Annotated in this window: 234 protein-coding genes, 1 tRNA gene and 1 other RNA gene (2 of these 236 running past the window's edge); 100 read left to right on the forward strand and 136 right to left on the reverse strand. The window is 68.0% G+C overall.

The features are described from left to right. The 3 genes from C6I20_RS10825 to C6I20_RS10835 all read left to right on the forward strand — a co-directional run. Nucleotides 1–460 carry the final stretch of a benzoate/H(+) symporter BenE family transporter gene (locus C6I20_RS10825; RefSeq protein WP_118395976.1) on the forward strand. Its footprint begins 719 nt before the window's first position, so 460 of the gene's 1179 nt are visible here — the last part of the coding sequence; its start codon lies beyond the left edge, outside the window; the stop codon is at nt 458–460. A gap of 1 nt (nt 461) precedes the next feature. After that, complete coding sequence (locus C6I20_RS10830) at nt 462–926, forward strand: tRNA (cytidine(34)-2'-O)-methyltransferase (protein ID WP_118398825.1); 465 nt, start codon at nt 462–464, stop codon at nt 924–926. Nucleotides 927–1031: 105 nt separating this feature from the next. Beyond that, nucleotides 1032–1745, forward strand: a complete 714-nt coding sequence (locus tag C6I20_RS10835; protein WP_162891266.1) for an SGNH/GDSL hydrolase family protein — start codon at nt 1032–1034, stop codon at nt 1743–1745. Here C6I20_RS10835 and rdgB read toward each other — a convergent pair. The 10 genes from rdgB to clpS form a co-directional block, all read right to left on the reverse strand. Beyond that, a complete protein-coding gene (gene rdgB, locus C6I20_RS10840; protein WP_118395978.1) occupies nt 1711–2343 on the reverse strand; it encodes an RdgB/HAM1 family non-canonical purine NTP pyrophosphatase in 633 nt (210 codons plus the stop codon). The genes C6I20_RS10835 and rdgB overlap by 35 nt on opposite strands. Then, a complete protein-coding gene (gene rph / locus C6I20_RS10845; protein WP_118395979.1) occupies nt 2336–3058 on the reverse strand; it encodes a ribonuclease PH in 723 nt (240 codons plus the stop codon). The genes rdgB and rph overlap by 8 nt, the downstream gene beginning before the upstream one ends. A 20-nt stretch (nt 3059–3078) precedes the next feature. Next, nucleotides 3079–3843 (reverse strand): MBL fold metallo-hydrolase, encoded by a 765-nt coding sequence (locus C6I20_RS10850; RefSeq protein WP_118395980.1) that lies wholly within the window; start codon nt 3841–3843, stop codon nt 3079–3081. Further along, entirely contained in the window at nt 3840–4649 is an 810-nt protein-coding gene (gene murI, locus C6I20_RS10855; RefSeq protein WP_118395981.1) for a glutamate racemase, read from the reverse strand. Before murI ends, C6I20_RS10850 begins: the two co-directional genes overlap by 4 nt. 89 nt (nt 4650–4738) lie before the next feature. Beyond that, the gene (locus tag C6I20_RS10860; RefSeq protein ID WP_118395982.1) at nt 4739–5716 is read right to left on the reverse strand and encodes a ribose-phosphate pyrophosphokinase; all 978 of its coding nucleotides are present in this window, start codon (nt 5714–5716) and stop codon (nt 4739–4741) included. Between the two features lie 330 nt (nt 5717–6046). Then, complete coding sequence (locus C6I20_RS10865) at nt 6047–6994, reverse strand: PLP-dependent cysteine synthase family protein (RefSeq protein ID WP_118395983.1); 948 nt, start codon at nt 6992–6994, stop codon at nt 6047–6049. Between the two features lie 9 nt (nt 6995–7003). Then, entirely contained in the window at nt 7004–7291 is a 288-nt protein-coding gene (locus C6I20_RS10870; protein ID WP_118395984.1) for a MoaD family protein, read from the reverse strand. Then, nucleotides 7291–7752 (reverse strand): Mov34/MPN/PAD-1 family protein, encoded by a 462-nt coding sequence (locus tag C6I20_RS10875; protein WP_118395985.1) that lies wholly within the window; start codon nt 7750–7752, stop codon nt 7291–7293. The genes C6I20_RS10870 and C6I20_RS10875 overlap by 1 nt, the downstream gene beginning before the upstream one ends. A 65-nt stretch (nt 7753–7817) precedes the next feature. Further along, nucleotides 7818–8396 (reverse strand): DUF2017 domain-containing protein, encoded by a 579-nt coding sequence (locus C6I20_RS10880; protein WP_162891267.1) that lies wholly within the window; start codon nt 8394–8396, stop codon nt 7818–7820. A 109-nt stretch (nt 8397–8505) separates the two neighbouring features. Further along, on the reverse strand, nt 8506–8802 hold the full coding sequence (gene clpS, locus C6I20_RS10885; RefSeq protein ID WP_118395987.1) for an ATP-dependent Clp protease adapter ClpS: 297 nt from the start codon (nt 8800–8802) through the stop codon (nt 8506–8508). 86 nt (nt 8803–8888) lie between these two features. On the opposite strand from clpS, the gene C6I20_RS10890 reads away from it, so the two are divergent. From C6I20_RS10890 to C6I20_RS10905, 4 genes are all read left to right on the forward strand, one after another. Next, nucleotides 8889–10193 carry a nicotinate phosphoribosyltransferase gene (locus tag C6I20_RS10890; protein WP_118395988.1) on the forward strand — a complete coding sequence of 435 codons (1305 nt, stop codon included), beginning with the start codon at nt 8889–8891 and terminating at the stop codon, nt 10191–10193. Next, entirely contained in the window at nt 10190–10744 is a 555-nt protein-coding gene (locus tag C6I20_RS10895) for an isochorismatase family protein (protein WP_118395989.1), read from the forward strand. The genes C6I20_RS10890 and C6I20_RS10895 overlap by 4 nt, the downstream gene beginning before the upstream one ends. After that, complete coding sequence (locus C6I20_RS10900) at nt 10741–12039, forward strand: GNAT family N-acetyltransferase (RefSeq protein WP_118395990.1); 1299 nt, start codon at nt 10741–10743, stop codon at nt 12037–12039. Before C6I20_RS10895 ends, C6I20_RS10900 begins: the two co-directional genes overlap by 4 nt. A 140-nt stretch (nt 12040–12179) precedes the next feature. Then, nucleotides 12180–12914 (forward strand): ZIP family metal transporter, encoded by a 735-nt coding sequence (locus C6I20_RS10905; protein WP_174232952.1) that lies wholly within the window; start codon nt 12180–12182, stop codon nt 12912–12914. A 60-nt stretch (nt 12915–12974) separates the two neighbouring features. Here C6I20_RS10905 and C6I20_RS10910 read toward each other — a convergent pair whose 3' ends face one another. From C6I20_RS10910 to C6I20_RS10930, 5 genes are all read right to left on the reverse strand, one after another. Next, nucleotides 12975–13802 carry a hypothetical protein gene (locus C6I20_RS10910; RefSeq protein ID WP_118395991.1) on the reverse strand — a complete coding sequence of 276 codons (828 nt, stop codon included), beginning with the start codon at nt 13800–13802 and terminating at the stop codon, nt 12975–12977. An 81-nt stretch (nt 13803–13883) separates the two neighbouring features. Continuing rightward, the gene (locus C6I20_RS10915; protein ID WP_118395992.1) at nt 13884–16217 is read right to left on the reverse strand and encodes a hydantoinase B/oxoprolinase family protein; all 2334 of its coding nucleotides are present in this window, start codon (nt 16215–16217) and stop codon (nt 13884–13886) included. Between the two features lie 51 nt (nt 16218–16268). Then, nucleotides 16269–18395: a hydantoinase/oxoprolinase family protein gene (locus C6I20_RS10920; RefSeq protein WP_118395993.1), complete on the reverse strand. Its 2127-nt coding sequence runs from the start codon at nt 18393–18395 to the stop codon at nt 16269–16271. Between the two features lie 2 nt (nt 18396–18397). After that, nucleotides 18398–18868, reverse strand: coding sequence for an acetone carboxylase subunit gamma (locus C6I20_RS10925; protein WP_371682637.1), 471 nt, complete (start codon nt 18866–18868; stop codon nt 18398–18400). Nucleotides 18869–18898: 30 nt separating this feature from the next. Then, nucleotides 18899–20749, reverse strand: coding sequence for a hydantoinase/oxoprolinase family protein (locus tag C6I20_RS10930; protein ID WP_118395994.1), 1851 nt, complete (start codon nt 20747–20749; stop codon nt 18899–18901). 179 nt (nt 20750–20928) lie between these two features. Between C6I20_RS10930 and C6I20_RS10935 the strand changes: the two genes are divergently transcribed. Continuing rightward, nucleotides 20929–22767: a sigma-54-dependent Fis family transcriptional regulator gene (locus C6I20_RS10935; RefSeq protein WP_118395995.1), complete on the forward strand. Its 1839-nt coding sequence runs from the start codon at nt 20929–20931 to the stop codon at nt 22765–22767. A 28-nt stretch (nt 22768–22795) separates the two neighbouring features. Here the strand turns inward: C6I20_RS10935 and C6I20_RS10940 are convergent, their stop codons facing one another. Then, nucleotides 22796–23557: an IclR family transcriptional regulator gene (locus C6I20_RS10940; protein WP_254052116.1), complete on the reverse strand. Its 762-nt coding sequence runs from the start codon at nt 23555–23557 to the stop codon at nt 22796–22798. Nucleotides 23558–23737: 180 nt separating this feature from the next. Between C6I20_RS10940 and C6I20_RS10945 the strand changes: the two genes are divergently transcribed. Together C6I20_RS10945 and C6I20_RS10950 are read left to right on the forward strand one after the other, a co-directional pair. Continuing rightward, nucleotides 23738–24442 (forward strand): CoA transferase subunit A, encoded by a 705-nt coding sequence (locus C6I20_RS10945; protein WP_118395997.1) that lies wholly within the window; start codon nt 23738–23740, stop codon nt 24440–24442. Then, on the forward strand, nt 24439–25077 hold the full coding sequence (locus tag C6I20_RS10950; protein ID WP_118395998.1) for a 3-oxoacid CoA-transferase subunit B: 639 nt from the start codon (nt 24439–24441) through the stop codon (nt 25075–25077). Before C6I20_RS10945 ends, C6I20_RS10950 begins: the two co-directional genes overlap by 4 nt. Before the next feature lie 225 nt (nt 25078–25302). Here the strand turns inward: C6I20_RS10950 and C6I20_RS10955 are convergent, their stop codons facing one another. The 7 genes from C6I20_RS10955 to C6I20_RS10985 all read right to left on the reverse strand — a co-directional run bounded on the left by C6I20_RS10955 (nt 25303) and on the right by C6I20_RS10985 (nt 33417). Beyond that, nucleotides 25303–26328: an LLM class flavin-dependent oxidoreductase gene (locus tag C6I20_RS10955; RefSeq protein WP_254052117.1), complete on the reverse strand. Its 1026-nt coding sequence runs from the start codon at nt 26326–26328 to the stop codon at nt 25303–25305. Nucleotides 26329–26394: 66 nt separating this feature from the next. Next, complete coding sequence (locus C6I20_RS10960; RefSeq protein ID WP_118396000.1) at nt 26395–28908, reverse strand: hypothetical protein; 2514 nt, start codon at nt 28906–28908, stop codon at nt 26395–26397. A 72-nt stretch (nt 28909–28980) separates the two neighbouring features. After that, entirely contained in the window at nt 28981–29862 is an 882-nt protein-coding gene (locus C6I20_RS10965) for an oxygenase MpaB family protein (RefSeq protein WP_118396001.1), read from the reverse strand. Nucleotides 29863–29900: 38 nt separating this feature from the next. Then, nucleotides 29901–30845, reverse strand: coding sequence for an alpha/beta hydrolase (locus C6I20_RS10970; protein WP_254052118.1), 945 nt, complete (start codon nt 30843–30845; stop codon nt 29901–29903). Nucleotides 30846–30900: 55 nt separating this feature from the next. Next, nucleotides 30901–32592 carry a DEAD/DEAH box helicase gene (locus C6I20_RS10975; RefSeq protein ID WP_118396003.1) on the reverse strand — a complete coding sequence of 564 codons (1692 nt, stop codon included), beginning with the start codon at nt 32590–32592 and terminating at the stop codon, nt 30901–30903. After that, a complete protein-coding gene (locus C6I20_RS10980; protein WP_118398831.1) occupies nt 32582–32797 on the reverse strand; it encodes a DUF3039 domain-containing protein in 216 nt (71 codons plus the stop codon). The genes C6I20_RS10975 and C6I20_RS10980 overlap by 11 nt, the downstream gene beginning before the upstream one ends. 74 nt (nt 32798–32871) lie before the next feature. After that, complete coding sequence (locus C6I20_RS10985) at nt 32872–33417, reverse strand: YqgE/AlgH family protein (RefSeq protein WP_118396004.1); 546 nt, start codon at nt 33415–33417, stop codon at nt 32872–32874. Nucleotides 33418–33481: 64 nt separating this feature from the next. Here C6I20_RS10985 and C6I20_RS17415 point away from each other — a divergent pair, with 64 nt between their 5' ends. Then, the gene (locus C6I20_RS17415) at nt 33482–34240 is read left to right on the forward strand and encodes a MerR family transcriptional regulator (protein ID WP_216822867.1); all 759 of its coding nucleotides are present in this window, start codon (nt 33482–33484) and stop codon (nt 34238–34240) included. Between the two features lie 75 nt (nt 34241–34315). On the opposite strand, the gene C6I20_RS10995 is transcribed toward C6I20_RS17415, so the two are convergent. After that, nucleotides 34316–34837 carry a hypothetical protein gene (locus C6I20_RS10995; protein ID WP_118396005.1) on the reverse strand — a complete coding sequence of 174 codons (522 nt, stop codon included), beginning with the start codon at nt 34835–34837 and terminating at the stop codon, nt 34316–34318. A gap of 140 nt (nt 34838–34977) precedes the next feature. Between C6I20_RS10995 and C6I20_RS11000 the strand changes: the two genes are divergently transcribed. Beyond that, the gene (locus C6I20_RS11000) at nt 34978–35631 is read left to right on the forward strand and encodes a TetR/AcrR family transcriptional regulator (protein WP_118396006.1); all 654 of its coding nucleotides are present in this window, start codon (nt 34978–34980) and stop codon (nt 35629–35631) included. Nucleotides 35632–35633: 2 nt separating this feature from the next. Here the strand turns inward: C6I20_RS11000 and C6I20_RS11005 are convergent, their stop codons facing one another. Next, nucleotides 35634–36668, reverse strand: coding sequence for a DUF3048 domain-containing protein (locus tag C6I20_RS11005; RefSeq protein WP_162891268.1), 1035 nt, complete (start codon nt 36666–36668; stop codon nt 35634–35636). Between the two features lie 16 nt (nt 36669–36684). Between C6I20_RS11005 and C6I20_RS17130 the strand changes: the two genes are divergently transcribed. From C6I20_RS17130 to C6I20_RS11015, 3 genes are read left to right on the forward strand one after another with little or no spacing between them, the layout of a single operon-like run. Beyond that, nucleotides 36685–36834 carry a hypothetical protein gene (locus C6I20_RS17130; protein ID WP_162891269.1) on the forward strand — a complete coding sequence of 50 codons (150 nt, stop codon included), beginning with the start codon at nt 36685–36687 and terminating at the stop codon, nt 36832–36834. Then, on the forward strand, nt 36831–41375 hold the full coding sequence (locus tag C6I20_RS11010; RefSeq protein ID WP_118396008.1) for an ATP-dependent helicase: 4545 nt from the start codon (nt 36831–36833) through the stop codon (nt 41373–41375). The genes C6I20_RS17130 and C6I20_RS11010 overlap by 4 nt, the downstream gene beginning before the upstream one ends. Next, nucleotides 41368–42147 (forward strand): DNA-formamidopyrimidine glycosylase family protein, encoded by a 780-nt coding sequence (locus C6I20_RS11015; protein WP_118396009.1) that lies wholly within the window; start codon nt 41368–41370, stop codon nt 42145–42147. The genes C6I20_RS11010 and C6I20_RS11015 overlap by 8 nt, the downstream gene beginning before the upstream one ends. A 4-nt stretch (nt 42148–42151) precedes the next feature. Here C6I20_RS11015 and C6I20_RS11020 read toward each other — a convergent pair whose 3' ends face one another. After that, nucleotides 42152–43642, reverse strand: a complete 1491-nt coding sequence (locus C6I20_RS11020) for an NAD(P)/FAD-dependent oxidoreductase (RefSeq protein WP_118398833.1) — start codon at nt 43640–43642, stop codon at nt 42152–42154. Between the two features lie 106 nt (nt 43643–43748). On the opposite strand from C6I20_RS11020, the gene C6I20_RS11025 reads away from it, so the two are divergent. Next, a complete protein-coding gene (locus C6I20_RS11025) occupies nt 43749–44384 on the forward strand; it encodes a vitamin K epoxide reductase family protein (RefSeq protein WP_118396010.1) in 636 nt (211 codons plus the stop codon). Between the two features lie 8 nt (nt 44385–44392). On the opposite strand, the gene C6I20_RS11030 is transcribed toward C6I20_RS11025, so the two are convergent. Beyond that, nucleotides 44393–44683 (reverse strand): 4a-hydroxytetrahydrobiopterin dehydratase, encoded by a 291-nt coding sequence (locus C6I20_RS11030; protein ID WP_118396011.1) that lies wholly within the window; start codon nt 44681–44683, stop codon nt 44393–44395. Nucleotides 44684–44841: 158 nt separating this feature from the next. On the opposite strand from C6I20_RS11030, the gene C6I20_RS11035 reads away from it, so the two are divergent. Further along, complete coding sequence (locus tag C6I20_RS11035) at nt 44842–45654, forward strand: class I SAM-dependent methyltransferase (RefSeq protein ID WP_118396012.1); 813 nt, start codon at nt 44842–44844, stop codon at nt 45652–45654. Nucleotides 45655–45918: 264 nt separating this feature from the next. Here C6I20_RS11035 and ssrA read toward each other — a convergent pair. From ssrA to ftsE, 7 genes are all read right to left on the reverse strand, one after another. Continuing rightward, nucleotides 45919–46288, reverse strand: a transfer-messenger RNA (tmRNA) gene (gene ssrA / locus C6I20_RS11040). 103 nt (nt 46289–46391) lie between these two features. Beyond that, on the reverse strand, nt 46392–47780 hold the full coding sequence (locus tag C6I20_RS11045; protein ID WP_216822868.1) for an MFS transporter: 1389 nt from the start codon (nt 47778–47780) through the stop codon (nt 46392–46394). After that, nucleotides 47777–48649 (reverse strand): amidohydrolase family protein, encoded by an 873-nt coding sequence (locus C6I20_RS11050; protein WP_254052119.1) that lies wholly within the window; start codon nt 48647–48649, stop codon nt 47777–47779. Before C6I20_RS11050 ends, C6I20_RS11045 begins: the two co-directional genes overlap by 4 nt. Before the next feature lie 2 nt (nt 48650–48651). Next, complete coding sequence (smpB, locus tag C6I20_RS11055) at nt 48652–49125, reverse strand: SsrA-binding protein SmpB (protein ID WP_118396013.1); 474 nt, start codon at nt 49123–49125, stop codon at nt 48652–48654. A gap of 9 nt (nt 49126–49134) precedes the next feature. Next, a complete protein-coding gene (locus tag C6I20_RS11060) occupies nt 49135–50382 on the reverse strand; it encodes a M23 family metallopeptidase (protein WP_118396014.1) in 1248 nt (415 codons plus the stop codon). Between the two features lie 83 nt (nt 50383–50465). After that, a complete protein-coding gene (gene ftsX / locus C6I20_RS11065) occupies nt 50466–51380 on the reverse strand; it encodes a permease-like cell division protein FtsX (protein WP_118396015.1) in 915 nt (304 codons plus the stop codon). 8 nt (nt 51381–51388) lie between these two features. Further along, the gene (gene ftsE, locus C6I20_RS11070; RefSeq protein ID WP_118396016.1) at nt 51389–52078 is read right to left on the reverse strand and encodes a cell division ATP-binding protein FtsE; all 690 of its coding nucleotides are present in this window, start codon (nt 52076–52078) and stop codon (nt 51389–51391) included. Nucleotides 52079–52281: 203 nt separating this feature from the next. On the opposite strand from ftsE, the gene C6I20_RS11075 reads away from it, so the two are divergent. Further along, complete coding sequence (locus C6I20_RS11075) at nt 52282–53472, forward strand: Gfo/Idh/MocA family protein (RefSeq protein WP_118396017.1); 1191 nt, start codon at nt 52282–52284, stop codon at nt 53470–53472. 15 nt (nt 53473–53487) lie between these two features. Here C6I20_RS11075 and prfB read toward each other — a convergent pair whose 3' ends face one another. Continuing rightward, on the reverse strand, nt 53488–54594 hold the full coding sequence (gene prfB / locus C6I20_RS11080) for a peptide chain release factor 2 (RefSeq protein ID WP_118396018.1): 1107 nt from the start codon (nt 54592–54594) through the stop codon (nt 53488–53490). 22 nt (nt 54595–54616) lie between these two features. After that, on the reverse strand, nt 54617–54799 hold the full coding sequence (locus C6I20_RS11085; RefSeq protein WP_118396019.1) for a DUF5302 domain-containing protein: 183 nt from the start codon (nt 54797–54799) through the stop codon (nt 54617–54619). Between the two features lie 37 nt (nt 54800–54836). Between C6I20_RS11085 and C6I20_RS11090 the strand changes: the two genes are divergently transcribed. The 5 genes from C6I20_RS11090 (at nt 54837) to C6I20_RS11110 (ending at nt 59159) form a co-directional block, all read left to right on the forward strand. Then, nucleotides 54837–55250, forward strand: coding sequence for an HIT family protein (locus tag C6I20_RS11090; RefSeq protein WP_118396020.1), 414 nt, complete (start codon nt 54837–54839; stop codon nt 55248–55250). After that, the gene (locus C6I20_RS11095) at nt 55247–55792 is read left to right on the forward strand and encodes a hypothetical protein (protein ID WP_118396021.1); all 546 of its coding nucleotides are present in this window, start codon (nt 55247–55249) and stop codon (nt 55790–55792) included. Before C6I20_RS11090 ends, C6I20_RS11095 begins: the two co-directional genes overlap by 4 nt. Before the next feature lie 174 nt (nt 55793–55966). Next, nucleotides 55967–57541 (forward strand): hypothetical protein, encoded by a 1575-nt coding sequence (locus C6I20_RS11100; RefSeq protein WP_216822869.1) that lies wholly within the window; start codon nt 55967–55969, stop codon nt 57539–57541. A 4-nt stretch (nt 57542–57545) separates the two neighbouring features. Continuing rightward, entirely contained in the window at nt 57546–57980 is a 435-nt protein-coding gene (locus C6I20_RS11105; protein WP_118396022.1) for a hypothetical protein, read from the forward strand. 21 nt (nt 57981–58001) lie between these two features. Next, nucleotides 58002–59159, forward strand: coding sequence for an FHA domain-containing protein (locus tag C6I20_RS11110; protein ID WP_118396023.1), 1158 nt, complete (start codon nt 58002–58004; stop codon nt 59157–59159). Nucleotides 59160–59165: 6 nt separating this feature from the next. On the opposite strand, the gene C6I20_RS11115 is transcribed toward C6I20_RS11110, so the two are convergent. Then, entirely contained in the window at nt 59166–60803 is a 1638-nt protein-coding gene (locus C6I20_RS11115; RefSeq protein ID WP_118396024.1) for a serine/threonine-protein kinase, read from the reverse strand. A 154-nt stretch (nt 60804–60957) separates the two neighbouring features. Here C6I20_RS11115 and C6I20_RS11120 point away from each other — a divergent pair, with 154 nt between their 5' ends. Next, the gene (locus C6I20_RS11120; RefSeq protein ID WP_162891270.1) at nt 60958–62331 is read left to right on the forward strand and encodes a serine/threonine-protein kinase; all 1374 of its coding nucleotides are present in this window, start codon (nt 60958–60960) and stop codon (nt 62329–62331) included. Between the two features lie 5 nt (nt 62332–62336). Here the strand turns inward: C6I20_RS11120 and C6I20_RS11125 are convergent, their stop codons facing one another. After that, nucleotides 62337–64445 (reverse strand): cation:proton antiporter, encoded by a 2109-nt coding sequence (locus tag C6I20_RS11125; protein WP_162891271.1) that lies wholly within the window; start codon nt 64443–64445, stop codon nt 62337–62339. Between the two features lie 139 nt (nt 64446–64584). Here C6I20_RS11125 and C6I20_RS11130 point away from each other — a divergent pair, with 139 nt between their 5' ends. Together C6I20_RS11130 and C6I20_RS11135 are read left to right on the forward strand one after the other, a co-directional pair. Further along, complete coding sequence (locus C6I20_RS11130; protein ID WP_162891272.1) at nt 64585–65379, forward strand: serine/threonine-protein kinase; 795 nt, start codon at nt 64585–64587, stop codon at nt 65377–65379. Between the two features lie 123 nt (nt 65380–65502). Next, entirely contained in the window at nt 65503–66672 is a 1170-nt protein-coding gene (locus tag C6I20_RS11135; RefSeq protein WP_118396027.1) for a calcium-binding protein, read from the forward strand. Nucleotides 66673–66727: 55 nt separating this feature from the next. Here the strand turns inward: C6I20_RS11135 and C6I20_RS11140 are convergent, their stop codons facing one another. The 11 genes from C6I20_RS11140 to C6I20_RS11185 form a co-directional block, all read right to left on the reverse strand. Next, nucleotides 66728–67009, reverse strand: coding sequence for a hypothetical protein (locus C6I20_RS11140; RefSeq protein ID WP_162891273.1), 282 nt, complete (start codon nt 67007–67009; stop codon nt 66728–66730). Nucleotides 67010–67023: 14 nt separating this feature from the next. Then, complete coding sequence (locus tag C6I20_RS11145) at nt 67024–69027, reverse strand: hypothetical protein (RefSeq protein ID WP_118396029.1); 2004 nt, start codon at nt 69025–69027, stop codon at nt 67024–67026. Between the two features lie 21 nt (nt 69028–69048). Further along, nucleotides 69049–71430 (reverse strand): hypothetical protein, encoded by a 2382-nt coding sequence (locus C6I20_RS11150; protein WP_118396030.1) that lies wholly within the window; start codon nt 71428–71430, stop codon nt 69049–69051. A gap of 209 nt (nt 71431–71639) precedes the next feature. Next, nucleotides 71640–72038 carry a pilus assembly protein TadG-related protein gene (locus tag C6I20_RS11155; RefSeq protein ID WP_371682638.1) on the reverse strand — a complete coding sequence of 133 codons (399 nt, stop codon included), beginning with the start codon at nt 72036–72038 and terminating at the stop codon, nt 71640–71642. Continuing rightward, nucleotides 72035–72463, reverse strand: coding sequence for a hypothetical protein (locus tag C6I20_RS11160; protein ID WP_118396032.1), 429 nt, complete (start codon nt 72461–72463; stop codon nt 72035–72037). Before C6I20_RS11160 ends, C6I20_RS11155 begins: the two co-directional genes overlap by 4 nt. Beyond that, complete coding sequence (locus C6I20_RS11165; protein ID WP_254052120.1) at nt 72460–72855, reverse strand: TadE family protein; 396 nt, start codon at nt 72853–72855, stop codon at nt 72460–72462. The genes C6I20_RS11160 and C6I20_RS11165 overlap by 4 nt, the downstream gene beginning before the upstream one ends. A gap of 3 nt (nt 72856–72858) precedes the next feature. Next, entirely contained in the window at nt 72859–73020 is a 162-nt protein-coding gene (locus C6I20_RS17135) for a hypothetical protein (RefSeq protein ID WP_162891274.1), read from the reverse strand. A gap of 13 nt (nt 73021–73033) precedes the next feature. Continuing rightward, nucleotides 73034–73948 (reverse strand): type II secretion system F family protein, encoded by a 915-nt coding sequence (locus C6I20_RS11170; RefSeq protein ID WP_118396033.1) that lies wholly within the window; start codon nt 73946–73948, stop codon nt 73034–73036. Next, a complete protein-coding gene (locus tag C6I20_RS11175; protein WP_118396034.1) occupies nt 73945–74802 on the reverse strand; it encodes a type II secretion system F family protein in 858 nt (285 codons plus the stop codon). Before C6I20_RS11175 ends, C6I20_RS11170 begins: the two co-directional genes overlap by 4 nt. Further along, the gene (locus tag C6I20_RS11180) at nt 74790–76028 is read right to left on the reverse strand and encodes a CpaF family protein (RefSeq protein WP_118396035.1); all 1239 of its coding nucleotides are present in this window, start codon (nt 76026–76028) and stop codon (nt 74790–74792) included. Before C6I20_RS11180 ends, C6I20_RS11175 begins: the two co-directional genes overlap by 13 nt. A 192-nt stretch (nt 76029–76220) precedes the next feature. Further along, nucleotides 76221–76814: a TetR/AcrR family transcriptional regulator gene (locus C6I20_RS11185; RefSeq protein ID WP_118398845.1), complete on the reverse strand. Its 594-nt coding sequence runs from the start codon at nt 76812–76814 to the stop codon at nt 76221–76223. A gap of 53 nt (nt 76815–76867) precedes the next feature. On the opposite strand from C6I20_RS11185, the gene C6I20_RS11190 reads away from it, so the two are divergent. From C6I20_RS11190 to C6I20_RS11210, 5 genes are all read left to right on the forward strand, one after another. Next, the gene (locus tag C6I20_RS11190; RefSeq protein WP_162891275.1) at nt 76868–77350 is read left to right on the forward strand and encodes a DUF2867 domain-containing protein; all 483 of its coding nucleotides are present in this window, start codon (nt 76868–76870) and stop codon (nt 77348–77350) included. Between the two features lie 120 nt (nt 77351–77470). Further along, a complete protein-coding gene (locus tag C6I20_RS11195) occupies nt 77471–78655 on the forward strand; it encodes an MCE family protein (protein WP_162891276.1) in 1185 nt (394 codons plus the stop codon). Nucleotides 78656–78677: 22 nt separating this feature from the next. After that, nucleotides 78678–79196, forward strand: coding sequence for a DinB family protein (locus tag C6I20_RS11200; protein ID WP_118396038.1), 519 nt, complete (start codon nt 78678–78680; stop codon nt 79194–79196). Nucleotides 79197–79271: 75 nt separating this feature from the next. Further along, nucleotides 79272–82028 (forward strand): penicillin acylase family protein, encoded by a 2757-nt coding sequence (locus C6I20_RS11205; protein ID WP_118396039.1) that lies wholly within the window; start codon nt 79272–79274, stop codon nt 82026–82028. Between the two features lie 13 nt (nt 82029–82041). Continuing rightward, nucleotides 82042–82596 carry a hypothetical protein gene (locus tag C6I20_RS11210; protein WP_118396040.1) on the forward strand — a complete coding sequence of 185 codons (555 nt, stop codon included), beginning with the start codon at nt 82042–82044 and terminating at the stop codon, nt 82594–82596. 7 nt (nt 82597–82603) lie between these two features. Here the strand turns inward: C6I20_RS11210 and C6I20_RS11215 are convergent, their stop codons facing one another. Further along, nucleotides 82604–83197: a TetR/AcrR family transcriptional regulator gene (locus C6I20_RS11215; RefSeq protein WP_118396041.1), complete on the reverse strand. Its 594-nt coding sequence runs from the start codon at nt 83195–83197 to the stop codon at nt 82604–82606. Nucleotides 83198–83218: 21 nt separating this feature from the next. Further along, nucleotides 83219–83506 carry a hypothetical protein gene (locus C6I20_RS11220; protein ID WP_118396042.1) on the reverse strand — a complete coding sequence of 96 codons (288 nt, stop codon included), beginning with the start codon at nt 83504–83506 and terminating at the stop codon, nt 83219–83221. A 129-nt stretch (nt 83507–83635) separates the two neighbouring features. Here C6I20_RS11220 and C6I20_RS11225 point away from each other — a divergent pair, with 129 nt between their 5' ends. The 6 genes from C6I20_RS11225 to C6I20_RS11250 all read left to right on the forward strand — a co-directional run bounded on the left by C6I20_RS11225 (nt 83636) and on the right by C6I20_RS11250 (nt 90586). Beyond that, nucleotides 83636–84352: a response regulator transcription factor gene (locus tag C6I20_RS11225; protein WP_118396043.1), complete on the forward strand. Its 717-nt coding sequence runs from the start codon at nt 83636–83638 to the stop codon at nt 84350–84352. Nucleotides 84353–84355: 3 nt separating this feature from the next. Beyond that, entirely contained in the window at nt 84356–85813 is a 1458-nt protein-coding gene (locus tag C6I20_RS11230) for a cell wall metabolism sensor histidine kinase WalK (RefSeq protein ID WP_118396044.1), read from the forward strand. Between the two features lie 86 nt (nt 85814–85899). After that, nucleotides 85900–87951: a glycosyltransferase family 39 protein gene (locus C6I20_RS11235; RefSeq protein ID WP_118396045.1), complete on the forward strand. Its 2052-nt coding sequence runs from the start codon at nt 85900–85902 to the stop codon at nt 87949–87951. 5 nt (nt 87952–87956) lie between these two features. After that, nucleotides 87957–89171 carry a glycosyltransferase gene (locus C6I20_RS11240; protein WP_254052121.1) on the forward strand — a complete coding sequence of 405 codons (1215 nt, stop codon included), beginning with the start codon at nt 87957–87959 and terminating at the stop codon, nt 89169–89171. Between the two features lie 130 nt (nt 89172–89301). After that, nucleotides 89302–90057 (forward strand): PspA/IM30 family protein, encoded by a 756-nt coding sequence (locus C6I20_RS11245; RefSeq protein ID WP_118398847.1) that lies wholly within the window; start codon nt 89302–89304, stop codon nt 90055–90057. Nucleotides 90058–90100: 43 nt separating this feature from the next. Beyond that, the gene (locus tag C6I20_RS11250; protein ID WP_162891277.1) at nt 90101–90586 is read left to right on the forward strand and encodes a DUF2505 domain-containing protein; all 486 of its coding nucleotides are present in this window, start codon (nt 90101–90103) and stop codon (nt 90584–90586) included. A 16-nt stretch (nt 90587–90602) separates the two neighbouring features. On the opposite strand, the gene C6I20_RS11255 is transcribed toward C6I20_RS11250, so the two are convergent. Genes C6I20_RS11255 through C6I20_RS11270 form a run of 4 tightly spaced genes read right to left on the reverse strand, consistent with a single transcriptional unit; the run spans nt 90603 to nt 94153 of the window. Next, a complete protein-coding gene (locus C6I20_RS11255; protein WP_118396047.1) occupies nt 90603–90914 on the reverse strand; it encodes a hypothetical protein in 312 nt (103 codons plus the stop codon). Beyond that, nucleotides 90911–92317, reverse strand: coding sequence for a wax ester/triacylglycerol synthase family O-acyltransferase (locus C6I20_RS11260; RefSeq protein ID WP_118396048.1), 1407 nt, complete (start codon nt 92315–92317; stop codon nt 90911–90913). Before C6I20_RS11260 ends, C6I20_RS11255 begins: the two co-directional genes overlap by 4 nt. A gap of 40 nt (nt 92318–92357) precedes the next feature. Beyond that, entirely contained in the window at nt 92358–93491 is a 1134-nt protein-coding gene (locus C6I20_RS11265) for a chromosome partitioning protein (RefSeq protein ID WP_118396049.1), read from the reverse strand. Then, the gene (locus C6I20_RS11270) at nt 93491–94153 is read right to left on the reverse strand and encodes a hypothetical protein (protein ID WP_118396050.1); all 663 of its coding nucleotides are present in this window, start codon (nt 94151–94153) and stop codon (nt 93491–93493) included. Before C6I20_RS11270 ends, C6I20_RS11265 begins: the two co-directional genes overlap by 1 nt. A gap of 108 nt (nt 94154–94261) precedes the next feature. On the opposite strand from C6I20_RS11270, the gene C6I20_RS11275 reads away from it, so the two are divergent. Continuing rightward, nucleotides 94262–94498 (forward strand): helix-turn-helix domain-containing protein, encoded by a 237-nt coding sequence (locus tag C6I20_RS11275; protein ID WP_118396051.1) that lies wholly within the window; start codon nt 94262–94264, stop codon nt 94496–94498. Here the strand turns inward: C6I20_RS11275 and C6I20_RS11280 are convergent. After that, nucleotides 94482–94985, reverse strand: coding sequence for a hypothetical protein (locus tag C6I20_RS11280; RefSeq protein ID WP_118396052.1), 504 nt, complete (start codon nt 94983–94985; stop codon nt 94482–94484). The genes C6I20_RS11275 and C6I20_RS11280 overlap by 17 nt on opposite strands. A 145-nt stretch (nt 94986–95130) precedes the next feature. On the opposite strand from C6I20_RS11280, the gene C6I20_RS11285 reads away from it, so the two are divergent. After that, complete coding sequence (locus C6I20_RS11285) at nt 95131–95721, forward strand: LysM domain-containing protein (protein ID WP_118396053.1); 591 nt, start codon at nt 95131–95133, stop codon at nt 95719–95721. Continuing rightward, nucleotides 95718–96203 carry an Rv3235 family protein gene (locus C6I20_RS11290; protein WP_118396054.1) on the forward strand — a complete coding sequence of 162 codons (486 nt, stop codon included), beginning with the start codon at nt 95718–95720 and terminating at the stop codon, nt 96201–96203. Before C6I20_RS11285 ends, C6I20_RS11290 begins: the two co-directional genes overlap by 4 nt. 322 nt (nt 96204–96525) lie before the next feature. On the opposite strand, the gene secA is transcribed toward C6I20_RS11290, so the two are convergent. The 9 genes from secA to ahcY form a co-directional block, all read right to left on the reverse strand. Next, nucleotides 96526–99228 carry a preprotein translocase subunit SecA gene (gene secA / locus C6I20_RS11295; protein ID WP_254052327.1) on the reverse strand — a complete coding sequence of 901 codons (2703 nt, stop codon included), beginning with the start codon at nt 99226–99228 and terminating at the stop codon, nt 96526–96528. An 80-nt stretch (nt 99229–99308) separates the two neighbouring features. Then, on the reverse strand, nt 99309–100526 hold the full coding sequence (locus C6I20_RS11300) for a winged helix-turn-helix domain-containing protein (protein ID WP_216822870.1): 1218 nt from the start codon (nt 100524–100526) through the stop codon (nt 99309–99311). A 31-nt stretch (nt 100527–100557) separates the two neighbouring features. Then, entirely contained in the window at nt 100558–101220 is a 663-nt protein-coding gene (locus tag C6I20_RS11305) for a response regulator transcription factor (protein WP_254052122.1), read from the reverse strand. Nucleotides 101221–101262: 42 nt separating this feature from the next. Beyond that, entirely contained in the window at nt 101263–101889 is a 627-nt protein-coding gene (gene hpf / locus C6I20_RS11310; protein WP_118396058.1) for a ribosome hibernation-promoting factor, HPF/YfiA family, read from the reverse strand. A gap of 105 nt (nt 101890–101994) precedes the next feature. Continuing rightward, nucleotides 101995–102693 (reverse strand): ComF family protein, encoded by a 699-nt coding sequence (locus C6I20_RS11315; RefSeq protein ID WP_216822871.1) that lies wholly within the window; start codon nt 102691–102693, stop codon nt 101995–101997. Between the two features lie 59 nt (nt 102694–102752). Further along, nucleotides 102753–104480, reverse strand: coding sequence for a GerMN domain-containing protein (locus tag C6I20_RS11320; protein ID WP_162891278.1), 1728 nt, complete (start codon nt 104478–104480; stop codon nt 102753–102755). 20 nt (nt 104481–104500) lie between these two features. Beyond that, nucleotides 104501–106030 (reverse strand): MtrAB system histidine kinase MtrB, encoded by a 1530-nt coding sequence (gene mtrB / locus C6I20_RS11325; protein ID WP_118396060.1) that lies wholly within the window; start codon nt 106028–106030, stop codon nt 104501–104503. Nucleotides 106031–106055: 25 nt separating this feature from the next. Further along, complete coding sequence (gene mtrA / locus C6I20_RS11330) at nt 106056–106754, reverse strand: MtrAB system response regulator MtrA (RefSeq protein ID WP_256372156.1); 699 nt, start codon at nt 106752–106754, stop codon at nt 106056–106058. 103 nt (nt 106755–106857) lie between these two features. Next, entirely contained in the window at nt 106858–108285 is a 1428-nt protein-coding gene (gene ahcY / locus C6I20_RS11335) for an adenosylhomocysteinase (protein ID WP_118396061.1), read from the reverse strand. 151 nt (nt 108286–108436) lie between these two features. Here ahcY and C6I20_RS11340 point away from each other — a divergent pair, with 151 nt between their 5' ends. Together C6I20_RS11340 and mctP are read left to right on the forward strand one after the other, a co-directional pair. Further along, the gene (locus C6I20_RS11340) at nt 108437–108718 is read left to right on the forward strand and encodes a DUF3311 domain-containing protein (RefSeq protein ID WP_118396062.1); all 282 of its coding nucleotides are present in this window, start codon (nt 108437–108439) and stop codon (nt 108716–108718) included. Beyond that, a complete protein-coding gene (mctP, locus tag C6I20_RS11345; RefSeq protein WP_118396063.1) occupies nt 108715–110385 on the forward strand; it encodes a monocarboxylate uptake permease MctP in 1671 nt (556 codons plus the stop codon). Before C6I20_RS11340 ends, mctP begins: the two co-directional genes overlap by 4 nt. Nucleotides 110386–110437: 52 nt before the next feature. Here mctP and C6I20_RS11350 read toward each other — a convergent pair whose 3' ends face one another. The 4 genes from C6I20_RS11350 to C6I20_RS11365 are packed head-to-tail and all read right to left on the reverse strand — an operon-like array spanning nt 110438 to nt 113402. Continuing rightward, nucleotides 110438–111418, reverse strand: a complete 981-nt coding sequence (locus tag C6I20_RS11350) for a cation diffusion facilitator family transporter (RefSeq protein ID WP_118396064.1) — start codon at nt 111416–111418, stop codon at nt 110438–110440. A 16-nt stretch (nt 111419–111434) separates the two neighbouring features. Continuing rightward, nucleotides 111435–111605, reverse strand: coding sequence for a Trm112 family protein (locus C6I20_RS11355; RefSeq protein ID WP_118396065.1), 171 nt, complete (start codon nt 111603–111605; stop codon nt 111435–111437). A 49-nt stretch (nt 111606–111654) separates the two neighbouring features. After that, entirely contained in the window at nt 111655–113019 is a 1365-nt protein-coding gene (locus C6I20_RS11360; protein WP_371682639.1) for a phosphomannomutase/phosphoglucomutase, read from the reverse strand. Further along, nucleotides 113016–113402, reverse strand: a complete 387-nt coding sequence (locus tag C6I20_RS11365) for a DUF3499 domain-containing protein (protein WP_216822872.1) — start codon at nt 113400–113402, stop codon at nt 113016–113018. The genes C6I20_RS11360 and C6I20_RS11365 overlap by 4 nt, the downstream gene beginning before the upstream one ends. Here C6I20_RS11365 and C6I20_RS11370 point away from each other — a divergent pair. Continuing rightward, entirely contained in the window at nt 113394–113840 is a 447-nt protein-coding gene (locus C6I20_RS11370) for a metallopeptidase family protein (protein ID WP_118396067.1), read from the forward strand. The genes C6I20_RS11365 and C6I20_RS11370 overlap by 9 nt on opposite strands. A gap of 6 nt (nt 113841–113846) precedes the next feature. Here C6I20_RS11370 and C6I20_RS11375 read toward each other — a convergent pair whose 3' ends face one another. From C6I20_RS11375 to C6I20_RS11385, 3 genes are read right to left on the reverse strand one after another with little or no spacing between them, the layout of a single operon-like run. After that, the gene (locus tag C6I20_RS11375) at nt 113847–115187 is read right to left on the reverse strand and encodes a DUF5719 family protein (protein ID WP_118396068.1); all 1341 of its coding nucleotides are present in this window, start codon (nt 115185–115187) and stop codon (nt 113847–113849) included. Further along, nucleotides 115184–117979: a glycosyltransferase family 2 protein gene (locus tag C6I20_RS11380; RefSeq protein WP_162891279.1), complete on the reverse strand. Its 2796-nt coding sequence runs from the start codon at nt 117977–117979 to the stop codon at nt 115184–115186. The genes C6I20_RS11375 and C6I20_RS11380 overlap by 4 nt, the downstream gene beginning before the upstream one ends. A gap of 35 nt (nt 117980–118014) precedes the next feature. After that, a complete protein-coding gene (locus tag C6I20_RS11385; RefSeq protein ID WP_118396070.1) occupies nt 118015–118269 on the reverse strand; it encodes a WhiB family transcriptional regulator in 255 nt (84 codons plus the stop codon). A gap of 117 nt (nt 118270–118386) precedes the next feature. Here C6I20_RS11385 and C6I20_RS11390 point away from each other — a divergent pair, with 117 nt between their 5' ends. From C6I20_RS11390 to C6I20_RS11405, 4 genes are all read left to right on the forward strand, one after another. Continuing rightward, on the forward strand, nt 118387–119160 hold the full coding sequence (locus C6I20_RS11390) for a 2-phospho-L-lactate transferase CofD family protein (RefSeq protein WP_162891280.1): 774 nt from the start codon (nt 118387–118389) through the stop codon (nt 119158–119160). Continuing rightward, the gene (locus C6I20_RS11395; protein ID WP_216822873.1) at nt 119157–119822 is read left to right on the forward strand and encodes a TIGR03089 family protein; all 666 of its coding nucleotides are present in this window, start codon (nt 119157–119159) and stop codon (nt 119820–119822) included. Before C6I20_RS11390 ends, C6I20_RS11395 begins: the two co-directional genes overlap by 4 nt. 82 nt (nt 119823–119904) lie before the next feature. Then, entirely contained in the window at nt 119905–120768 is an 864-nt protein-coding gene (locus C6I20_RS11400; RefSeq protein ID WP_118396072.1) for an ABC transporter permease, read from the forward strand. After that, nucleotides 120758–121543: an ABC transporter ATP-binding protein gene (locus tag C6I20_RS11405; protein ID WP_118396073.1), complete on the forward strand. Its 786-nt coding sequence runs from the start codon at nt 120758–120760 to the stop codon at nt 121541–121543. The genes C6I20_RS11400 and C6I20_RS11405 overlap by 11 nt, the downstream gene beginning before the upstream one ends. Nucleotides 121544–121557: 14 nt before the next feature. Here C6I20_RS11405 and C6I20_RS11410 read toward each other — a convergent pair whose 3' ends face one another. Together C6I20_RS11410 and C6I20_RS11415 are read right to left on the reverse strand one after the other, a co-directional pair. Then, complete coding sequence (locus tag C6I20_RS11410) at nt 121558–122868, reverse strand: LCP family protein (RefSeq protein ID WP_162891281.1); 1311 nt, start codon at nt 122866–122868, stop codon at nt 121558–121560. 200 nt (nt 122869–123068) lie between these two features. Continuing rightward, nucleotides 123069–124502 (reverse strand): LCP family protein, encoded by a 1434-nt coding sequence (locus C6I20_RS11415; protein WP_118396075.1) that lies wholly within the window; start codon nt 124500–124502, stop codon nt 123069–123071. Nucleotides 124503–124657: 155 nt separating this feature from the next. Between C6I20_RS11415 and C6I20_RS11420 the strand changes: the two genes are divergently transcribed. The 3 genes from C6I20_RS11420 to C6I20_RS11430 are packed head-to-tail and all read left to right on the forward strand — an operon-like array spanning nt 124658 to nt 127573. Further along, nucleotides 124658–125776 (forward strand): LCP family protein, encoded by a 1119-nt coding sequence (locus C6I20_RS11420; protein WP_118396076.1) that lies wholly within the window; start codon nt 124658–124660, stop codon nt 125774–125776. Between the two features lie 25 nt (nt 125777–125801). Continuing rightward, nucleotides 125802–126746: a 2,3,4,5-tetrahydropyridine-2,6-dicarboxylate N-succinyltransferase gene (gene dapD, locus C6I20_RS11425; RefSeq protein ID WP_118396077.1), complete on the forward strand. Its 945-nt coding sequence runs from the start codon at nt 125802–125804 to the stop codon at nt 126744–126746. Between the two features lie 2 nt (nt 126747–126748). Next, nucleotides 126749–127573 carry a hypothetical protein gene (locus C6I20_RS11430; RefSeq protein ID WP_118396078.1) on the forward strand — a complete coding sequence of 275 codons (825 nt, stop codon included), beginning with the start codon at nt 126749–126751 and terminating at the stop codon, nt 127571–127573. 21 nt (nt 127574–127594) lie between these two features. Here C6I20_RS11430 and dapC read toward each other — a convergent pair whose 3' ends face one another. Then, nucleotides 127595–128704, reverse strand: a complete 1110-nt coding sequence (dapC, locus tag C6I20_RS11435; protein WP_118396079.1) for a succinyldiaminopimelate transaminase — start codon at nt 128702–128704, stop codon at nt 127595–127597. Continuing rightward, complete coding sequence (gene fdxA, locus C6I20_RS11440) at nt 128701–129024, reverse strand: ferredoxin (RefSeq protein ID WP_118398857.1); 324 nt, start codon at nt 129022–129024, stop codon at nt 128701–128703. The genes dapC and fdxA overlap by 4 nt, the downstream gene beginning before the upstream one ends. A gap of 95 nt (nt 129025–129119) precedes the next feature. On the opposite strand from fdxA, the gene C6I20_RS11445 reads away from it, so the two are divergent. Beyond that, nucleotides 129120–130079: a GNAT family N-acetyltransferase gene (locus C6I20_RS11445; RefSeq protein ID WP_118396080.1), complete on the forward strand. Its 960-nt coding sequence runs from the start codon at nt 129120–129122 to the stop codon at nt 130077–130079. 14 nt (nt 130080–130093) lie between these two features. Here C6I20_RS11445 and C6I20_RS11450 read toward each other — a convergent pair whose 3' ends face one another. The 4 genes from C6I20_RS11450 to mshB are packed head-to-tail and all read right to left on the reverse strand — an operon-like array spanning nt 130094 to nt 134078. Further along, nucleotides 130094–132304, reverse strand: a complete 2211-nt coding sequence (locus C6I20_RS11450; RefSeq protein ID WP_118396081.1) for a VanW family protein — start codon at nt 132302–132304, stop codon at nt 130094–130096. After that, the gene (locus C6I20_RS11455) at nt 132301–132834 is read right to left on the reverse strand and encodes a flavin reductase family protein (RefSeq protein ID WP_118396082.1); all 534 of its coding nucleotides are present in this window, start codon (nt 132832–132834) and stop codon (nt 132301–132303) included. The genes C6I20_RS11450 and C6I20_RS11455 overlap by 4 nt, the downstream gene beginning before the upstream one ends. Next, nucleotides 132831–133166, reverse strand: coding sequence for a hypothetical protein (locus tag C6I20_RS11460; protein ID WP_118396083.1), 336 nt, complete (start codon nt 133164–133166; stop codon nt 132831–132833). Before C6I20_RS11460 ends, C6I20_RS11455 begins: the two co-directional genes overlap by 4 nt. A gap of 3 nt (nt 133167–133169) precedes the next feature. Further along, nucleotides 133170–134078: an N-acetyl-1-D-myo-inositol-2-amino-2-deoxy-alpha-D-glucopyranoside deacetylase gene (gene mshB / locus C6I20_RS11465; RefSeq protein ID WP_118396084.1), complete on the reverse strand. Its 909-nt coding sequence runs from the start codon at nt 134076–134078 to the stop codon at nt 133170–133172. 69 nt (nt 134079–134147) lie between these two features. Between mshB and C6I20_RS11470 the strand changes: the two genes are divergently transcribed. Then, nucleotides 134148–136229 (forward strand): prolyl oligopeptidase family serine peptidase, encoded by a 2082-nt coding sequence (locus C6I20_RS11470; RefSeq protein ID WP_118396085.1) that lies wholly within the window; start codon nt 134148–134150, stop codon nt 136227–136229. Between the two features lie 9 nt (nt 136230–136238). On the opposite strand, the gene C6I20_RS11475 is transcribed toward C6I20_RS11470, so the two are convergent. Further along, complete coding sequence (locus C6I20_RS11475) at nt 136239–136505, reverse strand: hypothetical protein (RefSeq protein WP_118396086.1); 267 nt, start codon at nt 136503–136505, stop codon at nt 136239–136241. Between the two features lie 294 nt (nt 136506–136799). Between C6I20_RS11475 and C6I20_RS11480 the strand changes: the two genes are divergently transcribed. Both C6I20_RS11480 and C6I20_RS11485 read left to right on the forward strand, forming a co-directional pair. Further along, on the forward strand, nt 136800–138041 hold the full coding sequence (locus C6I20_RS11480; protein WP_118396087.1) for an FAD-binding protein: 1242 nt from the start codon (nt 136800–136802) through the stop codon (nt 138039–138041). A 64-nt stretch (nt 138042–138105) separates the two neighbouring features. Continuing rightward, nucleotides 138106–138840: a YqjF family protein gene (locus C6I20_RS11485; RefSeq protein WP_118396088.1), complete on the forward strand. Its 735-nt coding sequence runs from the start codon at nt 138106–138108 to the stop codon at nt 138838–138840. Between the two features lie 7 nt (nt 138841–138847). Here C6I20_RS11485 and C6I20_RS11490 read toward each other — a convergent pair whose 3' ends face one another. Continuing rightward, on the reverse strand, nt 138848–139606 hold the full coding sequence (locus C6I20_RS11490; protein WP_254052123.1) for a phosphotransferase: 759 nt from the start codon (nt 139604–139606) through the stop codon (nt 138848–138850). Between the two features lie 9 nt (nt 139607–139615). On the opposite strand from C6I20_RS11490, the gene C6I20_RS11495 reads away from it, so the two are divergent. From C6I20_RS11495 to C6I20_RS17140, 3 genes are all read left to right on the forward strand, one after another. After that, nucleotides 139616–140860 (forward strand): YibE/F family protein, encoded by a 1245-nt coding sequence (locus C6I20_RS11495; RefSeq protein WP_162891282.1) that lies wholly within the window; start codon nt 139616–139618, stop codon nt 140858–140860. A 206-nt stretch (nt 140861–141066) separates the two neighbouring features. Next, nucleotides 141067–141414: a hypothetical protein gene (locus C6I20_RS11500; RefSeq protein WP_118396091.1), complete on the forward strand. Its 348-nt coding sequence runs from the start codon at nt 141067–141069 to the stop codon at nt 141412–141414. Between the two features lie 57 nt (nt 141415–141471). Continuing rightward, nucleotides 141472–141630, forward strand: coding sequence for a hypothetical protein (locus C6I20_RS17140; protein WP_162891283.1), 159 nt, complete (start codon nt 141472–141474; stop codon nt 141628–141630). 10 nt (nt 141631–141640) lie between these two features. Here the strand turns inward: C6I20_RS17140 and C6I20_RS11505 are convergent, their stop codons facing one another. Then, entirely contained in the window at nt 141641–142252 is a 612-nt protein-coding gene (locus tag C6I20_RS11505) for a cysteine hydrolase family protein (protein WP_118396092.1), read from the reverse strand. Nucleotides 142253–142463: 211 nt separating this feature from the next. On the opposite strand from C6I20_RS11505, the gene C6I20_RS11510 reads away from it, so the two are divergent. Beyond that, nucleotides 142464–143324, forward strand: coding sequence for an NAD(P)H-binding protein (locus C6I20_RS11510; RefSeq protein ID WP_162891284.1), 861 nt, complete (start codon nt 142464–142466; stop codon nt 143322–143324). Between the two features lie 10 nt (nt 143325–143334). Here the strand turns inward: C6I20_RS11510 and C6I20_RS11515 are convergent, their stop codons facing one another. Continuing rightward, on the reverse strand, nt 143335–144285 hold the full coding sequence (locus tag C6I20_RS11515; protein WP_118396093.1) for an NAD(P)-dependent alcohol dehydrogenase: 951 nt from the start codon (nt 144283–144285) through the stop codon (nt 143335–143337). Further along, entirely contained in the window at nt 144282–144992 is a 711-nt protein-coding gene (locus C6I20_RS11520; protein WP_118396094.1) for a DUF4386 domain-containing protein, read from the reverse strand. Before C6I20_RS11520 ends, C6I20_RS11515 begins: the two co-directional genes overlap by 4 nt. 74 nt (nt 144993–145066) lie before the next feature. Here C6I20_RS11520 and C6I20_RS11525 point away from each other — a divergent pair, with 74 nt between their 5' ends. Beyond that, nucleotides 145067–145780, forward strand: a complete 714-nt coding sequence (locus C6I20_RS11525) for a TetR/AcrR family transcriptional regulator (protein ID WP_118396095.1) — start codon at nt 145067–145069, stop codon at nt 145778–145780. Nucleotides 145781–145905: 125 nt separating this feature from the next. Continuing rightward, entirely contained in the window at nt 145906–146739 is an 834-nt protein-coding gene (locus tag C6I20_RS11530) for an SDR family NAD(P)-dependent oxidoreductase (RefSeq protein ID WP_118396096.1), read from the forward strand. A gap of 129 nt (nt 146740–146868) precedes the next feature. Here C6I20_RS11530 and C6I20_RS11535 read toward each other — a convergent pair whose 3' ends face one another. Beyond that, the gene (locus C6I20_RS11535) at nt 146869–147678 is read right to left on the reverse strand and encodes a universal stress protein (protein ID WP_118396097.1); all 810 of its coding nucleotides are present in this window, start codon (nt 147676–147678) and stop codon (nt 146869–146871) included. Nucleotides 147679–147883: 205 nt separating this feature from the next. On the opposite strand from C6I20_RS11535, the gene C6I20_RS11540 reads away from it, so the two are divergent. Then, the gene (locus C6I20_RS11540; protein ID WP_216822874.1) at nt 147884–148492 is read left to right on the forward strand and encodes a DUF4386 domain-containing protein; all 609 of its coding nucleotides are present in this window, start codon (nt 147884–147886) and stop codon (nt 148490–148492) included. Between the two features lie 49 nt (nt 148493–148541). On the opposite strand, the gene C6I20_RS11545 is transcribed toward C6I20_RS11540, so the two are convergent. Together C6I20_RS11545 and C6I20_RS11550 are read right to left on the reverse strand one after the other, a co-directional pair. Further along, entirely contained in the window at nt 148542–149003 is a 462-nt protein-coding gene (locus C6I20_RS11545) for a glutaredoxin domain-containing protein (RefSeq protein ID WP_216822875.1), read from the reverse strand. Nucleotides 149004–149163: 160 nt separating this feature from the next. Next, nucleotides 149164–149997, reverse strand: a complete 834-nt coding sequence (locus C6I20_RS11550; protein ID WP_162891285.1) for an SGNH/GDSL hydrolase family protein — start codon at nt 149995–149997, stop codon at nt 149164–149166. A gap of 155 nt (nt 149998–150152) precedes the next feature. Between C6I20_RS11550 and C6I20_RS11555 the strand changes: the two genes are divergently transcribed. Further along, nucleotides 150153–150770: a hypothetical protein gene (locus tag C6I20_RS11555; protein ID WP_216822876.1), complete on the forward strand. Its 618-nt coding sequence runs from the start codon at nt 150153–150155 to the stop codon at nt 150768–150770. A gap of 145 nt (nt 150771–150915) precedes the next feature. Then, nucleotides 150916–152286, forward strand: coding sequence for a ferredoxin reductase family protein (locus C6I20_RS11560; RefSeq protein ID WP_118396100.1), 1371 nt, complete (start codon nt 150916–150918; stop codon nt 152284–152286). 23 nt (nt 152287–152309) lie between these two features. Here C6I20_RS11560 and C6I20_RS11565 read toward each other — a convergent pair whose 3' ends face one another. Together C6I20_RS11565 and C6I20_RS11570 are read right to left on the reverse strand one after the other, a co-directional pair. Continuing rightward, entirely contained in the window at nt 152310–153266 is a 957-nt protein-coding gene (locus C6I20_RS11565; protein WP_118396101.1) for a hypothetical protein, read from the reverse strand. Beyond that, the gene (locus C6I20_RS11570; protein ID WP_118396102.1) at nt 153259–153651 is read right to left on the reverse strand and encodes a hypothetical protein; all 393 of its coding nucleotides are present in this window, start codon (nt 153649–153651) and stop codon (nt 153259–153261) included. The genes C6I20_RS11565 and C6I20_RS11570 overlap by 8 nt, the downstream gene beginning before the upstream one ends. A gap of 113 nt (nt 153652–153764) precedes the next feature. On the opposite strand from C6I20_RS11570, the gene C6I20_RS11575 reads away from it, so the two are divergent. Next, the gene (locus tag C6I20_RS11575; RefSeq protein WP_118396103.1) at nt 153765–154574 is read left to right on the forward strand and encodes a ceramidase domain-containing protein; all 810 of its coding nucleotides are present in this window, start codon (nt 153765–153767) and stop codon (nt 154572–154574) included. Between the two features lie 44 nt (nt 154575–154618). On the opposite strand, the gene C6I20_RS11580 is transcribed toward C6I20_RS11575, so the two are convergent. After that, nucleotides 154619–155341, reverse strand: coding sequence for a transglutaminase family protein (locus tag C6I20_RS11580; RefSeq protein WP_118396104.1), 723 nt, complete (start codon nt 155339–155341; stop codon nt 154619–154621). Nucleotides 155342–155702: 361 nt separating this feature from the next. Then, on the reverse strand, nt 155703–156089 hold the full coding sequence (locus tag C6I20_RS17845; RefSeq protein WP_118396105.1) for a nuclear transport factor 2 family protein: 387 nt from the start codon (nt 156087–156089) through the stop codon (nt 155703–155705). 168 nt (nt 156090–156257) lie between these two features. Between C6I20_RS17845 and C6I20_RS17850 the strand changes: the two genes are divergently transcribed. The 6 genes from C6I20_RS17850 to C6I20_RS11615 all read left to right on the forward strand — a co-directional run bounded on the left by C6I20_RS17850 (nt 156258) and on the right by C6I20_RS11615 (nt 160372). Continuing rightward, the gene (locus C6I20_RS17850; RefSeq protein ID WP_371682682.1) at nt 156258–157115 is read left to right on the forward strand and encodes an NADP-dependent oxidoreductase; all 858 of its coding nucleotides are present in this window, start codon (nt 156258–156260) and stop codon (nt 157113–157115) included. 254 nt (nt 157116–157369) lie between these two features. Next, complete coding sequence (locus C6I20_RS17855; protein ID WP_371682683.1) at nt 157370–157537, forward strand: VOC family protein; 168 nt, start codon at nt 157370–157372, stop codon at nt 157535–157537. A 137-nt stretch (nt 157538–157674) separates the two neighbouring features. Then, nucleotides 157675–157899, forward strand: coding sequence for a hypothetical protein (locus C6I20_RS11600; protein ID WP_162891286.1), 225 nt, complete (start codon nt 157675–157677; stop codon nt 157897–157899). An 11-nt stretch (nt 157900–157910) separates the two neighbouring features. Further along, a complete protein-coding gene (locus C6I20_RS11605; RefSeq protein ID WP_118396108.1) occupies nt 157911–158537 on the forward strand; it encodes a CPBP family intramembrane glutamic endopeptidase in 627 nt (208 codons plus the stop codon). A 9-nt stretch (nt 158538–158546) separates the two neighbouring features. Beyond that, entirely contained in the window at nt 158547–159719 is a 1173-nt protein-coding gene (locus C6I20_RS11610) for a sensor histidine kinase (RefSeq protein ID WP_118396109.1), read from the forward strand. Continuing rightward, entirely contained in the window at nt 159716–160372 is a 657-nt protein-coding gene (locus tag C6I20_RS11615; RefSeq protein ID WP_118396110.1) for a response regulator transcription factor, read from the forward strand. The genes C6I20_RS11610 and C6I20_RS11615 overlap by 4 nt, the downstream gene beginning before the upstream one ends. A gap of 226 nt (nt 160373–160598) precedes the next feature. On the opposite strand, the gene ychF is transcribed toward C6I20_RS11615, so the two are convergent. The 3 genes from ychF to C6I20_RS11630 are packed head-to-tail and all read right to left on the reverse strand — an operon-like array spanning nt 160599 to nt 162763. Next, complete coding sequence (gene ychF, locus C6I20_RS11620) at nt 160599–161687, reverse strand: redox-regulated ATPase YchF (protein ID WP_118396111.1); 1089 nt, start codon at nt 161685–161687, stop codon at nt 160599–160601. A gap of 19 nt (nt 161688–161706) precedes the next feature. Next, a complete protein-coding gene (locus tag C6I20_RS11625; RefSeq protein WP_162891287.1) occupies nt 161707–162225 on the reverse strand; it encodes a GNAT family N-acetyltransferase in 519 nt (172 codons plus the stop codon). Then, nucleotides 162212–162763, reverse strand: coding sequence for a GNAT family N-acetyltransferase (locus tag C6I20_RS11630; RefSeq protein ID WP_118396113.1), 552 nt, complete (start codon nt 162761–162763; stop codon nt 162212–162214). Before C6I20_RS11630 ends, C6I20_RS11625 begins: the two co-directional genes overlap by 14 nt. A gap of 69 nt (nt 162764–162832) precedes the next feature. Between C6I20_RS11630 and C6I20_RS11635 the strand changes: the two genes are divergently transcribed. Next, nucleotides 162833–163906 carry a DNA recombination protein RmuC gene (locus C6I20_RS11635; RefSeq protein ID WP_162891288.1) on the forward strand — a complete coding sequence of 358 codons (1074 nt, stop codon included), beginning with the start codon at nt 162833–162835 and terminating at the stop codon, nt 163904–163906. A gap of 2 nt (nt 163907–163908) precedes the next feature. Then, entirely contained in the window at nt 163909–164334 is a 426-nt protein-coding gene (locus C6I20_RS11640; protein WP_118396115.1) for a DUF6542 domain-containing protein, read from the forward strand. Between the two features lie 9 nt (nt 164335–164343). Here C6I20_RS11640 and C6I20_RS11645 read toward each other — a convergent pair whose 3' ends face one another. Together C6I20_RS11645 and C6I20_RS11650 are read right to left on the reverse strand one after the other, a co-directional pair. Beyond that, nucleotides 164344–166230, reverse strand: a complete 1887-nt coding sequence (locus C6I20_RS11645) for a Na+/H+ antiporter (RefSeq protein ID WP_118396116.1) — start codon at nt 166228–166230, stop codon at nt 164344–164346. Between the two features lie 110 nt (nt 166231–166340). Then, a complete protein-coding gene (locus tag C6I20_RS11650; RefSeq protein ID WP_118396117.1) occupies nt 166341–167336 on the reverse strand; it encodes a 4-hydroxy-3-methylbut-2-enyl diphosphate reductase in 996 nt (331 codons plus the stop codon). A 45-nt stretch (nt 167337–167381) separates the two neighbouring features. Between C6I20_RS11650 and xseA the strand changes: the two genes are divergently transcribed. Then, nucleotides 167382–168632, forward strand: a complete 1251-nt coding sequence (gene xseA / locus C6I20_RS11655; RefSeq protein WP_118398864.1) for an exodeoxyribonuclease VII large subunit — start codon at nt 167382–167384, stop codon at nt 168630–168632. Continuing rightward, nucleotides 168616–168840 carry an exodeoxyribonuclease VII small subunit gene (locus C6I20_RS11660; RefSeq protein ID WP_118396118.1) on the forward strand — a complete coding sequence of 75 codons (225 nt, stop codon included), beginning with the start codon at nt 168616–168618 and terminating at the stop codon, nt 168838–168840. Before xseA ends, C6I20_RS11660 begins: the two co-directional genes overlap by 17 nt. On the opposite strand, the gene C6I20_RS11665 is transcribed toward C6I20_RS11660, so the two are convergent. Beyond that, nucleotides 168813–169355, reverse strand: coding sequence for a DUF4245 domain-containing protein (locus tag C6I20_RS11665; RefSeq protein WP_118396119.1), 543 nt, complete (start codon nt 169353–169355; stop codon nt 168813–168815). The genes C6I20_RS11660 and C6I20_RS11665 overlap by 28 nt on opposite strands. A 100-nt stretch (nt 169356–169455) precedes the next feature. Here C6I20_RS11665 and glpX point away from each other — a divergent pair, with 100 nt between their 5' ends. The 7 genes from glpX (at nt 169456) to C6I20_RS11700 (ending at nt 175904) form a co-directional block, all read left to right on the forward strand. Next, entirely contained in the window at nt 169456–170463 is a 1008-nt protein-coding gene (glpX, locus tag C6I20_RS11670) for a class II fructose-bisphosphatase (RefSeq protein ID WP_118396120.1), read from the forward strand. A gap of 7 nt (nt 170464–170470) precedes the next feature. Continuing rightward, nucleotides 170471–171370, forward strand: a complete 900-nt coding sequence (locus C6I20_RS11675) for an alpha/beta fold hydrolase (RefSeq protein ID WP_118396121.1) — start codon at nt 170471–170473, stop codon at nt 171368–171370. Nucleotides 171371–171435: 65 nt separating this feature from the next. Continuing rightward, the gene (locus tag C6I20_RS11680) at nt 171436–171837 is read left to right on the forward strand and encodes a molybdopterin-binding protein (RefSeq protein WP_118396122.1); all 402 of its coding nucleotides are present in this window, start codon (nt 171436–171438) and stop codon (nt 171835–171837) included. Further along, entirely contained in the window at nt 171834–172598 is a 765-nt protein-coding gene (gene modA, locus C6I20_RS11685) for a molybdate ABC transporter substrate-binding protein (RefSeq protein WP_118396123.1), read from the forward strand. Before C6I20_RS11680 ends, modA begins: the two co-directional genes overlap by 4 nt. After that, nucleotides 172598–173386 (forward strand): ABC transporter permease, encoded by a 789-nt coding sequence (locus C6I20_RS11690; protein ID WP_118396124.1) that lies wholly within the window; start codon nt 172598–172600, stop codon nt 173384–173386. Before modA ends, C6I20_RS11690 begins: the two co-directional genes overlap by 1 nt. Continuing rightward, a complete protein-coding gene (locus C6I20_RS11695) occupies nt 173383–174426 on the forward strand; it encodes a sulfate/molybdate ABC transporter ATP-binding protein (protein WP_118396125.1) in 1044 nt (347 codons plus the stop codon). The genes C6I20_RS11690 and C6I20_RS11695 overlap by 4 nt, the downstream gene beginning before the upstream one ends. A gap of 92 nt (nt 174427–174518) precedes the next feature. Continuing rightward, complete coding sequence (locus tag C6I20_RS11700) at nt 174519–175904, forward strand: aspartate ammonia-lyase (protein ID WP_118396126.1); 1386 nt, start codon at nt 174519–174521, stop codon at nt 175902–175904. A 173-nt stretch (nt 175905–176077) separates the two neighbouring features. On the opposite strand, the gene C6I20_RS11705 is transcribed toward C6I20_RS11700, so the two are convergent. From C6I20_RS11705 to C6I20_RS11730, 6 genes are all read right to left on the reverse strand, one after another. After that, nucleotides 176078–177406, reverse strand: a complete 1329-nt coding sequence (locus C6I20_RS11705; RefSeq protein ID WP_118396127.1) for a DUF2079 domain-containing protein — start codon at nt 177404–177406, stop codon at nt 176078–176080. Further along, a complete protein-coding gene (locus C6I20_RS11710) occupies nt 177403–178569 on the reverse strand; it encodes an ABC transporter ATP-binding protein (RefSeq protein ID WP_118396128.1) in 1167 nt (388 codons plus the stop codon). The genes C6I20_RS11705 and C6I20_RS11710 overlap by 4 nt, the downstream gene beginning before the upstream one ends. Continuing rightward, nucleotides 178566–179546, reverse strand: coding sequence for a carbohydrate ABC transporter permease (locus tag C6I20_RS11715; RefSeq protein WP_118396129.1), 981 nt, complete (start codon nt 179544–179546; stop codon nt 178566–178568). Before C6I20_RS11715 ends, C6I20_RS11710 begins: the two co-directional genes overlap by 4 nt. Then, nucleotides 179543–180364, reverse strand: a complete 822-nt coding sequence (locus tag C6I20_RS11720; protein ID WP_118396130.1) for a carbohydrate ABC transporter permease — start codon at nt 180362–180364, stop codon at nt 179543–179545. Before C6I20_RS11720 ends, C6I20_RS11715 begins: the two co-directional genes overlap by 4 nt. Next, entirely contained in the window at nt 180361–181605 is a 1245-nt protein-coding gene (locus C6I20_RS11725) for an extracellular solute-binding protein (RefSeq protein WP_162891289.1), read from the reverse strand. The genes C6I20_RS11720 and C6I20_RS11725 overlap by 4 nt, the downstream gene beginning before the upstream one ends. A 114-nt stretch (nt 181606–181719) precedes the next feature. Next, nucleotides 181720–183045, reverse strand: a complete 1326-nt coding sequence (locus tag C6I20_RS11730) for a PhoH family protein (RefSeq protein ID WP_118396132.1) — start codon at nt 183043–183045, stop codon at nt 181720–181722. 267 nt (nt 183046–183312) lie between these two features. Here C6I20_RS11730 and C6I20_RS11735 point away from each other — a divergent pair, with 267 nt between their 5' ends. Continuing rightward, nucleotides 183313–184182, forward strand: coding sequence for a DUF222 domain-containing protein (locus C6I20_RS11735; protein ID WP_118396133.1), 870 nt, complete (start codon nt 183313–183315; stop codon nt 184180–184182). Next, nucleotides 184182–184571 (forward strand): HNH endonuclease, encoded by a 390-nt coding sequence (locus C6I20_RS11740; RefSeq protein ID WP_216822878.1) that lies wholly within the window; start codon nt 184182–184184, stop codon nt 184569–184571. Before C6I20_RS11735 ends, C6I20_RS11740 begins: the two co-directional genes overlap by 1 nt. Nucleotides 184572–184731: 160 nt before the next feature. Here C6I20_RS11740 and C6I20_RS11745 read toward each other — a convergent pair whose 3' ends face one another. After that, nucleotides 184732–185592, reverse strand: a complete 861-nt coding sequence (locus C6I20_RS11745) for a hypothetical protein (RefSeq protein ID WP_162891290.1) — start codon at nt 185590–185592, stop codon at nt 184732–184734. 494 nt (nt 185593–186086) lie between these two features. Here C6I20_RS11745 and C6I20_RS11750 point away from each other — a divergent pair, with 494 nt between their 5' ends. Next, nucleotides 186087–187046, forward strand: coding sequence for an MOSC domain-containing protein (locus C6I20_RS11750; protein ID WP_118396136.1), 960 nt, complete (start codon nt 186087–186089; stop codon nt 187044–187046). 228 nt (nt 187047–187274) lie between these two features. On the opposite strand, the gene C6I20_RS11755 is transcribed toward C6I20_RS11750, so the two are convergent. Further along, nucleotides 187275–188036 carry an isoprenyl transferase gene (locus C6I20_RS11755; protein ID WP_118396137.1) on the reverse strand — a complete coding sequence of 254 codons (762 nt, stop codon included), beginning with the start codon at nt 188034–188036 and terminating at the stop codon, nt 187275–187277. Nucleotides 188037–188076: 40 nt separating this feature from the next. Between C6I20_RS11755 and C6I20_RS11760 the strand changes: the two genes are divergently transcribed. Next, the gene (locus C6I20_RS11760; RefSeq protein ID WP_118396138.1) at nt 188077–188778 is read left to right on the forward strand and encodes a hemolysin III family protein; all 702 of its coding nucleotides are present in this window, start codon (nt 188077–188079) and stop codon (nt 188776–188778) included. On the opposite strand, the gene C6I20_RS11765 is transcribed toward C6I20_RS11760, so the two are convergent. After that, the gene (locus C6I20_RS11765) at nt 188775–190751 is read right to left on the reverse strand and encodes a thioredoxin domain-containing protein (RefSeq protein WP_254052125.1); all 1977 of its coding nucleotides are present in this window, start codon (nt 190749–190751) and stop codon (nt 188775–188777) included. The two genes, C6I20_RS11760 and C6I20_RS11765, sit on opposite strands and share 4 nt — an antisense overlap. A gap of 214 nt (nt 190752–190965) precedes the next feature. Between C6I20_RS11765 and C6I20_RS11770 the strand changes: the two genes are divergently transcribed. Beyond that, a complete protein-coding gene (locus tag C6I20_RS11770; protein ID WP_118398866.1) occupies nt 190966–191649 on the forward strand; it encodes a thioredoxin domain-containing protein in 684 nt (227 codons plus the stop codon). Next, on the forward strand, nt 191646–192494 hold the full coding sequence (locus tag C6I20_RS11775) for a cytochrome c biogenesis CcdA family protein (RefSeq protein WP_118396140.1): 849 nt from the start codon (nt 191646–191648) through the stop codon (nt 192492–192494). The genes C6I20_RS11770 and C6I20_RS11775 overlap by 4 nt, the downstream gene beginning before the upstream one ends. A gap of 49 nt (nt 192495–192543) precedes the next feature. Here the strand turns inward: C6I20_RS11775 and C6I20_RS11780 are convergent, their stop codons facing one another. Next, the gene (locus C6I20_RS11780) at nt 192544–192768 is read right to left on the reverse strand and encodes a hypothetical protein (protein WP_118396141.1); all 225 of its coding nucleotides are present in this window, start codon (nt 192766–192768) and stop codon (nt 192544–192546) included. A 126-nt stretch (nt 192769–192894) separates the two neighbouring features. After that, nucleotides 192895–193767, reverse strand: a complete 873-nt coding sequence (gene mca / locus C6I20_RS11785; RefSeq protein WP_254052126.1) for a mycothiol conjugate amidase Mca — start codon at nt 193765–193767, stop codon at nt 192895–192897. An 86-nt stretch (nt 193768–193853) separates the two neighbouring features. Here mca and C6I20_RS11790 point away from each other — a divergent pair, with 86 nt between their 5' ends. The 3 genes from C6I20_RS11790 to greA all read left to right on the forward strand — a co-directional run bounded on the left by C6I20_RS11790 (nt 193854) and on the right by greA (nt 195675). Beyond that, on the forward strand, nt 193854–194699 hold the full coding sequence (locus C6I20_RS11790) for an SDR family oxidoreductase (RefSeq protein WP_118396142.1): 846 nt from the start codon (nt 193854–193856) through the stop codon (nt 194697–194699). Between the two features lie 30 nt (nt 194700–194729). Further along, nucleotides 194730–195107 carry a DUF4307 domain-containing protein gene (locus C6I20_RS11795; RefSeq protein WP_118396143.1) on the forward strand — a complete coding sequence of 126 codons (378 nt, stop codon included), beginning with the start codon at nt 194730–194732 and terminating at the stop codon, nt 195105–195107. 64 nt (nt 195108–195171) lie between these two features. Next, a complete protein-coding gene (gene greA, locus C6I20_RS11800) occupies nt 195172–195675 on the forward strand; it encodes a transcription elongation factor GreA (RefSeq protein ID WP_118396144.1) in 504 nt (167 codons plus the stop codon). A 19-nt stretch (nt 195676–195694) separates the two neighbouring features. On the opposite strand, the gene ilvA is transcribed toward greA, so the two are convergent. After that, on the reverse strand, nt 195695–196885 hold the full coding sequence (gene ilvA / locus C6I20_RS11805; protein ID WP_254052127.1) for a threonine ammonia-lyase: 1191 nt from the start codon (nt 196883–196885) through the stop codon (nt 195695–195697). An 82-nt stretch (nt 196886–196967) separates the two neighbouring features. On the opposite strand from ilvA, the gene C6I20_RS11810 reads away from it, so the two are divergent. Further along, complete coding sequence (locus C6I20_RS11810) at nt 196968–197414, forward strand: MarR family winged helix-turn-helix transcriptional regulator (protein WP_118396146.1); 447 nt, start codon at nt 196968–196970, stop codon at nt 197412–197414. Continuing rightward, nucleotides 197411–198961, forward strand: coding sequence for an MDR family MFS transporter (locus C6I20_RS11815; protein ID WP_118396147.1), 1551 nt, complete (start codon nt 197411–197413; stop codon nt 198959–198961). The genes C6I20_RS11810 and C6I20_RS11815 overlap by 4 nt, the downstream gene beginning before the upstream one ends. Nucleotides 198962–198969: 8 nt before the next feature. Here C6I20_RS11815 and C6I20_RS11820 read toward each other — a convergent pair whose 3' ends face one another. Together C6I20_RS11820 and C6I20_RS11825 are read right to left on the reverse strand one after the other, a co-directional pair. Next, the gene (locus C6I20_RS11820) at nt 198970–199299 is read right to left on the reverse strand and encodes an MmcQ/YjbR family DNA-binding protein (RefSeq protein WP_118396148.1); all 330 of its coding nucleotides are present in this window, start codon (nt 199297–199299) and stop codon (nt 198970–198972) included. Then, the gene (locus C6I20_RS11825) at nt 199299–200414 is read right to left on the reverse strand and encodes an AI-2E family transporter (RefSeq protein ID WP_118396149.1); all 1116 of its coding nucleotides are present in this window, start codon (nt 200412–200414) and stop codon (nt 199299–199301) included. Before C6I20_RS11825 ends, C6I20_RS11820 begins: the two co-directional genes overlap by 1 nt. 137 nt (nt 200415–200551) lie before the next feature. Here C6I20_RS11825 and msrA point away from each other — a divergent pair, with 137 nt between their 5' ends. Next, nucleotides 200552–201187 carry a peptide-methionine (S)-S-oxide reductase MsrA gene (msrA, locus tag C6I20_RS11830; protein ID WP_118396150.1) on the forward strand — a complete coding sequence of 212 codons (636 nt, stop codon included), beginning with the start codon at nt 200552–200554 and terminating at the stop codon, nt 201185–201187. Nucleotides 201188–201202: 15 nt separating this feature from the next. Next, the gene (locus C6I20_RS11835) at nt 201203–201784 is read left to right on the forward strand and encodes a mismatch-specific DNA-glycosylase (protein WP_118396151.1); all 582 of its coding nucleotides are present in this window, start codon (nt 201203–201205) and stop codon (nt 201782–201784) included. On the opposite strand, the gene C6I20_RS11840 is transcribed toward C6I20_RS11835, so the two are convergent. Continuing rightward, nucleotides 201781–203169: a cytochrome P450 gene (locus C6I20_RS11840; RefSeq protein WP_118396152.1), complete on the reverse strand. Its 1389-nt coding sequence runs from the start codon at nt 203167–203169 to the stop codon at nt 201781–201783. The two genes, C6I20_RS11835 and C6I20_RS11840, sit on opposite strands and share 4 nt — an antisense overlap. Nucleotides 203170–203246: 77 nt before the next feature. On the opposite strand from C6I20_RS11840, the gene C6I20_RS11845 reads away from it, so the two are divergent. Beyond that, complete coding sequence (locus tag C6I20_RS11845; RefSeq protein ID WP_162891291.1) at nt 203247–203870, forward strand: TetR/AcrR family transcriptional regulator; 624 nt, start codon at nt 203247–203249, stop codon at nt 203868–203870. On the opposite strand, the gene C6I20_RS11850 is transcribed toward C6I20_RS11845, so the two are convergent. The 4 genes from C6I20_RS11850 to C6I20_RS11865 all read right to left on the reverse strand — a co-directional run bounded on the left by C6I20_RS11850 (nt 203867) and on the right by C6I20_RS11865 (nt 208328). Continuing rightward, nucleotides 203867–204685, reverse strand: coding sequence for an SDR family oxidoreductase (locus C6I20_RS11850; RefSeq protein ID WP_118396154.1), 819 nt, complete (start codon nt 204683–204685; stop codon nt 203867–203869). The two genes, C6I20_RS11845 and C6I20_RS11850, sit on opposite strands and share 4 nt — an antisense overlap. Nucleotides 204686–204749: 64 nt before the next feature. After that, nucleotides 204750–206645 carry an ABC transporter ATP-binding protein gene (locus C6I20_RS11855; RefSeq protein WP_118396155.1) on the reverse strand — a complete coding sequence of 632 codons (1896 nt, stop codon included), beginning with the start codon at nt 206643–206645 and terminating at the stop codon, nt 204750–204752. A 79-nt stretch (nt 206646–206724) separates the two neighbouring features. Continuing rightward, on the reverse strand, nt 206725–207645 hold the full coding sequence (locus C6I20_RS11860; RefSeq protein WP_118396156.1) for a pirin family protein: 921 nt from the start codon (nt 207643–207645) through the stop codon (nt 206725–206727). Beyond that, on the reverse strand, nt 207642–208328 hold the full coding sequence (locus tag C6I20_RS11865; RefSeq protein ID WP_162891292.1) for a tyrosine-protein phosphatase: 687 nt from the start codon (nt 208326–208328) through the stop codon (nt 207642–207644). Before C6I20_RS11865 ends, C6I20_RS11860 begins: the two co-directional genes overlap by 4 nt. Before the next feature lie 85 nt (nt 208329–208413). Between C6I20_RS11865 and C6I20_RS11870 the strand changes: the two genes are divergently transcribed. Further along, nucleotides 208414–209340 carry an SGNH/GDSL hydrolase family protein gene (locus C6I20_RS11870; protein WP_118396157.1) on the forward strand — a complete coding sequence of 309 codons (927 nt, stop codon included), beginning with the start codon at nt 208414–208416 and terminating at the stop codon, nt 209338–209340. Between the two features lie 93 nt (nt 209341–209433). Here C6I20_RS11870 and C6I20_RS11875 read toward each other — a convergent pair whose 3' ends face one another. The 5 genes from C6I20_RS11875 to C6I20_RS11895 form a co-directional block, all read right to left on the reverse strand. Continuing rightward, a complete protein-coding gene (locus C6I20_RS11875) occupies nt 209434–210273 on the reverse strand; it encodes a Bax inhibitor-1/YccA family protein (RefSeq protein WP_118396158.1) in 840 nt (279 codons plus the stop codon). Nucleotides 210274–210433: 160 nt separating this feature from the next. Further along, nucleotides 210434–211261 (reverse strand): formate dehydrogenase accessory sulfurtransferase FdhD, encoded by an 828-nt coding sequence (fdhD, locus tag C6I20_RS11880; RefSeq protein WP_118396159.1) that lies wholly within the window; start codon nt 211259–211261, stop codon nt 210434–210436. Continuing rightward, on the reverse strand, nt 211262–211516 hold the full coding sequence (locus C6I20_RS17145) for a DUF6457 domain-containing protein (protein WP_162891293.1): 255 nt from the start codon (nt 211514–211516) through the stop codon (nt 211262–211264). After that, complete coding sequence (locus C6I20_RS11890; protein WP_118396160.1) at nt 211509–212066, reverse strand: molybdenum cofactor guanylyltransferase; 558 nt, start codon at nt 212064–212066, stop codon at nt 211509–211511. Before C6I20_RS11890 ends, C6I20_RS17145 begins: the two co-directional genes overlap by 8 nt. Further along, the gene (locus C6I20_RS11895) at nt 212063–212434 is read right to left on the reverse strand and encodes a DinB family protein (RefSeq protein WP_216822879.1); all 372 of its coding nucleotides are present in this window, start codon (nt 212432–212434) and stop codon (nt 212063–212065) included. Before C6I20_RS11895 ends, C6I20_RS11890 begins: the two co-directional genes overlap by 4 nt. Before the next feature lie 18 nt (nt 212435–212452). Here C6I20_RS11895 and trmB point away from each other — a divergent pair, with 18 nt between their 5' ends. Together trmB and C6I20_RS11905 are read left to right on the forward strand one after the other, a co-directional pair. Continuing rightward, complete coding sequence (gene trmB / locus C6I20_RS11900; protein ID WP_118396161.1) at nt 212453–213163, forward strand: tRNA (guanosine(46)-N7)-methyltransferase TrmB; 711 nt, start codon at nt 212453–212455, stop codon at nt 213161–213163. Nucleotides 213164–213172: 9 nt separating this feature from the next. Further along, on the forward strand, nt 213173–213559 hold the full coding sequence (locus C6I20_RS11905) for a DUF3052 family protein (RefSeq protein ID WP_118396162.1): 387 nt from the start codon (nt 213173–213175) through the stop codon (nt 213557–213559). Nucleotides 213560–213580: 21 nt separating this feature from the next. Here the strand turns inward: C6I20_RS11905 and C6I20_RS11910 are convergent, their stop codons facing one another. The 4 genes from C6I20_RS11910 to C6I20_RS11925 form a co-directional block, all read right to left on the reverse strand. Continuing rightward, on the reverse strand, nt 213581–214036 hold the full coding sequence (locus C6I20_RS11910) for a GNAT family N-acetyltransferase (RefSeq protein ID WP_118396163.1): 456 nt from the start codon (nt 214034–214036) through the stop codon (nt 213581–213583). Beyond that, nucleotides 214033–214356: a hypothetical protein gene (locus tag C6I20_RS11915; protein ID WP_118396164.1), complete on the reverse strand. Its 324-nt coding sequence runs from the start codon at nt 214354–214356 to the stop codon at nt 214033–214035. The genes C6I20_RS11910 and C6I20_RS11915 overlap by 4 nt, the downstream gene beginning before the upstream one ends. A gap of 100 nt (nt 214357–214456) precedes the next feature. Then, nucleotides 214457–214753 carry a putative quinol monooxygenase gene (locus C6I20_RS11920; RefSeq protein ID WP_216822880.1) on the reverse strand — a complete coding sequence of 99 codons (297 nt, stop codon included), beginning with the start codon at nt 214751–214753 and terminating at the stop codon, nt 214457–214459. A gap of 61 nt (nt 214754–214814) precedes the next feature. Next, nucleotides 214815–217184 (reverse strand): acetyl-CoA acetyltransferase, encoded by a 2370-nt coding sequence (locus tag C6I20_RS11925; protein WP_118398874.1) that lies wholly within the window; start codon nt 217182–217184, stop codon nt 214815–214817. 47 nt (nt 217185–217231) lie between these two features. Between C6I20_RS11925 and C6I20_RS11930 the strand changes: the two genes are divergently transcribed. Continuing rightward, on the forward strand, nt 217232–217852 hold the full coding sequence (locus C6I20_RS11930) for a TetR/AcrR family transcriptional regulator (RefSeq protein WP_118396165.1): 621 nt from the start codon (nt 217232–217234) through the stop codon (nt 217850–217852). Here the strand turns inward: C6I20_RS11930 and C6I20_RS11935 are convergent. From C6I20_RS11935 to eno, 8 genes are all read right to left on the reverse strand, one after another. Next, the gene (locus C6I20_RS11935; RefSeq protein WP_118396166.1) at nt 217823–218803 is read right to left on the reverse strand and encodes an aldo/keto reductase; all 981 of its coding nucleotides are present in this window, start codon (nt 218801–218803) and stop codon (nt 217823–217825) included. The genes C6I20_RS11930 and C6I20_RS11935 overlap by 30 nt on opposite strands. Before the next feature lie 294 nt (nt 218804–219097). Beyond that, nucleotides 219098–219171: transfer RNA gene (locus C6I20_RS11940), tRNA-Leu, on the reverse strand. 52 nt (nt 219172–219223) lie between these two features. After that, nucleotides 219224–220459: an alpha-hydroxy acid oxidase gene (locus tag C6I20_RS11945; protein ID WP_118396167.1), complete on the reverse strand. Its 1236-nt coding sequence runs from the start codon at nt 220457–220459 to the stop codon at nt 219224–219226. A 17-nt stretch (nt 220460–220476) separates the two neighbouring features. Next, nucleotides 220477–221400, reverse strand: a complete 924-nt coding sequence (locus tag C6I20_RS11950) for an NAD(P)-dependent oxidoreductase (RefSeq protein WP_118396168.1) — start codon at nt 221398–221400, stop codon at nt 220477–220479. Nucleotides 221401–221456: 56 nt separating this feature from the next. Next, nucleotides 221457–222383 carry a Ppx/GppA phosphatase family protein gene (locus tag C6I20_RS11955; RefSeq protein ID WP_118396169.1) on the reverse strand — a complete coding sequence of 309 codons (927 nt, stop codon included), beginning with the start codon at nt 222381–222383 and terminating at the stop codon, nt 221457–221459. 94 nt (nt 222384–222477) lie between these two features. Further along, nucleotides 222478–222972: a DUF501 domain-containing protein gene (locus tag C6I20_RS11960; RefSeq protein WP_118396170.1), complete on the reverse strand. Its 495-nt coding sequence runs from the start codon at nt 222970–222972 to the stop codon at nt 222478–222480. Between the two features lie 7 nt (nt 222973–222979). Then, the gene (locus C6I20_RS11965) at nt 222980–223600 is read right to left on the reverse strand and encodes a septum formation initiator family protein (protein ID WP_118396171.1); all 621 of its coding nucleotides are present in this window, start codon (nt 223598–223600) and stop codon (nt 222980–222982) included. A 5-nt stretch (nt 223601–223605) separates the two neighbouring features. Next, complete coding sequence (eno, locus tag C6I20_RS11970) at nt 223606–224883, reverse strand: phosphopyruvate hydratase (RefSeq protein WP_118396172.1); 1278 nt, start codon at nt 224881–224883, stop codon at nt 223606–223608. Nucleotides 224884–225031: 148 nt separating this feature from the next. Between eno and C6I20_RS11975 the strand changes: the two genes are divergently transcribed. Next, nucleotides 225032–225673, forward strand: a complete 642-nt coding sequence (locus C6I20_RS11975) for a hypothetical protein (protein WP_162891294.1) — start codon at nt 225032–225034, stop codon at nt 225671–225673. On the opposite strand, the gene C6I20_RS11980 is transcribed toward C6I20_RS11975, so the two are convergent. Then, nucleotides 225670–226521, reverse strand: coding sequence for a MazG family protein (locus C6I20_RS11980; RefSeq protein ID WP_118396174.1), 852 nt, complete (start codon nt 226519–226521; stop codon nt 225670–225672). The two genes, C6I20_RS11975 and C6I20_RS11980, sit on opposite strands and share 4 nt — an antisense overlap. Continuing rightward, a protein-coding gene (locus tag C6I20_RS11985) for a hypothetical protein (RefSeq protein ID WP_118396175.1) crosses the window boundary here: on the reverse strand, nt 226521–226755 show its 3' portion. It continues 413 nt past the right edge of the window; only the last 235 of its 648 coding nucleotides appear in the window; its start codon lies off the right edge, out of view — the gene reads right to left on this strand; its stop codon occupies nt 226521–226523. The genes C6I20_RS11980 and C6I20_RS11985 overlap by 1 nt, the downstream gene beginning before the upstream one ends.

Consider the following 226755-nt stretch of genomic DNA (forward strand, 5'->3'; position numbering starts at 1 on the left):
CTACGACGTCCCGTGGCGCGACACGATCGTCACCGCGGGTGTCGCGACGGTGGCCGGAGCGACCGCCGGCACCCACTCGATCAACCTCGCGGCGATCAGCGCCGCCCTCGCCGCCGGGCCGGACGCCGGGCCCGACCGGAGCCGACGCTGGATCGCGGCCCAGTCGGCCGGCGGGACGTACCTCCTGCTCGCCGCGGCCTCGACGGCCCTCGCCGCGCTCGTCGCGGTCGCACCGGTCGGCGTCATCGCGACCGTCGCGGGGCTGGCCCTGCTCGGCACGCTCGCTGATTCGCTCCAGGGGTCGATGTCGCAACCCCGCGATCGTGAGGCCGCGATCGTGACGTTCGTGGTCGCCGCCTCGGGCATCACTGCGTTCGGGATCGGCTCCGCGGCGTGGGCCATCGTGGCCGGACTCGTGGTCCATGCGGTGCTCCGCCGGTCACCACGGCAGAATGCCTGACGTGTTCCGCATCCTGTTCCACGAACCCCGAATCGCCGGCAACACCGGTGCGGCGATCCGTCTCGCCGCCGTGACCGGTGCCGAGCTGCACCTCGTCGAGCCGCTGGGCTTCGACATGGAGGAGTCCAAGCTGCGGCGGGCGGGGCTGGACTATCACGATCTTGCCGTCGTGACGGTGCACGCCGACCTGGACGCTGCGATGGGTGCCCTGCTGCCCGCCAACGTCTACGCCTTCACCGCCTCCGGCGCCGGGCTCTACACCGACGTGGCGTACCAGCCCGGCGACGTGCTGCTGTTCGGCGCCGAACCGACCGGGCTGCCCGCCTCGGTGCTGGACGACCCGCGGGTCACGGCACGCGTACGCCTGCCGATGCTGCCGGGGCGGCGCTCCATGAATCTCGCCAACACGGCCTCGGTCGCGGTGTTCGAGGCCTGGCGCCAGCAGGGGTTCACGCTCCCGGACTAGTCCGTTGGCACCAGCTTTGGTGACATGTGGGTTGAGTTGGCCGATTCGGTCCAGGAGTGCGCCGCGCCCGACCTACAGTGAGCTGTCCCAGAGGAGGGGTGGCGCGTGAGCAGGTTCGCGATGACGACACGGTGGTCGCTCCTGCTGGCGATCCTCGGCGCGTTCCTGATCGCTCCGTTCATCTCCTGGCAAGGCGCGACCGGCGACGCCCCGTTGCCGGCCACCCAGCTCACACCGAACGGCATCGTCGTGGTCGGGGACTCGATCACGGCGCGCTACAACGACGAGCCCGGCGACCCCCAGCAGGGCTGGTGGAGCATCACGGGCAACCACTTCGACGCCGAGGTCACGACGTACGCCCAGTCCGGATCGGGCTACCTGCGCTTGGGGTCGGCCTGCACGGGCGACCGGTTCATCGACCGCTCGCAGGCGTACGTCGGACCCGCCCCGTCGATCTTCATCGTGGAGGGCGGACGCAACGACTGGTCGTTCTGCCGCGACGGTCGCCACGTCGCGGCCCCCGATGCGCAGATCGATCATGCGGTCGGCCGCTATCTCGACACCCTGCAGACCTATCTGCCCGCCTCGACCCGCATCGTCGTGCTCGGCCCGCCGTGGGGGCCCCTCGACCCGGCCAACCGGCTGCGGGTGACCTCGATCATCCGGTCCCAGGCCAGGAGCCACGGGCTGCAGTTCGTCAGCACCTACGGGACGTTGACCGCCGAGGGCGTGATCGACGGCGTCCACCCCAACCGGGACGGCAGCCTGGCCATCGCCCGCCGAGTCATCGAGGCCCTGGAGTCCCCTCCAACCCGCTGACCACTGCGGGGGCGATCGCGGTGAGCGCCTTGCCGCGGTGGCTGATGCGGTCCTTGTCCTGCTTGGACAGCTCGGCGGTCGACACGTCGTAGCCGTCGGCGGCGAACAACGGGTCGTAGCCGAACCCACCGTCGCCGTGCTCGGACCCCAGGATGCGTCCGGGCATCTCGCCCAGCTCGACGACCTCGACGCCGTCAGGCGTGCAGAGCGCGACGGCGCAGCGGAACTGCGCGGTGCGGCGCTCGTCCGGCACGTCCGACAGCTGGCTGAGCAGCAGCGCGTTGTTGGCCGCATCTCCGCCGGCATCCTTGGCGACACCCGACCAGCGTGCCGACAGCACGCCGGGCATGCCGTTGAGCGCGTCGACGCACAGACCGGAGTCGTCGGCCAGCGACGGCAGCCCGGTCGCCGCCAGACAGGCTCGCGCCTTGATCAGCGCGTTGCCCTCGAACGTCGGCTCGGTCTCGGACGGCTCGTCGTACGCCGCGACGTCGGCCAGGCCCAGCACCTCGATGCCCGGCACGAGGGGTTCGAGGATGCGGCGCAGCTCGGCGAGCTTCTTGGCGTTGTTGGACGCCAGGACGATGCGCTCAGGCACGACCCAGGGCCTCGTTCTGCATGCGGGTCAGGTCGACGCAGCCCTTGGCGGCCAGCTCGAGCAGCGCGTCCAGCTCGGCCTTGTCGAAGGGAGCGCCCTCCGCGGTGCCCTGCACCTCGACGAACTTGCCCGAGCCGGTCATCACGACGTTCATGTCGGTCTCGGCGCGCACGTCCTCGACGTACGGGAGGTCCAGCAGCGGGACACCGTCGATGATGCCGACGCTGATCGCGGCGACCGACTCGACGAGCGGCTCACCGGCCAGCGCACCCTTGGACCGCAGGTGCTCCACGGCGTCGGCCAGCGCGATGTACGCGCCGGTGATGGCTGCCGTGCGGGTGCCGCCGTCGGCCTGCAGGACGTCGCAGTCGATCGTGATGGTGTTCTCGCCGAGCGCCTTGTAGTCGATCGCCATGCGCAGCGACCGGCCGACCAGGCGGGAGATCTCATGCGTGCGACCGCCGATGCGGCCCTTGACCGACTCGCGGGCGGACCGGTCGTGAGTCGCCTGGGGCAGCATCGCGTACTCCGCGGTGACCCAACCCAGACCTGATCCCTTGCGCCAGCGCGGGACGCCCTCGCTGGCGCTCGCCGCGCACAGCACCTTGGTCTTGCCGAACTCGATCAGGCACGAGCCCTGAGCGTGGTCCAGCCAGTTGCGGGTGATGGTGACGGGTCGGAGCTGATCGGCACTACGGCCATCTTCGCGAGTCATGCTGCGAGCCTACGGGGGCGTCAGCCGAGGTCGTACGAAGACCCGGCGTTCACCAGGTCATATGGGCCGGTCCACCTGCCCGTGACGTCGGACTCCACCTCGGCGCGGTCGGTCCAGCCCGGAATGTGCGTGACGAGCAGGCGCCCGACCCCCGCCCGGGTGGCGTAGTCGCCCGCCTCCGCGCCCGTCAGGTGCAGGTTGGGCGGATTGGTCGCGGACTCGACGAACGACGCCTCACACAGGAACAGGTCCGATCCGGCGGCCAGCTCGACGAGGGCCTCGGTCGGCCCGGTGTCGCCGGAGTACGTCAACGAGTGGCTCGCGGTGGCTACCCGCAGCGCGTACGCCGGGACCGGGTGCTCGACCAGCACGGAGGTCACCGTGAACGGGCCGAGTCGGACCGTCGCGCCGTCCTGCCAGCCCTGGAAGTCGAACTGCTCGGTCATGCCGGCCGGCTCATGGGTGCCATAGGCGCAGGCCAGGAAGTCGGCCGCGCCGACCGGGGCGTGCACCGGGATCTGCGCCAGTGCGCCCTGGGGGTGGTACTTGCTGAAGACGTAGAGCCCGGACATGTCGAAGCAGTGATCGGCGTGCAGGTGCGACAGCGCGACGGCGTCGATGTCCCGCAGGTCGCAGAAGCGCTGCAGGTTGCCGAGCGCGCCCGAGCCCAGGTCGAGCAGCAGGCGGTACGTCCGGCCCTCGAAGGGCGCCTCGACGAGATAGCAGCTGGCCGGCGAGTCCGGTCCGGGGAACGATCCGGCGCAGCCGATCACGGTGAGCTTCATGCGACCCCCACCCAGGAGAACTGCTGGACCGACTCGACCTCGGGGCCCAGGAAGCGTCGGGCGAGCGTCGTGAACTCGTCGGGTCGACCCGTGGTCAGGAAGCCGTGCGTCGGGGCGGGCAGCGACGCGTCGCGTTCGAGCCCCTCGCGCACCAGCAGGGCGTAGACGTCCTTGGCGGTCTCCTCGGCACTGGAGACCAGCGTGACGCCGTCTCCCATGACGTACGACAGCACGCCGGTCAGGAGCGGATAGTGCGTGCACCCGAGCACGAGCGTGTCGATGTCGAGATCGATCAGCGGCTGGAGGTAGTCCCTGGCGACGTCGAGCAGCTCGGGCCCACTCGTGATGCCGGCCTCGACCAGGTCGACGAACCGCGGGCAGGCCTGCGTGTGCAGGGTGATGCCGGGATTGGCGGCGAAGGCGTCGTCGTATGCGCGGGACGTCGCGGTCGCGGTCGTGCAGATCACGCCCACCGTGCCGTTGCGGGTCGCGCTGACCGCGCGGCGCGTCGGGGGGACGATGACCTCAACGACCGGCACGTCGTAGCGTTCACGGGCATCGCGCAGGACTGCCGCGCTGGCGGAGTTGCAGGCGATGACCAGGACCTTGACGCCCTGCGCGACCAGGTGGTCGAGGCACTCCAGGGCGTATTCGCGGACCTCGGAGATGGGCTTGGGGCCGTACGGCTGGCGGGCCGTGTCGCCCAGATACAGGACGGGCTCGTGCGGCAGCTGGTCGAGAACCGCGCGCGCGACGGTCAGGCCGCCGAAGCCGGAGTCGAAGATGCCGATGGGAGCACTGGTCACAACCGAAAAGAGTACGTGTGCCACGGGATACGGCAAAGTAAACGGGCCGCAGATCACATGTGAGTCACGTCGCCCGCGCCTCGACGTGGCTACAGGGGCAGCTTGGGCTGCGGCGGCGCGTGCGCGGGGTCGACCCCGTCGAACAGCGACGAGACCGACTCCCCCGCATGGATGCGGGCGATCGCCTCGGCGAACAATCCCGCGACCGAGCGGATCTGCAGCTCGGGCCAGTCCGCCGGGGGCGGCACGGTGTCGGTCGTCACGACCTCGGTGATCGAGGGGTGGTTGCGCAGGCGCTCGACCGCCTTGCCGGTGAACAGCCCGTGGGTGCAGGCGACCGAGGCCTCGGTGCAGCCTTCCTCGGCGAGCTTGTTCATGAGTTCGATGATCGAGCCGCCGGTGGCGATCTCGTCGTCGAGCACGATCGCGGTCTTGCCGGCCACGTCACCGACGATCGCGTCGATGACGACCTTGTCGTCGGCCTGCCGCTGCTTGCTGCCGGCCGCGACCGGCACACCGAGCAGCCGGGCGAACAGGGACGCGGTCTTGGCGTTGCCGAGGTCGGGCGAGACCACGACGGTGTTGCTGAGGTCGCGCCCGCGGTAGTAGTCGGCCAGCTCGCCGATCGCAGTCAGGTGGTCGACCGGGACGCTGAAGAAGCCGTGCACCTGAGGGGCGTGCAACGTCATCGTGACCACCCGGTCGGCGCCGGCCGTGGTCAGCATGTCGGCGACGAGCCGGCCGCCGATCGAGATGCGCGAGGCATCCTTCTTGTCCGAGCGTGCGTACGCGTAGTGCGGGATCACGGCGGTCACCGATGCGGCGCTGGCGCCCCGCGCTGCGTCGATCATCAGCAGGAGCTCCATCAGGTGGTCCTGCGTCGGCGGGACCAGCGGCTGGATGATGTAGACATCCTTCTTGCGGCAGTTGGCCAGGAGCTGCACCTGCAGGCAGTCGTTGCTGAACCTGATGGTGTCGGACGCCGATATCGGCTGGCCGAGCTCGGAACAGATCTTCTCGGCGAGGGGTCGGTGGGCGCTGCCGGAGAAGACCACGATCTGACTCACGGGATGAGGCTAGCCGACGGACCGTGCCGCTGGGCAGCGGCACGGAACAACAGGCTCTCGAGGCACCGCCTGTCACCCGGCCTGGCACCATCAGGACATGTCGGATGCCGGGTCGAATCCCGGTGCCGCCGTTCGACGTGCGGGTGACAACGCCGTCCACTGAGCAGGACGTCACGATGTCGTTCCAGGACTATCTCGACACCGGCGAGGACAAGACCGGGCTGGCGATCGTGCACGCCATCAAGCACGGCGCCGCAACGAGTTGTGGCTTGACGGCATGGCGACCAAGCCCGCGGACTGAGGACGGTGAGCCTGCCCTGACGGACGGGCCTACGCCCAGAGCTGGCCGTCGAGCTTGTCCTCGGCCTCGTCCAGAGTGCCCTCGTAGGCCCCGGTCGAGAGATACTTCCAACCGCCGTCGCAGACCACGAACACGATGTCGGCCGACTCGCCGGCCTTGACGCACTTGGCGGCCTGGGCGAGAGCCGCGTGCAGGATCGCACCGGTCGAGATGCCGGCGAAGATGCCCTCGGAGGCGATCAGCTCGCGCACCCGACGGACCGCATCACGCGGGCCGACCGAGAAGCGGGAGTCGATCATCGACGCGTCGTAGAGCTCGGGGACGAAGCCCTCGTCGAGGTTGCGCAGGCCGTAGACGAGCTCGCCGTAGCGGGGCTCGGCCGCGACGATGCGCACCTGCGGCTTGTGCTCACGGAAGTAGCGACCGACGCCCATCAGGGTGCCGGTCGTGCCCAGCCCGGCGACGAAGTGGGTGATCTCGGGCAGGTCGGCAAGGACCTCCGGTGCGGTGCCCTCGTAGTGCGCGTCAGCATTGGCCTGGTTGCCGTACTGGTAGAGCATGACCCAGTCGGGATTTTCGGCGGCGATCCCCTTGGCGACCCGCACGGCCTCGTTGGAGCCGCCGGCGGCCGGCGAGGGAATGACCGTGGCCCCCCACATCGTCAGCAGCTGCGTGCGCTCGATCGAGGTGTTCTCGGGCATGACGCAGACCAGCCGATAGCCCCGTTGGCTCGCAACCATGGCCAACGAGATCCCAGTGTTGCCGCTGGTGGGCTCCAGGATCGTGGCGCCGGGGTGCAGCAGGCCTTCCTTCTCCGCGCGCAGGATCATGCTCAGCGCGGCGCGGTCCTTGATGGACCCCGTCGGGTTGTGGTCCTCGAGCTTGGCCCACAGGCGTACGTCTGGGGACGGCGACAGGCTCGGCAGACCCACCAGGGGCGTGCCGCCGACCGAGTCGATCAGGGAGTCGAAGCGCACTCTGCAGCCCTAGAGCCGGTCGACGGCGCCGCCGGCCACGGCCGGCAGGATGACCACGGTGTCGCCGTCGGCGATCGGGGTCTCGAGACCACCGGTAAACCGGATGTCCTCGTCGTTGACATAGATGTTGACGAAGCGGCGCGCCTCACCGTTGTCGAGCAGCCGCTCCTTGATGCCGGGATGATCGGCCTCAAGCTTGTCGATCAGCTCGGTCACGGTCGCGCCGCTGCCCTGCACGGCGCGCTCGCCGTCGGTGTACGTGCGCAGGATGGTGGGGATGCGGACCTCGATGGCCATCAGTGTTCTGCCTTCTGTTGGTTGGCGCTTGCCTCTGTATAAGCCTCGACGACCCGAACTTCTTCCTCAGCGACCTCACCGTCGACGATCCGGTACGAGCGAAAGTCCACCGGACCCCCCTGATCGGCACCGTCGCGGGTCGAGACCAGCACGTAGTGCGCGCCGGGCTCACCGGCCAGGTTGATGTCCGTACGGGACGGATAGGCCTCGGTCGCGGTGTGCGAGTGATAGATCACGACGGGCTCCTCGTCGCGATCGTCCATGTCGCGGTACAGCCTGAGCAGGTCGCCGGAGTCGAACTCGTAGAACGTCGGCGACATCGCGGCGTTCAGCATCGGGATGAACCGGGCCGGAACGTCGGAGTCGATGGGCCCGGCGACGACGCCACAGGCTTCGTCCGGGTGGTCTCGGCGCGCGTGCGCGATGATCGCGTCGTGCGTGGCTCGGTCGATGGTCAGCACCGCTTGAGTTTATCGGCCGTGGCCCGGGCCTATCCCCCCAGACCAGTGGCTGAGACGGGCCGGAGTCAGTCCAGTGCGGCGATGAGGGTCTCCTGGACGTAGCCGAGCCAGTCGTAGATCTCCCCCATCGCGGCGATTGCCTCGTCCTCGGACTGGCCGACCAGCAGGATGTCCTCCTCCTCGTCGATCCCGAGTCGGACCGCGAGAGACAGGCGGACGTCGGTCAGCGCGCGCAGCCACGACTGGACCTCGTCGGGGTTGAGCTCGACCTCGACCGGCGACTCGCCGGGTGTGGCGCCGAAGGTCAGGCCGCCGTCGACCAGCGAGCCGATCAGGGTCTCGGCGTGGTGCACCTTGGCCGAGGTCAGGGACCGCTCGGTGAAGCGCCGGAACTCCCCGGCATCCTCCTCGTCGTCGCGGTAGGCGTCCGGGAGCAACCGCCGAAGCACTGGGTCCTCCGGGGGCAGGGACGGACCGCCCATGCCCAGCTGAGCGGCGAGCGGGTCCGCGCTGGACTCGTCGGCACCGTTGCGGTCGCGCAGCAGCTCGACGACCTGGCCCGAGAGGCTGGCCAGCAGGTGTGCCTCGCCGGACTCGAACGTCGCCGTGATGCCGCCACGACGGCGCTTCTTGAAGGGCTTCACAGCTCGCTCCGCTCGCTGTGACAGCGACTACGTCGCTGCCGGGCTTCGCCCGGAAGCCTCGCCTCGCTCCGCTCGGCCCATGGCCGGGTCATTCGCTGAGCCGCGCGCCTCATGCGTCCTGCCGTTCGAGGGTCGCCCACAGGCCGTACTCGTGCATCGCCTGCACGTGGCGCTCCATCTGCTCGCGCCGACCGCTGGCAACCACGGCCCGACCCTCTTCGTGCACCGCGAGCATCAGCTCGTGCGCCTTCTCGTCGGTGAAGCCGAAGTAGTTGCGAAAGACGTAGGCGACGTAGGACATCAGGTTGACCGGGTCGTTCCACACGATCGTGACCCACGGGTCCTCGAGCTCGACGAAGTCGTCGACTTCGGGCTCGGCGATCTCCACGGGGGACGGACTGGACATGTGTCCATTGTGTCGCAGGCGCCTGACGGAGCGAAATGGCCATGACCATCTCGGCCGACCAGGCCCGTACGTCCTAGGCTGGATCCGTGACCGCTTCCGCCAGCACAGCCCTGCTGACCGACCACTACGAGCTGACGATGCTCCAAGCAGCCCTGCGCGACGGGACGGCCGGACGACACTCGGTGTTCGAGCTGTTCGCCCGCCGACTGTCCGGCGGGCGCCGCTACGGAGTCGTGGCGGGTATCGGCCGGGCGCTCGACGCGTTGGCGGACTTCCGGCTCGGCGAGGCCGAGCTGACCTGGCTCGCCGGCGCGGGGGTTGTCGACACCGAGACGATCGACTGGCTCGGCGACTACCGGTTCACCGGCAGCGTGTGGGGCTACCCCGAGGGCGAGCTCTACTTCCCGCAGTCCCCCGTCCTGATCGTCGAAGGCACCTTCGCAGAGTGCGTCATCCTCGAGACGCTGCTGCTCTCGGTGCTCAACCACGACTCGGCGATCGCCACCGCGGCCTCCCGCATGATCACGGCGGCCGGCAACCGTCCGTGCATCGAGATGGGATCCCGTCGCACGCACGAGGCGTCCGCTGTGGCAGCGGCCCGTGCGGCCTACATCGCCGGATTCGCCGCGACATCCAACCTCGAGGCCGGTCGCACGCACGGGATCCCCACCACCGGGACCAGCGCCCACTCGTTCACGCTCCTGCACGACACCGAGCGTGAGGCGTTCGAGGCGCAGGTGCGCGCGCTCGGGCCCGGCACGACGCTGCTGGTCGACACGTACGACATCCCCGAGGCGATCCGGACCGCGGTCGAGGTTGCCGGCCCGGATCTCGGCGGGGTGCGGCTGGACTCCGGCGACCTGGTGTCGCTGGCGCGGTCCGTGCGCAAGCAGCTCGACGACCTAGGCGCGACCGGCACCCGGATCACCGTGACGAGCGATCTCGACGAGCACGCCATCGCAGCGCTCGCGGCAGCCCCCGTCGACGGCTACGGCGTCGGCACCTCCTTGGTGACCGGGTCCGGCGTGCCGACCAGCGGCTTCGTCTACAAGCTCGTCTCCCGCGCGGGCGACGACGGCGAGATGGTCGCGGTCGCCAAGAAGAGCGCCGACAAGGTCTCGGTCGGCGGCCGCAAGTACGCGCTCCGCCGGCTCGACGGAGCCGGTCGCGCACAGGCCGAGGTCATCGGCATCGGCGCAGCCCCAGCGAACGACGGCGCCGACCGCACGCTCCTGGTCGAGCTGGTCCGTGCCGGCGAGCGGGTGCACACCGCGACCCTCGAGGAGTCGCGCGCCCGGCTCCGTGATTCCCTCGCCGAGCTGCCCGCCACGGCACGGCAGCTCTCACGGAGCGATCCGACCCTCCCCACGATCTACGAGGAGCTGAGATGACCACTGCGTTGATCGTCGTCGACGTCCAGAACGACTTCTGCGAGGGCGGATCCCTCGCCGTCACTGGTGGCGCCAAGGTCGCCGCCGACATCGCCGACCTGATCGCCTCCGGCGCGTACGCGACCGTCGTCGCGACGCGCGACCACCACGTCGATCCCGGCGCCCACTTCTCCGACAACCCGGACTTCGTCGACTCGTGGCCCCGCCACTGCGTCGTCGGCACGCCGGGCGAGGAGTTCCAGCGCCCGCTCGACCCGTCGATGTTCGCCGAGATCTTCTACAAGGGCGAGTTCGCCGCCGCCTACTCCGGCTTCGAGGGCAGCTCGCCGATCGGGACGTCGCTGGCCGATTGGCTGCGCGCCGCCGGCGTCGACACCGTCGACGTGTGCGGTATCGCGACGGACTACTGCGTGCGCGCCACGGTCCTGGACGCGGCACGCGAAGGGTTCACGGTGCGGGTCCTCGAGCCACTCACCGCGGCAGTGTCCGCGGACAACCTGCCGGACGTACATGCGGCCTGGTCCGCAGCCGGCGTGGAGGTGCGGACATGAGCGCCACGCCCCTGGGCCTGCCGGTCGACCAGACATCCCACGCGCGGCTCGCCGCCGACGGCCTGACGCTGGCCCGCCTCGACCCGGCCGACGGCGCAGCGTACGAGGCCTGGATCCGCGCCGAGAACCGCGGGTTCCTGCAGCCTGACCCGACACCGGAGGTCATCGAGCACCGCCGCGGCTATCTGGGCGACGATCGGATCATGGGTGTGTGGGACAGCAGCCTCCCGCACCCGCAGGTGCCCGTCGCGACGACGATCAGCTGGATCGCCGACCTGACGCTCCCCGGCGGCGGGGCCGCCCCGACCTGGGCCATCAGCGGCGTCACGGTGGCACCGACCCATCGGCGCCGCGGCATCGCTCGCGCCCTGCTGGAGGCCGAGCTGCGCACCGCGGTCGAGCTGGGCCTCCCCCTCGCGATGCTCACCGTCTCAGAGTCCACGATCTACGGCCGGTTCGGCTTCTCGCCCTCGGTCTTGGCCCGCAATCTGTCGATCGACCGCAGGAGGGCCCACTGGACCGGTCCGGTCGCGCCCGGCCGGGTCCATCTCGTGTCCGCCGAACAGCTCCGGTCCGATGGTCACCCGATCGTCGAGCGGGTTCGCGCGGCCACTCCCGGTCAGGTGCACTATGCCGCGACCAGCATCCTGTGGGACCGCCAGCTGGGCCTGCCGGTCGGGGACGACAACGCCAAGAACCTGCGATTCGCGCGCTACGACGACGCCGATGGCACCCCTGCGGGCTTCGCGATCTACCGGTTCGTCGAGGACCCGGCCGACTTCACGCAGCACGAGCTCCGGCTCCAGACGCTCGTCGCCGCAACGCCCGATGCGTACGCCGGGCTGTGGCGATTCCTGCTGGAGATGGATCTCGTGGCGACGATCACCGCCGACCTGCGACCCGTCGACGAGCCGTTGCGCTGGATGATCGCGGACTTCCGCGCGGTCCGGTCCAGCGAGACCGACCACCTGTGGACCCGCATCCTCGACGTCAAGGCGTCGCTCGAGGCGCGCACGTATGCGGCGCCGGGGCGGATCGTCCTCCGCGTCGAGGACCCGCTCGACTTCGCGGCAGGCACCTGGGCCCTGGAGGTCGACGACGCAGGCAGTGCGACGGTCACGGCGACCGCGGACACCCCCGATGTCGACCTCACGGTCAACGCCCTGAGCTCGCTCCACGTCGGTGGCGTCTCGGCGCGCGTTCTCGAGGCTGCGGGAGCCCTGACCGGTGATGTGGCGCGGCTCGACGCGATGTTCCGCTCCCCGGTCGCGCCCTACACGAGCATCTGGTTCTAGCCGCGGGGCGGCTGTTCGGCCAGCGCTCGTGGTGGAAGCCCCGGTCGCGCGGAGCGTGGGACGCTCCCACTCGGTACAGCAATACCCTATGGGGTATTTTTCCAAGCGTGGGAGCCACCCCGGCGGGATAGGGTCCGGCTATGCCCGTGCTGGCCTGGATCGTCGTCTCGGGACTCGCCATGAGCGCCATCGCCCTGGTCGGCGGCATCTCCGTGCTGATGCCGGAGCGATCCTTTCGACGCCTCGTGATGCCCTTGGTCGCGCTGGCCGCCGGGGCCCTGCTGGGTGGGGCGATGTTCCACATGCTCCCGGCGTCCGTGGACCAGCTGGGGAACGGCCTGACGGTCTATGTATGGCTCGTCGCGGGGCTGTTCGCGTTCCACGTGCTCGAGCAGTTCCTCCACTGGCACCACTGCCATCGACCCGTGAGCGAGCACCAACCGCTGGGCTACCTGATCCTGGCCGCGGACGGAGTGCACAACCTGATCGGGGGCGTCGCCGTGGGCAGCGCCTTCGTCATCGACATACGCCTGGGAGTCGTCACCTGGATTGTGGCCGCCGCGCACGAGATCCCCCAGGAGCTGGGCGACTTCGGGATCCTGGTCCACAGCGGATGGAGCGCCCGCCACGCCCTGGTCTACAACCTCGCCTCCGCGCTGACCTTCCCACTCGGCGGTGCGCTGGCCTACGCCCTGTCCGACACCATCAATGTCGCGGTCCTCGTACCGTTCGCAGCGGGCAACTTCATCTACATCGCCGTCGCCGACCTCCTGCCGCAGATCACGACGGCACCGGAACCCCGCGAGAAGCTCATCCACTCCGGCACCTTCGCCCTGGGGCTCAGTGCTCTCCTCATCGTCGCCCTCCTCACCTGAGCGCAAGTCCTTCGATCCGCCGACGCGGCCAGCTCACCGCATGGCAGAGGCACCGACCAGTCAGACCATCTCGCCGATCCTGGACCGGACGATCTCGGGGACAGCCGCCTCCGGGACAGCGCCCAGCAGGAAGTCGCCCGCCGGAGTCGCTGCGCCGGAGGCCGACCAAAACCCTTCCGGGATCAGCGCTCCCGCAACGTCGCTACCCCACACCTGGACGGCGTCATCGCTCCGCATGGCGAGGCTCCATCCATAGTTGGAGGTCGCGTTCGCCAACGGCGTGTAGACGGACAGGGCAACCGGCGAGCCGCCCGCACCGCTGCCGCGGTCGCGGTCGCGGTCGCGGTCGCGGTCGTCGAGCATGACCGCAGCGATCGGAAGACTCGCAAAGCCCCGCAACCAGTCGGCGACGTACATCGACGCATTCTCTGCGTCATCACTGTCGAGCGCATCGGTCGTGGCGGCACCGGAGAAGGCATGAGTCCGCTCGAGCCAGCGTCGCGGAGACGGAATGTGCAGGATGACCGGGCGTCGTTGGGTCTGGGTGAAGATCGTCACGAGCTCCAGGACCTGCCGGTTCGACTCCGGGTCGGCGAGCAACGTTCGCAATGCGTATCCCGTGCGTGTCTTGGCAGCCATCGACGCCCGCAGACCTTCGTCCGACGCCACCCGGTGGTCATACCACCGGTCGAGCGCGACCAAGGTTGCATCGGGGTCGAGCAGCCCCTGTGCCTGACTGACGAAGTTGGCGTACGCCATCGTGTCGCGCCAAGGGACGTCCTTGCCCTGCAGGACGACGCACTGCGCCCAGTCATGGGCGTCCAGGATGACGGCCGTCCGGCGACCGGACGGGGGGTGTGCAATGAGGGAGTTCAGGTCTGTGGTCATAGATCCTCCTTGATGACGATGCCGTGGTCGTGGTCGGTCGCGCCGCCCAGAGGCAACGCGACCGACCACCCGAGCGGAAGCTCAGGACTTGTGCGAGACCGTCTCGCCGTACTTCTGCTCGAGCTCGAGCACACGCGCTTCGAGCTCACTGATCTTCAGGACTCGGCGATCCGGCACCATGATCAGCGGCAGGTCGGCGAGCTTGCCCTTGACCCGCTCCGGCTCGAGACCGCCCCAATGAGTGGCGAACAACTCCTCGTCGTCACCCTGTCCCCACGACCCGTAGTACAACAGCTCCTTCGGCGGTTCCGGCTGGACGAACTCCTGCACGAACTCGGCGTACGGCTTGCCGCGTGAGATCCGATCCCGGCGGATCTGCGACCTGAGCGCCCTGGTGCCCTCCTCGTCGACGACGAAGGTCTCGGGAACCCACACCACCCCATAGACGTCGGTGGCGACCTGGGCGGAGATCCTGTCGATCTGCAGGTCGGTGACCACCATCTCGGGATCGCGCTCGATCACATCGCCGTAGCCGCCGCCGGACCCCTGGGCGATCATGTACATCTCGCCCTCCTTGGCGACGTCGAACTGCAGGCCCATGTGGGCCGACTGGTAGTCGGCACCCTCGTACGGCTGCTCGTTCATCACGCGTTCCATCGAGAGGTCGAACTCTGCCGGGTCGTCCTTGATGATGTCGTAGATGTTGATGCCCTTGACCATTGCCAGCGGGTAGGCCGGGCAGCCATAGCCTCCGAACATTCCGGGCACTGAGGAGAACTTCGACCCGGACGTGACCGTCATGAAACCCCAGCTCGGAGTGCCGCGCGAGGCCACGATCATCTCGTAGCCCATGCCACCGCGAAACTTGCCGAAGCCCTGGTTGTCGCGGACGATTCGCTTGCTCACGAGCTGCAGGAACGGAACTTCCTCCTCCATGACCTCCTGCTCACCGATGTCCGCCATGGCGCAGAACAGCGGCGCTACAGCGTCCTCACCATCGCGAAAGGCCTTCGCTCCGCCGCCCATGCCGTTGAGGTCTGCGCACAGGTTGCCGACCTGCTCACCGTTCTGGGTCGTACCTCCCCACAAGAAGTCGTTGATCTGGTTGAACCACGGGGCCACCACGTTCGAGTACTTCTGCGGAGCCGAGAACTGCATCTTGGCGAACGCCGTCTGCAGCGCGGAGAAGCCGCGGAACGATGCCTGGAGGGACTGTCCGACCGGCGCGTCGTAACCCGCGTCCGCCCAGCTGTGCTCCTCGGTGATGACCTCGATCGGCGACAGTGCGCCCGTGCTCCTGGGCAGGTCCGGCCAGTAGTACGAGAGGATCGCCTGCGCCATGAACGACTTGGTCGAGGCAAGGGGTGAGTTGATCGCCCGGTTGAGGATCTCCGGTCCGGTGCCCGTCAGGTCGACGATCATCCGGTCACCCTTGATCGTGATCTTGCAGGCGAACTTGATGAGAATGTTCTCCTTCAGCGTCGAGTCGACGAACTGGTTGAAGGTCACGGTGCCGTCCGGGAGCTCGGTGATGCGCCGGCGAACCTCCTTCTCGACGTCCTCGACAGTCACCCGCAGCGCCGCGACGAAAGTCTCCTGACCCACCTCGTCGATCAGTCGGTCGACGGTGTCCATGATGCGGCGCACGGCTCCCATCTTGACCTTGATGTCGGCGAGCATCAGCTTGGGATCGCGAGTGGAGTGCTGCAGGAAGGTCAGCAGGTCACGCCGAAGGTGCCCCTCCTCGACGATCTTGATCGGCGAGGCGCGGAGTCCGTCGTCGAAGGGCGTCTCCGAGCCTGACGGCATCCCGCCGGGCTCGCACGCCCCGTTCTCGCCTTCATGGATCGTGGCACCGACCCACGCGATGATCTCCCCGTCCCGGACCACCGGGACGAGCATCGACTGGTCGGTGTTGTGCACCATCCCGAAGCGGGAGTCGTTGTGGAAGAAGCCGTCACCGGCTCGGATCCCGACCGTCGGCTCGTTCTTCCAGTTCTTCATGATGTAGCGGATGGGGTGGTGCAACACGGCCGAGAAGGCGATGACGCCACGGTTCGACAGGTAGGTCACGTCGCCCTCGGCGGTGTAGACCGCGCACGACAGGTCCGCCCACTTGGCACCCGGGGCAGCGCCCATGCTCTCGCACATCTCAAAGGCCTCATCGAGCGCGCCGGCGAGCCGCTTGCGGATCCGGTCGAACTCGATCGTGTCGATCCCCTTGCCGATGCACTCCTCCTCGTACACGGTGCGGGGCATGATCTCGTGGTGCCGCATGATCGCCGGGTCCGGGCCGAGGAAGAGAGTCGTCTCGTCCATGAACTTGTCGACCCATTCCTGCTCCTGCGAGCTCAACAGCTGGGTGTCGTCATTGTCGTCTGATGCTGCCGCGATGTCCTGGGTGGTGAGTGTCATTGCTCTTACGCTCCTTGTTGTCTCAATGCCGGATGGTGGATGGTTTGGTGATCACTCGCTGAGCAACCACACGGCACCCTGGACCGTGGGCTCCAACCGCCAGCCCGGTTCGACCAGGTAGGTCGTGTTCTCGGTCGTGACGATGGCTGGGCCGTGGATGACGAACTCGTGCTTGATCGCCTCGGCGTCGTAGACGGGCGTGACAACCGCCCCGTCCACGCCCGGGAAGTGCACCTCACGGCTCGACACGGCATCGGGCCGCGTCTTGTCGCCACCGGCGTGGATCGAGTCGAACTTGACGACCTCGCCCTCGATGAACGAGGCCACGCGGATCGTCTGCACCCGGATCCCGGCCTCGGGAGCCTGCGTGCCCTCGCCGTAGCGCTCACCGAAGATGTCCGAGAAGGTCTTGATGAGGTGCAGGACGTCGGCAACACCCGCGACCCGGTTGATGTCGAAGGCCACCGCCGTCGTGACCAGCTGATTGCCGTATCGCATGTCCATCTCGAGGCGGTAGCGGACGTCGGCTTTGTCGTAGCCCTGGCGCACCAGGTCTTCGGCCCCCTTGGCCTCGAGCTCCTCGATGTAGCCGTTCATCGCCGCGTACTGGCGATACAGGCTGCGCTTCAGCGGCTCGTACAGCACGACGTACGCGCTGCGCTCGTGGATGTGGAGGGGACGCATGTTCCCCGCTCCCAGGGCGGAGAACACCGACGCGAACGGCGGGAACAGGATCTTCTTGATCCCCGCACTGGTGGCGATGCCACACGCATGCAGCGGCCCGTTGCCGCCGTAGGCCAACATCGTGTAGTCCTCGATCAGGCCACCACGCGACCGCAGCTCCTTCTCGATGCCGATCGCCATCTGCTCGTCGACGGTGCTCTTGATGATCTTGGCCGTCTCGATGTGGTCAAGGTCCAGCTCGTCACAGAATGCCTCCTCGATCGCGTAGACCGAACGCTTCGGATTGAGCTGGATGTGACCGTTCGCGTAGTTGTCGGGATCGAGGTAGCCCAGGACGAGATCGGCATCGGTCACGGTGGGTTGGAGCCCTCCGCGGTCGTAGCAGGCAGGGCCCGGATCAGAGCCTGCTGACTCGGGGCCGATCTGGATCGAGTGGTGGATGCGGTTGTACGACGCGATCGATCCTCCGCCGGCTCCCAGGGTGTTGAGGTGGATCATCGGTGCCGACACCATCCAACGCCCGATGGTGGGCTGGAAGTCGTAGTGGCGGATGCCTCCCTCAGGCACCAGGCCGATGTCGAAGGAGGTCCCTCCCATGTCCATCGACACGACGTCGCCGAGCCCCGTCGACTCCGAGAGGTGCTGGGCCGCGCCGACGCCGGCGATCGGACCCGAGTGGATGGTCTGCAGCGCATCGGTCGAGTTCGGCTGCGCCATGCCTCCGGAGTTGTGGATCACCAGCATCGGCTTGTCGTAGCCGGAGTCGCGCAAGTTGTTCGACAGCTGATTGAGCGCGTGGAACATCGTCTCGTGGAGGAAGGCGTCGACGATCGTGGCCATGGCCCGGACGTACTCGCCCTTGCGGCCGGAGACCTGACTGCTGAGGAGCACCGGGATCGATCCGAGCTCGTGCGTGGGGTACTCGTCGAGGATGATCTCCAGGACTCGTTCCTCGTGCGCCGAGTTCTCGGTCGCGTTGGTCAACGCAACGACGATGGCCTCGGCACCCCCGTCGACCAGCGATCGGACCTGGGTGCGCACGTCGTCGTACCGCAGAGGCACGAGCACTTCGCCCACCGAGTCTATGCGCTCCTTGACCGAGCGGATGAGCTGACGGGGAACCAGGGGTTCGGGTCGTTGCGCGTCGGGCATGTCACCCTGTTTGACGCCATCGAGCCCTTCGCCGTAACCCCGACCACGAGACAACGGGATGGTGTCCTCGAAGCCGTGGGTCACCAGGGCTGCGACCCGAGGACCCTTGCCCTCGATGAGCGCGTTGGTGCCGAGGGTCGTCGCGTACCTGACCGAGTCAACCTCCCGCAGGGCGGTTTCACGGCTGATGCCGGCCCGCTCGCACGCGCGGTCGAGGGCCTCGTTGAAGCCCAGCGCCAGGTTGTGGTGGGTCGTCAGCGCCTTGGACTCGATGTAGAGGTCGTCCCATACGAAGAAGCAGTCACTGAACGTGCCGCCGATGTCGACAGAGATGCGTTTCATGGTCAGTGACCGCCATTCGTGTGGTTGTGTCCGGCCGACTCGAACCGGGCGCTGAGATCGGTGACGGCGTTCTCACCGGGGCCGTAGTTGATGACTTCCTCGGGGTTGCCGCCGTGGGCATCCCATTTCTCCCGCAGGGAGTCGATGTCCCAGAGCATGTCGACGGTTGGCGGGTGGCCGGGCGGGAGGTACTCGGCCTCGATCTGCGTGCCGCAGGTCGGGCAGTAGAACTCCAGGATCCGGCAGAAAGCCGGATCAGGCGAGAAGGTGAACTCGTACTTTTCCGGATCGATGATGGGCGGGTGGATCTCCCGGGGGTCACGGTCATAGACCAGCGTCCCCTCCTTGTAGTTGCCGCGAGCATCCCCGAGGTCGTGGCTGCACACGCGGCACACCCACCGCTCGGTGTCGAGGTCGATGAAGAGGTATTCGGTCATGGGAACTCGCATGGTGTCCGTGCCTTTCGTCAGCATGGTGATATCCAGCTGGTTAGCGGTTGATGGTCAGTGGTCGGTCAGGATCAGGTCACCGGCGGCGGAGACCTCCAGGGCCCAGCCGGCGGGCACCCGGGCCGTGAAGAAAGGGCCCTCGACGATCGCGGGGCCGGAGGCTCTGGCACCCGGAACCTGGTCCTGGAGCTGGTAGACAGCCACCTGATCGACCTGTGTCGCGGTGGACCGGACCTGCCTGCTGCCCGAGGACACGGCATCGCTCTTGGCTTCCGGCGAGCCGCCCAGGATCGTGGGATGCGGCAGGGCGAAGGTCGCCCGGAGGGAGAGGATCTGCTGTCCTTCCTCGGTCAGCATGTCCCACTCCAGGTCACAGTCGGCCAGGTCGTGGCCTTCCTGGAACATGTCGCGCGAGGCCTTGGTCTCCAACGTTCGGCGGGCCTGCGCGACCTGCTCGTCGCTGTGCCCCGAGACGTTGGTCTCGTAGGTCTGGGCGATGTCGGAGAAGCTGATCCCGAACGCGGAGAAGACGGCGGCCAGGCGCGGGACCAGGACCTGATGAACTCCCGCGATGCTTGCGGCAGCACAGGCGTTCATCGGACCTCCGCCGCCGAAGGCCGCCACGGTCGTGTCGGCGCTGCTCACGAGGTCGCCGAAGGACGCCGACAAGGCACGCGAGTAGGTGTGCTCCATCCGCACCAGCGCCTCCTCGACGCTGATGCCGAGTGGCTCGGCGATCGTGGTGGCGACCACCGCTCTCGCCCGGTCCGAGTCAAGGGCCATCTCGCCGTTCAGGTACGTCTCGGGATCCAGCACGCCCAGTAGCAGATTGACGTCGGTGATCGTCGCCTGGTTGCCACCGAAGCCGAAGCAGGCAGGTCCCGGCGCCGCTCCTACGCTCTCGGGGCCCACCGTGATCTCGCCGTCACGGACCGCGATGATCGAGCTGCCGCCGACGCCGGCCGATCGCACGTTGCTCATCTCGTAGGAGATGTCGACACCGCGGACCGAACCACGCCGGTCGGCGGCGATAGCGAAGTGGTCCACCGTGCCGACGTCGGTGGTCGTGCCGCCGACGTCGATCATCAGGACGCTCTCCAGCCTGTACGCCTCGGCGAGGGCGCGCGTCCCTTCGAGGCCGCCGCGCGGACCGGACGAGTACGTCTTGAGCGCAACGGACTTGGCCACCCGGGATGACGCGCCGTCGTTGCGGTAGATCAGCAGTGGATTCTTGACCTTGTGTGCGCGCAGGCGGTGCTCGGCGCTGTAGAGGAACCGCTCGACCGTCGGGTGCAGGAACGTGTTGAGGATGCCGGACCAGATCTGGCGTTCGCGCGACGTGTCGCTGGCGAACTCCCACGAGAACAGGATCGGCACGGAGCCGAGCAGATGGCGCGGGAAGTTCTTGAGCATCGCCCGCTTGTACAGGTGCTCCCTCTCCAGGCTGCTCGCGGCGACGACGAGCCGCTCGGCGCCGGCCGTGGTCAGCCGGTTGATCTCGGCCACGAGGGTCGCGATCATCTCGTCCTCGTCGTCGGACGCCGGGAGCACTGAGATGCGAGCACCGATCAGGTCGTCGAACAGCGAGCTCGACTCCGGCGAGGATCGCAAGGTCTCGGCGAGACCGGCGTCGTCGGTGATGAGACCGACGAGCGGCCCCTTGCGCTCGACGAGTGCGTTGGTTCCCTGGGTCGAGGAGTAGCGGATGTGCCGGGTCGAGTGCAGGAGCCGCGGCAGGTCAGCCTCGCCGAAGATCTCGGCAGATGCCTTCGTCATCCCGTCGAAGAGGCACTGCGAGAGATCGACGGGTGTGGTGAGCGTCTTGGTGAAGCTGAAGTCCGCTCCGCTGCCCACGACGATGTCGGTGAGCGTCCCACCGTTGTCGATGTTGATGAGCCGTTCCATGAGGGTCCTTTGCCTGGTGTGAGTGTCGAGTCGCAGCTGGATCGCTGCGGTCGTTTGCCACAGATCCACCGTGACCCAGGTCTCACCCCGGTGACCTGTCTCACATTCGGACACCGTCGCTTCTTGGAATTCCGACCCGACCGGAGGAAGGTTGCTGTCTACGACCCCGAGGAGTGCAGATGCGCGAGCTGGCCGAACGATGGACAGAGGTCGCCGATGCGCGGGCCGATTTCCTGAGCTCCGGCCGGACGAGGCCGGACGCAGTCCCTGCCGTGGTTGCCGCCTCGTGGGCCCGGTCGGCCTCAGCGGGCGTCGACGCGACGAACGCCCACGCGGTCTTCCACGAGGACCTGGACGTCTTCAGCCGACTGGTCCGTTGCTCACAACCCGTGATCGATCGCCTGCACGACGACACCTCCGGCATGTCGCTGAGCATTCTGTTGACCGACAACAAGGCGCGCGTCCTGAGCCGCTACGACAGCAGCGCGAGAATCGGGGCCCGGCTCGACGATGTCTCACTGGCGCCGGGTTTCAACTACGCAGAAGGCGCGATCGGGACCAACGGCATCGGCACGGTGTTCGAGTCCGGCAAGCCCGTCACGATCGTCGGTCCCGAGCACTTCAACCAGCAGCTGCAGCCGTTCGCGTGCTCGGGCAGCCCCATCCGCGATCCACTGACCGGTCGTGTCGAGGGCGTGCTGGACATCAGCTGCCTGACCGAGGACTCGAGCCCACTCATGCACTCGCTGGTGATATCGGCAGCGCACGACATCGAGCGCAACCTCCTGGTCGACCGGAGCCAGTGTCAGCAGGCCCTGTTCGAGACCTTCATCCGGCTGGACGCTCGGACCCGTGGAGCGGTCATGGCCATCGGCGGAACCGTCGTGATGGGCAACGCGATGGCTCAGAGCCTGTTCGATGCCGAGGAGCAGAGCCTGATCCACGAGCACGCCCGCTGGCTGATGATTCGTCACGACCAGTCGGTGGAGCAGATTGAGCTGCCCTCCGGCAAGGTGGCCAGGGTCCGCGGGACACGCATCGTCGTGGGTGCCGATATCGCCGGGATCGTGGTCGCCGTCGACATCGTGGCCGAGCTGACCTCCAGCGCCGGCGACCTCTCGCTTCTCGGCGACCAGTTCGTCGACATGCCGACGAGCGCCGCCGTGGCGGCTGGACACGGCGCGACCCACAGCGGAGCCCACACCGCGGGAGGCGAACGGCGATCGGCGTTGTGGACGAAGGCCAGCGACGGCGTCGCCGCAGCGCTGACCCACGCGGGCGGACTGCTGCTGATGGGCGAGCCCGGCAGCGGCAAGGCGACCCTCGCCGCAGATGTCTTCGACCGCCTGCACCCGACCGGCACCGTGATCGTGGTCGATGCCGAGCACCTGCAGATCGCCGAGCCGCAGGTCCAGCCGACGGAAGGCTCGGGGCCGTCGTTCTTCGTGCTGAAGAACGTCGACACGCTCGACGACCAGGCCGTGAAGTCGCTCCAGGCCTGGCTCACCGCGATCCGCGCAGAGCAGCCGACCACCCGGTTTGCTGCCACCATCAACGATGCCAACCTCGAGTCGGCGTTGCCGTTCCGCCGGCTGCTGCCCGCCTTCGCCAGCGCAGTCACGGTGCCACCACTGCGACACCGGTTGGCCGACCTGCCCGCTGTCGTCGACCAGCTCATCGCACGTCTGGCAGATCAACGACGGGTCACGGTGAGTCCTGCCGCCATGCGGGTACTCGCGCGATACACGTGGCCGCGCAACATCCGCCATCTCGAGTCAGCTCTGACCGAGGCGCTCTCGCGTCGTCCGGTCGGCGAGATCCAGGTCGACGATCTCCCCGGCTACTGCCACAGCGGTTCGGCCCGGCAGCTCTCGGGCATCGAGTCGATGGAACGCGACCTGATCGTGTCGGCGTTGCGCGATGCCGATGGCAACCGCGTACAGGCTGCGGCCACCCTCGGCATCGCCCGGTCGTCGCTCTACCGCAAGCTCAAGAGCTTCGGCATCACGTCGATCTAGCCGTTCGGTGCGCGTCCCCGCTCGAAGATCAGGTGAGTCGTCGGGACAGCTCGTGGGCCTGGGTCAGGAGCGCGCTGCCCAGCACGGGACGACGATCAGGACGGAACCTCGTCTCCACCCCCGTGAGGCTGAGCGCCCAGCTGGGCGATCCGTCTGCATCGAACACCGCCGCCGCCATGCCCCAGCTCCCCTCCACGACCAGTCCTGGATTGGTCGCGAAGCCGGCCACTCTGGTCTCCGCGACACGTTCGCGGAGCAGGACCTCACCATGGTCCTCGCCCCACAGCCCACTCAGGTCCATGCGGTGGAGATACGCATCGAGCTCTGCCACCGGCAGGTGAGCGAGGATCGCCAGGCCTGCCGATGCGACCCCCAACGGGAACCGGACACCCTCGTAGAGCACGTGGGACCTCAACGGGAAGCTGCCGTCCTCCCGAAGCAGGCAGACGGTCTCGTCCCCGCGCCTGGCCGACAGGAAAGCGCTCTCGCCCGTCTCGGCAGCGAGATGACGCACGATGTCGCGAGCCTTACTGGTGATGTCGTAGCGGCCGGACGCCGACACGCCCAGCAGGTAGAGCTCCGGGCCCACCAGCCATCGCCCGCTCCTGCGATCGCGATCAAGCAGCCCCTCTTCGGCCAGCGACGTCAGCAACCGGTGCACGGTCGGACGCGCCAGACATACCAGGCCGGCCAGCTCGGTGGTCGTCCCGCCGTCAACACCGAGCGCACCAACGGCTCTCAGCAGCGCAGCGGCCCGCGAGACGACGTGCGGACGGTCAGCAGTAGTCACCAACACACCATAGCCTGCGTCCATTCAGTGGACGATCGCAAAGCGTCAACTCAGTCAGTGAGCAAAAAGGACCGATAGTCCGAACCTCCTTGACCCTGAGTTCGACAGCCTATCCACTACTAAGGAGCGCAACCTAGACGTTCATTGAACGAACATCATCCAGAAGACAGGAACGTCAACATGAGCAGGTCAACCTCCGCGCTCGTCGCAGACCACCTGCGCGACACCATGACGATCGCCGTCGGCGGGTTCGGGCTGTCCGGGATCCCATCGGACCTCATCGAGGCGGTACGCGATTCGGGAGTCAAGGGTCTGACGATCGTCTCCAACAACATGGGAGTTGACGGCAAGGGGCTGGGACTGCTGCTGGAGAACCAGCAGGTCACCAAGGTCGTCGCCTCGTACGTCGGCGAGAACAAGCTGTTCGCTCGCCAGTACCTGGACGGGCTCCTCGAGGTCGAGTTCAACCCTCAGGGAACCTTGGCCGAGCGTCTGCGCGCCGGCGGCGCCGGGATACCGGCGTTCTACACACGTACCGGCGTCGGCACCCAGATCGCCGAGGGCAAGCCCACCGCGGTCTTCGACGGCATCACCTACGTCCAGGAGCGCGGCATCGTCGCCGACCTCGCGCTGGTCCACGCCTACACCGGAGACACCTACGGCAACCTGCGCTATCGACTGGCGGCCCGTAACTTCAACCCCGCCGTCGCCAACTCCGGCCGCGTGACGATCGCCGAGGTCGAGCACCTCGTCGACGCCATCGACCCCGAGCTCGTCCACACTCCCGGCGTCTACGTGACTCACGTCGTCCAGGCCACCGACCGGGTCAAGGACATCGAGCAACGCACCACCCGACCCCACCCCACCCAAGGAGCACTCGCATGAGCTGGACCCGCGACGAGATGGCCGCGATCGCTGCACGCGAACTCAAGGACGGCGACTACGCCAACCTCGGCATCGGCATCCCCACCCTGGTCGCCAACCACATCCCCGACGGCATCCACGTCACCCTGCAGTCAGAGAACGGGATCCTGGGCATGGGCCCCTTCCCCTACGACGGCGACGAGGACCCCGACCTCATCAACGCCGGCAAGCAGACCGTCACCGTCAACCACGGCGCCTCGTTCTTTGATTCCACCGAGTCGTTCGCCATGATCCGCGGCGGCAAGGTCGACATCGCGATCCTCGGCGCCCTCCAGGTCGGCGCCAATGGCGACCTCGCAAACTGGGCCGTGCCCGGCGCCCTCGTCAAAGGCATGGGCGGAGCGATGGACCTCGTCGCAGGCACCAAACGCATCGTCGTCATCACCGACCACGTCGCCAAGGACGGCACCCCAAAGATCGTCCAGGACTGCACCCTCCCCCTCACCGGCCTCGGCGTCGTCGACCGCATCATCACCGACCGCGCCGTCCTCGACATCACCCCCGACGGACTCCTCCTCGTCGACCTCGCCCCCGGCGAGACAGTCAACAGCCTCCAGGCATCGACCGGTGCCCCGCTGCTGTCTGCCGCCGTCTGACAGGCAGCGCTCGCGAAGTTCTAGCCGCGGGCCGGCACGACGACCGCGGCGACTGCCCCGGCCACGATGCCGACGACCGCGGGACCGGAGATCGATCGGATCAGGAGCGTTCGACGTGTGGGGAGCACCTGGTGGGTCATGCCGCCAGCGTGTCCGCCGCACCTGACCATCGCCCGATCGTCAGGTGAACATCCGCTGAAGACCCGGCGGACAGCCGCGTGGTGGCTAGAGCAGCTCCTTCGCGAGCAGCTCGAGGGTCTGCTCGCGACCCGGCGCCGTGCGCGGATCGGTGCCCCGGCGGGCCGAGGCGACCGGGTTGACCATGACCTCGTCGACGCCGAACTGCGTCGCGAGCTCGCGGACCTGCGCGGCCGCGCGCTCGGGCGTCCCGACGACCGCACGCGCCAGGCCCGACTCGACCATGGCCTGGGCCTGCGGGTGCAGCTCGATCGCCTGGGCGTCCTCGACCAGGTCGAGCGCCGTCAGCGGCTGGCCCGTGCGGAGCCGCGCCATCATGTGCAGGTTGGGCAGCATCAGCGCGGCGGCCTCCTCCTCGGTCTCGGCCACCGCGGCGTTGACGGTCAAGAACGTGACCGGCTCGGGAGCCAGCTCGCTGGGCCGGAACTCCGAGCGGTAGACCTCGAGCGCCTCGGCGGTGCCCTGGCCCGAGAAGTGGTGCGCAAAGACGTACGGCAGGCCCTTCGCGGCCGCAAGGTGCGCCGAGTACATCGAAGACCCGAGGAGCCACATCCGTGGCTCGCTGGCGGCGGCCGGGGTCGCCTTGAGGATGTACTCCTGGCGCGGCACCGCGACACGTACGCCCTCGGTGCCCATCAGCGCGACGACATCGTCGAGGTACTGCGGAAAGTTCTCGATGTCCGTGTCGTCCCGACCGGCCGCACCGCGCAGCGCCATCGAGGTGACCGGGTCGGAGCCCGGCGCGCGTCCGATGCCCAGATCGATGCGACCCGGGTTGGCGGCCTCGAGCAGGGCGAACTGCTCGGCGACGGCCAGCGGTGCATGGTTGGGGAGCATGACGCCGCCCGAGCCGAGTCGGATCGACGCGGTCTGGGCGCCCAGCATCGCGATCAGGACCGGCGGCGAGGTCGCGGCGACGGCCGGCATGTTGTGGTGCTCGGCGACCCAGAAGCGGGTGAAGCCGAGCCGGTCCGCGACCTGGGCCATCGACACGGTCGCGGCGAGCGCGTCACCCGTCGTCTGGTCGGTGCGTACGGGAACGAGGTCAAGCACGGAAAGTCTCACCTCAAGGGCAACGCACGACCCTCGGCAATGCTTCCCTCCCGTGCCTGATGCGTCCTACGCGACCTTGGTGACCTTCCCGGCGGAGCTGAACGTCACGGTGCGGGTGACCTTCTTGCCGGCGCTGCTCTTGGCGCAGTACGTGAACTTCGTCGCCAGCCGGCTGTGCGGCTGCCCGGCCTTCAGGAGCACGTCCTTGACGCTCGTGCCGGCCTTCAACGACGTGAGGACGCTCACCTTCTTGAGCACCTTCGAGTCGCGGCAGGCGTCGTTCGAGACGCCGACGGCGCGCTCCCACGTCTCGAGATAAGCCTCAGAACCGCGGGCCATGTCGTCGACGATCGCCTGGCCGCCCTGCTTGCGCAGGTCCTCGATCCAGTCGGGGTAGAGCCCGTAGTGCGCGACGCCGTCGACGTTGATGTCGTAGGTCCGCGTGCCGCTGACCTGCTTGTCGATCGTCACGCCACCGAGGCCCTTGAACGGGTAGGTCACCTGGTTCGGCGCGTCGGCACCCCGCGGATCGCCCTGGGCGCCGAGGCCGTTGATGTCCGCGCCGTAGCCGAAGCCGAAGTAGTAGCGCGGGTCGGCCCAGGTCAGGTGTTTGCGCCACTTCTCGACGAAGCCCGCGCTGTCACCCGCGTACGGCGTGATGACGCCACCGGCCTTGTAGATGCGCGGATACGCATCGGGGGTGGACCACGAGTGGCTCGAGACGACACCGGGGTAGCCGAGCTTCTCGGTCAGGTCCAACGAGGCCGAGCGGGCCACGACGCTCATGTGGTCCGGGTCGAAGAGCATCTTGCGCTTGGCCATCTCCTCGATCGTGTGGTCGCCGAGCGATGTCAGGCCACGCGCGTTGCAATGCGGGCCCGAGGCGTACAGCGGAAGCTTGATCGGGATGAACAGTCCGGCAATCGCACCGAACAGCGCGTCCTGCTCCTGAGCCAGCGTCGGAGGCGCCAGCTGATCCTTGTCGTGGACCTCGGGGGCCGTGCCGTCGGCGCACTTGCGCATGTCCCAGAACGATCCGGTCTCCAGGAAGTTGGCCGCGTTGATCAGCACTGCGGCCGTGCCGGTGTCACCTGCGACGCCGGACAGCGCATTGTCGAACTTGTTGACGAGCTCCATCTGACGAACGCCCAGGTCGTGCACCTCGTCGAGCTGGCGATCGATGTCGGCGGTCGTGCACTGGGCCTGGTCGAGCTTGCTCGAGCAGCCGAACAGCACGCTGGTCTCGATGCCCATGACGACCGCGAGCTTGCCCTCGTTGATGGCCTTGCGGGCCTGGAACGGATCGGTCACGATCCGGTACCAGCCCTTGCCGGGGCCGCCGTTCTGAGCATCGATGTAGCGCTCGAAGGCGCGCATGTCGGAGGCCTGCAGGCGGATCGAGTCCATGTCGTTGCACGAGTTGTGCTTGAGCGGATACACCGTGCACAGCTGGTTGTTCTCGACCAGCAGGTTGACCAGGATGCGCTGGCCGCCGCGCCAGGAGCGCTCGAGCCACTTGTAGTACGTGCCCTCGTGGGTCAGTGACTCCGGGGCCGGCCAGTCCTTGAACGACGGCCAACCAACGGTGTCGTGCGGCTCGATCGTGCCGCCCTTGAGGAAGTTCTCGACCAGCGCGCCACTGCCAGCGGTCAGCGTGTGGTCCGGGCAGTCCTTGAGCGCGTACGTCACGCCGTACGGGTGCCACGGCCGACCGCAGTGCACGTCGCCGCCGAGGAACTCGAAGGCCATGCCGTGGGTGTGGGCATCGAGATAGCCACGCACCTCCTGGAAGGGCGTGGCGCCGGCGAACGGCTGCCCCGTCACGCCGACCTCGACCTCGGGCCAGCTGGCGCATCCCGTCGTGGTCCGCAGCGTGAATCGGGCCGCGGTGCCGTTGACGAGTGCGCCACCGAATCCGGTGCCGAGGGAGATGTGGTGCTTCGGCAGGGTCAAGGTGAACGCCGAGCCGGCCTGGGTCACGGTCCAGTCGCTCCACGTGCTCGGCGAGCCGTGCGCGCTGGGGCGGGTCAGCAGGTTGGCGCTGAGGAAGGTCTTTCCCGGCCCGTACAGCAGATAGGAACCGAGATCGGTGGCCTGGAAGTGGAACGGGACGGCGTCGGAGATCGCGGCGCCCTTGGCGGTGTACTCGCCACCCTGGGGGACGACCCACTTGCCGGTGGCCGCGGACTGCAGGGCGTAGCAGCCGCCCGCCATCGCGTAGCGATCCTGCGGCACTGTTGCCCGAGGAGCGGCGGAGGCCGTCGGGACGAGTCGCGGATCCGGCTCGTTGCGCTGGGCCGCGACGCTGCTCGTGCCGCTGATCGCCTGCGTGAAGGTCGTGGGGTCGTCGGTGCCGGCGCTCTGTGGCGCGCGGGACACCGAGTTCTTCGTCGCGGCGTCATTGTGGCTGTGCGGTTTCGACTCGTCGATCGGGGCCGCGGCCTTGACGGTCGAGGCCACTCCGCCGTGGAACTGCTGCGCCCAGCTCGCGTACGCCGGGAAGCTGCCCATCGTGACCGCGATCGTGGTCACTGCGACCGTGAGTGGCCAGAAGTGCCGGTGCCGTGTGACCTGCCGCATTGCGTGACCTCCGTAAGTTACCTGAGAGTCACAACGAGACGTCCATCACAAAGTCACGGCACCGGGCCGCAGTCAGCCGACGGACGGCTCGCCCGTCTCCGCCGGCATCGTCGAGGGAAACGTGCCGAGGCGCTCGATCATGAAGCCGCCCGGATACGAGCGGACCCGGTGCGTGTCGCGGAGCAGCTTGGGCTTGCGCGGGGGCGGGAGCAGGCCGACCAGCCGGCCGCGGGCCTTGAGCGACCCGTGCGCCAGCGCGCTCGTGACACGAGCCGGCTTCGGATAGTCGAAGGCGACGCGCAGGTGGTCGTCGAGCAACGCGATGCTGAAGCGCCGCATCGCGCCGCGCAGCGGCCGGGGATAGAACGTCACGAACAGGTCGAGCGTCGAGTCGGCCACGGCCCGCGCCTTGGCGTCGAAGGTGTAGGTCTGACGCTCGTACGCGTCCATCAGCTCGGCGAATCCCTCATAGTCGGCCGGGATGTCCGTGATCCCCATCAGCCGGCCCAGACGCTGGTAGTAACGGACCGTCGCGAGTCGTTCCGCCGCCGTGCCTCGGCGCCATCCGTAGCGCTCGATCCAGCGCACCGGGGTGACGACGAACGTCGCCAGGACGTAGCGCATGTCGTCGTTGGAGATGTCGTAGCTGCCGTGCATCTGGTTGACCCGTCGCACTCCGGCCCGACCCTCGCTGGACTCCAGGCCGGTCTCGGCGATCCGTTCCAGCAGGATTGCCGTGTCGTCGTGCCGCTTCTGGGTGGCGCTGGCGAACTCCCCCGTGTCGTACAGGAGTTGGCCGATGCTCGGCACGGCGTACGTGCGGAACAGCGCGAAGCTCAGCGCCTGCTGCGAGTCCCAGGGGAACTCGTGCATCGCGTTGATCCGCCCGATCTCCTCGTAGTCGGTCTCCGGGTCGAGCTCGGCGATCCTGCGCTGCCAATGGTCACGTCGCATGGCCAGACCCTACCGTGACAGCGACACTGTCACAAAGGTCAGACCGTCTGTTTGAGGAAGTCGACGATGTCGTCCAGCGCCCGCCTGGCCGCCGGGACGACGCCGGGCAGGCTCATGAAGCCGTGGATCGCACCGGAGTACTCCGCGTAGCGGACCGGCACCCCGGCCGCGACCAGTGCATCCCGGTAGTGCGTACCGTTGTCGAGCAGCGGATCCAGCTCAGCGGTCAGGATGAATGTCTTCGGCAGGTCGGCGTGCGACGTGGCACGGACCGGCGAGGCGCGGAAGTCCTCGTCGCCGTAGCGCTCGCCCATGTAGAGCCGCGCGAAGGACCGCATGTTGGCCGAGGTCAGGACGGGCGCCTCGGCGTTGCGGTCCTCCGAGGGCCACCGGTCGTACATCTCGGTGCCGGGGTAGATCAGCACCTGCGCACGCAGTGCCGGTCCGCCCGCGTCACGGGACAGCAGCGCGACGACAGCGGCCAAATTGCCCCCCGCACTGTCTCCCATGACCGCGATCCGCTGCGGGTCGATGCCGACCTCGTCGGCGTGCTCGACAAGCCAGGACAACGTCTCCCAGCAAGCCTCGACGCCGCTCGGGAACGGCTGCTCCGGCGCGAGCGGGTACGTCGGTGAGATCACCACAGCGTTGCAGCGCAGCGCGATGCGGCTCGCCATCCACGCGGACTGCTCGGGGTTGCCCTGCACCCATCCACCGCCGTGGAAGTTGAGCACGCACGGCAGCGGACCGATAGCACCCGGCGGGCGGTGCACCACGGCGCGCGTTCCCGTGCCGATCGTGATCTCGTCGACCCCGGCCTGGCCATCCGCGCGGCCGAAGATGAACCGGCCGGCGAAGGAGCGTTGCAGGCGGGCCCGCTTGGCGCGATGTGCGGGCAGGTCGACGACGTCCTCGATGCCCTTCTCGGAGAGACGGAGCAGGGCAGCGAACAGCCGCGTGCGCGGCGCCATCGAGGAGGTCACGCCCGTGAGCGTAGCCGGGTGCCCGCGCGCCGGCCGGGTCAATCGCGCCTAGGGCTCAGCCCGAGGCCTTCAGCGCCCAGGTCCGGATCGCGTCGATGCGCTCCTGCAGCTGCGCCGACGAGGCCTGGGCAGCCGCTGGGCCACCACACTGCGAACGCAGACGGTTGTGCGTGACACCGTGCGGCGCCCCGGTCCGGTGGTGCCAGGCACCGACCAGCGCGTGCAGCTCACGACGCAGCTCGCTGCGCTTCTCGAAGGCCACATCGGCCGCGGGTCGCGCGTCGGCGCCCTTGGCCTTGGCGCGCTTGGCCCGCGACGTCCGCAACAGCTCGGCCACCTGGTCATGGTCGAGCAGGCCGGGGATGCCGAGGAAGTCGAGCTCGCCGTCGTCATCGGACAGCGCGTCGTAGCCGAACTCGCCACCGTCGTAGACGAGCCGGTCGAACGAGGCATCGCTGGCCAGTGCGCGATACTCGCCGAGCTGGTCAGCCGTGCCCAGCTCCTCGTTGGCCTTCGCGAGCAGCCGGTCCTCGGCAGCGAACAGATCGTCCTCGTCCTTGACCTTCCGCCCGATGACATGGTCGCGCTGGGCCTCCAGATCGGAGGCAAGCATCAGCAGTCGCGGCACACTCGGCACGAAGATCGAGGCCGTCTCGCCCTTGCGTCGAGCCCGCACGAATCGGCCAACAGCCTGGGCGAAGAACAGGGGGGTCGAGGTCGTCGTGGCGTACACACCCACCGAGAGGCGCGGGACGTCGACACCCTCGCTGACCATGCGAACCGCGACCATCCACTGCGTCATGCCAGCCGAGAACTCGGCGATGCGCGCACTGGCGCCGGCCTCGTCGGACAAAACGACGGTCGGCTTCGTCCCGGTGATCTCGGTCAGCACGGCGGCGTACTGCCTTGCGGTGTCCTGGTCGCTCGCGATCACCATGCCGCCGGCGTCCGGAACGTCGCGGCGCACCTCCATGAGCCGCGTGTGGGCTGCGGTCAGGACTTCGGGAATCCACGAGCCGTTGGGGTCGAGAGCCGTGCGCAAGGCCTGCGCCGTCGCGGCCCGGTCCAGCGGCTCGCCGAGTCGCGCGGCGACCTCGTCTCCCGCCCGCGTGCGCCAGTGCATCTGGCCGGAGTACGCCATGAACAGCACCGGGCGCACGACGCCGTCCTTCAGCGCGTGCCCATAGCCGTAGGAGAAGTCGGCGACGCTGGTCACGGTGCCGTCGACCTGCGGCGCGTAGGTGACGAACGGGATCGGGTTGTCGTCGGAGCGGAACGGCGTGCCGGTCAGCGCGAGGCGGCGGACCGCCGGTTCGCACGCCTCCTGGACCGCGTCGCCCCACGACAGCGCGTCAGCGGCGTGGTGGACCTCGTCGAGGATCACCATCGTCGCGCGGTGCTCGATGCGCGCGCGGTAGGCGTTGGGGTTGACCGCGAGCCCGGCATAGGTCACGGCGAAGCCCTGGAAGTCACGACCCAGGACGCCCGAGCCGGCCAGTGCCGGGTCGAGCATGATCCCGATGCCGGAGGCGGCCAACGCCCACTGCGTCTTGAGGTGGTCGGTCGGGGTGACGACCACGACCCGCTCGATCAGCCCGCGGGCCATCAGGTCAGCGGCGATCGTCAGGGCGAACGTGGTCTTGCCGGCGCCCGGCGTGGCGACGGTCAGGAAGTCGCGCGGCTGGGCGCGCTGGTACTGCTCGAACGCCTCACGCTGCCAGACCCGGAGGTGCTGGCTACGCGTCACCCGACGGGTCTCCCTTGTCGTCGCTCATGCTCTCCCAGATGTCTTTGCACTCCGGGCACACCGGAAAACGCTCCGGATCACGGCTCGGGATCCACACCTTGCCGCACAACGCGATAACCGGATTGCCCATGATCATGGCCTCGGTCAGCTCGTCCTTGGGGACGTAGTGCGAGAACTTCTCGTGGTCTCCCTCTTCGGTGCGCATGTCCGTGCGCTCGTCGACCACCGTCTCTGCACCACGTCCGAAGAAAGCCACGTCGTCAGTCTAACGAGTCGAACTCAGTTGGCCGAGGGGTCATCGGGGAATGTCGTCCAGAACCTCACATCATCGTCCTGTCGGCGCAGCACCTCACGCCACAACGTCTCGGGCTGGGGCGAGGTCAGGTCCGTGTCGAGGGCGTCGACGACGAGCCACGCGCCTTCTTCGAGCTCGGCCTCGAGCTGATCGGCACCCCACCCGGCGTAACCCGCGAACACCCGGAGCCCGGTGAACTCACCGTGCCCGGGCAGAGGGGCCTCGAGGTCGACCAGCCCCACCCGACCCGCCATCTGCCGCCAGCCGGCCGGTGCGACATCGGCGATCACACCGAGAGCCAGGGCCGAGTCCATCGCGACTGGCCCACCCTCGAACAGGCACACCGGGGCGTTGACGAGCCCGGCCCAGTCCGGCAACACGTCGTCGACCTCGGAGTCGAGGGGGCGGTTGACGATCACGCCCAGCGCACCGTCGACGTCATGATCGAGGAGGAACACGACGCTGCGCAGGAACGGGCCCGACTCGATGGCCGGGGTGGCCACCAGCAACCTGCCTCGCAGCGTGTCCATGCCTCCATGATGCCCCCTCGATCCGCACTGCGGCAGCAACTCGGCGTCGCCATATGATTCGTGCATGTCCGACGACCCCACGACAGCCGACGAGTACACCGTCGACGAGCTCGCCTCGCGAGCCCAGATGACGGTCCGCAACGTCCGCGCCTACGCCGGTCGGGGCCTGATCGATGCGCCGCGGCTGGAGGGGCGCACGGGATACTACAACCGAGAACACCTGCAGCGGCTGCAGCTCATCCGACAGCTGATCGAACGCGGATTCACCCTCGCGGCGATCGAGAAGGCCGTCCTGAACGCACCGCAGAGCGTCGCCGGCCACACCCTCGACCTCATGACGATCCTGGACCAACCCACTGGTGCGGAGGCGGAGATCATGTCGCGCGATGATCTCGCCGCGCTGGCCGGCGTCGACCGTGACGACACCCTGATCGAGTCCCTCGTGGGCGTGGGACTGGTGGAGAAGCTCGACGGCGACCGGGTCAGGCTCGTCGAGCCGACCGTCGTCCGCTCCGGCGCTGCGGCGGTCACGCTGGGAGTCGCACCCGAGACCGTGATCGCGCTGTTCCCGCTGCTGCGGACGCACCTGCGGACTATCGCGGACGAGTTCGTCCGCGAGGTGGTCGACGAGCTGGTGCAGCCATTCATCGACGCGGGCCTCCCCGAGGACGACTGGCCGCGCATCATCAGCGTCGTGGAGAGCCTGCTCCCGATCGCGAGCCAGGTGACGCTCGGCATCTTCCGCAGCGAGTTCCGTGAGGCTATCGACCTCGAGGTCGAACGGCAGATCGCGGGCATCGCGGCCCGTCGCGCGAAGGGCTGAAGCGACCCAGAAACACGCAACCCCGCCCGGCACCAGAGGGAGGGGAGGCGCCGAGCGGGGTGATCGTGGACCGGATCAGGCAGCGATGACGCTGCGCAGCCTGGCCATGAGTCCGTGCTGCGACTCGTCGGCCGGCTCCTTCACACTGACGACCGGCGTGATCGCGGACTCGCGAGCGGAGTCCATGATGCGGCGGCCGTGATCCGTGCGATCCGGGTGGTTCATCGGCACTCCGGCGGACATCGCCAGGAAGGAAAGCTCCTTGGCGAACGCCTTGGCGAGTGCAGGGTCGTTGCGGTGTGAGTCGAGCAAGGCGCGAGCGCCGGGCATCTGTGCCGCGGTGTCGACCCAAGCAGTGACGGCCATCAGCTCGGGGGTCTCTTGACCCTCCGTGACGAGGCGGTCCATCTGGCCACTGAGGCGCTGGAACCATGCCATCTGCAGGTCGAAGAGCAGCTCGGTCTCGTTCGCGAAGGCCAGGTGGTCTCCGTCGAGCGTGTCGAGCAGCTCGGTCAGGGTGACGTCGCGGCGCTCATCGGCGATCGCGAGCATGTCACGCAGTGTTTCCTTGCGACGGTTGTAAGCATCCCAGGTCATGGTGTGCTCCTTTCTGTTCCGTCGAATCGAGGGCCACATACCCTCGGTACGTACTCTCAGTATGTTGCATACTGTCGTTCTTGGCAAACTGTCGGTATGTGATCCCGCCCACGCCGCTACCGACCCGTAGACTTCCCGGCATGGCACACCACACACGGGTGACGAAGACGGTCCTGCGGACCGCTCGTGGCAAGACGTCACGACGTCAGGACTATTCCTCCAGCACCAAGCGGGCGCTGCTGGACAATGCGACGATCCTGTTCACCGATCACGGCTATGCCGGCACCTCGCTCGACGAGGTCGTCGCCGCCGCGCGGGTCACCAAGGGCGCGCTGTACCACCACTTCCCCAGCAAGCTGGCGCTGTTCGAGAGCGTCTTCCTCCGCGTCCAGGAAAGCACCACCTCCGACATCGAGAAGGCCATCAACGCGTCGAAGGATCCGTGGGAGCGAGCCCAGATCGGTCTGGAGAAGTTCCTCGAGGTGTGTCGCGAGCCAGAGTTCCGTCGCATCTGCATGCAGGAAGGTCCGGTCGCGCTGGGACACGAGCGCTGGCAGGAGGCCGAGCGCGCAGCATCGTTCGGCATCGTCCAGCGAGTCGTGGACGATCTGCTCGGCGACCTAGGTGACACCCAGGGGCTCGGCGAGGCCTTCGCGGTCGTGTTCTACGGAGCCATCCGATCGGCATCTGAATATGTCGCCGATGCCGAGGATCCGGATGCCGCCAGCGATGAGGTCCAGTCGACGATCGGCGCCCTGCTCGCGGGTCTGCGCAGCCTGCCGACGGTCGGCTGACCTCAGCCGAGGTTGACCGAGCCGCCGTCCTTGGGCACGAGCTCGAAGAACACCTTGCCCGGATCGATCGTGACCGGCTTGTCGTCCGCACCCCGGAACGTGATCGGCTCGTCCAGGCTCGGCTTGAGCCAGGTGACCTCGGTGACCGTCTTGCCGTTGAACACCATCGCCCGGCCGGTGCCCTCGAGCTTGGTCTCCGGCACGGGGTTGCCCACCGGATCGGTGTAGCCGGCGTCGCCGACCTCACAGAACATCACGATCATGGTCTTGGCGCGGAGGTCGTGGCCCGCCTCGGCGTGCCCGTTGGTCCGCTGCCACTTGCCGTCGACAAGCTTCCAACCCGTCGCGGTGGAGTTGGAGAACCGCACCGTCGCCTGCGTGGCGGTCTTCGCCGACGTCGCGACGCTGCCGGTCGGCGTGGGGGTGGGCTCAGCCGCGCTCGACGAGCTGGGCGTCCACTCGAGGTACGTCCCGTTGATCGTGGTCACCTTGGCCTTCGCGGCGACGGTCTGCAGATTGATCAGCCGGTTGTAGGGGCGGACCTTGGCGGGGTCGCTGCTGAAGCCCGGCGCGCCGTCGTCCTCGGAGAACACCGTGATGCCGGCGCTCCTTATTCGCGCATTGGTGCCCGACGCTCCTCCTGACGCCACGAGCTGGCCGGCGACCGGCGAAGCGATGCCGATATCGGTCGCCCGCGTCGATCGCACGTGGCCGACCTTCGCCGGCAGGGTCGAGTAGTAGAACGCGGCAAGGCGGGTCAGCCCACCTTCGACGAGCTCCTCCATGACCATGTCGGCCTGGTCGAGCGCATATTGCGGAGCGCCGCCTGCGGTGTTCTCGATCTTGACGATGAAGACGGGGTTGTCGGGCCTGCCGTTCGGCAGCGCGAGACCGGTCAACGGCGAGATCTCGACGAGCTCGGCGCTGGCGCCCTTGGAGGGTTCGGGCATGGCCGCCTCAGTGCTCCCGTCGGAAGACGAACAGGCAGTCAGCGTGAGTGCCACGGCGGACCCCACGACGAGCAGGCGCAAGTTCATGCCGTCAGCATGCACCATGCCGCCTGCGCAGCGCCGTAGCGCCGCGCTGTCCGCCCTGGTCGCGTCGTCGGAGGGCCTCCTGGGTGTGCGACGACCAGTGGCCGGCCGGGGCGAGCTGCTGCATCACGAGCGGATGTCGGTGCCGGCTGGGACGATGGAGCCATGAGCGGTCCGTTGAGCAGATTCGCCCCGGCGACCCGCGAGTGGTTCGCCGAGTCCTTCGACGCTCCGACGCCAGCACAGCTCGGCGCGTGGGACGGCGTGGCGGGCGACGACCACGTCCTGGTGGTCGCCCCGACCGGTTCGGGCAAGACCCTCGCGGCCTTCCTGTCCTCGATCGACCGGCTGATGCACGAGGGTGAGTCGGTCGGCACCCGGGTGCTCTACATCTCCCCGCTGAAGGCACTCGCCGTCGACGTCGAGCGCAACCTCCGTTCACCGTTGGTCGGCATCACCCGGGCCGCCGCCCGGCGCGGAGACCAGTTCCGCGAGGTCACGGTCGGCGTGCGCTCCGGCGACACCCCACAGCGTGATCGCCGTGCCCTGGTCTCTCACCCGCCAGACATCCTCATCACGACGCCCGAGTCGCTGTTCCTGATGCTGACCTCCGCGGCCCGCGAGACGCTACGCACCGTCGACACCGTCATCATCGACGAGATCCACGCCGTCGCCGGCACCAAGCGCGGCGCTCATCTCGCACTGTCCCTCGAGCGGCTCGACGCACTGCTGGACAGGCCCGCCCGCCGGATCGGGCTGAGCGCCACGGTGCGACCGCACGACGAGGTGGCACGATTCCTGGCCGGCTCCGCCAAGGTCACGGTCGTCGCGCCGGAGTCGCCGACCCGGCTCGCGCTCGAGGTCGAGGTGCCCGTCGACGACATGACCAAGATCCAAGCACCACGGCGGGACGAGGGCAGCGGCGCGCGTTCATTGGACGACGAGCAGCCCCGCGGCAGCATCTGGCCCCATGTCGAGGAGGCCGTGATGCACCGGGTGCTCGCGCACCGCTCGACGATCATCTTCGTCAACTCCCGCGGGGTCGCCGAGCGCCTCACGGCGCGACTCAACGAGGCCTACGCGGTTCACACCGAGGCCGAGGCGACCCCAGCCGACTCCGGACGGCCCGCGGCCCAGCTCATGGGCGGGAGCGCCCAGTCCTCCGGCGCCGAGGCGGTGCTGGCACGGGCGCACCACGGCTCGGTGAGCAAGGAGCAGCGCGCCCTGATCGAGGACGAGCTCAAGTCCGGCCGCCTGCGATGCGTCGTCGCGACGTCGAGCCTCGAGCTCGGCATCGACATGGGCGCCGTCGACCTCGTGATCCAGGTGTCGTCGCCGCCGTCGGTCGCCAGCGGGCTCCAGCGGGTCGGCCGGGCCGGTCACCAGGTGGGTGAGATCTCGCAGGGCGTCACGTTCCCGACCTCACGGCAGGATCTGCTGGGCGCCGCGGTCACGACGTCGCGCATGCAGCAGGGCCTGATCGAGCGCCTCGACGTGCCCGCCAACCCGCTCGACATCCTCGCGCAGCAGACCGTCGCGGTCACGGCTCTCGAGCCGGTCGACGTCGAGGAGTGGTTCGACACCGTCCGCCGCAGTGCACCGTTCGCAACCCTGCCCCGCTCGGCCTACGACGCGACGCTCGACCTGCTGTCGGGTCGCTACCCCTCTGACGAGTTCGCCGAGCTCCGTCCTCGACTGGTCTGGGATCGTGATGCGGGCACGATCACCGGCCGTCGGGGGGCACAGCGGCTGGCGGTGACCAGCGGCGGCACGATTCCCGACCGCGGCATGTTCTCGGTCAACCTCGCCGCCGGCACCGATGAGTCCGGCAGCCGCAAGGTCGGCGAGCTCGACGAGGAGATGGTCTACGAGTCGCGGATCAACGACGTGTTCGCCCTCGGCGCGACGAGCTGGCGGATTCAGGAGATCACCCACGACCGAGTCATCGTCACGCCGGCCTTCGGCCAGCCGGCCCGGCTCCCGTTCTGGAAGGGCGATGCGATCGGCCGCCCCTACGAGCTCGGCGAGGCGATCGGTGGCTTCGTGCGCGAGGCGTCGGGCCTCGGCGCCGACGAGCTGGCCGAACGCATGTCGGGCCTTGGCCTGGACCGCCGCGCCTCGGACAACCTCGGCGCGTATCTGCGCGACCAGCGTGAGGCCACGGGGCAGGTTCCGTCGGACCGCACCCTGCTGGTCGAGCGGTTCCGCGACGAGCTCGGCGACTGGCGGGTCGTGCTGCACTCCCCGTTCGGGCGACGGGTGCACGCTCCGTGGGCGCTGGCCGTCGCGGCGCGGATCATCGAGCGCTACGGCATGGACGGCTCGGTCGTCGCGAGCGACGACGGCATCGTCGCTCGCATCCCTGACACCGAGACCGAGCCCCCGGGGGCCGAGCTCTTCGTCTTCGACGGTGACGACCTCGACAAGATCGTCACCGAGGAGGTCGGCGGCTCGGCCCTGTTCGCCTCCCGGTTCCGTGAGTGCGCAGCCCGGGCGCTGCTTCTCCCCCGTCGCAATCCCGGGTCACGGGCACCGCTGTGGCAGCAGCGGCAGCGATCAGCCCAGCTGCTCGACGTCGCACGCAAGTATCCCGCCTTCCCGATCCTGCTCGAGACGGCCCGCGAGTGCCTGCAGGACGTCTACGACCTGCCGGCGCTGATGGCGCTGACCCGCAGGCTGGCCTCGCGGGAGGTTCGCATCGCCGAGGTCACGACCGAGCGCGCGTCGCCGTTCGCCCAGACCTTGTTGTTCGGCTACGTCGCCGCCTTCCTCTACGAGGGAGACACACCGTTGGCCGAGCGGCGAGCCTCCGCACTGACGCTCGACCCGACGCTGCTGGCCGAGCTGCTGGGCCGCGCCGAGCTCCGGGAGCTGCTCGATCCCGAGGTCCTGGAGCACACCGAGCTCGAGCTGCAGCGACTCACGCCAGATCGCCGGGCCAAGGACGTCGAAGGCGTCGCCGACCTGCTGCGCATGCTCGGTCCGCTGACGACCGCCGAGGTCACGGCCCGCCTTCGACCCGAGGTCGTCGAGCACGCAGCGCCATGGCTGGCCGAGCTGCAGGATGCCCGCCGGGCCATCGAGATCGCGATGGCCGGAGAGGTGCGCTGGGCCGTGGTCGAGGACACTGGCCGCCTGCGCGACGCGTTGGGGGTTGTGGTCCCGATGGGCATCTCCGAGGCCTTCCTCGAGGTCACTGCCGACCCGTTGACCGACCTGATCTCGCGGCACACCCGCACGCACGGCCCGTTCACGACCGACGAGGTTGCCGCCCGGTTCGGGCTCGGCAGTGCGGTCGCGGTGCAGGTCCTGCGCCGACTGGCGCGAGACGGACGGCTGACCGAGGGCGAGTTCCGTCCTCAGGCGACTGGCAGCGAGTGGGTCGAGCCCGGTGTTCTGCGCCGGATCCGGTCGCGATCGCTGGCTGCGGCCCGGCACCAGGTCGAGCCGGTCGAGCCCCTGACCTATGCGCGCTTCCTGCCCTCATGGCAAGGCGTCGGCAGCACACTGCGTGGCGCCGACGGTGTGCTTTCGGCGATCGACCAGCTCGCAGGGCTGGCCCTGCCGGCCTCCGCCTGGGAGTCGCTCGTGCTGCCGGCTCGGGTGCGCGACTACTCCCCCGCAATGCTCGACGAGCTCACGACGGCGGGCGAGGTCATGTGGTCCGGCGCCGGCACCCTGCCGGGCAACGACGGGTGGGTGCAGCTGCACCCCGCCGACCTGGTGCTGCGCGCCGCAGGTGCCCAGGAGATCGAGCCCGGGCCACTGCACGACGCCGTGATCGAGGCGCTGACCGGTGGTGGTGCATTCCTATTCCGCCAGCTCGCCGACGCCGTGGGCACCGACGACCATGGCGCGCTGACCCAGGCACTGTGGGACCTCGCGTGGGCCGGCCGGGTCAGCAACGACACCTTCGCCCCGGTGCGTTCGCTCGTCGGACGTGGCGGCGCCCACCGCACGACCCGATCCGCCCCGCGGGCGCGGATCCACGGTCGTCGGGCCCGTTCGCCTCGGGTCGCGACGCAGGGGCCGCCGACTGTCAGCGGCCGCTGGTTCGCGCTCACCGAGACGACCACGGACCCGACCAGTCGTCAGCTCGCTCGCACCGAAGCCCTCGTGGGCCGCTACGGCGTGGTGACCCGCGGATCGGTCATGGCCGAACAGACGCCCGGCGGCTTTGCCGGCATCTACCGCGTCCTGCGCGAGCTCGAGCAGACTGGCGCGGTGCTGCGTGGCTACTACATCGAGACCCTCGGTGCCGCACAGTTCGCCGCGCCTGCCACGGTCGACCGCATGCGTGGCCACGTCAGCGAGGACGACCGCCCGAGCCAGAGCCCCGCCCTGACCCTTGCGGCCACCGATCCGGCCAATCCCTACGGCGCGGCCCTGCCGTGGCCCGAGCGCCCCGTCGACGAGGGGGCGAGTCGGCACCGCCCGGCCCGCAAGGCCGGCTCCCTCGTCGTGCTCCACGACGGCCGAGCTGTGCTCTATCTCGAGCGCGGCGGCAAGAAGGCCCTGGTCCTCGACGAGGATCCCGTGCGGATCGCTGCGGCCGCAGCGTCACTGGTGTCCACGGTGCGGGCCCGGCGGATCAGCCGCCTCTCGATCGAGACCGCCGATGGTCACCCGGTCTCATCGACGCCGCTCGGCTCGGCACTGCTCGAGGCCGGGTTCGAGCCCACGATCAAGGGACTGCGGCTCGATGCCTGAGGGCGACACGGTCTGGCGCACCGCGCACCACCTCCACGAGGCACTGGCCGATCGTGTGCTGACCCGCACCGACTTCCGCGTGCCGGCACACGCGACCGTGGACCTCAGCGGTCAGACCGTCGACGAGGTTGTCAGCCGAGGCAAGCACCTGCTGATCCGCACCACGACTCACTCGATCCACTCGCACCTCAAGATGGAAGGTGCGTGGCACGTCCAGCGCCTCGACACCGACTGGCGCCGACCCGGCCACACCGCTCGTGCCGTGCTGGAGAACGACGAGTGGCAGGCGATCGGCTACTCGCTGGGCATCCTCGAAGTGCTGGACCGGCACGACGAGCAGGCGGCGGTCGGGCACCTGGGCCCGGACCTCCTGGGCCACGACTGGGACATCGAGGAAGCCGTACACAGGGTCACTGCGGTCGGCGAACGGCCGGTCTTCCTCGCACTGCTCGACCAGCGCAACGTCGCCGGGTTCGGCAACGAGTACGTCAATGAGCTGCTGTTCCTGATGGGGCTCGCGCCGACCCGTCCGGTCGGCGAGGTCGCCGACGTGCGGCGCGTCCTGTCACGGGGTCAACGCATGCTTGACGTCAACAAGTCACGTGTCGAGCGGTCGTTCACCGGCAGCACCAAGCACGGCGAGGAGCGCTGGGTCTACCGCCGCGAGCGGGCCCGGTGCCGCCGCTGTCGCACACCGCTGCGCCACGGCACGCTCGGCGACAAGCCGACGTCCGAGCGCAACATCTTCTGGTGCCCGCACTGCCAGGTGTGAGCCGTCAGGCCGGCACCGGCACCGGCACGGCGACCCGCGCGGCAAAGACCATGTCCTGCTCCAGGTCGGTGCGCCGCATGTCGTAGGAGTCCAGGAACCAGTTCTGCCGGATCGTCCACGGCGACGAAGAGCCCTGCCTGGGCAGGGTGCTGGCGACGCGCTGGACGTAGCCCGACGTCAGGTCCAGCAGCGGACGCTCCGAACCGGCTGCACCGACCGGACTGGGCATGCCGAAGGCGTATCCCTTGGCGTCCAGGTGGTTGATGAGCTTGCAGACGTACTGCGAGGTCAGGTCGGCGCGCAGCGTCCACGAGGCGTTGGTGTAGCCGACACACCAGGCCAGGTTGGGCAGGCCGCTGAACATCATGCCCTTGTAGACGTAGAGGTCGTGCGGGTCGATCGCGATGCCGTCGACCTCCAGGGCGAGCTGACCAAACGCCACGACCTGCAGACCGGTCGCGGTCACGACGATGTCGGCGTCCAGGTGCTCCCCTGACTCCAGGTCGATGCCTGTGGGGGTGAACTGCTTGATGTGCCCCGTCGCGATGGAGGCCTTGCCCTGACGCAGGGAACGGAACAGGTCGCCGTCCGGGACGATGCACAGTCGCTGGTCCCACGGGTCGTACTTCGGCGAGAAGTGGGTCTCGACGTCATACCCCTCGGGCAGCTGCTTGCGGACGCCCTTCAACAGAAGCTTGCGTGACGCCTTGGGGAACCGCTGGCAGAACTGGTACATCCCGACCGAGAAACCGGCGTTGATGCGCCGGATGGTGCGGTGGGCGATGCCGTCGGGCAGCGCCTTGCGCAAGAAGTCGGCGACCTTGTCGGTGGCCGGGAGCCCCATGACGTAGGAGGGCGAGCGCTGGAGCATCGTGATGTGCTCGACGTCGTCGGCCATCGACGGGACGAGCGTGACTGCGGTGGCACCGCTGCCGATCACCACGACCTTCTTGCCGACGTAGTCCAAGTCCGTCGGCCACTGCTGGGGGTGGATGACCTGTCCCTCGAAGGACTCCAGACCCGGGAACTCCGGGGTGTATCCACCGTCGTAGCTGTAGTAGCCCGAGCACAGGTAGAGGAAGTTCGCGGTCAGGACCGTCTCGGAGCCGTCGACCACCGAGGTCACGGTCCACAGGGCGTCGTCGCTGGACCACGAGGCGGACACGACCCGGTGACCGAAGCGGATGTGCGAGTCGATGCCGTAGTCAGTGGTGGCGCCCTCGATGTAGGAGCGGATGTCGTGTCCGTCCGCGATCGACTTGGGGTTCTTCCACGGACGGTAGGGGAAGCTCAGGGTGTACATGTCCGAGTCCGAGCGGACGCCGGGATAGCGGAACAGGTCCCACGTGCCGCCGACCGCGTCGCGCGCCTCGAGGATCGCGTACGACTTGCCCGGGCACTCGGTCTGCAGGCGATACGCCGCTCCGACTCCGGACAGACCTGCGCCCACGATGATGACGTCCACATGCCCTGCTGCCGCGCTGTCCACACTCATGATGACCTTCCGCATACCGTTGGTATGCGAAACAGTAACCCACTGTGACCCGCCTGACCACAGATCCACCGATCGAACTTTGCGCGCGGACTCTAGGATCACCGGTATGACAGAGCAGGCCCCCGCAGACGCCCGGCACGACGACCTCGACCACGACGAAGATCTCGCGGCGTTCGACGGGGCAAGCCCGGGTCTGGGCTGGTTGCTGACGATCGGCGGCGTGATCGGGCTGCTGTCCTCCGCCATCCTGGTCGTCGAGAAGATCAGCTTCCTGGAGAATCCCGACGAGACGCTGGGCTGTGACCTCAACGCGTTCGTGAGCTGTGGTGGTGTCATCAACACCGACCAGGCCTCGGCGTTCGGCTTCCCCAACCCGCTGATCGGTGTCGCGGCGTTCGCTGTCCTGGCAACCCTCGGGGTGCTGCTGGTCGCACGGGTACGGCTCCCGGGCTTCGTCTGGCTGGGTCTGCAGGCGGGCGTGCTGTTCGGCATCGGCTTCGTGACCTGGCTGCAGTCGCAGAGCATCTACGAGATCCAGAAGCTGTGCCCCTGGTGCATGGTGGTCTGGAGCGTCATGATCCCGGTCTTCGTGTGGACCACGGCGCGAAACCTGCGGACCTACCTGCCGGCCAATCGGCTCAGCCGCTTCGTCTCCGACTGGACCCTGCTGATCGCGATCCTCTGGTACATCGCGATCGCGGCCGCGATCTGGTTCAAGTTCGGTGACAACCTCTGGGCCTAGGCGTCTACCTAGATCGTCGCGTCCGCCACCCGCTCGAGCACCGTGGCCAGTTGGATGTCGCGGCCCGTCACCCCACCGACGTCGTGGCTGCTGAGCCGGATGTCGACCCGGTTGTAGACGTTGGTCCACTCCGGGTGGTGGTCCATCTCCTCGATCGGCCCGGCCGCGCGATTGATGAAGTTCAGCGCGGTGCGGAAGTCGGCGAACTGGAACGTCTTGACGATCGCCTCTCCCTCCTGCGACCAGCCGGGCAATGACTCGAGCGACTCTTCGATCTTGGCATCGGTGTAGGGAGACATACCTCGACGATACGTGCGGATCGCCCGCCGTGCCTGCGATGTCAGGGCGCTGGATCTTCCCAGCCGGGCCCGACAGGGAGTACGTTCGGCGCACGGGGTCGCGGCAAGGCCCCCGGCGGACCCAGATCGTGGTCCGCGGCACCGCCACAGGAGACGCCGTGACCGCTTCTGATGCCGACTTCGTCGGCGAGATCCCTGACCTGTACGACCGTTTGTTGGTGCCGATGATCTTCCAGGGTGCCGCCGACCTGCTGGCCGATGCCGTGGCCAGGATCGGTCCGGACGACGTGCTGGAGACCGCTGCGGGCACCGGCGCCCTCACGCGGGCGATGGTCGACCGCATGCCCCGTGCGCGGATCACCGCGACCGATCTCAACCCACCGATGCTGGAGCGGGCACGACAGCGCATCGGCGACGCCTCGCCCGTCCAGTTCCAGCAGGCCAGCGCCCTGGCACTCCCGTTCCCTGACGACTCCTTCGACGTCGTGGCCTGCCAGTTCGGCGTGATGTTCTTCCCCGACCGGATCGCGGGACACCGCGAGGCACGGCGCGTGCTGCGGCCGGGCGGTCACCTCGCCTTCAACGTCTGGGACGACATCGAGCACAACGAGATCGCGCACGTCGTCGAGGCAGCGCTCATCGCAGTCGTCCCCGATCCCGCCCTGAGCTTCATGAGTCGCACACCGCACGGCTACGCCGATCCGGATCTGATCCGATCGGACGTCGAGTCCGCCGGCTTCACGACGCTGAGCTTCGACCCCGTCGAGTCCGTCAGCCGTACGACGGCCGAGGAGGCGGCGCTCGTCTTCTGCCAGGGGACGCCGCTGCGAGGCGTCATCGAGAAGCAGGGGGGCATGACGCCCGTGCAGGCGACCGCGATCGCGACCGAGGCTCTGCTCGCGCGCTACGGGCCCGGCCCGATCGAGGGATCGATCCGCTCCTACCAGATCATGGCCTCGGCCCACGCCTGACCGGGACCCTTGATGGCAGTGCGCGGGGGCGGCTTCGCTTCATCGTCGTCACGCGACGAAGGCCCCCACCACCCAGAACAGGTGTGGTGGGGGCCTTCGTCTTTCGTGGAGCTGCGGGGATCCCTGGGCTGACAGCGCCCGGTGGCGGCTTCGCCGCGGTGGGGCGCTGTGTCGGAGGGGCCCGACTCGATTCACTGCACTGTCGATGAATGAGAATTGCCCCCCGCCACCCCAAGAACGGGGGTGGCGGGGGGCAATTCTCATTCGTGGAGCTGCGGGGAATCGAACCCCGGTCCTATGGCGCTGAGTCAGGGCTTCTCCGGGTGCAGTCCGTCTAATCGCTTTTCTCAGCCCCGGCACTCGAACGGACGCGTCGCCGACAGGCTCAGTCGCAGAAAAGTCCCGATCACACGCTGCGACGCCGTGTGACCAGCAAGTCCCCTAAATGAGACTGGCAATCCGGAGCGGGAACGCCCCCGGACCAGCCCTTCACCTATCGCTTAAGCAGCGAGGGCGAAGTCAGTGCGCTTTGAATCGGCACTTGTTGGTTTCCAGAGATCGTTTAAGAGATAACCCTGGATCCTCTACCCGCTTCACCTGAATCGAACGACCTTAGTCGAAACCGATCAGCCCCTCTTGAGTTTTCAATCGCTGCCGAGGCAACGTCTTCATCCTACTCCTCCACAACGACGATTCCGATCGAACAATTCCTGCGCCGTCCCTGCCGCTGCGATCGTCTAGTCGGCCTGCAGGGCCGTGGGGCTGACCTTGGGCCCGCGGACCAACGCCACCGCGAATCCCGATGCGACCACCAGCATGCCGGCACAGATCAGCATTCCCAGACGGAAGCCGGGGCCGAAGATGGCGGGATCGGCGAAGCTCTGGCCCGAGATGCCGGCGATCGGGGGGATCGCCGCGACGGCCAGGAGCGACGCCGTGCGGGCGACGGCGTTGTTGATGCCCGAGGCGACGCCGGTCTGGGACACCGGAACAGCGGCCAGGACCGCCGTCGTCAGCGGCGCGACCAGCACCGTGATGCCAGCGCCGAAAACGATGGATCCCGGCAGGACGTCGGTCCAGAAGCTGGCACCCTCGCCGATCCGCAACATCAGCAGCAGTCCGGAAGCGGCGATCAGCGGCCCGAGCGTCATGGGCCAGCGCGGGCCGACCCGCGCGCCGAGCGCGCCGGCCTTCGACGCGAACAGCACCATGATGATCGTCAGGGGCACAGTCGCGAGGCCCGCGACGAGAGGCGAGAATCCCGAGACGTACTGCAGCTGCTGGACAAGGAGGAACAGCGCGGCGCCGAGTGCCCCGTAGATCGCGAACGTACAGATGTTGGCCGCGGTGAAGACCCGGTCGCTGAACAGGCTCAGCGGCACCAGGGCGTGGGGGGTGCGCTTCTGGTGGATCACGAACACGACCAACAGCGCCAGACCGACGAGTCCCCACGCCTCCGACTTCTCGACCAGGCCGTACGTCAGCGCGGCCAGGCCGACGGCCGTCAGACCGGCCCCGCCGAAGTCGATCCTGCCCTGATCACCCGTCGTCTCCGGCACGTGCCGGAGGGAGAGCCACACCACGAGGACCGCCAACGGCACGTTGATCCAGAAGATCGCCCGCCATCCCACGGTGTCGACGAGCCAACCCCCGAGCAGTGGCCCGATCGAGCTCGTCACTCCGGCCAGCCCCGACCACGCACCGATCGCGGCGCCTCGGTCCTCCGGCGCGAACGAGGCCGAGATGATCGCCAGGCTCCCCGGCGTCAGCAGAGCAGCACCGACGCCCTGCAGCCCACGGGCCGTGACCAGCACCTCGATCGTCGGAGCGAGCGCGCACAGCACCGACGAAGCGGCGAACCATGTGACCCCGGTGATGAAGACCTTGCGACGACCGAGTCGATCCCCCAGCGATCCGCCGACCAGGATCAGGGCCGCAAGCGTGAGGGTGTACCCGTTGACGATCCACTGGACCCCTGCCGCACCCGCGTCGAGGTCGGCATTCATCGCCGGCAGCGCCAGGCCCACGATCGATCCGTCAAGGAACGCCATCCCGGAGCCGAGGATCATCGCCGCCAGCAGCCACTTGCCCTGCGGGGTCGCCAGCCGGATGCTGCCGGCGTTCACGCCGAGACTCCGAACAGCTCCGACCCGTTGTGCCAGAGGACGCTGCGCATCCAGTCGTCACCCAGGTCGAGCCGCTGAAGCACCTCAACCTGGTGGGCGTACGCGTACGGGATGTTCGGGAAGTCGGTGCCGAACAGGATCTTGTCCTGCAGGTCGCCCAGTCGCGGGACGATTTCCGCGGGGACGGGGACCCCCCAGAAGTCGACGAAGGCCATCGTCGTGTCGAGCCGCACGTTGTCGTAGCGCTCGGCCAGGTCAAGAAATTCCGCGACCTCCGGCATGCCCAGGTGGGCGATCACCAGCGCCAGGTCGGGGTGCCGGGTCAGGACGTCGGCGACATTGGCCGGACCGGTGTGCTCGCCGGGTGCCGGTCCCGATCCGGCGTGCAGGACGATCGGGGTGCCGCTCGCCGCCAGCACTTCCCACACGGGTTCGAGCAAAGGGTCGTTCGGCGCGAAGTTGCCGACCTGCACATGCGCCTTGAAGACCTCGACGCCATCGGCGATGAGCTTGGGCACATACGTCGCCGCATCGGGCTCGGGGAAGAACGTCGCCGAGCGCAGCGCGTCGGGCGTCTGCTCCGCGAACTGCGTGGTCCAGTCGTTCATGAACTCCGCGATGCCCGGCTTGTGGGCGTACGACAGGGTCGAGAACTTGCGCACGCCCATGGCTCGCAGCTGCGCCACCCGCTCGTCGTCGGTGCCCCGGTAGGTGATGGGCCACTCGCGCCCGAGCATCGGCCCGGCGGCATCGAAGTAGGCCCACACCTTGGCCAGGATCGCCGGCGGCATGAAGTGGGTGTGGACGTCGATGATGCCGGGAAGTCCGAGATCGTCGAGCAGCGCAGGCAGGTCGCCGTCGTGCAGCACGGTTACATCCCCTTGAGTCGGCGTCCGAGGTCTCGCTCGGCCTCGCGGGTCGCATCGCGCTCGGCGATCGCGTGCCGCTTGTCGTACGTCTTCTTGCCCTTCGCCAGGGCTATCTCGACCTTGGCCCGACCATCTTTGAAGTACAGCGAGAGCGGGACGATCGTCAGCCCCTTCTCATGCGTACGGCGCTCGATACGGTCGATCTCCTGGCGGTTGAGCAGCATCTTGCGGCGCCGGCGGGTCTCGTGATTGGTCCACGTGCCCTGCGTGTACTCCGGGATGTGGACGTGCAGCAGCCATGCCTCACCGCGCTCGATCTCACCGAACCCGTCGACCAGGGATGCGCGACCAGCACGCAACGACTTCACCTCGGTGCCCGTCAGGACCAGACCGGCCTCGAAGGTGTCCTCGATGTGATAGTCGTGGCGCGCCTTCTTGTTCTGCGCAACGAGCTTGCGCCCGGTTTCCTTGGCCACTCGAACAGGCTACAGCCAGCCCGCAGGATTCGTGGTCTGCCCGTTCGCGATGACCATGAAGTGCAGGTGGCAGCCGGTCGAGTAGCCGGTCGTGCCGGAGTAGCCGATGACCTGCCCACGCGAGACCCGCTGACCTGGGCTAACGATCCAGCGGGTCAGGTGGTTGTAGGTCGTGACGATGCTCTTGCCGCGCATGCTGCCGTTGTTGAGGACGACCCGGTTGCCATAACCGGCGTTGTAATAGGTCTGCAGGACTGTGCCGCCGGCGGCTGCCTTGATCGGGGTGCCACACGGGACTCCGAAGTCGGTGCCGTCGTGCAGCTTGTAGACGTGCAGCACGGGGTGGAACCGCATCCCGTAGCTGGACGTGACCCCATAGCCCGATGCGGGGTAGGACAAGGCCCCGCCGCCGTCTCCGCCGGCCTCCTTGACCTGCTTGGGGGTCAGCGCACGGATCTGCGCCTCGAGCCGGGTGCGCTCGGACTCCAGCTCGGCGACCTGCTTCTTGTCCTCGCGACGCACCTCCTCGGCGCTGTCGGCAGCACCACGGCGGTCCGAGACGAGCTGCGCGACCTCGGTCGCCTGGCTCACGGCTGCCGCTTCGAGCTCTCGCTTGCGCACCAGGTTGGCCGCGGCGGCCTCCCGCTGGGCCTTGACCTTGTCGCGCAGCTTCTTGACCTTGTCGCGATTCACCTCGAGGATCACCCGGGTCGCTGCTAGTCCCTGCATCGTGGCGAGCTGATCGTCACTGACCGCGTCGTTGAGGCTCATCTGCTCGGAGAACGCACTGGGCTCCTCCCCCTGCAGGAGCTCGCTGAAGGCGCGCATGCCCGGATCACCCTGCTGGATGTTCTCCACCGCGAACTGCTCGACCGCGGCTTCGGAAGTGGCCAACGCCTTCTCGCCCCTGCCGAGGCGCGCCTTAGCGGCGTCCAGCTCGGCCTCCGACGCGACCAGCTTGGCCTGCATCTCGTCATCCTGTGCCTTGGCTGTCGCCAGCGCACCACGAGTGCCGCTCAGCGTCGTGCGAGCCGCATCGAGCTTGCCCTGCGCCTTCTTGAGCGCCGCCAGCGCATCTGCGTACTTCTTCGACGAGAGCTCGAGATCCTTCTTGGCATCACCGATCTTGCCGCTGACACCGCTCTTCTCCTTCTCCAGATCGCTCTTCTTGTCTGCGAAGGAGGGCGTCGTGAGGGTGGCGACCAGAGCGGTCGCCAGCAGCGACGCCGTCAGCGCTTTGCGCGTGGTGGAAAACATGACCTCGACCTTGGGGGAAGGTTCTTCAGCGAGCTGAAGACTGTCGATACTAAACTGTCAACCACGACTTTAAGGTACAAACCTCATACGTCGAGGTATTTGCGGGTCATCACGAGTGTCGGGATCAGCGCGAGCACGAGCGCGAGCACCGTGGTGAGGCCTGCGACCACGAACGCCTCGTGCCAGCCGACCCACGTCGTGATCTGTCCGAGCGTGTCACGTAGATAGCCGTAGACGACGAAGTACATGAAGGCGCCCAGCCCCGCTGCGGCAAGCGCTGCGGAGATCAGGGCAGCGATCAACGACTCGAGCACGAACGGCAGCTGGATGTGCCAGCTCGAGGCGCCCACGAGACGCATGATGCCGATCTCGCGCCGTCGGGCGTACGCCGTCATGCGGATCGTGTTGGAGACCTGCAGGATGGCCGCGAAGATCAGCAACAACGAGGTGGCGATCGCGGCGTACTGCATCTTGTTGAGCGCGCTGAACAGCGGACCCAGAAGCTTCTTGAGCGAGTTGACGTTGCCGACGCCGTCCATGCCGGACACCTGGCTGACCACGCCGTCGAACTTGTTGGCGTCCTTGAGGGTCACGAAGTAGGACTCGGGGAACGAGTCGGGCCCGAGCGTCTCGAGCTGCTTGCGGCCCGTGTCGGACTGGCCCAGCAGCGCCCTGGCGCGGCCGTAGTTGTCGGCCGGGGTGCGAACCTCGTACGTCTTGACCTCGGGGTTCTCGTCGAGCGCCTGCTTGACCGCGGCCTTCTGGTCGTCGGTCGCGACACCACCGATGCAGTTCTGGCTCGGCGAGTTCTTGGTGCACAGGTTGACCTGCAGCTGGAGCTTGTCGCCGAAGTACTTCTCGGTGCGGTCGGCCTGGCTCTGGATCAGCAGACCGAGTGCGGCCAGCAGCAGGGAGACGGTCATGGTGACGACCAGCGAGATCGTCATGGACTTGTTGCGCGACAGGCTCTGGCCCAGCTCGCTCAAGGTGCTTCGCATCACGCCTCCTAGTTCTGGTAGCCGTAGATGCCGCGGGCCTCGTCACGGACCACGAGCCCGTTTTCGAGCTCGATGACGCGCTTGCGCATCTGGTCAACGATCGACGCGTCGTGCGTCGCCATGACCACGGTGGTGTCGGTGCGGTTGATCTGGTCGAGCAGCTTCATGATGCCGACGCTGGTGTTGGGGTCGAGGTTGCCGGTCGGCTCGTCCGCGATCAGGATCATCGGGCGGTTGACGAACGCACGGGCGACGGCGACGCGCTGCTGCTCGCCACCGGACAGCTCGTCGGGCATCCGATGCCCCTTGCCGTCCAGACCGACCATCTCGAGCGTCTCGGGCACGAGCTTGTTGATCTCGCTGCGTGGCTTGCCGATGACCTGCAACGCGAAGGCGACGTTCTCGGTCACCGTCTTGTTGGGGAGCAGCCGGAAGTCCTGGAACACGGTGCCGACCTGGCGGCGCAGCTTGGGCACCTTCCAGCTCGAGAGCTTGTTGATCTCCTTGCCCGCGACATAGACCCGACCACTGGTCGGGCGCGCCTCGCGCAGGATCAGTCGCAGGAAGGTCGACTTGCCCGAGCCGGATGAGCCGACGAGGAAGACGAACTCGCCCTTCTCGATCTCCAGGTCGACGGCATCGAGCGCAGCGCGCTTCTGGCCGGGATAGGTCTTGGTGACCTTGTCGAATCGAATCACCCGTCGAGTCTAGGCAGGTCGGGCCACGGGCGGGCGAAGGCTCGCCCCGGTGGCCGCCACGCGGTCTGCCGTGTCGTCGCCCGTGCGACACACCAATCGACCACGAGGGACAATGTCGACACCCACCTTTCTTCGGCCCTGGAGCCACGATCGGCCCGGGCATCCACGCACCCGCCGAGCACCACCGTCGTGAGGAACTGCACATGACCGACACACGTAGCGAGCTCGGGATCGGCATGGTCGGCTACGCCTTCATGGGCGCCGCCCACTCCCAGGCCTGGCGCACTGCACCCGCCTTCTTCGACCTGCCGCTCCACCCGCGCATGACCGCGATCTGTGGCCGCAACGAGGCCGCCGCGGCCGAGGTCGCGCGCCGGTTCGGCTGGGAGTCCGTCGAGACCGACTGGCGGGCGCTGCTGACTCGCGACGACATCGATGTCATCGACATCTGCACGCCGGGCAACACGCATGCCGAGATCGCGATTGCCGCCCTCGAGGCCGGCAAGCACGTCCTGTGCGAGAAGCCTCTGGCCAACACCGTCGAGGAGGCCGAGGCCATGGCGGCTGCCGCGAGCGCGGCCGCGCAGCATGGCGTACGCGCGATGGTCGGCTTCAGCTATCGCCGCACCCCGGCAGTGGCCCTGGCCCAGCAGCTCGTGACGTCGGGCCGGATCGGCACGGTGCGCCACGTACGCGGTCAGTACCTGCAGGACTGGCTCGCAGACGAGAACGCGCCACTGAGCTGGCGGCTCGACAAGTCGCTGGCCGGCTCCGGCGCGCTCGGGGACATCGGGGCACACATCATCGACATGGCGCAGTTCGTCACCGGCTCGGCCATCGCCTCGGTGAACGGACTGATGGAGACGTTCGTCAAGACCCGCCCGATCGCGGGCACAAGCGCGACGCTCGGCGGCATCTCCTCCGGCGACGCAGAGCGCGGACCGGTGACCGTCGACGATGCGGCCGCCTTCACCGCTCGATTCGCCAGCGGCGCCATCGGCGTCTTCGAGGCGACCCGGTTCGCGACCGGGCGCAAGAACGCGCTGCGGCTCGAGATCAACGGCACCCTCGGCTCGATCGCGTTCGACCTGGAGGACATGAACGTCCTCGAGCTGTTCGACGCGACCGAGGACCCCGCGATCGCCGGCTTCCGCCGGATCCTGGTGACCGAGGCCTCCCACCCCTACATCGCCGCGTGGTGGCCGCCCGGGCACGGGCTCGGCTACGAGCACGGGTTCACCCACCAGGTCGTCGACCTGGTCAGCGACATCGCGAGAGGTGCCGACCCCACGCCGTCGTTCGCCGACGGTCTGGCGGTGCAGCGCGTGCTCGCGGCGGTCGAGGCCAGCGCCTCCGACGGCACGACCCATCAGACGGGTGCCGCCTCCGACTGATCCGTCAGCAGCGGGTCAGATGCCCTGCTCGCGGCGCCAGCGGATCCCGGCCTCGATGAAGTCGTCGATCTCGCCGTCGAGGACGCCCTGGGTGTTGCCGGTCTCGAACTCGGTCCGCAGGTCCTTGACCATCTGGTAGGGGTTGAGGACGTAGTTGCGCATCTGGTCACCCCACGATGCCTGCACGTCGCCGCGCAGCTCGTCGATGTGTGCCCGCTCCTCGGCCTTCTTGAGCGCCAGCAGCTTGGCCTTGAGGATCACCATCGCGCTGGCCTTGTTCTGCAGCTGGCTCTTCTCGTTCTGGCAGCTCACGACGGTGCCGGTCGGGATGTGGGTCAGCCGCACGGCCGAGTCGGTCGTGTTGACGCTCTGGCCACCGGGGCCCGAGGACCGGAAGACGTCGACCCGCACCTCGTCCTCGGGGAGGTCGATCTCGTCGGTCTCCTCCAGCACCGGCACGACCTCGACCGCGGCGAACGACGTCTGTCGGCGGCCCTGGTTGTCGAATGGGGAGATGCGGACCAGACGGTGGGTGCCGGCCTCGACCGACAGCGTGCCGTACGCATAGGGCGCCTTGACCGCGAACGTCGTCGACTTGATGCCGGCCTCTTCGGCGTAGGACGTGTCGTAGACCTCGACGGTGTAGCCGTGACGCTCGGCCCAGCGGATGTACATGCGCTGCAACGAGAGTGCGAAGTCGGCGGCGTCGACGCCTCCGGCGCCCGAACGGATCGAGACCAGCGCGTCGCGCTCGTCGTACTCCCCCGACAGCAGGGTGCGGACCTCGAGGGTGTCGATCGCCTTCTTGATCCGGACGAGCTCACGCTGGACCTCGGCGGCGGCCTCGGCGTCACCCTCCTCGAGGGCCATCTCGTGCATGATGTCGATGTCGTCGAGCCGCTCGCGCAGGCCCATGACGCGCTCGACCTCGGACTGCAGGACCGAGAGACGTCCGGTCACGCGCTGGGCGTTGGCCTGGTCGTCCCACAGGTCGGGTGCGCCGACCTGCTCCTGGAGGTCGTCGATCTCCTTGCGGATGGCGTCGAGATCCAAGACCTTCTCGATCGAGGTCAGGGTCGCGTCGAGGGCCTTGGTCTGCTCAGTGAAGTCCGGTGTTGCCACCCGTCGAGGTTACAGGGGAACCTCAGATGCTCTTGCGGCGGAACTCCGGGGACTGCGTCGGGCCGTTGGCGCCGTGAGACTTCTCGCTGCCGTCGTGCTCGGCGCCCTCGGCCGTCGCGTGGTGCTGGTTCTTCTTCTTCGCCAGCGCCTCACGGAACTTGGCCTTCATGTCGGTCTTCTGGTCGTTACCTTCTGATTCAGCCATGCGCCCACCATATGCCCATGTGTGGTGGGATCGACCCATGAGCGACGGCTGCCTGTTCTGCGACATCATCGCCGGCACGGTCCCGGCATCCATCGTGCTGGAGACCGAGAACGTCGTGGGGTTCCTCGACGTGCGCCCGGTCTTCAAGGGCCACACCCTGCTCGTGCCGCGCCGGCACGTCGTGACGCTCTCGGACCTGCCCGAACCGCTCATCGTGCCGCTGTTCTCGTCCGCGCAGCGCGTCGCCGACGCCGTGACCTCAGGCCTTGGCGCCCAGGGAACGTTCGTCGCGATGAACAACGTCGTCTCGCAGAGCGTCGCCCACCTGCACGTGCACGTCGTTCCGCGCACCAAAGGCGATGGGCTGCGTGGCTTCTTCTGGCCCCGGACCAAGTACGCGGACGGCGAGGCCGAACAGTACGCCGCGACGCTTCGGGAGGCGCTCGCATGAGCACGACCCGCGAGGAGGCTGCGGCCAAGGCGCGACATGTGCTCGGCGCCGAGCCCCGATACCACCCCGACGCCGAGCTCGAGGGCGACACCATCTGTGGTGGCTACGCATTCGTCGCCGGCGATGCCGCCGCGATCATCGGCTTCGACGGTGGTTACCAGACCAGCATGCTCGTGCTGGCCGGCGAGACGATGGAAACCCTGATCGCCGGCTGGCTCGTGGAGCAGAGGCATCGCCACTCGACCCATGCCTGCCCGATCTGCGGCGCGACCACGTTCCACACCGGCCGCTACCCGGCCTCGGTGTGCCCCGAATGCCACGCACGTGCGGCTGATCGTGGCGGGCGCCGGATCGTCGGATACAACGAGGGGATCTCCGGCGGGCTGATCGTCTTCTACGCGGAGGCCACCGGCGGACCGCAGACCGAGATCGCCGCGGAGGTCCTCGCCACCGGCCGCTGCTGGATCGACGGCATCGAGTGCACGATCGGCGAGGCGCGCTTCGGCGGGGTTGTCATCGAGGCCCTCGCTCCGCCAGCCTGAGCCGCTGTGCGCGGCGGCGCCGAGCACGGTGCGTGAGCTTCCGCTGGCACGGCCCGTGGCAACGTGTCTCCAGGTCGAAATCACTCGGACCGCAGGTAGAATTGTTGAAATTTTGACTCTTTCGGCCGCGCCTGTGGAACAGTTGTGACATCGGGAACATGTTGAGGAGGACCCGTGCCAGCCGACCCAACAGTTCGCGTTCCGACATCGACCGAACCCGTCATCGTGACGGGCCACGGCGACCTCACCGATGACCTCGTGGCCACCTCGGTCTGGACCGACGAGCAGGTCGCCGCGGCCGGAATACCTGTGGTCGATGTCCCCTTCGTGACGGTCGGCGGTGGCATCGGTTCATTCGTGATGTTCGACTACCTGCGAATCGCGGGTGTGCCCAAGGACCAGCTCAAAGTCCTCGGCATCAACGACGCGCCGTGGTCGACGTACGAGTACCTCACCCGCAACTCACAGATTCCCCGCGGGGAGAGGCTGCGCTCAGACTCGGCGTCGACCCCCGACTGCATCTGGGGATTTCCCAGCTATGCGGTGCGTGAGGCCCTCGCAGCCAAGGGCCTCCGGAACAAGCTCGGGCCGTTGTGGACGGTGTTGACCGAGCCCATCTTGTCGGACTACTACACGCCTCGCGCGGGTCAGGCCTTTGCGTCGATGGAGCGGGAAACGGCTCGAGTCGGCTATTTCGACTGCCTCGAGAAGGGCCTGGTCCGGATGGTCCGGAAACGTCGTGGCGGTGGGTACTTCACGGTGCTGACGCCACCCGAGGGGACCACTGCGACCCGGCGGGTTGCGTATCGGAGCCGTTGGGTCCACCTCGCCGTCGGGTATCCGGGACTCAAGTTTCTCGACGACCTCCAGACGTACCGCGACGCCTATCAGGACTACGCGAGCGTCGTGAACGCGTACGAACCACACGAAGGCGTGTACGAAGAACTCCGCCGGCATCCGGGCACGGTCGTGATCCGCGGCAGCGGCATCGTGGCCTCACGCATCCTGCAACGGTTGATCGACGACCGCGACAAGCACGGACTGCAGACCCAGATCGTGCACGTGTTCCGCACGTACGTCAGCGGCGCCCAGGGCAAGAGCGTGTTCATGCGGCGGCCGGGCGGCCACGGCTGGTCCTACCAGGGGTTCAACTATCCGAAGTCGGTCTGGGGCGGACAGCTCAAGACGAAGATGCGGCGGCTCGAGGGCGAGGACCGAGCTGCGCTCTACAAGGCGATCGGAGGAACCAACACACCTGTGCGCAAGCTCTGGCGCGAGCAGCTCGCCAGAGGTCGGGCCGAAGGCTGGTATCGCACCGTGACGGGCCAGGTCGAGTCCGTCATGCCGGCCCCTGGAGGCGGAACAACCACCCGTATCACAACAGATCAGGGGGTCCTCGAGCTCCACGCGAACTACGTCATCGACTGCACGGGCCTTGAGGCGACCATCACCGAGCATCGGCTCATGGCTGACCTCCTCGAGCACGCAGGCGCTGGCCGCAACCCGCTCGGACGTCTCGATGTGGAGCGCACCTTCGAAGTCCGGGGCACCTCGAACGAGGGCAGGATCTATGCCGCCGGCGCGGCGACCCTGGGCGGCTATTTTCCCGGGGTCGACACCTTCCTCGGGCTGCAGATCGCGGGCCTGGAGATCGCCGACGACCTCGCGCGGCAGGGATTCGGCAAACGGATCGGACCCATTCGCTCGACCACACAGTGGTTCAGATGGGCCCGCGGAAGGAACATCTGAGCTCATGGTCCCCACACTTTTCGGTCGCATCCAGACCCGCATCTTCGTGATCGCCGTCGTGGGTGGCTTGTGGGCGATCGTCATCAGCCCGGTGCTCCCGGGACGAGGATCGATCGGTGACAACTACCGCACGATGTACGCGATCCTGCTGATCGTCCTGGTCATCGGCATCGTCTGGGAGCTCATCTACCACGGCATCCAGCAGTTCCGTTGGGAGAAGGACTGGCCGACGCTGTTCGGACTGCTGCTGGGTGTTCCGGAGGGCTTCGTGGCGTTCTTCGTTGCTCGCACCGGGGTGTTGCCCGCCACCGAGCACATCTCGGTCGCCGCCTTCGTGGTCGGTTTCGGCACGACGTGGCTCGTGACCTGGTTGTTCGTCAACGGACCGATGCGGGTCTTCACGGTGCATTGGCGATTCAACGGTGGACGGCTCGTGTGATGGCAATCGAGGGGAATTGACATGGACTGGCAGATTTTTCGCGTGTGCGTTTCACCTGGTGACGCCGTCGTGGTGCGCGAGGGCGCGGCGGTTGTCGTAGCCCACCCGATCGGTGACTCCCACGAGGGGTTTCTGGACGAGTTGATGGCCGTCCTCCATGAGGATGCGCAACAACTCAAACCGGCCGCGGGTGGCACCCTCCGACACGTTGCCGCACTGGTGACCCAATCCGATTCCGAAGCGGTGCCCAGTCTCGGGCTCCTGACCGCGATCGACGGCGACATCGTTGCGTTGCTGGTCGGGCGGATGCGTCTGAGGATCACTCGCTCCGGAGAGGTCGAGGAGTGGTCCGGGCACGACGCGACGACGTACGTCGAGCGGCGGGTCCGCGGCGAGTTCGACCAGCTGATGATGGCTGTCACTCCCGACGACATCGTGCCTGACCTGCGCAGCAACCTTCACGGCGGTGTCGTCCGCGGCTCGGGAGTCCTGCTGATTCCCGCCGGTCGAAGCATCCCGACCGACGAGCCCGACGAGCCCGACGAGACCATGATTGATCCTGCGCTGACGGTCCCCGAGCCACAGCCACAGCCACAGCCACAGCCCGCCTACACGCCGATCTCGTTGGTCGAACCGGATGCACCATCGGAGACCCCGGAGATAGCCGATCCCCCTGCTGCGATCGAGACGAGCTCGGTCCGACAGGCCGTTCAGGTGCAGGGCATCGTCTGCTCCCGAGGGCATTTCACTCGGCACGATGCGAGGTTCTGCTCGCAGTGCGGCATCTCGATGGTGCATCAGACACACAACCTGGTGATGGGTGACCGACCACCGTTGGGAGTTCTCGTGACCGATGACGGCTCGGTGTTCCCCTTGAGCTGCGACTACGTCATCGGACGCGAACCCGAGACCTCGGACGCGGTCGTCTCCCGACAGGCCAACCCCTTACCCCTCGACGACGAGGGCGGATCCATGTCACGGATCCACGCCCGGATCCTGCTCGACGGCTGGGAGGTGCGGGTCGTCGACGCGAACTCTGCCAACGGATCCTTTTTGACCACCGCGTCGGGTCCGGACTGGATCAGGCTCGAGCCCGGCGTGCCCTGCACGATCGCGCCGGGGACGCAGCTGTCGATGGGTGGCCGCACCCTGACGTTCGAGTCGCACCAGCGACTCTAGGCGGGCTCACTTCTTGGTCAGCTCGTAGTTCGTTGTCCTCTTGATCGGCTTCGTCTTGTCACAATTGACGTAGTCCGAGAAGGTCTTGACGAGCGTGCTGGTTCCCGCCAACTCCGTTGGCGGCGTGGCTGAGGTCGATGAGGTCCACGGCGAGTATGTGTTGACGAACTCGGCGTGGACCGAGCTGCCCGGTATTTCCTCACCCGTCGCGTAGGCGATGCATTTCTCCTCGGCAGACTCAGTCTTGGAGGCGATCTGCAAAGCCGCACCGTCCCACGTGTACCCGAACGTGTTTCCCGAGCTGGATGTGATGGATCCCGCGCAGGTCAGGGCGGCGCAGTCCGAGGCGAACGTCCACGTCACCGTGCTCGTGTCGCCTGCCTTCTCGCCGCTGAACTTTGTCGTCACGATCGTCGACTTCAGGCTCCAGGCTCCATCAGGGGCCGCGTCGGCGAAGGCCTTTTCCGCGGCCTCCTTCTTGTCCTCGATGGCCTTGGCCTTGGCAAGAGCGGCGGCGGCCTGCTCTTTGACCTTGTTCTCCCGCCGCTGGTCGGCGATGGCGCTTCCCGCGAAGACAACGCCCGCCACCACGACGGCAGCGGCGACTGCCGCGGCCACTCCCTGCGCACGGCCGAGGCCCAAGAACTTGCGACCGGAGCTCGTGGCGACCTTGGTGGCAGCCGTGGCCGCGTGGGACCCGGCCGTCGTCGCAGTGACCGGGTTGGACACCGCAGCAGCCGTGTCGATGATCGTGGTCGCTGCCGCACCACCCCCCACCGCGGCTACGCCCGTCGCGCTCGCGGCGATCGCACTCGCGACGAGACCGGTGATGGACGCCCGGGCCAGCCAGCCGGCACCAAATCGCCGCTCGGCGGCGGTCTCGAGCTCAGCAAGGAAGGCGGCCGCGTCCACCGGCCGGACCGACGGGTCCTTGGCCAGCGATCTGGCCAATAGATCCTGCAGGTCGGCCCCGTGCCCGTCGAGTGTCGGAGCGGTGTCCTCGCGGTGTTGACGCAGAAGCGTCGCGACGTCCGAGCCGGTGAAGGGCGGGTGTCCCGCAAGCAGGGCGAAGAGCACGGCGGCCGCCGAGTAGACGTCACTCGACGTGGACACCGGGCTCGACGAGGCAGCTTCTGGACTCAGGTAGGCGGGTGTGCCCAGGGCATCTGATGCTCCGATCGGGGCAGCCAGGCCGAAGTCGACCAGCATGGAGGTGCCACCGGTGTCGGCAAGGATGTTGGTGGGCGAGACATCTCGATGCACGACACCGTGCTCATGCGCGTGGGCCAGGCCGAGCATCGCCCCGCGAATCACTCCGACCGACTGCTCCGGGGTCATCGATCCCGCCTGCTTGAGGATCGCCTCGAGGGACGCACCGTCGACCCACTCCTCGGCGATCCAAACCCGGTCGGCCTCCTCGACGTAGTCGTAGATCGTGACGATGTTGGGGCTGTCGAGCGTGGCCAGGATCTCGGCCTCCGTGCGCATGCGGGCCAACAGGCCCGGGGCCTGCCGCAAGGCTGGGCTCAGCTCCTTGACGGCGGCTATTCGATCCAGATCGGTATGACGCACCCGATAGACGGTTCCGGTCGAACCAACCGCTACCTGCTGCAGGACCTCGTACTGACCAAATGAAGACTCCATGAGTTCGCCCGCCTCCTCGACGCCGCCCCTGTGCTGCGTCCCTTCGAAGGTATTCCTATAAGTACTGGCACGAGTGGGAATTCGTCACAGAAACGTCAAAACGACCAGTCCAATCTGCTGATGGAAAACCGGTGATGCTCCTATGCTCGATCGCATGGATGCCGGGAATGGAAACCTCCCCGCCGGCTACGAGTTCAACCGGGTCTTGGGCGCAGGAGGCTTCGGTGAAGTGGTGCTGGCCCGTCACGTGCGCCTCAACCGTCTGGTGGCGATCAAACACATCCACGGCTACTACCTCAATGACGAGGAGAGCCTCAAGCGGTTCGAACGGGAAGCGAAGCTCCTCGCCCGGACGAGCTCACCGTCGGTGGTGCGCGTGTACGACCTCTGCCGCACCGAGGGCAATGTTCACCTCGTCATGGAGTACGCGCCGGGGCGGCCGCTGTCGGAGATCTTGGAGTCCGGGCCGATGCCCGCGGCTGAGGCGATCGTCGTGCTCCGCGATGTCGCCGACGCGTTGGCAGCCGCCGCCAGACACGGGATCGTGCACCGGGACGTCAAACCGGCCAACGTCTTCGTGCTCCCCGACGGTCGGGCCAAGCTGGGTGACTTCGGGATCGCTCGGATGGCCAACGATCCTTCGATCTTCCGGACCGCAGAGGGCCCCGCCATGGGCACTCCGGCGTACTTCCCGCCGGAGCTCGGTCAAGGCCTTTCCGAGCCGGACGAGCGCTCCGACGCCTACAGCTTTGCCGTGATGGCGTTCGAGATGCTCACTGGCGCGCGGCCATTCGAGGGCCCGGATGCGCTTTCACTGATCACGGCCCACTGGCGACTCGAGGTCCCGGACCCCGGCTCGATCCTCTCGGGCTTTCCCGTGGCAGCGACAGCGATCCTGCGGGTCGGGCTCGAGAAGGACCCGAGCAGCAGATCATCGCCGGCCGAGCTCGTGCTCGGTCTCGCAGGTATCCGGGCCGACAGATGGCCGGCCGTGGACACCGCACAACGCGCACGTGCTCCAGTGGGAGCCAGCGATCCGACGATTCGTGGGGCCAAGCCGCCAGGATCAGCGGAAGCTCCCCCTGTGTTGGCTGCCGGCAGAAGGCCCCGCCGGCGCCTGAAGATGTTGCTGGCCGGCCTGGCTGCTGCGGGAGTCGCAATCACGTTGGCCGTGCTGGCGATGACATCGATCGGCAGGTCAGCGCCACTGGTGGTCGAGGCCGTGGACCTGACTGTGGATCCACGCTCGGGCGAGTCGCTGTGCCCGGCCGGCGCCTTCACCTTCGACGGCTCGATACGCACCAATGGCGAGGGCGGTTCGGTGACGTTCGCCTGGGTACGACCGGACGGCAAAGATGTTCCGGCCCACACCGTCGCGGTGGAGGACGGCCAACGCCGGCTCCCGGTGCAGCTGAGCTTCACGGTGTCCGGCTCCCAGGCCTTCGAGGGCGTGGCGATGCTCCGAGTGCTGGAACCCGGCGCGCTCAGCGCGGAACAGAAGATCCGCTACACCTGCCCGGCATCCTGAGCGAGCTAGGCGTCCTGGACCTTCGTGTCGAGCAGCTTCGTGAGGCTGTCACCGCTGTCGCCAAGCGCGGCACGGACAAGAAGGACCGCTTCATAGCCCTGCGTATCAGTGAGATCGTCTCCACGGCGCCGCCAGTCGGACCATCCCGCGACGAGGATGCGCTCGGCCCGGCCTAGCTCGGGCGACTCGGGGCTCTGGGACATGGGGATGCCTGCCTTGGCGAGCCTGTCCCGAATCGCGCTCGCGTGATGCCGGTCGCGACGGTCGGCCCCGACCTGCAGGGCGATGGTCGAGCCGAGCCGTGAGGCGAGCCGGCAGGCCTGCTCGACGGCGGCCAACCCGTCCGGCCCGGTGCGCGGGATGAGTGCCACCTGCCTGGATAACGCCGGGCCGCCGCCCGGGCCGGGCCCTGACCCGGCCACCTCTCGCCCAGCGGCGATGACAAGGATCACGGCGCAGTCGGCGGTCTCGAGCATGTCGTGGGCCAGATCTGCATCGGTGGTGCTGATCACGACGGCGTCGGCGTCTGCTGCTCGTACCTGGGTGTCGAGATCGGCGGACACAGCGCCGGAGAACTGTGACCGGACCACGGCCGAGGCCCCCGAGGCGGTGGCGCGACGTTCCAGACCCTGCATGTGCTCGAAGGAGGCGGCGACGGCAGCCAGCTCTGACGCCAGGCCCGACCCCACCTCGACCTGGTGGACCGGCGGATCGAACCGACTGATCACGAGCTGGCTGCTTGCCTCATCGCCGAGGAGCGCCACACCGAGGTCGACCATCTGTTCGGGCTGCGACTCGTTGACGACCGTGACGACCCGATAGTCGGCCGAGAGCCCCAGCTCCTCTCGTTCGGCCAGAGCGATCTCGCGTGCGACCAGCCGGTCCGAGTAGAACAGGCGTAGCAATGGCTCAGTCATCACGGTTGTGATGATTGCCATGAGAACCATGACGGTGAACAGCCGGTCATCCAGGACGCCGGACTCCTTGCCGATCGTCAGGATGACAAGCTCGGTGAGGCCGCGGGCATTCATCAGGACGCCGACCGCGCCCGCTCGCCGGCCGGGAACCCCCACCGCCCGCGCGGCGAGGGCCGCACCGAAGAACTTTCCGCCGCAGGCGACGAGAAGTACGGCACCGAGCTCGATCACACCGTCCACGCCGAGATCGCCCACGTTGACGTCGAGTCCCGTGGTGATGAAGAAGACCGGCAACAGCACGAGGACCGTGAGCTGTTCGACGCGTTCGAGGATCTCCTGGGTGAGGACGGCGGCGCCTTCGCGAGGCATGATCGCGCCGAACAGGAACGCGCCGAAGATCGCATGGATCCCGATCCGGTCGGTGAGAAAGCTCGAGACCAGGACGCCCACCAGCACGATCGCGAAGAGGTCCGGCGTCAGCCGGCCGGCCGCATTGCGACGGCGGACCAGTCCCCGCAGCATCGGCTTGACGATCAGCAGCATCGTCGCGACGAAAGCCAGAGCCTCCACGATCATGATCACGAGGTCCTGAGTTCCCGATGCCCGGACCACGGCGAGCACAGCCGCGAGCATCGTCCAGGCGAGCACGTCGTCGACGGCGGCGCAGGCCAGCGCGAGGACACCGACCGAGGTTCGTTGCATCCCGCGTTCGGTCAGGATGCGGGCCAGGACCGGAAACGCCGTCACCGACATCGATGCTCCGATGAACAGCACGAAGGGCAACTTCTCCACCCCTCCTTCGTCGTGTGCTCCGTACAGCCAGAGCGCGAGGGCCGCCCCCGTGGCGAAGGGAAGGATGACCGAGGAGATCGAGATCGTGGCGGCGGTGCGACCCTTGCCCCGGATCAGGCCGAGATCGAGCTCAAGTCCCACGATGAACATGAAGATCACGAGCCCGAGGGTCGCGATGACGGTCAGATAGGGCCGCACGTCCTGGGGGAAGATCACCTCGGTGGGGTTGCCCGGCAACGTCCCCAGGAGTGACGGGCCGAGCGCCAGCGCTGCCAGGATCTCGGCGACGACCGCCGGTTGGCCCAGGCGTCGGAACAACAGGCCCATGACCCGGGCCACGGTCACGATGACGGCAATGTCGATCAGGACGACAGAGGCGATCTCGGCGGTCGTGTGCGGCTCCATGCAGGACTCCAACCTGATCGGCGGTACCCACGTTCTTGAAGTATGCCGGGGAATTTCGCGTCCGGATCCGGTTCGCGAAAATTTGCCATGGACCGATGGGTCGCGTGGGATGCTGGCCATCCGGAGCCGAGGAGGGTCGATGGACGGCATCGCCGACTACCGTTTCGTCCGGCCCATCGGCGAAGGCGGTCACGGCGCGTTCTACCTGGCCGAGCCACCACCTCGGCTGGGGATCACCGGCGACTTCGTCACCGTGAAGATCCTGTTCGGCGCCAACAACGAGGAGAACCTCCGACGGGCGACGAGGGAGCTCCGAGCGTTCGCCAGCGCGTCGTCCCCATTCCTGGTGAACCTGCTGGACGCAGGCAGGCAGGACGACATGTTCTTCTACGCCATGGAGCATTGCGCGCTGGGTTCGCTCCGTCACCCCGAGCGCGCGCTCGGACGCGCGGAGATCTTGCGGGGCGTGGCCCAGGCCGCGCGCGGCGCACACGCCCTGCACGAAGCCGGGCTCGTGCACCGCAGCATCAGCCCGGCGAACATCCTGTTGCACTCGGCCGGTGCGCGGCTCTCCGACCTGGGGCTCGTCCAGACGCTTCAGCCGACTGAGACGATGACCGGGCTGGGGCCCGTCGATGCCGTCGAGTTCATGGAGCCGACGCTCCTGTCGGGCGGTTTGGCCACGGCAAGCACGGACATCTGGTCCCTTGCCGCGTCATTGCACTGGGCCCTGGCCGGCGTCGGGATCTACGGATCGATGCCAGGCAACGACCCCCTGCTGGCGGTACGCAAGGTGCTCACCTCGCATCCGGTGATCAGCGATGACGTCACGGGCTCGGAGGCCGAGCTGATCGCGGCCTGTCTTGATCCATCGGCCGATCGCCGACCCGCGTCGGCGCAGGTCCTGGCCGATGCGCTGGAGGCGGCTGCCTGACTCCCTGCCACAGCCGGCCGGGAAAATCGGAAAAATATCTGCGTTCACCCGCGGATAACGCGCCTATCTGGCAACTTGGACAAGCCACTCCCCGCCTGAAACTCCCAACTCCCAGGAGCTCCCATGAAATCGAACCGAACTTTGGCGCGCCTTGCCGCGGCCATGACCGCCGCCGTGGTCATGTTCGCGCCGCTGTCTGCGCACGCAGACGACATCCCCGGCAGCCCCGGCGATGACTCCATCACCGGCACGACCGGGCCTGACACCATCGACGCCGGTGACGGCGACGACCAGGTCACCGGCGACGGCGACGCGTCCCTCGGCGGCACCGTCAACGGCGGCGACGACACCATCAACGGCGGCAACGCCGAGGACGAGGTCACCGGCGACGGCGACGCGTCCCTCGGCGGCACCGTCAACGGCGGCGACGACACCATCAACGGCGACGACGATGACGACGACCTGACCGGAGACGGCGACGCATCCCTCGGCGGCACCGTCAACGGCGGCAACGACACCATCAACGGTGGCGCGGGCGACGACGTCATCCAGGGTGACGGAGCAGCGATCTGCTTCTTGATCTTCTGCGGGACCGTCAACGGCGGTGACGACGTGCTCTACGGAGGCAGCGGCAACGACGTCATCTTTGGCGACGGTGACGACATGTGCAACTTCTTCCTTGTCTACTGTGGCCAGACCAATGGCGGCAACGACACCCTCCACGGCGAAGCCGGCGACGACGAGCTCTACGGCAACGGCGGCAGCGACCTGCTGTGCGGCGGGACCGGGGATGACCTGCTCATCGGTGGCGACGGCGCGGACCTCGCCTGCGCGGTCGACGACGAGGTCACGGTCGACGCGGGAGACGAGAACGTCTTCGACCTCGCAGCCAACGACGAGCAGCTCGACGACGAGACCGACGAGCTCTCGCCGCTGCTCTACTCGATCGAGAAGCAGAACCGCTGCACCGAGGCCACGATCGACGAAGACAGCGGACTGCTGACCTTCTCGGCCACCAGGTCGGGTGCGCTGACGTACGGCGTCACCCGCGACGGGGCGGCCTTCACGTCATTCGCGGATCTGCTGATCACGGTCCGCGGCCGCGGCATGTGCGGTGCGACCACGGCACCGACGGCTGCCACAACTGTGACGCCGGCGGTCTACACGACAGCCGTGCTGCCCAACGCGGGTGCGCCGGAGCACATGATGCTCGGCAGCATCGCCGGCCTGCTGATGCTGCTCGGCGGCACGGGTCTCGTGCTCAGCGGTCGTCGCAGCACGAGCAACGTCTGACACCTGAACAACCCGATGCCCGGTCCTCCGTCGAGGGCCGGGCATCGGCATTCGCTCACACCAACAAGGTGTTGTCCGGGGGGAGATCGAAGCGGCTCTTGTCATCGACGGTGAGTGCCGCGTCGGACAGGCTGAAGTGCACCCGCCCGTTGGTGTAGACCCAGATCTCGTCCGGCGATTCCTTCTCGAAGGCGGTGACAGCGGCCGCATTGGCACCCTCGGGAGGACGCGTCGTCGTCCAGTAGCCCACCTCGACCGGTTTGCCCAGCAGTGCCTCCACAGCTGCCTTGTTCTTGCCGATGATCTGCGCGCTCACGTCGGTCATTCGCTCTGCCATGTCGATATCCCTTCCTAGAACGGCTTCCAGATGCCGGTGCCCTCGTCGCGGGTGTCGGTCTTGACGGCGCCGCCGACGTTGACCTGGCTCCGGCCCTTGTCGGCCTCCCACCACGCACCGCTCCAGAAGTTCTCTCCCGACCGGCAGGTGCCGATCGAACCGATCGTGATGGTGCCGGCCGACGCGTTCAGCGCCTTGACGAACCCGTCGTTCTTGCCCGACGAGCCGCATGCAGCGACCGAGATGAACGAGGCACCGCCCGCCCCGAACGCATTCTTGATGATCGTGCCGAACGCGGTGGCCTGCGCCGTGTTCGACACCATGTCGAGGGCCTCGTTCCCCTCGACGTGCCCATCGCCGTCGGTGTCGTCGCCGAGCCGGAACCCACCTTGTCCACTCCAGCCGCCGTGCGCTTCGATGTGGATCCCGGTCAGGTAGCCACAGCTCCCGACGTAGGCGCGAAGGCCCTCGATGAGGTCGCTCACGGTGTGCACGAGCATCCACGCGTTGGCGTTGGAGTACGCCGCGTAGTCGCGGATGTCGATCTTGCGCTCGGCGTCGTGGACGAGCGCCAGGGTGCCGAGGTTCTTCAGACCTCCTGGGCAGGTCGCCGGCGCGCGAGGTGCGATGGGGGCCAGGCTCTCCCAGGCCTGCGCTGGCTGTGTGCCCGACCGGGTGGGCAGCTTGGTCACGCTCTTGTCGAGTCCTCCCGGCGTGAACGAGGCCGGGGTGAACGACGCGGGCATCAGATCAGCCGAGGCGAACGGACCCACCTGCACCGACTCGGAACCCTGCTGGCCCTCACGCGTCAGCTGGAACGGTTGCCCGCTGGAGCCGGCCTGCTTCAGGGCCCGGTCGACCGAGTCGATCTCGGTGAGCGGCGTGGCACCCGTCGACATGTTCTGCTCGTTGAGTGCCGAGGTCGACTGCTTCTTGGCCTCGCCCTCGTCGATAAGCCCCTCGTTCTTGGCCTTCTTGATGTTGCTGAGCTTTTGCTTGGCGTCCGCCGTGCCCTGCTTGGACTTCTGGAAGTCCACGGCCATCTGGCCGAAGCTCGAGGCGAGCGACGAGGCCTGGGTCAGCGCACCCATCGCATTGGCCTGGGTGCCGGCCAGCCCGGCCATGTCGCGGAACGCCTCCGCGTTCCCGACGGATCGGAGCACATCGGCCAGACCCGTCGGGTCGGGCGCGGCAGGGGCGTTCTGAAGATTGATCAGGGTGCCGGGCATCTCCGACGGGGTCGTCCCCTCGGGCGACGCCCGACGGCTGCCCAGCTGGTCGGCCAGCGCCTCGAGCTCCGGTTCCTTGTTCGTGAGCACCCAGTCGGTGCTTCCGAAGTGCTCCTCACATGCCTCGCAGGCATCCATCAGCGCTTGGGCGTAGAGCCCGTCCGTGGGCAGGCTGACCCGCAAGGGCTGGGGACGGACCTCACCGTCGTGGTAGTAGCGATCCAGGGCTGCTGGACTCTGATGCCCGTCGATGCCGAGAAAGACACCACCTGCCACGCGGAAGACCAGGGAGTTGCCCAGCACCCCGAGCGGTTCCCGTTCCACCACCGAAGCGATCGAGCGGCCGGTGTCCTCGACCCACTTCCCATTCTCCAGCCGCCTGCCGTAGGGAGCGGTGAAACCGTCGAGGAGCATGAACAGCTCATCGCGATCCATCTGCCACCAGATCACCTTGTGATAGTGGATCGCGTTGGCATTGAGGTGCACGATCAGCTGGTCCACGGCGTCCTCGATGACCCGGCGCAGATCTTGGCGCTCCCAGTCGGTCAAGGGGATGATCGCCTCCGCCCCGGCCGGATCAACCGCGCCGGTGTCCGGCTTGTTCAGATCGTTGGCGGCCTGCGCCGACCGGACCGTCGAGTCGAAGTGATTCGTGTAGTAGCGGAGCTCGAGCCGGGTCAGGTTGGCGACCGAGCCGACCGGCAGCCAGTCCTGCGCCAGCAGCCGAACCCTCTGGAGCGCCTCACGGTTGAACTTCCCGTCGACCGGGACCGTGAAGTCGACCCGCACGGTCCCGCCGAACCGATAGGACTACGCCAGGGTGAAGTCCGCGGCGTAGAAGGTGGGATTTGCGCCGACGCCGAACCGCAGTCGATCGGCCCACTTCGCAGCCATGGTCGGTGCGATCTCGCGCTGGAAGTAGGCGTCCCGATCGATGTTGGGACTTTCCATCCTCGCGATCACCGCGCTGGCTGGGATGCCGAGCAACCGGGCGATCTTGTTCCAGTCCTCGCGGGCCTTCTCGATCGCATCTTCCTCCTCCCGGTCGCGGGGGCGCTCGATGGAGAGCTGGATGTACGCCGATCCCGTCACGTAGTTGATCGGGTGGAGGCTGCGCCGGCCCGCCGGGATGTCGGAGTCGACCCAGGCGTTGGCGACCTCGTCGAGATGGTCGAGCGCCCAGCGCAGGTGCCTGGCGAGCATTCCCGAGCGCAGTTTGTCGCGCCACTTCAGCGCCTTGTTGACGTCGAAGGGCGACACCGAGAAGGGCACGAACAGACACTCCCTGACCCCGGCCAGGGCGGTATCGACCCGGTAGTGCCGGAGAATTTCGTGGTAGAGAACTGTCAGCGCATGGCAGTAGTTGATGTTGCGCACGGTCTCGGAGATCCCCTCGACCTCTTCCTCCTGCGACATCTCGGTCACGACGGTGCTCTCGAGGCGTCGGACGGAGTCGGCGAACTGGCGGATCGCATCCCGCAACTGTTGCTGCTCTGCGGCCGCCACGCGCCGCCCACCGGTCTGCCAGCTGCTCGAGGACGCCGATCCGTGCGCAGCGCCGCCGCCGATCACGACGGGACCCAACGCAAAGCCGATCCCGCCCGCGACACCCGTCGTCGAGGACTTCGAGCCGCCCTTGCTCCACTCGTCCAGGCTCGACTGCACCGCGTCGTTGTAGTCGCGGTCACGCAGGGTGGTCTGATTCACCTCGTCGGAGACCTGCGTCGTCTCACGGCGCGTCGAGCGCTCCTGCCGTCGCCACGAGACCTTCGAGATCCGCCGAGTCTGTCGGGGTGCCAGGGTCAGGGTGTGGGCGACGTCCCCGAGCGAATACCCGTTGGACCGCCACTGCACTCGATGCTCCAGGATGTGCCCGCCCGCGACGCTGCCGGCCTGGTAGAGCGTGGGATCGCCCTCCCACTCGATGGGATGGCGCGGTGACACCGGCGCACGCTGAGTCAGTCGTGACTGCAGCCAGCCGCGCCAGTACGCGGACTGGGGTCCGAGCAGCGCGGCGTTCGCAAGAGATCGCACCTCCCGGTTGTTGCCGACATCGTCGCCCGACCCGATCGCCATCCGCAGACTGCGGTTGACCCGCGGGTCCACCGTGGGCGCCTCGGTCAGCGAGTCCCGTGCCAGAACGGCCCCCGCGTCGGAGAAGAAGGAAGCCTTGAGCGCACTGGCTCGCACCGACGGCGCGAGGTCCAAAATGATGGGGCGGGAGATCACGAGCGACCCCGCACCGCCGATCTCTGGCTGGTCAACCCGCAGCACCGTGAAGAAGGGGCGCTCCCCCAGGACACGCTGCGGATTGGAGAACGGCGAGCAGCTCGAGCCCGGGTCGTCTGCGAACTGGTCCGGATTGTTGACCGCCTGACCCTCGTCGAAGTTCATCGGGGGCGACCCCGAGCCGGAACCTGCCAGGTATCCACCGTCGTCGGAGCCTTCGGCGCCGCTCGCAGGTGGCGGCAGGATGATGGTCGCGGCACTCTCGGCGAGGCTGGCAGGGTCCACCTGGTAGCCGATCCATGAGGCCGGTCCGAGCAGCATCCACAGCCACCCGACCTCATCGCCACTGACCGGCAGCGCGAAGTCGAAGGTCCCGTCACCGCGCACGGTTCCGTCGCGCAGCCCGAGCGCATTGGCATCGGCCGCGCTCGCCGTCGCGGGGTCGAGATCCATGACCTCGAAGTCCTCGACGTCGCCCGCACCGGCCAGACCAAGCAGAGCCCGGGCAGCCGAGGTCTGCGGATTGTTGCGCGAGCCGATCGTGTGAGGTCGCACGGGCGCGACGTACAGCCGGTGCTGGGTGAAGTCAGGCAGCGTGTCGGAGAATCTGGTGAATCTGCCCGTCCGGGTCAGCTGAGCCGTCGGCAGCGGCTCGACCCGCGCGCTGCCGCGGAAGACCGTCGCGGCCAGACGTACCGGAGCCTTGTCCGCGGCGTCCTTGACCGGAAACGTCAGCTTCTCGGTGACGAGCTCCACGCCCTGAGCCGTCTCGACGTGCGCCGATGCTGCGCTCTCCGGCACCCCGTCGGTCAGGCGGAAGGTCGCTGTCCCTTCCAGGTCCAGGTCTGCCGTGACGCTGCCGGCGACTTCCTGCGGCTCGCGCGACTCGGCTCCGGCCGGGACCTCACGTGTGTAGTCGACGCGCGCGACCAGGCGTTGGTCCGCCCTCGTCGCATCGGTCAAGGCAGTCTTCGGACCGAATTGGACTTCCAGTGTTGATGGCATCGCTCCCCACTCCCGTGAAGCGCCCCCGTGCGACTTGGATCTTTTGACGCTACTCCCCTCGATGGGGATTCACCACCGTTTATTTATCTCGATCTGCACCCTTCCGCAGCCGGTTGAACCTGGCTGGTCCGGGCTGGAGCAGCAGGCTCTCACGCAGTTCGATCCGTTCAATCCGCTCGTCTGAGCTGCGCGGTGGCATCGGCCACGATCGTGGTGCGTGAGGTCCAGCCCGGCGGGGTCAGTGGCAGACCGATCGTGCGTTCGAGGCGTACGTGGACCTGGTCGCCCTCCGTGCTGATCTCGACGACCCTGATGCCTTCGCCGGTCACGTAGCGTCCGACCAGCCGGCGCGCCTCGGAGTCGTCGAGCCGGACCTCTCCGCTCCGGTAGAACGCCTCCCGACTCAGGCCGTCGGCTGCCGCGAGCGCCGCACCGTCTGCAACGTTGTCGAGCTGCTGCCTCTGCAGGAACGCTGCCGAGGCATTGACCACGACCACGGCGAGAAGCCCGAGAAACACGAAGAACCCGATCGTCATCACCGTGATCGTTCCGTCCTCACGCCTCACCGCTCGGCCCGGAAGCTGCCGTAGGGCTCCGTGTGGGTGCTGTCGACCGTGATCCCGCCGAGCTGCGGGCCCAGTGCGCTCGGTGTCAGTGGCAGTGGCCGGGTCGTGCGCACCACGATCCGCACCGACGAGCCCGGCCGGAGGCAATCTGCTGGGGTCGGGAGGCAGCTGATCCGGACGTTCGCTCCGGTGAGGCCCTGATCATCCAGCGCGACGCGGGCCGCCAGCCGGGCGCGCCGCTCCCCCGACGCGACGTCCGGGGCTTGGAGAAACGCCCTGGCCGCGGCCCGGCTGGCGGTCGAGACGCCGTACGACGCGCGTTGGGTGTCGAACACCGCGACGAGGACGTAGACGAACGGCACCAACAGGAGCAGCGAGAGCCAGATGAACTCGATGGTCGCGGTCCCGTCGGACTCCCGGTTCACGGTTCCACCTCACGCACCGCGTGACCCCGGACGGTGACCGGCACCGACGGACCGAACAGGCCCAGCGCCGGCACCCGGGTCCTGACCACAACTTCGACCCCCGGGACGCCGCCGACCCCAGCGAGCGCCGCCGTGACGTCGTCGGCATAGCGGTCGGCCAACGCCTCGGCGATCAACCGCCTCGCCCGCTGGGCCCCGTCAGCAGGCGTGGCGCCCAGGGGGGCTGCTGCACGCGCCCCTTCCGAGGCCGCCGCGGCCACGGTGTTACGGACGTGGAGGACGAGCGCAACCTGGGCGATGCCCAGCACGAGCGGCAGGAGCAGGACCATGATCAGCACGAAGTCGACGACCGCAGACCCACGATCGCGCGAGTGGGCTGACGCAGCGCGCACGACTCAGCCGCCGACCGCCGACAGCGCCTGGGTCAGCATCTGACGCAGCTGGGGGCCCGCGACCGCGGTCAGGATCGCGACCAGCCCGGCGCTCATGACCGTGATCATGACCCAGCCGGGCACATCACCCCGCTCGTCGTCTCGGTGGGAGATCCAATGCCTCATGTCCTGTCCTTTCCTAGGTCCCTGAAGTCAGATGAAGCCCGATGTAGCCGGGAAAAAATGCAAAGATGACCGTGATCGGGAGGATCAGGAAGACGACCGGAAACATCATGGCCACTTCCTTGCGGCCGCCAGCCTCGATGAGCTCGCGTCGAGCCGCTTCGCGCACATCCGCGGCCTGGGAGTGCAGCACGTCCACCAACGGAGTCCCACGCTCGACCGCGATCGCGAGCCCCTCAGCAAACCTCGCGATGCTCGTGACGCCGGTGCGCGCGGCGAGAGCATCGAAGGCCTGGGCCATCGGGGTGCCGGTGTGGATGTCGGCAACGACGCGAGCCAGCTCGTCCGAGAGCGCACCGTGGCAGACCGCCATGATCCGTTCAAGCCCCGAGACCGGACTCTCACCGGCCGCGACTGCCAGCGCCAAGAGGTCCGCGACGACCGGGAACTCTGCCTGCAGCTCCCGCTCGTGCGCTGCGACGCGGCTGGAAAGGTTGCTGTCGCAGGCCAGCACTCCCCCGACGAACCCGAGCGAACAAAAGACCAGGAGCACCGGGACCTGCGTGCCCCGTTCGGTCCACAGGAGCGCAGATGCCGCGGTGGCGATTGCCAGACCTGTTCCACCCCACATCACCTGCCGGATGCGGAAGTCCTCGAGGGTCGTGGTGGATCCCAGCCGCACGAGCCGGCGACTGACGCTGGCAGAGCCACCCAGCAGGTCACCGATTGCCTCGCTCGTCCGGCGGATCGACGGACCGAACACCGCACCCGCGACGCCGGCGCCATGCGCACGTGGCAGGACGTACGGGTGGACGTCGCGGACGTAGGGCGCCAACCGCTGCTCCAACGACGGCCTCCTCGTGCGAGCCCAGCCGGAGATCACCAACAGCAGTCCGGACGAGAACAGGAACCCGATCATCGCGCCAGTCATGCCAGGATCCGCTTCTCGTCCGGCAGACGACCGATCCACATCATCAGCCGGTACGCAACGACACAGAGCACCGCGCCACCGGCCAAGACGATCCCGCCGGCCGGTGTCGCGAAACGGTGGATCACGTCGGGCTGCAGGCACATGAACAGCAGCACGACCCATGGCGCCGCGACGGCAAGCCGCGCCCCGTTGACGGTCCACGACTGGCGCGACTCGAGCTCGCCGCGCGTGCGCAGGTCGTCGCGGAGGAATCCGGAAAGAGATCTCAGCACCCGGCCCAGGTCTCCCCCACCAACCTCCCGCGCGATCCGCAGCGCCTCGACGACACGGTCGCCCACCGGATCCGCAAGCCGCGCCTTGAGCTGGTCGAGCGAGTCGTGGAAGCGACCCGACGCCTGATAGTCGCGGCCGAACTGCGTGAATGGCGGCCGGAGGCCGACGGGCCCACGCTCTCCCAGCTGCATCAGCGCCTCGGGCAGCGAGAGCCCCGCGCGTACGGCGGAGGAGAGATTGTCGACCGCATCAGGCCACAGCGCCGCGTGATCTCGTGCCCGTCGTTGGGCCCGCCCGCGGAGCACCGCGATCGGGAAGGCTCCCGCCATCAGCCCAAAGATTCCCCCGATCGCGGTCACGCCGGAGATCGCGGTGAGAATGAACCCGAACACCGCGAATGCCGCCACACACAGTGCGACAACCTGCGGAGGCGATACACCTTCGACCCCGGAACGAGCCAGGAGATCCTCAAGCCTTCCGGTTGAGCGGGTCCGACGCGCCGGCTGCCAGGCTGGCTCGTTCAACGCCCACCCGATCAGGAGCAGGCCAGTCCCCACCATCAGGCCGATCAGGGCGCCCATCGGCCCACTCCCAGCACCTCGTCGAGGTCGATGCCGACCTGGTCAAAGGCCTCGCGCCGCAGCGGCGTGCCGTGGGCGCGCTCGAGCTCTCCGGACCGCCGCACGAAGACCGGCTCACACTCGATCAGGTCATTCTCGACCCGCCCTGTCACGGCCACGATCTCCCGGACCGCGCGCGACCCGTCCGGCGCGATGCCGGTGTGCACGACGAGGTCGACCGACGTGGCGACGGTCGGCACGACGAACCGCGAACCGATGTTGTCCCCCGCCAGCAGCGGCAACGTGCAGAGCTTGACCAGCGCCTGGCGCGCCGAACTGGCGTGGATGCTGGCCATGCCGGGAAGCCCCGCGTTCAACGCGAGCAGCATGTCAAGACACTCTGCGGCCCGCACCTCGCCGACGATGATCCGCGACGGCCGCATGCGCAGCGCCTCCTTGACCAGGACGCGCAACGAGATCTCACCCGTACCTTCCAGACCGGCCTGCCGGGTCTGCATCGCGACCCAGTCGGGGTGTCCGCACTGAAGCTCGAAGACCTCCTCGACCGAGACCAGACGCTGGGCGCCCGGGATCGAGGCGGCGAGGCAGTTGAGCAGCGTGGTCTTGCCGGCCTGAGTTCCACCCGACACCACAATGTTGAGCCCCGCCGCGACGCTCGCGTGGAGGAATGCAGCACCGCGCACATTCAAGGTGCCCAGGGTCACGAGGTCGTCGAGCGAGTGGGCACGCGCAACAAACTTGCGGATGTTGACTGCCGCGAAATTCCGTGAGATCCCATCCAGCACGACGTGCAGCCGGTGACCACCGGGCAGCATCGCGTCCACGAAAGGCTGACTGATGTCGAGCCGGCGCCCCGATGAGCTCAGCATCCGCTCGACCAGCTCGCGAACCTGCTCCGTGGTCAGGATCAACGCGGTCAGCTCGTGCCGGCCGTCGCGTGCGATGAATACCCGCGACGGGTCGTTGATCCAGATCTCTTCGACCGAGTCGTCGTCCAGGTAGGCCTGCAGGGCTCCGAACCCTGACACCTCGGCCACGATCTGACCGATCACGATCTCCGGCTCGTCGAGCGAGCGGACCGCGCCGGTCAGGCTGCGGGACTCGTGCTCGGCAATGACATCGATCGCCGCCTGGCGCACCGAGTCGGCATCCGAGCGCGGATCGATCCGGCGCTGACGCACCAGGTCACGCACGCGGTCGGACAATGCCGACGTCTGAGACTCCATCCCCCGATGGACCTTTCCCCTAGAGCACTTGAGTCGATACTGCCGAAACTGCGGGGATTTGTGAAGGTGTCCACGGGTGGCTTGTGGACTCGGTCGACCCGATCGAAGTGTCGGTCGGCACATGCCGTGGATCCGGGCGACGGATGCTCGGGCTCGAAACACGAGGCACGCGGGTGGTCGACGTGGGCGGCCTCAGTCGTCGGCGCGGACCAACGCTTCGACGACGTGCCGCACGTGCGTGTCGAATGCCCGGCCGACGGGCAGCGCCTCCGGCGTCGCGTGTGCGAGCTGCGCATGGCCGAGAAACGCCGTGTAGGCGAGCAGGCTGCGGCCACGGGCACGGGCCGGCGACATGCCGGCCTCGGCGAAGAGCCGGGTGAGGTAGGCCAGACGTCGCGAGGTGACCCGGCCTAGCGATGCCGAGACCAACGGGTCAGAAGCGTTGGCCTGAAGGGCGAGCTCGACTGATCCAGCGCCCGGTTGCACACCGATCTGCACTGCGCCGAACACGAGCTCGAGCAGGTTGCGGAGCCGTTCGGTCGGATCGTCGCCCCGTTCGATGGCGGCGATCACGAGCTCGGTGTCCCGCTCCTCCCAGCTTGCGAGTGCTGCGACGACAAGGGCGTTCCGGTCGGCGAAGTGCCAGTAGAAGCTGCCCTTCGTGGTCCCTAGGTGCTTCGCGAGAGGCTCGATGGCAACAGCAGCGAGCCCGCCACGAGCGATCGCGTCGAGTGCGGCAGCAGTCCAGTCCCCCGCCGTGAACGACTCGCCCTTCCCACCGACCATGGCCATACGCTACCGTATGGGCACGCGCCATACGGTAGCGTATGGAGGTAGTCATGAGACCCGAAACCCATCGCGTGCACGCCGTCGCCACGCCGAAGTCGCCACTCCTGACAGGCGCCCTCCCCCGCGTCGACTGGTCCGACGCGTACGCCGTTCCCTTCCCCGGCCGGCCGCCCGGAGATCCGCAGGACTGGGCTGCTGCGATCTTCCACTCGCCGCCGTCGTGGGTCGTCGCCCTGCTCGGCGTGCGCGAAGTCCTGGTCCGGGCCGTCGGGATGCAGCGTGGCGGGAGCCACGCCTTCGACCCGGTCGCCCGCAGCAGCGACGAGGTACTCCTCGGCATCGACCAGGATCACCTCGGCTTCCGAGCGTCCGTGCTGTTCGAGCCCACCCGGGTGGTGCTGAGCACGATCGTCCAGGTGCACAATCGTCGAGGGCGTGCCTACTGGGCGCTGGTCCGCTGGGTCCACCCGGTCGTCGTGCGGTCGATGCTGGCTCGCGCCGCGCGCACGATGGCGGAGTCGTCACCGGTCTGAGCCGAGATCCCTCGAGTCCATCGGGGCCATGACCTGCGTCACAGCGGCGCGTGCCCGCTTGCTGCTGTCGGGGCGCGCAGGACATACTCTCGGTATGATCCATGCCGTCGGGACCAGCACGTGATCACCCGGCAGACCAAGATCCAGCTGCTCGTCTTCCTGGCCGTCACGGTCCTCGGCGGGGCGTTTGTGGGTGGCCGCTACGCCCAGATCGACCGCCTGGTCGTCGATCGGACCTATGCCGTTGACGCCCACTTCAGCGACTCCGGGGGAATCTTCGAAGGCGCCCAGGTGACCTACCGCGGCATCGAGGTCGGTCGGGTCGGCCTGCTGGAGTTCGAGCCGTCCGGCGTCCGGGTCCGGCTCGACATCGAGAACAATGCACCGAGCATCCCGTCGGACGTCGAGGTCGCCGTGGCCACCAAGTCGGCGATCGGTGAGCAGTTCGTCGATCTGCGCCCCCGCGCCTCCGGCAAGCCCTACCTCACCGACGGGTCGGAGGTCGCGCTCGCCGACACCCGCATCCCGATCGACACCACGACACTGCTGGTCGACGTCAATGATCTGGTGACATCGGTCGACACCGACAACCTGCGGACCGTCGTCGACGAGCTGGGTCAGGCCTTCGACGGAACCGGCGAAGACCTCGCCACGATCCTGGACACCTCATCGGAGTTCATCGAGGCAGCCGATGACAACATCGGTGTCACACGCTCCTTGATCCGCGAGTCGGACTCGGTCCTGCAGACCCAGATCGACAAGGAGAGCGCGATCGGCTCGTTCTCCGAGAACCTTGCCCTGCTGTCCGACAGCCTCGTCGACGCCGACCCCGACCTGCGACGCCTGCTCGACCAGGGCAGCGACAGCGCCCAGACCCTGCGCACCGTCGTCGACGAGAACTCCGAGGACCTCGGCTCGATCATCGACGACCTGCAGACCATCAACCGCCCCATCGCCGAGAACCTCATCGGCATCCAGACACTCTTCGTGATCTACCCGACCGTCGTCCAGTCGACGTTCTCGGTCCTCAACCCGACCGGGACCGGCGACTACAACGCCGGCTTCGGCCTGGCACTCACCGACCTGACACCCACCTGCACGTACGCCAACAGCGGCGGCGCGGCCTCCGGCTACCAGCCTCGTCGCGAAGAAGCCGTCATCAGCGACCGCGAGCTGCGGCCCGGCACCGACTGCAACGTCGAGAACTCGATCGCACGGCAGGCGTCCAAGACGGTCTACAACCGCCCCGCCGCCAGCTCGGACCCCTCGTGGGCCACCCTCTTGATCGGGCCAGCCACCCACTGATCCGGCGTGGCACGATCGGTCCATGACCTGGATCTCTCCGACACCCACCGAGACCGATGGACCCCTGACCGGGCCTGACCGTCCGATGCTCGAGGCCGAGCTCGACTATCAGCGAGCAACCCTGCTGAACATCTGCGCGGGGTTGACCGCCGAACAGCTGGCCGAGCGACCGATCCCATCGACCAACCTGTCACTGCTGGGCCTGGTCCGGCACATGGCCAAGGTCGAGCGCATCTGGTTCCGCAAGCGGACCGCCGAACAGGACATCGAGCACCTGCACAACTTCGAGGCCCGTGACGACACCGACTTCGTCGTGATCGACGCCTCGGATGCCGAGCGCGCCATGGCCCAGCTGGTCGAGGAGCAGGGTCTCGCCCGCGCCGCCGTGTCGGATCTCGATTTCGACCTCGCGGTCGACGACGGGCACGGCGATCGGCTCTCCCTGCGCCGGGTGCACGTGCACATGATCTCCGAGTACGCGCGGCACAACGGCCACGCCGACCTGCTGCGCCAGGCCATCGACGGCGCGACCTCCAGATGATGGTGACCCCCGAGTAACTTCGACTCCTGCTCGATCGTTGTGACGTGCAACACAAATCGAGACTGAGGAGCCGTCGTGCGTCGTAGCGCCGTCATCACCGTGTTCAGCGTGTTGGCAGTCGGAGCGGCGGTGCTCCCCGCGGGCGCCGCGACGACGGTCCCGTCGCCGGCGACGGCCGACTCGTACGGATCGGTCCGCAACATCGTGCCGGCCGGCCAGCGCGGATCGGTCAACGCCCTCCAGCTCGCACAGGTGCTGACCGGAGGTGGCCTGCAGGCGGTCGACGGCAAGAACGCGCCGCCCAACTACGCCGACCAGCTCGAGATGTACGACGACCTCGCGAGGTACCGCCCCCACCAGATCACGGACGCCGTGGTCGACAAGGACTTCAAGCGGGCCGGCTTCGTGCCCGACAAGGTCGTCAGCACTGAGACGCCACGGCCCGGTGTCACGATCGTCCGCGACAGCTTCGGCGTCCCCTTCATCACCGGCAAGACCTACAACGACACGATGTTCGGGGCCGGGTTCGCCGGCACCCAGGACCGGATGTTCCTGATGGACGCCCTGCGCCACCTCGGCGCGGGCCGCGGCGCGGAGTTCGTCGGCGGCACCCCGGGCAACATCGCGATGGACCGCGCACAGGTCCGCTCGGCGTATTACACGCCCAAGGAAGCGGCCGACCAGCTCGAGATCATCGCCGACGAAAACGGTGCGGAGGGACAGCGCCTGCTCGACGGCGCCGACGCCTACCTCGCCGGCATCAACGCCGCGCAGAACCAGATGTGCCCGCTGGGCCTGCCGACCGGACTGAACTGCCCCGCCGAGTATCTGGCCCTGCAGAAGAAGCCGGCGCCGTGGACCCGGGCCGACCTGACCTACGTCGCCTCGCTCGTCGGCGGCATCTTCGGCAAGGGCGGCGGACAGGAGTACGCCAACAGCGTGTTCTACGCCAAGCTCGTCAAGCAGTTCGGCACCACCAAGGCCGACAAGATGTTCGTCAGCCTGCGCTCCAAGAACGACAAGGAAGCGCCCACGACGTCAACGCTGTCGTTCCCGTACGACAACAAGGCGTTCAACCCGCGCCAGGCGGGCGTCGCGATTCCCGATCTCGACGGTCCCACGGCCAGCGGCTCGGGCGACGACGCCGGCACCACGAGCCCGATCCAGACCCTGCTCGACGCACTCAAGCTCGGCCTGACCGGCACACCGGACCAGATCGACACCCCCTCGGGCACGATCGACCTGAGCAGCCTGTTCTCCAGCAACGGCATGAGCAACGCGCTCCTGGTCGGCGCCAACAAGACCTCGACGGGTCACCCCTTGACGGTGTTCGGACCACAGACCGGCTACTACAACCCCCAGCTCCTCAACGAGCAGGTCTTGATGGGCCCGGGCGTCTTCGCCCGGGGCGTGTCGTTCGCCGGCACCAACCTGGTCGTGGAGCTCGGCCACGGTCTCGACTACGCCTGGTCCGCGACCAGCTCGGGCAGCGACAACATCGACACCGTGATCGAGAAGCTCTGCAACGCCGACGGGAGCAAGCCGACCGTGACCTCGACGTCGTACAAGAAGGACGGCGGCGCCTGTGTGCCGATGCAGTACAACGAGCACAAGCAGACCGTTATCCCGAACATCTCGGCGCCGACTCCGCCGTCGACGATCAAGATGCAGGTGTGGCGGACCAACCACGGCATCGTGCAGACCCGCACGACGGTCAAGGGTGTCCCGGTTGCGGTCGTCATCGAGCGCAGCACCTACGGCCGCGAAGCAGCCTCGATCCTCGGCTTCTCGCGGTTCAACAACCCCGACTACGTCAAGGACGCCACGACATTCAAGAAGGCCGCCAACGCGATCGACTACACGTTCAACTGGTTCTATGCCGACGACAAGGACATCGCGTTCTTCTCCTCGGGCCGTCTGCCGGTGCGTGCCGCAGGCACCGATACCGATCTGCCTCGCTGGGCCGGCAAGACGTACGACCCGAAGGGATGGCTCAGCGCCGCCAAACACGTGCAGCAGGTCAACCCGCCGACGGGCTATCTTGCGAGCTGGAACAACAAGCCCGCGCGTGACTTCGCTGCCGCCGACGACAAGTGGTCCGACGGAGCGGTGCACCGCTCGCAGGCCCTGAGCAAGCGCATCACCGACGCGATCTCGAAGGGGAAGATCAAGCGGGCCCAGCTCGTCGGGATCGTCGAGGACGCCGCGACCGAGGACGTGCGCGCCAAGGAGCTGCTGCCGATCCTGCTCAAGACGCTCGGCAACGACACCAAGACCGCGCAGGCCCGCTCGCTGCTGTCAGCGTGGCTCGCCGACGGCGCACACCGGGTCGACTACGACCGCACCGGCTCCTACGCCCACCAGGCGGCGATCCGCATCTTCGACACGTGGTGGGAGGACGGCGACAACGCGCTGGCCTACGACTTCGCGACGGCGAGCCTGGGCACGACCCTTCCCCGAGAGCTGCCACAGCCCCTCGACGACCATCCGAGGGCTGGCGGAGGCTCGTCGTGGCTCGGCTCACCCTGGTATGGCTACATCAGCAAGGAGCTGCGCGACATCAACGGCTCGAGCGTCAAGAGCCCGTACGCGTACGCCCTGTGCGGATCGCTCACGACGTGCCGCTCGACGCTGCGAGCATCGCTGCTCGGAGCCGTCGACCGCGCGCAGCAGGCACAGGGAGTTGGCAACCCCGCCGCGCTGACCTATGACAAGTCGATCGACTACATCCGGCCCACGACCGGCGGTGTCGTGAGCGTCCGGCCGACCGACTGGCAGAACAGGCCGACCTTCCAGCAGGTAGTCGACTACCGGACGCACCGCGCCCGGTGATCTACTGACCGGCATGAGACGCACCCTGCCCGCGGCCATCGCGATCCTGCTCCTGGCCGCCGGGTGCGGCTCGGGGTCGCCCGGCCCCTCAGCCGGCCCGACGTCGAGCCCTTCAGGCTCGGTGCCGTCGACACCCGTCGCAACGTCTGCACCGGCGCCGACGGGGTCGACCGCTGCCGCGCCGGGCGTCGTCGACTACGGCGATGACGAGGTGACGGTCTCGAAGCCGTCGGACGCCGGCCAGCTCACCGGCGCACCCGACGACTTCGCCGCGTTCATCCGGGCCGAGCTGGCCCGCCAGCAGGCCAGCAAGGACGACGTCTGCACCGAGAAGGCCGAGATCCATGTCGCTCGTGTCGACCCGCGCGGCTGGGCCTCCGGCGGCCTGTTCATTCCACAGTGTGGCGGCAACGCCGCGCTGTGGGCCAAGGTCGGCGGGGCGTGGAAAGAGGTCTGGGCCGGTCAGACGCTGCCCGACTGCTCGATCCTGAAGAAGTACCGATTCCCGGTCGCGATCGCGCAAGGCACCTGCGTCCAGGGCGGCAAGGAGATCCCGTACACCGCCTGAGCCCGGCTCAGGCAGACGTGAGTGCGGTGAACAGCGGGCCGACCAGCTCGAGGAACCGGTCGGGCGAGGCCTCACGATTGACGACACTCCGGATCCCCACGCCGATCGCGTAGTCCACGACCGCCTCGGCCAGCACCTCGATGGTGCCGTCGTCGATCGCGCCTCCCGGCACGATCATGCGGATGACCTCGGCTGCCTGGTCGAGCGCCGCGGCCTGCCGCTGCGTCTGGGCCGCGGCGAGCTTTTCGTCCCCGATCGTCTCGAGGAGCAGCTCGAGCTCGAACCGCACCCACCCGGAGTCGCTCGCGCGCTTGGCCCACTCCCGCACCTGGGGCAGCAGCTGATCCGGCCCGTCGGCATCACGTACGCGGCCTGCCAGGGCGTCAATCTGCTCGGTCTGGATGCCACGCAGCACACCCAGCGCCAGCTCTGCCTTGCTGCCGAAGCTCGAGTAGACGATGCCCGTCGTGAAGCCGGCCTCGCGCGCCACCGCCGCGACGGATGTGGCGACATAGCCATCACGCAGGAATGCGTCTCGCGCCACCGCCAGCACCGTGTCACGATTGCGATCCTGCGCCTGGGAACGGGTCAAGCGCGTCATGGTGCCAGCCTAGTGGTCGGTTCAGGCCGGGCCGCGATTCGCACCGTCGGCGCCTCGCCCCGTCGCCCCGGACACCTGCTGGCCCTGACCCTGCCCGGGCGGCTGACCCACTCGCCCTTGCTGGCCCGTCTGGCCCGGACCTTGTCCCTGTGCGCCGCCGGCGCGGCCGCCACGGGCATCCTGCGTCCCGCCCGCTGCGCCGAGCGCGGCACCGGCGCCGAGTCCCAGCACCACCACAGCGATCGCTGCAGCCGCGAGCGTACGGGTCGACCAGGTCCTGGTGGGAGGCATGTCGCTGTGCTGACTCATGCGGACACTGTCGAGCCGCGACCTGTCAGGCCCCTGTGATTCCCCCTAATGAAGACTGGGACCACCAATCACAGGTTGCTCACAGGCAGTTCTCACCCAGCCCCCGGCCAGGGGACGCACACTGGATGCATGGCCTCATCACTGACACGGGCGGACGGGGCGCCTCTGCGCGTCCTGGTCGTCGACGACGAGATCAACATCGCCGAGCTGCTGCAGATGGCGCTGCGCTATGAGGGCTGGGACATCCAGATGGCCCACACGGGCCGCCAGGCGGTCACGGCGGCCAAGGAGTTCGGACCCGACGCGATCGTGCTCGACATGATGCTGCCGGACTTCGACGGCATGGAGGTCCTGCGCAAGGTTCGCGCTGATGCCCCCGAGATCCCGGTGCTGTTCCTCACCGCGCGCGACTCGGTCGAGGACCGCGTCGCCGGGCTCACCGCGGGCGGTGACGACTATGTGACCAAGCCGTTCAGCCTCGAGGAGGTCGTGGCCCGGCTCCGTGGTCTGATGCGCCGCGCCGGTGCGCTGGACGCACGGCCCAGCTCGGTCATCACGGTCGGTGACCTGAGCCTGGACGAGGACAGCCGCGACGTCGAGCGGGACGGCCGCGAGATCGACCTGACCGCGACCGAGTTCGAGCTGCTGCGCTTCCTGATGCGCAACCCACGGCGGGTCCTGTCCAAGGCGCAGATCCTCGACCGGGTGTGGGACTACGACTTCGGCGGCCAGGCCAACATCGTCGAGCTCTACATCTCCTATCTCCGCAAGAAGATCGATGCCGGCCACGCGCCGATGATCCACACCAAGCGCGGCGCCGGCTACGTCCTCAAGCCTGTGGACTAGCGCATGCGCACACTGCTGCCCGCCTCGCTGACCGGGCGACTCGTCATGACCTCGGTGGCACTCGTCGCCGTGGTCAGTCTCCTGATCGGGGTCGTGGCCACGATCGTGATGCGGTCCTACCTCATGAACCGTCTGGATGACCAGCTCGGCCAGTCCCTCGACCGCGCCCAAAGTGCCGTCAGGGGCGACGGAGGCGCCGGTCCGTCCGGCCAGGACGGACGTACCCCTGACGGGTCGTTCGGCGGCGACACCCCACGCATCCCGTTCGGTCAGGGCGCCGGAAGCATCACGACGTTCTTCGACGCAGAGGGCCTGCGTGGTGTCGTCATCACGGCATCCGGCGAGCGCAAGGCACTCTCCCGCACAGCGCTCCAGAAGATGTCTGCGGTCGAGGTCAACGAGGATCCCCGATCGATCGAGCTACCGGCTCTCGGCACCTACCGCGTCGCCGCGACGACGACCCCGACGGGCGGCATCGTCTGGCAGGCGCTGCCCGCCGACGAGGTCGACGGGACGATCTCGAGCCTGATCTGGTGGGAGAGCCTGCTGGCGCTCGGCGGCACCGTCGCGGCGGCGGGTGCGGGACGCGTCCTCGTACGCCGCCAGCTCCGGCCCCTGCGCGACGTCGCGACAACTGCGCACCAGGTCACCGCCATGCCCCTCGCCTCCGGAGAGATCGGTGAGATAGGTCGCGTACCAGCCCACCTGACCGATCCGGCGACGGAGGTCGGCCAGGTCGGCGAGGCTCTCAACCAGATGCTCGGCCATGTCGAGGAGGCCCTCGACGCCCGCCACGAGAGCGAGCAGCAGGTGCGACAGTTCCTCGCGGACGCCTCGCACGAGCTGCGCACCCCCCTGTCGACGATCAAGGGCTACGCCGAGCTCAGTCGGCGGACCGGCCGCGACGATCCGGACCAGATCCTCGCGAAGGTCGAGTCGGAGGCGGGTCGCATGTCGTCCCTCGTCGAGGACATGCTGCTGCTGGCCCGCCTCGACGCGGGACGCGAGGTCGATCGTCGCCCCGTCGACCTGACCCGTCTGGTCGTCGAGGCGGTCAACGATGCGCGGGTCGTCGACCCCGAGCGGCACTGGACGTTCGACGTGCCCGACGAGCCCGTCACCGTGATCGGCGACGAGCTGCGACTGCACCAGGCCGTCACCAACCTGTTGACGAACGCCAGCCGGCACACCCCCCCGCAGACGACGGTCGACGTCCGCCTGCGGCTCGGCGACGACATACAGGTCGAGGTCCACGATGACGGTCCGGGCATCGACCCCGCACTCGTGCCGACGATCTTCGAGCGGTTCGTGCGCGGCGACTCCTCCCGCACCCGAGCCTCCGGAGGCGCGGGCCTGGGCATGTCGCTGGTCCGCGCGATCATGCACGCCCACCAGGGCTCTGCGACGGTCACGAGCTCTCCCGGCGACACGACCTTCACCCTGACGCTGCCCGCCTCCTGAACGGCCCGGCCTGACCGGTAGGCGGTCACAGGAGGGGCACAGACGGACCACACGGCCGCCCCAGAGCGCACTCGCACTGTGGGGGTATGAACCAGACCACCCTCATCGCTCCCCCGCTCGAGCGCGGCGCCACCGGGGCCGAAGCACCCGTCCGCCCCGGCCGCTCGGCCACCTGGCTCGCCCGTACCCTGCGCGGTCGACCGGACGACTCCCCGCTCGTGCGTCCCGCTCTGATGGCGCTGCTGGTCGCGAGCGGCCTGCTCTACCTCTGGGGCCTCGGCGCCTCCGGCTGGGCGAACTCGTTCTACTCCGCAGCGGTGCAGGCCGGCTCGGAATCATGGAAGGCCTTCTTCTTCGGCTCCTCCGACGCGGCCAACTCGATCACGGTCGACAAGACGCCCATGGCGCTGTGGCCCATGGCGCTGTCGGTCCGCCTGTTCGGACTGTCGTCGTGGAGCATGCTCGCGCCCCAGGCGTTGATGGGGGTGGGCTCGGTCGGGCTGTTGTACGTCACGGTTCGGCGCTCGACCAGCAACGCGTGGGCCGGCCTGTTCGCTGGTGCGGTCCTGGCACTGACCCCCGTCGCGGTCCTGATGTTCCGGTTCAACAACCCCGACGCGCTGCTGACCCTCCTGCTGATCGCGGCGGTGTACGCCACGATCCGGGCGATCGAGTCACCCGAACGAGCCGTGCGCTGGCTCGTGCTCGGCGGGACGCTGGTCGGACTCGCCTTCCTCACCAAGATGATGCAGGCCTTCCTGGTGCTGCCTCCGCTGGTCATGGTCTACCTCGTCGCGGCGACCCCGCCGTTCGGCCGGCGCATCCTGCACCTGCTCGCCGCATTCGGCTCGATGATCCTCGCCGCGGGTTGGTGGATCGCAATCGTCGAGCTGTGGCCCGCCTCCAGCCGTCCGTACATCGGCGGCTCGCAGAACAACTCGATCCTCGAGCTGACCCTGGGCTACAACGGTTTCGGCCGGCTCAACGGCAATGAGGTCGGCTCCGTCGGCGGAGGCAACACCGCCGGTGGTGGCAACTGGGGCGAGACCGGGCTGCTGCGCATGTTCAGCTCCGAGATCGGCGGTCAGATCGCCTGGCTGCTGCCGGCCGCACTGGCCCTGCTGGTGCTCGGCCTGTGGTTCCTCCGCAGTGCCGGGCGCACCGACCAGCGAATCGTCGGACTCGTCGTGTGGGGCGGCTGGCTCGTCGTGACCGCGCTGACGTTCAGCCTCATGGCTGGCATCTTCCATGCGTACTACACCGTCGCGCTGGCCCCCGCGATCGCCGCGGTCGTCGCGATCGGCGCAGCCGTCCTGTGGGACCACCGCGAGTCGCTCGTGGCAACCCTCGGCGCAGCCTTCGTCATCGCGATGACGGCAGCGATGAGCTTCACCCTCCTCGGCCGGTCCGCGGACTTCCTGCCCTGGCTCAAGTACGTCGTGCTGGTGACCGGGGTGGTGTCTGCGGTCCTGCTGGTCCTGCACCGGATGCTGCCGCGCCGCGCGATGCTCGCGGTCGCCGGAGCCATCCTCATCACGGCCCTCGCCGGCCCCACGGCATACGCCGTCGACACGGCGTCCACACCGCACACGGGATCGATCCCCAGCGCTGGCCCGAGCACCGGGAGCAGCGTTGGAGGCGGCGGAGGACGCGCCGGAGGTGCGGGAGGCGGCCCCACCGGGCAACGCCCGGCACAGCAGGGCCAAGCGCAGCAGGGCCAAGCTGGCGGCCAGGCCAACCAGGGGCAGGGCACGACCGGAGGTCTGTTGTCCGGCTCGGAGTCGACTGACGCGATCGACGCGCTCCTGACTGCCGACTCCGGCTCCTACACCTGGGTTGCCGCCGCAGTCGGCGCCAACACGGCGGCGGGTTATCAGCTCGCCACGGAGCTTCCGGTCATGTCAATCGGCGGCTTCAACGGCTCGGATCCCAGCCCGACGCTGGAGCGGTTCCAGCAGAACGTTGCCGACGGCGAGGTCCACTACTTCATCGCCAGCACCGACGCTGGCGGCAGAGGCGGCCCGGGAGCCTCGAGCACCGGCACGAGCTCGCAGATCTCGACCTGGGTGTCCGAAAGCTTCACCGCCCAGACCGTCGACGGTGTCACGGTCTACGATCTCTCGGGCGGCATCCAGTGACCGCCGTGCAGACGCTCGTCGAGCAGACACAGGTGGGCACCACTGCGCTGGACATTGTGATCCCGGTCCACAACGAGGAGAGCACCCTGGTCGCCTCGGTCGAGACCGTACGAGCCCACCTGCGCATGTTGCCGTACACGTCCCGCGTAACGATCGCCGACAACGCCAGCACCGACGGGACGAGCCTGCTGGCCCATGAGCTGGCGCATCAGCACCCCGATGTCTCGGTCGTCTCGCTGGCCCGCAAGGGCCGAGGCCGGGCGCTCAAGCAGGCCTGGTCCCAGTCCGATGCGGATGTGCTGGTCTACATGGACGTCGACCTGTCGACCGACCTCAACGCGCTGCTGCCGCTCGTCGCTCCACTGCTGTCGGGGCACTCCGACCTGGCGATCGGCTCCCGCCTGGCCAGGTCGTCCCGGACAACGCGCGGCCCCAAGCGCGAGCTGATCTCCCGGACGTACAACGTGCTGCTGCGCAGCGCGTTGCGAGCCCGGTTCTCGGACGCGCAGTGCGGCTTCAAGGCGATCCGTCGCGATGTCGCGGCACAGCTCCTCCCGCTCATCGAGGACGACGAGTGGTTCTTCGACACCGAGCTCCTGGTCGTCGCCGAACGGGCCGGCTTGCGGATCCACGAGGTGCCGGTCGACTGGATCGACGATCCGGACAGCAAGGTCGACATAGTGCGGACCGCGGCGGCGGACCTGCGCGGCATGGGCCGATTGGGCTTGGCGCTGCTGCGCGGCCGCGTGCCGTTGGCCGCGGTCGCCCAGGCGCTCGGTCGGACCTCGGCCCGCAGCGCGGGCGGGCGACTCAGCGCCCAGATGGTCGTGTTCGCCATGGTCGGGATTCTGTCGACCTTGGCGTACGGCGTCCTCTATGTTGCGCTGCGCGGCAGGCTCGGCGCGCAGGAGGCCAATGCGATTGCACTGGCGGCGACCGCGATCGCCAACACGGCGGCCAACCGGCGCTTCACCTTCGGCTTCCGCGGACCAGAGGGGGCACTCCGGCACCAGCTCCAGGGCCTGCTGGTGTTCGCCTGCGGGCTCGGCGTCACGGCCGGCACTCTGTGGGCCATGCGTGCGGTCGGCGGCGACGGTCATCCACTCGTCGAGGTCGTGCTGCTGACGGCGGCGAACCTGTTCGTGACCGGGATGCGATTCGTGCTGATGCGGGTCTGGATCTTCGGCTCGGCGGAGTCCGCTGCCGCCGGCACGACGTGATCCTCACGACGCACCCTGTTGTCTCGGCCACCGTCATGCACCAAGATCATCGTGTGGCGCCACCGGCGCCGCCCATCCCGCCGACGGACGCAGCATCCCGCCCGGCAGCACCTGACAGAGAGTGACGACCATGGCTCAGAAACAGTCCATCCTGGGGCGCATCGGTCAGCTGACCCGCGCCAACATCAACTCCCTCCTCGACAAGGCCGAAGATCCGGAGAAGATGCTCGACCAGCTGGTCCGCGACTACACCAGCTCGATTGCCGAGGCCGAGCAGGCCGTCGCGCAGACGATCGGCAACCTGCGGCTCGCCGAGGCGGACCATGCCGAGGACGTCACTGCCGCCAAGGAATGGGGCAGCAAGGCCCTTCGGGCGTCGCAGAAGGCCGACTCGCTGCGCACCTCGGGTCAGCCGACCGAGGCGGACAAGTTCGACAACCTGGCCAAGATCGCCCTGGGCAAGCAGATCAGCTTCGAGAACGAGGCACGGACCGAGGCTCCCCAGATCGCCTCGCAGGGCGAGGTCGTCGAGAAGCTCAAGGTCGGCCTGATCGGCATGAAGGCCAAGCTGGGCGAGCTGCAGTCCAAGCGGGATCAGCTCGTGGCCCGGGCCAAGACCGCCGAGGCCCAGGCCAAGGTGCAGGACGCTGTTAGGTCGATCGACATCCTCGACCCCACCAGCGAGGTCTCCCGGTTCGAGGACAAGGTCCGCCGGGTCGAGGCCCAGGTCGCCGGCCGGTCCGAGCTGGCCGCGTCGAGCCTTGATGCGCAGTTCGAGGAGCTCGAGGGGGACAGCACCGCGGCCGAGGTCGAGGCACGGCTCTCCGAGCTCAAGAGCCTCGGTGCGGCGTCGTCGACTCCCGCGGTCGAGCCGGTGGCGGAATGACCGATCCGCTGCAAGACCCGTCGATGTGCACAAGGATGTCCAGATGAAGCTCACGGAACAATTCAGCTATTCAGGTGCTGACGTCGAGGCGGTCTACGCACTGATCACCGACCAGGCATTCCGCATCGAGTCCTGCGAGAACCAGGGTGCCCACGAGTTCGACGTCACGGTCGAGCAGGTCGGGGACGGCGCCACGGTGACCGTCATCCGTACGCAGGACGCGGACATGCCCGACTTCGTCAAGAAGCTCACGGGCAGCACTGTCAAGGTCAAGCAGACCGAGGTGTGGGCCGCGCCTGACAGCGAAGGCAACCGCACGGCCGACGTCAAGGTCAGCATCATCGGCCAGCCAGCAGAGATGACCGGCAAGGCCAAGTTGTTCCCGGGCGGCGGCGGCACCGAGTTCAGCCTCGATGGAGACGTCAAGGTCTCGATCCCGTTCATCGGCAAGAAGATCGAGCCCGAGGTCGCCAAGGCGATCCGCTCATCGCTGCGCGAAGAGGTCGAGTACGGCCAGACCAAGCTCTAGGTCGACCGCGACGGCATCACGACGACGCCGTGTTCCCGCCCCGCAGGGTGTGGAGCACGGCGTCGATCTCTTGGGTCGCGAACCAGGCCAGGTCGCCCGTCTCGTCGACCGCGGTGTGGAACGAGGCGATGTCCGCCAGAGTGACCGGGGAATCAGGGTCGTCGAGCTCGGCGGCTGCTACTACCGCGCCGTGCTCGGAGGCTTCCTCGAGCGCCGCGAGCTCGTCCTCCTCGTCCTCGGAGGCAGCGACGAATGCGGGCGGGGACACCGGGTCACCGGCCGCCAGCGCGACGAGATCGTCGTCGCCGACCGCGAGATAGACCCTCATGACTTCTTAGCGGGCCGCTGCCGCCCGCGCGGTGCCCGGGAGCTCCGACCGTCCACCGTCTCGACCAGCTCGGTCAGGGCGTCCTCGATGCACTGGGCCAGGATGTCGACGTCCGGCACGGCCTCACGGTCCGCGACGATGCCGAAGAACACCTTGCTGTTGTACGACGTCACCCCGATCGACACCGCCCGGTGTCCGCTCAGCGGGATGCACGGATAGACCTCGCTGACGACCTCACCTGCCATGTAGACCGGGTCCTGCGGTCCGGGCACGTTCGTGATGACGATCTGGTGGCCCCGCCCAGCCTCGGCGTCGGCAACCCGGGCGCCGACCGCGTGGAACGTCGAGGTCGCGAAGCCCGGGAGGTTGGCGAGCTTGTTGGCCGCCACCGCCGATCCCGTCTCGCGATGATCCTTCAACGCGTACGACACCTGGTGCAGGCGGACGACCGGGTTGGACTCACCGACCGGCAGCGACAGCAAATGTCCACGCACCTTGGAGCCCAGCGAGGTTGGCAGCCCGTCCTCGGCGACGACCGACATCGGCACCATCGCGCGGAAGCTCGTCTTGGCCGAGACGGGTTCGGCCCTGGTGAGCATCCACCCGCGGATGCCACCGGCGATCACGGCGAGGATCACGTCGTTGACGGTGCCGCCGTGCTCTTCCCGCACTCGCCGGAAGTCGTCGAGCTGAGCCGCCAGTGATGCGAAGCGGCGATGCCGTGACAGCTCGGTCGACAGCACGCCGTGTGGAGCTTGACCGTCCGAACCGATCAGCGGGAGACGACGCGCGAGCCGGCCCAGGTTGAGCTCGGCGACCTTGAGCGCCTCTCCGGGATGTCGGAGGTTGCGGTTGAGGGTCCCGACGACGAGCCCCGCGGCGTGCGGCTCGGACCGGGCGTTCCACTCCTCGTGCGGGATGTCCCGGTCGTGCGCTGTCTCCTCGAGCAGGACCTGAGCCAGGTCGACAGTCTCGGACCCGTCCACCAGCGCCTGGTGCGCCTTGAACAGCAAGGCCGCGCGTCCGCCGGACAATCCCTCGATCAGGTAGAGCTCCCACAACGGGCGGTCCAGGTCGAGTCGGCGGGCGATCAATCGGCCCACGAGCTCGTGCAGTGCATTGGTCGTGCCCGGCCGGGGCAACGCCGACCGGCGCACGTGCAGGGTGATGTCGAAGTTCTCGTCGTCGAGCCACACCGGTGTGCCGAGGGATCCGGGCACCGTGCGCGGGACCTGGCGGTAACGGGGCACCAGATCGATGCGCTCGTTGATCACGTGGATCAGCCGGTCGTACTCCAGCGAGTGCTCGCCCGGCTCGAGGATCGCCAGTGAGGCAATCTGACGCGGCACGGTCGGGGTGTCCTGTTGCAGGAACATCGCGTCCAGGGGGCTCAACCGTTGCATGACTCTCCTCGGGACGTCCTGCAGTGAAGTTACCACCGAGTCATGTAGTTGAGGGCGCGAGGATCGGTGTGTTCCCGACCTGCGAGACCAACGTCCGGGCCAGAACCTCGATCCGGGCCACGAATGGGGACGAAGGGGACACCTCGCGCGGTGTCCGCCCGCTGACCGCGGCGAGGTCGAGGGCCGCCTGGTCGAATGGCAGGTGGACCGACGGCGCGATGCCGGCGAGCCGGTGGAGCGTCGCATCGACCTCGCGCTCGCGCCATCCCAGGGATGAGCGTGCCTGGTTGAGCACCAGGGTCGGCACGCGTCCGGGCAGCGTCTCGCCCAGCTCGTGCAGCCCACGCACCAGTCGGGCGAGCCCTACCGGCTCGGAACGGCCGACGACCACGACGTGGTCGGACTCCTCCAGCACCTGCAGCGTCGTCTGGTTGCGGTTGCCGGGCTCGAGGGAGAAGCCGCAGTCGACCACCAGCAGGTCTGCGGAGGCGCGCAGGCGCCCGAGGACCAGGTCGAGCGCTCCGGTCCGCACCTGCGGCCACATGTCGGCTCGTGGCAGGCCCGTGAGCAATCTCAGCCGATCGTCGATCACGAGCAGGTGGTCCTTGACCTCCATGAAGCGACCCGTGTTGGCTGCGCGGCAGGCGGCGACCAACCCGCTGACGTCGTCGAGCACGGACAGCGACTGTCCGAGCGAGCCGCCGTACGTGTCAGCGTCGACCAGGATCGTGTCGATGCCCTGCGCGGCCGCGGCAGCGGCGAGCGACAGGGCGAGGGTGCTGCGTCCCGGCGAACCGGCCGGACCCCACACTGCGACCAGGGGCGCCCGCGACTCGTCCGTCGGCGGCGGCACGGACCGACGATCGCGGGCCAGGTCGGCGAGGTGGCCGAGCCGCGCGATCCGATTGATACCGAGCGCGCGGCACTCCTCCTGGTCCGACTCGATCGCGGCGACCCGGATACCGTCCCGCTCGAGCCGGTGGACCGTGTCCGCATCCAGGCCGACGAGATCGGCACTGACCAGGGCCGCTGTTGCGAGGCCAGTGCCTGCCACGGCGAGCAGATCGGCGACGTCCACGCAGCGTCGGACTAGGCGAAGTCCGGCTGAGTCCTCGATCTCGCGGATCGTCGCAGCCTCCCAGCGCGCGCCACCTGCTGCGAGCACGACGTCCATCAGGACACTCGCACGAGCGTCACGTGGCCGGAGGCGACTGCGCCTACGACCGAGCCCTCCAGCTGGGCCGCAGCAACATCGACCAGCACGGTCTGGGCCAGCGAGCCGCTCCTGGCGGCGGAGTCCCCTGCCGACTCCACGACGCGCACGGACTCAAGCACCCTCTTCGCGATACTCCCCGGTTCGTCGCCGGGACCAGGGCCCACCCAGACGTCCACCAGATCGCCTCGCGCCAAGTCGGCTGGGGCCGAGCCATCCGCGACGCTGAGCGGCAGCTGGCTGCGCGAGTCCCGGGACGCGGGGACGACCGCAGCCTTGTCGACCAGCGATCCCTCGGTCACGCCATATGCCCAGACCAGCTCCTCGAGCGGAGCGGCGAACTCCTCGTCGGCCCGGACGTAGTTGCCCGTTGCCCCCTCCGAGAGGCGCACGCGGGTCGTCCGCAAGGCGCCCGGGTCGACCGGATCACCTGGCTGCGCCGACGAGCTGATCGACCAGTACTCGACCGTGTCGTCGCTGGCCGCGGCCAGTCGAGCGCCCAGGACCGTGGCCCCCAGCACGAGGAGCAGCCCCGTCAGCAGCCGTGGATCGCGCCACGGCCGGACGCGCAGACGCTGCGCCGTTGCCCCGCCCGATCCCCCGGGCCCCCGCCAGTTCCGCATACCTCGGTTCTACCGACTCGTCCCGGTTTCGTCCAGACCCGCTCTGGGTTGTCCACAACTTCACGAACCCCCCGCGCCCGTGACACCCAGCCATGGGAAACTGTGGGCATGCCACCTTCCACCCCTCGGTTCCTGACGCTGGCTGACGTCGCCGAGGTGCTCAATGTGACGGTGCGCCAGGTATACGCGTTGGTCCGCTCCGGCGAGCTGCGCGGCATCCAGATCGGCGGACGCGGCCAGTGGCGCATCGAGAACGACCAGCTCGAGGACTACATCACTCGGCAATATGCTCGCGCCGAGGTGCAGGACGACGAGCGCACCGAGGACGTCACCTCCGACCGCTGACCACGGCGATCGCGTCGAACGGCACAATCTGCTCACGACCCGAACCCACGCGGAGCTGCACGAAGTCCTGACCGACGACCTGCACCGAGCCATCGCGGGACATGCCGTCGACCAGTTGGACTCGGACGTCCTCCCCCCCATCCCGCAGCGCGCGGAGCACATGGCCCCAGCCGAGCGCGGATCTGACCGCGGTCGGCGCCTCGGACCGCCGCTCGGTGGAATGGACGGTCAAGACAGCCAGTGTGCTGACGACGTGATCGATCCCGTCGCCCCGGAGGTGGATCACCTGGTCGTTGACGAGCTCGACGACACCCTCGATCCGCTCGACGCCGCGCACCGCAAGGACCACACGCCCGCCGAGCAGCCGACGCCACGGCGTGCTGGCCCAGTCGCCATCACGCAGCTCCACCGCCAGCGCATCACGCTGCTCCAGCTCGATGTCGGCCGCCTGGCCCTCCAGGTCGTCGAAGAGTCGGTCCCACCTCATGTCCCGCACGCTATCCCAGCTCGGGGGCCCACGGCGCTGTCCCCAGGTTTGTGCACCACCTGTTGACAGACGCATTCAACCGGTCTTGTCTTGACTTAAATGTTGTCAAACGTCATCAAACGTCAAGGTCGGGTGGGGATGTCGCATGGTGTCTCGGGTTGGATGGGCCCTCGCGTCGCTGGCGGCCGTGAGTTTTGCGGCGCTCGGACCCGACGCCCGTGGGCTCTTGACGGACTTCGGCCGCGCCAGCTTCCCCGACACCCTGCTCGCCATCGGCAGTCTGGTGCAGCTGGGACTCTCGACGTGGGTCCTCGCCGTGGTCGCGCTCACCCTCGTCCGTACGCCCGCGCCGATTCTCCGCCGGGTAGCTCCGCACCTGTTCCGACGGGCGCTGCTCGCTGGCACCGCCGGAGCCTTGGCTGTGGCGCCCGCGTCGGCGGATCGGGCCTCGGCGCCGGACGAAGCGCCCGCGCGCGACATCGTGGGCCTGCGCGTGCCCGACCGACCCACCATCGAGCCGCTCCCAGCCCGCGTTGCTGAGCCCATCGTCGTCCGGGCCGGCGACACCCTGTGGGCGATCGCCGCCGGCACCCTGCCGGACGATGCCGCCACCGCCGACGTCGCCCGGGCGTGCGCCCGCTGGTACGCCGTCAATCGGGACGTCATCGGCGCGGACCCCAACCTCATCTTCCCCGCTCAGCACCTCATTCCACCTGCAGGGAAGGACCACACATGAAGACCGCCATTGCACTGATCGCCCCCACCCAGCTCCCCTCGTTCGCCGGGCCCGTCGAGCCCGCCACCGGCCAGATCCCGCTGCCGTTCCCCGGCATGAGACCCGTGCTTCCGGTCCCCGTCGAACGGGGCGACGCCGGTCCGCTGCGCGAGCGGTCCGCGCGCTTCATGCAGGCCCTTGTCGAGGTCCTGTCCGGCGAACGGGCCGCGCGGCAGATGGCCGCCTGGATGTCGCCCGAAGTCTACGAACAGCTCACGACGCGCCTCGCGGCACATGCCCGCGTCCCGTTGCGTGCCCGCTCGGGCCACCATGGAGTCCGGATCGTCTCGGTGCACGTCTCGATGGTCCACGACGAGGCGGCCGAGATCGCCGGTCGCATGGTCCACCGCGGCCGGTCCCGAGCCGTCGCGGTACGCCTGGAGCTGCAGAGGACCCACCGTGGCGAACAGGTATGGCGCTGCACCGCACTCACCTGGGCCTGACAAGCAAGGGCCGAGCGAGCAAGCTCAACAGTGGGCCGAGCGAGCGCAGCGAACAAAGGCAGGCGCCCAGGCGAAGCCTGGCAGCGGTAGCAACCGCAACACCGGGCCGAGCGAGCGCAGCGAGCAGTGGGCCGAGCGAGCGCAGCGAGCAGAGGCAGGCGCCCAGGCGAAGCCTGGCAGCGGTAGCAACCGCAACACCGGGCCGAGCGAGCGCAGCGAGCAGTGGGCCGAGCGAGCGCAGCGAGCAAAGGCAGGCGCCCAGGCGAAGCCTGGCAGCGGTGAGGAACGAACCGCTGGAGCGGCGAGGAACGAGCCGCGCGCCCTAGCGGTTGTTCTTCCTGGACTTCCGCTGTTGCTTGGTCTTCTGCCGGGCGCGATTCTTGGCGTTGGCCGCGCGACGCGCCTCCGACTCAGGAGTGTCCTCGGCAACGCTCTCGCCTCGGACCTCGGCCTCGCCGTCCTCGCTGGGAGCCGAGTACGACAGCGCCTGAGGCTTCTTCTCGCCACCCAGACCCTTGGCGGTGAGCTGCGGCTCGGACTCGGACTCGGACTCGCCGCTCTGCTCCACCTGAACGTCAAGATTGAACAAGAAGCCCACCGACTCCTCGGCGATGCCCTCCATCATGGCGTTGAACAGGTCGAAGCCCTCGCGTTGATACTCCACGAGCGGATCGCGCTGCGAGTACGCCCGCAGGCCGATGCCCTCACGCAGGTAGTCCATCTCGTAGAGGTGCTCGCGCCACTTGCGGTCCAGCACGCTCAGGACGACACGACGCTCGAGCTCACGCACGACTTCCGAGCCGAGCTCTTCTTCGCGCTTCTTGTACGCCGCCAGGGCGTCCTCGGACACCAGGGCATGGAGCAGGTCGCGGGACAGACCCTCGCGCCCGCCAGCCTCGGACTCGACGCCCTCGACTGTCAGGCCAACCGGGTAGAGCGTGCCGAGCGCGGTCCAGAGCTGGTCAAGCTCCCACTCCTCGGGGAAGCCCTCGGTGGCACCGTTGACGTAGGCCGTCACGACATCACCGATCGTCGAGGTGACCCACTCGTGCATGTCCTGGCCCTCCAGGACCTGACGACGCTCCGCGTAGATGACCGAGCGCTGGGCACTCATGACGTCGTCGTACTTGAGGATGTTCTTGCGAGTCTCGAAGTTCTGCGCCTCGACCTGCGACTGCGCCGAGGCGATCGCGCCGGTGACGCGCTTGTTCTCGATCGGCACGTCGTCGGGGATCTTCATGGTCTGCAGGACCCAGTTGACCCAGTCGGCCTTGAACAACCGCATCAGGTCGTCCTCGAGCGACAGGTAGAAGCGGGTCTCGCCCGGGTCGCCCTGTCGGCCGGAGCGCCCGCGCAGCTGGTTGTCGATGCGGCGGGACTCGTGACGCTCGGTGCCGAGCACCATCAGTCCGCCCACGGCGGCGACCTCGTCGTGCTCGGTCGCGACCTGGGCCTCCATCTGCTTGAGCGTGTCAGCCCACGCAGCCTCGTAGGCCTCGGAGTCCTCGAGCGGATCGAGGCCCTTGCTACGGAGCGCGGCGTCAGCGAGGAACTCGACGCTGCCGCCCAGCATGATGTCGGTGCCACGGCCGGCCATGTTGGTGGCGACCGTGACGGCACCCTTGTGCCCTGCCATCGCCACGATCGAAGCCTCACGATCGTGCTGCTTGGCGTTGAGCACCTCGTGTGGGACTCCGCGCTTCTTGAGCTGCTTGGACAGGCGCTCACTCTTCTCGACGCTGGTCGTGCCGACCAGGATCGGCTGTCCCGCGGCATGCCGCTCGACGATGTCCTCGACGACGGCGTCGAACTTGGCCTGCTCCGTGCGGTAGACCAGGTCGGGCTGGTCGACCCGGGCCACGACCCGGTTGGTCGGGATCGCGACGACTCCGAGCTTGTAGATCTTGTCGAACTCGGAGGCCTCGGTCAGGGCCGTACCGGTCATGCCGCCGAGCTTGTCGTAGAGGCGGAAGTAGTTCTGCAGCGTGATCGTCGCGAGGGTCTGGTACTCCTCGCGGATACGGACGCCTTCCTTGGCCTCGATGGCCTGGTGCAGGCCCTCGTTGTAGCGGCGCCCGTCCAGGATGCGTCCGGTGTGCTCGTCGACGATCAGGACCTCGCCCTCGATGACGACGTAGTCCTTGTCGTTCTTGAAGAGCTCCTTGGCCTTGATCGCGTTGTTCAGGAAGCTGATCAGTGGGGTGTTGACCGCGTCGTAGAGGTTGTCAATGCCGAGCTGGTCCTCGACCCTGTCGATGCCCTCCTCGGTGACCGCGATCGTCCGCTTCTTCTCATCGACCTCGTAGTGGTCGTCGATCTTCATCGCGCCGACGATCCGGGCGAACTCGCCGTACCACTTGACCTCTTCCTCGGTCGGTCCGGAGATGATCAGCGGGGTGCGGGCCTCGTCGATGAGGATCGAGTCGACCTCGTCCACCACGGCGAAGTTGTGTCCGTGCTGCACGCACTCGGCGATGTCGTCGGCCATGTTGTCGCGCAGGTAGTCGAAACCGAACTCATTGTTGGTGCCGTAGGTGATGTCTGCGGCATACGCCTCGCGGCGCTCGTTGGGAGACATGCTCGGCAGGATCATGCCAACGCTCAAGCCCAAGAAGTGGTGCACCCGACCCATCCACTCCGCGTGGTAGCGGGCCAGATAGTCGTTGACCGTGATGACGTGGACGCCCTTGCCCTCGAGCGCGTTGAGGTAGGCCGGGAGGGTCGAGACCAAGGTCTTGCCCTCGCCGGTCTTCATCTCGGCGATGTTGCCCAGGTGCAACGCCGCGCCGCCCATGATCTGCACGTCGAAATGCCGCTGGCCCAGGACCCGGAAAGCCGCCTCGCGCACCGTGGCGAAGGCCTCCGGCATCAGGTCATCCAGACTCGCGCCGTCGGCGAGCCGCGCGCGGAACTCGTCGGTCATCCCGCGGAGCTCCTCGTCGCTCATCGCGTGGAACTCGTCCTCGATGGCGTTGACCTGCTTGGCGATCGCCTGGAGCTGCTTGAGGACTTTGCCTTCGCCCATGCGAAGGATCTTGTCGATGACCTTGGGCACGTAGATGCACTTCCTGGATGAAGGGGTTGCCGAAAAGTTTGAGAGCCTGCTCAGTCTAGGTGACGTGCAAGGGAGGCCGTGAGTTCCCCGGCCAGATCTCCCCGCTCCGGCGGGACCACCGATGCCAGGCCCAACCAGCGGGCCATCAGACGCAGCTCCTGCGCCAGCTCGTCGGCCGTGCTGGCCGGCGCGTGCGACTCCGCCCATGCGCCGTGCACCACGAGTCGGCCGGTCTGCCGGTCGGCCTTGAGGTCGACCCGGGCGACGAGACGGTCGCCCAACAGGAACGGCAGCACGTAGTAGCCGTGCACACGTTTGTGCGCCGGGACGTAGATCTCGATGCGGTACTGGAAGTCGAACAGCTGCTGGGTGCGGGTGCGCTCGAACACCAGCGGATCGAATGGGCTCAGCAGAGCACGTGCCGCGATCTTGCGGGGCCGCGCTGCATCGCGATGCAGGTACGCCGGACGCTTCCAACCCTCGATGGTCGCTGGGATCAGCTCACCGGTGCCGACCAGCTCGTCGATCGCGGCCCTGCTCGACGCCGGATCCATCCGGAAGTAGTCACGCAGGCACTGAGCGGTCCCGACACCGAGGGCCCGGGCTGCGTGGCTCACGAGGACTCGGTGCGCTTCGCGACCGTCCAGCGGTGGCGCATCCAGCTGGGCCTGCGGAATCACTCGTTCGGGCAGGTCGTAGACACGCTCGAAGGCGGAGTTGCGTCTCGCGGCGGTGACCTGCCCCTTGTAGAACAGGTACTCCAGGGCCATCTTGACCTCCGACCAGTTCCACCCCCAGCTGTCCTTGTCCCGAGGCGTGTCGTGCTGAATCTCCCGCGCGGTCAACGGACCGTGCGCCCGCACCTCCTCCAGCACCCAGGCCACGAACTCCGGCTTCGCCAGGAAGATCCGCGCCATGCCGCCCCACATGCGAGCGCCGCTGGCCATCCTGAACTGAAGGGCCTGCCACAGATTGACATCCACCAGCGCGGCCTCATGCGCCCAGTACTCGAACAGCCGTCGCGGTCGCCGACTCGCTGCCCGGTGGAGCAGTTCCACGTCATAGGCGCCGAGCCGCGAGTACAACGGCATGTAGTGCGCGCGGGGCAGGACGTTGACCGAGTCGATCTGGAAGAAGCCGAGCCGGTCGACGACCCGTCCAACGTGCCGCGCCGTGACGTCGCCGTCGACACCCGGCCTCGGCCGGGTGAAGCCCTGCGCGGCCAACGCGATCCGCGCGGCCTGCGCCCTCGTCAGGTTCCGAGACATTGCGGGAGCCATGCTTGGCGGGCTCGCGTCCCTACTGGATGTCGTCGACGAGCTTGCTGCGAACGGCGTACATGGCCGCTTCCATCCGCGACTTCATCTGCAGCTTCTCCAAGATGTTGCGGATATGGTTCTTGACCGTGTTCTCGCTGATGAAAAGCTCTTCGGCGATCTCACGGTTGCTGCGCCCGCGTGCCACGTGGCGCAGGACGCCGAGCTCACGCGGGGTGAGGTTCGTGGTCGGTGCGGGGCTCCGGGACATCTGGACGAACTCGTCCAGCAGCTTGGTAGCCATGCTCGGGCTGATCAGCGACTGGCCTGATGCCACGAGTCGCACCGCCTCAGCCACCTGCTCGTACGTCGAACCGTCCTTGAGCAGGTAGCCCGATGCGCCGCTGCGGATCGACTCGTAGAGGTCGGACTCGTCGTCGCTCGCTGTGAGCATGATGATCCCGGTCGTCGGAGAGATCTCCTTGATCGCGGCGCAGACCTCGACACCGCTGCGCCCAGGCATGCGAACGTCGAGCAGCACGATGTCGAACGGATTCTCGGCAACGAGCTCGAGCGCCTTGTCGCCGTCGTCGCACTCCTCGAGCTCGAGGGCGTCGTCAGCGCTCAGCACCATCTTCACACCACGCCGGAAGAGCTCCTGGTCATCGACCAGCAGGACCCGGATGCTGTCACCCCGAGTAGTCACGGGACTGATCATGCCACGCCAAGCGCCGCGACGCCCACAGGCTCACTCGGTGACGTCGAGGTGGATCACTCCGTAGTCATAGGCTCGTCGCAGATAGACGACGCTGGGTCGCATCGAGTCCTTCTCCACGAACAGGTAGAAGTCGTGACCGACGAGCTCCATCTCGTACATCGCCTGATCGAGCGTCATGGGGGTGGCCTGGTGGGACTTTTCCCGCACGACGATCGGGCCGTCGCCCTCCACAGCGATGGGGCCTTCCTGGCGGTCGGGCACGTCATCGACCGGCTCGTCCTTGACCAGATCGGCGACTGGAAGGTCAGCGGTCGCGGCCGCCAAGGACGTCGCACTGTGGGGGTCACGGTGGTCGCGAGCCCGGTCGACCGAGCGGCGTAGGCGGGACTCGAGCTTGTCGATTGCCGCGTCGAGCGCGGAGTGCTGGTCGGTGGACGAGGCTTCGGCCCGAACCGCGGGTCCACGCGAGCGCAGCGTCATCTCCACCTTGGCCGCGGTGTCGTGCTGGCGCGGGTTCTTCTCGTGCGTGACCTCGACCTCGACCCGGCTGATCTTCTGCCGAGAGTCGTACTTCTCGAGCCGGAGGAGCTTGTCCTCGACGTGCTCGCGGAACCGTTCAGAGATCTCGCTGTTGCGACCGTTGACGACAATTTCCATGGGGACTCCCTTTGTTGTCGGTGCCGCGCTCAAACTTCAGCGCCGTCTTCACATACCTGAGACGGTAGACCGCGCTCCAAGGATCCGCCAGAGCATCGATGAACTTCATGGCCGATCCCCAGCAATGCGAGGAGTTGCTGCCACGACCGCCGCACCGATCGGGCGATGGCCGGCCGCGCTCAACGCCCGGACGGCCTCGGTCATCGTCGCCCCAGTTGTCAGGATGTCGTCCACGACGACGATGTCACGGCCCACCAGCAGGCGGGTCGAACGCAGCCGGAACGCTCCACGAAGATTGTTCGACCGCTCGGCCGCGTCGAGCCCCACTTGGTCCACCGTCTCCCGCGCCGATGCCAGGGCCCACGCGACTCGTGCGTCCACCCCGACCCGGCGCAGCAGACGTGCCGACGATGTGGCGAGCTCCCCCACCAGGTCACAGCCACGCGCCCGGCGACTCCTGCGCGACGTCGGCACCGGGACCAGCACCACGGGGCAGCCGTGACGCACGTGCACCAGAACGGACGCGGCCAGCAGATGGTCCAACGGAGTCGTCAGACGGGTGTTGCCCTGCTCCTTCCAGGCCACGATCACTCGCCGCAAGACGTCGGTATAGCGGCCCGCCGCGATGGGTGGCACCGGTCGGGTCCCACGCAGCGACTCCGGTGCCGGAGTCGGCCAGGCGATCTCGGGATGGGGACGGATCGCTTCGCCGCACGTGCGGCACAGTGCGAGCGCTGGACCGCCGCAGCCCGCGCATCGCACTCCGAGCACCAGGTCGGCAGCGGGGATCAGCAGGTCACGCACGCCACCAGCATTGCGTCATCGGACACCGACAACGAGGCGGAACCGGTCGGCTGTGGACGTCAGCGGCCCGTGGTCAAGGCTGTGACTCCGGTCGTGGTCAGGAGGCGCCACGATCCCCCCGGGGAGAGGAACCAGAGTCGGTCGCGCGCATCGGTCGCATAGCGCGCCCGAGACTCACCACTGTCGATCGCGAGCGTGCCCGCATCGACGTCCGGCAGGAGCGCGCCACCTCGGGCGACTCCCCCGTTCGTCGAGGATCCGTCGATCGCCGCGCTGTAGACCTGGCGACCGGACTGGCTCTCGGCCAGGAATGTCAGCTCTGTGCCGGAGGACCAGCTGACCGATCGAGGTGCGCGAGCCGATGTGTAGACCCTGCTGGGTTCGCCCAGGCCCAGGATCTGGTCCTTGGCGTCCCGCAGGACCCTCCCCACGTGGAGCGAGGACCCGGCGGCCGTCACGGCGTAGCGGGACCCATCGGGCGAGATCGCGAAATCCGTGGCCTCGAGCGAGGTCAGCCCACCGACGTCCAGCGTCCGGACATCCTTCCCCACGACCAGCCGGACCCGGGTGCGCGACCCTGGCCGGTCCACGAGCCACAGACCACCGTCGCTGTCCCACCGCGGGGCGATGAATCGTGAGCCGTCGAACGTACGCGCTGCCGTGCCCTTGCGGTTGGTGACCCGGACTGCCGTACGACCGGCCAGGACCCCGGCCACCCCCTGCTCCGAGACCCCGATGAAGACGGCACCGCGCGCATCCGTGCCCCACGCGCCGGTCATCGGCTCGACCTTGCCATCATCGATCTGCACGATCTTGTCGCCGGCGATCGCATACGTGTGCGTCCGCGCGATGCTCGGCCCGTAGCCGCCCCACGAGTCAATGTCCTGGAGCGCGTTCCCGCTGCTCGTCAACACCGTCGCATCCCCCACGAGTCGGACCGCAACGACCTCGGGGACCTGACGAAGCGTCCACACGATCTGGGCCGAGAGGTGCTTCTGCTCCGTGTCGGACAGGGCGGACAAATCGGTGGCGAACTCGACGTCCGCCACACCGTTGGCAGAGACCGGCACTGACGGCCGCAGCGAGTCGGTCCCCGGGACGTACGTCCGCTCGGCGCCATCGCCGGCCGCGCCCGGTCCGCGGACCAGGCTCGCGATCAGTCCGGTCGCAAGCTGATCGCCCACCGGCAGGTAGATCGGGTCCGGCACGAGCCGGCTGCCGGGGCGATCGAAGTAGAAGATGTTGAACCGCCGGAAATAGTCTTCGAAGAACTTCTGGTTGACCAGCAGGCCGGCCTGCGGATTGGCAATACGCCACTGTCCGTCGACCCGTTCGAGCTCGTAGGAGATCTCTGCCTGCTCGGCCACCCGGGCGTAGTGCCCCTGGCGGTCAAGCCGCGCATCCTCGGCCAGCCTCAACCGGACCTCGACGGGCGGCTGCTCGGACTTGCTGGCGCCCGAGTCGTCCCGCCCCGCAAGTGTGGGAGACACCTCGGGATTGCTGTAGACCCGCACCTGGGCCGCCGAGCTCCACGACTTGGCGCCCTCAGGGGTCAGGAAGGCGGCGGCCGTGCCGGTCGACACCGGGTAGGCCAGCATCGCGTCGAGATAGCCACGGACGATCTGCTGCGGCGAAGCGCCGTCCGACGGCCGCGCCGGCGTGTAGCGCACCGTGCTCTCCCCGAAGCCGCTGTCGTCGGCGACCTTGGTGACCGGACCGGAGGTCGGGATACCTGCACATGCCGACACCACAAGAACCGTCGCGATCCCAGCGACGAGCCGGGTCACCGACTTCCTCCGACAGTCGCTCATGCGAACACCGACACGATGGCGGGGAACTTCGCGGAGCCCTCGGGCTTGGGGATCGTCAGGACGAACTCGCTGCCGTCGCCAGGTCGACCCCATGCCTGCAAGGTACCTCCGTGCAGCGCGGCGTCCTCCCTGGAGATCGCCAGACCTAGGCCCGTGCCGCCCTGCGTGCGAGCGGGATCGGCACGCCAGAAGCGGTCGAACACCCGGAGGTTCTCATCGCCGGTCAGTCCCACGCCGAAGTCACGCACCGACAACGACACGCACTGCTCGTTCTGTGCGACTTCGATCTCGATCACCGGGGATCCGCTGTACTTCGCGGCATTGGTCAGCAGGTTGCGGACGATCCGATCGATGCGGCGGATGTCGGCCTCGACCACGGCCGGGCGGGCGACTCCCACGAGGCGGATCTCGATGCCCTTGCGGGCGACGACCGGGTCATCGGCCGCCTGTTTCGCGACCCGGGCGAGGTCGATCGTGTCGAGCTCGAGGTCGGCGGCACCCGCATCGAAACGGCTCAGGTCGAGCAGATCGGCCAGGAGCGACTCGAACCGGTCGAGCTCACCCTTGAGCAGCTCGGCCGAGCGGGCGGTCTGCGGGTCGAACCGGGTGCGCGAGTCGTAAAGCACGGCGCTGGCCATCTGCACTGTCGTAAGAGGTGTCCGCAACTCGTGCGAGACGTCCGAGACGAACCGCTGCTGCAGCCGGGAGAGGTTCTCGAGTCGGCGGATCTGGCTCTGCAGGCTGGCCGCCATCTGGTTGAACGAGGTGCTCAGCCTGGCAATGTCATCCTCACCATTGACGTGCATGCGTTGCTCGAGGTTGCCGCTGGCGTAGCGCTCCGCGATGCGACGTGCCAGCCGGACCGGGTCGAGGACCTGTCGCGAGACGAGCCAGGCCACGCCGCCCACCATCAGAACCATCGCGAGCCCGCCCAGCATCAGGGCGCGCCGAACGAGGTCGAGCGTCGCCTGCTGGTCCTCCATCGAGAAGAGGTAGAACATCGCGTAGGTGTCCCCCGTGCCGGGAGCACGGAGCTGACTGCCGACCACGACCGAGGGCTCGGCCTCGGCCGAGCCGAGCAACGCCAGGTCGGAGTAGCGCCAGTACGTGCCGGCGGCACCCCTGACCGCCTTGTCGATGTCGGCCGGCAACGAGCCCTGCTCGATTGCGGCGGAGGATCGCACCGGCACCTGTCCCGCGTCCTTGGACAGCGGCCCCTCGAGCACCAGCTCATACGTCCGCTTGGCCCCCCGCGAGCTCGTCAACGAGTCGACCATGCGGGTCAGCGTCTGCGACTGCGTCGCAGGCTCGGTCTCGACAGCCGCATCGAGCTGGGTCTGCGCGTAGTCGAATCCCGACCGGGCCTCGGAGATCGCGGCGACCCGGCGTCCGTCGGCCAGACCGGTCGCGACGTCGCGCAGCAGCGCCCATCCGGTCAGTGAGATCACGAGCGCGCTGAGCACGATCGTGCTGGTGACGACCCGGGCCTGGATCGAGCGCCGCCAGATGCTGGTCAGGCTCGGCATCACGCGCGCCCGGGAGGTCGCGACATCATGGCGTCGGCGTGATCGCCTGATATCCGACGCCGCGCACGGTCCGGATGATCTGCGGGTCCTCGGCGTCATCCTCGATCTTCGACCGGAGCCGGGTCATGTGGACGTTGACGAGCTTGGTGTCGCCCGGATGGTGATAGCCCCACACCTTCTGCAGCAGCGACTCGCGGGTAAACACCTGCGCAGGATCCCCGAGCAGGCAGGCCAAGAGGTCGAACTCAAGCGGCGTGAGCTCGAGCGGCTCGCCCTTGCGGGTCACGGTGTGCCCCGCAGGATCGAGCACGATGTCGCCGAACTCAAGCGGCTCGGCCAGCTGGTCGGACCGGCGAAGTCGAGCCCGCACGCGGGCCACCAGCTCGGTGTTCTTGAACGGCTTGGTGATGTAGTCGTCGGCCCCTGCCTCCAGGCCCGCCACGACGTCGGGGGTGTCCGACTTGGCCGTCAGCATGATGATCGGCACGGCGGACTTCTCCCGGATCTGCCGGCACACGCTCATGCCGTCCAGGCCGGGGAGCATCAGGTCGAGCAGGACCACGTCGGGCTTGAACTGCGTGAACGCCGCCATGACCCGGTCGCCCGAGCGGCACACAGCTGTCGTGAGGCCCTCGCCCTCGAGAACGATCGTCAGCATCTCGGCGAGCGAAGCGTCGTCGTCGACCACGAGAACGCGGTCACGCTTGGTGCGGCGGTAGCTCACTCGTCACGGCCCGTCTTCGAGACAGACAACAACCACCGCAGCCGGGAGGACCCGGCTGCGGTGGCGCTGTTCTGTGCGTGATTCATGCGGTGTCGCTACCGGCTCAGTAGCGGTAGAGGTCCGACTTGTAGGGTCCGGCGACGTCCACACCGAGGTAGGCGGCCTGCTCCTTGGTCAGCTCGGTGAGCTCGACACCGAGTGCATCCAGGTGCAGACGGGCGACCTCCTCGTCGAGGTGCTTCGGGAGGACGTGGACGCCCAGCTCGTACTGACCGGCCTTGGTGTAGAGCTCGATCTGCGCGAGAACCTGGTTGGTGAACGAGTTGGACATCACGAACGACGGGTGGCCCGTCGCGTTGCCCAGGTTGAGCAGGCGACCCTCGGACAGCACGATGACCTTCTTGCCGTCCTCAAAGATCCACTGGTGAACCTGGGGCTTGATCTCGTCCTTGACGATGCCCGGGATCTTGGCCAGGCCGGCCATGTTGATCTCGTTGTCGAAGTGGCCGATGTTGCCCACGATCGCCTGGTGCTTCATCTTCTGGAAGTGCTCGACCGTGATGATGTCGAAGTTGCCGGTCGTGGTGATGAAGATGTCGGCCGTCTCGACGACCGAGTCGAGGCGCTTGACCTCGTAGCCGTCCATAGCTGCCTGCAGCGCGCAGATCGGGTCGATCTCGGTGACGATGACGCGAGCACCCTGGCCACGCAGCGACTCCGCAGAGCCCTTACCGACGTCGCCATAGCCACAGACGACGGCAACCTTGCCGCCGATCATGACGTCGGTGGCGCGGTTGAGACCGTCGATCAGCGAGTGGCGGCAGCCGTACTTGTTGTCGAACTTGCTCTTGGTGACCGAGTCGTTGACGTTGATCGCCGGGAACAGGAGCGTGCCCTCGCGGAAGCGGTCGTACAGGCGCAGGACGCCGGTGGTGGTCTCCTCGGAGACACCCTTGATGTCCTTCGAGATGTTGGTCCAGTGCTGCGGCTTGGCCTCGACCGAACGGGCCAGGACGCGCAGCACCTCCTTGAACTCCTCGTTGTCGGTGCTGTCCTGCGAGGGGACGACGCCGGTCTTCTCGTACTCAACGCCGAGGTGCAGCAGCATCGTGATGTCGCCGCCGTCGTCGAGGAGGACGTTCGGGCCGCCTTCGGCGAAGTCGAAGACCTTCTCGGCCTCGTCCCAGTACTCGGCGAGCGACTCGCCCTTCCACGCGAACACGGGAGTGCCCTGGGGGTCCTCGACCGTTCCGTTGCGACCCACGACGACCGCAGCGGCCGCGTGGTCCTGGGTCGAGAAGATGTTGCACGTCGCCCAGCGGACATCGGCGCCGAGATCCACCAGGGTCTCGATCAGCACGGCCGTCTGAATCGTCATGTGCAGCGAGCCAGCGATGCGGGCGCCTGCGAGCGGCTTGTCCTTGCCGAAACGCTCACGCATAGCCACCAGTCCGGGCATCTCGTGCTCGGCGAGGTCGATTTCCTTGCGACCGTACTCCGCGAGGGAGAGGTCAGCGACATTGTAATCCATGTCAAAGAGTCTACCGGCGGGTACGACATCGCACCGAATCGACTCGAGGACTACTGGCGTTCCCCCGACTTTCGCGACGATTCGGGTAGGCGTACGGTGTCCGATGAGCTGTGACGGGGGTCACGGCACAACTGATTCGGGGGAATCACGCATGTCAGAAGGCACGACACCCGACAACGCGCGCACGCCACCCGGCCGCGGCCCGCTTGTCCTCGCCGGGGTCCTCCTGGCGATCGCCATCGTGGTCCCGCTACTGGTGTGGACCTACGCCAAGACCGAGCCCACGCTGTGGGGTATCCCGTTCTTCTTCTGGTATCAGTTCGTCCTGGTCCTCGCGTCGGTCGTGCTGACCTCGATCGCCTACCGCCTGGTGATCGGCCACGAGCGCCAGCGCCGGATCTTCGAGGGAAGGACCGGGGGTGACGTCCGATGAATGACGTCAACCCGGTCTCGATGTCGGTCTTTTTGTTCTTCTTCCTGCTCGTCACGATCATGGGCTTTCTGGCCGCCCGCTGGCGCAAGGTCGGCGAGATGGACAATCTCGACGAGTGGGGTCTGGGCGGACGCAGCTTCGGCACGTTCGTCGCGTGGTTCCTGATCGGCGGCGACATCTACACGGCGTACACCTTCATCGCGGTGCCCGCGCTGCTGTACGCCGGCAACTCGATCGGCTTCTTTGCGGTTCCGTACACGATCGTCCTGTACCCGATCATCTTCATCTTCCTGCCGAGACTGTGGTCGGTCTCGCACCGCCGCTCGTACGTCACGCCGGCCGACTTCGTCCAGGGTCGATTCGACTCCAAGTCGCTGTCGCTGGCGATCGCCTTCACCGGGATCCTCGCGACGCTCCCCTACATCGCGCTGCAGCTCGTGGGGATCCAGGCCGTGCTCGACGTCATCGGGCTCGGCGGCGGGGCTGACGCGGGCTGGTTCCGCAAGGACCTCCCGCTGTTCCTGGCCTTTGCGGTGCTCGCCGCCTACACCTACTCTTCGGGCCTGCGGGCTCCCGCCATGATCGCGTTCGTCAAGGACACCCTGATCTATCTGGTCATCATCGTCGCGGTCATCTACATCCCGACGCAGCTCGGGGGGTGGGGCAACATCTTCGACTCGGCCGGCAAGGCGTTCGACACCTTCAACGCCGACAACGCCGACAAGATCGCCGCAGGCGACGCCAGCGGCAAGGGCCTCGTGCCCACGCTCGGCGCCTCACAGTGGGCGTACGCCTCGTTGTCCCTCGGCTCCGCGCTCGCGCTGTTCATGTATCCGCACTCGGTGACCGCCGTGCTGTCGACCAAGAACCGCAACATCATCCGACGCAACGCCGCACTGCTACCGGCGTACTCGTTCCTGCTGGGCCTGCTCGCGCTGCTCGGCATCGTGGCGATCGCCGCCGGGATCCAGGTCAAGAACCCGCAGCTGGCAATCCCGCAGCTTTTCGAGCAGGAGTTCACCCCCTGGTTTGCCGGGGTGGCCTTCGCGGCGATCGTGATCGGCGCGTTCGTGCCGGCCGCGATCATGTCGATCGCGGCGGCCAACCTGTGGACCCGCAACATCTACAAGGCCTTCATCAATCCCGACGCCACCGACGCGCAGGAGGCCAAGCAGAGCAAGGTGGCGAGCCTGTTCGTCAAGTTCGGTGCATTGCTGTTCGTCCTCGCTCTGCCGAAGGACTTCGCGATCAACCTGCAACTGCTGGGCGGCATCTGGATCCTGCAGACCCTGCCGGCGATCGTCGTCGGGCTCTACACGCGCTGGCTGCACCGCTACGCCCTGCTTGCCGGTTGGGCCGTGGGCATGATCTGGGGCACGATCGCGGCGTACAACAAGCCCGTGATCGGCGACCCCGGCTCGCACTTCGGCGGCTCCGTGGGACCGCTGGAGATCTTCGGCATCTCGATCAGCAACAACCTGATCTACTTCGGCATCACCGCACTCGTGCTCAACCTGCTCGTCGCGGTCATCGGCACGTACGTGTGCCGAGCGCTGAGCATCGATGCCGGAACTGACGACACGCACCCGACGGACTACCTCGCCGACGCCGGCGATCCGGATGTCGTCGATCGCCTCGACCCGCTGTCGACACCGCCCGTCGACTGACCACCAAGACGGCGACGGTCCTGCACCGCGGTGCGGGACCGTCGCCGTGTGGCTAGTGGCTCGGCGCGCTCGGCGTGGCGGGTCGGGCCTCGGGCACATGGCCGGCCATGAACACGTCCGGCTCCAGGTAGATCTGTGCGGCCATGGGCTCGGCCGCACGGATCGCCCGTTCCGCCGCGTCGATGATGCCAGCGATGTCGCTGCCCGACGCATCGGCCTCGATGCCGATCTTGGCCGCGAGGAGGAGCTCCTCGGGGGCGATGTGCAGGGTCTTCATGTGAATGATCTGCGTGACCCCGGTCGTCGACTCGATCGCGCCGCGCATCCGATCGATCGACTCGCGGGTAGCAGCCTCGCCGACCAGCAGACTCTTGACCTCGATCGCCAGCACGACCGCGACGACGATCAGCAGCACGCCGATGAAGCCCGTGCCGGCAACGTCGAAGTACGCGTTGCCGGTGAGCAGCGACAGGCTCACCGCGAGGAACGCTGCGACCAGGCCGATCAGGGCGGCAAAGTCCTCCAGCAGGATGACCGGCAGCTCGGGGGACTTGGCGCGCTGGATGAACGACCACCACGAGTGCGCACCGCGCACCTTGTTGCCCTCAACGATCGCGGTGCGGAACGACAGCGACTCCAGCACGATCGCGATCGCGAGCACGACCAGCGGAATGAAGCGCCACTTGCTGTCGAGGCTGTCGCCGTGACCACCCTGGAGCTCATGGAACTTGTGATACGCCTCGTAGAGCGCGAACAGTCCGCCGACGCTGAACAGCACGATCGACACGACGAACGCGTAGATGTAGCGCTCCCGTCCGAAGCCGAACGGGTGCTCCTCGGTCGCCTCGCGCTGCGAGCGCTTGCCGCCGACCAGCAGCAGCACCTGGTTGCCGGAGTCGGCCAACGAGTGGATCGACTCGGCCAGCATCGAGGAGAAGCCGGTCAGCAGGAATGCGATGAACTTGGTGATCGCGATCCCGGTGTTGGCCAGGAGTGCCGCGACGACCGCCTTGTTGCTGCCTTCGGTCGACATCAGTCCACTCTCGCGATCAACGGAGCGAACGCGCCTCGTCGACGAGCATCACTGGGATGTCGCGACGGACGGGATAGGCCAGGGCACATGCGCTGCAGACCAGCTCGCTGGCCTGCTCGTCGACGGCGAGGGTCGCGCGGCACTGCGGGCACACGAGGATCTCGAGCAGGGCGGGGTCAAGATTCATGGGGCAACCCTAGCGGCCGCCGCACCAGCCGTCTCGTCGGCAGGCGGCGTCAGTCTCGGCGGATCACTGCGAGGACTTCGTCGCGCACCCGGGCCATCGTCGCGTCATCGTCGCCCTCGACGTTGAGTCGCAGCAACGGCTCGGTGTTCGAGGCGCGCACGTTGAACCACCACGTGTCCGCCGTGACGGTCAAGCCGTCGAGGGTGTCCTGCGGCAGGTCGGCGTACGCCCGGGTCAGCTCGGCCAGCACCGCCGAGGCATCCTGCACCGTGCTGTTGATCTCGCCGGAGGAGACGTAGCGCTCGTACTGCGCCATCAGCTCGGACACCGTGCCGGTCGTCTCGGCCAACGCTGCCATGACGTGCAGGGCCGCGATCATGCCGGAGTCCGCGAGGAAGAAGTCCTTGAAGTAGAAGTGACCCGAGTGCTCGCCACCGAACACGGCCCCCGTGCGCGCCATCTCGGCCTTGATCAGGGAGTGACCGACCGGAGTGCGGATGGCCGTTCCACCGTTCTCGGCGATGATCTCGGGGACCGCCCGCGACGTGATGACGTTGTGCAGGATCGTCGCACCCGGCGTCGTCAGCAGAGCCCGTGAGGCGATCAGCGCCGTGATCGCAGACGGCGAGACGACGTCGCCTCGCTCATCGATCACGAAGCAGCGGTCGGCATCTCCGTCGAAGGCCAGGCCGATGTCGGCGCCGATCTCGCGCACCTTGGCCTGCAGGTCGACCAGCGTCGAGTGGTCGAGCGGATTGGCATCGTGGTGCGGGAATGTGCCGTCCAGCTCGAAGTACATCGGCGTCAACTCGACGTCCAGCGTCGCGAAGACCGAGGGCACGGTGTGACCTGCCATGCCGTTGCCGGCATCGGCGACGACGTCGAGCCGCCGACCGGCCGGGACCGGCACGATCTCGTGAAGATAGTCGGCGTAGCGGCTGAGCGCGTCCAGCTCCTCGTAGGTCCCGGTCGGCTCCGGGAGCTCAGAGCGGGTGAGGAAGATCGTCGCCTGCTCCGCGATGGCCGAGAGGCCCGTGTCATAGCCGATCGGTCTGGCGCCAGCACGACACAGCTTGATGCCGTTGTAGGCCGCCGGGTTGTGGCTCGCGGTGATCATCGCGCCGGGGAGGTCCAGGTCGCCGGAGGCGAAGTAGAGCAGATCGGTCGACGCCAGGCCGATAGCGATCACGTTTCCACCCTGCGCACGGACGCCATCGGAGAATGCCTCGACCAGGATCGGGGAGGTGTCGCGCATGTCGTGACCGATCACGACGGTGCCGCGGCCGGCATCGACCCCGGTCTCGAGGGCGAACGCCTCGCCGAGCGCACGGGTCAGGGCAGCGTCGAGCTGTTCGGGCGAGCGGCCGCGCACGTCGTACGCCTTGACCACCTCCGCCAAGCGGGGATGGATCAAGAGTCAGGCCTCACGAGTCGAAGGGGGGGGGGACCATCAGGCACCGGCGGCGGCGGGCGTCCGGCCTCGCGGACGGCATCGGCCAGCGCGAGCAGATCATCGCGGCTGGGCTCGGCTGCCTGTGGGTCAGGTGCGAGTCGCAGGACGCTCCAGCCTTGCGGCGCGGACATCCGTTGCGTGTGCTGGGCACACAAATCGTAGGTGTGGGGCTCGGCATAAGTCGCGAGCGGCCCAAGGACCGCGGTCTGATCCGCGTAGACATAGGTCAGCGTCGCCACTGCCGTCTGCGAGCACGCCGAGCGCGTGCACCGTCTCACCACACCCACGTGGTGAGGGTAGCCCGGCCGTCCGGTCCGGCGCGTTAGGCTCACCGCATGGATCATCTCGATGGTGTCGTGAGCGGTCCCCGGCCCGGTCGGATGCGCGATCGACGCGGCCGCGGGTCCCGCGGTCCGATGGCGCTCCCGGGTCCGCTCTCACCGCGGAGCGTGCCGATCCACCGCCCGGCCCGTGCCTCCTTCGACCTGCTGGTCGGTGACGTGCTCGCGGCTCTCGAGCCACACTTCGCGGTCGAGTCCGATCATGTGGAGATCGTCGTCGAGGAAGCCCCGCTGCTGCCCCAGGAATGGAGCGAGGATGTGCCGTTGAGTGTCGTCTCGCCCGGCATCGGGGGATCTCGGATCGTCCTGTTCCGCATCCCGATCAGCCAGCGGTGCACCAACCGGGACGACCTGGAGGATTTGGTCTGGTCCGTGGTGCTGGACCGGCTCGCCGAACTGTGGCACATCTCCCCAGACGAGCTGGACCCCCGACCGCGCTGACGGCAGTCAGGAGACCGGCCGCACCTGCGGTCCGAGCACCGTCACCGGCGCCGCCTCCAGCATCAACGAGCTGATGCCGTCGCCCTTGGCGTACGTTGCCGCGGCGATGACCTTGCCGTGCGGACGGACGACGAAGTAGGCGGCGTCCTTGGCATCGAGAGCCAGGTATGTCGTGGTGCCGCCCTTGATCGTCACCGAGCTCGACGCGAGCGGCCGCATGCTCTTGTCGAAAGCCTCGACGTCCGCGGTCGCAGTGCTGCCGGTCGCAGTCAGCAGCAGTCGGGGGGCGCCGATGTTGGAACCAACCTCAATCGGGACGATCGCCGGTCCGGTGAGCGGAAGAGAGGCCTCGGCGTAGGCGTAGTCCTTGTTACCGGGAGCCATGCGGACCGACGCGGACACAGGTTGGTCAGAGGTCAGGCGCAATGCCAGGGAGTCAGAACCCGCAGACTTCGGCACCGGGATCGACCGGGTCGAGCCGGCCGGGACCTTGATCTGGTCGAGGCCCGACGGCGCAAAGGTGTTTTTGGGCCCGATGACCTGCACGCCCACACGCGCCGTTGTCGTCCCCGGATTGAGCAGCAGGAGCGTGCGGCCCGAGGAGTCTTTGACCACACCTCCGACGACCTGGGCTCGACGCGGCGAGAGCGTTGCTGACACCTGCTCGGTGCCTTGGAAGACCGAGGTCGCCGAGTCGGTCACGACGGCCGAGAGTGAACCGCGACGGCGGTGGACGTGCATCGCGAGCTCGGCCTCACCAGCCGCCAGCTCGTCGAGCCGGATGCGCCGGACCGAGGATGGCTTGACCACGATGCCCTCCGACCCGACGGCGTCGATCTCCCCCTTGGGTCCCCAGAGCGTGAGGTCTACCGCGGCCGGTGTGTCGGCAAGGTTCGTCAGGATCAGGGTCGAGAAGTGCTTGCCTCCCGAGCCGAGGCCCATCAACCACGCGTCGTCGACCACACCGGGGCAGGATCCGACCACAAGCCCGCCGCCACCCTTCTTGGATGCCGTACCGGCGAAGAATCCCACCGCACCGGAGCCGCGTCCTCCCTGCTGGACCACGACGCCCTCTCCATCGACGTCGGAAGTGCGCCACGTGGTCGCGTCCTCGAGGGCGGACACCCGGGTGTCGTCCGGCGACACGGTTGCGATCGCGTCGGTGCCGGCCTTGACCTGCCCTGCCGCCACAGTGATGACCGACGAGGCGGGACATGCGTAGGAAGACTCGGTGACAGTGACCCGAGAAGGCGGCCGGGGCGAGCTCGAGCCGGACGGGGCAACCATCGCCAGGACGACCAGCCCGATCGCCGCGATCGGGATCAGCAGCGCGCGGTACTTGCTCATGTGTCGTCCTCCGTCTCGCCGTCGCCCAGCACGGCAGGTGCGGCGCGCTTGCGGACCGGCGCGGTCAGGATGATCGCGACGAGCCAGGCGAGGATCTGCAGGACCACAATGCCGCGGTGCCACCACGGGGTTGCCGACGACGTCAGGTCCGGATCGGCTGCGAGGGTCCAGACCCGCGAACCTGGCTGGTCGCTGCCCGCGGGCTGCAGCATGGGTGCTGCGTCGATGCGGCGGGTGAGCTCGGGATCAGCGCGCGGTGCGTAGATCGCATCGATGCCAAGACCGCTCAATGCCTCGATGTCGGCCGACGTGGCCTGGGCGAGTATGCGGCGCGTCACGGCGGTGAGCTGCCGCGAGTCGCCAGCGGAGGCCACCACGGCCTCCTGGCCGAGGAACGGTCCGTTGCTGGCCACGACGCGGTAGTTGACACCGCCCTCGATGGTGCCGGTCAGGATCAGGGTGTCGCCGGGTCGTTCGGCCAGGAACACCGGCACGACCGAGGTGCGGCCGTCACGGATTGGGTAGTCCATACCGCGGCCGAGCCACCACACACCGGTGCCGATCGGCAGGACGAGTGCCACCACGACGGCCGCCGCGAGCGCTGGTCGCGGCCAGGACATCGCCGCCGGCACCGCGAGCAGGACTGCGGTGAGAAGTCCACCGACCCACACCACGACAGGCACGCCGACCCACGGCGTGATGTCGGCAGGGCCGGCCTGGGTCGAGTACGTCACGAGGGTCCCGACCAGTGCGGCGGCGAGCCCCAGAAGTGCGACGAGCCACGCGATGATGACGCCGCTGCGGGTGCTGCGGGGCACCAGCGCAACCAGAGCCAGGACGAGCAGACCCACCGTCAACCACTCTGGTGCGCCTCCTGAGCCACCGGCGCGACCCAGCACGACATCGCGGACCGTTGCCGAGCCGGGAAACGGGTAGCCGGCCTCCCACCAGGCACGCCACGGTCGGAGTGTCCGCTGGGCGAGCCATGGACCGAGCAACAGAAGCGGGACTCCGGCGGCGATCGCTATCTGGCGGCGAACCCATCGTCCTTCGGCGTACCAGAGCACCAGGAGACCCCCGAAGCTCATGACCAGGACGATCGGTGCGAATGCCGAGGCGAGCGCGATCCAGATGCCGAGCCGCAGGGCCAGCTGCCACCCTGGGTTCTCCGCAAGCTGCCATCCCGTGTTGGCGATGATCGGCAGCACGATGAGGACCACGACCGTGCCGATCCGACCCTGGCTGACTGCCCCCGTCGCGACGACGCACAGCGCGTACGAGACCGCCCACACGATCCGCGGGATGCGGTGCGGGCTGATCTGACGTCCGAATCGATGGGCGGTCAGCGCGGCCAGCGGGACCGCGAAGACCATCAGCATCGTGACGACGAGACCCGGCGCGAACCAGACCGGGGTCGCCGCGACTGCCAGTGGGAGGGCGAATGCCGGGGGCAGGATGTCGCTCGGCAGCCCGACGGCCTGTTGCCCGGCGAGAGCCAGATGCCACCACCCGGTGACCGAGTCGGGCGATGGCGGGAGTGCCCCGCCGTGCAGGTTGCCGCTGAGCAGCCCACGTCCGGCGACCAGCGAGAGCACCATCAACGCTAGGACGGCAGCCAGCCACGGCCGGCGCTGCAGCATCGAGGGCCCGTCGTCGAGGTCGACGGCCTCGTCGGGCGCCTGGTCCAGGGTCGTGGACCGCCGGCCGACGGTCTCGATCGACTCGGGCTTGACCAGCGCGGCAACCGTCTCGCGCACGACGTCGAAGCCATGTTGGTACGGCAGCCAGTAGGGCGCGAACAGGTCACGTATGGATCGGTGGCTGCGGCGGGCCGTCTCCCGCCGCGCGCGTCGCGCTCGCGCGAGCTTGACCGGGTGGAGGTACACCGATCGCAACGCGAGCAGCTCGTCTCCGGCGGACTCAGGATCCTTGCCGATCACCATGCCGACGACGCGCAGCAGTGAGCCGAGGAACAGGCGGACGTACTGCCACAGGAAGCGTGGCATCGGGGTGTTGGCCAGCATCGTGTAGAGCGCCGCACGTCGCGGCTCCCAGTGTGGGACGTCGCCCGCGGTGCGGCTGCGCGTGCCGCGACCCGTGGCCTCGGCATGGAAGATCACCGCGGTGGGCGCGGTCAGGGTGCGGTAGCCCGCCCGGGCGATGCGCCAGCCCAGGTCGATGTCGTCGAAGAACAGCGGGAGGTTGGGGTCGAGCCCGCCGAGCTCGTCCCACACGTCACGGCGGATCAGCATGCCGGCGGTGTTGACCGCGAGCACGTCGCGGGAGCGGTCGTGCTGGCCCGCGTCTGGCTCGCCGGTCTCCAGACCGGTCTCCCGGGACCCGGTCGAGGTGATCGTCAGCCCGACCTCGAGCAGCCGTCGCAGCGACGGCCACTCCCGGATCTTGGGACCGACCGCGGCGATGTCCGGAGCCGAGGTTGCTGTGTCGAGCAGGCCCGAGAGCGTTCCTGGCAGCACCAGAGCGTCGTCGTGCAGCAACCAGATCCAGTCGGTCCGTGGCATCGACTCCAGCGCCAGGCGAACGGCATCGCCGAATCCGGTGCCGGACGGCGCGTAGGTGATGCGGTCGGCACCGAACGAGTCGCGGAGCAGGTCTGCACTGCCATCGGTCGAGCTGACGTCGACGACTCGCCACGAGAGTGGGGCGTGGAACATGTGGCTGAACGAACCGAGAACCTTCGGCAGCCAGGTCGCTCCATTGTGAGCCACCAGCACCGCTCCCACGGTCGGTGGATCATCGAGCCAATGGCGCGTCGTGCTGGTCTCGTCCACGAGGAGCAACCCTAGTGGACGAGATGAAACGGGGCTCAGGCCCGTTTCTTGAGCTTGCGACGCTCCCGCTCGGACAGACCGCCCCAGATGCCGAACCGCTCATCGTGCGCGAGGGCGTACTCGAGGCACTCTCCACGGACGTCACACGTCAGGCACACTCGTTTGGCCTCGCGCGTGGATCCACCCTTTTCGGGGAAGAACGCCTCGGGGTCCGTCTGAGCGCAGAGTGCGCGCTCTTGCCACATGAGTTCCTCATCGAGCTCTTGCGGCTGACCCAGATCGAATGACATACATGGAATTACAGTCCTGTCACCTGCCACAAGTCAAGCCGAATGACAAGATTCACGAAATCTACGGCGTGTCGCCCGCCTGCCGGACACATCGGAGCGCACGACACAATGGTCAGCATGCGGATCACGGTCATTCTCGGCGCCGATGGCGCACCCTTCGCGCACGACCTCACCAGCCACCTCGAGCCCGGTGATGAGCTGGTCGTGATCGCCCCGACGATGCTCGACCGATGGGCGACGGGTCTCAAGGTCTGCCCCGATCTCGACGCCCTGCTGGTCGCCCGCGCCTCGTCCGTCACCCACGAGGTGGCTGACGAACTCATCGCAATCGGCTACGCCCCGGCGTGGCAGCGTCCCAGCGATGCCGTGGTCGCGGCCCAGCTCGTCCGCACCGACCTGCTCGGCGCCGGATACAGCCTGACCGAGGCCACCTCGGCGATCGCCGCCCGCCGCGACCTCGGATTCACCCTCCTGCCGGCCAGCGACGACCGTGCCGAGCTGCACGCCGTGGTCGAGTCCCCCGAGGGACAGCGCGCGATCCACCTGTCAGAGGTCATCGCCGATCCCTCCGCACACGAGGTCAAGGAGCTCGTGCTCGTCGCTGAGACCTGGTCGGTGTCCGATGCCGTGCGGGCAGCGATCGGCACGTCCGACGTGCTCGTGCTCGGACCGAGCAGCCGGACACTCGCGATCGATCCGGTGCTCCGCGCCCCCGGCTTGCGCGAGTCGATCGACGACGACCTGCCGGTGCTCATCGTGGAGCACAACGAGACCGCTCCCCCCACCCTGGTCCAGATCGCCGGGATGCGCGAACCCGATCCGGGCCGCGCCGAGCCGGTCACCGCCGATGCGGCGACCGTGGCCATTGCCGCGCGAGCGGTCGTCCGGTGAAGTCCCTCGATCGGCTGCTCGGCACATCGGCAGACCCCTCGCAACCGCTGGTGACGTACTACGACATGGCGACCGGTGAGCGGATCGAGCTCAGCACCGTGACGACGGCCAACTGGGTTGCCAAGACCAGCAACTTCCTGGTCGACGACCTCGAGACGGAGCCAGGCACCCGAATCCGTCTCGGTCTGCCGAGCCACTGGCTGACGTTCGTGTGGATCCTCTCGGCGTGGAACGTCGGCGCCGCAATCGTCGACTCCGCTGCCGACATCGGGGTCAGCGGTCCCGATCTCGTCGCCGACGAGCCCACCCGGGTGGCAGCATCTCTGCGTCCGATGGGGGGCCGGTTCCCGGTGTCGCCCGAAGGATTCCTGGACCTCGGTGCCGAGGTCCCCGGTCACGGCGACCACTTCGTCGCCCTCGACCCGCCGTCGCCCTCGACCATCGCCCTGGACCTGACCGGCGAGGTGCGCACGCACGCAGAACACCTCGCGTCGGTCACGCCCTCGGGTGCACGCCGCCTCGTGACTCCCGGCAGCATCCGCCGCGACGCCGACCTCATCGCCGAGTCGTGCCTCGGCGGCGGATCGCTCGTGATCGTGTCGGCGGCGACGGCCGAACAGCTCGCCGCGGTGGGCGCACAGGAGGCCGCCGAGATCCACTGATCTGATCCACTACACTCGACGTTGCCTCGACGGGTGCCCGTCGGGTCGCCCCGAGAGCCTGAACAGTTGGGACACCACACGGATGACAACCGCTGAGGACGCGGCGCGCCTGGGCCTCCACCGGGTCGGCGGACGCCCGACATTTCGCGCGTACATCACCGAGGTCTGGAAGCGACGGGTCTTCATCTACTCGATGGCGCGTTTCAAGATCGAGTCCGAGAACCAGCAGAACTCCCTCGGGATGCTGTGGGTCGTGCTCAAGCCGCTGCTCAACGCGATGGTCTACGGGCTCATCTTCGGCCTGCTGATTCCCAGCGGCAGCCGGCCAGACCACTTCGTTGAGTTCTTGATCATCGGCGTGTTCGTGTTCGAGTTCTTCTCTCAGTCCTGGGCCAGCGGCGGCAAGGCCATCACCAACAATGCGTCGTTGGTCCAGAGCCTGGCGTTCCCCCGCATGGTTCTGCCCCTGGCCGCCGTGACCCAACGGTTCCTGCAGTTCCTGCCGACCGTGGCGATCATGTTGATCTTCCTCCTGATCAGTGGGGGCTTCGGTGCCGCGGACCTGCACTGGTTCCTGATCGTCCCGATCTTCGCGCTCTACTTCGTGTTCAACTGCGGACTGGCACTTGTGACGGCCAGGCTGTCGGTTCACTGGCGTGACCTCAACAGTTTCCTCCCGTTCCTGACCCGTTTCTTCTTCTACACGACGGGAATCTTCTTCAGCGTCGAGAAGCGGTTCGGGGACAACGCAGTCATTATGCGCATCTCGGACTTCCAGCCGGTGCACGAATTCCTCAGCCTGGCCCGCTCGGCCCTACTCCAGGGCCCCGGGTACGGGACCAACCTGCACTATTGGCTGTACGCGACCCTCTGGTCCATCGGTCTGTTCACATTCGGCGTCTGGTTCTTCTGGCGCGCCGAGGAGAGGTACGGGCGTGTCGACTGAACAACCGCTACCCCAACCGACGCCTCCGTCGCAGCGCAAGCCTGTCGTGATTGTCGACGACGTGCATGTCGACTACAAGGTCTTTGCGACCGGCAAACGCCCTACCGCCGTCGATCGTCGATCCAAGGCGTTGCGCGGGCGCACCAAGCAGCTACGGACCGTCCAAGCGCTCAAAGGGGTGTCCTTCACGGCGTACGAGGAAGACAGCATCGGCGTCATTGGCACCAACGGCTCAGGCAAGTCGACCCTGATGCGGGCGATCGTTGGTCTGACACCGACGAGCCAGGGCGCGATCTACGCTGCCTCGCGGCCCAGCCTGCTTGGCGTCGGCGCGGCTCTGTTGAAGGACCTCTCAGGCGAGCGCAACATCATTCTCGGGGGGCTCGCGATGGGCTTCACGATGGCCGAGATCGACGCCAACTACGACGAGATCGTGAAGTTTTCCGGGCTGGAGAAGTTCATCGACCTGCCGATGCGCTCGTACTCCTCAGGCATGACCGCACGGCTCAAATTCGCGCTTGCCAGCGTGCAGACGCACGAGATCCTGATCGTCGATGAGGCGCTCGCGGTCGGCGATCGCAAGTTCCGTCAGCGTAGCGAGCAACGCATTCGCGAGATCCGGGACAACGCCGGGACTGTCTTCCTGGTGAGCCACTCGATGCAGTCGATCCGCGACACCTGCAGCCGCGTCATCTGGCTCGACCAGGGCACGCTCGTGATGGATGGCGAGACCAACGAGGTCATCGAGGCCTACAACACCGCGCAGGACCAGTAGCCTCAGCCGACCGGCTAGCAGGTGGCTTCGAGGTCATCAGCATTGTTGGACGCCCGACCCGAGGTGTCCTTGGTGGCCGAGGGATTTGGTGCTTTCGTGGCCTCGGACTTGTCGATGGCTTTCTGGATCGCGGCTTGGATCGCCGGGAAATCAGGCGCCACTGGGTTGAACTGGGGCGGAACGACCGAGACGGTCCGGATCTTGTTGCCGCGAGACTTCAGCGCGAGATCAGCGAACTGGCCGAGCTCCTTAGCCGGGATGTTGGTGCTCAGCAGCTCCTTGCCGGAATCGGCGATCTTCGTCGCGTTGAACAGGACCGTCTGCGGGCTGAGCTGACCCGCCATCGCGGCCATGAGGCACTTCTGCCGGCCCATGCGGGTGTAGTCGTCGGACTCGACCCGGCTGCGGGCGTACCAGAGCGCCTTCTGCCCATCGAGCTTCTGCTCGCCCGGCTCGATGTAGACGTTCTTGTAGGCATCGTCGTGGCCGAACATCGCGATGCGGTTCTTGACGTCGATGGTCACTCCGCCGACGGCGTTGACGAGTCCCTTAAAGCCGTTGAGGTTGACCATGACGTAGTAGTTGATCTTCAGGTCGGTGACGCCTTGGACCGCATCGATCGTGGCGTCGAGGCCCGGATCCGCGCTGTCGGGGTAGAGGTCGGTACGATTCTGGGCCGTCGTGTGGACCGCGTTGAGCAGGCACTCGGAGCCACAGTTGTAGCCGTACGGATAGATCGTCCGCATCGGCGAGCCCTCGGAGAACGGCACGTTCTGCAGGTTGCGCGGCAGCGAAACCAGGACCACCTTGCCGGTGTCGGCGTCGATGCTGGCGACGGTCAATGAGTCCGGTCGCACGCCGGTGCGGTCGGCTCGAGCATCCGAACCGACCAGCAGGATGTTGTAGCGGCCCTTGAGCGGCGCCGAGGTCTCCGTCGCCTTGAAGACCGTCTTGACGGTCTCCCGGGAGACCTGGATGAGCTGCGAAGCGTACGCCGTAGAACCCGCGACGCCGCCGATGATGGCGAGGTTGAGCACGGTGATGACGGCCGCCCGCGCGAAGTTGAGCCGGAACGGGGACCCGAGCCGCCACGCATCGACGAACAGCACAACCCACAGCACTGCGACGACCACCATGGCGGCTCGCGCCAGCAGCAGGAGATCCGGATCGGTGAACCAGCCCAGCACTTCCGCGCGATCCGTACGGGTCTTCCACAGCAGGTATCCACCGGCACCGACGACGCCGAGCCACACCGTGACGGCGAACCATCCGACGCCGCGCCTGCCGGCCATGATGTGCCCGGATCCGGGCACCACGATCGTCATGAGGCACAGCGTCAACGCGCGACGAAAACGGACGCGCGGCGAATCCAGATGATTGTCCTGGTAGCCGCGGCCCAACAGACTCGCGCGATGTGACATGCGTTCCCTCACGGAATGACCGACGAAGTATCCATTATCACCGACAGCCGGGGCGAACCTGTCATCGTCCCCACGATCTTAGGGATGCTTCAGGCTGAACGAGGTCAGCAGGTGGCGCCGAGATCCGCGCTCTGGTTGGCCTTGCGCGGATCCTTGGCGTCGTCCGTGGTCGAAGGCATCGACAAGGTGGCCTGCGTGATGCCGACCTTGGCCGTGCTGTTTCCCTCGGCCTTGGCGATCGCGCCGTCGACCAGCGTCCGGACCTTCTTGAAGTCCGGGTTGCCCGTGTAGATCACCGGCGGTACGAGCGAGACCGTCGACACCTTCTCGGTCTTGGCCTTGAGGGCCAGGCCGACGAACACATCCAGATCCTGCTTGGGGATGTCGGTCGTCAGCAGTGCCTTGCTCGACGTGGCGATCTTCTCCACGTTCAGGAGCACCTTCTGGGGGCTGAGCTGCTGGAGCATCGCGTTCATGACGCATTTCTGCCGACCCATGCGGGAGAAGTCGTCGTTCTGCACGCGGCTGCGGGAGTACCACAGTGTCTGCGAACCGTTGAGCTTCTGGTCCCCCGCCTCGATCCAGCCGCGGATCGGCGAGCCGATGCCGCCGATCGCAGTGCGCTCCTTGACATTCATCCGTACGCCGCCGACGGCATCGACCAGGGTGGCGAAGCCGTGCATATTGACCAGCGCATAGTAATTGAGCTTGAGGCCGGTGATCTCCTCGACCGCGCCCATCGTTGCCTTGATTCCTGGGTCCTTCTCCCCGAACAGCTTCGCATGGTCGTTGGCCCACGTGTTGACCCCGTTGAGCTCACACCCCTCGCAGTCGAAGCCGTGGGGGGATTGCTTGTTCATGACCGATCCCGAGGGGAACGGAACGTCCTGCAGGTTGCGAGGGAGGCCAACCAACACCGTGCGACCGGTGTCGCGATCGATGCTGGCGACCGTCAACGAATCGGGGCGCAGACCACTGCGATCAGGGCCGGAGTCACCGCCCAGCAACAGGACGTTGTAGCGGCCGTCCTGTGGCTTGGACACCGTGTCCGCGACGAAGACGCTGTCGATGAAGGATGTCTGGACCGCGACCAGGTGCGCGGCGAAGAACATCGTCCCGGCGGTCACGAAGCACAGGCTCGCGTTGAGGCCGGTCATCCAGAGCCGGTGCCGCCGGGCCAGCTCGCGCGGCCGACCGAGCCGCCAGGCATCGATCAGCAGCGCGACCCACGCGATGGCGCCGGCGATCAGGACCCATCGGCCGATGGTCAACAGACGCGTGTCCAGAGCGAGCGACAGCAGGCCCTGTCGCGACGTCAGCAGCATGAACAGCACCATCACACCGAACGCGAGGAAACCAAGCCAGACCCGGACGGCGATCCGGCCCACCTGCTTGTTGCCCATGACGAGCTGGGCCGAGCCGGGCATGACGAGAGTCATGGCCGTGAGGGTCAGTGCGCGGCGGAACTGGATGCGAGCCGAGGTATCGGCGGGGCGGGCATAGGACCCACCCAACACACTCGAGCGAACGTCAGACATGGTGTCCTCACGTGGGAAGAGGCTGAGGCGATTCTCAGTATCCACACAAACCCTCGATCTGAGGTTGAGGGCGCGCCGCGAGTCGCCGGAATTTCACAGCTGACCCTGCTCGTCGTTGCCATGACCGCCGCCCGGGTTCGGGTACGGTCATCCTCATGTCAGACCAGCGCCCCGAGGGCGGATACGGGTGGTTGTACGGCGAGGACCAGCCGACCCGGTCCACGCCCACACGGGCCGGCTCCGACCTGCCACCGCCGAATCTGCCTCCGCCCGGACGTCGCGTCGGCGGAGCCGAGCCACCCGCGCCTCGAAAGCCCCGCAAGAAGCGCGGCATCGGTCGGGTCCTCGGATTCCTCCTGCTGGCCTGGATCGTGTTCCTCGTCGCTGTCCCGGTGTGGGCCTGGGGCCAGATCGAGAAGGTCGACGCCTCTCCCGCGAGCGGGCGTCCTGCCACCCAGCCCGGTACGACGTACCTTTTGGTCGGCTCCGACAGCCGCCGCGGACTGACCGAGGCCGAGCAGAAGGAGCTCACGACCGGAGGAGACAGCGGCGGGCGCGGTCGCACCGACACGATCATGCTGCTGCACACGGGCAGCGGGCCGAGCCTGTTGATGTCGCTCCCCCGCGACTCGATCGTCGACATCCCCGGTTACGGCCGGACCAAGATCAACGCGGCCTACGCCTTCGGCGGCCCGAAGCTCCTGGTGCAGACGATCGAGGAGAACACCGGCATCCGTGTCGATGACTACATCGAGGTCGGTTTCGGCGGTCTGGTCAAGGTCGTCGACTCGCTTGGCGGAGTCCAGATCTGTCCCAAGGAGCGGCTCAAGGACAAGGACTCCGGGCTCGACGTGCAGAAGGGTTGCCAGACCGCCGACGGCAAGACGGCTCTGGCCTACTCACGCAACCGGCACACGTACGCGACTCAGGACATCCAGCGGGTGCAGAGCCAGCGTGAGGTGCTCGGATCGATTGCTGCCAAGGCCAAGTCCCCGTGGACCGTGGTCAACCCCTTGCGCTACCTGAGCGTCGCCAAGGGTGCCTCCGGCTCGCTGCAGATCGGCGACGACGTCGGACCCATCTCGCTGTTCCGCTTTGCCCTCGCGCTGTCCGCGGCGATGGGCGGCGAGGGCCTCAGCTGCACGGTCCCCCTGCGTGACTTCGCGGTCACCTGGGATCCCGAGCGGGCGCCCAAGATGTTCGACTACATCAAGAAGGACCGCACCGACCAGATCGGCAGCCTGTGCACCAAGGACGGCCTGCCCAAGCCCTGAGGCGCTCCCCGATAGGTTTGGCCGCATGACTTCTGTGGATCACCCCGGCGCACACGCCTACGGCATCGCGACCCTCACGACGGACAACACGGTGCTCGACGTCTGGTATCCCGAGCCACGGCTCGGCGCGGCGCCCGCCGGAGAGGCCGAGCCGGTCGAGCTCGCTGCGCTCGCGGGCCACGACGAGATCCGCCTGGTGCACACCGCTGTGGTGCACACCGTGGTTCCCGACCTGCAGCAGCCGCCGACGGATGCGTACGACGTCTATCTACGGCTGCACCTGCTGTCGCACCGCCTCGTCGCCCCGCACGGCCAGAACCTCGACGGCCTGTTCGGCCTGCTGACCAACGTCGTGTGGACCTCGATGGGTCCGTGCGCGGTCGATGACTTCGAGTCGACCCGCACGCGGGCGCGGGCAGCGCGACAGCACGTCCAGGTCAGCAGCATCGACAAGTTCCCCCGCATGACCGACTACGTCGTACCGTCTGGCGTCCGCATCGGTGACGCCGACCGGGTCCGCCTCGGAGCCCACCTGGCCGCCGGCACGACCGTCATGCACGAAGGCTTTGTGAACTTCAACGCCGGCACGCTCGGCACAGCCATGGTCGAGGGTCGGATCTCCGCAGGCGTCGTGGTCGGCAACGGATCCGACGTCGGCGGCGGCGCATCGATCATGGGCACCCTGTCCGGTGGCGGCAAACAGGTCGTCAGCGTCGGCGAGAACTGCCTGATCGGCGCGAACGCCGGTATCGGCATCTCCCTGGGTGACGACTGCGTCGTCGCGGCCGGGACGTACGTGACGGCAGGTTCGAAGGTCACGATGCCCGATGGTGCTGTCGTCAAGGCCGCCGACCTGTCCGGTCAGGACGGCATCCTGTTCCTCACCAACAGCCAGACCGGCGCGATCGAGGCACGGCCGCGCGGCGAGCGCACCGGGATCGAGCTCAACGCCGCGCTGCACGCCAACTAGCCGTGCGGTTCCGCTGGTTCGTCGCGCTCGGGCTGGTCGCCGCCGGCGTGCTGGTCGCGACGACCTTGCGCGACCGTACGCCGCTGCGCAGCGAGTTCTGCGTGGCCGAGGTCGGCACGGTGCGCGCACAGGTCGATCTGGAGCAAGGACAGTGGAGCGCGCTGATGGCCGCGGTCGCTCAGCGCCGGGGCCTGTCGCCACGCGCCACGACGATTGCGATCGCGACGGCGTTCCAGGAGTCCAAGATCCACAACATCGACTACGGCGACCGCGACTCGCTGGGGCTGTTCCAGCAGCGCCCCTCGCAGGGCTGGGGCAGCATCGAGCAGGTCACCGACCCCCTCTACGCGATCGGTGCGTTCTACGACGCCCTCGTCAAGGTCGAGGGATACGGCTCGATGGAGATCACCGAAGCAGCACAGCGGGTGCAGCGCTCAGCATTCCCCGGCGCCTACGCCCAGCACGAGGACTACGCCCGTGCGCTCGCCTCGACTTTGCGCGGCTACAGCCCGGCGGAATTCACCTGCCAGATCAACCCCACGGGCGGCGGCAGCCTCACCGCGGTCAAGCGGGACGTCACAGCGGCTTTCGGTGCCATCGAGGTCACGACGAACGGTGATGAGGCGGCGTACCCGCTGAGCGGCAAGTCCGCCGACGTGAAGGCGCGAGGGTGGGCCATCGCCCACTACCTGGTCGGCAACGCGTCGAACCTGGGCATCAGCACGGTCTCGTTCGGCAACCGGCAATGGGATGCCGCCGACTCCGACGAAGGATGGACACCGCGGTCCGGCGTGGACTCCGACATCGTGCGAGTCTCGACCAACTGAGCGGAACCGCTCGACCAGAAGTCAGACCAGACGGTCGACTGCGGCCGCGACGCGCTCGTCGGTTGCGGTGAACGCAACCCGCACGTGCCGCCCGCCAGCCGTGCCGTAGAAGTCGCCGGGCGCTGCAAGGATGCCGCGCTCGGCTAGCCAGTCGATCGTGTCGCGGCACGGTTCTCCGCGGGTCATCCAGAGGTAGAGCGCACCCTCGGAGTGCTCGATCGTGAAACCGGCCGCCTCGAAGGCCTGCCGCAGGGTTGCTCGCCGCGCGGCGTACGTCTCCCGCTGCCGGTCGACGTGCGTGTCGTCTGCGAGCGCCGCGGTCATCGCCGCCTGTACGGGCGTTGGCACCATGAAGCCCAACTGCTTGCGCACCGCGAGCAGCTCCTCGACGATCGTCTGATCGCCAGTCACGAAGGCATCGCGGTAGCCCGCGAGGTTGGAACGCTTGGAGAGCGAGTGGACCGCCAGAAGGCCTTCGAACGAGCCGCCACAGACGTCGGGATGCAGCACCGACACCGGTGAGCCCTCCCAGGCGAACTCGAGATAGCACTCGTCGGACACGACCAGGGTGCCGCGCTCACGCGCCCAGTCGACGACCTTGCGCAGGTGGTCGGGAGGAAGGATCCGGCCGCTGGGGTTGCCGGGCGAGTTGACATAGATGATCGCCGGGACGCGAGGCCCCAGGGACAATGTGGAGTCTGACGCGATGACCTCGCAGCCGGCGTATCGGGCCCCCACCTCGTACGTCGGATAGGCCAGCGCGGGCACGACGACCAGGTCGCCCGAGCCCAGTCCCAGCTGGGCCGGAAGGTTGGCGATGAGCTCCTTGGAGCCGACCGTCGGCAGCACCTGTCCGGCGTCTAGCCCGGTCACACCGAAGCGGCGCCCGAGCCAGTCGACCGCGGCCTGGCGCAGCGAGTCGGGACCGAACACCGTGGGGTAGCCCGGGGCATCCGCCGCGTCGACGAGGGCCTGACGGGCAACGTCGGGCGTCGGGTCCACGGGCGTGCCGATCGACAGGTCGATGATCCCACCGGGATGCTCGCCGGCACGAGCCTTCGCTGCGGCGATCGTGTCCCACGGGAAGTCCGGGAACCTCGCCGAGACCCGGCCGAAGCCGCGAGGGGTCATTCCTGGATCTGCGGAGGAAGCGCGGCGATCAACGGGTGGTCCTTGTCGATCACGCCGAGCTTGGCCGCGCCACCGGGTGAACCGATGTCGTCGAAGAAGTCGACGTTCGCAGCGTAGTAGTCCTTCCACTCCGGCGGAGTGTCGTCTTCGTAGAAGATCGCCTCCACCGGGCAGACCGGCTCACAAGCACCGCAGTCGACGCACTCGTCGGGCTGGATGTAGAGCATCCGGTTGCCCTCGTAGATGCAGTCCACGGGACACTCGTCCACACAAGCGCGGTCCTTGAGATCCACACACGGCTGGGCGATCACGTACGTCACGAGCATTTCTCCTTCGACGAGCTGGTCCCAGTATCCCGAACGCCTCACGGCCACCGGACACAAGGTCCACCTCAACGGCATGGAAGTCTTGAGTCATGACTCTAGACGGCTCGGCGGTGGGGCGGCGCATCGTCGTGCGTCATGAGACAGGTGGTGTCGGACCATCGGGCGGGCCCGAGCTCAACGACGTCCTCGGACGGGTCGTCGCGGTCGACCAGCAGACCGTCCAGGTCGAGCTGCGCGATGGTCGCATCCGCGAGATCGACCTCACTGCCATCACCACCTGGAAACCCGTCCCGGAGCGTCCGGCGCGCCGCCGGCGCGCCGCCGCCATCAGCGCTGATGACCTCACCCGGATCACCTCACGCGGTTGGCCCGCGATCGACTCGGCACAGCTTGGCGACTGGGAGCTGCGGGCCTCTCGCGGTTTTACCGGGCGCGGCAACTCCGTCGCGGTCCACGGCTCCGCGGGCCTGCCGTTCGTCGATGCGGTCGACCAGGTGCGCAATTTCTATGCCACGCACAAGATCCCGGCGCTGGCCCAGCTCGTCGTCGGCTCATCAGCCGAGCGCGAGTTCCTGGACGCAGGCTGGGTGCCGAAGCGCGACTACTACGGCGGTGCTGTGGTCCAGGTCGCTGACCTGCACGCCACCTATCCGCGCGATCGCGAGGCCGTCGTCAGCGACGTCGTCGATGACGAGTGGCTGGCTGCCTATCGCCGCGCCGACGAAGACCCTGTGACCGCACGCGAGGTCTTGCAGGCACCCCGCACGGTCGGATTCGTCTCGATCGGCACGCCGGTGCGAGCGATCGCGCGGATCGTCGTGACCGGCGAGTGGGCCGGCATCTCCGCCGTGGAGGTCGATCCGGATGCCCGTCGCCAAGGCCTGGGTCGTCGCATCGTCGACACCTCGCTGGCCTGGGCCGTCGAGCACGGCGCCGACAAGGCCTACCTGCAGACCATGCGCTCGAACTGGGTCGCGCTCGCGCTCTACGAGCCGTACGGCTTCGTGGACCACCACGACTACCGTTACCTCGAGCCCCCGTCCCGCTGAGAGCGGAGCCGGTGTCAGTCGGACTCGGGCTTCTTGCCGCAGATGACGTGGTCAGCGGCCTGGTAGCGGGCCGTGTCGGTCTCGGTCTTGACCTTCTTGCCGGCCTTGTAGAACGTGCGGTAGATGTCGATGTCGAATCCGGGGATCGGTCCCTGCGGCACGCACCGATCGGTGTCGTCGTACTGCGTGCCGGGCGACCGGGCATTGCGACGCGCGGACTGGCCGGCCTTGATGTCCCACACCTTGGTGCTCCACAGCTCGACGTGCATGATGCCCGGCGACGAAGGCGTGGCCTTGACGACGTACGACCGGATCAGCACGCCGTAGTCGGTCGGATTCTTGAACCGCAGATCGAGGCTGCCGAAGTAGACCGTCGCCTCGCGCCCCACCGGGTAACGGTTGATGTAGAACGCATGTGGATGGTGCTCGACGTCCTCCATCCCACCGAAGAAGGACGCGTTGTACGTCGTGGTGACGACCTGCGAGACACCTCCACCGAGCTCTTCGCGGAAGACGCCGCCGTTGATGACGGTGCCGGACACGAAGCCGTTGCCGGGCGTGCGCTCACCCACGGTGTCGTTGAAGCTGAACGTCTCACCCGGCTTGACGATCGTCCCGTTGAGCAGCTCAGCAGCCCGCCCCTGGTTGATGTTGCGGTACTCCGCATAGGGGAAGGTCGTGTCGAAGCTGCTGATCTTCTCGGTGATCTTCAACGCCTTGGCGTCCCTGGTCGTGAACTCCGGGTCGACGACCTTGGCCTCGATCTCGACCATCCGCTCATCGCCGGTCTTGGTGAGCGCCGGGATGAGCTTGGTCGCCATCTCCTCGGGCTGCAGGCCGATGCCAGCCTTGCCGGGCACCACGACGGCCTTGCCCTTCTCGATCCGGACGGTCGCGTCGACTGCCTTCTTGCCGATCCCAGTTGTGGAATCGGTCAGGGGCTTGGCCAGCTTCTTGGGGTCCAGCTGGGGCGTGAGCTGGTTGTCCACGATCTGGACCACCAGAGCCGGGGCGTACGCCGTCACCGGCAGCGCAACCTTCTTGTCCCCCGACCTGATAGTCACCGGACCGCTCACGGCAGGTTCGGCGATCGTCTTCATGGCCTTGGCGAGGCCGTCTGCATCGACCGCCGGCTCGACGACGACGGTCGGGACCTTAACCGGATCCTCCTCGACGAGGTAGGCCGCACGGATCGCCGTCTGGGCGTCGGCACGTGCCACGACCAGACCCGGCTTGGGTTGGCGCGCCACAGGCTTGGCCTTGGGGAACGTGATCTGAGCCTCGACGACGTCCTGGTTGACAGTCTCGCTGATCGTGCCGATCGTGCTCTGCAGCTTGGCATCGTCGACATCGAGGGCAGGGGCGGTGGCGTGGTCACCGATGAACAGGCCAACGATGTCGGCCGGGTCCCAACTGCGCTGGCCACCTGCCTCCGAGACTGACCGGTCGACATCGAGCGCGAGGCCAGCGTCCTTCGGCTCGATCTCGAACGACGTCTTGTCGTGCTCCAGAGTGATCGGCCGGTCGACGTTGGGCGACAGGGCCTTGTCGACGGCAGAACGCGCCGCGCTGGGTGACATGCCGCTGACGTCGACGCCACCGATCGTCGCGTTGGCGGGCATCCGGGTGCCGGTCAGGAAGTAGCCCCCGACGTACAACGCGCCCACCACGACCGCCAGGGCAAGGACGAAGCGGCGTGCACGGTGCGAGGACGGACCGTCGCCGGACTCGGCCGGCGGGAGGTCTGTGCCGTCGTCGTCTGTGTCGTCGTCGTCTGCGCCCGGCTCGGCCAGTCCGTCGGCCAGGGGGACGGCCAGGGGGACGGCCAGGACGGCTTCCGTCTGGTCAGCGGGCTCGTCCTGCTCGAGGGCCGTCTCCGTCTCCCCAGCGGGCTCGTCCTCGGCAGGCCCGTCGGCCGACTCCGGCTCGGGCTCGTCGGGGTCGGCTACAGGCTCATCCGCCTCGAGAGCGGTCTCCGGCACCTCTTCAGGCTCGTCCGCATCAGGCTTGTCCGGGTCAGGCGCATCGGCCTCGACCGGAGCGGCGTCCTCGGCAGCGACATCGGGCTCGTCGTCCAGATCGATCTCTGCGTCCGGCTCGACGACCAGGCCGGGCTCGGCGATGCCTGGCCCTTCGCCCAGGAGCTCTGCTCCGTCGGCATCTTTCGCGACGTCAGGAGCGCCCTGGTTCTCGCCGGAGGTGTTGTCGTCAGGTGTTTCGGTCATGGGTTGCTCCCGTAGACGGTCTTTTCCGAGTCCGGTAGTCGCAGGATCGTTCCGTAGTGGGCACGGTAGTAGAGAAGTGGGTCGTCGATGTCGTCCCGCACAGCAGCGCCGGTGACTGCCCCGACGAGGATCGTGTGATCTCCGCCTGCGGTCACCGAGACCGTGGAGCACTCGAGCCAGGCGAGCGAGTCGTCGAGCAACGGGGCACCGGAAGCCCCGCGGTGGAACGCGATCCCTTGCATCTGGTCCTCCAGCGGGCGGCCCCGGTGGGCGAACCAGGCCGATGCCGCGATGCCTTCCTCGGCCAGGATCGAGACGCCCCAGAACCCGGTCTCGAGGACAGCTTCGTGGAACCGGCTCTCGGTGTGGGAGCACACCAGCACCAGCGGCGGGTCGAGCGAGACCGAGGTGAACGCGCTCGCGGTCATGGCGTGATCGATCCCGTTCTGGGTCGTCGAGACGACCGTGACGCCGCTCGCGAACCTACCGAGAGCTCCGCGAAAGGCCTGCTGGTCCACCGTCGCGGTCATCGGACCAGCCTAGGAGGACGCAGGACGCCGAGCACGATTGCCCCTGCCGAGCCGATCGTGAACGACCAACCGATCCAGTCCGAAGCGATCAGATAGCTGTCGCCGGGAGAGACCTGTTGAGCCATCAGGACGAGCCCCCAGCCCAGCCCCAACCAGGCTCCGCCCGCTGGCATCAGCTGGCCGGCGGCCCGTACGACGGCGTACGTCACGGCGACCGTCAGCAGGACACCCCACGGCCAGATGACACCTCCGGCCCACCAGACGTGCCGGTGCATGATCGCACCGACGACTCCGACGTAGACCCCCAGCACGAGCAGGCTTGCGCGCTTCACGACTCAGAGACCGGCGAACAGGTCTTCCTCGAGCCCGCTCTCCCCCACCGGCCCGCGAGCGCCCCGCACCAATCGGTAGAACTCCGTGCCCCACACCGTCGCCGCCATGTCCATGCCGCCGGCGAAGAACTGTCCGTCCTCGGTGATCTGGGTACGGTGCGCCTTCATCGCGGCGAGCTTCGCGGAGACGAACTCGGGGCCCTCGATCACGGCGTCCAGCTGATCGTCCTCGACCACCATCGCCGGCAGGTTGTCCGGATCCATCCCCTCGAACGTCTTGGTGTCACCGCTGTCGCGCAGCGCCTTGATGCCTGCCCGCATGCGCGACGCCGAGAGCGCGACCCAGTAGACCTTCGCGACGTCCCACGCCTCGCCGAGGACCGGCCGGAACGAACGCGCCGCAGCCAGGTCAGCGGCGTAGTGCGCGACCCGGTGCGCCTGGATGTGGTCGGGATGCCCGTAGTTGCCGAAGTCGTCGTACGTCACCAGCACGTGGGGGCGGACCTCACGGATGATCTCGACGAGCAAGGCCGCGGCCTCGGTCAGGTCGGCGTGCCAGAACGCATTGTGATGGATCTCGTCAGCCGCGGTGGCGCTGCCGTTGTCGTCCCACTTCATGCCCGAGTCACGGTAGTGGCCGGCGCCGCCCAGGATCCGGTGGTCGGTGACTCCGAGCTCGGCCATCGCCTCGGTCAGCTCCCCCTCGCGGTGCTGACCCAGCAGGTCATCGCGGTCGGAGGCCAGGTGCTCCAGGCCGGGCACGAGCACCTCGCCCATCTCTCCCAGCGTGCAGGTCACCAGCGTGACCTGGACGCCCTCCGCGACGTACCTGGCCATCGTCACGCCGTTGTTGATCGACTCATCGTCAGGATGGGCGTGCACGAAAAGGATCCGTCGGTCGCTCAAGGTCATGTCCCAAGGCTACTGACCATCGCCGACGCCAGGCCCTGTCGCCTCCCGCTGCCGTGGTTGGATCGAAGCATGAGCGTCTCCTACCCGCGACTGGCCGCCCGCACACTTCGTTTCACCCTTGGCATCCCCCGCAACATCACGGTGTCGCCGGACGGCCGGACTGTGCGGTTCATCCGCACACCGGACGGCGTGACCCGCACCGGCCAGCTCTGGGAGCACGACGTCGCCTCAGGTGTCGAGACGATCGTGGTCGACCCGCTCGAGCTGCTCGGCGATGCCGGTGAGCAGCTGTCGGTCGAGGAGAGGTCCCGCCGCGAGCGCAGCCGCGAGTCCGCCGCGGGTCTGGTTGGCTACGACGTCGACCAGACTGGTCGCTGGGCCTGCTTCGCCCTGTCCGGGAGGCTCTGGGCGGTCCACCGGGGGGGCAAGTCCGTTCACGCCCTGCCGAGTACCGGCGCGGTCATCGATCCGCGTCTCGACCCGACCGGCCGGTTCATCGCCTATGCCTCGGGTGGCGCACTGCGGGTCATCGATGTGGGTGGGCGCGACGAGCGAGCCCTGGTCGAGCCGGACTCCCCCACCGAGGTCTGGGGGCAGGCCGAGTTCATCGCCGCGGAGGAGATGGAGCGCCATCGCGGCTTCTGGTGGGCGCCGAACGGTGAGTCATTGCTGGTCGAGCGCTACGACGACGCTCCAGTTCAGACGTGGCACATCGCCGATCCCGAGCACCCCGAGCGCGAGCCGGTGGCCCAGCGGTATCCCGCCGCCGGGACACCTAACTCCGTCGTCACGCTCTGGCACATCGGGCTTGACGGCACCCGCCGACAGGTCGAGTGGGACCGCGCAGCGTACGAGTACCTCGGCCGGGTCACGTGGAACCAGCACGGCGCACCCGTGATCCAGGTCCTGAGCCGTGACCAGAAGGCCTCACGGACCCTGTCGGTCGACACCGCGACCGGCCTGACGACCACGCTGCGCGAGCAGAGCGACCCGGCCTGGGTGGAGCTGTCGTCTGCGCCTCGCTTCGCACCTGACGGATCGCTCGTGACAGTCGAGGACGTCGACGGGTGGCGCCGGGTGCTGCGCGACGGCGTCGCGATCTCACCCGATGGATGGCAGGTGCGCGGCATCGTCGAGGTGTTCCAAGACAGCGTCATCGCGACGGCCTCGCACGAGCCGACTGCGGTCCAGGTCGTCCGGCTCGGCTTCGATGGCGTGATCAGCGAGCTCACCGAGGGCGCCGCCCTGCACGGGGCGGTCATCGGCGGGCCCACGACGGTCATCGTCCGATCCGGCCTCGAGGCCGTCGGCACCTCGGTCATGGTCCACCAGGAGGACTCCGCACCGACCCCGATCCGTGTGCTCGCCGAGCCGGCGCCGCACGAGCCGGTCGTGACCCTGCTGGCGGCCGGCGAGCGCGGACTTCGCACGGCTGTGCTGTTCCCCCGCGGACACGAGCGCGGCTCGCACCGACTGCCGGTGCTGATGGACCCGTACGGCGGTCCGCACGCACAACGGGTGCTGGCCTCAGCCCGGGCATTCCTCGAGGCGCAGTGGCTCGCCGACCAGGGATTTTGCGTCATCGTCTCCGACGGCCGTGGCACCCCTGGGCGCGGCCACGCGTGGGAGCGCGAGATCCTCCACGGCTTCGCGACCGTGACTCTCGACGACCAGGTCGACGCGCTGGCCGCGGTCGCCGCGGCGTACCCCGACGACATCGACACCGACCGGGTCGGCATCACCGGCTGGTCGTACGGCGGCTACCTCTCCGCCCTGGCCGTGCTCAAGCGGCCAGACGTTTTCCATGCTGCGGTCGCTGGCGCGCCTGTGACTGAGTGGCGGCTCTACGACACCTGTTACACCGAGCGTTACCTCGGCGACCCGAACACCCAACCCGAGGTCTACGACGACAACTCATTGCTGCCGCTCGCGGCGGGGCTGGAGCGCCCACTCATGATCATCCACGGCCTCGCGGACGACAACGTCGTCGCGGCGCACACCCTCCGGCTGTCGTCCGCGCTGCTCGCAGCCGGTCGGCCACACACCGTGCTCCCGCTGTCGGGCGTGACCCACATGACGCCGCAGGAGGTCGTGGCGGAGAACCTCAAGCTCCTGCAGGTCGAGTTCCTGCGCGAGCACCTCGGCGTCTGACCCCCACGATCAGTCCTTGAGTCGCTTGGGCCCACCGGGGAGGTCGATCGGGGTGACGGGCAGTCTGTCGTCTCCTGGCATCCAGCCGCCGTAGACATCGACCATCTCGATGACGCGGTCGTCGTAGGGCTCGACCAGCAGCACCCACGCGTGGTCCTCGCCGTCGTCCTCGCCGGCAAAGCCCTCGCGTCGCAACGTCGTCAAGTAGCCCTCGCTCTCCAGCGCGTTGATGAGCTCCGCGGCGTCGTCGTCGGCATCGAAGTAGATCGGACTCATGCCGCCGAACCTATCGCGCGCACCGTGAATCCGGGCAGGTCGGTTGGGTGCGCTTGATCCGCACGCATCCCCGAGTACGAGATTGCCAGTCCGTCAGAGCCCTGAGGTCCGATCCGCGCAGCAGCCCCCGTGGCCAGCGCCTCCCATCGACCTCATGGAATGCACATGAACCTGGCCGAGGCACTTCGGTCGTACCGCGGAGCGCTACTCGTGGTGAGTCACGACGATCAATTCCTCGCCGACCTGGAGCTCACCCGACGTGTCGAGATGTGAGTCGGCGAGCACACTGGTGGCATGACCGGAACGAACTGGGCAGGCAACCTGACCTATCACGCAACGGCGCTGCACCAACCGGGCTCGATCGAGGAGCTCTCCGCGCTCGTTGCGGCCGCCCCGTCGGCACGCGCGCTCGGCAGCCGCCACTCGTTCAACGCCATCGCGGACACCACCGGTGTCCAGATCTCGGTAGCCGGGCTGCCTCCGGTCGTCGAGGTCGATGCCGCCGCCCGCGAGGTCACGGTCTCCGCGGGTCTGCGGTACGGCGAGCTTGTCGAGGAGCTCGATCAGGCCGGCTGGGCGCTGCATAACCTGGCCTCACTCCCCCACATCTCGGTCGCTGGAGCCATCGCGACCGGTACGCACGGGTCGGGTGACCGCAACGGCAGTCTCGCCAGCTCGGTCGCCGGGCTCGAGCTCGTCACCGCGGACGGCACGGTGCGCTCGGTCCGCCGCGGCGACCCCGACTTTGACGGGATGGTCGTCTCGCTCGGGCTGCTCGGAGTCGTCACCAAGGTCACCCTCGACATCATCCCGACGTTCCAGATCCGTCAGGACCTCTACGAGGGGGTCCCGTGGGAGTCGATCGAGACGGACCTCGATGCGATCACCGGCAGCGCGTACAGCGTCAGCCTCTTCACCGACTGGGGTGCCGGAGGCGCAGGCCAGGCCTGGGTCAAGTCGCGGGCCGACGCAGCACCTCGCGAGGAGTTCTTCGGCGCACGTCCAGCGGCCCGACAGCTGCATCCTCTACCGGGCGAGCAGGCCGACGTGGCCACGACACAGCTCGGCGCCGCCGGCCCGTGGTGGGACCGGCTGCCGCACTTCCGCCTGGGATTCACGCCGAGCAACGGCGAGGAGCTGCAGACCGAGTACCTCGTGCCTAGGGAGCACGCCCTCGAGGCGATCCGGGCCGTGCGCGCGCTCGCGCCACGCGTGCAGCCGCACCTGCTGATCAGCGAGATCAGGACCATCGCCGCCGACGCCCTGTGGCTGAGCCCCAGCCACTCGGTCGGCTGCCTCGCGATCCACTTCACCTGGCGGATGCATGTGCCGGAGGTGACGGCACTGCTGCCCGTCATCGACGCCGCACTCGCCCCGTGTGCCGCCCGGCCGCACTGGGGCAAGGTCTTCGAGACCGCACCCCAGCGCCTGCTTGAGGCCTATCCACGTATCCCGGATCTGCGCGCGCTGGCCGACCGGCTCGATCCCGAGCAGACCTTCGCCAATCGGCTTACGAGTCACTGGCTGTCCCGTTGACGATGTGACGTAGTCGGGCGGTACTGACCGGGTCGGCAGGGCATTCCGGTGGCAGACTGGAAATATGAACACGTTCAATCCCATCCCGGTGCGACTCACCGGACCACGGCTGATGCGTCAGGACTGGACCCGGCTGACCTTCATCCACTGGGCTGTCGAGCCCGCGATGGTGGCACCGTTGCTCCCCCTCGGTACGCGTCCTGACGTGCTGGACGGCGTCACGTACGTGGGCCTGATTCCGTTCGAGATGCGACGAGCCGGATTCGGCCTGGGCCCCGCAGTGCCGTTCTTCGGTGACTTCGCCGAGACCAACGTGCGTCTCTACACGGTCGACGACCAGGGACGGCACGGTGTGGTCTTCCGGTCACTGGAGACCAGTCGACTCCTGGTGACCCTCGGTGCGAGGTTCGCGTTCGGGACTCCGTACACGTGGGCCCGCATGCGGATCACCCAGGAGGGCGACCGGATCGACTACACGACTCGCCGGCGCTGGCCCGGCCCCCGCGGCGCCGGCGGTCACGTCTCCGCGACGATCGGCGACCCGATCGCACACCCGTCGGCGGTCGAGGAGTTCGTCACCGCGCGCTTCGGACTGCACACCCGGTGGGCGGGACGCACGCTCTGGATCCCGAACCACCACGCCCCGTGGCCCCTGCGGTCCGCGACGGTCGAGACGCTGGAGGACACCCTGGTGGCGGCGGCCGGCATTCCCGGTCTCGCGAGCCGGCCGCCCGACTCGGTCGTCTACGCGGACTCGGTCCGCACCGAGTTCGGCACGCCCGTCGTCGTGCCAACCTGATCCTGGCTCAAAGCGCTTGCTCGATCGCCGGGACACGAGCGAGGAAGGCAGCGACCCGGTCGCGGGTGCGCTGCGGCTCCCCGACCTTCGCCAGATTGAGCAGACCCGCGTCGCCGCGCACCTGGCCCGCCTCGATCCGATCGCTGGCCGCCGTCATGCGCTCGACGACGGCCGCGAGGACCGTCGTAGGACCCCACTCGCCGTACGCGTCGACCAGCAGGTCGAGCCTGCGCACGACGTCGTCCAGCGGTATCTCGCGGTAGAGCGGGATGCCGGTCCACGCAAGGAAGGCCAGGTCGTCGATCGGACGGCCGGGACCGGCCATGTCCCAGTCGATCATGGCAACGAAGTGGCCGCTCTGGATGATCCAGTTGTAGGCGCCGGGATCGTTGTGGCAGACGATCTGGTCGGCGGCGAGCTCTGCCTCGCCGCCCCGCCAGGTGCGCGGGCCCTCGGGTCGGAAGTCCTCGACCAGATCATGGAAGTCACGCAACCATGTCACTGCCTCGGCAAGAACGCTGTCCAGGACGACCTCGCGGTCGACCGGGACGCCTCTGCCCTCGACGTAGTCGAGCACCTCACGACCCTTGTCGTCGATGCCGTGCAGCTCCGGCATGCCCCGGAGTCCGTTGTCGTGCAGATACGTCAGAAGCTCGTGCACGGCCGGCGTCCATGGCCCGGTCGGGCGCCGCACCGTCCGGCCGATGCGGGTCGCCCCGCCCACCGCACCGGGCAGGTGTTCAGGCTCTGTGTCGTCACGTGGCACGCTTTCATCGTGGCACACACTCACTCGCACAGCTCGGTTGCCGACTACGGACCCCCCCGACGCAGGCTGGCCTCGGTGCTGACGATTGTCGTGCTCGCCATCGCGGGCGTCGCGATGGCCGCGATGGCCGCCCTGTGGCCCGACGCGGACCAGGTGCCGCGCGACCAGAATCCTTACAGCGGGCAGGGCGTCACGACCGTCGAGGCGACCGTCACGGGCATCGAGCCGTTCGACTGCAACAGCGGCGGCGAGGGACCCGACGGGATCCAGCAGGTCAGGGGCGACTGCGCCCACATCACGGCCACGACGGACGACGGCGCCGCGACCTTCGACCTCGACGCATCGCGATTCAAGGCCGGCATCGATCGCGGCGACGACGTCAAGCTCATTCGGATCGCTCCGGAGGGCCAGTCGGTGTCGTACGAGTTCCTGGACTTCCAGCGCGGCCTGCCGATCACGGCGCTCGCGATCGCCTTCTCGGTCCTGGTCATCGCGGTTGCGCGCTGGCGCGGCCTGTTCGCGATCGTCGGCATCGGGGTGACGATGCTCGCGCTGACCAAGTTCATGCTGCCGGCCTTCCTCGCCGGGGAGTCACCGCTGCTCGTCGCGATTGTCGGGTCGACCGCGATCATGATCGCGGTGCTCTACCTGGCCCACGGGATCTCGATCCGCACGACCGCGGCGCTGTTCGGCACCCTGGTCGGCATCGGCCTGACTGCCGCCCTCGGTCTCGGCTCGACGATGTGGACCAACCTGACCGGCGTCGGCTCGGAGAACGATCAGATCCTGATCGCGACGGTGCCGGGGATCGACCTTTCCGGCATCGTCGCCGCCACGATGGTCATCGCCGGTCTCGGCGTGCTCAACGACGTGACCGTGACGCAGGCCAGCGCGGTCTGGGAGATGCGGGCGCTGCAACCGGCTGCCCGTGGCGCCTCGCTGTTCGCCTCGGCGATGCGGATCGGCCGAGACCACATCGCCTCGAGCGTCTACACCCTGGTGTTCGCCTACGCGGGTTCGGCCATGACGGTGCTGCTGCTCATCACCGCCTATCAGCGGGGTCTGGCCGAGATGGCGACGACCGAGGAGATCGGCACTGAGATCGTGCGCACCCTGGTGGGTGCGATCGGCCTCGTCCTCGCGGTTCCGGTCACGACGCTCTTCGCGGTGTGGCTGGCGCCGAAGGCGACCGAGCCCGATCAGCTCGAGATCGTCACCGCAGGCGGATCGCACGCGGGGCCTGTCGGCGGCTGACCAGCCTCCTCGGAGTCAATCTTTGCGGTCAGGGCCTGCCTCTGCGGCCAGGTCACCGGGCCGTCCCTCGTCGGTGGCGTCCTGTGCGTTCATGATCCTGGCGTCAGCTGTTCACCCGCCGTGAGCCCCTTTCCGGCCGCCTGGACCCGCTGCCGCTCCTAGGCTGGAATCACCGGCCTGCCGGGCCACCAGCGACAAGACTGACGATGCCCCCTCACCGATCCTGGTCCTCCACGTACCGGCTCTCCAGCGAGTCGCGCCAGCAACGGATCCTGCGCACCGTGCACCGTCTGGACGATCCCGGCATCGTGGCGCTCGGCACGACCCGCGACACCCGACCCGCCGTCGTGATCGAGTGCTCCTCGGCCAACGCCGAGTTTCGGGCCCGGCGCATCGTCCACACGCTGGATCTGCTGGCGGAGCGGATCGAGACCTCCCGGGCATCGGGTCTCTGCGCGCCGGAGCCGCCCCAGTCGACGCACCTCGCGGGGCTCCCGATCCCCCGGCGGCTGACCAGGCTCGTCCCGACGGATCGGCTGCGCAGGCTGCTCTGAGCATGCATGGGCCGGCGGGTCGATGGGTATGAGTCCGGTTCCGAGGGAAGGACAGCCATGACCCACACACCCATCGAACCTGACGATCCGTACGACGAGCTCCCGGGCGACGATCCCGAGGCTCCGATCGACTCGCAGCAGGACGACCCCGAGATAGCCGTGGTGCCGGACTTCGGCGAGGACCGCGCGGCGCCGGATCCCGGCGAGGACACCTAGCCCCGACGGTTCAGGACGCGGCCGATTCGAAGGCCGCGAGGACCTCGGCGCTGCTGCACCGGGCACCGGTCTGGAGGTACTCCATGGCGCGCAGGGCGCCCGCGTGTGCCTCGACGCTCGAGCCGGCCACCGCATCCTCGACGACCCGGCAGAAGTAGTCATGCTGATGGGCGTCGACGAACGTGTAGTGGACGCAGACGTCGGTATGACCACCGATGAGGATCAGGGTCTCGGCACGTAGCCCCTTCAGCAGGATCTCCAGCTCGGTCCCGAAGAAGCACGAGTAGCGGCGCTTGCGGATCACATAGTCGTCGGGCCGTAGGCCGAGAGCGGCCGCGATCTCGGTGCCGGGATCGCCTTCGAGCAGGTGCACGTCCTCGGCGCCGTCGAGCTCGCGGCCAAAATCGACCAGGTCGCGGCGATGCGCCTCCTGGAAGAACACGATGGGGATGCCGCACTCGCGGGCCTTGGCCACCAGCGCCGGTGCGCGATCCATCGCTTCCTGGTAGCCAGGCATGAACGGAATGGCCGACTCGCCCTCGCCTGCTCCGCCGCCCTGGATGTCGATCACGACGAGAACCGGCCGGCCCTCGATCAGCTCGCGGGGTGTGCGGGAACTCATGGGCTCTCCTCGTGCAAAGACGTTCGTCGGCGTCACAGTGCGGTCCGGTGTCACAGTGCGGTCCGGTGTCACAGTGCGGTCCGGTGTCACAGTGCGGTCCGGTGTCCGATCTCCGACGTGTTCGTCACGCTAGCACCGGAGGGGATCGATCCGGGGCGACCCAGCACCCGTGCAAGGCTGGGGGCCCCACCAGACGTCCCTAGGAGACATCGTGCGCGTCGCCATCACTGCTGCCAGTGGCAAGCTCGGAGCTGCCATCGTCGCGGCAACTGCGGCCGAGATCGGCGCGGACAACGTCGTGGCCCTGGCCCGGACCCCCACGAACGCCGCACACCTCGGGGTCGAGGTGCGTCCCGGCAGCTACGACGACCGCGACGAGCTCGTGACGTCGCTGGCAGGCATCGACCGTGTGCTGCTCGTCTCGGGAATGGACGCTCCGGACCAACGCATCGGGCAGCACCGCAACGTCATCGAGGCCGCCCGGTCGAACCACGTGCAGAAGATCGTGTACACCAGCATCCAGGGCCCCGCGAGCGGCACCGCCTTCTCGCCGGTCGTGCAGAGCAACCGGCAGACCGAGGACGACGTCAGGGCGAGCGGACTGGCCTGGGCGATCGGCCGCAACGGCATCTACATCGAGCCTGATGTGGAGTATGCCTCGACGTACGCCGAGCTCGGCGAGATCACCAACTGCGCCGGCGAGGGACGCTGCGCCTACACGACGCGGCCCGAGCTGGCGTACGCGTACGCCCGGATGCTGACCGGCTCGGCCGGCGACGGCCAGACGTACAGCCTCAGTGGCGAGCCGATCACCCAGACCGAGCTGGCCACCCTGCTCGGTGACGCCATGGGTGTCCCGATCGGCTATCGCTCGATGAGTTTCGAGGACTACCGCACCGAACGCGTCGCGGAGCTCGGCGACTTCATCGGCACGGTTGTGGCCGGCATCTACCAGGGCATCCGTGATGGCGCGTACGACACCTCCGGCGACTTCCAGGCCGCGGCCGGCCGCCCACACCAGTCGTGGGCCGACTTCTTCGCCGACCTGAAGTCCGTCCACACTGGCGCCTGACCGGCCCTGGTCAGGGGACCACGACGATCTTGCCGAGCGCGCGGCCTTCTCCGACCCGGGCGAGGGCAGCGGGCACCTCCTCGAGCCGGAAGGTCCGGTCGATGTGGATCGCGACGTCGCCCGCGACGCACAGGTCGGCGACCGGCTCGAAGTGGCCCGGTCCGGTCTTGACGACCAGCACCCCGAGGGAGCGACCGGTGAGCAGGCCGACCGCCGAGCCCGCAGTGAGCACACGCAGGAGCGTGCGCACCGACCCGCCCACGCACCGGTAGGTACCGCCCGGCGCGAGAGCGCGGCGGTAGGCCAGCACCGACCGGTGCGCGACCAGGTCAAGGATCAGGTCGTACGGCCCTGAGCGGGTGAAGTCGTCGCGGCGGTAGTCGATCACCTCGTCGGCGCCCATCGCTCGCATGAAGTCCTGCTTCGCTGCGTTGTCGACACCGGTCACGTGGGCACCGAGCCGCTTGGCGAGCTGGATCGCGAACATCCCGGACCCCCCTCCCCCGCCGTTGATCAGGACTCGGACGCCCGGTCCGGCCGCCGCCGTGCCCTGCAGCGCGATCGCACCCGCCTGCGGGATGGCGGACGCCTCCGCGAACGTCAGTCCGGTGGGCTTGCGGGCCAGGGCGGACTCCGCGACGAGGGCGTGCTCCGCGAAGCCACCCTTCAACGCGAGGTTGTCGGCGTACACCTCGTCCCCGGGTTGGAATCGCGTGACTCCCGACCCGATCTCGTCGACGACCCCGGCGATGTCCGATCCCAGCGTCCGGCGCGACGGGGTCCGAAGACCGCCGGTGCGGGCGTAGGCCGGCGCCCCCCGCAGGCACTCCCAGTCACTGAGGTTGACCGACGTCGCGGCGACCTCGACCCGCACCTGCCCGGCGGCGGGCGACGGGACCGGGACGTCGTCGACGCGCAGGACATCCGGTGGCCCGTACCGGTCGTGGACCACGGCCCTCATGCGCGACGGACGCCCCGGACGCAGAGGTAGCCGACCATCCACAGCTCACCGACGGTCGCGGGGACGACCAGCAGGTCGAGCGTCACGCCGGCGTCGGGGAGGACATGGCTCAGCAGTGCGCTGACGACGTAGCCCGCACCGCCGACCATGAGGACCCAGCCGAGCAGGTCGGGCATCCAGCCCGACTGCCGGACGAGCCAGCCCATCGGGATCAGCCAGAGACCGAAGAAGATCCCGCCGATGAGCCACAGGTGTTCGCTCACGACGTACAGCAGCTGAGCGGTGCCGGCCGCCCCGCCGCCGACGGCCAGTGTGGCGTCCCGGCTGACATCCAGGGCCGTCGCGATCAGGGCGACGCTGCCGAGCATCGCCACCGCATTGACCAGACCGAAAGCCGCGATCGAACCCGCAGCGAAGGTGTTGACGCTCCTGAACAGCCGGTAGAACCACAGCGCGACGAGCGCCTGTGTGATCACGACACCCATCTCCATCACGATCCCCAGCCGGGCCAGAGCCTCGCGTTCGGTCAGGTTGGCCAGGGTCGCCTCGGCGTCGTCCGCGGCAAACAGCTGGCTGCGGATCAGCAGGTAGCCGACCAGCCCGGTCAGCGCCAGCCCGAGGTAAAGCAGGCCGGTCGTGCGGGCTGTGCGCACCAGCTCCGGCGTGATCGACTCAGGTCGAGGACTCGCGGTCGTGGCGGTGGTCATGGGATCTCCTTGGGTGCCTTACAGCGTAAGAATGACATACAGCGTAAGGTTTGCGCAAGAGACGAGGAGATGGTGTGACGACGCGTGAAGTACGGACGCCCCTGAGCCGGGAGCGGGTGCTCGTTGCGGCGATCGCCCTGGCCGATGCCGAGGGCATGTCGGCCGTGACGATGCGCCGGCTCGCCGCCGACGTCGGCGTCGAGGCGATGTCGCTCTACCACCACGTGCCGGGCAAGGCGGGCCTGCTCGACGGGCTCGCCGAGGCCGTGATCGTCCGGATCCACGCGGCCGTCGACGCTGCGGTGTCGGCCGACGACGACTGGCGTACGGCCGTGCGCCATCGCTGCCTCGCGGCCCGCAGCGTCATGGTCGACCACCGCTGGGCGCCGGGTCTGCTCGGATCTCGCTCGAGCATCCCTACGAGTCTGTACCCGTACTACGAGGAGATCCTCGCGACGATGATCCGCGGGGGCCTGGGCTATCACCTGGCGCACCAGGGCATCCACGCCCTCGGGACCATGGTGCTCGGGTTCACCCAGGAGCTGTTCACCCCTGACTCCGAGGGCGGCACGCTCGACGAGGAGGCCGCCGAGGCCGAGCTCGCCGCGATGGCCGAGATGCTCCCCCACCTGACCGCGATGGTCGCCTCGGAGGTCCACGACGCCGGCGAGGATCCACTCGGCTGGTGCGACAGCCAGAACGAGTTCGAGTTCACGCTGGACCTGCTGCTGGACGGGTTGGCCCGGGCGTCGGACTCGCTGGCGAGGCACCGCACGACGACGGCTTAGCACCGCGGCGGTTTCATCGGGGTGCGCAGTGCCCACTGAAGTGCCTTCTTGCCGATGGACACGCTCTCGATCATGCTCGAGAGGTACCCGCACGTGTCGGAACCGCTACCAGTCGAGGACCCTCCATGGCGACGTCACCCAAGACCATCCTGCTCACGGGTTCGACCGACGGCATCGGCCTGGCGACCGCGACCCGGCTGGCCGCGCTGGGCCACCACCTCCTCCTGCACGGCCGGGACCGGGCCAAGGTGGCCCACACCCAGCGAGCCGTCCGCGCGACGAACGGGGGCGGCGCGGTCTCGACCTTCGTGGCCGACCTCTCGCGACTCTCAGACGTCGAGGCCCTCGCGGCAGCCGTGAAGGAGGGGCACCCGCACCTCGACGTGCTGATCAACAATGCCGGAGTGTTCCGCACTCCCGAGCCCGTCACCAGCGACGGGCTCGACACGCGCTTCGTCGTCAACACGATCAGCCCCTACCTGCTGACCAGGCTCCTGCTTCCGCTGCTCGGACCCACGGATCGAGTCATCAATCTCTCGTCGGCGGCCCAGGCGCCGGTCGACCTGCGCGCCCTCGCCGGCAAGGAGACCCTGTCCGACGGCGCCGCGTACGCGCAGAGCAAGCTCGCCCTGACCATGTGGTCGCGCCATCTGGCCACGACCCTCGAGCGGGGGCCAGTGATGGTCGCGGTCAATCCCGGGTCGTTGCTCGCCACCAAGATGGTCAAGGAGGGGTATGGCATCGACGGCAACGACATCGGCATCGGCGCCGACATCCTGGTCCGAGCCGCTGTCGGCACCGACTTCGCGGAAGCCTCCGGGACCTACTACGACAACGACGCCGGCCGCTTCGCCGCTCCGCACCCGGACGCCCTCGACCCAGAGCTGAACCTCGCCCTGACGGACCAGATCGACGCCATCATCGCCACACACGTCCAGAACGCGACCCCACCGTCGTGACTTTCCGCGGACGGGGAGGACTAGAAGATCGACCGGGCACTCCACGTTGTCGTAGCTGGACAGCTGCCCCGGATGTCAGCCGATCATGACCGGCCGACCACCGACCTGTCGCTCGGTGTCAGTGGCTGGTCACGGCACGACCACCACAGGGCACGTTGCCAACCGCGCACAGGCATCACCCACGGCACCGAGCGCGCTGTGGACGATCCCCTGGGTGCCGTGCCGACCCACGACCAGAAGGTTCGAGTCGAGGCTGGCGGTGAGAAGCACGTCGACCGGTTCGCCGGCCATGACGCGGGTCTGGACGACCGGAACTCCCGCTATCTCGGCGGCGTCGGCCACCGCTTGCGTTGCGTCCGACCTCGACCAGTGGCTGCTCGCGGACGTATGGGGGTAGGCGGACACGATCTGCACACTGGCCCCCACCACCAGCGCGAACTCGGTGGCCCAGGCCACCGCGGCGTCGCTCGTGACGGAGCCGTCGACACCCACCGTCACGGTCCCTCGACCCTCCTGCGGCTGGGGTCGCGGCGTGGCGACCGCCCTCGTCTGGTGCGGACCTGCGGGGCCACTGGCCCGGATGATCTCGCCATCACCGTCGACCTCGATCAGCAAGCAAGAGAGGTCTGCGCGCAGCCTGGCCATCACGATGTCTGCGACACCCGCCGCTGAGTCGGCCGAGGACTGCACCACCAGGATGTCCGCCTCCGCGGTGCGCCTGGACAGGACCTCCACCGGATCGCCCTGCTCGACCACCGCGTCGAGCGGAATGTTCGGCCGGGATCCATCAGGACCGACGCTGACGACCCGGATCTGTGCCCGGTCGACCAGCGCCCGCTCCAGCGCGTAGGCGAGCGCGCCTGCGTACGGACGCCCCTGCACGATGCCAATGACCATCACGGCATGACGGGATTGCAGGTGCTCCAAGGTCGCTGTCATAAGCCTTAGCATCTCAGCAGCCGCGGGCCGGCAACATCGACCAGATTCCTGACTTGGTGGGACCTTTGGCCCGTGCGGATCGCGCGACCGGCAGTCCGGCCCCGGCATGAGTCACGCTCACCGTGGTGCGCTCGGGCCCAGCAGCGCTGGTGCTAACCGTTGTAGTCCGGCGGCACGACGGCCCGCCCCGATCCTCATCGGTCCGGTGCTGAACGACGCGGGCTACATCACCGGCGGCGGCCAGGACACCCGGGTGATCTGGGGCTGCATGCTCGACGTGGTGAACGCCCTGACTGCCGTCGGATCCGCCGTCGCGCTGTTCCCCGTGCTACGGCGCCGCAACGAGTCGCTGGCGCTGGGCTTCGTGACCTCTCGGCTGATCGAGGCCGCCATCATCATGATCGGGGTCGTCAGCCTCCTCGCCGTGGTGACGCTCCGGCAGGACTACGCCGGCCTCGGCGCGGACGCGACCACACTGACGACGACCGGCACCGCCCTGGTGGACCTCCGCAACTGGACCTTCCTGCTCGGCCCCGGTCTGGTGCCCGCGATCAACGCGCTGCTGCTCGGCACGATCCTCTACCGATCGCGCCTGGTGCCCCGCATCATCCCGACCGTGGGCCTGATCGGCGCTCCGCTGCTCCTCGGCTCGGCGATCGCGACTCTCTTCGGAGTCTTCGACCAGGTGTCCGGGCCGGCGACGCTGCTGGCCCTCCCCATCGCCGCCTGGGAGCTCACACTCGGATGCTGGATGGCGTTCAGGGGCTTCGACCGCACAGCGGTCTCTGCCCTGACCGATCACGAGCCGGCTTGACCGCTTTTCGCGCCGAGGGCGGTTCCGCGCGTGACGGAGCCGTCCTCGGCTACGCCATGAGCCTCTCGCGAACCCAGCTCGGCGACGGGTTGGTGTGCGCGTCCTCGCCGACGAACACCGTGGGCACGGTCTCGTTGCCGCCGTTGACCTCACGGACGCGGGCCGAAGCCCGGTCGTCGCGCGAGACATCGACCCACACCGCCCGGCTGCCGATCCTCCCGAGCAAGAGACGCATCCGGAAGCAGTAGGTGCAGCCCGGGCGCCAGTAGATCAGCGGTACCCCGCGTGCCGCGGCTTCCGCGCGGGCCGCCGCGTCGCTGAGCGACCGGGGGAAGAACAGCGGCGAGAAGCCCACCGCAGCGACCAGCAGGACGATCCCGATCGCGACGGACACGGCGTCCCTCCCGCCCGGCGCGAGGACCACGGCGGCCGCGAGGGCCAGCGAACCTGCGGGGAGCCAGCGCATCACGGTGCTGCGCACCCGTCCAGCGATGCCCTCATCAGCGTCCACACCGCCACGGTACGCCGACCGCTCCAGCCGGATCGCACCCTTGAGCGGTACGCGGTAGCTACCGTCCTGGGGGGCGGCGCGGTCGTGAGCTCGACGTCACGGATCCGCACCACTTGACCACCGGGCCATCGAGCTCGAGGTTCACGACACACCTCCAGGGTCAGTGCCTGTGGCCCCGTGCGCGTGGCAGTGCCGCGGCGACCGTCGCACCGATCAGCGCGTAGCCGTCGTCGTTGGCGTGGATGTCGTTGAGCGAGCACATCCACGTCAGCGTGCAGATCCTGCTGACGTTCGTCGGCACGCCCCCCACGACCGTCGTGTCGTACGACTGGAATGCCGACGCCACGTCGACCGTCGTGCCGTACGGGGCCGTGACCGTGGCGATCGTGCTGTTGAGGGCCATCTGCAGGCCGCTGGTCTGTTGGGCCAGGGCGGGATTGGTGAAGTACAACGCGAGGTACGGGTTGTAGTAGTTCGTGACGACGATCCGCGCGTCCGGGGCGGCTGCGTGGATCTTCGCGAGGCTCGTGTGCAGGTTGGCACCCAGGACCGCCAGCCTCTCCTGGATGCACGCGTTCTGGTCCGTGGCCCGCAGGCACGGGGTGACGTCGTTCGCACCGATCGTCATCGTCACGAGGCTGGTCGTGCGCCGGTGCGCGCGCATGAACGCCAGGGCCTGGTCGAGCTGGTTGCCCTTGACGTAGTCGCAGCGGCCACCGTCGACGAGCGTCGTGCTCGTCTCGCCGGAGCAGGCGAGGTTGCGCAGCTTGGTCTTGCGCGCCGTGCGCTTCTCCGCGGCCAGCACGGCACCGACGTAGCCGCCGGTCTTGTCGTCGCCGGCATTCGGCTGGTAGCCGGCGGCCAGCGAATCGCCGAGGGCGACGTACCAACCGGTCGCGTGCGACGACCCGTGGTGGCTTCCGTGATGTCCCGTTCCGGCTTGCGCCGTCGTACCGGTCAGACCGATCGACATCGTGGCCATGGCCAGCGCCACGACCGCCAATCTCCTGCAATAACGCACCATGTGACTCCCTCTCGTCGTTCGCTCAGACTGCCTCATGAAGGGCTCATCTGACTAGAGGCGAAGGAAGCACAGAGATCACACAGAATCTTGTGATACCCCTAGGGGTATACCTATCAGGAGAGACCATGACCCGCCACGTGATTTATCGTCGAATCGCCACACCGCTCGTCGTCCTCGTGGCGTCGGCGGGACTCATGTCCGCGTGCTCAGGCGCCGGATCGAGCCAGACGCCCCCACCTGCCGACTCCTCCACGTCCACCAGCGCCCCGTCGACCGCGAGCGCTCCGGCCGCGCCGTCCGACCCCCTCGCGGCCGCAGCATGGGAGGCCCTGATGGCTCCGACCGGCGAATATGCCGCGGCGGCCTCCTACGCTGCCGTGATCGAAAAGTTCGGTGAGGTAGAGCCATACGCGTCGATCAAGGCCGCCGAGGAGCAGCACATCGCGGCCCTGACCCGCCAGCTGGAGCGGCGCGGAGTGACCGTTCCCGCCAATCCGTGGCTGGGCCGGGTCGCCGCGCCCGCAGATCTGGCCACAGCCGCAGCAGCCTGGGCCGATGGCGAGGACGCGAACGTCGCCCTCTACGATCGGCTGCTGTCTGCGGCCGAGTCCGATGCCACGCTGACCCGCGTCTTCACCAACCTGCGGCGAGCTTCCTTGGACCAGCACCTGCCGATGTTCGAGGCGGCTGCGGAGAACGGCGGGACGCTCTCTGCCGACCAGATGCAGTCCTCGGCGCACTGACCCGATGGTGCAGCGCCGGAGTCGCCGGCCGCCGGTGTTCTGACCCGCCCCGAGGGGCGCGCCGAGCAGTCCACCCGGTCAGGACACGCTGCGTCCGAGCTCGAGGAATGGTCCCGGGGACACCGTCCGCGTCTAGTGTGCGGGTATGGGTCTCTACGCCAGACAATCGCTACGTCTGGTGGGGCCGGCCAGCATCATCGCAGCGGTCGTGGGCATGGCAGCCCTGTGGCTGGCCGCTCGACCCGCCGACCTCGCGACCGGCAACTCCCTGGGCCAGCTGGCCGGCGTCGAGTCGATCCTGCTGATGTCGATCGCGCTGGTGCTCATCAGCACCCTGCCGTGGGTCGAGACGTACTTCGACGGCATCGACCGCGCTGCCATCTGGCACCGGCGCTGCGCCATCGCCGGGATCCTGCTGCTGGTTCCACACATCCTGATGTCGCACCGTGGGCAACCGGGCGCACCCTCGTGGGCCGGTCCGGCGGGCGTCATTGCGACGATCGGCCTCGCCACACTGATCGTGTGGGCCATCCTCCCTCGCTGGCGCACCGTCGTACCCGCCCCCGGTCGGCGCGTGATCGAGGCGATCCACGAGTGGCCTCCTGCCCGCCTGGTCGCACGCCTGGTGAGCGACTACGAGATCTGGCGCTTCGTGCACCGCACCACGGGCCTGTTCGTGGCCATCGGGTTCGCCCACGGACTGGCAGACGCGACGGCCTTCGACGGGCCCCCCGTCCTGCGCTGGACCTACGTCGTCGTCGGGGCAGTCGGTCTGGCGTTCTACATGTACCGGGAGGTGTTCGCCCGCCGAGGACATGGCCTTCGCGACTACCAGGTGAGCGAGGTCCAGGTCATCGGGCACGGAATGACCGAGATCTCGTTGCGCCCGCTCGGTCGCCCCCTGAGGTATGCGCCGGGCCAGTTCGCGATGCTGCACCTGGAGACGAAGTCCGGATGGCATCGGCACCCGTTCACGCTCGCGAGCAGCCCGTCCGACCCCGAGGTCCGGGTCACGATCAAGGCGCTCGGGGACTACACGTCGGCGGTGTCCGACTCCGTGAGACCGGGCATGCCTGCGGTGCTCAGCGGACCGCACGGACGGTTCACCCACACGAAGGGCACCTCGCACCAGATCTGGGTCGCCGGTGGGGTCGGCGTCACCCCATTCCTGAGCTGGTTCAGGTCGCTCGAGGAGTTCCCGGCTTCGGACCGGGTGGACTTCTTCTACTCTGTCGCCGGCGACGCCCCCTACGTCGATGAGATCCAGGCGATCGTCGAGCACCATCCCAACGTCCGGGTCCACGTGATCGACTCCACCGTCGCCGGACGGCTGACCGCCGAGGGCGCGCTCGCCATGTCCCGGCCGGCCGACAACGCTCCGGTCCAGACCGACGTTCAGTCGGTATCGGTGTTCATGTGCGGGCCTGAGCCAATGGTCCAGGCGCTGAGCAGCGGGTTCCGGGAGGCCGGGGTCGCAGCCTCCGCGATCCACCGTGAGTACTTCGACTGGCGCTGAAGCTCGACCCCGCATCCGCGCGACTACTCCTCGTCTCCCCCGTCGTGCTCGCCCGTCTCGTCCACTGCGCGGTACGCATCGAGGTTCCCGACGGCCCCTGCGTTGAAGGAGTAGCCGAGGAACCACCCGACGTGCTGCCACATCTCCCGCTCCTGTGCCAAGGTCTCCGGCATACGGAGCCCGAGGCCCTTCGCAAGCGGCAGTCGCCCTGTGTCCACCAACGCCCTGACGGCGCTCGACCACGCATCGGTGGCAACGACCGCAAGGCGATAGCAGGCAACAGCCACCGCAGCGCCGATGATGAAGGCCAGGATCAGGCTCGCCGCCTGGCGCTCGGGACTCAGGAGCGCGAGGAGTGCCGAGACAGAGGCAGCGCCCGAGACGTAGAGCAGGCACACGAAGAAGTCGACGCCCGCGCGCGCATCATCCACGTCCTTGACCACCGACTCGGAGGCTGTCGCCCGCAGCTGGTTCCACAAGAGCTGCGAACTGAGCTGGTAGCGGTCGTATGAGTAGTACTCGAACCTGCGGATCGCGTTGCCGAGTCGAGTCGGCGCGATCTGGTCCTCGTCGTCGGGATATCTGCGGAACCGCTCGAGTGCGAGCGCTCCACGGAGGTCGAGCCGGCCTTGTGCGCCGCGCGCCTTCGTGACTTCTTCCTTGGCTGCGCGGCGAGCGAGCACGTGCTTCTCGGTCATCGATGCTGCTCGTCGTGGCGGCCACAACACGTATCCCTCCAGCACGCGGTACAGGGGCGTGGCCACGCTCGCCAACGTGAGCCCCAGGATCACCGAGGCCGCCAGCAGGACGAGGGCCTGGTTGGACGCACTTGAGCTCGACACGGACGCGAAGATGTCGAGGTTCGTCAGGCTCGGGATCACCAGGAAACCGAACAGGCTCCACCCCAGTGAGCTCGGCAGGATCCAACCGAGCACGAGTGTCCAGGAACCACCCAGGACGCTCTTGGCGATCTCAGTCACGCTCGTCCTCCGCGATCCACCAAGGGGGTAGCGGTTGGGGGTCCGGCCCCGGCGGAGGGCCGCCGAGGGCAACGGCGTAGTACTCCGCCACCTGCTCGACCGTCTGACGGAGGGACAGGTCTCGCAGGTGGTTGAGCGAGGGAGCCTGCTCGACCTGCGTGACTTCATATCCGAGCTCGACGATGCCTCCGGATCGCCACCGTCCGCGATCGACCGGAACTGCGACCTGACCTGTGACGATCGTGACGCTGACGATGTCGACTCCGCTCGTGTCTTCCCACAGCAGACCGTCGACCTCGCCGATGACGATGCCGGCAGCCGTCGCCGGTGTCTCCTCGACCGTGGACTCCGCGACCGGCGTCTCTGGATGCTTGTCTCCGCGCATGGCGCCCCCTCAACCAGCTCCACCAACCAGCATGCGCCGCAAGCTCGTGCGGCGCCATACCCGCGTACGAAAAAATCAGGAGCTCGGTGGCCGAACTCCGCTAGGTTCACGATGTGCCCGTTGCCCGCCGTCCTCGCCCCCTGGTCGCGACGCTGACAACGGCGACGGTGTCGATCGGCCTGCTCGTGCTGGCCGTGCGCGTGGGCTGGCTCGGCGCCGACGTCGGCCGCGGGGGCAACTTCTGCGAGGCCGCTCGCGCCGGCTGGGTCAAGCAGCCGGCCAACGCACTCTCCAACCTGGGATTCGTCGTCGCCGGGCTCGCGGTCGCTTGGCGGGCTCGATTCCCCGAGCGTCTGGGCGACACGCTGCCGCGGTTTCCCGGGCTCACGACTGGCTATGCATGCCTCGTGGTGCTCCTCGGACCGGCGAGTGCCGCCATGCACGCGACCCAGTCATCGCTGGGCGGGTTGCTGGACATGACCTCGATGTACCTGGTCGCGAGCTTCGCCGCGGCATACGCCGTGACCCGCTGGCGGCGTCGAGATTCGACGTTCTTCTGGCAGGTGTTCGTGCTGCTCGTCGCCGCATGCGAGCTGACCGGCCTCTCGGACCGGCAGATTCCGGTGGTGCACTCCACCGGCAATGCCGCCTTCGGCCTCCTGCTCGTGGCCGCTGTGGTCGTGGAGACAATGCTGTGGCGACGTGGTCGCGCGCGCGTGGATCTGAGGTACGGCGCCGCCGCGCTGACGTCGATGCTCGTCGCTTTCGCGATCTGGACCCTGTCCCAGCACGGCTGGTGCGACCCGGACTCACTGCTCCAGGGCCACGCCGCCTGGCATCTGCTGGACGCCGTCGCGGCCTACCTGTTGTTCCGCCTCTACGCGAGCGAACGAATCACCGCTGGTCGACGCATCGACGCGTGATCCGCGCGAGGTGCCGCTCGTCGCCAGAGCTGGCGGCCCCGCGGCTACCGCTCACCGCGGGGCGCGAACATCTCGTCAGGCTCCGCGCTCGATGGTGTCGCCCCGGTGGGGAAGTTGTCTCCGTAGTAGTGGCGCAGCATGGCGAGCAACCACTCGAACGGCAGGTCGACGAAGGCCCCCCGGTCGTGGACGTACTCCATGTGGCGCCCGCCATGGGCGTCGTGCTCGTGGAGAAGCGCGTCGGACGTGCCGTCGAAGTCGAGGGGAGCGACACCGAACCGCTCGCACAGCTCGACGTTGAAGGTCGGGGTCACCTTGAACCAGCGGTCGTTGAGGTAGAGCTCGGTGAAGCCGTGGCAGACGAACAGGTCGGTTCCCATCTGCTCGCGCAGCTTGTCGCTCTGGAGGTGATTGCGGACATCGGCGAACCCGACCCGGGAGGGGATGCCCACAGCCCGAGCCGCGGCAGCGAGCAGCACCGCCTTGGGAACGCAGAAAGCCGCGTCCACGCCCAGGATGCTGGACGCGCGGTAGTCAGCACGGTCGCCCGACACCGAGTAGGGGTCGTAGCGGATGCCGTCGCGGACCGCGCGGTACAGAAGGCCGGCTCGCTCCACGTCGCTGCTGGCCCCGGCGGTGGTTCGCCGAGCGAACTCGATCACCGCGGCGTCATCGGAATCGATGAACTCGGTCGGCTGCAGGTAGGCGTCCAGGCTCTCCGGCTGGAGCCCGATGGGCGGTGACGGCTCAGTGGCGTGCGGATCCATACGCCGATCCTAGGTCGACTCTGACCACTGGCTCCGAGGGGCTATCCATCGCAGAAGCGGTCGAAGGCGGCTCAGGCCCGCCTTGCTCAGCGGTTGAAGCCGAACTCGACCACGTTCCGTCGCCAAACGACCTCAGCCTTCAGCAGAGAGACCAGGCTATTGCCGCTTAGCCAAAACAGCTTCGACCGCCTTCAACAGGAACAAACTGTGAGTGGGCTCGTACGCGTGGGCCTCGGCAGTCCCCTGAAAGCAAATCGGCCATCGTCGAGTTGGCCGAGTTGCTGTCTCCACCGCCGCGGATAGGCGTGGACTCGCAAGCCTCTCGAGCAGGAGGCGCCCATGATTGCGCGCGGTGTCTGGCTCAGAACATGCCGTTGCCGTTCGCGGAATCGTCGCCGATGACTTGAAGAACATCCCAGTGTTCGACGATCTTGCCGTTCTCGTCGAGGCGGAAGATATCCATACCGGCATACTCTTCGTCCGGCCAAATCTGGTGGCAATGCAACACCACGAAGGAGCCGTCGCTGACCACGCGCTTGAACTCGACCCGTTTTCCGGGGTACTCGGCAGCCATTCGCTCGAAATAGTCGATGAAGGCTTGCTTTCCGTCTCCGACATGTGGATTGTGCTGCCGATACTCATCGCCCGCGTAGAGCTCGATCGCTTCACGCGGTCGGTTTTGGTTGAACATCAAGTCGTAGAAGGCGGCAACGTCTGTCGCGTGGCGCTCGTTCGTCTCGGTTGTCATGCCAACGGGAACAAACGGTGTCAGTTCCCTGTTCCCGAAAGCAACCCGAGAATCGCGACGTACAAAGGAAGACCGATGACGACAACAATGCTGGCCATGACGACAGACGATGGTGACGGCTTCGAGCTTTCCACCGTGAATCGCCCGGTACCGAGCGGAACCGAGGTGATGATCGAGGTCGAGGCAGTCGGTGTGAACCCGGCGGACTGGAAGGTTCGCAGCGCCCCCAAGGCTCCAGCTGGTCCCGGGCCGGGCGCCGGCGTGATCATGGGCTGGGACGTCGCCGGGACAGTCGTCGAGGTGGGGCCAGGAGTGACGCGCTTCTCCGTTGGCGACCGCGTGTTCGGAATGCCGCGCTTTCAGGACTTCGCGCACTCCTACGCCGAGTTCATGGTGGCCAGGGCGCGTGAGCTCGCCCTCATCCCCTACGGAGTTTCATTCGTCGATGCGGGAGCGGCGCCACTCGCCGGGCTGACTGCTTGGCAGACCCTCGTTGACGTTCTTCAGGTAGGCACCGGCGATCGAGTGCTCATCCACGCGGGTGCTGGCGGAGTGGGTCACCTCGCCGTCCAGATCGCGAAGGCCCGTGGGGCCGAGGTGTGGACAACCGCATCGGCCCGGAACCACGATGCGCTGCGCGATCTCGGCGCTGACCACGTCATCGACTATCGCAACGAGAGGTTCGAAGACCAGGCTCAGGACATGGATGCCGTCCTCGATCTTGTGGGCGACGGCGAAACGGCGGCTCGATCCGTCGCGACGCTGCGGCGCGGGGGCCGACTTGCCTCGATCTCGCCCGCGATTCCGACAGCCGGGGAGCAGCGAGAAGCGGGGATCAGCGCCCACTTCTTGCTCGTCGAACCCGACTATGCCGGTCTCGAGTCAATCGCTGCCTTGCTGGCGACAGGAGAACTACGAGTGGTCATCGCCGAGCAGCTCCCGCTCAACGAGCTGAGTAGCCTCTACGAAATCGGCAATCGAGGTGGCACCATGGGCAAGCTCGTCGCGACGAAAATCGTCCCCTAGCAGCACTCACAGCGTGACGTGGGCCCCACCGTCACCTTCTCGACGGGCCTTGCGTCAGTTTTGGAAGCTCGGGACGCGGGGCCGCGTCGCCAGCGACAAGCATCGTGAGACCTTCCCAGCCAGACATTAAATCGGAACTCCACGAGGTTCCGCGGCTACTCCATCTCTGGACCGACATCAATGGGGATGATGAACTGAGCAGATGAAGATCGAACGAGTCGGTCAACCCTGACGTTTCAATCTTCGTCGACGACATCGAGGCCGCCCACGACGCGGCGGTGGCATCGGGCGTCGAGATTGTGCACCCACTGACAACAGAAGAGTGGGGCGTGCGCCGCTTCTTCTACCGCGACTCGTCCGGGCGCGTGATCAGCATCGGCACTCACACCTGGATTGGCTGCAAACCGCCGACTCCTCCATGAGGTCGTGGTCGCGCACACAGCACTGATGGCGTCGGTGTCCATGCAGCGGCGCGCAACCGCGCCTCCGTCTTGAGACATAGCCAATTCACGTCTGTAGCCAGACGCGGCCCCCCGCGATCTCGCGGCACCGTTGTGGCATGAACTCAACTAGTAATCTCAAGCGCGAAGTGGCCGCGTACGTAGGTGTCACGTTCTCGTTGGCCACCGCAGTCGTCGTCGCATTCCCTCACGCAAACATCAACTTGCTGCTCACCGTCCTGGTGCCGACCGTGACGGTCGCGATCCTGACATTGACCATCACCCACGAGGAGGCGGACGTGGAGAGGTCTGGCGAGGGTTCGGGCTCGGCCGCGCCGGGTTGAGGACCTGGCCGATGGCGGTCGCGATTCCGTTCGTGCTGTGCGCTGCGGCGTACGGGACAGCGGTCGCGTTCGGAGTGGGCCGCCTGACGGTACGCCCGGGGGACGCAAATCTGGAATGGGCGATCAATCTCGCCATCAGTGCGGTCCTCGGGACGATCATCATCCTGGGTGAGGAGATCGGCTGGCGCGGCTACCTTTTGCCACGGATGCAGGCGCTCACCGGCACCCAGCGCCAAGCGGCGCTGGCCACCGGGTTCGTCCACGGCTGCTTCCATCTGCCGTTGATCCTGCTCGCGACGACCTACGACACCGGGGTCCCACGCTGGCTGGCCGCACCAGTGGTGGTCGCCCTGATCACGGCCGGCGGGGTCTTCTATGCCTGGATCTGGGACCGATCGAAGTCTGTCTGGCCGGTGGCGATCGCGCACAACACGGTCAACACGGCCTTCGACCTGGGTGCCGCCGGTGTCGTGTCGGGCGGATCCATGAACATCGCATACGTCGCCGGGGAGACCGGGGCCGCAACGTTAGCTGTGGTCGTCGTGACCGCCGTCCTGCTCTGGCGCTACGCCCGGGTGTGGCGCACGCCAGGGCAGGACTGTGGAGCGGCGCAGCCGGCGCCGATCGCGGCGGCGTAGTCTCTGGCCATGATTGCGCAGACGGCGCCCTCGGCGGCGCGCCGCAACGGGTGGACTGTTGCCGCGCAGCGCCTCGGCCCCTACCTCGATCCTGCGATCGGACTCACGGCAGCCGTGCTTGCGGTCGTCGCGTTGCTGGGAGCGGATCCGAGCACGATCGACCCGCGACTGCGGGACCCGGATGCTGTCGCCGTCATCGCGACCCTCGCGGCCGCCGGCTCGTTGGCCTGGCGCAGGCGCCGTCCGTTGACGTCCTTCGCGGTGATGGTGGCCGGCTGCCTGGTCGTGACTCTCGCTGACCACTACATCGGGCTCCTTTCGGTTCTGTTCCTGCTCAGCCTGTACTCGTTGGCCGCTCACGGCCGGCGCAGACGAGGGCTGGCCGGGTTCGGGATCGCCGTGGCCTGCTTCGTGGGCCTCGCGCTGCTCGACGTACCTGACCTCGGCACCTCGGTCCTGCTTCAGTCGCTGGCCCTGCTCGTGGCCGCGTGGGCGCTGGGAGATGCCGTTCGCTCGCGGCGCGAGCAGCAGCGCGTCCAGCAGCGAGAGCAGGTCGAGGCTGCGGTGACCGACGAGAGGCTCCACATTGCACGGGAGCTGCACGACGTGGTCGCGCACAGCATGTCGCTGATCGCAGTACAGGCCGGTGTGGGTGCGTATGTGATCCGCTCCGACGTCGCTGCGGCCGAACGAAGCCTGGAGGTCATCGCCGACACCAGCCGTCGGGCGCTGGAGCAGACCCGGGCGATGCTCGGGATGCTGCGCGAGGCGCCCGAAGGGGCCACCCGGCCCCCTGCCCAAGGACTGCACGAAATCTCAGCGCTTGTGGAGGACATGCGAGCCGCAGGGCTCACGGTCCAGCTGACTGGCCCGAGCGCGATGCCCGATCTCGATGCCGCGGCGTCGTTGGCGGCGTACCGCATCGTCCAGGAGTCGCTGACCAACATCATCAAGCACTCGGCATCGGCCACGGCGACCGTCACGCTCAACGCATCCCCGACCGGGCTCAGCATCCAGGTCGTCGATCCCGGTCCGACGCGACCAGAACAGGGCTTGGGTCCTGGCCACGGACTGCTCGGACTTCGAGAGCGGGTCCGCCTGCTCGCCGGAACGCTCGACGTCGGCCCCCACGATGCCGGGTTTCGCGTCCTCGCAGTTCTGCCCCTCGGAGCTAGACGATGATCCGTGTCGCAGTCGTGGATGACCAGGACCTGGTCCGGGCCGGGTTCATTCTCCTGCTCGGATCGGCCCCCGGCATCGAGGTCGTCGGCGAGGCCAACGACGGCATCGAAGCAATCAGCATCTGTCGACGCACAACGCCCGACGTGGTCGTCATGGACGTCCGGATGCCGCACCTCGACGGACTGTCCGCAACCCGGACCATCTTGGCTGACCCCTCGTGTGCGGACACCCGAATCATCGTCCTCACCACCTTCGACGAGGACGAGCTGGTTATGGAGGCACTGCGATCAGGCGCGAGCGGCTTCCTACTCAAGGACACCCGGCCGGCACAGCTACTCGATGCCATCGAAGTGGTCGCGGCCGGCGAGGCGCTGCTCCACCCCCGCGTCACCAGGCGACTCATCGAACAGCTCGTGGCACACCCAGAACCACGACTCATCCCAGACGACCGCCTCACCGATCGCGAACGAGACGTCCTGCTAGCCGTAGCCCGCGGTCTCTCCAATCAAGAGATCGCCGCCGAGCTATACCTCGGCTACGGCACCGTAAAGACCCACGTCAGCACCCTGCTGACCAAGCTCAGTTACCGAGACCGCGCACAACTGGTGATGTACGCCTACGAAGCCGGCTACACCTCGCCCGGCGACTCCTAACCGTTCAAACTGACGATCCCAGTTCAATCAGGTACGCGAGGCGGCATGAATCGGTGCCACGTCGACCTGCCCCATTTCATCGCCAAAGCAGTGTCGCCGAGCACGCTTCCGACGGCCCGAGACATCCCCCGAGCACCTCAGAAATACCTTCGATGAACCCGCGCGGCACAATTTCTTGCGGGGTGTGCGCGACTACACCCCAGCTCACCTACGCAAGCAGACCTTCTTAAACGTTGAAGCGGAACTCCACCACGTCGCCGTCGACCATGACGTAGTCCTTGCCCTCCATGCGCACCTTGCCGGCGGACTTGGCCGCGGCCATCGAGCCAGATTCGTGCAGATCCGCGAAGGACACGATCTCGGCCTTGATGAATCCGCGCTCGAAGTCTGTGTGGATGACGCCAGCGGCCTGCGGCGCTGTCGCGCCCTTGGAGATCGTCCACGCGCGCGACTCCTTGGGACCGGCGGTGAGGTACGTCTGCAGGCCGAGAGTGTCGAAGCCGACGCGGGCGAGAGCATCGAGACCGGGCTCGGTGACGCCCATGTCCGCGAGCATCTCGGCGCGCATGATCTCGGCCTCCTCGTCGTCGCCGAGCTCGACAAGCTCGGCCTCGGACTTGGCGTCGAGGAAGATCGCCTCGGCGGGGGCACAGATCTCGCGCATGCGGGCCTTGAGGCCCTCGTCAGCGAGCTCGTCGGTGTCGCAGTTGAAGACGTAGATGAACCGCTTGGACGTCATCAGGTGCAGATCGCGCAGCAACACCAGGTCAAGTTCGGCCTTGAGCACGCTGGTGCCGGCCTCGAGCGCCTCCTTGGCCTTCATGGCCTCCTCGAACACGGGGACGAGCGACTTGTCCTTGCGCGAGTCCTTGTCGAGCCGCGGCAGCGCATTCTCGAGGGTCTGCAGGTCGGCGAGCGCCAGCTCGATCGAGATCGTTTCGATGTCGTTGGCCGGGTTGACGTCGCCGTCGACGTGCGTGACGTCCTCGTCGCGGAAGACGCGGGTGACCTGGCAGATCGCGTCGGACTCCCGGATGTGCGACAGGAACTTGTTGCCCATGCCCTCACCCTCGGAGGCACCGCGGACGATGCCGGCGATGTCGACGAACTGCACCGTCGCGGGCAGCTGCTTTTCCGAGCCGAAGATCTTGGCGAGCTCACCCAGTCGGGAGTCGGGCACACCGACCACCCCGACGTTGGGCTCGATCGTCGCGAACGGGTAGTTCGCCGCAAGAACGTTGTTCTTGGTCAGTGCGTTGAAAAGGGTCGACTTGCCCGCGTTGGGGAGTCCTACGATGCCGATGCTGAGAGCCACGATTGACAATCGTACGGGTTCAGGGGCGGTCGAGGCGAAACGCCCGGAGCTCTCGGTCGTACCAGTCGACCCGCAGACCCAGGTCCGTCATGCCGAGTCGGGCGCACACGGCCTGCGATGCGACGTTCAGCGGATCCGTCACGGCGTACAGCGCCGGTACGTCCGAAGCGAACGCACGGTCGACCAGGACCCGGGCCGCCTCAGTCGCATACCCCTGCCCCCACACGTCCGGGAGGAAGTGCCACCCGATCTCCATGCGCTCGCCCGCGAACCCCGTACTGCTCGGGATCGGGACCAGCATGACCATCCCGACCGGTGACTCCGCGATGCGTGGGATGACCGCAAATATCCCCGCGGCGGGGTGACTTCCGATTCGCTGTGGCTGGCCGGCGATGCGCTCGACGGCCTCGCCACGGTGGCTCATCGCAACGCCCCGCCCGCTCCAGCGTGCGACCTCGGGCCGACCGAACAGGTCGAACAGGAAGTTCGCGTCGTCCGGAGTGAACCGCCGAAGGGTCAGGCGCTCAGTGGTGATCACGGCGGCTCCAGTCCGCTCCGGTGGCATGGAAGAGCCTGCTGTCGCCGGCGTACCAGGGATCCGGCACCACCCCGAGCGGACGGAGGCCAAGCCGCTCGGCGATCGCTGCCGACGGAGCGTTGTCCACAAACATGTCGCACCAGATCTCGTCCAGGCCTGCGGCGAAGACGTGGTCGAGCAGAGCCACGGCGGCCTCCGTGGCGTAGCCGTGGCCGACGGAGTCGGGGTGCAGGTGCCAGCCGATCTGGCGCTCACCGTGCTCGGCGTTGGGGAGCGGCACGACCATCACGGTGCCCGCCACGAGACCCGACTCCCGGACCTCGATGGCGTACCCGGCGTCGTACGGGCCGCTCTCCGCAGTGACGCGCCAGTCGGCGATCCACGCGAGCGCCTCGTCGTCACCACCCATCGGCGTGTGCGGCGGGTCGTCCAGCCACTGGATGACCTCGAGGCGGCTATGGATGTCGAGCACGCGGTCGGCGTCGCCGTCGACGTACGGGCGCAGGACGAGCCGCTCGGTCCCGATCGTGGTGCTCACCCCTCGGTTCTATCAGTCCCGCGGGCCGACCTGCACGAAAGTGTCCGCGGTCGCGCGCATGCTGAGGTCATGGAAGCCTTCCCCCTTCTCCTGACCGCCCTGCTTGCCCTCGTCGCTGGACTCGCCGTGGGGGTGCTGCTCGGCAGCCGCCGCGCACCATCGGCCTCGGCACACGACCTCAGCCTGTCCAGCGCGGCGACGGCCCAGGCCGTCGAGCCGGTGCGGGAGAGCCTCGACCGCTTCGGCGAACGCCTGCGCGAGCTCGAGGCCAGCCGCATCGAGTGGCACGCCCAGCTGCGCGAGCAGGTCGACGCCGTACGCCAGACCAACGACTCCCTACGCAAGGAGACCGCCTCGCTGGCCACCGCACTTCGCCGCCCACAGGTCCGCGGTCGGTGGGGCGAGATGCACCTCAAGCGCACCGCCGAGCTCGCCGGCATGCTCGACCACTGCGACTTCGAGCTGCAGGTCAGCGTGCAGGGAGATTCGGTGCTGCGGCCCGACATGGTCGTCCGACTCGCGGGTGGCAAGTGCGTCGTGGTCGACTCCAAGGTCCCCCTCGACGCCTATCTCGACGTGACCGAGGCCGAGACCGAGGAGGACGGCATCGCGCACCTGCGCCGACACGTCCGTCAGGTACGCACCCACATCGACCAGCTCGCCGCCAAGTCCTACTGGACGCAGTTCGACCAGGCCCCCGAGTTCGTCGTGCTGTTCGTGCCCGGCGAGTCGATCCTGTCCGCGGCCCTCGAGGCAGAGCCCGCCCTGCTGGAGTACGCCTCGGCCAAGAAGGTTGTTCTCGCGACCCCCACGACGCTCATCGCCCTGCTCCGCACGGTCGCCTACGCCTGGACCCAGGAGCAGCTCGCGGCCAACGCCCAGGAGATCCAGACCATCGCGCGGGAGATGTACGACCGGATCGGCACCGTCGCGGGCCACGTCGACAAGCTGGGCCGCTCACTGGAGGGCACGGTGCGCTCGTACAACGACGCAGTGAGCTCGATCGAGTCGCGTTTCCTGGTCACCGCACGCAGGCTCAACGCCCTGCACGTCTCCGACACCCCCGTCGAGTCCCCCCGCCTCGTCGAGTCGACACCCCGTTCATTGACGGCTCCCGAGCTCGTCGATGAACTAACGTCATAGCCATGTCACAGGCGGTGTCCCGCACACCTGCAGCCTTGGCCCGTCGGGATCTCAGTGCCCGCCAGGCGATCCTCGCCGCCTGTGTGGCCATGGCAGGCGTGGTCGGTCTCGACCTGATGATCGACGGCCGGCTCGGTCTGTTGTTCTCGATCGGCTTCGTCCTGGTCGCGGTGACCGCACCGCTCGCCGTTGACGTCCGGGCGCTGCTGCCGACCGGGGTCCTGCCGCCGCCGCTGCTGATCGGCACCCTCCTGCTGGTCAGCATCTTCGCCTCGACCGCGATCGAGGTCGAGGGTCTGGCCAAGGACGCCGGAGTCATCGCGCGGCTCATCGCCTCAGTCCTTGACCACGGCATGACGCTCGTCGTGGGCCAGGCACTCGCGCTCGGCGTCATCGCGCTGCGGGTCCTGACCAACCCCGATCGCTAGGCGTTCGCCTCAGCCGTTGGCGTTGTCGATGAAGCACCAGCGCCACGCCTCGCCAGCCTCGAAGCTGCGCATCACGGGGTGCCCGCTCTGCTGGAAGTGTTTGGTCGCGTGCCTGCCGACAGTGGAGTCGCAACACCCCACGTGCCCGCACTCCATGCACAGCCGCAGGTGGACCCAGCCGACTCCTTCGGCAAGACACTCCTCGCAACCCATGGGGGTGGTCGGGGTCGGCACCGTGCACGCCGCCGCGAGATGCTCGCACGCCGCCGCGGGATCGGTCGACGGCCGCAGATCTTCCTGCCGTTCGGCCGAGACCTCGTCGTCGTACGCCCGGTCCAGGATCGACTCCTCGACATCCAACGAGTTCATGACCAGCTGCAGCACCGACTGGTCGACGGTGCCGAGCTTGCGGATCCGGAGCAGCTCCTCACGCTCCCGCCCGATCATCTGGTTGCGGATCCGCGCGTATTGCGCGCTCGGCGTCTCGTTGCCGCCGAGCCGCTCCCACACCGCGTTGGTGCGGTCAGTGGCGCGCTCGCGCAGCCGGTGCATGATCGCCTCGGAGATGTCGTCGGTCACCTCTTCGTCGAGGTAGGCCATGCCGGCATCTGTCACCGACTGCAGGACCGTGGCCTCCTGCAAGTGGTCCTCCTGCGGGTCCGGGCCCGGCACCTTGAGCGCGCGGACCAGCCACGGGATGCTCAGCCCCTGGATCAGCAGCGTCCCGACCGTGACGACGAACGCCATCAGCACCAGGACCTCCCGTTCGGGAGTGTCCGACGGCAGCAGGAACACCGCAGCCAGCGTGACCACGCCGCGCATACCGGTCCAGGCGACAAGAAAAGCCGCTCGCGGGTCCGGACGCGACTCCGTGGCCGCGATGCGGGGCACCATGAGCGGCAGATATGTCGCCGGGAAGACCCACACGATCCGCAGCAGGATCACGGTCACGAGCACCACGGCGCAGGCGACCGTGATCTCCGTGGCCGTCATGGCACTGTCGCCGAGGTCGGACACGATCGCACGGATCTGGAGACCGATCAGGAGGAAGACCGAGTTCTCCAGGACGTAGGAGATCGTGGTCCAGTTGGTGCGCTCGAACAAACGGGACGATGCCGACTGGATGCGCGGCGACTTGTGGCCCAGGATCACCCCGGCCACGACGACCGCCAGCACGCCGGACGGTTCGGAGTCGAGCCCGGGCACGTGAATCGCCTCGGCCGGGAGGTAGGCAATCCACGGGGTCAGCAACGACACCGCGACATCGGTGACGTCGTCGTGGATATGGCTGCGGATCTTGCCGATCACGACGGCAACGACCAGGCCGATCAGCACGCCACCGATGGCCGAGACTGCAAAGCCTGCGCCGATCTGCCACACGCTGACCGATCCTGAGATCGCCGCAATAGAGGTTCGCAACGTCACGATCGCGGTGGCGTCGTTGACCAGGCTCTCGCCCTCGAGGATCGTCACGACCCGGCGGGGCAGCCCCACGCGGCGAGCGATCGCGGTGGCAGCCACGGCATCGGGCGGGGCGACCACAGCACCGAGCGCAAGTGCCACCGCCAGCGGCACGTCCATCAGCATCCAGACGACCAGCCCCACACCAACCGTCGTGAACAGGACCAGCCCCACCGACAGCAGCGCGATCGGGCGGCGGTACGTCCGGATGTCGATCAATGAGGTCCGGATCGCGGCGGCATACAGCAGCGGCGGCAACAGGCCGACCAGCACGATCTCGGGCGTCAGCTCGAACTCCGGGACGAACGGCAGGTAGGAGCAGACCAGGCCGACGACGATCAGCACTAGGGGTGCGGGCAACCCGATGCGTCCGGCGCCTGCACTGACCGACACGACGATGGCCAGCAGGGTCACGAGTGTCAGGGCGGTCTCCACCCGCCCATTCTGACAGTCCCGCCCAGTGGCCCCGACGGAATCTGGGACCGGCGTCCCGCGCGGCCCGTCGTACTCGGACGAGAGCGGCGGTCAGCTGATCCTGTCGAGACCTACTTGTAGGGGACGCCGGCTGCCTTCATGTCACGGCGCAGCTCCGGCGGGAGCGCGAAGATCAAGCTCTCGTCGGCGGTGCGCACGGCCTCAGCCCCCGGGTGCCCGCGATCGGCGAGATAGCCCAGCACCTCCTGGACCAGGTCGTCCGGCACGGATGCTCCCGAGGTGACGCCCACGTGCTCGACGCCTTCGAGCCAGGCCTCGTCGATCTCGGAGATGTCGTCGATGCGGTAGGAAGCCTTGGCGCCGGCCTCCAGCGCGACCTCGACCAGACGCACCGAGTTGGACGAGTTCGACGAGCCCACGACGATCACCAGATCGGCATTCTTGGCGATCTCCTTGACCGCGACCTGCCGGTTCTGCGTCGCGTAGCAGATGTCGTCGCTCGGCGGATCCTCCAGCTGCGGGAACTTCTCGCGCAGCCGGCGTACGGTCTCCATCGTCTCGTCGACGCTCAGCGTCGTCTGCGACAGCCACGACAGGCGGGTGCCCTCGGGGAAATCGAGCCCCTCGACGTCATCGGGCGTCTGGACCAGGGTGATGTGGTCCGGAGCCTCGCCAGCGGTGCCCTCGACCTCTTCGTGTCCCTCGTGCCCGATCAGCAGGATGCGGTAGCCCTCGCTGGCGAAGCGCCGCGCCTCGTGGTGCACCTTGGTCACCAGCGGGCAGGTCGCATCGATCGTCTTGAGGCTGCGATCGGCGGCCTCGGCGTGCACCATCGGCGAGACGCCGTGAGCCGAGAAGACGACCGTGGCGCCCTGGGGCACCTCGTCGAGCTCCTCGACGAAGATCGCGCCGCGATCGGACAAGTTGTTGACGACGTGTTTGTTGTGCACGATCTGCTTGCGGACGTAGACGGGGGCGCCGTAGAGGTCGAGCGCCTTCTCCACCGTGATGACGGCGCGGTCGACACCTGCGCAGTAGCCGCGCGGGTCGGCCAGCAGCACGCTGCCTCCGACGGGGGGCATGCCGAGCTCGATCGTGGAAGACATGTGCACGAGTCTAACGGTGTCGGGCCAGCGCCCTAGGGTGTGCGTATGGCTCTGGAGACGACGGCGGACCAACCCGCCCCGCTGCGCCAGATCTCCCAGCTCATCGACGGCTACGTCGGGCGCCTCGGCGCGGTGTGGGTCGAGGCCGAGATCGCGCAGCTGACCCGGCGTCAGGGCGTCTGCTTCCTGACCCTGCGGGACCTGATCGCCAAGATCTCGATCGAGGCCACGTGTCACGTCAGCGTGCTCGACGCGTCCCCGGGTGCGATCACCGAGGGCGCCCGCGTGATCGTCCACGCCAAGCCCTCCTTCTACGCCCCGCGAGGCACGCTCGCACTCGAGCTGCGCGAGATCCGGCCACAGGGCGAGGGTGAGCTGCTGGCCCAGCTCGAGCGCCGCAAGCAGCTGCTCGCCGCCGAGGGCCTGTTCGACCCGCGCCACAAGTTGAGCCTTCCGGTCCTTCCCCACGGCATCGGGCTGATCACCGGCAAGAACTCGGCGGCCGAGCGCGACGTCCTGCAGAACGCGCGCCTGCGCTGGCCCGACGTCCGCTTCGTCGTCCGGCACGCCTTGATGCAGGGCAATGGCTCGGCCGCCGATGTCATGCGCGGGCTGGCCGAGCTGGCTTCGGACGACTCGATCGAGGTCATCGTCATCGCGCGCGGCGGCGGGTCGATCGAGGACTTGCTGCCATTCTCCGACGAGGGACTGATCCGTGCGGTCCACGCCTGCCGGACACCCGTGGTCAGTGCGATCGGGCACGAGCCTGACACTCCGATCCTCGATCTCGTCGCCGACCTGCGGGCTTCCACCCCCACCGATGCAGCCAAGCGGATCGTGCCGGACGTCGGCGAGGAGCTCGCCGGCCTGGCTTCCATCCGGGCTCGGTCCAGGCTGGTGATCGGCGCGATCGTGAGCCGCGAGCTGCACGGTCTGGCCGCCATCCGCTCCCGCCCGGTCCTGGCGACACCGTCGACCCTGGTCGACGCCCAGCAGGCCATCGTCCAGGAAGCCCGTGACCGGGCCCGGCGATCGCTGGGCCACCGTCTGGACCGCGCCGGCGACGAGATCGGCCACCACTTGGCCCGCGTACGCGCGCTGTCCCCGCTCGCGACCCTCGAACGCGGCTACGCCGTGGCCCAGCTGCCCGACGGCACGGTCGTCACATCGGTCGGGCAGGTCGCCGACGAGGTCGAGCTCAGCATCCGGGTCGTCGACGGCACGATCGCCGCCCGCGTCCTGACCACCGAGACCACACCGCACGGCAAGGAAGACGATCATGGCCAAGACACCTGAGTCACCCCAGATCCCCTACGAGCAGGCCCGCGACGAGCTCATCTCGGTCGTGCAGAAGCTCGAGGTCGGCGGCACGAGCCTCGATGAGTCGCTCGCGCTGTGGGAGCGAGGTGAGGTGCTGGCCGGCATCTGCCAGCAGTGGCTCGATGGCGCTCGCAGCCGCCTGGCTGCCGCAGCCGATCAGCTCGACGCGAGCGACGAGACGTAGTCCTCCATCATCTGGCGTGATGCGGTGCCGTTGAGGAGGATCGTGATCCCGTCCTCGCGGCGTACGAACGTCCACCGGTCCTGAGGGCCGGACCTCACGGTCCAGTCCTCGCCGGCGATGACGGCGTCACCGACGCGTTTGCTGCCATCGGCAAACCGATCGACCGCTCGATCGACGCTGATCTTGACCTGCTCGAGCCCGATGTAGGCGTCCGTGTCGGTCAGTACGCCGAGGTGCCACGAGTTCGGCTCGTATCGCGCCGAATTCGCGATCCAACCCTCTGGCAGGCTCGACGGTGCCAGCAGCGCGAAGTCCGCTGCCGGACGCGCCTGTCCGACGATCGTGGCGTAGTCGACGGCCGTGACGGGGCTGTCGGGAGTGCGGGTAAAGAACTTGCCGATGCCCCAGACCGCCATGACGATCAGCGCGATCACCACGACTGAGCGGATGATGTCGCCCATCGAAGGGTTGCCACGGCTGGACCGAGGGGAGCTCGCGCCCTCACTCTGGCTCATCTGCACTACCTGTCTGTCGTTGGCGTAGCCACTTTACGGGCCCCGCACCAGCGGGAAGTCGACCGGTCACGTGATGTCAGCCGCCCGCTAGGATGACCGCGTGGACAGCCTCCAGCCGGCAGAACAGGCCCCAGACCGAAATCTCGCCCTCGACCTCGTACGCGTAACGGAGGCGGGCGCGATGGCCGCTGGCCGCTGGGTGGGTCGTGGTGACAAGAATGGCGCCGATGGTGTTGCGGTCAACGCCATGCGCACCCTGATCAACACCGTGCAGATGGACGGTGTTGTCGTGATCGGCGAGGGCGAGAAGGATGAAGCGCCCATGCTGTTCAACGGCGAGCACGTCGGCGATGGCACCGGACCGGAGTGCGATGTCGCGGTCGACCCGATCGACGGCACGACTCTGACCGCCAAGAGCCTTCCGAACGCCGTGTCGGTCATGGCCGTCGCGCCCCGCGGATCGATGTACGACCCGTCCGCTGTGTTCTACATGGAAAAGCTCATCGCCGGCCCCGAGGCAGCCGACCTGGTCGACATCCGCCTGCCGGTCGCCCAGAACATCGCCCTGGTTGCCAAGGCCAAGGGCATCTCAAACAGCGATGTGACGGTCTGTGTGCTCGACCGCCCCCGGCACCAGAAGCTCGTCGACGAGATTCGCGCGGCTGGCGCCCGGATCAAGTTCATCATCGATGGCGACGTGGCCGGCGGCATCACCGCGGCTCGACCCGACACCGGCGTCGATCTGCTGGTCGGCATCGGCGGCACCCCCGAGGGCATCATCACGGCGTGCGCCATCAAGGCCATCGGCGGCACGATCCAGGGCAAGCTGTGGCCGGTCGACGACGACGAGCGCCAGCGTGCGATCGACGCCGGCCACGACCTCGACCGGGTGCTGCACACCAATGACCTGGTCGACGCCGACGACTGCTTCTTCGTCGCGACCGGCATCACCGACGGTGAGCTGATGGCAGGTGTCCGTTACGGCGCCGGCAAGGCGTACACCGAGTCGATCGTCATGCGCTCGCGCAGCGGCACGATCCGCAAGATCAGCAGCGAGCACCAGCTCGGCAAGCTGCAGGCGTACTCCTCGATCGACTACGAGCACTGAGGTCGGCATGAATCGTTCTGGCGAGCAGTTCGCGTCGTTGCCGTCCGGGATCGACATCTGCTTCGAGACCTTCGGTAATCCCGAGAACCCGGCGATCCTGCTGGTCATGGGTCTCGGCGGGCCGATGGGCTGGTGGTCCGAGGACTTCTGCGAACGGCTCGCCCGCCGCGACTACCTCGTGATCCGCTATGACAACCGCGACACCGGGCGCTCCACCAAGCTGCGCCAGCACAAGGTCGGCAAAGTCGATGTCGTGCGCGCCTTCGCGGGCCTGGCCAAGGCTCCCTACGGCATCAAAGACCTGGCCGAGGATGCGTTCGGCCTGCTCGACCACCTCGGTGTCGAGCGGGTGCACCTGGCCGGCGTGTCGATGGGCGGCATGATCGTCCAGACCATGGCGATCACTCAGCCCCAGCGCACGTCGTCGATGACCTCGATCATGTCGACGACGGGCAACCGCCGGGTCGGCTGGCAGCATCCACGCGTCATCCCCGCAATGCTCGCCTCGGCTGGCCGCACCCGCGACTCGTACGTCGACCGGTCACTGCGCACCTCGGCGGTCATCGGGTCGCCTGCCTTCCCCAGCGATGAGGAGCTGTCCCGCACCCGGGCCTACGAGACGTACGACCGGGGCTGGATCGCCAGCGGCGTCGCGCGGCACATGTTGGCGGTGCTGACGCAGTCCGACCGCACCAAGGACCTCACGACGCTGGACCTGCCGGTCACGGTGATCCACGGGCTCAGCGATCCGCTCGTGCACCGCTCCGGTGGCCGGGCCGTCGCCAATGCCGTGCCTGGTGCCGAGCACATCGAGATCGCGGGCATGGCCCATGACCTGCCCACACAGCTCTACGACACGTACATCGAGGCGATCGTGCGCACCGCCGAGCGTTCCATCTCGCACTGAAAAACTCCGCAACTGCGGCTGCAGCGCTTGGTTTATTCCGCAGATCATGATCTAGACTGCCGTCCATGGTGCACATACGTATCTCCGACGCCGCTCGGTTCCTGGGCGTCAGCGACGACACCGTGCGCCGATCGATCAGCAGCGGGGCCCTCGCCTCGGTGACCGACGCGTCCGGCCGGATGGCGATCGAGGGCCGTGCGCTGGCCGAGTTCGCCAAGGCCCAAGCCGGCTCGGCCGCCGACGCAGGGTCCACCAGCTCGGCCCGCAATCGGTTTGTTGGTCTGGTGACAGCGGTCAAGACCGACGCCGTCATGGCGCAGGTCGAGATGCAGTGCGGCCCGTTCCGCGTCGTCTCGCTGATGAGCAGCGAGGCCGTCGACGAGCTCGGTCTGGAGCCCGGATCCGTCGCGGTCGCGGTGATCAAGTCGACCAACGTCATCATCGAGTCGCTCTCCGGCTCGGCATGAGGCATCTTCTGCTCGGGTTGGCGCTGCTCGTGCCGCTGAGCGCCTGCTCCGACGGTGCGCTCGACGACCGAGCGGGCGACTCGCCGCAGGTCACGATCACGGTGTACGCCGCAGCGTCGCTCAAGGACACGTTCACCGAGATCGGGCGGCAGTTCGAGGCCGAGCACGACGGCGTCACCGTGGCGTTCAGCTTCGCCGGCTCGTCCGACCTCCTCGCGCAGATCCAGCAGGGTGCGCCCGCGGACGTGTTCGCGTCCGCCGACGCCGACACGATGGACACGGCACATGCCGCGGGCGTCCTCGACGGCGCCGCGCAGGACTTCGCCTCCAACACCCTCGAGATCGCCACTCCGCCGGACAATCCGGCCGACGTCGCCACCCTCCGGGATCTCGCCGACAGGCGAGTACGGACCGTGGTCTGCGCCCCACAGGTGCCGTGCGGCGCTGCTGCGGTCGGCGTCCAGAAGGCCGCCCGCATCGCGATCCCCGCGGTCAGCGAGGAGCAGTCGGTGACCGATGTGCTGGGCAAGGTCATCTCCGGCGAGGCCGACGCCGGCCTGGTCTACGTCACGGACGTCAAGGCCGCCGGCGACCGGGTCGCCGGGATCGAGATTCCCGAGTCCGCCGGGGTCGTCAACACGTACCCCATCGCTCCCGTCCGGCGCAGCGCGCACGCGGAGGACGCCCAGGTCTTCGCCGACTTCGTGGTCGGACGGCAGGGGCGCGCCGTGCTGGCCGCCGCCGGATTCGGCCCACCCTGATGGCGACCGGCTCCTCCGGGCTCCCCCGCTGGATCTTCGCTCCCGCCGCAGTGGGCGCCCTGTTCATCGTGCTTCCGCTGGGGGCGATGGCCTCGCGCGTGGACTGGGGTGCGTTCCCGACGCTGATCACGTCCGACTCGTCGCAGGCCGCGCTGGGGCTCAGCCTGCGCACCTCCGCAGCGAGCACGGTCCTTTGCATCCTGCTGGGCGTCCCGATGGCACTCGTGCTGGCCAGGACAACCTTCCGCGGGCAGTCGATCGTGCGGTCACTCGTGCTGCTGCCGCTGGTGCTGCCACCGGTCGTCGGCGGGATCGCACTGCTCTACACCTTTGGCCGGCGCGGCTTGCTCGGCGAGACCCTCGACGTCCTGGGTCTGCAGATTGCGTTCTCCACGACTGCCGTGGTCATCGCGCAGACCTTCGTCGCCCTGCCGTTCATGGTCGTGAGCCTGGAGGGCGCGCTCCGCGCCACCGGGCAGCGGTACGACGTTGTCGCGGCGACACTCGGCGCTCGCCCCACCACTGTCCTGCGTCGGGTCACGCTGCCGATGGTGCTGCCCGGGCTCGCCGCCGGCACCGTGCTGTCGTTCGCTCGGGCGCTGGGCGAGTTCGGAGCGACGCTCACCTTTGCGGGCAGCCTCGAGGGTGTGACCCGCACCCTCCCGCTGGAGATCTACCTGCAGCGCGAGACCGACCCCGACGCTGCGGTCGCGCTCTCGCTCGTCCTGGTCGCCGTCGCGATCCTGGTCATCGGGCTGGTCCGGGGCTCACGGAGCGCGACGCCGTGAGCCTGCGCATCGAAGCGACGATCACCGCCCGCGACCTCGACGTCTCCCTCGAGGTCGGCGAGGGTGAGATCGTCGCGATCCTCGGGCCCAACGGCGCCGGCAAGTCCTCACTGCTATCGATGATCGCGGGGATCCTGCGGCCCGACACTGGCCGGGCGTCTCTCGGTGCCGACGTCCTGTTCGACCTCGCGCGGGGCACGTGGCAACCCGCGCACGCCCGCGGCACTGCACTGCTGGCGCAGGATCCGCTGCTGTTCCCTCGCCTCAGCGTCGTTGACAACGTCGCCTTCGGCCCGCGTAGCGCCGGCCGTTCCCGCTCGGAAGCCCGCGCAGCGGCCATGACCTGGCTCGCCGCGGTCGATGCGGTCGAGCTCGCTGCCGCCCGACCATCCCGGCTCTCCGGCGGGCAGGCACAGCGCGTGGCGATCGCCCGGGCGCTCGCCGCCGAGCCCAGGCTGCTGCTCCTCGACGAGCCGATGGCCGCACTCGACATCACGGTGGTGCCGGCCATGCGACAGGTGTTGCGTCGCGTGCTCGCCGGCCGAACCGCGATCATCGTGACGCACGATGTGCTCGACGCCCTCCTGCTCGCCGACCGCGTCGTCGTGATGGAGCGCGGAAGGATCGCCGAGGAAGGTCCGACGCGGATCATACTGACCAGGCCGCGCAGCACGTTCGGCGCCGACATCGCCGGCCTCAACCTGGTGCGCGGGACCTCGGCAGGTGGGGCCGTGCGTACGCCAGCCGGGGCTACCGTCGCCGGGCTGTCCGAGCAGTCGGTGCCCGAGGGCATGGCTGCCGTCGCGGTGTTCAGTCCGAGCTCGGTCGGTGTCTACGTCGAACCGCCGGCCGGCAGCCCCCGCAACGTGTTCGCGTCGACGATCCGCGAGCTCGAGCCGCGAGGCGCGCAGGTTCGCGTCCGTACCGACGACCTCAGCGCCGACGTCACCCTCCCGGTGGTCGCCGAGCTCGACCTGGCGCCGGGACGTCAGGTCTTCCTCGTCGTCAAGGCCAGCGAGGTCTCGATCTATCCCGCCTGATTTCCTCATCGGTCGGCGTGAGGCAGGCTGAGTCGGGCGGCAGGTCCCGTCCTGCCGCACCGCCGTGCAAGGCCCAGCGATATCGTCGCGACATGACCGAATATCGCATCGAGCACGACACCATGGGCGAGGTACGCGTCCCCGCTGACGCCCTCTGGCGAGCCCAGACCCAGCGAGCCGTCGAGAACTTCCCGATCTCCGGCACACCGATCGAGCCGGCCCAGATCCGCGCGCTCGCGCAGATCAAGGCCGCCTGCGCCAAGGCCAACGCCGAGCTCGGCATCCTCGACCAAGACATCGCCGACGCGATCGTGGCCGCCGCCGAGGAGATCGCCTCCGGTGCACACGATGCGCAGTTCCCGATCGACGTCTTCCAGACAGGATCGGGCACCTCGAGCAACATGAACACCAACGAGGTCCTCGCGACGCTGGCCACCCGGTCGCTCGGCAAGGAAGTGCACCCCAACGACCACGTCAACGCGAGCCAGTCGTCCAACGACGTGTTCCCAACATCGATCCACCTCGCGGCAACCGCATCGGCGAGCAACGAGCTGATCCCCGCACTGGACCACCTCGCGACCTCGCTCGAGACCAAGGCCGCCGAATTCGCCACGGTCGTCAAGTCCGGACGTACCCACCTGATGGACGCCACCCCGGTGACTCTGGGCCAGGAGTTCGGCGGCTACGCCCACCAGATCCGCCGTGGCATCGAGCGGGTCGAGGCGTCGCTGCCCCGCACCGCCGAGGTCCCGCTCGGCGGCACCGCGGTCGGCACCGGCATCAACACGCCGATCGGCTTCCCGCAGCGCGTCATCGAGATCCTCGCCGAGAACACCGGCCTGCCGATCACCGAGGCCGTCGACCACTTCGAGGCGCAGAGCGCCCGCGACGGACTCGTCGAGATGTCGGGCCAGCTGCGCACCATCGCGGTCAGCCTGACCAAGATCTGCAACGACCTGCGCTGGATGGGCTCGGGACCTCGTACGGGCCTCGGCGAGATCGCCCTGCCCGACCTGCAGCCCGGCTCGAGCATCATGCCCGGCAAAGTCAACCCGGTCCTGCCCGAGGCGACGCTGATGGTCGCGGCCCAGGTCATCGGCAACGACGCGACGATCGCGACGGCCGGCGCCTCCGGATCGTTCGAGCTCAACGTCATGCTGCCGGTCATCGGTCGCAACCTGCTGGAGTCGATGCGCCTGCTCGGCAACGCCTCACGGGTGCTGGCTGACCGCTGCATCGACGGCATCACTGCCGACGAGGAGCGCTGCCTGTTCCTCGCCGAGTCGTCGCCGTCGGTCGTGACGCCGCTCAACCGGTTCATCGGCTACGAGAGCGCAGCCAAGGTCGCCAAGCAGGCGGTCAAGGACAAGAAGACCATCCGTCAGGTCGTCATCGAGATGGGCTTCGTCGAGCGTGGTGACATCAGCGAGGCCGATCTCGACAAGGCCCTCGACGTCATGTCGATGACCCACCCCTAACCCCCCCCCTCCCCGCTGACGGGTCACTTTCCGTCCGCTGACGGGTCACTTTCCGTCCGCTGACGGGTCACTTTTTGCAGAACGACGGGTCATGAACCGCCCCCGCGCGGGACAGGAACTGACCCGTCACTGGACGAAAAGTGACCCGTCAGCGTTCGGGGTGGGGGTGGGGGTCAGCGTTGGCGGCGGGCGAGAAGGTAGCCGTCGTTGTCGTAGACCAGCTCGTACGTTCCTCCGTGCGCCTGCTCGGCGTAGCCGACGATGTCGTCGGGTGAGCCGATCCCGGCGCCGACGTCGAACAGCACGTACTCGGGTGTCGCGTCACCGACCGACCCGTACCAGTAGACCGTGTGATCGGTGACGAGGTGACTCATCATCGCGATGTCGGTCTCGACGCTCGCGCCGTCGGGCACCGCAGCGATGACCGCGCGCGCCGATGCGGCACGCGGCGCCTCGGCGTACGTCTGATCGTCTAGCAGCGTCGCGAGGGGTGAGTTGACCAGCGTGAACGCCGTGACCACGACAGCGACGACCGTCGCCCACCGCAACGTGGGCCACCGCCGCATCGTGTCGATCATCGCGACGAACACGATCGGCATGAGCACCAGCGAGTAGTGCCACTCGGTGCCCCAGTAGTAGGCGTTGTCGCCCGCGAACCGCCACGCGAAGGTCGGGAGCACCAGCAGCACCCACGGAGACAGCAGGGCAGCCAACCCCGTGATCCCGACGGTCAACGCGACGGTCGCGGCCTTGCGTCCCGGTTCGTCGAGCAGCGTCGTCAACAGCCCCCGGTCACCGCCCAACGTCGAGGCGTAGGCGTAGGCGTCGCTGGACGCGAACGCCGGGATGGCGACCAGCACGATCACGGCGGTCGCGATCAGGCCGGTCGACAGCAGCGCCAGCCCCCGTCGTCGCTCCCCCGCCAGCCACAGGACTCCGCCGATCACCGCGACGGTCAGTCCCAAGTCCTCCTTGACCAACAGCAACGGGAGCGACCAAGCGACAACGGCGCCGAACCGCCGGTCGACGTACGCCGCTCCGGCCAGCGCCAGCAGCGGGGCACCGAAGGCGACCTCGTGGAACTCCGCCTCGACCGCGGACTGCAGGCCGAAGGACACCGCGTACGCGATCCCGATCGCGGAGCCGGTCAACGTGCCGAGGTGGCGCATCGCCAGCACCGCGATGACCGCGACCGAGATCGCGATCAGCACGACCTGCGCCAGCGCAATCGTCTGAGCGGCCGGGAACAGCCGGTAGAACGGTGCGATCAGCGCGTCGATGGGTGAGAAGTGGTCGCCGAGGATGTTGTAGCCCGGGCCCTTGACGTCGACGATCGGCGCGCCGGGCCGCGCATAACCCTTGACCGCCTGCTCGAAGATCGCGTGGTCCCACGACGAGATCGTGAACCGGCGATAGCGCAGCAGTGCGAGGAGCCCGTACGCGACGCCCGCAGCGACCGCCAGCAGCGCTGCGATCGACCGCTGCCGGCCGACCCTGGTCATCGGCCGAGCGTGAGGTTCTCGCCCGTCTCGGGGTCGAACACGTGGACCTTCATCCGCGGAATCACGACTCGGATCGACATGCCCGGGCTCAGCGGGCTGTCCGGGGCGAGCTCGGCGACGAGGAAGTTCTGGAACAGGTCGAACTCGAGCAGGTCCTCGACCTCGTTCAGCAGGTCCTCCACCTCAGGGGCGATCTCGTAGCCGAGGTAGGCGAACTGGCTGCTGCCGCGCCACTCGACATCATCGATCCGTGTCGTGAACTCGACCCGGTCGGTCACTGACTGGCCACCCTGCCCGGACGCGTCGTAGCAGTGCTCGGGGCGGATACCGGCGACCACGACCCCACGGCTACCGATTCGCTCCAGCAGGTCGTCGTCGAGCAGCATCGTGGCCAGCGGCATCACGAGCTGGCGGTCCATCGGGAACGCCGGCACGAGGTTCATCGGCGGCGAGCCCAGGTATCCGGCCACGAACATGTCGGCGGGCCGCTCGTAGAGGTCCCGCGGGGTGCCGACCTGGTGGATGAAGCCCTGGTGCATGACCGCGACGCGGTCGGCGATGCTGAGCGCCTCCTCGACGTCGCTGGTCGTGAAGATCGAGGTGCGTTGGTGCTCGTGCTGCCACTGGGTCGTCACGGATCGCACGTGTGATCGCAACCGTTCCGACTGCTGCGAGAACGGGGCATCGAGCAGGTACGCGTTGGCATCGCGCACGATCGAGCGGCCCAGCGCGACCCGTTGGCGCTGCGCGTCATCCAGATCGGCGGGCTTGAGCTCCAGCAGGTCGCCGAGGGCGAGGAGGTCGGCCACCTCGTGGATCTTGGCCGACAGCTCTGCACGGTCGTAGCCGCGGCGGAGCGTCGCAGCAAAGGCGAGGTTGTCGAACACGTCGAGGTGCGGGTGCAGCGCGAAGTCCTGGAACACCATCGCCAGGTCGCGACCGCGCGGATCGACCGCGTTGACGACGCCGTCTCCGATCACGATGTCACCTGAGGTCTGCTCCTCGAGCCCGGCGAGTGTGCGCAGCAACAGGCTCTTGCCGGCACCCGACGGTCCTGTGATCGCGAGCGTCTCGCCGGACGGCACCGTCAGGCTGACGTCGTCCAGCAGTGGGCGCTCGCGCCCCCCGGACGTCGTGAGGTTGCGGACTTCGATCGAGGTCATCGGTACGACCTTCCGAGGAGGTGGCTGATCCTGCGCGGGAACACGAGGAGAAGGAGCAGGGCGGGCAGGACCCAGAGCAGACCGGCTGCCGCGACCGCTGAGCTGGGGCTGTCGAGCTCACCACTCGCGAGCATCAGGGTGGCGGGGAACGGGCGGGACCCATCATCGACGGACAGCGCCGCACCCAGCACGAAGTCGTTGCACCCGGCCACGAAGACCAGCAACGTCACGACGAGCATGCCGGGGGCGACGTTGGGCAGCACGAACCGGCGCAGGGACTGGCGTCGCGTCGCGCCGTCGGCCCGCACCGCATCGCGCAGCGACCACGGCACGTCGCGGAACACCGTGACGCACAGCCAGATCGCCAGCGGCAGGGTGACCGCCAGAGCGGGCGGCACCAGCGCCAGACGAGAGCCGAACCGATCGAGCTGGATCAGCTGGTCCGCCATTGGCCCGACCAGAGCCACCAGCGGCAGCAGCAGCGCGGCGAGGACCAGGCCGTATGCGGTGCGACGCCCACGCACCGGCAGGCGTACCAGCGCGTATGCCGCCATGATCGCGAGAGGCATGGCCACGACCGTCGCGATGCCGGCGACCAAGACCGACGTACCGGCGGCCTGTCGCAGGACCTCGGAGTGGATGGCACCGTCGAAGGCGCCCCAGGAGACGTCCTGGGGCCAGACGCTGCGTGCCGTCTCGCCCGCCGGAGCCGTCGCCACGGTGAACGTCCACAGCAACGGGATCACGGTGAACGCGACAAAGACCTCGACGCCGACGATCGACCAGATCGAGACGGCACGTCGGGTGTCGGCGAACAGGATGCCGGCAGCGCTGGTCGCCATCAGGACGACCGCCACGGCGATCCAGATCCACAGGTCGGGCCTGGCGACGCGGATGATGCCGTAGTTGGCGACTGCGAAGCCCAGGAGGAACGCGGTGCCGGAGGCCCAGAGCCTCGACCGCACGGAGGGAGTCACACGACCCTCCTGACCCTGAGCAGCTGGACCATCAGCAGGCCCAGCAGTCCGGCAATCACGAGCAGCACGATCGACATCGCGGCACCAAGACCGAGCTCGAAGGACGAGAACGTGGTGTCCCACACGATCAGCGGAGCCGTACGGACTGAGGCCCCCGACTCATCGGCCAGCAGCGGACCCTCGAGGATCCGAAACGTGTCAAGACTGCGGTACGTCGCGGCGACCGCGATCGCCGGACCCATCGCGGGCAGGACGACGCGGCGGAACCGCTGCCACCCGGTCGCCCCGTCGGCGACGGCGGAGGCCATCAACGAGGTGGGGACCCGCAGCAAACCGGCAAGCAGGATCACGGTGGTGATGCCCGTCCCGCGCCAGATCTCACCGATGGTCACGCCGACGAGCGAGCCGAACGGACCGACCTCGCCGAGCCGGAACCACTCCGACGCGAATCCGGTCGTCACAGCGTCCCGCCACACGACTGTCGACACGACGGCCAGCAGTGCGAACGGCACCAGCACGAGGATCCGGGTGACCGGCCACAGGATGGTCAGCCGTCGCAGGGCTGCCGCGAAGGCCAGCCCGATCAGCAGCTGGAGCACAACTGCCACGAGCACGATGACGAGTGTCGCGGACACCGCTAGCCACCACGTGCGGCTGCTGAGGATGTCGAGGTAGTTGTCCAGGCCCGCGAACGTGCGGTCCTCGGGATTCGTCAGGGAGTAGGAGGACAACGAGAGCCACACGCCGCGCCCGACGGGCCAAGCGGTGACTGCCAGCAGGACGAGTACCGCTGGCGCCAGCCAGCGCCAGCCCCTCATGGGAGCTCCCCGGCGATCGCGGCGCGGACGGCCCGCTGGGACTCGTCGAGGGTCGACTCAGGCACGAAGTCGGCCAGCGGTCGCCATGTGTCGTTGATCGCCGACTGGGCGGCGTGCCAGTACGGCGTCACCGGGACGGCCGCACCGGTCTGCACGGCGGCCTTCGTCACCTCGGCCATGGGATAGGAGTCGGCGACGCCCGGGATGTCGTAGGCGGTCAGGCGACTCGCGCTGTGTCCCGTGTCGACCATCAGGGTCCGCAGGGACGTCGGAGAGGTCAGGCAGTTGATCGCGGCGTAGGACATCTCGGTGCGCGGTGCGTACAACGGCACCGCCAGGCCCACGCCGGACAACGGGGCGACGCTGGTCTCGCCGACCACTGGGTAGGCGGTCCAGCCCATGTCGACCGCCACGGCGGCGAGCGCCGGGTCGGTGATGATCGAGCTGGAGGCGATCAGGAATCCGCCACCGGGTGCCGCGAACGACGCAAGCGCCTCGCGCGACGGGCCGGGGCCTCGTCCGGAGTCCAAGTACAGGCTCGCGACCGAGGCTGCGGCGCGACCGGCCTCGGAGTCGAGACCGACCTTGGGGTCGCGGCCGGTGCCTCGAACCAGGTCGCCGTCGCCACCCACGATCAACGCATTGACCCATTCAGCCAGCCCGCTGCCGTCACGATCGTTGATCTGGATCGTCACGTCGAGCCGCTCGGCGCCGGCGACCAGGTCTTCCCAGCTGATCGGCTTGGAGGTGTCCAGGCCCGCGCGCTCGGCGACGTTGCCACGGAACCACAGGAGCTGCGGATCAAACCACCACGGAGCGACGGCGAGCTGCCCGTCGTACGTCGCCGCCGTCAGGGCGGCCGGAAGGACGTCCTTGCCGAACTCGGGGGCCAGCTCCTCGGGCACAGGAGCCAGGAACCGTGCTGCCGAGAACTCCGCCGTGAAGGCCGAGTCCAGGCTCAGCAGGTCGATCGAGGTGTCCTTGGCGGTGAGGCGCCGCACCAGCATCGCGTGCCGCGCATCCACGTCGGCCGGCATCTGCTCGAGCTGGATCTTGTACGCGCCGCCGGCCGCGGTCGTGCAGGCCTGTGCCAACGCGCCGGCACCGACCCGGTCGGGGCCGACGTACCACGTGAGCGTCGGCGGCCCTGCGTCCTTGGCACCGGCCGAGCCACACGCCGCGAGCGCGCAGAGCAGGAGCGCTGCGGCCGCGCGTGCACAAACCCTCCCTGGTGCGCTCACGGGCGCAACTTTGCCACAGAGCAGGGGTTGGCTTGGCCTCAATCGAGCGAGTCTCGGCGATGCCGCGGGAGGGGAGCCCCGCCCGACCCGCGGCCGCGCCGGATCGACGTCGCCCTACAGCGAGACGTCCTCGAGCATTTCGGTGACCAGAGCGGCAACCGGCGAGCGCTCTGAGCGGGTCAAGGTGACGTGGGCGAACAGCGGATGGCCCTTGAGCTTCTCGACCACCGCGACGACCCCGTCGTGCCGTCCGACCCGCAGATTGTCACGCTGGGCGACATCGTGAGTAAGGACGACCTTGGAGTTCGAACCGATCCGCGAGAGCACGGTCAGGAGCACATTGCGCTCGAGGGACTGCGCCTCGTCGACGATGACGAAGGAGTCGTGCAGCGAGCGACCTCGGATGTGCGTGAGTGGCAGCACCTCAAGCATGCCGCGGTCGAGGATCTCCTCGATCACGGCTGGAGAGGCGACTGCTCCGAGCGTGTCGAAGACCGCCTGGCCCCACGGACCCATCTTCTCGGACTCGCTGCCCGGCAGGTAGCCGAGTTCCTGGCCGCCCACGGCGTACAGCGGGCGGAAGATCACGACCTTCTTGTGTTGGCCGCGCTCCATGGTCGCCTCGAGCCCCGCGCACAGCGCCAGCGCCGATTTGCCCGTGCCGGCCCGACCGCCGAGCGACACGATGCCGATGTCGGGGTCGAGCAGCAGGTCGAGCGCAACACGCTGCTCGGCCGAGCGGCCGTGGATGCCGAAGGCGTCCCTGTCTCCGCGGACGAGCTGCACGTCCTTGTCGGCCGTGACGCGGCCCAGCGCGCTGCCCTTCTCGGAGACCAGCACGAGGCCCGTGTGGCAGGGGAGCTCGCGCGCCTCGGCCAGGTCGAGCGTGCCGCTCTCGTAGAGCAGGTCCAGGTCGAAGCTCTCGATCTCAAGCTCACGCATGCCGGTCCAGCCGGACTCCAGCGCGAGCTCGGCGCGATACTCCTGGGCGACCAGACCCACGGCGGAAGCCTTGACTCGCATCGGCAGGTCCTTGGAGACGATCGTGACGTCGAGACCCTCGTTGGCCAGGCTGCGAGCGACCGAGAGGATCCGCGTGTCGTTGTCGCCGAGTCGGAATCCCGACGGCAGCGACGAGGGGTCGGTGTGGTTGAGCTCGACCCGGATCGTGCCGCCCTCCTCACCGATCGGCAGCGGGACATCGAGGGTGCCGTGCTTGACCCGGAGGTCGTCGAGGAATCGCAAGGCGCTGCGGGCGAAGTAGCCGAGCTCGGGATCGTGCCGTTTGCGCTCGAGCTCGGTGATCACGACGACCGGGATCACGACCTCGTGCTCGTGGAATCGATTGACCGCGTTGGGATCCGCCAGCAGGACACTGGTGTCCAGGACATACGTCCGGCGGGCTGAGCTCGGGCTCTTCGTGGTGCGTGATGCGGCCACAGCTGTCTCCTCAACGAGCCCGCGCGCACCCTGCGCCGGCCCTACTCGGGGGCGGGAATTCGGGGCTCAGGGGCGAGCATCAACACACATCGAACGTACGACTGCCCGAGACGCATTCCGGGACGACACGCTGGACAACGTGTCACGGCTGCGTGAACAGTCAGAGTCGCAAGCCATCCCTCGCGAAAAGCGCAAACACGCACTTTTATCTCGCATTGCAGAGAATTGTCTCTTGTTATCGAACGTATGTTCGAGTAAGGTGGAGGCATGAATCCGGAGCCCACGATCGACGCGATGCGGACCGCCGCTCAGGCGCTGCGCACGGGTGATGCGAGGGACCGGGCTCGGGCGATCCAGGTGGCGCAGGACGCCCTTGATGCTGCCAAGGCGGTCGCTCTGGCCGAGATCGACGCGTCGAAGGACTACGAGATCGACGGTGCCTCGACGTTGAATGCGTGGGTCCGCAACCAGTTGCGGCTCAACTCGGGTCAGGCCACCTCGCTGGTCAAGAACGTTGTTGCTCTGCGGGATCTGCCGCTGATGGCCGGCGCAGCTATGTCGGGGCAGATCAGCGCCGCCCACGTACGGGTCTTCGTCTACGGGTTGGCGCATGTGGGGTTGGAGCCGATGCGCCAGTTCGAGGACGTGTTCGTCGACGTCGCCTCCCATCATGAGCCGGCTGAACTGTTCGAGACGGTCAAGCATTTGAAGGACACGATCCATCCCGAGGATCTGGACGATGCGTGGGAGCGGGGCATGGACAAGGAAGACATCGCCGTCGACGCTTTGCCCGACGGCTGGCACGTGACTGGTTTCCTCAACACCGTGACTGGGGCCAAGCTCAAGAAGGTCCTGGACTCCGTGTCGGCACCGCACGATGCCGAGGACACCCGCACCGGTGCGCAGCGTCGGGTCCAAGGTCTGGATGACCTGTTGACCGACATCCTGGGCGACGGGCTCCCCGCCGACAAGGGCGTCAAACCGCACCTGTCGGTGTTCGTGGACGCCGACACCTTGGAAGCGGCTGCTTCGCATGTGAAGGCCACGACCGAGAACCCACACCTGATCCCGACCACATGCCGCCAACACGGCCGGCGAAGCTCGCCGGCCACGGTGCGATCGGACCAAACCTGTTGATGTACTTCTTGTGTGTCAGTGACTTCACCGCATTCCTGATGAAGGACGGCGGCAGCGACCGGCAGGCGCAGATCCTCAACGCCGGGACCGCGAAGTACCAACCGAACCTGCTGCAACGCAGGTCGGTCATCGCCCGCCAGCACGGTGTGTGCGCGACGCCGGGCTGCCACCACACCCACCTGGAGATCCATCACAGCATCTGGTGGTCGTTGGGCGGACCGACAGACCTCGACCTCCTGGTCGGACTCTGCACCAGATGCCATCATCTGCTGCATCGTGGTCGTTTGCAGATCACCGGCAACGCCGTCACCGGATTCACCTTCACCACCAAAGCCGGCCGCACCCTGCGCCGACGCCGACGACGAGCCAACTACCGCCAAGCCGCCTGACCACACGCCCGGCGGCCCGCCGGCACGCCCGAACCGACACCAGGGACACACCAAGCTTGGCAGCGCTCGTCCGCGTTCAAGTCAGAAGGATGAGATCGCCCACACCAAAGGCCAGCTCGAGAGGCCTCGCATTTGGTCCGATCCAGCCAGGCCGAAGTAACTAGGCCCGATGCATGGGTACCTGGCGACGCATAGCCTGCGCCATGACGAGGAATGCGCCACCGAGTCCGATCAGGCCGACGCCCAGGATGAGCGGGCCACTTCCCGGAGCGCCAGTGTCAGGCAGATCGCGTGAAGCCTCGCTCTGAGAAGTGTCATTGTCATCGTCGGAGTCGCCGCCTGCACCTGACGTGATGCAATTCTCGAGCACCAACTCATCCTCGCTAAGCGGCTCGAGATGCTCGTCGTGGAACGTGACGATGGGCGGACCCGGGCTCCAGGTGTTGGTGTCGGCGTCGTAGAGCGATGACGTGGTTGTTCGCTGCGTGCGAAGGACGCGCGCCTCAGCTTGACAGTCGACTTCGCTCACGGCTTCTTCGGTTGAGGTCGGCTCCGGCTCGACGGCAGTTGTCACACAGCCCCGCTCGACTCGCTCGCGGAGCGTCAGAGCTGGGAAGGTGAAGGTCGTGGACTCGCCGACCGACCGCGGCACGTTAGTGGCTTGGTTCTTGTAGAGATCACGCTCGGTGCCTGCTTCGACAACGTAGCGGATACTGCGGGCGTTGCCGTCGGTAAATGTCAGGGTGCGGGTCAAGCTGACATCTTGGATCGGGCCGCCCAATACGCGTGCGCCGTTAACGACAGCTCGATTATCGACCGTCGGGCCGTAAGAAAGGGTGCCATCAATGTAGACCGATGTCGGATAGATCCACTCGGAGTTGTTGCGCAGCGTGATGGTGACCGAGCATCCGGTGTCACCGAGCTCGGTGTGCGACGTCTCGATGAACCGTCCCTGCTCGTCGGTGTATCGATCTTGGGCCGATGCGGGAGAGACACCTAGGAGCACGACGGCAAGCGCCAAGCCCATAGCAGCGACGGAGGGCGCTAAGCGTGTGAGGTTCTTCACGGCTATATAACGAGACCTGTGCGAAAAGGTGACACCACTTCCAGCGCTTCGAGGAGACCGAGCCTCTACGTGTATTGAGAGTTCGCGGGCTTGGCAATGGCGCTGGAGGTCAACAGAGTGCCTTTCGAGGCGCTGTGGGGTTGACTACTTACTCACCAATTGCGGCTAGCCGCGTTCAGGTCATATGAGCGGGCGCGATGAGTGGTCGTTGAGGGGATTCGGCCACAAGATCAGGTTCAACTGGTCCCATCGGCAGGAGATCGTGTGCCAACGGGGAACACACGCTTGGGTCCCGGCCTGGACGAGCACTGCCCGTGCTTGCCGAGCAGGTTGCCCGGATGTCCCCTAAAAAGTGCGGTCGATCTCAAGCCACGTCCGTGGTGTACCCCTGGTCGCTCGTTTTGACCCCGATCACCGATGGCGTGGCATTCTGGCCCTACAGTCGATAGATGACAGTCGGCACCGTGACCGAACTTTGGCGGTACCCGGTGAAGTCCATGGGCGGTGAGCAGCTCCCCTTTTCGACCCTCGACCTGCGGGCCCTCCACGCTGACCGAATGTGGGCGGTTCGTGACCTCGAGCTCGACGCGGTAACGACTGCCCGCCGGCTCCCTGCACTTTTAGGCTGTACCGCGCGGTTTCTCGATGAGCCTCCGGCCGGCGTTGGCCCAGGTGACGTCTGCGATGTCGTCGTTGCCTTTCCCGACGGCACCGAAATCGCCAGCAACGATCGCGAGCGGTTGGACGCGAGGCTCAGCGAGCTCACGGGCAAACGGGTGGCGCTCGTCCCGCTACCGCCACTGCACGACAAGGCCGCCTATCGAGGTGTCCTCGCGTCGAAGCGCGACCTCCGCCTCCAATGGGCTCTCACCGACGACGAGCCGTTGCCGGACTTCTCCATGTTTCCGATCCGCAAACTCGCCCAACTTTCCATCTACGCGACACCGATCGGGATCTTCGCCGACGCATACGCCGTGCACCTTCTGACCACGTCTAGCCTTCGTACGATGGCAACCCACGGCGGAAACTTCGACGTGCGTCGTTTTCGCCCGAATATCGTCGTCGACACCCCATTGGACGGCTTGGTTGAGCAACGGTGGGTTGGTGGAACCCTCCGGGCCGGTGGCATCGGCGTGGGGGTCGAGATCCCAGCCGTCCGGTGCTCTGTGCCCATGCGTGAACAACCAGGCATGCCTGCGGACCCTGAAGTGTCCCGAACCGTCTCCGAGCTCGGCGAGCGGTGCCTGGGCGTTTACGCCGACATCGTCGAAGTTGGCACCGTTCGCGTCGGCGACGCGGTCACGTTCGAGCCGCCCGAGGCGGCCGGAGCCTTCAGCGCCTCCGTCAGCAGGCTTGCCGAACGTGTCAGGCGCAACACCATCCGCACTGGCAACCGGCTGATCCCTTAAGTTCAGTGCGCCTGAATGTCGTCGGGCGCCCATCTGGGCGCTAGCAGCCCGCCCCGAATCTGCAGGGAACGTCGCTCAGTATTCCTAATCCGCCATCGGACCGTGCCTGAAGCTCGGACGACCGCGGTGCGCTGCTCGTCGTCGTGGCCGCGGGGCTCGCAATGGGTTTGCAATAGGAGGCTGACAAGTTCGTGGGCTTGACCACTTAAACGCACCGGCCCCCGGGGGTTAGTGACCGAAACGGCGCTCGCGCGCAGCGTATGACCGCATCGCGCGCAGGAAGTCGACGTGCCGGAACGCCGGCCACAGCGCATCGCTGAAGTAGAACTCCGAGTGCACGCTCTGCCACAGCAGAAAGCCTGAGAGCCGCTGCTCACCGGACGTCCGGATCACCAGATCTGGATCAGGCTGGCCCTTGGTGTACAGGTGCTCGGCGATGTCGTCGACCTCGAGCGTCCCAGCGATGTCGGCCAGCGAACGCCCCTTGGCGGCCTGGTCGAGCAGCAGCGAACGCATCGCGTCGGTCAGCTCCTGCCGCCCGCCGTAGCCGACACAGATGTTGACCCGCATGCCCTCGATGTCTGCTGTTGAGTCCGCGAGCCGCTTCATGCGGCCGGCCGACTCCGCTGGCAGCATGTCGAGATTGCCGATCACGGCGAGCGACCACCGACCCTCGGCGGCGAGCTTCTCCATGAGTCCCTCGACCGCGGCCAGGATGCTGCCGACCTCGTCGGGCGAACGTTGCAGGTTGTCGGTCGAGAGAAGCCACAGCGTGACGATCTCGACACCCAGCTCGTCGCACCACTGTGCGAACTCCGAGATCTTGTCTGCGCCGGCCTGGTAGCCGTGCTCGTACCGCGTCCCGACGCCCTTGGCCCAGCGCCGGTTGCCGTCGACGATCGCGCCCACGTGGTGCGGGAGACGAGCGGGATCCAGCATCTTGACGAGTCGACGTTCGTATACGCCGTACGCGAGGTCTGTGACTCCCATGCGGGTCAGCGTAGTACGCGCCTGCGGCTACCCTGAACGCATGAGCAACCGTGAGCACGAAGGTGTCGTGCAGGAAGCCTCCGAGCGCCTGCGCGAAACGGTCGACGAGATTAAACCCAAGCTCCGGGGCTGGCTCCACGCCATTACCCTGCCGCTGGCGTTCTTCGCGTTCGTCGTGATGCTCGTGATCACCGACGACACGTTGAAGCGCCTCGGCGTCGCGGTTTTCATGGTCAGCGCATTGATGCTGTTCGGTGTCAGCGCCGTCTATCACCGCGGCACGTGGTCTGACCGCGTGCGCGGGTTCTGGAAGCGCTTCGACCACGCGAATATCTTCTTGCTGATTGCCGGCTCCTACACCCCGTTCTCGTTGCTGCTCCTCACCACCGATCACGCCATCATGATGCTGTCCCTGGTGTGGGGCGGAGCCCTGCTGGGTGTCGCATTCAAGATCTTCTGGATCGGCGCACCGCGTTGGCTGTACGTCCCGCTCTACCTGCTGCTCGGCTGGGCAGCGGTCATCTACTTCCCCGAGTTTGCCGACAACGCGTCGACCGCGGTGATGGTGCTGCTGGTCACCGGCGGACTGCTCTACACACTCGGCGCGATCGTGTACGGCTTCAAGTGGCCCAACCCGTCGCCGACCTACTTCGGCTTCCACGAAGTCTTCCACGCGTTCACCATCGCGGCGTTCATCGTCCACTACATCGGCGTCAGCCTGCTGGCCTACCAGCAGCGCTAGCGGTTCGCGGCCAGCTCGGCAGGATCGGTGACCGGGCGTTGACAGACGAACCCGGCGCAGACGTACGCCGCAGCGTGGCCGTCGACGAGTCCTCGCTGCTGGAACAACGGGATCGCCAGTCCGACGTCACCTGCCACCACCACGGCACCCGGTGACGCGATTCGCAGTGCTGCGCGGTGCAGGTCGGCGCGCTCGTGCGCCTCACCCACGACCGCGATCTCGAGCGGGCCGCTGACGACCGACTCCGCCGCGGCCAGCGTCCACCCCGCAAACCGTGGCACCTGGATCGCGATCGACGACGCCGATGCGATCGCCGACTCGGCGGCGGCACGGTAGCGGTGCTCGCCCGTGACCGCGGCGAACGCGATCAGCGCGACGGCTGCCGCGGACGTGCCGGCCGGGTACGCGTTGTCCGAGGCATCCTTGGGCCGGACGACCAGGGCCTCAGCGTCGTCCGCGGTGTCGAAGAAGCCACCGTCCGGATCGACGAACCGGTCGACGACGCGATCCAGCAGGGACCTGGCCCGGTCGAGCCAGACGGCCTCCCCGGTGACACCGAGGACCGCGATGAACGCCTCGGCGACAGCGCCATGGTCCTCGAGCACCGCGGAGTTTCCGCCCGCGAGACCGTCGCGGGAGGTGCGGACGAACGTCTGGCCGAGATGGACGTCGACCAGCAACGTTGCCGCAGTGACGGCGGCATCGCGGAACTCTGGCTCGTCAAGCAGTACTCCAGCCTCGGCCAGCGCCGTGATCGCCAGGCCGTTCCAGGATGCGACGACCTTGTCGTCGCGTGCCGGCCGGGTGCGCTCGGAGCGGGCGGTCAGGAGTCGCGTCCGCACGCTCTCCCAGCGTTCGGTGTCGTCGGGATCGGTGAGTCGCTGCAGGGTCGAGAAGCCCCGCTCGAACGTGCCCGCTCCGCTGACTCCGAGCTGCTGTGCCGCCCAGGCCCCGTCCTCAGCACCAAGCACCCGCATGAGCTGGTTGGGGTTCCAGACGTAGAACGTGCCCTCGTGCCCGTCACTGTCGGCGTCGAGCGCCGAGGCAAAGCCGCCCTCAGGTGTGCGCAGCTCGTCCAGCAGGAACCGGCTGGTCTCCCGCGCAACCCGCTCGGCCAATGACGAACCGGTCTGCCGCCACCAGTGCAGGTAGACCCGCAGCAGCAACGCGTTGTCGTAGAGCATCTTCTCGAAGTGGGGCACGCGCCAGAACCGGTCGACGCTGTAGCGCGCGAAGCCGCCGGACAGCTGGTCGTACATGCCACCACGTGCCATCGCCTCACAGGATCCGGCGACCAGGTCGAGCGCCTGCTGCGAACCGGTACGCGCGGCATTGCGCAGCAGGAACTCCAGCACCATCGAGGGCGGGAACTTTGGGCTGGTCCCGAACCCGCCTGCCTCCGAGTCGTACTGCTTCGCCAGAGCTGGCACGGCCGCGTCGAGCTCGGCGGCACCAAGCGCGCCCCCCACCGGGTCGACGTTCTCCCGCAGGTGTGCCAGGACGTCGGTGCTGACTCGGGTGACCTCTTCGCGACGGTCGCGCCAGGCCTCGGCGAGAGCCTGCAGGACCTGGCTGAAGGCCGGGGTGCCCTGTCGTGGCTCGGGCGGGAAGTACGTACCGGCGAAGAACGGCTCGCCGGTCGGCGTCAGCACGCACGTCATCGGCCAGCCGCCATGGCCCGTCATGGCCTGTGTCGCCTTCATGTAGACCGCGTCGATGTCGGGGCGTTCCTCGCGATCGACCTTGATGTTGATGAAGTGGTCGTTCATGTACGCAGCGGTGGTCGGGTCCTCGAACGACTCGTGCGCCATGACGTGGCACCAGTGGCAGGCCGCATAGCCGACGCTCAGCAGGATGGGCCGGTCGAGCTCCTGCGCGACCGCGAGCGCCTCCGCGCTCCACTCCCACCAGTCGACGGGATTGTCCTTGTGCTGCTGCAAGTACGGCGATGTTGCGCTTGCGAGTCGGTTCACGTGAGCTCCTCGTCCATCCGGGGTGTCCGATGGTTGCCGCGACGACGGACCTTCCATCCGTCCCGACCGTAGCCCGCCGGTGGTTCTGGCGAGGATCCCCCATCGCCGGGTGGCCCAGAGCGAGCCCAACCCGACCCTCCGGCGGTTGGAACTTCAACGACCACCTCTTCGTTGTATGTACGTACATTCCATCACCATCGGGGGAAACACCGTGATGAAACGCATGCCATATGCCCTGTTGATCGCAGCCGTGGTCCTGGTGGGAGCCGGACTCGTCTGGCTCACCACCACCGGCGATCCGAACAGCGAATCTGCCGCCACCGTGACGCACACCCAGCAGCAGGGGATCGGCGTCGACCTCGCCCGCCGTGACGCCGACGACCCGCGAGCCATCGGCGACGTCGAGGCACCTGTCGTGCTGATCGAGTACGAGGACTTCCGCTGCCCGTTCTGCGCGGTCCACGCGCGCGAGACCCAGCCTCAGCTGCAGAAGTACGTCGACGACGGCACGCTGCGCATCGAGTTCCACGACCTGGCGATCTTCGGCGAGCAGTCGAGCCGTGCGGCCGCGGCCGGCAGGGCAGCCGCAGCCCAAGGCAGGTTCTGGGAGTTCTACAAGGCCGTCTACGGTGACGCACCCGAACGAGGCCACGCAGACCTATCTGACAGCGTGCTCATGAAGTACGCCCAGAGGATCGGGGTGGAGGATCTCGAGAAGTTCGAGGCTGACATGGACTCGGCTGCAACCGCCGCAGCGGTTAAGGCAGACGCGCAGGCGGCCTACGACATCGGTGCCTCGAGCACCCCGCTGTTCCTGGTCAACGACGAACCCATCCTCGGCGCGCAGCCCGCCGGTGTCTTCATCGAGAAGATCGAGCGTCTCGCTTCGGCGTCATGACGACGATCGGACTGACTGGCGCCTTCCTCGGCGGAGTGCTGACGCTGTTGAGCCCGTGCTCGGCCGTGCTGCTCCCCTCGTTCTTCGCCTACGCGTTCGGGAGCCGCGCCGCCGTCCTCGCCCGCACGGGTGTGTTCTACCTGGGGTTGGTGGTGACGCTTGTCCCGCTGGGCGTCGCGGCCTCGAGCGTCGGAGCATTCTTCAACTCCCACCGCGACGGTCTGGTGCTGATCCTGTCAATCATGGTCATCACGTTCGGGCTCCTGCAGATCCTTGGCATCTCGTTCGGACTCCTACGGCGCCGCGCGACGCGCGGATCGGTCTCGAGTGGCACCGGCGTCATCCAGATCTTTGCGCTCGGAACCGTGTACGGAGTTGCGGGGGTCTGTTCCGGCCCGATCCTCGGATCTGTGCTGGCTGTCGCCGGGATGCGTGGAAGTCCCGCATACGGCGGGCTGCTGCTGGCTGTGTACGCGCTCGGCATGTGCGTCCCTCTGGCCGTGCTGGCGGTCTTCTGGGAACGCCTCGACGTCAACGGACGCAAGTGGCTCATCCCCCGATCGATCGATCTCGGCCCGATCCACACCTCGTCCACGGCAGTCATCTCCGGGACCATTCTCATCGGCGTGGGGACCCTGCTGCTCGTGTCAGGCGGAACAGCCAATCTCGGCGGCATCATCGGCGCCGACGCACAGTTCTCGATCGAGCTGTGGGCCGGTCGCGTCGGAGAGCGCATCCCCGACGCTGTCGTGCTGATCGTCGTCGCGACCCTGGCGACCAGCGCATTGCTCGCGCGACGCTGGTGGACACAGGCCCACGCCAAAGCCGAGGCGGGAAGGCGATAGCTCGGCTGATTGAGCCATCAGCGACGTCACGGCACCGGTCGCGCAGGATTTAGCTGCGGTCGTGCGGGGTCGTGCGCCGGATGCCGGAGTCTGCGTCCTCGCCGTCCCAGGGCTGCTGCGCCGTGCGAGCGTGCCGCAGGAACGACCGGGCCAGGAAGTAGGTCGCGATGCACAGCAGGGCGACGATGCCGAGCGCGACCCAGCCGGGCTTGACGTCGTCCTTGGTGAAGGCCGGCTCGGCGGTGACCAAGGCAGCAATCGCGTACGCATTCATGGCCCCAGTCTAGTCGGCCGCTTTTCTGCCGCCATCGAGGCTTCGACCGCGGCCGCCTATGCCTCGGCGAGAGGTCAGCCCTCGCGTTGGTACGTCGCGAGCGAAGTCCCCACGACCGTCACATCCTCAGCGCAGCCCGGCGAACAGATCCGTCTCCGGGATCGCCGTCTGGACCTTGCTGTCGACCAGCTGGAAGTCCTCGGTGGGCCACGCCTCGGCCTGGACCTGGTGTGGGATCGCGAACCAGAAGCCATTGGGATCGATCTGGGTCGCGTGGGCCAGCAGCGCCGCGTCTCGCACGCTGAAGTACTCAGCGCACTCGACCTGGGTGGTCATCCGCGCCTCGTCCTCGGGCTTTCGCTCCCACTTCGCCAGCCGCTCGGCGAACGGGTTGTCGAGACCGTGCTTGGTCATCTCGTCGTCGATCGCCTTCATCCGGGCGTAGTTCCAGCTGAGCTGGTAGTAGAGCTTGGAGACCTGCCACGGCTCACCCAGCTCGGGGTAGCGATCAGGATCCGCGGCTGCCTCGTACGCGTAGACGCTGATCTCGTGGCACTTGATGTGGTCGGGGTGCGGATATCCGCCGTTCTCGTCGTACGTCGTGAGGACGTGCGGGCGGAACGAACGAATCAGCCGGACGAGCGGCGCGGCGGCCTCCTCGATCGGTACGAGCGCGAAGCAGTCCTCCGGCAGCGGTGGCTTGGGATCGCCATCGGGCCATCCCGAGTCGATGAAGCCGAGCCAGTCCTGCTTGACGCCGAGGATCTCGCGCGCCCGGTCCATCTCCTCGCGTCGGATCTCGGTGATGAGCTCGGGGTTGTCAGTGATGCCGGAGTGCTCGAATCCTGGATTGAGGATCGAGCCACGCTCGCCGCCCGTGCAGGTCGCGACGTGGACGTCGACGCCTTCGGCAACGTACTTCGCGGTCGACGCAGCGCCCTTGCTCGACTCGTCGTCGGGGTGGGCGTGCACATGCATGAGACGGAGCTTCTCGGCCACGGTTCTCCTTCTGGGCTTCGGCAAAATCCTCGCACCCTCCTCAACCTCGGCCGCGGCCCGGGTGTTCCGTGCCGCATACTCGCGGTATGACAACCCCCGATGCCGTGATCGTGACCGGCGCCTCCTCCGGGATCGGCCAAGCCATGGTCGAGAAGTTCGCCGCGAACGGAATCCGCGTGTTCGCCGCGGTCCGTACGCTCTCGACCGTCGCCGACCACCCACTCGTGACACCCGTGCGTCTTGACATCACCTCGGCCGAGGAAGCCCGCGCCGCGGCCGATCTCGTGCGGGACGTCCTGCCCGGGGGCACCCGGCTGCGCGCCATCGTCAACAACGCGGGGATCGCGGTCGGTGGGCCGTTGGAGTTCCTCGACCTTGACGAGATGCGCCGGCAGCTCGAGGTCAACGTCGTCGGTCAGCTGTCGGTCACGCAGTCCTTCCTGCCACTCCTGCGCGAGCACGGCAAGGGCCGCATCGTCTTCACCAGCTCGATCGGCGGACGCGTCGCGGCCCCGTTCATCGGCCCGTACGCAGCCTCCAAGCATGCCCTCAACGGCATGGCCGAGTCGCTTCGGCGTGAGCTCAAGCCGTGGGGCATCGGCGTGTCCGTGCTCGCCCCCGCGACCGTCGCGACCCCAATCTGGGACAAGGCCTCGGCCGACATCGACGCCGTCGCCGCGGGCCTGCCGCCACGGGCGGTTGAGCTCTACGGTCCGGGCATCGAGTCGATGCGCGCGATCTCGCAGGGGGCCCGCGCGGGCGGCATCCCCGCATCCCAGGTTGCCGAGGCAGCGCACCACGCGGTTTTCGCGCGCCGGGCCAAGGCCGAGTACCTCGTCGGGCGCGAGGCACGGACCATCGCGACCGCCTCGGCCCTGCTGCCCTACCGGATGTTCGACAAGGCCGTGCTCAAGCAGATGTCCGGCGCCTGAGGAGCTGGGACCTCCTGAGACACTAGGACCGTGACCGACCTCAGTTCCCGCTACGGGACCCGCAGCCGCCCGCAATGGTTCTGGCCTGCTGTCGCGGCCGTCGGCATCATCCTCGGCATCACCTTTGCCGCTTGGGTCGGTTTCCAGGACAAACCCGTCACCGCGCGGGTGTGGGCGTACGACGTCAAGGACGACCACCAGGTCACAGTCACGCTCGACGTCATCCGGCCCGACCCGCTCGCGGTGCGCTGCACGGTCTACGCCCAGGCCGAGGATCACTCGATCGTGGGTGAGAAGACCGTCGACGTGCCGGCTTCGGACCAGGAAGAGACCCGGGTGACGATCCCGGTGGAGACCGAGCGACGAGCTGTCACTGGTGTGCTGAGGACGTGTGCAGAGCAGAGTTGAGTGCTAACGTTGGAGGTTCACCCCGGGCGCATGCCTGGGGTGCAGCACGTGAAGGAGCCCTCCCATGACTCAGCCGATCCCGACCGACACCATCTGGGTGACCCAGCCTGCGTACGACCGCCTGCAGCAGGAGCTCGACCACCTGCGTGGTGACGTCCGCACGGACATCACGGCCAAGATCGCCGCTGCCCGCGACGAGGGTGACCTCAAGGAGAACGGCGGCTACCACGCCGCCCGCGAGGAACAGGGCAAGACCGAGGCTCGCATCCGTCAGCTCGAGGACATGCTGCGGCGCGCCGAGGTGGGTGAAACGCCTGCCGATGACGGACTCGTCGAGGCCGGCATGATCGTGACGATCCGCTTCAAGGGCGACAAGAACACCGAGCAGTTCCTGCTCGGCTCGCGCGAGTTCCTCAGCATGGACTCCAGCGTCGACATCGACGTCTACTCACCGACGTCCCCGCTCGGCGTCGCGATCCTCGGCAAGAAGCCCGGCGACAAGGCGTCCTACGAGACGCCCAACGGCAACAGCATCTCGGTCGAGATCGTCGACGCCAAGCCGTTCTGACCCCCACGGGGCGGAGGGGTCAGACGAGCTCGTAGCCGAGCTCGACCAAGCGGTCACGGACATCGGCCCGGTGCTGCGGACCGCGGGTCGCAACCTGCATGTCGACGTCGACCTGACGCACGGCAAGGGTCTCCGAGGCGCGGTCGTGGTTGACGTTGAGCACGTTGACCTGCATCTCGGCCAGATCCGTCAGCAGGGCCATGAGTGCCCCGGGGCGGTCCGAGATGCGGGCGCGGAAGAGCAGGAACCTGCCCGCCGCAGCAAGACCATGGCGGATGACGTCGAGCAGCACCAGCGCATCGATGTTGCCGCCGGACAGCACCGCGACGACCGGGCCCTCGTACGCCTCCGGCCGCTCGAGCAGGGCGGCGACTCCCGCTGCGCCGGCTGGCTCGACCAAGAGCTTGGCCCGCTCGAGCAGCGAGATCAGTGCACGGCTCATCGAGTCCTCACCGACCGTGACGACTTCGTCGATCAGTGACGACAGGATCCCGAACGGGATTTCACCGGGCTGGGCCACCGCGATGCCGTCCGCCATCGTGGCGCCCATCGTCGCGGTCATGGGGGCGCCCTGGGTGAGCGAGCCGGGATAGGCCGCGGCATCGCGGGCCTGAACTCCCACGATGCGCAGATCGGGTCGCTCGGTGCGAAGCAGCGCGATGCCGGCGGCAAGCCCGCCCCCTCCCAGCGGGACGAGAATCGTCTTGACATCGGGGCACTGCTCGAGGACCTCCAGGCCAAGTGTTCCCTGGCCGGCGATGATGTCCTCGTGATCGAACGGGTGGATCAGAACTGCGCCCGTGCGCTCGGCGAACTCACGCGCCGGCACCAATGCCTCGGTCACCCCGGTCCCGTGGAACCGGATGTCAGCGCCGTACCCCTCGGTGGCGGCAACCTTCGGCAACGCGGCGCCGACCGGCATGAAGATCGTCGCCTTGATACCGAGCAGCGATGCCGCGAGGGCAACTCCTTGGGCGTGGTTCCCGGCACTCGCTGCGACGACCCCGCGGGACCGTTCCTCTTCGGTGAGCCGGGCGATCCGCACATAGGCCCCGCGGATCTTGAACGACCCCGTCCGCTGGAGGTTCTCAGCCTTGAGGAAAACGTCTTGACCGGTCCGTGAACTCAGCCAGCGCGAGTGCGCCATGGGCGTCACCTCGGTGACCCCTTCGAGCAGCTGACGGGCGGCCCTCACATCATTCAGATCCACTCCATAAAGGTAGTCGCTGCGGGTGCGCGGTGGTACCCGCGCTCGATTGGTTGCCGTCGGCAACCTGTTATATGGTTGCACCATGCAAACGGAAGAGGTCGGGGTTGCGCCTTCGACGGCCGAGGACGCGTTGCTGCGACTCGTGATGGCGGTCGGCCGCCGCTTCCGCACCCGCGCGGACGGCGATGACGTCGATCCTTCGCAGGCCGCGCTGCTCTACAAGCTGAAGTACCACGGGGCCATGCGCCTGGGCGACATCGCCGAGGCCATGAAGCTCGACGCCTCGACGGTCAGCCGGCACGTGCAGCAGCTCGGCGACCGCGGCCTGATCCAGCGCCAGCCCGATCCCCAGGACGGCCGGGCCAGCATCATCGCCCTGACCGCCGATGGGCTCGTGAGCCTCAAGAAGACCATCGACCAGCGCCGGTCGTTCATCAGCGCATCGCTGTCCGAGTGGAGCGACGTAGACCGCGAGCGCCTCCGCACCGACCTGATCCGCCTCACAGAATCGCTCGGAGATCCTGCATGACCGACGCCACCCCGGGCACGAGCCCCGTCGCCACCGCACCGACCTACCTGTCCCACCGCCAGATCCTGGTGATCCTCGGCGGGCTGATGACCGGGATGTTCCTCGCCGCACTCGACCAGAGCATCGTCGGCACGGCGCTCCCCCGCATCACCTCCGACCTCAACGGCCTGGACAAGCTCAGCTGGGTCGTCACGGCGTACCTGCTGACCTCGACCGCCGCGACTCCCCTGTGGGGCAAGATCTCGGACCTGTACGGTCGCCGGCTGATCTTCCAGGCCGCGATCGTGACGTTCCTCGTCGGCTCGCTGCTGTGCGGCTTCTCCAGGAATATCGAGGAGCTCATCGGGTTCCGGGCCCTGCAGGGCATCGGCGGCGGTGGCCTGATGGCGCTGGCGTTCGCGACGATCGGCGACGTGATCCCTTCCCGCGAGCGCGGCCGCTACATGGGCTACATGGGCGCCGTGTTCGGTACCGCCAGCGTCGCCGGACCGCTGCTTGGCGGCTGGCTCGCCGATGGTCCTGGCTGGGAGTGGATCTTCTGGCTCAACGTTCCGATCGGCCTGGTGGCCCTGGTCGTCACCTCGTACGCGCTCAAGCTCCCGCACACACGTCGCGAGCACACGATCGACTGGCTCGGTGCCGGCGTCCTGGTGTCGGGCGTCTCCTCGCTGCTGCTGTACGTCTCGTGGGCCGGGCCCGACCACGGCTGGGGCTCCAGCCTGGGGCTTGCGCTCCTGGGTGGCGCCATCGCGCTGACGGCGGCGTTCATCGCGATCGAGCTGCGCGCCAAGGAGCCGATCATTCCGATGGAGCTGTTCCGTGGGTCGATCTTCCGCACCACCAACGCGCTGTCGGTCGTGATGGGCATCTCGATGTTCGGTGCGATCATCTTCGTCCCGCTCTACCTGCAGGTCGTGATGGGCATGTCGCCCACCCGGTCGGGCCTCGGCATGCTGCCGATGGTCGCGGGCCTCTTCTCGACCTCGATCCCGTCAGGCCACTGGGTCACCCGGACCGGTCGTTACCGACCCCTGCCGATTGCCAGCACCCTCGTGGTGTTCGTGGCCCTGCTGATCCTGTCCACACTCGGGGCGGACAGCGCGTACTGGCAGGTCGGGGTCGGGATGTTCGCCCTCGGCGCTGGCCTGGGGCTGACGATGCAGCTCCTGACCGTGATCGTGCAGAACTCGGTCAACATGCGCCATCTCGGCATCGCGACGAGCACCATCACGTTCTTCCGCACGCTCGGCGGCGCGTTCGGCGCAGCGCTCTTCGGGGCCGTGCTCAACACGCGTCTGAGTCATCACCTGGCGACAGTCGGCTCACCCACCGGCGGGCCGATCAACACCAACGACTCCTCGGCCATCCGGGGGCTGCCCGAGCCCCTGCAGTCCAAGGTCATCGAAGCGTTCGCGAACTCATTGCACGACGTCTTCCTGGCCGCTCTGCCGATCGTCGCGATCGCATTCGTGATCTCGCTGTTCATCAAGGAGATCCCCTTGCGCACACGGGACACGCCCGTGCCGGCCGAGGCAGCCGAGCTCTAGACCGAACTCTAGGGGCGGTCGCGAGCCGGCAGCCCGTCGACGACGAGGTCGTACGAGTCCTCGATCAGCTCTGCGAGCAGGCCCGGCGGCAGCGATCGGTCGACCTGCGCGGTGATCCAGTGCTTCTTGTTCATGTGATAGCCGCGGACGATCTCGTCGTACGTCTGGACCAGACCGGTCACGTCCGGCGGCTCGGCCTTGAGCGTGACGTGGGCCGGCGAGTCCGCAGCACTGATCGCGAAAACCTTGCCGCCGACCTTGAACACCGCGGTGTCCTCGCCGAACGGGAAGCTCAACGAGGCTCCCGGCAGGGCGAGGCACTGCGCATGCACGTCCATCACGCCGGTTCTGGCTCGATCCCGACGTCCTCCTCGGGATCGTCCTCGTACTCCTGGGCAACCGACACCAGGTGGCGCACGACACCGTTGAGGACGGCGGCGAAAGGCACCGCGATCAGCGCGCCGACGACTCCGGCCACCGTGACGCCGGCGGCGATCGCGAAGATGATCGCGAGCGGGTGGACCGCCACGAGCCGGCCCATCAGGAATGGCTGCAGGACGTGGGCCTCGACCTGCTGGACCACGATGACGACGATCAGCATGAACAGCGCCGTCCACGGCCCCTGGGCGACCAGGGCGACCAGCACCGCGACCATGCCCGACAACAGGGCTCCGATGATCGGGACGAAGGCGCCGAGGAACACCAGCACGCCGATCGCCAAGGACAGCGGCACTCCCAGAACCCACGCACCCAGGGCAATGCCCATCGCATCGGTCGCCGCGACGATCACGGTGGCCCGGACGAACGCGGTCAGCGACGCCCACGCGGTGTGACCCGAGGAGTTGACGTGCGCCCGAGCGCCACGGGGGAACAGCGCGACGATCCAGGCCCAGATCCGCCCGCCTTCGTAGAGGAAGAAGAACGCCGAGAACAGCGCGATGAAGAAGCCCGCCAGGACGTGCGTCAGCGTTGTGCCGACCTCGGTGATCCGGGTCAGCAGTGAGGTGTCACTGGAGGAGATCGACTCCTTGGCCGAGTCGATCCAGTCCTGGATCTGCGAGTCGCTCAGCTTGAGCGGTCCGGTCCGCGCCCAGTCCTGGACCTGGGTGATCCCGTCGACGACGTTCGCCCGCAGGTCGGTGACCTGGGTGGCGAGCTGCTGGCCGACCAGGGCGAGCGCGCCGAAGAAGGCCGTGAGCATCATCAGGACGACGACGAAGGTCGCGGCGAGCCGCGGCAGCCCGCGCGACTGCAACCAGTTGACGGCGTCAATCGTGAGCGCAGCACCCAGCAGAGCGATGGCGATCGGGACCGTGATCTCGGAGAAGAAGCGGAGCAGGAAGAGCCCCAGTGCCGCGGCCGCAGCGATGACCAGGATGCGCCAGGCCCACTGCGTCGCGATCTCAACGCCGATCGGCACTTGATATCGGCTGGTGGCGCGTTCGTCGGTCACTCGCGCAACCCTATCCGCAACCCATGCCGCACGAGGTACGGAACAATCGGGCCCCACCGCGTGTTGAAACGACGCCAATCGCGGTCGCCAAGCGCGCCGCGAACGGATCCGTAGACTTCATCTGAGAGGTGGAACCCATGATTTTTGGTCGAAACAAGTCAGAGCTTCCTGCGGCTGACGCCGCACTGCCCGGCCGCGAAGGCCGCCGCTTCCAGGTTGGTGGCACTCACCAAACACTCGGCACGCCGGTCGAGACCCAGGCGCCGGATGGCTTCGGCGTCGCGGTCTTCGGTCTGGGCTGCTTCTGGGGCGAGGAGAAGACGTTCTGGGAGGTGCCGGGCGTGTGGTCGACCTCGGTCGGCTACGCCGGCGGCGTGACTCCCAACCCGACGTACGACGAGGTGTGCAGTGGTCGAACGGGGCACGCCGAGGTCGTCCGGGTCATCTTCGACCCCGCCAAGGTCACGTACGCCGACCTGCTCAGGGTCTTCTGGGAGAACCACGATCCGACGCAGGGCATGCGCCAGGGCAATGACCGGGGCACGCAGTACCGCTCGATCATCCTGACCACGACGCCCGAGCAGCAGGCCGAGGCCACGGCGTCGCGCGAGGCGTACCAGCAGCGCATGACCTCTGCCGGGTACGGCGAGATCACGACGTCGATCCTGGCGCTCGACAAGTACTACTACGCCGAGAGCGAGCACCAGCAGTACCTCGCCAAGAACCCCTACGGCTACTGCCCGCTGCACGCCACCGGCGTCTCCTACGCCTGACAGGTTGCCGCTGACATGGGACTGACCCGTGCGGAGCTCGAGTCGTGTGCCGGCCGGACGATCCCCGACCTCGTTCCGGACGACGACCTGAGGCTGCTGTTCGTCGGGATCAACCCCGGCCTGGTCAGCGCGGCGACCGGCCTGCACTTCGCCAGGCCGGGCAACCGGTTCTATCCTGCCCTCCGCCTGGCCGGAATCCTGCCCGCGGCTTGCCTCACGCCTGAGGCTGCGGTGCCGGAGCTGCTTCGCCGGGGTGTCGGAATCACCAACATCGTCGCCCGCGCCTCGGCGCGCGCCGACGAGTTGGATGACGTCGAGCTGGTGCAGGGTCGCGAACGGCTCGAGGCGTTCGTTGCGGAGCACCGCCCACGGGTCGTCGCGCTGGCCGGCATCACGTCGTACCGGGTCGCCTTCGCGGAGAAGAAGGCGAAGGCCGGACGTCAGGACCGCACGATCGACGGAGCCGAGGTGTGGGTCGTCCCCAACCCCAGCGGCCTGAACGCGCACGAGACGGTCGCGTCCCTGGCTGCTACGTACCGCGCAGCGGCAGAGGCCGCGGGGATCCCGGTGCCGGAGCCCGCGGCCCAGTCGGACTAGCGCGGCGTCATCGTCAGCTCGAATCCCTTGGGCATCAACGTCAGCCGTTCGACGATCTCGAGCTCGTAGTCGGGGTCGCCGGCGATGTCGTAGCGGTGCAGCAGCCGTGCGAGGACCAGGATCGCCTCGTGCAGGGCGAACTGCCGCCCGATGCACGACCGCTCCCCCGTACCGAACGGCTTGTACGAGTGCGGCAGGCGTCCCCGCGAGCGCTCGGGCAGGAAGCGGTCGGGGTCGAACTGATCGGCGTCATCGCCCCAGACCGCAGGATCGCGATGCAGCATCGGGAGCACCACGATGGCCCAGTCCTCGGGCCGCATCGTGTGGCCCGAGCTGAGCACCGTCGTCTCGCGTGGGCTCCGGGCGAACGCCGGGGCGGTCGGCCACAGTCGAAGCCCCTCGTCGAGCACGCGGCGCAGGTACCGGAACTTCGCGACCTGCTCGAACGTCGGCTCGGCATCCCGGTCGTCGCCCAGGATCTGGTCGACCTCGGCCTGCGCCGCGGCAAGGATCTTGGGATCTCGCGACAGGTAGTACAACGCGAACGACAGTGCGCCCGACGTGGTCTCGTGGCCCGCAACCAGAAAGGTCAGGATCTGGTGCCGGATGTTGATGTCGTCGAGCCGCGCCCCGGTCTCGGGGTGCGGCGTGTGCAGCATGATGCCCAGCAGATCGCTCTCGTCGATCTCGCCGGACCTCCGCTCGGCGATGATGTCGTCCAGGAGCGAGTCGATGTACGTCTGGTGGTGCGCATTGGCCTTGTTGATCCGCTTGGCCATCCGCGACGACCCGGGCATCGAGTTGAGCGCGCCCTTGCGCTGGCCTGCTTTGAGCGCCGCGATCATGGCCGGGATGAACGGGTGCGGCTCGCTGCGGCTGAACGATCCGAAGTCGGTGCTGAACGCCGTGCGGCTGATGGTCTCCATCGTCAGCTTCGTCATGTCGGCCGAGACGTCGACCGGGCCCGCCTTCAGGTCCCAGAGGTCGAACAGCTCCTGAGCCGCGGCGAGCATGACGGGGTGGTAGCCGCGCATTGCGTCCTTGGTGAAGGCCGGGCGGAGCAAGTCATGCGCCAGGCCCCAGTTGGTCTCGTCGTTGTACGCCGTGAAGAGACCCTCGCCAGCAAACTCCCGCAACGCGACAAGGGCTGGCGACAGCCCCTTGACGAACCGCGACTCGTCGGCCAGCTCGGCGGCCAGCTCAGCACCGACCACGAAGACGAATTTCTGGTCGAAGACCTTGAGCTCGAAGATCGGCCCCAGCCCGGCGCTGCGGCGCATCGTGTTCTGCAGCGGCGTCGGCCCCACGGAGCCCAGGGCACCCCCCACCAGCGGCTTGCGGCCTGCGGGGTGCGGGAAGTTCTGACCTGACCAGTCGTTCTGCACGAAGGCTCCTTATTGCACTGGAATTCAGTAGGGCCACTGTAGCCCGTGCTGAATCGATGTCAAGTAGTGTGGCGAGCATGGCCACCCGCACCCGCATGAGCCGTGAGGCCCGGCAGGACCAGCTGCTCGACCTGGGCGCCGAGCTGTTCGCCGACCGGTCCTATGAGGACGTCCACATCGAGGAGCTCTCCGAGGTTGCTGGCGTCTCCCGCGGCCTGCTCTACCACTACTTCCCGACCAAGCGGGCGTTCTTCGCCGCGATGGTCCGCCGTGAGTCCGGGCGCATGATCGAGACCACCGTGACCGACCCTTCGCTGCCGGTCCTCGACCAGCTGAAGCAGGGCATCGAGACCTACCTCGACTATTGCGAGGACCACAAGCTCGGCGTCAAGGCGATCTTCCATGGCGCGGCATCGGCCGATCCGGAGATCCAGGAGATCATCGAGCAGGACCTGCGGGTCCACCACGACCGCATCATCGCGGTGGTCGAGCCGAACGGACGATCTACCGAGCTGATGCGGATCGCCGTACGTAGCTGGCTGCAGTTCATGCGAAGTGCATGTCACCAGTGGCTCGACGCACAGGAGGCAACCCGCGACGAGATCCGCGATCTGTGCGCCCAGACGCTGGTGGGTGCGCTGATGGCCCTGCCGGAGGGCTCCCGCCCCTCCGGACTGGCCGGCCTGACCCCGAGCGACTAGAGGCCGTTGCGCTTGCTGAACGACGCGGTCAGTCGCGCATAGCCCGGTCCACTGATCCGGACGATCTTGTCCAGCACCCATGCGTCGCTGCCGATCAGGACGCGCGCCTTGTTCTTCTCGACACCCTTGAGGATGACCTTGGCGGCCTTCTCCGGCGACGTGCGAGCCAGCTTGTCGAACGACGTGGCGAGCTGATCGTGATCGCGGCCCTCGACCTCGCCGCCGTTGCGGGCGATGTTGGTCTTGATGCCGCCGGGGTGGACACAGGTGACCCTGACCGGACGTCCGGTGATGATCATCTCCTGGCGCAGCGACTCGGTGAATCCGCGCACCGCGAACTTCGCCGCGTTGTACGCGCTCTGCGTCGGCACGGAGAACAGCCCGAAGATGCTCGAAATGTTGACGATGTGACCGTCACCGGACTCGATGAGGTGCGGCAGGAAGGCCTTGGTCCCGCTGACGACGCCCCAGAAGTCAACGTCCATGACCCGGTCGAGATCCTTGAAGGACATCTCCTCAACATTGCCGACGAAGGCGATCCCGGCGTTGTTGAACACCATGTTGACGCCGCCAAAGTGCTCGGCGACGCCATCGGCGTACGCCAGCACGAGCTCACGCTGGGCGACGTCGAGGTGATCGGCCTTGACCTCCGCGCCGGCGGCCCTGACCAGGGCCTCCGTCTCGGCCAGGCCGTGCAGGTCGACATCGCAGATCGCGAGCTTCGCACCCCTGCGGGCCAGCTCGACGGACAACGCGCGGCCGATGCCGGAGGCGGCGCCGGTGACGACGGCGACCTTGTCGGTGAAGTGGGTCATGGGAGGGTCCTCTCGCAATTCAGATACCCAGAGTATCCGAACGCGAGGCTAGCAGATCATCCGACTATCCAGCAGTGGGTTGATCGATCGTTTCTGCCTGACCCTGGTCGAACTGGGTGTGGTGCAACTCTTCGTAGCGGCCGCCCAGCGCCAGCAGCTCGCTGTGGGTGCCCTGCTCCACGATCCGACCGTCCTCGACCACCAGGACGCGGTCTGCGGCCCGGACGGTCGACAAGCGGTGCGCAATGACGACCGAGGTGCGCCCCTCAAGCGCGACCGCGAGGGCCTCCTGCACTGCCGACTCCGAGGTGGAGTCCAGGTGCGCCGTCGCCTCGTCGAGGATGACGACCCGGGGTTGAGCCAGCAGCAGCCGGGCGATCGTGAGTCGTTGGCGCTCACCGCCGGACAACCGGTAGCCCCGCTCACCGACCACGGTGTCGAGACCATCGGACAGGCCACTGACCAGGTCATCGAGCCGGGCGTCCCGCAGCGCCTTCCACAGCTCGGTGTCGCTGGCCTCGGGTCGCGCCAGCAGCAGGTTCTCCCGGATCGATTCGTGGAACAGATGGCCGTCCTGCGTCGCCATGCCCAGGGTGCCGCGCAAGGATGCCATCGAGACGTCACGGACGTCGACGCCGCCGAGCTTGACGCTGCCGGAGTCGACGTCGTACAGGCGCGGGATCAGGCTCGCGATCGTGGACTTGCCGGCACCCGAGGTGCCGACCAGCGCGACCATCTGGCCCGGCTCGACCCGGAACGATATGTCGTGCAGAACGTCGACACCGCCGCGGTTGTCGAGCATCGCGACCTCCTCGAGCGAGGCCAGCGAGACCTTGTCGGCCGAAGGGTACGCAAACGTGACGTGGGAGAAGTCGACCGAGACCGGGCCGTCCGGCACCTCGACCGCGCCGTCCTTCTCGCGGATCAACGGCTGCAGGTCGAGGACCTCGAAGACCCGCTCGAAGCTGACCACGGCACTCATGATCTCGACGCGCGCGCTGGCCAGCGCCGTCAGCGGCGCGTAGAGCCGAGTCAGCAGCAAGGCCAGTGAGACGACCGCCCCCGGGTCGAGCGAGCCCTTGAGCGCGTAGAAGCCGCCCAAGCCGTAGACCACGGCGAGCGCAAGGGCCGACACCGTGGTCAGGGCGGTGACGAACACCGACTGCAGCATCGCGGACCGGATGCCGATGTCGCGTACCCGACGAGCTCGCGCAGCGAACTCGACCGACTCCGCGTCGGGCCGGCCGTAGAGCTTGACCAGCGTCGCGCCCGGCGCGGAGAAGCGCTCGGTCATGCGCGTGCTCATGACCGCATTGTGGTTGGCCGCCTCGCGTGACAGGGCCGCGAGGCGACTGCCCATCCGCCTCGCCGGTACGACAAACACCGGCAGCAAGACCAGCGCCACGGCCGTGATCTGCCACGAGATGCTGAGCATCACGATGAGGGTCAGCGTCAGCATCACGACGTTGCTGACGACACCCGACAGTGTGCCGCTGAACGCGCGCTGTGCGCCGAGGACGTCATTGTTGAGCCGGCTGACCAGCGCTCCGGTGCGGGTGCGGGTGAAGAAGGCGATCGGCATCCGCTGGACGTGGTCGAAGACAGTCGTGCGGAGGTCGAGGATCAGCCCCTCACCGATCGTCGCGGACAACCAGCGGGTCCAGATGCCGAGCGCCGCGTCCGCGAGCGCGATCAGGGCAATCAGGCCCGCGATGCCGAACACTGTGCTCCGGGAGTCGCCGTCGACGATCGCATTGACGACACGGCCGGCGAGCACAGGTGTGGCCACAGCGAGCGAGGCCGAGACCACGCTCAGGATCAAGAACTGGATCAGCTGCCGCTTGTGGGGCGCAGCGAACGAACCGATGCGGAGCAGCGTCTCCTTGGTGAGCTTTTGCGGTCCGGTCTCGGTGGTCATGACGCGATGGAGCGATGTCCACGCTGTGACGTCCATGCTCATGGCGTCCTCCTGGATCGACTAGGCCTGCCAAGTGTCCACCCGGGGCACGACAAACCTAGAACCTCAAGCAGGGTCGAGGTCAATCGGGCGCTGGGAGCCGGTCGATCGTGCGTCGTCTGGGCCGTAGTGTGACCTCTGGCATGGGCGGCGCCGGGATGCGCTGACCGTCGTGACCCGCGACTTCGCCGAAACGTGCGGAGGCGGCTTCCCACTGGGAGCGCGCGTCGACGATGTCCTCGTGCGAGCGCCCGATGAAGTTCCACCACATCACGAGATCCTCCTCGAATGGCACGCCGCCGATCAGGAGCAGAGTCGTTGCGGCCGGCGTGTGGATCTGCACCTCGGTGCGGCCCGGAGCCAGATAACGCATCTGGCGGTGGATGATCTCGGTGCCGGCCACCAGCGCCTCGCCGTCGACCGCGAGGATCGCGTGCTCGAAGTCCGGGCGGAGCGGGATCGTCGCTGCTCCCGCGACGATCCGCAGCTCGGCGCCGACCATCGGGGAGTACGTCGTGGCCGGCGACACCGCGTCCTCGACCTCGCCCATCAGGACCGTGGCCGACCAGTTGCGGCCCTCGGCGCGGGGCAGATCGGGGTGATGCTCGAATCCGGCCTCGCCGGAAAGCTGGCTGCTCGGGAGCGCAACCCACAGCTGCAGCCCGTGCATCGGCACCGAGAGGTCGCCGACCGAGAACTCCGAGTGGGAGACACCACGGCCGGAGGTCATCAGGTTGAGCTCGCCGGGCCGCAGGACGACATCGCTGCCCAGGCTGTCGCGGTGGCGGATCTCGCCGGCCAGTGGCCAGGTCACGGTCTGCAGCCCGGTGTGCGGGTGCGGCAGCACCGCCATCGGATCGGCCGTGGGTCCGAAGTGATCGACGAAGCACCATGGTCCGACGGTCGGCAGGCCTCGATGCGGCAACGTGCGATGCACCGTGACTCCCCGGAGCCCACCCAGGGGCACCTCTCGGGCGTCCAGCGAAAGGTCGCGCAAGGTCATGCGAGAAGCGTACGTCGCAGCTGCTCGACGACCGCGTCGCTGCCGCCGATCGTGCGGAACCAACCGTGCACACCGTCGTCATGGGCGTCCCACGCGTCGAGGACACCGTCGATCGCCTCGACCGGCACGGTCATGAACTCCGGCGGCAGCGTTGCGCGGTGCTGATGCCCCGGAGCCGTACGGAGCCGGGTCGTGATGGCCCGCTCGGCGTGGAGGGTCTGGAGGTAGTCCGCCACGATGTCCTCGCGGGACACGCCAACAAGCCTCAGGACCAGGGCCACCGAGACGCCCGTGCGGTCCTTGCCGGCCGCACAGTGGATCAGCGTCGCGCCTGGAGCCAGCCCGACCTCCCGAACGAGCTCGACGAGGTGCAGTGCCGCGTGGTCGAGCAGCAACAGGTAGAGCCCGGCCAAGTCCAGCACGGGGCCTGCGTCGGGGCGGAGGGCGCTGAGCAGCGGCAGGTTGACGATGCGGGCGCCAGTGCCGGCCAGGGGATGGATCTGCTCGGACTCACCGGGCGATCGCAGGTCGAGCACGAGCGATGGAGGCCACACGATCTCCGGGGGTGCGTGATCCAGGTGGGAGGGCACCGCGCTGCGCAGCACCCGACCAGCAAGCACGCGGTTGCCATCGACGGTCACGACTCCACCGACGTCACGGAGATTGGGGACGAGTTCTGGCACGCCCACACCATAGACGCAAGCAAGGACACACTCCCGCCCACGGATCTGACATGAATCGTTCCACCGGTCCACGTAAAGTGACCGCGTGCCCCGCTCCCGCAAGATCGCGAAGAAGACCTTGATCGGTGGAGGTGCGACGCTGACGGGCTTCTACGGTTTCCTCGTCGGTGAGGCCCTGCTCGCACGCCGCTCGATCGGCACCACGGACGACCGGCCGCCATCGCCCGACGGCCTCTACGGCGATGACCTTCCGGGAGACCCCATCCGGGTCCTGGTGCTCGGCGACTCGGCCGCGGTCGGGTACGGAGTCGACCGGGCCGATGCGACCCCCTCGGGCATGATCGGGCTGGGACTCGCACACGTCATGGACGCCCCGGTCGAGGTGCAGTGCCGCGCGGTCGTCGGCGCCCAGACCTCGGACCTGATCGGTCAGATCGATCTCGATCCCGACTGGCGCCCCGCCGTCACGGTCATCATCGTCGGCACCAACGACGTGACCCACCAGGTGACTCCCCGAGCGTCGGCCCGGATGCTCGCCGAGGTCGTGCGTCGACTTGTCGCCGAGGACTGTGCGGTCGTGGTCGGCACCTGCCCGGACCTGGGCACGGTGCAACCGATTCTCCAGCCGCTGCGCACGATCGCCCGCTGGATGAGCCGCGCCTTGGCGCGCAAGCAGACCATCGCGGTCGTCGAGGCCGGTGGCCGCGCAGTCTCGCTCGGCGATCTGCTGGGCACCCTGTTCACCGAGAAGCGCGACGTGATGTTCGGCGCCGATGAGTTCCATCCGTCCGAGACCGGCTACGCCAATGTGGTCTCGGTCCTGATCCCCGCAGTCTCGGCGTCGCTGAGACAGCAGCAGGTCGTGGTCGAGTATGCGGGCCACCCGGGCGACCTGACCTCGGTCGCCGATGCAGCTGCGGTCTCGATCCGGTACCCCGGCACCCAGGTCGTCCGTGATGCGGGCGCGGGCGGCCGGTTCGCCTCGGTGCTTCGGCGGCGTCGCGTCTCCTGACCAGAGGGCCACATCCGGCGTGATCACGATGCGCCGAACGCAACGATGGCCGGCTCCGAGGAGCCGGCCATCGTCATGTCGAACGGGTGAGGATCAGTCGCCACGCAGGATGGCGAGGATGCGCAGGATCTCGATGTACAGCCACACCAGGGTGACCGTGAGACCGAACGCTGCACGCCACGACTCCCGCTCGGGGATGCCGGCCGCGACGCCCTTCTCGATGTAGTCGAAGTCCAGGATCAGGAAGAAGATCGCGAGGACGACGAGCGCGCAGGAGACCAGCAGGCCTAGCGTGTTGAAGCCGCGGAGTCCGCCGCTCTCGAACACGCCGGTCAGGCTGAGGATCCAGTTGAGGACCAGCACGCCGACCACCGTGAATCCGGCGATCATGACGACCCGGCGGAACTTCGGCGTGACCTGGATGTCGAAGAACCGGTAGGCGGCGAGCGTGCCCGCGAACGCCAGGACCGTGCCGAGCACGGCCTGGAACACGATCGACGGCTCACCGACGTACGAGGCGATGACCTTGGAGAAGGCGCCGATGAAGACACCTTCGACCAGCGCGTACGCGATGACGAGCGCCGGGCTGACGACCTTCTTGAACGAGTTGACCATCGCCAGGACGAAGCCGATCAGGGCGCCACCCATCGCGAAGGTGTACGCCGTGCCCTGGGCTGCGTTGGCCTTGGTGATGTCACCGTCGTTGAGGTCCCCGATCAGGAACCACGTCACGGCGGCTGACAGGACCAGCAGGCCGAGCGTGATGGCGGTCTTCTCGACGACCGTGTCCATCGTCATGCGGCCGCTGCCGCGCTCGGTGTGCGTGGGCGAGCCGTTGAGGTCAACCTGCCACTGGGACGGGTCGTTGGCGATCGCGCCGCCGCGGCCGTTGAACTCGGCGCTGCGGGCGAAGACGGGGTTGCTGCTCTTCATGATTCCCTCCGTGGGAGTCGGCTCTCAGATGGAGTCGTAGTGTCTTCACCCTATCCAACGCGTCAGCGCTCCGGTTTGATCCCGTCTCAGTCGTTGGGTTTGGCAACCTTTTCGGCGCTGACCAGCGCAGAAGGACGCCTGCTGGCCCTGCGCCGTCCCGTCAGGAGATGCGGTGCGTGCCGGTGTACGCGTTGAACGCCCCGCCGCGGCTGAAGCCCAACAACGTCATGCCGGCCGAGCCGGCATGCTCGGCAGCGAGCGAGGACGGGGCCGAGACCGCGGCAAGGACCGGGATGCCAGCCATGTGCGCCTTCTGGACGAGCTCGAACGAGGTGCGCCCCGAGACCTGCAACGTCGTGCCTCCCAGCGGCAGCCGACCTTCGCGCAGCGCCCAGCCGACGACCTTGTCGACCGCGTTGTGCCGGCCGACGTCCTCGCGGAGGCACACGAGATTGCCGGAGGTGTCGAACAGACCCGCCGCATGCACGCCGCCGGTGCGGTCGAACACCTTCTGGCCCTCGCGGAGACGGTCCGGCAGCAAGCCGAGCAGCTCGTGACTCCACGTCGAGTCGTCGTCGAGGTGACCGAAGTGGGCGGCCTTGTGCACCGCATCGATCGAGGCAGTGCCGCAGATGCCGCACGAGCTCGAGGTCAACACGTGCCGCTCGAGCGACACGTCCGGTGGCGGCGTGTCCGCGCTCAGCTCGGCATCGATGACGTTGAAGGTCTGCAACCCGTCGTCGTCGGTGCCGGCACAGAACCGCATCGAGACCAGTTGATCGGCCGACCAGATCACCCCCTCGGAAACCAAGAACCCCGCGACCAGGTCGAAGTCATCGCCCGGCGAGCGCATCGTGACCGACAGCGAGGTGCCGTTGACCCTGATCTCGAGCGGCTCCTCGACTGCCAGCGCGTCTTCACGGATCGTCGCGGAACCGTCAGCGGCGTAGCGGGTGACCTTGGTGCGCCGGGTGAGTCGACCAGCCACTCAGGACCCCTCCCCGACCCGTTCGCACAACGCGGTCGCAGCGTCGATCGCGTCGCGCAGGTCCGCCTCGGACCCACCCGCCAGGCCTGCCGCCAGGCCCGCCACGAACGTCGTCAGCGGGGCCGCCGGGCGGATGACCGCGTGCGCCGCCACGGCCGCCAGGTCGAGGACCAGCTCGGGATCGAGGTCGAGCTCGTTGATGCCGAGCTCGGCGGCAACAGTCGCCATCCAGTCCTCGAGGGAGATCTCAGCCATCGTGTCCTCCTTGCTCGAGCGCCTTGTCACGATCGTGCCACGTGTCGATGTCGAGCGCCGCTCCAGCGGGCACCGCGATCTCGACCAGCGTCAGCGGCGCCAGCAGCGCGCGGACTGACAGGTCGGTCAGGGTCGGCTGCGCGGCGATCGCCGCGCGCAGTGCAGCCGTGTCGAGCACGCTCATCAGGTATTGCCTTCGTCCGTCCTGGTCGATCGCGACGACGCCGTCATCCGCAGCCGCGCCGACCAGGGTCTCGACCACATCGCCCAGGAAGGGCTGGTCGCACGCGACGACCAGGACGTACGGCGCGCGCACCTTGCCCAGTCCCGCTCCGATCGCCGCAGCCGGGCCGGCGAATCGGGGCTCCTCCTGCACGACGATCGCACCGGGCGCCCGAGCGTCTCCCACGACGATGACCCGGTCGGCGCCGGCAACCGCCCGCAGAGTACGGGCCAACAGCGTCTCCCCCGCGATCTCCAACGTCGCCTTGTCGACCCCGCCCAGGCGCGAACCTCGCCCGCCGGCCAGCACGATCGCGTCCCACGTCATGTCAGCCGCCGACGCCGTGCAGGTAGTACTGCGCGAGCGTGGCCGCGGCGAACCGCGAGCCGTCGCTGCGCTGACTGGTCCCAGTCGGAGAACTGCGGAGCGTCTCTGTCGAGCATCAGCTGCGTGCGCTCGACGAACAGAGCGTGGACGTCACGCACGTGGCCGGCGTACTCCGCCGGGGACCATGTGCTCGGGTGCGGACGGACGCGGGCATCGGCACGGGACAGGACCCCGGACCAGCGCGGCAGGCTCTCCCGCACCCGCCCGGCAATCTCGCCCGGCGGGACGTCTGCGGCGACAAGTCCGCACTCGGGGCAGGTCGCGTCGAGCACCCAGGTCCAGTCCTTGCTGTCGGGCTCGATGTTCACGCGTCTACGCTAGCGCGAGTGGAAGCCCCGACATACCGGACCGAGCCGGTCTCCTTCGCCCGCCGCGGCGGGCGACTCAGCGACCGCCAACAGGCCGCATGGGACGCACTAGCCGAGAAACACGTCCTGGATGTCCCACGGCTCGGGACCAACACCTCGGTCGACCCCGCCTACGTCCTCGACACCCGGGCAGCGTTCGGACGCAGCGCACCCCTGGTGGTGGAGATCGGCAGTGGCCGCGGCGAGGCGCTGGTGCATGCCGCCGCAGAGCAGCCGGAGGTCGACTTCCTGGCCCTCGAGGTCTACGTGCCGGGCGTCGCACAGACCCTCGTGACGATGCGGCACCGCGGCGTCACGAACGTGCGCCTGCTCGTCGTGAACGCCGCCGAGGCCCTCACCACGATGCTGCCGCCGGCGTCCGTCCACGAGCTACGGGTGTGGTCCCCCGATCCGTGGCACAAGAAGCGCCACAACAAGCGCCGGCTCGTGACGGCCTCCTTCGCCGAGCTGGCCGCACGGGTCCTCGAGCCCGGCGGCGCATGGCGGCTGGCGACCGACTGGGAGGAGTACGCCGAGCAGATCCGCTCGGTCGTCGACGCCTCGCCGGACTTCGACGGAGGCGAGTGGTCACCGCGTTTCGAAGGTCGCCCGCTGACCCGGTTCGAGAACAAAGGCCTGAGCGTTGGTCGGACGATTCGCGACGTCGAAGCCATCCGCCGGTCCGCCTAGGATGGACCGATGATCGAGACCAGCAACGCCGAGAAGCTCCACATCTCCGACGGATTCGTCGTCTGGGTCGTCGGCGCCACGGTCGAGGAGACCTCGCTGCTGGATCCGTTGCCCGAAGGGGCCGTCACGATCGAGGTCCGCGACGAGGAGCGGCCCGAGAGCGTCGATGCCGCGATCATGGTCACCGACAACCGCACGGCGCTGGCCGACGACTTCGACGAGGTGCTCCCCCAGCTGGGCTCGATCCCGGTCGTCTGGATCGCCTACCCGCTGCACGGCCACTCCGACCTCGACGAGGAGACCCTGCAGTCGCTGCTGTCGGAGTACGGCTGGGAGGCCATCGAGAGCATCGCCCTCGACGAGACCTGGGCCGCGATGCGGATCCAGCAGTCCTGACTCGCCCTGCTCCTGCAGGTACTAGGCAGCGTGCCGGAACCGCGTGATCCAGATGCCCGGCGGGACCTGCTCGTCACCCTGGGCTCGGAAGCCGTGCTTGCCGTACAGCGAGACGGCCGGCGCGTTCGCCCGACCCGTCGCAGCCACGACCGGACGACTCGATGCTGCTTCGAGGACACGGCCCAGCAGGGTGCTGGCGATGCCCCGCCGCATCGCCGACGGGCTCACCATGACCTTCTGGATCTCGACCACGTCGACGGACTCCCACCACGCGATGGCACCGACGAGCCGCACGCCGTCCCACGCCGTGACCCAGCGACCGCGCCACGCCGTCAGACCTATCTCGTCCTCCTGCAGCGGCGGAATGCGGTCATCGCCGATCAGTGCGGCCTCCATCGCGTAGGAGGTCCGCTGCAGGCGCAACAGGGCTGCTGCCAGATACGGATCGGCTGCGGGGTCTGGCGACGACAGGATCATCCGGAGCCGCCCAGCATTGCGTCCAGGCCGGCCTCGGCGAGCCGTTGCCACTCGGCGGCGTGCTCGGCGGGCACGACGACCCAGTCCTTCATCGGACGTCCCTTGCCGGACGGATCGAACGGCTGTGCTCCCGTGAGCGCCAGCGCTTCGGCGTACGCAGCGGTGTCGGCACCGAGCTTGATCGCCAGGCGGTCGCGACCGAAGCTCGCGACCACCCCCCCCTCGTACGTCAGGGAACGTGATCCGAACAGCGCACCTGGCAGCACGCCGCGCGGCGCCAGCTCGTCCAGGATCTCGTCGAATCGGGCTTCTGCGTCCATCCTCACCTCGCTGGGCGTCAGCCTACTGCGTGGTCGGACGCAGCGTCCGTGATCACCCGGCAAGACCGTCCGTCTGCTGGGGCGGCGCCTCGCGACGTCCCTAACCGACGACCAGCGGCGTCAGCGGGTGGATCGCCGGCGGAGCGGACAGCTCGGTGCCCAGCACCGCGAGCGCCGACTGGATGTGCGGCGTCTGCATGTGGGAGTCGAGGTCGGACGGATCGCTCCACTGCTCGATCGTGACGAACGTGCCCGGCGCCGCGGTGGACTCCGAGAGGTCGTACGCGAGGCAGCCCGCCTCTTCACGGGTCGGCGCCACGAGCCCCTGCATGGCCGCGCGGACGGCGTCCTCCGATCCCGGCTTGGCAGTGATGACGGCAACGACCTGGACGCTCATGATTCCTCCGATGGTGGATGTCTCGCCACGATAGGCCGAGTGGGCCCAAAGCGCAGCGCGGTCAGCGGTTCTTCCACTGCGGCGTGCGCTTCTCGGCGAAGGCCATGACGCCCTCGAGCGTGTCCTCGCTGACCAGGAGCTGGTCCATCGCGTCGGTCTCCTTCCGAGCGGCGGCCACGTCGTCCGCGACGCCGCGCGTCTGCTCGATGACCTCCAGCGACAGCCGCACCGAGGTCGGTGACACCGCCACGATCTCGGCGGCGAGCTCACGTGCCGCAGCGAGCGCGCCGCCGTCCGGCACAACCCGGCTGACCAGCCCGAGACGGAGCGCTTCCGCCGCGGGGATGGCTCGACCCGTGAGGATCATGTCGTGCGCGATCTTCGTCGGGATCGCCCTGGGCAGTCGCACCACGCCACCCGCCGCCGCGAACAGGCCAACTTTGACCTCGGGCAGGGCAAACCGGGCGGACTCGTCGGCCACCGCGAGTTGACAGGCCAGGACGATCTCGAACCCTCCGCCCATCGCAGCACCGTTGACCGCCGCGATGACAGGCTTGTGCATGCCCTCCCGGGAGGTCAGACCGCCGAAACCGCTGCTGGGGAACCAGGGGAATCCGCCACCCTCCGTCGTCGTGGCGGTCAGGTCATTGCCGGCGCAGAAGGCGTCGTCGCCCGCGCCCGTGATGATCGCGACCCAGAGTTCCGGATCTGCGAGGTACGCATCGAAGATGCCATCGAGCTCGACGTGCGCGGCGGCGTGCAGGGCATTGCGCACCTGCGGCCGTTGCAGCGTCACCTCGAGGATGTGGCCATCGCGGCGTACTGCGACGTGCTCGTAGTCCTCACGCAGGCCCGTCGCAGGGCGAGGCAGCAGTTCGTCCATCCGCTCCGGGGTCAGGGTCACCCGGTTGCCGTAGCCGAACGACCGGGCGTATATCCGCGCGCCGATCGGCTCAGCGGCGCCGGTCAGGACCGCCACGAGATCGTCGTCGCCGGCCACAGTCGTGGCCAGAAACCGCCTGCCGTCGAGGCGTCCGACGACGATCCCGGTCGCGCCGGCCCGGGCGTGCTGCACCGTGTACGTCTCGATGATCGCCCAGCCGTCCGCCGCAGGCACCGAAGGGGCGGACTCCGGGACATCCAGCGTTTGCTGCAGCGCTGCGTTGTCGACCTTCGGCCACTCTGTCGGGGTAGTCGCGTAGATCCCCGCGGAGTACTTCGACAGGATCCCGCCGTTGGCGCCGACCAGGCCATACGTCCCCGGATCGCGACGGACCCGGTTCACGATCTCTGCGATCGCGTGCATCGAGTAGTTGTTGCCCGCGCCGCCGAAGAACGGCAGCCCGCCTGTGACGGTCAGGCCACGTGGATCATCGGCCGCGAGCCCCAGACCGTCGCAGACCGCGGACACCGCGATCGGGTAGCAGCTGTAGAGGTCGAGGTGCGCAAGGTCGCCCATGCCGATCCCGGCGACCTCGAGCGCATGCGTCACGGCCAGGACCGCGGCCGGGCTCGCCCCGAGGTCCGGGCGGTCGATGATCGAGCGCTCGGCCGTGTCGGCTCGCCCGTGCACGAAGGTCCACCGGTCCTCTACCACACCGAGCCGGCGGGCGGCCCCGACCGACATCATGAGCACGGCAGCACCCTGGTTGACCTGGTCACGGGCGATCACGAAGCGCGGGAACGGATCGGCGACCATGCGGTTGCGGTCCGTGATCGTCATGAGCTCATCGGCGGTGCGGCTGGTCGGTGCCGCCGCAAGGGGATTGACTGCCGCCACATCGGTGAATGGCGCGAACAGCTCGCCCATCGTGTGGGCGTACGCCTCGCGGTCCAGCCCGAGGGCTGCTCGCCGGGCGTGCTCCAGCAGGGCGTACTGGCTCGTCGCGTCGGTGAGCCCGTGGCGCACCTGCGGGAGGGTCACGATGCCGCGCAACCCATAGCCACGGTCCTCGACCGTCCCGCCCGGGTCCTCGGAGAAGTCCGGCGCGCCCTCGGAGCCGGCCAGGTGGCGAGCCGTCGAGATCGCCTCGGAGCCGGCGAGGAGCACGACCTCGGCCCGGCCGGCGGCGATCTCGTCACCGAGCTCTGAGACGAGGTGCTGCGGACCCTGCCCACCGGTGACCTCGAGGATCGCCCTCGCCGGGTCCGCACCGATCGCCCGGGCGATGGATCGCGCGACATTGGTCGAGCGACCCAGTGGCGCGTGGCCGATGGGGGTGGAGATCTCGAACTGCCGGATCGCGGCGATCGTGTCGATCGCGGCAGCGATCCCGGTGCCGGCGGCGTCGGCGAGGGCGTTCGCCGCGGCCCGGGCCGCGAGATCGACCGCCGACATGCCGCGGTAGTCAGGGTCGTTGACCTGTTCGGCGCACTGGCCCACTCCGACGATGACGGGCGTACGAGGGTCCAGACCTGCGAGAGAAGGCATGCGGATCACTATACTGACGGTTACCGTTCAGTATCAGGGAGAGGTCAATGGCACACGGCGCAACGCTGGGACGTCCCCGCGACCCCGGGATGGAGCACCGGGTCGAGCGCGCGGCCTGTCGGGTCTACGGCCGGCAGGGATGGGCCGGGTTCAGTATCGACGCGGTGGCCCGCGAGGCAGGGGTCGGCAAGGCATCGATCTACCTGCGGTGGAGTGACAAGAAGTCCCTGCTCACCGATGCTCTCGTCGCCACGCTGATCCGCGTCGACGAGGTCGACAGCGGATCGCTGCGCGGAGATCTCGAGACCTTGGCGCGGCACCACGTCGGCTACTACGTCGGCGACCTCAAGAATGCGGCACTGCGGATGACGACGGAGGCTCCGATGACACCCGAGCTGCGACCGACGTGGGAGGCGTGGCGCGAGTCCCAGGTCCGTACGGCGCGGGCGACGGTACGCCGCGGAATCGCCCGCGGCGAGCTCGCTGCCGACGCATCGGTCACCCTGCTCCTGGACACCCTCTTCGGTGCGGCGCTGATGCACGCGCTGGTCACGCCCGACGAGCTGTCGCTGCACAGCGAGTCCGACATCGACGACTACGCCTGCGCGCTGGCCGACTTCGTCCTAGCCGCCGCATCGCTACCAGCGCGGGTGAATCGCCTCACGTAACCGGCGGTCGTAGATGTCGCGGACCGTCGAGTCGAAGCCCTCGGGCAGCGCGACATCGGCGGCCTCGCTGTTGGACCGCGCCTGGGCGACGTTGCGGGCACCGGGAATTGCCGCCGTGATTCCGTCCTGAGCGAGGATCCACGCGACCGCAGCCTGCGCGGGACGCACCCCGTCGGGGACCGCGTCCGCAAGCTCCTGGGCCGCGGCGACCCCGGTCGCGAAGTCGACGCCCGAGAAGGTCTCGCCGACGTCGAATGCCTCGCCGTACCGGTTGTACGACCGGTGGTCGTCCGGCGCGAAGGTCGTGCTGGTCGTGTAGCGCCCCGACAGCAGCCCCGAGGCCAGAGGTACCCGCGCGATAACGCCGACACCGGCCTCGCGGGCCGCGGGCAGCACCTCGTCGAGCGGCTTGAGCCGAAACGCGTTGACGATGATCTGGACGCTCGCGACATTCGGCCGGGCGATCGCTGTCAACGCCTCGTCGACGGTCTCGACGCTCACTCCGTACGCGGCGATGGCACCCTCCTGCACGAGCAGGTCGAGCGCGTCGTACACCGCGTCGTCGGAAAAAACGGGTGTCGGCGGGCAGTGCAGCTGGACCAGGTCAAGCGTCTCGACCCCGAGGTTGGCGCGGGATCGATCAGTCCACCAACGGAAGTTGTCGAGCATGAAGTGGGCGGGGTCCTGCCCGGCCCGGCGCCCCATCTTGGTGGCCACGAAGATGTCGAGATCGGGTCGGTCGCGGAGAAACTCCCCGATCAGCTGCTCGCTGCGTCCGTCGCCGTAGACATCGGCCGTGTCGAAGAAGGTCACGCCACCCGCGACCGCGGTGTCGAGCACTGCCATGGCCTGGTCGTGGTCGACCTCGCCCCAGTCGGCGCCGAGCTGCCAGGTGCCCAGGCCCACGACCGAGACCTTTCGTCCGGTGCGGCCCAGTACGCGTGCGTCCATGACGTTCCCCCTTCGAGATGTGCTCCGGATCAACCTATGCCGCAACAGGCGTCAGCGGGTAGATCGCAGGAGCTGCGTCGAGCTCGCTGCCAAGGACCCACGCCGACCGGATGTGGGGCGTCTGCATGGGTCGTTCGAGTTCGGTGGGGCCATTCCGCTCCTCGACCGTCCGTCGAGCGGTGCGTCATTCGCCCATCCGAGGTCTGATGCACGACCAGCTCACCGCTCCCGCGAGGATGGGCAAAAGACTCACCGCCACATATTCGGGCGCATCGCGAGCCGCCCTCTGGTCGGTGCTCCCGGTGGGGGTCGAACCCACACTGTGACGGGTTTAAGCCATCTGCCTCTGCCGATTGGGCTACGGGAGCGCAGCGCCAGCCTAGTCACGCCGCACCGGTGGGTGACACGTACCGCTCGGGTTCAGCCGCGCGGAGCCAGCCGCTGGAGCTGGGTCACATGGCCGGGCTCGAGCTCGGCAACGCTGGTGACTCCCAGGAGGCGCATCGTGCGCTCGATGTCCTTGGTCAGGATCTCGATGGTCCGGTCGACGCCGCGGCGGCCGCCAGCCATCAGCCCGTAGAGGTACGCGCGGCCGATCAGCGTGAAGTCCGCCCCCCTCGCCAGCGCCGCGACGATGTCCTGGCCCGACATGATCCCGGTGTCCAGATGGATCTCGACCGAGTCGCCGACCGCCTGCTTGACGTCCGGCAGGAGATGGAACGGGATGGGTGCCCGGTCGAGCTGGCGGCCGCCATGATTGGACAGCAGCACTGCGTCCACGCCCATCTCTGCGAGCTTGACCGCGTCGGGAACACTCTGGACGCCCTTGACGATGACCTTGCCGTGCCACTGGTCCTTGATCCAGGCCAGGTCGTCGAACGTGACGGTGGGGTCGAACATCGTGTCCAGCAGCTCGGCCACCGTCCCGGACCACGTGTCGAGCGAGGCGAACGCCAGCGGCTCGGTCGTCAGGAAGTTGAACCACCACGCGGGCCGCGGGATCGCGTTGAGCACGGTCCGCGGTGACAGCGTCGGCGGGATCGTCATGCCGTTGCGGACATCGCGCAGCCGCGCACCGGCGACCGGCACGTCCACCGTGACGAGCAACGTGTCGAAGCCGGCCTTGGCGGCGCGGTCGACCAGCGCCATCGACCGCTCCCGGTCCTTCCACATGTAGAGCTGGAACCAGTTGCGGCCGTTCGGCGCCGAAGCCGCGACATCCTCGATCGCGGTCGTGGCCATCGTGGACAACGAGTACGGGATGCCGGCCGCCTCGGCAGCAGTCGCTCCGGCAATCTCACCCTCGGACTGCATCATCCGGGTGAACCCGGTCGGCGCGATGCCGAACGGGAGGGCCGAGCGCACCCCCAGCACCTCGACCGACGTGTCCACGACCGACACGTCGCGCAGGATCGCCGGGTGGAACGTGATGTCCTCGAATGCGTGGCGGGCGCGGGCCAGCGACAACTCGGCGTCCGCGGCACCGTCGGTGTAGTCGAAGGCCGCCCTGGGGGTGCGTCGCTTGGCGATCGTCCGCAGGTCGTCGATCGTGAGCGCCTGGCCGAGCCGGCGGCGGGTCGGGTTGAAGGTCGGGGTCTTGAACTTCAGCAGCGGCAGGAAGTCCCGTGGACGGGGGAAGCGGCGGCGCTGGGCCATGGTGGTCCTTTCGGGTCCTACGCGGAGATGACGACGGAGTCGGGTTCCAGGCCGGCGAGCAAGCGATGGATCTGGTGGCGGACGACCCCCTCGATCCGCGGCCGCATCGCTGTCGACATGCCACCGACGTGCGGTGAGACGAGGACGCCCGGGGTCGTCCACAAGGGATGATCGGGCGGCAGCGGCTCGGGATCAGTCACATCGGTGGCGTAGCGGATGCGACCTGCCTGCCGCACGACCGCGTCTGTGTCGGTGATCTTGCCGCGCGACACATTGACCACGACCGCGCCATCGGGCAACGCGCTCAGGAACGCGTCGTCGATCATGCCCTCGGTTGTCTCGGAAAGCGGGACCGCGACGACGACCGCATCAACCCTGGGCAGCAGCCCGGCAAGCTCGTCTGAACCGTGCACGGTCCCGCGACCGTCCGCCCGTCGGTGGCCTGCGACCCTTACGAGCTCGGCATCGAATCCGGTCAGGCGCTTCTCGATTTCGCCGCCGATGCCGCCGTGGCCGAGCAGCATGATCCGTCGGTCCAGCAGACTCGCGGTCAGGCGTCGGTTCCACTGCGGGCGTTCGCGGGCAAAGGCATCGATCTCTCGCTGCGAGGCAAGCAGCAGGGCGACCGCGAGTTCCGCGGTGGAGCCCTCGTGCACACCGATTGCGTTGCAGCAGGTGATGCCGGCGGGCAGCGCGGCCTCGACCCCGTCGAAGCCGAGGGTCTGCAGCTGCAGGACGCCGAGTCGCTGCGGGTCGATCCGCTCGAGGCCATCCGTGGCGTTGCGGTACGTGCTCACCGCGAGGGCGACGTGGCCGTCCGGCTGGGGCTGGGCGACGTCCCAGACTTCGAGCTCGACCCGAGAGTCGATGGCGGCGAGGCGCTCGAGCCAGCCCTCGTCAGGGACTGTCACGCGAAGAGGCGCCGTGGTGAAGTCGATCATGCTTTATCCTCCGACACCTGGTGGTGCACGGCAACGGCTCGGGTCGTGCGTCGTGCTCAGGTGCTGACCATGTCCCAGGCGATGCCGTCGAGGATGTCGTGCTCGCTGACGACCAGGGTATCGGTCGCCAGTGGCAGCAGCTCGGCCAGCCGGTCGAGAATCAGCGCACCGGCGCCGATGACGTCGGCGCGACCCGGGTGCATGAACGGTAGGGCGCGACGGTCCGCGACGGACATCTGGACCAACGACAGACAGGCCGCGCGGACGTCGCCGATCGACATCCGGGCGCCATGGATCGTCGCCGAGTCGTACGAGGGGAGTGCCAGCGAGTGGGCCGCGACCGTCGTCACGGTCCCGGCCACGCCGACGAATGAGGCGACCGGATCGATCTGGGAGACGATCGGCGCAAGCACACTGTCGACGTGGTTCATGCAGGCGATGACCTCTGCCACCGAAGCCGGGTCGCTGGTCAGGAAGCGCTCCGTCAACCGCACCGAGCCGATGTCGAGCGAGACCGACCACTCGACGTCCTCCCCCGTGCCGACGACGATCTCGGTCGACCCACCGCCGATGTCGATCACCAGAGTGCGCTCGACCTCCAGGTCGCGAGTTGCTCCGAGGAACGAGGCGCGCGCCTCGTCGAGGCCCGCCAGGACGATCGGGCGTACGCCGAGGATCCCCTCGATCGCATCCTCGAAGACCGCCGCGTTGTCGGCATCGCGAACAGCCGAGGTAGCGCAGAAGCGGACCTGCGTGGCTTCGAACATCTCGATCATCGCGGCAAACTCACGGGTCGCCTGGACCGCGCGCTCGATGGCCTCCTCGGCCAGGTGATGCGTGCGATCAACGTCCTGACCCAGGCGCACGATGCGCATCTCCCGCAGCAGATCGGTCTTGCTGCCGTCCGCGATGTCGCTGATCAGCAGGCGGATCGAGTTGGTCCCGCAGTCGATCACGGCCACACGCGCAGGATGCTCAGGCATTCGTCGAGGGTATCGAGCCGCGTCTTCCGGGCGTCACTCCGCCTCGACACGCGTCACGGCGCGGCGGGGCGGCCATAGGTGGAATACCAGCCCCTTAGTCCGTGACGGCACCACAGGCATTGCCGGTCCACCAGTCGCCCAGCAGCTCCAGCGCCTCGTCGCCCAGCGGGTTGACCCCGGGCCCCTTGGCCAACGAGTGACCCACCAGGACGTGCAGGCACTTGACCCGGGTCGGCATGCCACCAGCGGTGATGCCGTCGATCTCGGGGACGTGGCCGATGGCTTCCCGCTCGGCGAGGTAGGCGACGTGCGCCTTCTCGTACGCCTCGGCCAGGACCGGGTCCTCCGCGATCCGTTCGGTCATCTCGCGCATCAGTCCCGAAGCCTCCAACGTGCCGATCTCGGCGGCGAGGCGGTCGCAGGTCAGGTAGAACATGGTCGGGAATGGCGTGCCGTCGTCGAGCCGCGGCTCGGTCTTGACGACGTTGGGGTGGCCCGACGGGCAACGCGACATCACTTCGAGGATGCCGCGGGGAGGTCGGCCGAGCTGCTCGGCGACCGCGTCGAGGTCTGCTTGGGGGACCGTCATTTGTTCTTCAGCACCTTGTTCGGATCTGTCGTCGGCTTGCTGGCCTTGGGCGTCTTGCCTGACTCCTTGACGCTGCCCCACAGCTTGTCGTACCACTGCGTTGGCGCGTCGAGCGTCGGCACATCACCCTTGACTCCTTGACGCTGCCCCACAGCTTGTCGTACCACTGCGTCGAGGCAGCGACAGGTGGCGCGTCGAGCGTCGGCACATCACCCTTGACGGTCCCGTCGCTGCCGATCACCCGATAGCCGACCTCCCCGGGGGTGACCCAGCCGAAACGCTGCTTGGCCTGCTGCTTGACGTAGGCGGGATCGTCCCAACGCGTCTTCTGGTCCTCGAGCGCGACGATTTGCTGCTTCTTCATAACGATCTCGGCCTTGGTGGCCTGGATGTCGCCGCGCTGATCCCACCAGGCGTGCAGCGTCGAGGTGTAGGACGCGACCAGGAGCAGGACGACCGAGAGCAGGACGATCGCACGCGTCGTGAGCTGGGGACCTGTGCCCGCCTTGGAGACCGGCTTCTTGGGCGCGCGCGGGCGCGGCGCGGGGCGTCCGCCACGCTGCCCGGACGGCCGTCGCCCGCGATCGGGCGGCTTCCGTCCGGGGCCGCGTGGAGAACGCTGTGCCATGGTCCCTAGAGCGCCAGCCGCGGGAAGGCGGAGGCGCCGGCGTAGCTCGCGGACGACCCGAGGGCCTCCTCGATGCGCAGCAGCTGGTTGTACTTCGCGACCCGGTCGGAGCGAGCCGGCGCACCGGTCTTGATCTGACCGCAGTTGGTCGCGACGGCGAGGTCGGCGATGGTGGTGTCCTCGGTCTCGCCCGAGCGGTGGCTCATCATGCAGGCAAAACCGTGCCGGTGGGCCAGGTCGACCGAGTCGAGCGTCTCGGTCAGCGAGCCGATCTGGTTGACCTTGACCAGCAGCGCATTGGCCGCGGCCTCGTCGATGCCCCGGGTCAGCCGCTCGACGTTCGTGACGAACAGGTCGTCCCCGACGACCTGGACCGCGTCGCCGATCATCTGGGTCAGCGTCGTCCAGCCGGCCCAGTCGTCCTCGTCGAGCGGATCCTCGATCGAGACGATCGGGAAGTCGGCCGCGAGCTGGGCGTAGTACGCCGACATCTCCTCGGCGGTCTTCTGCTCCCCCTCGAACGCGTATGTGCCGTCGGTGAAGAACTCCGAGGCGGCGACGTCGAGCGCGAACGCGATGTCGGTGCCGACCTTGAGGCCAGCGGCCTCGACGGCGACCGTGATGAGCTCGAGCGCAGCGCGGTTGGAGTCAAGGTTGGGGGCGAAGCCACCCTCGTCGCCCAGGCCCGTCGACAGACCCCGCTTGTTGAGCACGGACTTGAGCGCGTGGTAGACCTCGGCACCCTGCCGCAGCGCCTCGGAGAACGTGCTCGCGCCGATCGGCGCGATCATGAACTCCTGAATGTCGACATTGGAGTCGGCGTGCGAGCCGCCGTTGAGGATGTTCATCATCGGGACCGGCAGGACGTGGGCGTTGGGTCCGCCCACATAGCGGAACAGCGGCAACTTGGCTGACTCGGCCGCCGCCTTCGCCGCAGCGAGCGAGACACCGAGGATTGCGTTGGCGCCGAGCTTGGCCTTGTTGTGAGTGCCATCGAGGTCGATCATCGCGAGGTCGATCGCACGCTGATCGTCGGCGTCGAAGCCGACAAGAGCTGGCCCGATCTTGTCGTTGACCCCGGCGACGGCCTTGAGCACGCCCTTGCCGAGATAGCGCTTGCCTCCATCACGGAGCTCGACGGCCTCGAACGCGCCCGTGGAGGCGCCCGATGGGACCGCGGCGCGAGCGATCGTGCCATCGTCGAGGGCGACCTCCACCTCGACGGTCGGGTTGCCCCGCGAATCTAGAATTTCCCGTGCGCCGACGGCGTCGATGCGTGCCAAGAGACTGCTCCTCGTGAGTAAACGGACCTGCACGGACAGCCTAGTCCCGTTGCCCCCACGCCCATGAACGCCTCGCCCGCGGGACCCGCGAGCTGGACTCACGCAGCCGTGATGGCTGCCACAGGCCGGCTGTGGCAGCATGCGTCACGTGACGACCGCTGCGGCATCCCGCCGACGACGTACCAGACCGATGATGCTCGCTGCCACGGCGCTCGTGGTCGTCGCTGTCGTCGGATGGATCGTGCTCGCCGCGACGGCCCGCGGGGCCATCGTCGCAGTCCCCAAGTCGTTGACCTGCGGTGACGTCCCGGTCACGTACGACATCCTTGGCGGCATCAATGACGACGGGGTGCCGACGCCGGCGTTCGAGCTCACCGCGGAACCAGGCACGAAGTGCAGCCTGACGATCGTCATCGTCAACACCGGGTCACGTGCGGTCCACGTCGACACGATGGAGTTCCCGGAGCTCACGCCGGGTCCTTCGCGGGGACATCTCGTGATGGTCAGCCGCGATCTGGAGTCCGACACCGCGCCGGAACGAGATGACGATGCGACCGGGAGCGCGATCTTCTCGATCGACCAAGACGTCCGCGGGCATGCCTCGATGGCCCGCCGGTTCGAGCTCGCCTACAGGGCGCCGATATCCACCTGTCAAGACGAGGACTACTCGGAGGCGCACCACGGGATCCCCCTCGTCAGGACGTCCTCGCTCGGGCTCAGCGGCACCACCAAGGGCGCGGTCAACCTGCTGATCCGCGGCACGGGCGTCGCCGGCAGCGACTGCGGCTAGCCCAGTAGGCGCACGGCCTGGCGAAGCACCTCTTCGGCGTCCCGACCCTCGCCGCGCGCCTCGGTCACGAGCGCGAGCAGCCGTGAGCCGAGATCCTCACCGGTCACGTCGATCGTCCCGAGTCGACCTATCACCTTGTCGGCGTACGCGAGCGCGGGAAGGCTCGCCGGGACGCCTTCGAACGCCGACGTCCGCTGCTTCTCGATGGCCTTGAGCCGCTGCCAGTTGGCATCGACCTCCTCGGCGCTCGAGACTGTGACGTCGCCGAAGACGTGCGGGTTGCGGCTGACCAGCTTGGCCGCGATCCCAGCGGCGACGTCGTCGATGTCCCACCCTTCGCCCTCCGCCGCGATACGGGCGTGGAACACGATCTGCATCAGCAGGTCGCCGAGCTCCTCGCGCAGATGGTCGCCGTCGCCGCTGTCCAGAGCCTCGAGGGTCTCGTGCGCCTCCTCGAGCAGATAGTGGCTCAGCGAGTCGTGCGACTGCTGTGCGGTCCAGGGGCACTCGCGACGCAACCGGTCCATGACCTCCACGACGTCGAGCAGGGCCGACCCGGGCAGGTCGTACGACCCGAAGATCACCTCGACCGCGGGGGCGTCACCAGCCATCAGGTCATCAGCCATCGTGCGGGCCCAGGCCGCATCGCCGGTTGGGGCGATCCACACTGTGTCCGCCTCGTACGACGGACGCTCCGCGATCTCGACCGGGATCCCGGACGACACGATGGCGCGTACGTGCGGATCGTCGACCGACGCGCGCACCGCGCCCGCGGCACGCAGCACGTCCCACGCCTGCAGCGTCAAGATTCCCGGAGCGACCCGTGGGCTGATGACGACGATCTGCATCAGGAACAGCGTTGGGCAGCGGGGAGGTCAGTGGGCTGGGGAGCAGCGAGATCGGCCGGCGCAACCGAGATCGAACCGGTCGAGGCGATCTGCTTCGTGGTGCTGCTCAGACCGAAGCGTGGAGCGAACTTCACGTCGTTGTCGGCGTACGCCGCGTTGATCTGGGCCCGTCCCGCTTGGGCCAGCTCTGCCTCGTTGGCCTCGGTGCGTGCCTGGCCGGTGCTGTCCGCACCG

Source organism: Aeromicrobium sp. A1-2, assembly GCF_003443875.1.
Lineage (GTDB): Bacteria > Actinomycetota > Actinomycetes > Propionibacteriales > Nocardioidaceae > Aeromicrobium.

Coding starts and splice junctions, on each gene's coding strand:
- rph (WP_118395979.1), bottom strand. CDS start 3,058: ATGACTCGCGAAGATGGCCGTAGTGCCGATCAGCTCCGACCCGTCACC.
- C6I20_RS10850 (WP_118395980.1), bottom strand. CDS start 3,843: ATGAAGCTCACCGTGATCGGCTGCGCCGGATCGTTCCCCGGACCGGAC.
- C6I20_RS10870 (WP_118395984.1), bottom strand. CDS start 7,291: ATGGCCATCGAGGTCCGCATCCCCACCATCCTGCGCACGTACACCGAC.
- clpS (WP_118395987.1), bottom strand. CDS start 8,802: ATGTCCAGTCCGTCCCCCGTGGAGATCGCCGAGCCCGAAGTCGACGAC.
- C6I20_RS10895 (WP_118395989.1), top strand. CDS start 10,190: ATGACCACTGCGTTGATCGTCGTCGACGTCCAGAACGACTTCTGCGAG.
- C6I20_RS10900 (WP_118395990.1), top strand. CDS start 10,741: ATGAGCGCCACGCCCCTGGGCCTGCCGGTCGACCAGACATCCCACGCG.
- C6I20_RS10905 (WP_174232952.1), top strand. CDS start 12,180: ATGCCCGTGCTGGCCTGGATCGTCGTCTCGGGACTCGCCATGAGCGCC.
- C6I20_RS10910 (WP_118395991.1), bottom strand. CDS start 13,802: ATGACCACAGACCTGAACTCCCTCATTGCACACCCCCCGTCCGGTCGC.
- C6I20_RS10915 (WP_118395992.1), bottom strand. CDS start 16,217: ATGACACTCACCACCCAGGACATCGCGGCAGCATCAGACGACAATGAC.
- C6I20_RS10920 (WP_118395993.1), bottom strand. CDS start 18,395: ATGAAACGCATCTCTGTCGACATCGGCGGCACGTTCAGTGACTGCTTC.
- C6I20_RS10925 (WP_371682637.1), bottom strand. CDS start 18,868: ATGCTGACGAAAGGCACGGACACCATGCGAGTTCCCATGACCGAATAC.
- C6I20_RS10930 (WP_118395994.1), bottom strand. CDS start 20,749: ATGGAACGGCTCATCAACATCGACAACGGTGGGACGCTCACCGACATC.
- C6I20_RS10935 (WP_118395995.1), top strand. CDS start 20,929: ATGCGCGAGCTGGCCGAACGATGGACAGAGGTCGCCGATGCGCGGGCC.
- C6I20_RS10945 (WP_118395997.1), top strand. CDS start 23,738: ATGAGCAGGTCAACCTCCGCGCTCGTCGCAGACCACCTGCGCGACACC.
- C6I20_RS10950 (WP_118395998.1), top strand. CDS start 24,439: ATGAGCTGGACCCGCGACGAGATGGCCGCGATCGCTGCACGCGAACTC.
- C6I20_RS10960 (WP_118396000.1), bottom strand. CDS start 28,908: ATGCGGCAGGTCACACGGCACCGGCACTTCTGGCCACTCACGGTCGCA.
- C6I20_RS10965 (WP_118396001.1), bottom strand. CDS start 29,862: ATGCGACGTGACCATTGGCAGCGCAGGATCGCCGAGCTCGACCCGGAG.
- C6I20_RS10980 (WP_118398831.1), bottom strand. CDS start 32,797: ATGCGCACCGAAGAGGGAGACCACGAGAAGTTCTCGCACTACGTCCCC.
- C6I20_RS10985 (WP_118396004.1), bottom strand. CDS start 33,417: ATGGACACGCTGCGAGGCAGGTTGCTGGTGGCCACCCCGGCCATCGAG.
- C6I20_RS17415 (WP_216822867.1), top strand. CDS start 33,482: ATGTCCGACGACCCCACGACAGCCGACGAGTACACCGTCGACGAGCTC.
- C6I20_RS10995 (WP_118396005.1), bottom strand. CDS start 34,837: ATGACCTGGGATGCTTACAACCGTCGCAAGGAAACACTGCGTGACATG.
- C6I20_RS11000 (WP_118396006.1), top strand. CDS start 34,978: ATGGCACACCACACACGGGTGACGAAGACGGTCCTGCGGACCGCTCGT.
- C6I20_RS11005 (WP_162891268.1), bottom strand. CDS start 36,668: ATGAACTTGCGCCTGCTCGTCGTGGGGTCCGCCGTGGCACTCACGCTG.
- C6I20_RS17130 (WP_162891269.1), top strand. CDS start 36,685: ATGCCGCCTGCGCAGCGCCGTAGCGCCGCGCTGTCCGCCCTGGTCGCG.
- C6I20_RS11010 (WP_118396008.1), top strand. CDS start 36,831: ATGAGCGGTCCGTTGAGCAGATTCGCCCCGGCGACCCGCGAGTGGTTC.
- C6I20_RS11015 (WP_118396009.1), top strand. CDS start 41,368: ATGCCTGAGGGCGACACGGTCTGGCGCACCGCGCACCACCTCCACGAG.
- C6I20_RS11020 (WP_118398833.1), bottom strand. CDS start 43,642: ATGAGTGTGGACAGCGCGGCAGCAGGGCATGTGGACGTCATCATCGTG.
- C6I20_RS11025 (WP_118396010.1), top strand. CDS start 43,749: ATGACAGAGCAGGCCCCCGCAGACGCCCGGCACGACGACCTCGACCAC.
- C6I20_RS11030 (WP_118396011.1), bottom strand. CDS start 44,683: ATGTCTCCCTACACCGATGCCAAGATCGAAGAGTCGCTCGAGTCATTG.
- C6I20_RS11060 (WP_118396014.1), bottom strand. CDS start 50,382: ATGTTTTCCACCACGCGCAAAGCGCTGACGGCGTCGCTGCTGGCGACC.
- ftsX (WP_118396015.1), bottom strand. CDS start 51,380: ATGCGAAGCACCTTGAGCGAGCTGGGCCAGAGCCTGTCGCGCAACAAG.
- C6I20_RS11075 (WP_118396017.1), top strand. CDS start 52,282: ATGACCGACACACGTAGCGAGCTCGGGATCGGCATGGTCGGCTACGCC.
- C6I20_RS11085 (WP_118396019.1), bottom strand. CDS start 54,799: ATGGCTGAATCAGAAGGTAACGACCAGAAGACCGACATGAAGGCCAAG.
- C6I20_RS11090 (WP_118396020.1), top strand. CDS start 54,837: ATGAGCGACGGCTGCCTGTTCTGCGACATCATCGCCGGCACGGTCCCG.
- C6I20_RS11095 (WP_118396021.1), top strand. CDS start 55,247: ATGAGCACGACCCGCGAGGAGGCTGCGGCCAAGGCGCGACATGTGCTC.
- C6I20_RS11105 (WP_118396022.1), top strand. CDS start 57,546: ATGGTCCCCACACTTTTCGGTCGCATCCAGACCCGCATCTTCGTGATC.
- C6I20_RS11110 (WP_118396023.1), top strand. CDS start 58,002: ATGGACTGGCAGATTTTTCGCGTGTGCGTTTCACCTGGTGACGCCGTC.
- C6I20_RS11115 (WP_118396024.1), bottom strand. CDS start 60,803: ATGGAGTCTTCATTTGGTCAGTACGAGGTCCTGCAGCAGGTAGCGGTT.
- C6I20_RS11120 (WP_162891270.1), top strand. CDS start 60,958: ATGGATGCCGGGAATGGAAACCTCCCCGCCGGCTACGAGTTCAACCGG.
- C6I20_RS11125 (WP_162891271.1), bottom strand. CDS start 64,445: ATGGAGCCGCACACGACCGCCGAGATCGCCTCTGTCGTCCTGATCGAC.
- C6I20_RS11130 (WP_162891272.1), top strand. CDS start 64,585: ATGGACGGCATCGCCGACTACCGTTTCGTCCGGCCCATCGGCGAAGGC.
- C6I20_RS11135 (WP_118396027.1), top strand. CDS start 65,503: ATGAAATCGAACCGAACTTTGGCGCGCCTTGCCGCGGCCATGACCGCC.
- C6I20_RS11140 (WP_162891273.1), bottom strand. CDS start 67,009: ATGGCAGAGCGAATGACCGACGTGAGCGCGCAGATCATCGGCAAGAAC.
- C6I20_RS17135 (WP_162891274.1), bottom strand. CDS start 73,020: ATGAGGCATTGGATCTCCCACCGAGACGACGAGCGGGGTGATGTGCCC.
- C6I20_RS11170 (WP_118396033.1), bottom strand. CDS start 73,948: ATGACTGGCGCGATGATCGGGTTCCTGTTCTCGTCCGGACTGCTGTTG.
- C6I20_RS11175 (WP_118396034.1), bottom strand. CDS start 74,802: ATGGGCGCCCTGATCGGCCTGATGGTGGGGACTGGCCTGCTCCTGATC.
- C6I20_RS11180 (WP_118396035.1), bottom strand. CDS start 76,028: ATGGAGTCTCAGACGTCGGCATTGTCCGACCGCGTGCGTGACCTGGTG.
- C6I20_RS11185 (WP_118398845.1), bottom strand. CDS start 76,814: ATGGTCGGTGGGAAGGGCGAGTCGTTCACGGCGGGGGACTGGACTGCT.
- C6I20_RS11190 (WP_162891275.1), top strand. CDS start 76,868: ATGAGACCCGAAACCCATCGCGTGCACGCCGTCGCCACGCCGAAGTCG.
- C6I20_RS11200 (WP_118396038.1), top strand. CDS start 78,678: ATGACCTGGATCTCTCCGACACCCACCGAGACCGATGGACCCCTGACC.
- C6I20_RS11210 (WP_118396040.1), top strand. CDS start 82,042: ATGAGACGCACCCTGCCCGCGGCCATCGCGATCCTGCTCCTGGCCGCC.
- C6I20_RS11215 (WP_118396041.1), bottom strand. CDS start 83,197: ATGACGCGCTTGACCCGTTCCCAGGCGCAGGATCGCAATCGTGACACG.
- C6I20_RS11220 (WP_118396042.1), bottom strand. CDS start 83,506: ATGAGTCAGCACAGCGACATGCCTCCCACCAGGACCTGGTCGACCCGT.
- C6I20_RS11225 (WP_118396043.1), top strand. CDS start 83,636: ATGGCCTCATCACTGACACGGGCGGACGGGGCGCCTCTGCGCGTCCTG.
- C6I20_RS11230 (WP_118396044.1), top strand. CDS start 84,356: ATGCGCACACTGCTGCCCGCCTCGCTGACCGGGCGACTCGTCATGACC.
- C6I20_RS11235 (WP_118396045.1), top strand. CDS start 85,900: ATGAACCAGACCACCCTCATCGCTCCCCCGCTCGAGCGCGGCGCCACC.
- C6I20_RS11245 (WP_118398847.1), top strand. CDS start 89,302: ATGGCTCAGAAACAGTCCATCCTGGGGCGCATCGGTCAGCTGACCCGC.
- C6I20_RS11250 (WP_162891277.1), top strand. CDS start 90,101: ATGAAGCTCACGGAACAATTCAGCTATTCAGGTGCTGACGTCGAGGCG.
- C6I20_RS11255 (WP_118396047.1), bottom strand. CDS start 90,914: ATGAGGGTCTATCTCGCGGTCGGCGACGACGATCTCGTCGCGCTGGCG.
- C6I20_RS11260 (WP_118396048.1), bottom strand. CDS start 92,317: ATGCAACGGTTGAGCCCCCTGGACGCGATGTTCCTGCAACAGGACACC.
- C6I20_RS11265 (WP_118396049.1), bottom strand. CDS start 93,491: ATGGACGTCGTGCTCGCAGCAGGTGGCGCGCGCTGGGAGGCTGCGACG.
- C6I20_RS11270 (WP_118396050.1), bottom strand. CDS start 94,153: ATGCGGAACTGGCGGGGGCCCGGGGGATCGGGCGGGGCAACGGCGCAG.
- C6I20_RS11275 (WP_118396051.1), top strand. CDS start 94,262: ATGCCACCTTCCACCCCTCGGTTCCTGACGCTGGCTGACGTCGCCGAG.
- C6I20_RS11280 (WP_118396052.1), bottom strand. CDS start 94,985: ATGAGGTGGGACCGACTCTTCGACGACCTGGAGGGCCAGGCGGCCGAC.
- C6I20_RS11285 (WP_118396053.1), top strand. CDS start 95,131: ATGGTGTCTCGGGTTGGATGGGCCCTCGCGTCGCTGGCGGCCGTGAGT.
- C6I20_RS11290 (WP_118396054.1), top strand. CDS start 95,718: ATGAAGACCGCCATTGCACTGATCGCCCCCACCCAGCTCCCCTCGTTC.
- secA (WP_254052327.1), bottom strand. CDS start 99,228: ATGGGCGAAGGCAAAGTCCTCAAGCAGCTCCAGGCGATCGCCAAGCAG.
- C6I20_RS11300 (WP_216822870.1), bottom strand. CDS start 100,526: ATGTCTCGGAACCTGACGAGGGCGCAGGCCGCGCGGATCGCGTTGGCC.
- hpf (WP_118396058.1), bottom strand. CDS start 101,889: ATGGAAATTGTCGTCAACGGTCGCAACAGCGAGATCTCTGAACGGTTC.
- mtrB (WP_118396060.1), bottom strand. CDS start 106,030: ATGCCGAGCCTGACCAGCATCTGGCGGCGCTCGATCCAGGCCCGGGTC.
- ahcY (WP_118396061.1), bottom strand. CDS start 108,285: ATGGATTACAATGTCGCTGACCTCTCCCTCGCGGAGTACGGTCGCAAG.
- C6I20_RS11340 (WP_118396062.1), top strand. CDS start 108,437: ATGTCAGAAGGCACGACACCCGACAACGCGCGCACGCCACCCGGCCGC.
- mctP (WP_118396063.1), top strand. CDS start 108,715: ATGAATGACGTCAACCCGGTCTCGATGTCGGTCTTTTTGTTCTTCTTC.
- C6I20_RS11350 (WP_118396064.1), bottom strand. CDS start 111,418: ATGTCGACCGAAGGCAGCAACAAGGCGGTCGTCGCGGCACTCCTGGCC.
- C6I20_RS11355 (WP_118396065.1), bottom strand. CDS start 111,605: ATGAATCTTGACCCCGCCCTGCTCGAGATCCTCGTGTGCCCGCAGTGC.
- C6I20_RS11370 (WP_118396067.1), top strand. CDS start 113,394: ATGGATCATCTCGATGGTGTCGTGAGCGGTCCCCGGCCCGGTCGGATG.
- C6I20_RS11365 (WP_216822872.1), bottom strand. CDS start 113,402: ATGATCCATGCGGTGAGCCTAACGCGCCGGACCGGACGGCCGGGCTAC.
- C6I20_RS11375 (WP_118396068.1), bottom strand. CDS start 115,187: ATGAGCAAGTACCGCGCGCTGCTGATCCCGATCGCGGCGATCGGGCTG.
- C6I20_RS11385 (WP_118396070.1), bottom strand. CDS start 118,269: ATGTCATTCGATCTGGGTCAGCCGCAAGAGCTCGATGAGGAACTCATG.
- C6I20_RS11390 (WP_162891280.1), top strand. CDS start 118,387: ATGCGGATCACGGTCATTCTCGGCGCCGATGGCGCACCCTTCGCGCAC.
- C6I20_RS11400 (WP_118396072.1), top strand. CDS start 119,905: ATGACAACCGCTGAGGACGCGGCGCGCCTGGGCCTCCACCGGGTCGGC.
- C6I20_RS11410 (WP_162891281.1), bottom strand. CDS start 122,868: ATGACGATCGTGGTGCCCGGATCCGGGCACATCATGGCCGGCAGGCGC.
- C6I20_RS11415 (WP_118396075.1), bottom strand. CDS start 124,502: ATGTCTGACGTTCGCTCGAGTGTGTTGGGTGGGTCCTATGCCCGCCCC.
- C6I20_RS11420 (WP_118396076.1), top strand. CDS start 124,658: ATGTCAGACCAGCGCCCCGAGGGCGGATACGGGTGGTTGTACGGCGAG.
- dapD (WP_118396077.1), top strand. CDS start 125,802: ATGACTTCTGTGGATCACCCCGGCGCACACGCCTACGGCATCGCGACC.
- dapC (WP_118396079.1), bottom strand. CDS start 128,704: ATGACCCCTCGCGGCTTCGGCCGGGTCTCGGCGAGGTTCCCGGACTTC.
- C6I20_RS11445 (WP_118396080.1), top strand. CDS start 129,120: ATGACTCTAGACGGCTCGGCGGTGGGGCGGCGCATCGTCGTGCGTCAT.
- C6I20_RS11450 (WP_118396081.1), bottom strand. CDS start 132,304: ATGACCGAAACACCTGACGACAACACCTCCGGCGAGAACCAGGGCGCT.
- C6I20_RS11455 (WP_118396082.1), bottom strand. CDS start 132,834: ATGACCGCGACGGTGGACCAGCAGGCCTTTCGCGGAGCTCTCGGTAGG.
- mshB (WP_118396084.1), bottom strand. CDS start 134,078: ATGACCTTGAGCGACCGACGGATCCTTTTCGTGCACGCCCATCCTGAC.
- C6I20_RS11470 (WP_118396085.1), top strand. CDS start 134,148: ATGAGCGTCTCCTACCCGCGACTGGCCGCCCGCACACTTCGTTTCACC.
- C6I20_RS11475 (WP_118396086.1), bottom strand. CDS start 136,505: ATGAGTCCGATCTACTTCGATGCCGACGACGACGCCGCGGAGCTCATC.
- C6I20_RS11480 (WP_118396087.1), top strand. CDS start 136,800: ATGACCGGAACGAACTGGGCAGGCAACCTGACCTATCACGCAACGGCG.
- C6I20_RS11485 (WP_118396088.1), top strand. CDS start 138,106: ATGAACACGTTCAATCCCATCCCGGTGCGACTCACCGGACCACGGCTG.
- C6I20_RS11500 (WP_118396091.1), top strand. CDS start 141,067: ATGCCCCCTCACCGATCCTGGTCCTCCACGTACCGGCTCTCCAGCGAG.
- C6I20_RS17140 (WP_162891283.1), top strand. CDS start 141,472: ATGACCCACACACCCATCGAACCTGACGATCCGTACGACGAGCTCCCG.
- C6I20_RS11505 (WP_118396092.1), bottom strand. CDS start 142,252: ATGAGTTCCCGCACACCCCGCGAGCTGATCGAGGGCCGGCCGGTTCTC.
- C6I20_RS11515 (WP_118396093.1), bottom strand. CDS start 144,285: ATGAGGGCCGTGGTCCACGACCGGTACGGGCCACCGGATGTCCTGCGC.
- C6I20_RS11520 (WP_118396094.1), bottom strand. CDS start 144,992: ATGACCACCGCCACGACCGCGAGTCCTCGACCTGAGTCGATCACGCCG.
- C6I20_RS11530 (WP_118396096.1), top strand. CDS start 145,906: ATGGCGACGTCACCCAAGACCATCCTGCTCACGGGTTCGACCGACGGC.
- C6I20_RS11535 (WP_118396097.1), bottom strand. CDS start 147,678: ATGACAGCGACCTTGGAGCACCTGCAATCCCGTCATGCCGTGATGGTC.
- C6I20_RS11555 (WP_216822876.1), top strand. CDS start 150,153: ATGACCCGCCACGTGATTTATCGTCGAATCGCCACACCGCTCGTCGTC.
- C6I20_RS11560 (WP_118396100.1), top strand. CDS start 150,916: ATGGGTCTCTACGCCAGACAATCGCTACGTCTGGTGGGGCCGGCCAGC.
- C6I20_RS11570 (WP_118396102.1), bottom strand. CDS start 153,651: ATGCGCGGAGACAAGCATCCAGAGACGCCGGTCGCGGAGTCCACGGTC.
- C6I20_RS11580 (WP_118396104.1), bottom strand. CDS start 155,341: ATGGATCCGCACGCCACTGAGCCGTCACCGCCCATCGGGCTCCAGCCG.
- C6I20_RS17845 (WP_118396105.1), bottom strand. CDS start 156,089: ATGACAACCGAGACGAACGAGCGCCACGCGACAGACGTTGCCGCCTTC.
- C6I20_RS17850 (WP_371682682.1), top strand. CDS start 156,258: ATGATCGAGGTCGAGGCAGTCGGTGTGAACCCGGCGGACTGGAAGGTT.
- C6I20_RS11600 (WP_162891286.1), top strand. CDS start 157,675: ATGAACTCAACTAGTAATCTCAAGCGCGAAGTGGCCGCGTACGTAGGT.
- C6I20_RS11605 (WP_118396108.1), top strand. CDS start 157,911: ATGGCGGTCGCGATTCCGTTCGTGCTGTGCGCTGCGGCGTACGGGACA.
- C6I20_RS11610 (WP_118396109.1), top strand. CDS start 158,547: ATGATTGCGCAGACGGCGCCCTCGGCGGCGCGCCGCAACGGGTGGACT.
- C6I20_RS11615 (WP_118396110.1), top strand. CDS start 159,716: ATGATCCGTGTCGCAGTCGTGGATGACCAGGACCTGGTCCGGGCCGGG.
- C6I20_RS11635 (WP_162891288.1), top strand. CDS start 162,833: ATGGAAGCCTTCCCCCTTCTCCTGACCGCCCTGCTTGCCCTCGTCGCT.
- C6I20_RS11640 (WP_118396115.1), top strand. CDS start 163,909: ATGTCACAGGCGGTGTCCCGCACACCTGCAGCCTTGGCCCGTCGGGAT.
- C6I20_RS11650 (WP_118396117.1), bottom strand. CDS start 167,336: ATGTCTTCCACGATCGAGCTCGGCATGCCCCCCGTCGGAGGCAGCGTG.
- xseA (WP_118398864.1), top strand. CDS start 167,382: ATGGCTCTGGAGACGACGGCGGACCAACCCGCCCCGCTGCGCCAGATC.
- C6I20_RS11660 (WP_118396118.1), top strand. CDS start 168,616: ATGGCCAAGACACCTGAGTCACCCCAGATCCCCTACGAGCAGGCCCGC.
- C6I20_RS11665 (WP_118396119.1), bottom strand. CDS start 169,355: ATGAGCCAGAGTGAGGGCGCGAGCTCCCCTCGGTCCAGCCGTGGCAAC.
- C6I20_RS11675 (WP_118396121.1), top strand. CDS start 170,471: ATGAATCGTTCTGGCGAGCAGTTCGCGTCGTTGCCGTCCGGGATCGAC.
- C6I20_RS11680 (WP_118396122.1), top strand. CDS start 171,436: ATGGTGCACATACGTATCTCCGACGCCGCTCGGTTCCTGGGCGTCAGC.
- modA (WP_118396123.1), top strand. CDS start 171,834: ATGAGGCATCTTCTGCTCGGGTTGGCGCTGCTCGTGCCGCTGAGCGCC.
- C6I20_RS11690 (WP_118396124.1), top strand. CDS start 172,598: ATGGCGACCGGCTCCTCCGGGCTCCCCCGCTGGATCTTCGCTCCCGCC.
- C6I20_RS11700 (WP_118396126.1), top strand. CDS start 174,519: ATGACCGAATATCGCATCGAGCACGACACCATGGGCGAGGTACGCGTC.
- C6I20_RS11705 (WP_118396127.1), bottom strand. CDS start 177,406: ATGACCAGGGTCGGCCGGCAGCGGTCGATCGCAGCGCTGCTGGCGGTC.
- C6I20_RS11710 (WP_118396128.1), bottom strand. CDS start 178,569: ATGACCTCGATCGAAGTCCGCAACCTCACGACGTCCGGGGGGCGCGAG.
- C6I20_RS11720 (WP_118396130.1), bottom strand. CDS start 180,364: ATGAGGGGCTGGCGCTGGCTGGCGCCAGCGGTACTCGTCCTGCTGGCA.
- C6I20_RS11735 (WP_118396133.1), top strand. CDS start 183,313: ATGAATCCGGAGCCCACGATCGACGCGATGCGGACCGCCGCTCAGGCG.
- C6I20_RS11740 (WP_216822878.1), top strand. CDS start 184,182: ATGTACTTCTTGTGTGTCAGTGACTTCACCGCATTCCTGATGAAGGAC.
- C6I20_RS11750 (WP_118396136.1), top strand. CDS start 186,087: ATGACAGTCGGCACCGTGACCGAACTTTGGCGGTACCCGGTGAAGTCC.
- C6I20_RS11755 (WP_118396137.1), bottom strand. CDS start 188,036: ATGGGAGTCACAGACCTCGCGTACGGCGTATACGAACGTCGACTCGTC.
- C6I20_RS11760 (WP_118396138.1), top strand. CDS start 188,077: ATGAGCAACCGTGAGCACGAAGGTGTCGTGCAGGAAGCCTCCGAGCGC.
- C6I20_RS11770 (WP_118398866.1), top strand. CDS start 190,966: ATGAAACGCATGCCATATGCCCTGTTGATCGCAGCCGTGGTCCTGGTG.
- C6I20_RS11775 (WP_118396140.1), top strand. CDS start 191,646: ATGACGACGATCGGACTGACTGGCGCCTTCCTCGGCGGAGTGCTGACG.
- C6I20_RS11780 (WP_118396141.1), bottom strand. CDS start 192,768: ATGAATGCGTACGCGATTGCTGCCTTGGTCACCGCCGAGCCGGCCTTC.
- C6I20_RS11790 (WP_118396142.1), top strand. CDS start 193,854: ATGACAACCCCCGATGCCGTGATCGTGACCGGCGCCTCCTCCGGGATC.
- greA (WP_118396144.1), top strand. CDS start 195,172: ATGACTCAGCCGATCCCGACCGACACCATCTGGGTGACCCAGCCTGCG.
- C6I20_RS11810 (WP_118396146.1), top strand. CDS start 196,968: ATGCAAACGGAAGAGGTCGGGGTTGCGCCTTCGACGGCCGAGGACGCG.
- C6I20_RS11815 (WP_118396147.1), top strand. CDS start 197,411: ATGACCGACGCCACCCCGGGCACGAGCCCCGTCGCCACCGCACCGACC.
- C6I20_RS11820 (WP_118396148.1), bottom strand. CDS start 199,299: ATGGACGTGCATGCGCAGTGCCTCGCCCTGCCGGGAGCCTCGTTGAGC.
- msrA (WP_118396150.1), top strand. CDS start 200,552: ATGATTTTTGGTCGAAACAAGTCAGAGCTTCCTGCGGCTGACGCCGCA.
- C6I20_RS11835 (WP_118396151.1), top strand. CDS start 201,203: ATGGGACTGACCCGTGCGGAGCTCGAGTCGTGTGCCGGCCGGACGATC.
- C6I20_RS11845 (WP_162891291.1), top strand. CDS start 203,247: ATGGCCACCCGCACCCGCATGAGCCGTGAGGCCCGGCAGGACCAGCTG.
- C6I20_RS11850 (WP_118396154.1), bottom strand. CDS start 204,685: ATGACCCACTTCACCGACAAGGTCGCCGTCGTCACCGGCGCCGCCTCC.
- C6I20_RS11855 (WP_118396155.1), bottom strand. CDS start 206,645: ATGAGCATGGACGTCACAGCGTGGACATCGCTCCATCGCGTCATGACC.
- C6I20_RS11860 (WP_118396156.1), bottom strand. CDS start 207,645: ATGACCTTGCGCGACCTTTCGCTGGACGCCCGAGAGGTGCCCCTGGGT.
- C6I20_RS11875 (WP_118396158.1), bottom strand. CDS start 210,273: ATGAAGAGCAGCAACCCCGTCTTCGCCCGCAGCGCCGAGTTCAACGGC.
- C6I20_RS17145 (WP_162891293.1), bottom strand. CDS start 211,516: ATGGCTGAGATCTCCCTCGAGGACTGGATGGCGACTGTTGCCGCCGAG.
- C6I20_RS11890 (WP_118396160.1), bottom strand. CDS start 212,066: ATGACGTGGGACGCGATCGTGCTGGCCGGCGGGCGAGGTTCGCGCCTG.
- C6I20_RS11905 (WP_118396162.1), top strand. CDS start 213,173: ATGATCGAGACCAGCAACGCCGAGAAGCTCCACATCTCCGACGGATTC.
- C6I20_RS11910 (WP_118396163.1), bottom strand. CDS start 214,036: ATGATCCTGTCGTCGCCAGACCCCGCAGCCGATCCGTATCTGGCAGCA.
- C6I20_RS11915 (WP_118396164.1), bottom strand. CDS start 214,356: ATGGACGCAGAAGCCCGATTCGACGAGATCCTGGACGAGCTGGCGCCG.
- C6I20_RS11920 (WP_216822880.1), bottom strand. CDS start 214,753: ATGAGCGTCCAGGTCGTTGCCGTCATCACTGCCAAGCCGGGATCGGAG.
- C6I20_RS11925 (WP_118398874.1), bottom strand. CDS start 217,184: ATGCCTTCTCTCGCAGGTCTGGACCCTCGTACGCCCGTCATCGTCGGA.
- C6I20_RS11930 (WP_118396165.1), top strand. CDS start 217,232: ATGGCACACGGCGCAACGCTGGGACGTCCCCGCGACCCCGGGATGGAG.
- C6I20_RS11935 (WP_118396166.1), bottom strand. CDS start 218,803: ATGGACGCACGCGTACTGGGCCGCACCGGACGAAAGGTCTCGGTCGTG.
- C6I20_RS11945 (WP_118396167.1), bottom strand. CDS start 220,459: ATGGCCCAGCGCCGCCGCTTCCCCCGTCCACGGGACTTCCTGCCGCTG.
- C6I20_RS11950 (WP_118396168.1), bottom strand. CDS start 221,400: ATGATCGACTTCACCACGGCGCCTCTTCGCGTGACAGTCCCTGACGAG.
- C6I20_RS11955 (WP_118396169.1), bottom strand. CDS start 222,383: ATGCCTGAGCATCCTGCGCGTGTGGCCGTGATCGACTGCGGGACCAAC.
- C6I20_RS11960 (WP_118396170.1), bottom strand. CDS start 222,972: ATGACGGTCCCCCAAGCAGACCTCGACGCGGTCGCCGAGCAGCTCGGC.
- C6I20_RS11965 (WP_118396171.1), bottom strand. CDS start 223,600: ATGGCACAGCGTTCTCCACGCGGCCCCGGACGGAAGCCGCCCGATCGC.
- C6I20_RS11980 (WP_118396174.1), bottom strand. CDS start 226,521: ATGCAGATCGTCGTCATCAGCCCACGGGTCGCTCCGGGAATCTTGACG.